Below are 230,686 nucleotides of genomic sequence, written 5' to 3' on the forward strand. Positions count from 1 at the left end.
GGTCGCCCCGGCGGCGGGGGCAACCGGCCCGGCGGCGCGAAGCGCCGCTGACCCGGGGAACTCCGACCTGACCGGGGAGACCCGGTAGGAATCGGCCGGACGGCGTCCGTCATGCTGTGCGAGCGGCATGACGGACGCCGTCGTCGTTTCGAAGGGACATGGGACGCACCGTGACGGAGACCCACACCACCGGCGTACGGGGAGACAGCGGCCCGGAGGTCGCCCAGCTGGTCGCCAGCCGGGTGCTGGACGTGCCGGACTTCCCGCAGCCCGGGGTCATGTTCAAGGACCTGATGCCGCTCTTCGCCGACGGTGCGGTGTTCCGTGAGGTGATAGACGGGATCATCGCGTACCACGGGCGGGACTCGTTCGACGCGGTGGCCGGCATCGAGGCGCGCGGGTTCGTGCTCGCCGCGGCCATCGCGTACGCCTCCGGGGTCGGGGTGGTGCCGGTGCGCAAGGCCGGCAAGCTGCCCCGCGCCACGCACGCCGCCTCCTACTCGCTGGAGTACGGCGAGGCGACCCTGGAGGTGCACCAGGACGCCTTCACCGCCGGTCACCGGGTGCTGGTGGTGGACGACGTGCTCGCCACCGGCGGCACCGCCGAGGCCACCCTCGACCTGGTGGAGCGGGCCGGCGGTACGGTCGCCGGCTTCACCGTCCTGCTGGAGCTGGGCTTCCTCGACGGGCGTGAGCGGCTCGCCCCGCGTCCGGTCCATGCACTGCTGACCGTTTGAGCCTTGGACCGGCCCGACGGGGTCCGTCCGGCGGAGGGGCGGCGTACCCTGCGTGCGGGTAGCATTGCCCTTTGCTGACCGGGCGGGCGACCGTCCGGCGGCGCGACCACCGGCCGGCGGCCGGCGCGGCGCGCGGGTGCGCCGGGACCGCGAGGTCCCCGGCGGGCCGGCGCGGTCCACGTCGACGGGCGGCCGGCGCGGAACAAGGCCGGCCCCCGGGCCGGTTGAACAGAACGTCGGCCGGACGGCCGGCGCATCCCGGCGAGCGGTGAGGAGGCCGGTGTCCCACGATGTCGCCCCTCCGGTGGAGGGCACGGTGCACCCGACAGGCGACGCGGACGGCTCGGCGACCGGGCAGAACGGCAACGTGCCGACCCGGGTGACCGGCTCCGACGGCGGGCCCGAGGCCAGGGCGGACGGCGGCGGGGCGGTCGTGGTGCCGCTGCGCGCCGACGGCGTGGGGGAGTCTCCCGCCGGCGGTGGCTTCGCCCTCTCCAACGCCCCGACCGGGCGTCGGGTACGCGCCCGGTTGGCCCGGTTCAACGCACCGTGGCAGACCTCCCAGGTCAGCGAGGTGCTGGAGCCGCTGATCGCCACCCACCGCGAGAACCACCCCAAGGCCGACGCCCGGCTGCTGCAGCGGGCGTTCGACACCGCCGCCCGCTGGCACTCGGGTCAGTACCGCAAGTCCGGTGACCCGTACATCACCCACCCCCTCGCGGTGGCGACCATCCTGGCCAACCTGGGGATGGACACCACCACGCTGGTCGCGGCGCTGCTGCACGACACGATCGAGGACACGGAATACACCCTCGACCAGATGCGCGCCGACTTCGGCGGCGAGGTGGCCCTGCTGGTCGACGGCGTGACCAAGCTCGACAAGGTCAAGCTCGGCGACGCGGCGAAGGCGGAGACCATCCGCAAGATGGTGGTCGCCATGGCCAAGGACCCGCGGGTCCTGGTGATCAAGCTGGCGGACCGGCTGCACAACATGCGTACCCTCACCTTCCTGCCCCGCCCCAAGCAGGAGCAGAAGGCCAAGGAGACGCTGGAGATCCTGGCGCCGCTGGCGCACCGCCTGGGTATGAACACCATCAAGTGGGAGCTGGAGGATCTCGCCTTCGGCACCCTCTTCCCGAAGCGGTTCGAGGAGATCAACCGGCTGATCGGGGAGCACCAGCCGCAGCGGGAGGCGCTGCTGCGCCAGGTGACCCAGAAGGTGTCGACCGACCTGAAGGCCGCCAAGATCAAGGCGGAGACCACCGGTCGGCCGAAGCACCTCTACTCGATCTACCAGAAGATGATCGTGCGGGGGCGCGACTTCAACGACATCTACGACCTGGTCGGGGTGCGGATCCTGGTCGACACGGTGCGGGACTGCTACGCGGCGCTGGGGGTCATCCACGCCAACTGGCAGCCGGTGCCGGGCCGGTTCAAGGACTACATCGCGATGCCCAAGTTCAACATGTACCAGTCGTTGCACACGACGGTCATCGGGCCCACCGGCAAGCCGGTCGAGATGCAGATCCGCACGTACGCCATGCACCGCACCGCCGAGTTCGGCATCGCCGCGCACTGGAAGTACAAGGAGCACAAGGGCACGCCGGTCGTCGGCCCGCCGGCGCACATCGACGAGATGACCTGGCTGCGCCAACTGCTGGACTGGCAGCGGGAGGCGGCCGACCCGAGCGAGTTCCTCGACGCGCTGCGCTTCGACCTGTCCAGCCAGGAGGTGTACGTCTTCACCCCGAAGGGTGACGTCATCCCGCTGCCGACCGGGTCGACGCCGGTGGACTTCGCGTACGCGGTGCACACCGAGGTCGGGCACAAGTGCATCGGCGCGCGGGTCAACGGCAAGCTGGTGCCCCTCGAATCGACGCTGTCCAACGGCGACGTGATCGAGATCTTCACCTCGAAGTCCGACACGGCCGGCCCGACGCAGGACTGGCTCGGGTTCGTCAAGAGCCCGCGCGCCCGCACCAAGATCCGCCAGTACTTCAACAAGGAGCGGCGCGAGGAGGCGATCGAGGCCGGCAAGGACTCGATCGTCAAGGCGATGCGCAAGCAGGGCATGCCGTTGCAGCGGATGCTCACCCCGGACGCGCTGATGGCGATCGCCCGGGATCTGCACCTGGCCGACGTCGCCTCGCTCTACGCGGCGGTCGGCGACAGCCAGGTCTCCGCCCAGTCGGTGGTGCAGAAGCTGATGGCCACGTACGGCGGCGAGGAGGGCGCGGCGGAGGACATCGCCGAGACCGCCGTCGCCACCCGGCCGCCGCGCAGTCGGGCGTCCAGCCACGACCCGGGTGTGGTCGTCCGGGGCGTCAGCGACGTCTGGATCAAACTGGCCCGCTGCTGCACGCCGGTGCCGCCGGACGCCGTCTTCGGTTTCGTCACCCGCTCCGGCGGGGTGAGCGTGCACCGGGACGACTGCGCCAACGCCGAGGATCTCAAGGCGCAGAGCGAACGGGTGGTCGAGGTGAGCTGGAAGCTCACCTCCGCGTCGACCTTCCTGGTCGCCATCCAGGTGGAGGCCCTCGACCGGCACAAGCTGCTGGCCGACGTCACCCGGGTGCTCTCCGACGAGCGGGTCAACATCCTCTCCGCCACCGTCACCACCACCCGGGACCGGGTGGCGGTGAGCCGGTTCAGCTTCGAGATGGCCGACCCGAAGCACCTCGGGCACCTGCTGGCCGCCGTCCGCAAGGTCGACGGCGTCTTCGACGCGTACCGGGTCACCTCGGGGGCCTGAGGCAGCACGCACGCGAAAGCGCCCGCCGGCTGGAGCCGGCGGGCGCTTTTCGTGTCCGTGGCGCGGGTCAGCCGCCCTGGATGTCGCTCATCGCCAGCTTGTTGATGACGACCTCCTTCTTCGGGTGCCCGCCCCCGGCCTGCTGGGCGTACGCGCCGTCGTCACCGGCCGCCGCGATCTGCTTCACCACGTCCATACCGCCGACGATGGTGCCCAGCACGGTGTAGTTCGGGTCGAGCTGGGAGTCGCCGTACACGATGAAGAACTGGCTGCCGGTGCTGCCGGGCTGGCCGGAGTTGGCCATCGCGATGACGCCCTCGGGGTACGGCGGGCGCTTGTCGGTGGGCAGGTTCTCCTCGGCCAGGTTGTAGCTCGGGCCGCCGGTGCCGTCGGTGTCCCGCCAGCCCTTGCCCGTCGCGCTCGGGTCACCGCACTGGAGCACCTTGATGCCCTCGGTGACCAGCCGGTGGCACTTGGTGTTGTCGAAGAAGCCCTTGCTGGCCAGGTGGGTGAAGCTGCCGGCGGTGCAGGGCACCTGGTCGCGGTTGATCTTCGCGGTGATCGGGCCGAGGTTGGTGTCGATCGTCATCGTCTGGCTGCCCTTGTTGTCCTGCTGGTTCGGCGGCAGCCCGACGTCCTTGATCTGTGCGGGGCGTCCCTCCTTGGGGACCTCGGTGTAGACGCACTGCGAGTAGCCCTCGGTGGCAGCGGTGTTCTGCTTGTCGTCGTCGCCACCGAGCGAGGTGACCAGCCACACCGTGCCGGCGACCACGAGCACCAGCACCGCCGCGGCACCGACGATGGCCTGCGTCTGCCGGCGCTTGCGGGCCTTGGCGGCGCGCTCGGTCATCTCCCGCTCGAGTCGGGCCCGCGCCGCCGCGCGCTGCCGCTCCCTGGTGGACGTCACGGTCACTCCTTACGGTGTTTCTCGGGCGCGGACGTTGCCGCTGCTGGGGTGTGTGTGGGGCGGTCGGGGTCAGCCGGCGCTGGGGCTCGCCGCCGGCGCGGCGCCTGGCTCGCCGACGGTGAGGCTCTGGATCACCACGTCCGTCTTCGGCTTGACCTTGGCCCCGTTCCCATTGTCCACGGTCTCCAGGGCGCCGATCTTCTCCACCACGTCGAGCCCGCCGGTGATCTTGCCGATGATCGGGTACTTCGGCGTGTCGGTCTTGAAGTCCTTGAAGAAGATCAGGAGCTGGCTGCCGTTGGACCCCGGCGGGTTGGCGACCATGGCGACCGTGCCCTTCGGGTACGCCGCGGGCTGCTCCGGCGCCGGCGAGGCGGACGGGCTCGCCTCCGGCGCGGTGGGCACGTTCTCGTCGTAGAACGAGTAGGTCGGGCCGCCGAGGCCGGTGCCGCTCGGGTCGCCGCAGTGCAGCGCGCCCTCGGTGGTGATCTCGTGGCACTTGGTGTTGTCGTAGAACGACTTGCCGGCCAGGTAGGAGATGCTCGCCGCCGCGCACGGCGCCGAGGCGACGTCCAACTCGGCGGTGATCGGGCCGCCCTGGTCGGTGGTGACCGTCATCGTCCGGGTGCCGTCGGTGGGCAGGCCGGTGGTGGGCGGGGTGCCGACGTCCTTGAGGTTGGTGTTGGCGCTCGCGTCCTGCGGGGTCCAGAGGCAGACGTCCTCGGCGGCCTTCGGCTCGGGCTTCGAGTCGAACGCGCCGAGCGCCCACGCCGAACCGACCACGATCAGCGCGAGCACCACGGCGGCGCCGACCCCGGCCTGGATCTGCCGGCGGCGCTTCGCGGCGGCGGCCCGCCGGGCGAGTTGCCGGTCGAGCTTGGCCCGCGCCAGTTTGCGCTGCCGGTCCCTGCTGGAAGCCACCCGTGCTCCCCTTCCTCTACCCTGGTCCTCGCCGGCGCCCGGCGCTGTCCGCCCCGTCGGTTTGCAGGTGCGCCACGCCACACGCCCGCCAGAGTGTACGGCCACCGGCTGGGAAAGTGGTGTACGAGGTTCGGTCCAAGATTTTTCGGACGTTCTCGCTGTGGACCGGTGAGGCCCCTGGGGCGTATGTGCCGGCGAAACCCGATGGTCCGGGCGACTAGGCTGCTGACGGGGACGACGACTCGAACGGAAGGGGAGCGGACGTGCTCGTGGCCGGCTTTCCCGCGGACGCCTTCGGCACCAACTGCTACGTGGTGGCGACCGCGCCGGGGGAGCAGTGCGTGGTGGTCGACCCCGGGATCGGGGTGCTGGACCGGCTCGACGCCGTGCTCGCCGAGCACCGCCTGCACCCGGCCGCCGTGCTGCTCACCCACGGCCACCTCGACCACACCTTCTCCGTGGCCCCGGTCTGCGGCGCGCGCGGCATCCCCGCGTACGTCCACCCGGACGACCGGGAGCTGCTCGCCGACCCGGCCAAGGCGCTCTCGATGGATCTCACCCAGCTCTTCGGCGGTCGCCTGCCGTACACCGAGCCGGACGACGTGGCCGAGCTGACCGACGGCGCGACGCTGTCCCTCGCCGGCCTGGAGATCACCGTCGACCACGCCCCCGGCCATACCGGCGGGTCGGTGCTGTTCCGGATGCCCGGCGCCGGCTCGCCCTGGGAGGCCGAGCAGATCTGCCTCTCCGGTGACGTGCTCTTCGCCGGCTCGATCGGCCGCACCGACCTGCCGGGCGGCAGCATGCCCCGCATGCTGACCAGCCTCCGGGAGAAGGTCCTCCCGCTGGCCGACGACACCGTCGTCCTGCCCGGCCACGGCCCCGCGACCACCATCGGCCGCGAGCGCGCGACCAACCCGTACCTCGTCGAGGTGGCGGGGACCGGCGGCGCGCGCCCGGCCGCGCCCACCCGCGGCCTGTAGCGCCGCCTTTCGACCTTCCCGCGCCGCGAGCGCGGGTCTTGAAGGAGCGTCATGAGTAAGCCCACGCCCATTTCTGGATTTCCGGAGTGGAACCCGCCGCAGCGGATGATCGAGCAGTTTGTGCTCGATCGAATTCGCGCCACCTTCGAGCTGTACGGCTTCGCCCCCCTGGAGACCCGTTCGGTCGAGCCGCTGGACCAGCTGCTGCGGAAGGGGGATACCGCAAAGGAGGTCTACGTGCTGCGCCGGCTCCAGGCCGACCCGGCGGGCGCGACCGGCGACGACGCGCTCGGCCTGCACTTCGACCTGACCGTGCCGTTCGCCCGTTACGTGCTGGAGAACGCCGGCAAGCTGCAGTTCCCGTTCCGCCGCTACCAGATCCAGAAGGTGTGGCGGGGTGAGCGCCCGCAGGAGGGGCGCTACCGCGAGTTCCTCCAGGCCGACATCGACATCGTCGACCGGGACACCCTGCCGGCCCACTACGAGGCCGAGATGCCGCTGGTGATCGGGGACGCGCTGCGCTCGCTGCCGATCCCGCCGGTGCGGATCCAGGTCAACAACCGCAAGATCTGCGAGGGCTTCTACCGGGGGGTCGGGCTGACCGACCCGGAGGCGGCGCTGCGCGCGGTCGACAAGCTCGACAAGATCGGCCCGGCGAGGGTGGCCGAGCTGCTGGCGGAGACCGCCGGGGCGAGCGAGGCGCAGGCCAAGGCGTGCCTGGCGCTGGCCGAGATCTCCGCGCCGGACGCCTCCTTCGCCGACGCGGTGCGCGCCCTCGGGGTGACCGATCCGCTGCTCGACGAGGGCATCGCGGAGCTGGTCACGGTGGTGGAGACCGCCGCCGCGCACTCGCCCGGCCTCTGCGTCGCCGACCTGCGTATCGCCCGTGGCCTGGACTACTACACCGGCACGGTGTACGAGACGCAGATGATCGGGTACGAGCGGTTCGGCTCGGTCTGCTCCGGCGGCCGGTACGACAACCTGGCCAGTTCGGGCAACGTCCGGTTCCCCGGCGTGGGCATCTCGATCGGGGTGACCCGACTGCTCGGCCTGCTCTTCGGCACCGAGGCGCTGTCGGTGTCCCGTAGCGTGCCGACCTGTGTGCTGGTGGCCGTCAACAGCGAGGACGAGCGGCCGGCGAGCAACAGGGTCGCCGAGGCGCTGCGCTCCCGGGGCGTACCCACCGAGGTGTCGCCGAGCGCGGCCAAGTTCGGCAAGCAGATCCGGTACGCCGAGCGGCGCGGCATCCCGTACGTCTGGTTCCCGGGTGCCGAGGGCGACGAGGTGAAGGACATCCGCTCGGGCGAGCAGGTGGCCGCCGTGGCGGGCGAGTGGATGCCGGCCCGGGCCGACCTGACGCCGCTGGTGGGTCCCGCTCCGACTGGCGCTTGACGACGATTCGACCTACGGTGGCGTAACTTACGCCACCGTAGGGAGAACCTTGTGACCGTGCTCAGCCAGACCGCCCTTCTCCTCGAACTCGAACCCGTGGTCGAGAAGAACCTCGACCGGCACCTTTCGCTGGCGAAGGAGTGGTTCCCGCACGAGTACGTGCCGTGGAGCGAGGGGCGTACCTTCGACGGCCCGCTCGGCGGGGAGCCGTGGACGGAGGCGGACACGAAGCTGCCCGAGGTGGCCCGCACCGCGCTGATCGTCAACCTGCTCACCGAGGACAACCTCCCCTCGTACCACCACGAGATCGCCACGCTCTTCGGCCGGGACGGCGCGTGGGGCACCTGGGTGCACCGGTGGACCGCCGAGGAGGGGCGGCACGGCACCGCGATCCGGGACTACCTGACCGTGACCCGGGCGGTCGACCCGGTGGCGCTGGAGCGGGCCCGGATGGTGCACATGTCGGCGGGTTACCACAACACCCACGGCGACGAGGTGCTGCACTCGCTGGCGTACGTCTCGTTCCAGGAACTGGCCACCCGGATCTCGCACCGCAACACCGGCCGGGCCGCCGGAGACCCGATCTGCGACGCGCTGCTGGCCCGGGTGGCGGCCGACGAGAACCTGCACATGGTCTTCTACCGCAACCTGCTCGGCGCGGCCTTCGAGCTGGCGCCGAGCCAGGCCATGCGCGCGGTCGCCGACGTGCTGGCCGACTTCCAGATGCCGGGCGTCGGCATCGAGGGCTTCGCCCGCAAGTCGGTGGCCATCGCCCTGGCCGGCATCTACGACCTGCGCCTCCACCGGGACGAGGTGGTCGTCCCGGTGCTGCGCCAGTGGAACCTCTTCGAGGCGACCGGCCTGAACGCCGACGGCGAACGCGCCCGCGACCAGATCGCCGCCCACCTGGACACCCTGGAGACGCACGCCACCCGCTTCGAAGAGAAGCGCGCCGCCCGAGCCGCCCGCCTCACCCCCACCCCCTAACCACCCCCCGTCCCCACCCCACCCCGGCGATCTTGCACTTTCTGCCTGGGCAAAAGCCGCGAAGGCCGCTTCCCGCAGACCGAAACTGCAAGATCGCGGGGGAGGGGGGAGGGGGGAGGGGGGAGGGGGGGAGGGGGGAGGGGGGAGGGGGGAGGGGGGAGGGGTGGGGAGGGGTGGGGTTAGGTCGGGGGGTTGAGGGGGAGGAGGAGGCAGGAGGAGGTGGCGTGGGCGGTTAGGCGGTTCTTCGCGTCGGTCAGGCGGGCCTCGGCGAGGGCGGTGCGGCGGCCGCGCTGGAGCACCGTGCCCTCGCAGCGCAGTCGGCCGCTCTCGACGGTCACCGGCCGGAGGAACTTCACGTTCAGGTCCAGCGAGGTGTAGCCGACGCCGGCCGGCAGCGTGCTGTGGACGGCGCAGCCGGCGGCGGTGTCGAGCAGCGTGGAGATGATCCCGCCGTGCACCGTGCCGAGCGGGTTGTAGTGGAACTCCTGCGGCACCAGCTCGACCGTGACGCGGCCCTCCTCGGCCTCCAGCCGGGCCATGTCGATCAGGTGCATGACCGGCGGCGCGGCCAGCTCCCCGGCCATCATCGCGCGCAGCAGCTCCAGGCCGCTGCGCCGACCGATGTGCGCGGCCCCGGCCAGCGGGTCGGACCAGGAGAAGGTGCGGCTACGGTCCTGCGTCTGTGTCATGGACCCAGGCTCGCAGCGCGTTGCTGAGTCTGTCAATCAGACCTAGCCTGGTCGGCATGAGACCCGCGGCACTGGACTGGTCGGTGGAGAACTGCACCATCGCCCGCGCAATGGCGATCCTCGGCGAGCGGTGGACCCTGGTCGTGCTCCGCGAGGTCTTCAACGGCGTACGCCGCTTCGACGACATGCGGGTGCGCACCGGAATCCCCCGGCAGGTGCTCACCGGCCGGCTCGCCATGCTGGTCGAGCAGGGCGTGCTGCGCCGGGAGCCGTACCGGGAGCCGGGCAGCCGGCTGCGGCACGAGTACCGGCTCACCGACAAGGGGCTCGATCTGTGGCCGGTGCTGGTGGCGGTGCTCGGCTGGGGCGACCGCTACCTGGCCGATCCGGACGGCTCGCCGCTGACGGTCGCCCACCGGGACTGCGGGGCCGAGGTCCGGGTCGCGCTGCGCTGCGCCGAGGGGCACGAGGTCACCGAACCGCGCGACCTGCTGCCCCGGCCGGGCCCGGGTGCGCGCCGCCGGAGCTGACCCGTACGGGACGCGCATAGATGACGCTCTGTGTCCATAATGTTGCGTACTGATTGCTTTTCGAGCGGGCCCAATCCGGGCAAAAGTGCCGCTTGCTTATGATCTTAAATGTGTGAATACTTTGGTCACTCGGCCGGCTCCCCCAGGTCGGCCGGTTGTCCTCGGGCGGCCTCCGTGTGACGCCGCCCGTCACCCCCTCCTTGGAGGTTGTTACATGCGACCCACGAGGTCCTCGCTCCGCCGTGCCGCCGTCATCGCCGTGGCCGGCGCCCTGGTCACGGGCTCGCTCCTCGGCGTACCCGCCCAGGCGGCCCCTGCCTCGCCCGCCTCCCCCGACGCCGCGGCCGACCTGGCCACCAAGCTCGGCGACCGCGCCGCCGGCGCGTACGCCGACAGCAACGGCAAGATGATCGTCGCGGTGACCGACGCCGCGGCCGCGCGCCAGGTCCGCGCCGCCGGCGCCACCCCGAAGCTCGTCACCCGCGGCGCCGACAAGCTGAAGGCGGCCACCGACGAGCTGGAGCGGTCCGCCAAGATCCCGGGCACCGCCTGGTGGGTCGACGCGACCACCAACCAGGTCGTGGTCTCCGTCGACAGCACCATCACCGGCGCCAAGCTGGAGCGGGTCAAGGCCGCCGCCGCCCGTACCGGCGGCACGGTCCGGATCGAGGCCGAGGCCGGCGTGCTGAGCACCCGCATCTCCGGCGGCAACGCCATCTACGCCGCTGGTGGCGGTCGCTGCTCGCTCGGCTTCAACGTGCGCAGCAGCTCCGGCGTCTACTACTTCCTCACCGCCGGGCACTGCACCAACATCGCCTCCAACTGGTACAGCAACTCTTCGCAGACCTCGCTGCTCGGCACCCGTGCCGGCACCTACTTCCCGGGCCGGGACTACGGCATCGTGAAGTACAGCAACCAGAGCACCGTCCAGCCGGGCAACGTCTACCTGTACAACGGCAGCTACCAGGACATCACCGCCGCCGGCAACGCGTACGTCGGCCAGACCGTCTACCGCTCCGGCAGCACCACCGGCCTGCGCAGCGGCTCGGTCACCGCGCTCAATGCCACGGTCAACTACGCCGAGGGCAGCGTCTCCGGCCTGATCCGCACCACCGTCTGCGCCGAGCCGGGCGACAGCGGCGGCTCCCTCTTCGCCGGCACCACCGCGCTCGGCCTGACCTCGGGCGGCAGCGGCAACTGCTCCAGCGGTGGCACCACCTACTTCCAGCCGGTCACCACCGCGCTGAGCGCCTACGGCGTGAGCGTCTACTGATCGACCCCCACGAGCGGGCCGCCGGGCGACCGGCGGCCCGCTCCGCGTACGGGGACCGGCTGGCGGTGCTGTCCGAGGCGGACGAGACCCGGCGGCGGCGCAGGTGAGACCGCCTGGAACAGCCCGGACGCGGGAGGCGGGCGGCCCGGGGTTGCCGGGTGGTGCGGGACGCCCCCCGACAAGCTGACAGAATGCGGGGGCAGACCGTTCAGCGATGAGGAGACGCAAGTCGTGATCCGTACCCATGACGCCGGCAGCCTGCGCGCGACGGACGCCGGCACCACGGTGACGCTCGCCGGGTGGGTGGCCCGCCGGCGCGACCACGGCGGCGTCATCTTCGTCGACCTGCGCGACGGCTCGGGTGTGGCCCAGGTGGTCTTCCGCGAGGAGGACGCGCACGCGCTGCGCAACGAGTTCTGCGTGAAGGTCACCGGCGAGGTGACCCGCCGCCCCGAGGGCAACGAGAACCCGGACCTGCCCACCGGCGAGGTCGAGGTCACCGCGAGCGCGCTGGAGGTGCTCTCCGAGGCGGCGCCGCTGCCGCTGCCGGTGGACGACCAGATCGAGGCCGGCGACGACATCCGGCTCAAGTACCGCTACCTGGACCTGCGCCGCAGTGGCCCGGCGAAGGCGCTGCGGCTGCGCTCGCGGGCCAACCAGATCGCCCGGAAGGTGCTGCACGAGCGGGACTTCCTGGAGATCGAGACCCCCACCCTGACCCGCTCCACCCCGGAGGGCGCCCGCGACTTCCTGGTGCCGGTGCGGCTCCAGCCGGGCAGCTGGTACGCGCTGCCGCAGTCGCCGCAGCTGTTCAAGCAGCTGCTCATGGTCGGTGGCATGGAGCGGTACTACCAGATCGCCCGCTGCTACCGGGACGAGGACTTCCGCGCCGACCGGCAGCCCGAGTTCACCCAGCTCGACATCGAGATGTCCTTCGTCGCCGAGGACGACGTCATCGAACTCGGCGAGTCGATCGTCTCGGCGCTCTGGGCGGACCTGGCCGGCTACCGGATCCCCCGGCCGATCCCGCGGATCACCTGGCACGACGCCATGTCGCGGTACGGCTCGGACAAGCCGGACCTGCGCTACGGCGTCGAGCTGACCGAGCTGACCGACTACCTGCGCGGCACCGAGTTCCGGGTGTTCGCCGGCGCGATCGACGCGGGCGGCTACGTCGGCGCGGTGGTGATGCCGGGCGGCGCGGCGCAGAGCCGCAAGGAGCTGGACGGCTGGCAGGACTGGGCCAAGGCGCGCGGCGCGCGGGGCCTGGCGTACGTGGTGCTCGACGCGGAGACCGGCGAGGCACGCGGCCCGGTGGCCAAGAACCTCTCCGAGGCGCACCTGGCCGGCCTGGCCGACGCCGCCGGCGCCAAGCCCGGCGACGCGATCTTCTTCGCCGCCAGCAGCGACACCCGGGAGGCGCAGGAACTGCTCGGCGCGGCCCGGATCGAGATCGCCAAGCGGGCCAACCTGATCGACGAGAGCGCCTGGGCGTTCTGCTGGGTGGTCGACGCGCCGATGTTCGAGAAGACGGACGATGGCGGCTGGACGGCGGTGCACCACCCGTTCACCTCGCCGAACTCGGAGTGGGTGGACCGGTTCGAGGAGGCGCCGGACCGCGCCCTGGCCTACGCGTACGACATCGTGTGCAACGGCAACGAGATCGGCGGCGGCTCCATCCGTATCCACCGGGGCGACGTGCAGCAGCGGGTCTTCGAGCTGCTCGGCATCACCCCGGAGGAGGCGCAGGACAAGTTCGGCTTCCTGCTGGAGGCGTTCAAGTACGGCCCGCCGCCGCACGGCGGCATCGCCTTCGGCTGGGACCGGATCTGCATGCTGCTCGCCGGCGCGGACTCGATCCGCGAGGTCATCGCGTTCCCGAAGACCCGGGGCGGGTTCGACCCGCTGACCGGCGCACCGACGCCGATCACCGGGCAGCAGCGCGCCGAGGCGGGCGTCGACGCCAAGCCGAAGGCGCCGACCGGGCCGCACGCCGGCACCGCCGGCCCGGCCGCGCCGGTCGCCGACCCGACCTGATCCTGATTTGATGAAAGGCCCGCGTCACGATGGCGCGGGCCTTTCCCTTTCCGGAGGACGCATGACGCTGCTGGTGGTGGGGGCGAGCGGGTTTCTCGGCGCCGAGGTCTGCCGGCAGGCGGTCGCGGCGGGCGGTCGGGTCGTCGGCACGTACCACTCGGCGGCCGTCACGGTCCCCGGGGTCGCGCCACGCCGGCTCGACGTCACCGACCGCGCCGCCGTGCGCGCGCTGCTGACCGAGGTACGCCCCGACGCCGTGATCAGCACCCCGTACCGGTTCGACGACTGGACGGTCACCGCCGACGGCGCGGCCCACGTCGCGTACGCCGCCGCCGAGGTGGGGGCGCGGCTGGTGCACCTGTCCAGCGACGCGCTGCACGGCGGGCGGCCGGCACCCTATCTCGATGACGAGGTCCCCACCCCGATCTATGCGTACGGGGCGGCGAAGGCGGCAGCGGAGACCTCGGTCCGGGCAATCGACCCGGGCGCGGTACTGGTGCGGACCTCGCTGATCGTGGGGGAGGGCAGCAAACAGATCGCGCTCTGCCACGACGCGCTCGCCGGCCGGGCGACCCTGTTCAGCGACGAGCTTCGCTGCCCGATCGACGTGTCGGAGCTGGCCGCTGCCGTGCTGGAACTGGTGCCCGCCGACTACGCCGGCCCGCTCAACGTGGCCGGGCCGGACCCGGTGAGCCGCGCCGAGCTGGGTCTCCTGGTCGCCCGGCAGTCCGGGCTCGACCCGGCTGGACTGAAGACCACGACCGCCGTCGCCGCCGGGGTGCAGCGCCCCGCCGAGGTACGCCTCGACTCCTCCCGCGCCGCCGGCCTGCTGCGTACCCGGCTGCGCGGGGTCACCGAACTCCTCGCTCCCTGAGCCTCGCCGCGTCGACGGTCGGATCATGCACACTTCCTATGCACAACTCTTGTGCATAGGAAGTGTGCACAGATATTGTGCATCCATGGGGAACGACGAAAGATCCACGCCGCGCGCCGTGCGGCTCTCTCACCAGCAGGTGCGCGTCCTGGCGCACCCCCTGCGCACGCGGCTGCTCGGCGCGCTGCGGGTCAAGGGGCCGGCGACCGCCACCAAGCTCGCCGAACTGCTCGGCACCAACACCGGAGCGACCAGCTATCACCTGCGCCAGCTCGCCGAGGTCGGCCTCGTCACGGAGGACCCGGACCTCGGCACCGGCCGGCAACGCTGGTGGCGGGCCGGGCACGACGTCACCAACTGGGAGAACACCGACTTCGACGACGACCCGGACGCCCGTGCCGCGATCGACTGGATCCAGGGAAACCAGGTCCGGCACTTCGTCGAGCATGCCGAGAAGTGGTTCGCCGTCCAGCACGAGTGGTCGCCCACCTGGCGGAACGCCTTCGGGATGGGCGACATCTTCATGACCATCCCGTCGACCCGACTCGATGCGCTCAAGGCCGAGGTTTGGCAGATCCTCGACCGCTACCGCAGCGAGGCCGATCCCGACGAGCCCGGCGCGGAGCAGGTGCAGATATTCCTCGCCACCCTGCCGCTGCTGGCGGACCTGCGGCTCGCCATGCCGCTGCCCGAGGAGGAGCGATGAGCGCCCTGTCCGTACGCCAGGTCCGGTTCCGCTACCTCACCCTCTACGGCCTGCGCTGGCTGCCCAGCGGCCTGATGATGCCGGTGATGATCCTGCTGATGCAGGAGCGCGGCCTCTCGCTGTCCCAGATCGGCCTGGTCGCTACCGCGCAGGGCCTGGTCGTCCTCGCGTTGGAACTGCCCACCGGTGGCTTCGCCGACGCGCTCGGCCGCAAGCCGGTCCTCGCCGCCGCCTGGGTGATCGGCCTGATCTCGCTGGTCATCTTCGCGGTGGCCGACTCGTTCTGGCTCTTCTTCCTGGTCTGGGCGTTGCAGGGCGTCTACCGGGCGCTTGACAGCGGCCCCCTGGAGTCCTGGTACGTCGACGCCACCCTCGCCGCCGACCCCGACGCCGAGTACGAGCGCGGTCTCGGCCACGCCGGCACCGTCATCGGGCTCGCGATCGGCGCCGGCGCGCTGCTCGGCGGCGGTCTGGTCGCGCTCGGCCCGGTCGGGCCGGTCAGCGCGCTGACCCTGCCCGTGCTGGTGGCCATCGTCCTGCACGTCGTCTCGCTGGTCGCCCTGTTCGTGCTGCTGGCCGAGACCCGACCGGCCACCGGGGCCGCGGCGCTGCGCGCCTCGGTGGTCGAGGCGCCCCGGATGGTCGGACAGGCGATCGGCCTGCTGCGCCGCTCGCGGGTGCTGCTCGCCCTGGTCGCCGTCGAGCTGTTCTGGGGCTTCGGCATGGTCACCTTCGAGTCGCTGTTGCCGATCCGCCTCTCCGAGGTGGTCGGGAACGCCGACCGGGCGGCGGCGCTGCTCGGCCCGGCCGGCTCGGCGGCCTGGCTGGCCAACGCGGCCGGCGCCGCGCTCACCCCGTTGCTGCTGCGCCGGCTGGGCGCCGCGCCCGCCGCCGCGCTCCTGCGGGTGCTCCAGGGCGTGACCGTGGTCGGCATGGGCCTGCTGGCCGGCCCGGTCGGCGTGCTCGTCGCCTACCTGGCCTGCTACACCGTGCACGGCGCGTCCAACCCGCTGCACATGGGGCTGCTGCACCGGCAGGTCGACGGGCCGTACCGGACCAGTGTCATCTCGCTCAACTCGATGATGGGGCAACCGGCGGGCGCGCTCGGCGCGCTGGTGCTCACCACGCTGGCCGACCGCAGCAGCGTCAGCCTCGCCATGCTGGTCGGCGGGGTGGTGCTCGCGCTGGCCGCGCCGCTCTACCTGCCGGCCTGGCGCGCCGCCCGGAACGCCGCGCCCGCCGGTCAGCCGTCGCAGGTCGACCAGCCGGAGTCCGGTGACCGCGCCGCTGCGCCGGCTGACCTCGACGCCGCGCCGGCTCAGGCGCGCTGAGGGCGGACCTGCCAGGAGGGCCACTGCCATGCGAAATGCGTCGACAAGGGCTCCCTCCACTCCCTCAGCCGAGATGGACCGAGGTGCGGGGTTCGGTGTCGGTGTAGCCGAGCCGGCGGTAGAGCCGGATCGCCCCGACGTTGTCGGTGTAGACGCCGAGCGCCACGTGGTCGTACCGGGCGAAGAGGGCGCGGGTCATTCCGGCGGTGAGCGCCGCGCCGAGGCCCCGCCCACGCCGGTCGGTCGCCACGGTGAGACCGGCGAGGAAGCCGACGTCGCCCCGGCTGCGGTCCGCCCCGCAGGCGACGAGGCGGTCGCCGTCGTGGATGCCGTACCAGTCGACGATCCGCGGGTCGCCGGGACGGGAGGTGGTGGTCGGGAAGGACTCTGGGAGCAACCAGCCCACCGCCCCGTCCCGTCGCCACCCGTGCGCGTCGTGGTCCCGCCACAGCGCGTGCCGGGCGTACGGGTGGTGACCGGTGGCGGCGAGCAGGGTGTCCCGCCCCGCCAGGACCTGGTCGGCAGTGATCATGCGACCAGCCTACGAGAGGAGAACTCGTGAGCCCGATCCGATCCGTACGCCCGGCACACCTGTCCGGCCCGCGCTGCCTGCTGCGCGAGTGGGTGGACTCCGACGCGGAGGCGCTGCACGCGCTGACCAACGAGCCGCAGGTCGCCGACCGTATGTTGGACGAACATCCGCCCTCGCCGGCCGAGGTCCGCGCCGTCCTGCCGGCCTGGCGGGACGCGGCCGGCGGCGAGCCGCGGCTGGCGTACCACCTGGCCGCGGTCGCGCGGGACCGGCTGGTGGGCCTGGGCACGCTGACCGTGACGAGCCCGGAGCACCGGCGTGGGGAGATCGGCTACGTGGTCCACCCGGGGCACTGGGGGCAGGGCCTCGGCACCGAGGTGGCCGGCCTGCTGCTGCGCCTCGCCTTCGAACAGGTGGGCCTGCACCGGGTGGAGGCGACCACCCGACCGGACCACCCCGCCTCGTGGCGGGTGCTGGAGAAGGTCGGGATGCGGCGGGAAGGGCTCAGCCGCGACCACCTCTTCGTCCGGGGACGCTGGTGGGACTCGGTGCGATACGCCGTACTCGCCACCGACCGGTGACGACGCCGGCCGGTTCCACCGTGGAGATTGACGAGCGGACCGATCGGGTACATCCGTCGCCGACCCTGCTGGGACCCCCACCGGAGGAGTGACCATGTTCGCCACGCTCGCGGCCATCGTGTTCGGCTTCGCGCTGCTGCTCGACTTCCTGAACACCAACCTCGGCGCCCCCGACCTGTTCAACGTGCACACTCTCATGCTCATCGGCCTCCTGCTGCTCGCCCTGCACCTGGCCGGATTCGGCAGCGGCCGGGGCCGCTGGTACCGGGGCCGGCGCCCGGGTCGTGGCTGACCGGAACGGATCATCGCGGGCCGAGCCGCGGCGCGATTCCGGCGTCGTCGGCCCGGCCCGGTACTGTTCTCGTGATGCAGTCCGACGCCCTCTTCACCCTCGGCGAGCCCGGCGGAGCGCCCAGCGCCCCCGCGGGCTCCGCCGGCCTGGACGGGTTCACCGCCGCGCACGCGGACTCGCCCCTGCCCGTCCGGATGCGGCCGGCGAGCATCGACGAGCTCGTCGGGCAGGACCACCTGCTCGCCCCCGGCGCGCCGCTGCGCCAGCTGGTCGAGGGTGCGGCGCCGATGTCGGTGATCCTCTGGGGGCCACCGGGCAGCGGCAAGACGACCATCGCGCACCTGGTGGCCCGGGCCACCGACCGCCGCTTCGTGGCGATGTCCGCGCTGACGGCCGGCGTGAAGGACGTCCGCGCGGTGATCGACACCGCCCGCCGGCAGCGGCGTGCGGGCGGCCCGCCGACCGTGCTCTTCATCGACGAGGTGCACCGGTTCAGCAAGACCCAGCAGGACTCGCTGCTCGCCGCGGTGGAGGACCGGACGGTCACGCTGCTCGCGGCGACCACCGAGAATCCGTACTTCTCGGTCATCTCGCCGCTGCTGTCCCGCTGCGTGCTGCTCACCCTCCAGGCGCTGGACGACGACGCGGTGCGTGGCCTGCTGCGCCGCGCGGTCGCCGACGAGCGCGGGCTGGGCGACGCGCTTGCCCTGGAGACCGGGGCGGAGGACCATCTCGTCCGCCTCGCCGGCGGCGACGTACGCAAGGCACTGACCGCCCTGGAGGCGGCGGCCGCCACCGCCACCGCGCTCGGCACCGGGCGCATCGACCTGGCCACCGCCGAGCAGGCCGTCGACGTCGCGGCCGTCCGGTACGACCGGGACGGCGACGCCCACTACGACGTGACCAGCGCGTTCATCAAGAGCATGCGCGGCTCGGACGTGGACGCGGCGCTGCACTGGCTGGCCCGCATGCTGGTGGCCGGTGAGGACGCCCGGTTCGTCGCCCGGCGGCTGGTCATCTTCGCCAGCGAGGACGTCGGCATGGCCGATCCCGTCGCGCTCACCGTCGCCACCGCCGCCGCGCACGCCGTCGAGTACGTCGGGCTGCCCGAGGCCCAGCTCAACCTGGCCCAGGCGGTGATCCACCTGGCTACCGCCCCGAAGTCCAACTCGGCCACCACGGCGATCGGCGCGGCCATCGCCGACGTGCGCGCCGGCCGGGGCGGGCCGGTGCCGCGGGCCCTGCGCGACGCCCACTACGCCGGCGCCCGTGGTCTCGGGCACGGCACCGGCTACCGCTACCCGCACGACGACCACCGTGGCGTGGTGACCCAGCAGTACGCTCCGGACGATCTCGTCGGGACCGACTACTACCGGCCCAGCGGCCACGGCGCGGAACGCGCGGTGGCCGGCCGGCTGCCGCTGCTGCGCCGGATCGTGCGCGGGCTGCCGGCACCGGCGGTCCGCGAGGAGGCCGGCACACCGGTGGCCGTGCCCGCCGGTCGTCCGGCCGGCGCGGAGCAGGGCAACGGGGTGAACGAGGGCGGCGACGACGCCGTCGAGGAGGGTCAGCAGTGATGGCGCGTGGTCCGGAGCGGCCGGAGGACGGCCCCGACGAGCGGCACGACCGGAGCGCCAAGGGCCGCCGGTGGGGGCGGGGCAGAGCCGAGGCCGAGCCGGACGAGGCGACCGTCGGCGAGGAGTTCGGCTGGATCGACGACCTGCGTACGGCCAAGCAGCAGCGCGCCGACCTCGGCCCGGACGCCGACGGCCCCGCCGCCGCCCCGCCGCCGCGTGGCGGTCCGCCCGCCGCCGGTCCGGGGCCGCGATCGGGCCCGCCCGCCCCCGTGCCGCCGCGCGGCCCCCAGCCCGGTCAGCCCGGTCCGGTGCCCGGTCAGCCGGGTCCGGTCGGGCCGGGTGCCCGGCGCGGTCCGGCCGACGCCGGACCGGCATCGCCCCCGGTACGCCCCAACGGGCCCGATCCGGCGGCGGCCCGCCGCCGCCCGGTCGACGGGCCCTGGCCCGGTACGCCCGAGCCGCCCCGGCAACCCGGCGAGCCGTCCCGGCCGCCACGCCGGGGCCCGGACGCGCCCACCGGGCAGCAGAGCCTTCTTCCACCGGCCGCCGGTCGGCCGGGCGACGCGCCTCGGGTGGCCCCGCCCGGATCGGCCCCGCCGCCGGGATCGGCGCCGGATCGTGCCCGGGGCGGGCAGGTGCCCGGGCCCGGCTGGCAGCCGCCCGGTCCCGCCGTGCCACCCACTCCGCGCGGCCGGCACGGCAGCGGCGGAGCGCCCACCGGCCCGTACGCCGAGGGGGCAGCCCCGGCCGGACGACCCGGGTCGGGTGGCGGCCGGCGGTCCGTGCCCGACGAGGTCGAGGCGCGCCCGGTCTCCGGGGCCGGCCGGCGGGCCGCCGCCGAGCCCGCTGCCGGCCGGGTCACCGTGCCGTCGGCATCCGGCGCGGCCGGTCCGCCCGGTGCCGGCCACCCCGGCGTCGACCCGGTGACCGGCGTCCCGGGTCCGGGCGCCCCCGAGCCCCGGCGCCGCCGCGGCGCCGCGGAGCCCGGCCCCTCCGCCGGCCCGTCCGGGATGGACGGTCCCGCCGGGCCGGGCGGTCGACGCCGGGCCGGCGAGCCCGACCAGCCGGCGGCGGTGCCGCGCAGCGGGAACGCCCCGCCGGTCCCGGGTGTCCCGTCCGACGCGTCCCCCGGCCGTCGGGTGGAGGGCCCGGGCATGCCGACGGCGCGGCGCGCCACCCCCGATGCTCCGGCCGGTCGCCGCGCCGCTCCGGACGACGCCGCGACGTCGACCGGTCGCCCGGCTGGTCGCGACGGGGCGGTGCCGGCCGGCCGCCGGGCGGCTGCCCAGGATCCGGGTGCGCGGGGTGGCCGCCGGGCCGCGCCCGACGACGAACCGACCGCGGCCGGCCGCCGAGCCGTCCCCGACGACGAACCGACCGCAGCCGGCCGCCGAGCCGTCCCCGACGACGAACCGACCGCGGCCGGTCGTCGGGCCGTCCCAGAGGCGCCGGGCGCGCGGCGGTCCGCCGGCGAGGCGCCGCAGACCCCGGGCCCGCGCCGCGCGGCCCGCGAGGAGACCGAGGACGCGCGACCGCAACGCCCCGAGCGACCGGCCGACTGGCTCCGGCAGGCCGGGCGGGCCCCCCACGGCGACCCGGCCGTGCCACCGGCCCGTCCCACCGACACTCCGGTCGGCGAGCCGCCGGCCGGACGACCTGGCGCTTCCGCCGGCTCCGGCCGTGCCCCGGCCGCCCGAGGCGGCGCGGCCGTGCCGGTGACGCCCGACCAGGCCGGACCCGCCCGGGACGCCGCACGTCCCGCCGGACCGCCCGGCCGCCCCGCCGGCCCTGAGACGGGCAGCCGGGCCGCCGGCCGATCGGCCGGCGCCGACCGCACCGGCGGGCTGCCGACGGCCGGGAATCCCGGCCGCGTGGGTGGCCCGCCGCCCGGCGGAGGCCGGGCCGGCGGGCCCGGGTCCGCCGGCGACATCGACCGCACCGGCGGCTTCCCCGCCGGGGGAGATCCCGACCGGACGGGCGGCCAGCCGCACGGCGGCGACGCCGGGCGGGACCCGGCGTCGACCCGGGGCGGCCGTCCCGGGCCGGCCCCTGGCCAGCCCGGCCGGCCCGGCCCGGGCGTCGGTGACGCACGCGGCACCGGCCCGGCCCGGGGCGCCGCCCGGCCCGGCCCGGACGGCCCCGTCCCACGTCCGGGCGGAGACGACGGGCGCGGTCCGCAAGCCGGCGGCGAGCCCACCGCGCGAACCGGGGCGGCCGGCGGTCCGGCAGTGGCCCGGGCGGCTGCCTCCGTGGCCCGCCCCGGTGGGCCCGAGGAACGGCCGGCCGGCCGGGCGGTCCCGCCCGGGGCGGAGCCGGGCCGGCCCGGACCGGTCGGCGCGGCCGCCGTACCCCCGCCCGGCGAGCCGGCGGTGGCCCGGGCCGCCGCGGTCGTACCGCCGATGGAACCGGCCGGGCCGCGACCCGGACCGGCCGACGTGGCCGGACCGGCGCCGCTGCGGGCCGAGGCGCAGTCGGCGCAGGCCGGTGCCGCAGCCGGTGGCCTGCGCGGCGCCCGCTCCGAACTACGGCGGCAGATGCGCGAACGGCGGCGGCTGCGGTTGGGCGTCCTCGCCCTGGTCAGCCTGGTGCTGCTCGGCGCGGTTCCGCTCTACTTCGGGTTGCGCACGCTCAGCCACGACCCGGTCTTCGACACCCTCGACGGGCTGGACGTGCCCGCCTGGGCGGCGACGAAGACCGTCGACCACGTCAGCGGCAGCCGATGGTGCCTCCAGGACTGCCGGCTGCGGGAGCGGACCGTCGAGTCCCAGCGGACGCCGAAGGAGACCGCGCAGGCGTACGAGCAGGCCCTCGCCCAGGACGGCTGGCAGCGCTGGAAGGTCGCCCGCTGCCCGGAGCAGGAGGTCAAGGGCAGCTACACCTGCTGGCGTCGCGACGAACTCACCCTCGACCTCTGGGTACGCGAGCCCGCCTGCACACCGCCGCCGGTGGACGGGGAACCGGCTCCCACGCCGGCGCCCTCGCCCGCAGCGGGAGAGTGCGCCGGATCGTTGGTGTCGGTGAAGGTCCGCAACGCTATCGACGACGAGCGGACCGGGCCACAGCCGACCACCGATCCGTCCCTCACCGGTGTGGATCCGTACCCGACCCTCACCGACGATCCACTCGGCGAATTGACACCCTCACCGTCGTGAGCAGCGCTCCATCACGGACGGTAGGGTCTGTGGCTGGCGGGCCGGTCCGTGCCCGCCGGCCGCGGTGCGCCGGTGTGGGGCCGAGCGGGTGCGACGGTCGCGCATTCCGGGGCGCGGGGCCTCGGGACACTGCTTGAGGAGGACATGCGCGTGAGTGGTGGAGAGATCGCTGGGCTGATCCTGGCCGGCGCATTCCTGATGCTGGTGCTCGTGCTGGCGGTGCCGATCCTGCGACTGCGGCACACGGTGGACGCGACGACCCGCATGATCAACGACCTCAACGACCGCACCGCGCCGCTGCTCGGTGACGTCAACACCACGGTGAAGAACGTCAACACCGCCCTGGAGCAGACGCAGACCACCCTCGACGGGGTGAACCTCCAGCTCGCCAAGGTGGACACCATGACCAGCCACGCGCAGAACGTCACCGCGAACGTGGCGAACCTCGCCGCGGTGATCTCGGCCGCCGCCGCGAATCCGCTGGTCAAGGTGGCTGCCTTCGGCTACGGCGTACGCAAGGCCGCCGCCGCCCGCCGGCACGCGGAGGACGAGCGGGAGGCCCGCGACATCATCAAGCAGCGGCGTCGCGCCGAGAAGCGCGCGAACCGGTGATCCGGCCGAGCGGAGGGATGTGAGATGAAGCGCGTGTTCTGGCTGGGCATTGGCCTGGCCGTGGGGGTGCTGGTGGTCCGCAAGGCCACCCGCACCGCGCAGGCGTACACGCCGGCGGGCATCGCGAGCGGGCTGTCCGAGTCCGCGGGCAGCCTCGTCGAGTCGGTCCGCAGCTTCGTCGAGGACGTCCGGACCGGGATGGCCGAGCGCGAGCAGGAGATCCACGAGGCCTTCGCCCACGGCGAGTTGTACGACGACCAGTTCGCCGAGCTGCGGGAGGACCCGCGGATCGGCGACCGAGAGATTTTCCCGGAGGAACACCAGCGATGAAGACGGCGGAGATCAAGCGGCGGTACCTCGCCCATTTCGAGGCGAACGGCCATGCCGTGGTGCCGTCCGCTCCGCTGCCCGCCATCAGCGACCCGAACCTGCTGTTCGTCAACGCCGGCATGGTGCAGTTCGTCCCCTACTTCCTGGGCCAGCAGACCCCGCCCTACCCCCGCGCGGTCAGTGTCCAGAAGTGCATCCGCACCCCGGACATCGACGAGGTCGGCAAGACCAGCCGACACGGCACGTTCTTCCAGATGAACGGCAACTTCTCCTTCGGCGACTACTTCAAGGAGCGGGCGATCCCGCTCGCCTGGGACCTGGCCACCAAGCCGGTCGAGGCGGGCGGCTTCGGGCTCGACCCGGAGCGGATCTGGGCGACGGTCTACCTCGACGACGACGAGGCGTACGAGATCTGGCGGCGTACCGGCGTGCCGGTCGAGCGGATCGTGCGGCGTGGCAAGGCGGACAACTTCTGGTCGATGGGCATCCCCGGCCCGTGTGGTCCCTGCTCGGAGCTCTACTACGACCGGGGCCCGGCCTACGGGCGTGAGGGTGGCCCGGAGGTGGACGAGGACCGCTACCTGGAGTTCTGGAACCTCGTCTTCATGCAGTTCGAGCGGGGTCCCGGCGTCGGCAAGGAGGACTTCCCGATCCTCGGCGACCTGCCGGCGAAGAACATCGACACCGGCATGGGCCTGGAGCGGATGTCCTCGATCCTCCAGGGCGTCGACAACCTCTACGAGATCGACGAGGTCAAGCCGATCCTGGACCGGGCCGCCGAGCTGACCGGCAAGCGGTACGGCGTGCGCTCCGGCCACGCGGCCAGCGAGTCGCACCCGGACGACGTCCGGCTGCGGGTGATCGCCGACCACGTGCGTACCGCGCTGATGCTGATCGGTGACGGGGTGACCCCGTCGAACGAGGGCCGCGGCTACGTGCTGCGCCGGATCATGCGCCGCGCCATCCGGTCGGTCCGCCTCCTCGGCTACCAGGACCGGGCGCTGCCCGAGCTGCTGCCGGTGGCCCGGGACTGCATGGCCCCGTCGTACCCGGAGCTGGCCGAGGAGTTCGGCCGGATCTCCCAGTACGCGTACGCGGAGGAGGACGCCTTCCTCGCCACGCTGCGCGCTGGCACCACGATCCTGGACACCGCCATCGCCGAGACCAAGTCGGCGGGGCAGAAGTCGATCTCCGGTGACAAGGCGTTCCAGCTGCACGACACGTACGGCTTCCCGATCGACCTGACCCTGGAGATCGCGGCCGAGCAGGGGCTCCAGGTCGACGCGGACGGTTTCCGCCGGCTGATGGCCGACCAGCGCGGCCGGGCCAAGGCGGACGCGCAGGCGCGCAAGACCGGCCACACCGACGTGTCGGCGTACCGGTCGGTGCTCGACGGCGGCGGGCCGGTGGAGTTCACCGGCTACACCGAGCTGAACCGGGAGTCCCGGGTGCGGGCCCTGCTCGCCGGCGGTGCCGAGGTCGGCGCGGCGGTCGAGGGGGACACCGTCGAGCTGGTGCTCGACACCACCCCGTTCTACGCCGAGGGCGGCGGCCAGCAGCCGGACCAGGGCCTGATCACGGTCGGCGGCGGCCAGCTCGAGGTCTTCGACGTGCAGCAGCCGGTGCCGGGCCTGATCGTGCACCGGGCCAAGGTGGTCCGGGGCGAGGTGCGCGCCGGGGAGACCGGGTACGCCGAGATCGACGTGTCCCGGCGGCGGGCGATCTCCCGCTCGCACACCGCCACCCACCTGGTGCACCAGACCATGCGCAACTTCCTCGGCGAGTCGGCCACCCAGGCGGGTTCGCTGAACGCGCCGGGCCGGCTGCGGTTCGACTTCAACACCCCGACCGGGGTGGCGCCGAGCGTGCTGCACGACGTGGAGCAGCAGGTCAACGAGGTGCTCCTGGCCGACCTGGAGGTGCACGCCTTCGTCACCACGCAGGAGGAGGCCCGCCGGATCGGGGCGATGGCGCTCTTCGGCGAGAAGTACGGCGAGCGGGTCCGGGTCGTCGAGGTCGGCGACTACGCCCGGGAGCTGTGCGGCGGCACGCACGTGGCCCGTTCGGCCCAGCTCGGCCTGGTCAAGATCCTCTCTGAGGCGTCGGTCGGTTCCGGTGTCCGCCGGATCGAGGCGCTGGTGGGCATGGACGCGTTCGGCTTCCTGGCCCGCGAGCACCTGCTGGTCTCCCGGCTCGCCGAGCTGTTCCGGGTCCCCGGCGACCAGGTCGCCGACCGTGTCGAGCAGGCCGTCACCCAGCTCCGCGACGCCGAGAAGGAACTGGAGAAGCTGCGCGCCCAGCTGGTGCTGGGCGGGGCGGCGGCGCTCGCCGGGCAGGCGAAGGACGTGCACGGCGTCGCGTACGTCGGCACGGAGGCGCCCGAGGGCGCGGCCACCAACGACGTACGGACCCTGGCCCAGGAGATCCGGGGCCGGATCGACCCGGCCCGTCCGGCGGTGGTCGCCGTGGCCGCCCGCGCGAACGGCAAGGCGTCCCTGGTGGTGGCCGTCAACCAGGCCGCCCGGGGGCGGGGCCTGACCGCGAAGGACCTGGTGAAGGCGGCCTTCTCCGGTCGTGGCGGCGGCAGTGACGACCTCGCCCAGGGCGGTGGCCTGCCCGCCGCGGAGGCGTCGAACCTGCTGCTCACCGTGGAGAAGGCGATCGCCGAGGCGTGATGGACGCACCGATCGAGGGCCAGGGCGGACCGGATGGTCCGCCCTGGCCCGTGCCGGAGGGGAAGTGCCCGGTAGATGGCTGAACTGACCCGTGGCGTACGGCTTGGGGTCGATGTCGGGCAGGTCCGGGTCGGGGTCGCCCGGTCCGATCCGCACGGCATCCTGGCGACCCCGCTGGTGACCCTCGCCCGTGACCTGACCGCTGCGCCGGATACGGTGCCCACCGACATGGCCGAGCTGGTCCGGCTGGCCGCCGAGCACGAGGCGGTCGAGATCGTGCTCGGCCTGCCGGTCAACCTCGCCGGAAAGCATGGCCCGGCGGCGGCGAACGTCTCAGCGTACGCTGACCGATTGGCTGATGTAATGGGGCCGATTCCGGTGACGCTGACGGACGAGAGGATGTCGACCGTGGTTGCGAGCCGTAGGCTGGCCGAACGGGGCGTCCGGGGAAAGCGCCAACGGGCGGTGGTCGACCAGGCCGCCGCGGTGGAGATTCTGCAGAGCTGGCTGGACGCACAGCGGAGGCGGACGCAATGATCGACGACCTTGACCTGGTGTTCGATGAGCAGGACAGGGGGGAGAAGGGCCGGCACCGGCGCAGCGCCGTGCGTAAGCGCAACGGCAGGTCGGGCGGCGGCCGGGGCAAGACCGTCTTCGCTCTCCTGATGGCGCTCGTGCTGCTGGGTGGCATCGGCGGCGGCGCGTACGTCGGGTTCGACCGGATCCGTAACTACTTCGTCACGCCGGACTACGACGGTCCGGGTTCGGGCGAGGTTCTGGTCCAGGTAAAGAAGGGCGACACGCTCACCGACATCGGTAACACGCTGTACGACGTCGGGGTCGTGAAGAGCACCAAGGCGTTCATCGAGGCCGCCGACGCGAACTCCCGCAGCAAGAACATCCAGGTCGGCAGCTACAAGGTCCGCAAGCAGATGAAGGCCGCCGATGTGGTCAACCTGCTGCTCGACCCGAAGAGCCGAGTGGTCAACGGGGTGACCATCCCCGAGGGCACCATCAGCTTGAACATCTACGCGATCCTCTCCAAGGAGACCAAGATCCCGGTCGCCGACTTCAAGAAGGCCGCAGCGGATCCGGTCAAGCTGGGCGTTCCGGCGTTCTGGTTCAATCGCAACGACGGCAAGAAGAACCCGACGAAGAGCATCGAGGGCTTCCTCTACCCGGCGACCTACGAGATCCCGCCGAAGGCGACCGCCGAGCAGATCCTGTCGATGATGGTGCGGCAGTTCCTTGAGGTCACCGACCAGATGGACTTCGTCAACCGGGTGCAGAAGGAACGGAAGATCTCCCCGTACGAGGCGCTGATCGCCGCCTCCATCGCCGAGGCCGAGTCGGTCCACAAGGAGGACCTGCCGAAGGTGTCCAGGGTGATCTACAACCGGGTCTACGCCGGCAAGATCGGCTGTGGGTGCCTCGGCATCGACAGCGGCATCAACTACTGGTTCCGCCTCCAGGGCAAGGATCCGAAGGACTCCGACGTGCTCAAGTCGTCGGAGATCCACGACCTGACGAACCCGTACAACACGCATGACGTGGCCGGCCTGCCGATTACCCCGATCAGCAACCCGGGCGAGGACGCGCTCAAGGGTGCGATGGAGCCGACGGATGGCCCCTGGATTTACTTCATGACGGTGGACAAGAAGGGCACGATGGGCTACGGCTCCAGCGATGCCGATTTCAACAAGCTGAACAAGCAGATGTGCGACAACGGTGTCCTGACCAAGTCGAATTGCAAGTGAGAGCCGCCGTCGTCGGTAAGCCGATCACCCACTCGCTCTCCCCGGTCATCCACGAGGCGGGGTACGCGGCGGCCGGGCTGACCGGGTGGTCGTACACCCGGATCGAGTGCGCGGCCGACGAGCTGGCCGGCCTGGTCGCGGGCCTGGGCCCGGAGTGGGCCGGGCTGTCGGTGACCATGCCGGGCAAGGAGGCGGCGCTCGCGGTGGCCGACGCGGTCTCGCCGGTCGCCGCCGCCGTCGGCGCCGCCAACACCCTGGTACGCCGACCCGACGGCACCTGGTACGCCGACAACACCGACGTGACCGGCATGGTCGACGTGCTCACCGCCGCCGGCTGCGCGGCGGGCGCCGTGGTGACCGTGCTCGGCGCGGGCGGCACCGCCCGGGCCGCCCTCGCCGCGGCGGCCCGGATCGGCGCGGCCGAGGTGACCGTGGTGGCCCGCCGCCCCGAGGCGGTCGACGCGCTGCGCCCGGTGGCCGACGCGGTCGGCGTGCCGCTGGCCGGCGCGGACTGGGACGGGGCGCCGGCGCACGCCCGCGCCGACCTGGTGATCTCGACGGTGCCGAAGGGGGTGGCCGACCCGCTCGCCGGGCATTTCGACTGGCGGCCGGGGTCGGTCTTCTTCGACGCGCTCTACGACCCCTGGCCCACCCCGCTCGCCACGACGGCGCTCGCCGCCGGTTGTCGGGTGGTCTCCGGGCTGGACCTGCTGCTGGCCCAGGCGGTCGGCCAGTTCGAGCAGTTCACCGGCGTCCCCGCCCCCCGCGAGGCGATGGCCGCCGCCCTCGCGGGTGCCCACGCCGCCTGACGGGGGTCCGGTGGGCGGGACGCGGTGGGCGGAGCATCGGGGCGGGTGCCGGGCGTGACAGACTGGCCGCTGTGTTGCGCTGGCTGACTGCAGGTGAATCGCACGGACCCGCCCTCGTCGCGCTGCTGGAGGGGGTGCCCGCCGGCATCGAGCTGACCACCGGGGAGATTTCCGGTGAGCTGGCTCGCCGCCGGCTCGGCTATGGCCGGGGCGCCCGGATGTCGTTCGAGCAGGACGAGGTCGAGATCATCGGCGGCCTGCGGCACGGCGTCACCCTGGGCAGCCCGGTGGCGATCCGGGTCGGCAACTCCGAGTGGCCCAAGTGGCGCACCGTGATGGCCGCCGACCCGGTCGACCCGGAGGAACTGGCCAGGCAGGCCCGCAACGCCCCGCTCACCCGCCCCCGCCCCGGCCACGCCGACCTGGCCGGCATGCAGAAGTACGGCCACACCGACGCCCGCCCGATCCTGGAGCGGGCCAGCGCCCGCGAGACGGCCGCCCGGGTCGCCGTCGGCACGGTTGCCAAGGCGCTGGTGCGGCAGGCGCTCGGCATCGAGATCGTCTCCCACGTGGTGGAGCTGGGTCCGGTCGCGGTCAAGCCCGGCCTGCGCCCGACCCCCGAGGACGCCGCCCGGATCGACGCCGACCCGCTGCGCTGCCTCGACCCGGAGGCCAGCGCCCGGATGGTCGCCGAGGTCGACGCCGCGAAGAAGGACGCCGACACCCTCGGTGGCGTGGTCGAGGTGCTCGCGTACGGGGTGCCGCCGGGCCTGGGCAGCCACGTGCAGTGGGACCGGAAGCTGGACGCCCGGCTGGCCACCGCGCTGATGTCGATCCAGGCGATCAAGGGCGTGGAGATCGGTGACGGCTGGCAGCAGGCCCGCTCCCGTGGGTCCGAGGCGCACGACGAGATCCTGCCCACCGCAACCGGCGTACGTCGGGTGACCGACCGGGCCGGGGGCCTGGAGGGCGGTATCACCACCGGCGAGCCGCTGCGGGTGAAGGCGGCGATGAAGCCGATCTCCTCGCTGAACCGGGCGCTGGCCACGGTCGACGTCGTCACCGGCGAGCCGGCCACCGCGATCAACCAGCGTTCCGACGTCTGCGCCGTGCCGGCCGCGGCCGTGGTGGCCGAGGCGATGGTGGCCCTGGTGGTGGCCGAGGCGGCGGTGGAGAAGTTCGGCGGCGACTCGGTCGCCGAGATGCGCCGCAACCTCGCCGGCTACCTCGACGCGTTGGTGATCAAATGAGCAGCCGGCCGGTCTGTGTGCTGGTCGGGGCACCCGGCTCCGGCAAGACCACGGTGGGGCTGGCCCTCGCGGACGCGCTCGGCGTGGCGTTCCGGGACACCGACGCCGACATCGAGCAGCTCGCCGGCAAGCCGATTCCGGAGATCTTCGTCGACGAGGGGGAGGCGCACTTCCGTACCCTCGAACGGGCGGCGGTGGCGGCGGCGCTGGCCTCGCATCCGGGCGTGCTCGCCCTCGGCGGTGGCGCGGTCCTCGCCGAGGAGAACCGGGCCGCGCTGGTCGGGCACACCGTCGTGCATCTGTCGGTGGAGCTGGCCGACGCGGTGAAGCGGGTCGGCCTGGGGGCCGGCCGGCCGTTGCTGGCGCTCAACCCGCGAGCCACCCTCAAATACCTGATGGAGCAGCGCCGTCCGCTCTACGCGGAGGTGGCGACGGTGACCGTGGTGACCGACGGGCGTACCCCGGAGGAGATCGCCACCGAGATCCTGGCGGTCCTCAAGCACTGACCTGCTCCCCGCGACCCACAGTGGACCGTGCCAGGGCATACTACTTAGCGCGTTCCTGTGCTTACCGACGGGGTGGGTGGATGGACTTCGACATGTGGATCCGGGCGCTCAAGGCCGCGCGGGCGAGCGCGGACGTCTCCCAGGAGCGGATGGCGAGCCTGGTCAAGTGGAGTCCGTCCACCGTCGCGGCGATCGAGACCGGCCGGCGGCGGCCGACCAGGGAATTCGCGATCGCGGCCGACGAGGCGCTGGAGACCGGTGGCCTGCTGGCCGAACTGCTGGAGGCGGCCGACCGGGAACGCTCGCCGAGCTGGTTCGCCTCGTGGCGTTCCCACGAGTCGCAAGCCGTGCGGCTGCGCGCCTTCGAACCCTGTCTGATCCCGGGCCTGCTCCAGACCGAGGAGTACGCCCGCGCGATCATCTCGGCCGGCGGCTTGAACCCGGCGGACCAGGTGGACGAACTGGTCAGCGTACGAATGGAGCGGCAGCACCTGCTGACCCGTGACAATCCGCCAGAACTCGTTGCCATCCTGGACGAGAGCACGCTGCGTCGGCCGGTCGGTGGCCCTGCGGTGCTGGATGCCCAGCTCGGGCACCTGCTGGGGATCGCCAGGCTCCCGCACGTCCGGCTCCACGTCATTCCCAACGATGTCGGCGCGCACGTCGGGCTTGCGAGCGGGTTCATTCTGGCGGACCTGCCCGGTGACGAGCAGGTGCTGTACCTGGAGACCGCCGCCCGAGGCCAGGTCGTTGACGACCCGGACGCATTGCGCCTGATTCGGCGTAAGTGGGATAGCCTGCTCGGTGAAGCTCTATCCGAGCGGGCCTCGTTGGATCTGATCACGAAGCTGAAGGTGACCCCATGATCACCACCGATCGCCCTCGTTGGCGGACGTCGACCCGGTCCGCAGATGGCGGTGGTAACTGCGTCGAGGTCGCGGACAACCTGCCGGGCCGGGTGCTGGTTCGGGACAGCAAGGACCGGCAGGGACCCGTGTTGACCTTCGGGCCCGCAGCCTGGCGCGCATTCCTCGGGTACGCCAAGGCCCGCTCGTAGTCCGGCCGCAGCGCCGGCCTGGGGAGTACACCCCTTGTCGCTCCCTTTGGACCCGATAGCGCAAACGAATCAGGCGCGCCCGGCCGAGTGCGTGATTCGTTTACGGCATCAGCTCAGGGCGCTCGGCGACATAGATGCCCGACCTGCCTTCGTCTGGTCCGGTCCCGCCACGTTGTGGACACCCGCCGCTCGGGATCGTCCGCTCGACTAGGCTGCCCGCGATGGACGACGTGACCCGGATCCCGGTCGGCGGCGAGCGGCCGTACGACGTGCTGGTGGGGCGTGACCTGCTCGACGCGCTGCCCCCGCTGCTGCCCGGCGCCTCCCGGGTGGCGGTGCTGCACACGCCGGCGCTGAAGGCGCTGGCCGACGCGCTGGGCGAACGGCTGCGCGCGGCCGGGATGGCCCCGCTGCCGATCGAGGTGCCGGACGCCGAGGCCGGCAAGCACGTCGACGTGGCCGCCGCCTGCTGGGACCGGCTCGGCGAGGCCGGGTTCACCCGTACGGACGCGGTGGTCGGCGTGGGCGGCGGCGCGGTCACCGACCTGGCCGGCTTCGTCGCGGCCTGCTGGCTGCGCGGGGTGCGCTGGGTGCCGGTGGCCACGTCCCTGCTGGGCATGGTCGACGCCGCCGTCGGCGGCAAGACCGGGATCAACACCGCGGCCGGCAAGAACCTGGTCGGCGCGTTCCATCCGCCGGTGGGGGTGCTGGCCGACCTCGCCACTCTGGACAGCCTGCCCCCGGTCGACCTGGCCGCCGGGCTGGCCGAGGTGGTCAAGTGCGGGTTCATCGCCGACCCGGTGATCCTCGATCTGGTCGAGCGGGACCCGGCCGCCGCGCTGGACCCGACCGGGCCGGTGGCCCGGGAGCTGATCGAGCGGGCGGTGCGGGTCAAGGCGGACGTGGTCGCCGGAGACCTCCGCGAGTCCGGGGTACGCGAGGTGCTCAACTACGGGCACACCCTGGCGCACGCGATCGAGAAGGTGGAGGGGTACCGCTGGCGGCACGGTCACGCCGTCGCGGTGGGTCTGGTCTACGCGGCCGCCCTGGCCCGGCTCGCCGGCCGGCTGGACCCGGCCACGGCCGAGCGGCACCGTGCCGTGCTGGGCCTGCTCGGGCTGCCCACCGGCTACCGGGCCGACGCCTGGCAGCGCCTGCTGGCCACCATGCGGGTGGACAAGAAGGCCCGGGGCAACACCCTGCGCTTCGTGGTGCTGGACGGGCTGGCCCGCCCGGCGATCCTGGAGGGCCCCTCCGACGAGCTGCTGGCGTCCGCCTACCAGGAGGTTTCCGGGTGAGGGTCTACGTGCTGAACGGGCCGAACCTGGGGCGGCTCGGCACCCGCCAGGTCGACGTGTACGGGCTGACCAGCTACGCCGACCTGGTGACGATGTGCGTCGACACCGGCCGGGAGCTGGGGCTGGACGTGGTGGTCCGGCAGACCGACGCCGAGCACGAGCTGCTGGGGTGGCTGCACGAGGCGGCCGACGAGGGCGCGGCGGTGGTGCTCAACCCGGCCGCCTGGTCGCACTACTCGATCGCGGTCCGGGACGCCTGTGCCCTGCTCCGCGCACCCCTGGTCGAGGTGCACATCTCCAACATCCACGCCCGGGAGGAGTTCCGGCACCACTCGGTGGTCTCCGCGGTGGCGACCGGGGTGATCTGCGGCCTGGGCGTGGACGGCTACCGGCTGGCCCTGCGCCACCTGGCCGCCCGGCCGGCTCCCGAGGCGCCTGACCGCTCTGCGTGATGTTCGGCACGTTTTCGGCCGGTTCGGCCGGTCGGCCGCCGGGTGGGGCGTGCAGCGCGGCGGAGCGGGTTCGACGCAGCGAGTAGAATTCCTGGGTCTGTCCGCCAATTGATGATCAAGGCAGGAAATGGCCACCACCAACGACCTCAAGAACGGCCTGGTGCTCAACCTCGACGGCGAGCTGTGGGCCGTCGTCGAGTTCCAACACGTCAAGCCCGGTAAGGGCGGCGCGTTCGTGCGCACCACGCTGAAGAACGTGCTGTCCGGCAAGGTGGTCGACAAGACCTTCAACGCGGGCACCAAGGTTGACACCGCGACCGTGGACAAGCGCACCATGCAGTACCTGTACGCCGACGGCGAGGACTACGTCTTCATGGATCTGGAGACGTTCGACCAGATCACCGTGCCCGGCGGGACCGTCGGCGAGGCGGCCAACTACCTCCTCCCCGAGGCCGAGGCGACCGTCGCCACCCACGAGGGTGTGCCGCTCTACATCGAGCTGCCGACCTCCGTCGTGCTGGAGATCACCTACACCGAGCCGGGTCTGCAGGGCGACCGGTCGACCGGCGGCAACAAGCCGGCCACCGTCGAGACCGGCGCGACCGTCCAGGTGCCGCTCTTCATCACCACCGGCGAGAAGATCAAGGTCGACACCCGCGACGGCCGTTACCTCGGCCGCGCCTGATGGCCGAGGGTCCCAAGCAGCAGATGCCGGCGCGCCGCAAGGCGCGCAAACGGGCGTTGGACGTGCTGTTCGAGGCCGATCTGCGGGACCGGCCGCCGGTCGAGGTGCTGGCCGGCTACCTCGAACGGATCGAGAAGCCCCACCCGGAGCACCTCGGTTACGCGGTGGGCCTGATCGAGGGCGTCGCGGCGCACCTCGACCGGATCGACGAGCTGATCGCCAGCTACGCCGAGGGTTGGACGCTGGACCGGATGCCGACGGTCGACCGCAACCTGGCCCGGATCGCCGTGTACGAGCTGCTCTACGTCGACGAGATCGACGACGCGGTGGCGATCAGCGAGGCCGTCGAGCTGGCCCGGCAGATGTCGACCGACGACTCGCCGCGCTTCCTCAACGGCCTCCTCGGCCGGATCGCCGAGTACGCCACCCGCTGACCGGCGCAAGCCGCGTCACACCGACCACGAAAGGGCCCGTGCCGGACGGCACGGGCCCTTTCGGTGGCGACAGCGTCAGTTCGCGAAGAACGCCCGCGGGTCGGCGACCAGCACACCGTGCTCGGTGAGCCGCTCGATCAGGCCCGACGGCGAGGCGTCGTAGACGATCGCGAGGGCGCGCAGGTCGTCGGCGCGGATGGAGAGCACCCGGCCGTTGTAGTCGCCGCGCTGCTGCTGGATGGCGCGGGCGTACCGGGCGACGTAGGCCAGTTCCTCGGAGACGTCGTCGTAGAGGCGCTCCAGGTCCAGGACGATCTTGCTGGTGGGCTCGTGCCGCACCCCGCTGCCGTCGGGCAGCAGCTCCGAGACGGGAACGCGGTAGAACTCGGCCAGTTCCGCCAGGCGGGACACGGTGACGGCGCGGTCGCCACGCTCGTACGAGCCGACCACCACGGCCTTCCACCGCCCGTTCGACTTCTCCTCCACCCCCTGCAGGGACAGACCCTGCTGCTGGCGGATGGAGCGCAGGCGGGCGCCCAGCGACTTGGCGTATTCAGAGGGCATTCGGACACTCCCAGTGCTGCTCGGGGTTCACCCAGCTATCGCTACGGAGCGTGACGGTACGGGGATTGCGACCCTTGGTCAAGTGCCCGTGGCCTTACCGTTGGGGAGCCTGGGGGAGGTTATCCGCATTTCTGCCGTCCTGACCCGGGGGTCAGTGCCGGCGACGGCCGGCCCGGTGACCGCTGGTAACGTGGCGTGAAGCCCCGGTCCGGGCCCCGCACGGCCCGCCGGAAATCCAGACGTCCTTTAACGACCCGTCCCGTGAGGCGGGGAAGGAGGTCCGCCGTGGCCTACCCACCGGCTGCCCAGTCGTCGCCGCCACGACAACCCTCGGTGAAGGTGATCCTCGCCGCAGCGGACGTGTCGCGGGTGGTCGACCGCATCGCCCACCAGATCCTGGAGAAGACCCAGGGCGCCGCCGACACCGTCCTGCTCGGCATTCCCACCCGCGGCGTCCCACTGGCGAGGCGCCTCGCCGCCCGGATCAGCACCTTCGAGGACGTGACCGTCCCGGTCGGCGTGCTCGACATCACCCTCTACCGCGACGACCTGCGCCGGCAGGCCACCCGCGCGGTCGGCCCCACCGAACTGCCCAGCGGCGGGATCGACGGCAGGCGGGTGATCCTGGTCGACGACGTGCTCTTCTCCGGCCGTACGGTGCGGGCCGCCCTCGACGCGCTCAGCGACGTCGGCCGGCCGGCCTCCGTGCAACTCGCCGTCCTGGTCGACCGCGGCCACCGCCAGCTGCCGATCCGCGCCGACTATGTCGGCAAGAACATCCCCACCGCGCTGGCCGAGAACGTCAAGGTCACCCTCGCCGAGACCGACGGCGCCGACGAGGTCAAGCTCTACGGGGGTAGCTCGTCATGATCCGCCACCTGCTCTCCGGGGCCGACCTGGACGCCGCCACCGCCACCCAGATCCTGGACACCGCGGCCGAGATGGCCACCGTCGCCGGCCGCGAGGTCAAGAAGCTGCCCGCGCTGCGCGGGCGGACCGTGGTGAACCTCTTCTACGAGGACTCCACCCGGACCCGGATCTCCTTCGAGGCGGCGGCCAAGCGGCTCAGCGCCGACGTGATCAACTTCTCGGCCAAGGGTTCCAGCGTCGCCAAGGGCGAGAGCCTGAAGGACACCGCGCTGACCCTCCAGGCCATGGGGGCCGACGCGGTGGTCGTCCGGCACCCCGCCTCCGGCGCCCCGCACCGGCTGGCCAACTGGGTCGACGGGTCCGTGGTCAACGCCGGCGACGGCACCCACGAACACCCCACCCAGGCGCTGCTCGACGCGTACACGATGCGCTCCCGGCTGGGCCGCCTCGCCGGCCTGCACGTGGCGATCGTCGGCGACGTGCTGCACTCCCGGGTGGCCCGCTCCAACGTGCTGCTGCTCTCCACCCTCGGCGCCAAGGTCACCCTGGTCGGCCCGCCCACCCTCATCCCGGTGGACATCGCCGCCGCGCTCGCCCCCGGCACCGATGTCTCATACGACCTCGACGCCGTTCTACCCGGTGTGGACGTGGTGATGATGCTGCGGGTGCAGCGGGAGCGGATGAACGACTCGTACTTCCCCTCGGCCCGCGAGTACGCCCGCCGCTACGGGCTGGACGGGCCGCGCCTGCGCCGGCTGCCCGAGCACGCGATCGTCATGCACCCCGGCCCGATGAACCGAGGCATGGAGATCACGCCCGAGGTGGCCGACTCACCCCGCTCCACCATCGTCGAACAGGTCGCCAACGGGGTCTCCGTGCGGATGGCCGTGCTCTACCTGCTGCTCGGAGGGAACAACCGGTGACCGCGTACCTGATCAGGAACGTGAGCGTGGTCGGCGCCGCGCCGACCGACCTGCTGATCCGCGACGGCGTCGTGGCCGAGACCGGCGTGGGGCTGACCGCGCCGGACGCCACGGTGCTCGACGCCACCGGCCTGGTCGCCCTGCCCGGCCTGGTCGACCTGCACACCCACCTGCGCGAACCCGGCCGGGAGGACGCCGAGACCGTCGAGTCCGGGTCCCGGGCGGCGGCGCTCGGCGGCTACACCGCGGTCTGCGCGATGGCCAACACCTCGCCGGTCGCCGACACCGCCGGCGTGGTGGAGCAGGTGTGGCGGCTCGGCCGGGAGGCCGGGCTGGTCGACGTGCAGCCGATCGGCGCGGTAACCGTCGGCCTGGCCGGCGAGCGCCTCGCCGAGCTGGGCGCGATGGCCGACTCGGCGGCCCGGGTGCGGATCTTCTCCGACGACGGGCACTGCGTCGCCGACCCGAAGCTGATGCGCCGGGCCCTGGAGTACGTGAAGGCGTTCGACGGGGTGATCGCGCAGCACGCCGAGGAGCCCCGGCTCACCGAGGGCGCGCAGATGCACGAGGGCGAGGTCTCCACCCGGCTCGGGCTGACCGGCTGGCCGGCGGTCGCCGAGGAGGCGATCATCGCCCGGGACGTGCTGCTGGCCGAGCACGTGGGCAGCCGGCTGCACATCTGCCACGTCTCCACCGCCGGCAGCGTGGAGGTGCTGCGGCACGCCAAGGCGCGCGGGGTGCGGGTCACCGCCGAGGTCACTCCGCACCACCTCCTGCTGACCGACGAGGTCGTGAGCGGGAGGAGTGAGCTTGCGAGCCCCGCACTCGCGAACAACTGGAGCCCGGCGGCCAGCTACGACCCGGTCTTCAAGGTGAACCCGCCGCTGCGGACCGCGAGCGACGTGGCCGCGCTCCGGGCGGCCCTGGCCGAGGGCGTGATCGACATCATCGCCACCGACCACGCCCCGCACGCCGTCGAGGACAAGGAGTGCGAGTGGGCGTACGCCCGGCCGGGCATGCTCGGCCTGGAGACTGCGCTCTCCATCGCGCTGGACGTGCTCGGCCCGCAGTGGGACCTGATCGCCGAGCGGATGTCCCGCGCCCCGGCCCGGATCGCCGGACTGGACGGGCACGGCGTCGACCCCGCCCCCGGCGTGCCGGCCAACCTGACCCTGGTCGACCCGGCCGCCCGCCGCGTCATCGAACCGGCGGAGCTGGCCAGTCGCAGTCGCAACACCCCGTACGCCCGCATGGCGCTGCCGGGTCGCATCGTGGCGACCTTCCTGCGCGGCGAGCCGACGGTCCTGGACGGAAAGGCTGTCAAGTGATCCGAGCGAGGAACGTAGCGGAGCGGAGTCCCGCAGTCCGGATCGAAGGGAACGCAGCATGACGAAGCGCAGGCCCGCGATCCTCGTGCTGGAGGACGGGCGTACGTTCCACGGCGAGGCGTACGGCAGCGTCGGGGAGACCTTCGGCGAGGCGGTCTTCAACACCGGCATGACCGGCTACCAGGAGACCCTCACCGACCCGTCGTACCACCGCCAGGTGGTGGTGCAGACCGCGCCGCACATCGGCAACACCGGCGTCAACGGTGAGGACGACGAGTCGTCCCGGATCTGGGTCGCCGGGTACGTGGTCCGGGACCCGGCCCGGATCGGCTCCAACTGGCGGGCCACCGGTGGCCTGGAGGATCGGCTCGCCGCCGAGGGCGTGGTCGGCATCGGCGGCGTGGACACCCGGGCGCTCACCCGCCACCTGCGCGACCGGGGCGCGATGCGGGTCGGCATCTCCAGCGTCGACGACGACCCGCGCGCCCTCCTCGACCGGGTCCGCCGGTCGCCGCAGATGGTCGGCGCGGACCTCTCCGCCGAGGTGACCACCGCCGAGCCGTACGTGGTCGAGGCGCAGGGGGAGCACCGGTTCACCGTGGCCGCGCTCGACCTGGGCATCAAGCGCAACGTGCCGCGCCGACTGGCGGCGCGGGGGGTGACCACCCACGTGCTGCCCGCCACCGCCACCATCGAGGACCTGCTGGCCACCGGCGCGGACGCGGTCTTCTTCTCGCCCGGCCCGGGCGACCCGGCCACCGCCGACGGCCCGGTCGCGCTGGCCCGCGAGGTGCTCACCCGGCGGATCCCGCTCTTCGGCATCTGCTTCGGCAGCCAGATCCTCGGCCGGGCGCTCGGCTTCGGCACCTACAAGCTCGGCTACGGCCACCGCGGCATCAACCAGCCGGTGCTCGACCGGGCGACCGGCAAGGTCGAGGTGACCAGCCACAACCACGGCTTCGCGGTGCGGGTGCCGGGCGCGCAGGCCGGGGCGGTCGTCCCCGACCAGGTGATCGACACCGAGTTCGGCGGCGTCCAGGTGTCGCACGTCTGCCTCAACGACAACGTGGTCGAGGGGCTGCGGGCCAAGGACGTGCCCGCCTTCACCGTCCAGTACCACCCGGAGGCGGCGGCCGGCCCGCACGACGCGGACTACCTCTTCGACCGCTTCGCCGAACTCATCGAAGGCGGCAAGAATGCCTAAGCGGACCGACCTCAGGCACGTGCTGGTGATCGGCTCCGGGCCGATCGTGATCGGGCAGGCGTGCGAGTTCGACTACTCCGGCACGCAGGCCTGCCGGGTGCTGCGCAGCGAGGGGATCCGGGTCAGCCTGGTCAACTCCAACCCGGCGACGATCATGACGGACCCGGAGTTCGCCGACGCCACGTACGTCGAGCCGATCACCCCGGAGTTCGTCGAGCTGGTCATCGCCAAGGAACGCCCCGACGCGCTGCTGCCCACCCTGGGCGGGCAGACCGCGCTGAACACCGCGGTCGCCCTGCACGAGGCGGGTGTGCTGGAGAAGTACGGCGTCGAGCTGATCGGCGCCAACATCGAGGCGATCAACCGGGGCGAGGACCGGCAGCTGTTCAAGGACATCGTGGCCCAGGCCGGCGTACGCCTCGGCCTGGACGATCCCTCGTCGCTGGTGCCGCGCTCCCGGGTCTGCCACTCGATGGCCGAGGTCGAGGAGACCGTCGCCGAGCTGGGCCTGCCGGTGGTGATCCGGCCGTCGTTCACCATGGGCGGCCTCGGCTCCGGCATGGCGCACACCGCCGAGGACCTGACGCGGATCGCCGGCGCCGGCCTGGCCGCCAGCCCCGTGCACGAGGTGCTCATCGAGGAGAGCGTGCTCGGCTGGAAGGAGTACGAGCTCGAACTCATGCGCGACCGCCACGACAACGTGGTGGTGGTCTGCTCGATCGAGAACGTCGACCCGATGGGCGTGCACACCGGCGACAGCGTCACCGTCGCCCCGGCCATGACCCTGACCGACCGGGAGTACCAGCGGCTGCGGGACCTCGGCATCGCGGTGCTGCGCGAGGTCGGGGTGGACACCGGCGGCTGCAACATCCAGTTCGCGGTGAACCCGGCCGACGGCCGGATCGTCGTGATCGAGATGAACCCCCGGGTGTCCCGCTCCTCGGCCCTCGCCTCGAAGGCCACCGGCTTCCCGATCGCCAAGATCGCCGCGAAGCTGGCCATCGGCTACACCCTGGACGAGATCCCCAACGACATCACCCTGAAGACCCCGGCGGCGTTCGAGCCGACCCTGGACTACGTGGTGGTGAAGATCCCCCGGTTCGCCTTCGAGAAGTTTCCCGGCGCCGACCCGGAGCTGACCACCACCATGAAGTCCGTCGGCGAGGCGATGAGCCTCGGCCGCAACTTCACCGAGGCGCTGAACAAGGCGATGCGCTCGATGGAGACGAAAGCCGCCGGATTCTGGACCGTGCCGGACTCGGTCGTCGCTGCCGCGACGGGCGCGGACCCGGCCGGCGCGACGAAGGAGGACGCCCTCGCCGCGCTGCGCGTACCGCACGACGGCCGGCTCTACACCGTCGAGCGGGCGCTGCGGCTCGGCGCGACGATCGCCGAGGTCGCCGAGGCGTCCGGCGGGATGGACCCCTGGTTCCTGGACCAGATCGCCGCGCTGGTCGAGCTGCGCGCCGAGATCGTGGACGCCCCGGTGCTCGACGCCGACCTGCTGCGCCGGGCCAAGCGGGCCGGCCTGTCCGACCGGCAGCTCGCCGCGCTCCGCCCCGAACTGGCCGCCGAGGACGGCGTCCGCACCCTGCGTCACCGGCTCGGCGTACGCCCGGTCTTCAAGACCGTGGACACCTGCGCCGCCGAGTTCGAGGCGACAACGCCCTACCACTACTCGACGTACGACCAGGAGACCGAGGTGGCGCCCTCGGCGCGGCCCAAGGTGATCATCCTGGGCTCCGGGCCGAACCGGATCGGGCAGGGCATCGAGTTCGACTACTCCTGCGTGCACGCGGTCATGGCACTCAGGGAGGTGGGCTACGAGACGGTGATGGTCAACTGCAACCCGGAGACCGTCTCCACCGACTACGACACCGCCGACCGGCTCTACTTCGAGCCGCTGACCTTCGAGGACGTGCTGGAGGTCTGGCACGCCGAGGACTCCTCCGGCCGGGCGGCCGGCGGGCCGGGCGTGGTCGGGGTGATCGTGCAGCTCGGCGGGCAGACCCCGCTCGGCCTGGCCCAGCGGCTCAAGGGCGCCGGCCTGCCGGTGGTCGGCACCTCGCCGGAGTCGATCCACCTGGCGGAGGAGCGCGGCGCGTTCGGCTCGGTGCTGGCCCGGGCCGGGCTGCGTGCCCCGGCGCACGGCATGGCCACGTCCTTCGACGAGGCGAAGGCGATCGCCGACGAGATCGGCTACCCGGTGCTGGTCCGCCCCTCGTACGTGCTCGGCGGGCGGGGCATGGAGATCGTCTACGACGACGCCACCCTGCGCGAGTACATCGGCCGGGCCACCGACATCTCGCCCGACCGCCCGGTGCTGGTGGACCACTTCCTCGACGATGCCATCGAGATCGACGTGGACGCGCTCTGCGACGCCGACGGGGCGGTCTACCTCGGCGGCGTGATGGAGCACATCGAGGAGGCCGGCATCCACTCCGGCGACTCGTCCTGCGCGCTGCCCCCGATCACCCTGGCCGGCTCCCACCTCGCCCAGGTACGCCGCTACACCGAGGAGATCGCCCGCGGGATCGGCGTACGCGGCCTGCTCAACGTCCAGTACGCCCTGAAGGACGACGTGCTGTACGTGCTGGAGGCGAACCCGCGGGCGTCCCGGACGGTGCCGTTCGTCTCCAAGGCCACCGCCGTGCCGCTGGCCAAGGCGGCGGCCCGGATCGCGCTCGGCGCCACCATCGCCGAGCTGCGCGCCGAGGGGATGCTGCCGCCCACCGGGGACGGTGGCACCATGCCGGCCGACGCCCCGATCGCGGTCAAGGAGGCGGTGCTGCCGTTCAAGCGCTTCCGCACCCCCGCCGGCAAGGGCATCGACGTGCTGCTCGGCCCGGAGATGAAGTCCACCGGCGAGGTGATGGGCATCGACACCGGCTTCGGGCAGGCCTTCGCGAAGTCGCAGGCGGCGGCGTACGGGTCGCTGCCGACCGCCGGGAAGATCTTCGTCTCGGTGGCGAACCGGGACAAGCGCGGCATGATCTTCCCGATCAAGCGCCTGGCGGACCTCGGCTTCGAGATCGTCGCCACCACCGGCACCGCCGAGGTGCTGCGTCGGCACGGCATCGCCTGCGAGCAGATCCGCAAGCACTACGAGTCGGGTGCGGGCGAGGACGCGGTGTCGCTGATCCTCGGCGGCGACGTGGCGCTGGTGGTGAACACCCCGCAGGGCTCCGGCGCGAGCGCCCGCTCCGACGGGTACGAGATCCGCAGCGCCGCCGTCACCGCGGACATCCCCTGCATCACCACCGTCCCCGGCGCTGCCGCCGCAGTGATGGGCATCGAGGCCCGTATCCGTGGCGACCTGCACGTGCGTCCCCTCCAGGACCTCCACGCCGCCCTGCGGGCCGGCGAGTGACCGCCGTCGCCGTCCGGTCGATCATGAAGTTGTCGCCGCGACGCGCCGCTCCCGTCGGCGACTTCATGATCACCGGGGTCGGGTCGGGAGGTCGAGGGTGATCTTCGAGCGGGTGGTGCGGCCGGGGCTGTTCCGGATCGGGGGCGGGGACGCGGAGACGGCGCACGAGTGGACGCTGGCACGGCTCGCCGCCCTGTCCCGGCGGCCGGCCGCGCTCGCGGCGCTGCGGGCCACCTACTTCCGGCGCTCGCCGCGCACGGTGTTCGGGGTGGACTTCCCGAACCCGGTCGGGCTGGCGGCCGGAATGGACAAGAACGGCGTCGCGCTGCCGGCCTGGCCGGCGCTCGGCTTCGGCTTCGTCGAGGTCGGCACGGTCACCGCGTACGCCCAGCCGGGCAATCCCCGGCCCCGGCTGTTCCGGCTGCGCGACAGCGAGGCCGTGGTCAACCGGATGGGCTTCAACAACGCCGGCGCCGAGGCCCTGGCCGCCCGGCTCGCGGCGCTGCCCCGCCCGATCGGCGTACCGCTGGGCATCTCGCTCGGCAAGTCCAAGGTGACCCCGCTCGACGAGGCGGTCGAGGACTACCTGGCGTCCTATCGGGCGCTACGGGAGCACGGGGACTACTTCGCGGTCAACGTGTCCTCCCCGAACACCCCGGGCCTGCGGTCCCTGCAGGACCGGTCCCACCTGGACGCGCTGCTCGCGGCGCTGGTAGGGGAGAAGCCGGTGCTGGTGAAGATCGCCCCCGACCTCACCGAGCCGGCCATCGCCGAGCTGTTGGAGGTCTGTCTCGACCGCGGCGCGGCCGGGGTGATCGCCACCAACACCACGCTGTCCCGGGATGGGCTCGCCCCGGCCGACCGGGCGCGGGGCGGGGAGAGCGGTGGCCTCTCCGGCCGTCCGCTGGCCGGACGCGCCCGCGAGGTGGTCGCCTTCGTGCACCGGGAGACCGACGGCCGCCTGCCGGTGATCGGCGTCGGCGGCATCCTCGACCCGGACGACGCCGCCCGGATGTTCGACGCCGGCGCGAGCCTGATCCAGCTCTACACGGGCTTCATCTACCGCGGCCCAGCCCTCACCCGCACCATAACCCGCACCACCCCCCGCACCACCCCCTCGCCCCGCTGACCCACGACTTCGCGCGATCTTGCAGTTCGTGCCCCGACGTATTGCCTAAATCGGGCGAAACGCGGGCCGAAACTGCAAGATCGCGTGGAGGGGCGAGGAGGACAGGAAGGAGAACACGTGACGGCCGAGGAGATTCTCGCCGCCGATCGTCGGCACGTCTGGCACCCGTACGCGGCGCTGCCGCCGGCCAGCCCGCCGTACGTGGTGGAGAGCGCCGAGGGCGTACGGCTGCGACTGGCCGACGGCCGGGAGCTGGTCGACGGCATGTCGTCCTGGTGGGCGGCGATCCACGGCTACCGGCACCCGGTGCTGGACGCCGCCGTCACCGACCAGCTCGGCCGGATGAGCCACGTGATGTTCGGCGGCCTCACCCACGAGCCCGCGGTACGCCTGGCCCGGACCCTGGTCGAGCTGGCCCCGGACGGGCTGGAACACGTCTTCCTGGCCGACTCCGGCTCGGTCAGCGTCGAGGTCGCGCTGAAGATGTGCCTCCAGTACCAGCGGGCCACCGGGCGGCCGGAGCGGCGCCGGCTGGGCACCTGGCGGGGCGGCTACCACGGCGACACGTTCCACCCGATGAGCGTCTGCGACCCGGAGGGCGGCATGCACCACCTCTGGGGGGACGTGCTGCCCCGGCAGGTCTTCGCGCCGGTGCCCCCGGGCGGCTTCGACACCCCGCCCGACCCGGCGTACGAGGCTGCCCTGGTGGACGCCGTGGAGCGGCACGCCGACGAGCTGGCCGCGGTGATCGTGGAGCCGGTGGTGCAGGGCGCCGGCGGGATGCGCTTCCACCACCCGCACTACCTGCGGGTGCTGCGCGAGGTGACCCGGGCGCACGGCGTCCTGCTGGTCTTCGACGAGATCGCCACCGGCTTCGGCCGGACCGGCACCATGTTCGCCGCCGAGCACGCCGGGGTCGCCCCGGACGTGCTCTGCGTCGGCAAGGCGCTCACCGGCGGTTACCTGACCCTGGCCGCCGCGCTCTGCACCCCCGAGGTCGCCCGCGGCATCTCGGCGGACGGGGTGCTGGCGCACGGCCCCACGTTCATGGGCAACCCGCTCGCCTGCGCGGTCGCCAACGCCTCTCTGGGGCTGCTGCGGGCCGGAAACTGGGCCGGTCGGGTGGCGGAGATCCAGGAGGGGCTGCGGGCCGGCCTGGAGCCGTTGCGCGGCGCTCCCGGGGTGGCCGACGTACGGGTGCTGGGCGCGATCGGCGTGGTCCAGCTCGACCACGAGGTGGACCTCCCCCGGGCGACCGCCGCCGCGGTCGCGCAGGGCGTGTGGCTGCGACCGTTCCGCGACCTCGTCTACACCATGCCGCCGTACGTCACCGACGTGGCGGACGTGGCGCGGATCGTCGCCGGGGTCGAGGCGGCGGTCAAGGCCGGCTGAGCCGGCACCCCGGTCGGGCCGGACACCGGTCGGGCCGGCAGGTCGGTCGGGCCGGTACCCCGGTCGGGCCGGCAGGTCGGTCGCGCCGGTACCCCGGTCGGGCCGGGCATCGGGCGGGCCGGCTCGGGGACGGCGTCCGAGGCGGTCCGACGGGGTCCGAGGGGGCCCGAGGCGGCCCGAGGGGGCCCGAGGCGGCCCGAGGCGGCCCGAGGGGGCCCGAGGCGGCCCGAGGGGGCCCGAGGGCGGTGCGGGCCGGCGACCGGCCGGCGGCGGCCCGGGAACGGAACGGCCGCCCGCACGGGAGGCGGCTGGACGACGACGGCGTACCCGTCGACGCGGACCGCGGCGCGACGCCGCGCGAGGAGAGGAGAGTCGCGATGGAGAGCTTCGGCGCCCGCCTGCACCGGGCCGTGGCCGAGCGGGGACCGCTGTGCGTGGGTATCGACCCGCATCCGGGGCTGCTGGCCCGCTGGGGGCTCGCTGACGACGTCGAGGGCCTCGACCGGTTCAGCCGGACGGTGGTGGAGGCGCTCGGTGACCGGGTCGCGGCGGTCAAGCCGCAGTCGGCCTTTTACGAGCGCTTCGGGTCGCGAGGAATCGGGGTCCTTGAGTCAACTATCCGACAGTTGCGAAATGCCGGAGCACTCGTTGTTCTCGACGCCAAGCGGGGCGACATCGGCTCGACGGTCAGCGCGTACGCCTCGGCGTACCTCGATCCATCCAGCCCGCTGTATGCCGATGCGGTGACGGCCAGCCCGTATCTCGGGGTCGGCTCGCTGGCGCCGATGTTCGAAATGGCCGCCGCGTACGGTGGTGGGGTCTTCGTCCTGGCGCTCACCTCCAACCCGGAGGGCGCCGCCGTGCAGCGCGCCGTCGGGGCCGACGGGCGGACGGTGGCGCAGACCGTCATCGACGAGATTTCCCAGCTCAACCGGGGTGCCGAGCCGCTCGGCAGCTTCGGTCTGGTGGTCGGCGCGACGGTCGGCGACACCGGCCACGACCTCTCTGCGGTGAACGGTCCACTGCTCGCCCCCGGGCTGGGCGCACAGGGTGCCACGGCCGCGGACCTGCGCACCGTGTTCGGCCCCAGCCTGCCCGCTGTGCTGCCGTCGTACTCCCGGGAGGTGCTGCACGCGGGGCCGGACACGGCCGCCCTGCGGGCCGCCGCCGAGCGGGTCTTGGCCGACTGCCGGGCCGCCCTGGCCGGGCGTGACTGACTGACGGCTCGGTCACTTTGCGATGATCTTCGCGCGCCCACGTTGCCGAAAACTCCGTTGACCGCTAGTTTTCCCCGCGCTGGGAACCACGGACCCCTTTGGTTGCCAGCGACACCACGTTTCACAGCAGCGGCGGAAACTAACCGCCCGCCGCGTTAGGGACCTGAGGAGAACTGGTGCCGCTCCCGTCATTGACCCCCGAGCAGCGCGCTGCCGCGCTGGAGAAGGCCGCGGAGATCCGCAAGGCCCGTGCCAAGCTGAAGGAGGACCTCAAGCAGGGCAAGACCAGCCTCGCCACCGTCCTCGAGCAGGCCGAGTCCAACGACGTCGTCGGCAAGCTGAAGGTGTCGGCCGTGCTTCAGGCGATGCCGGGCATCGGCAAGATCCGGGCCACCCAGATCATGGAGAAGCTCAAGATCGCCGACAGCCGTCGCCTGCGTGGCCTGGGCGAGCAGCAGCGCAAGGCTCTGCTTGGAGAGTTCGCCGCCAACTGAACGCAGCACCGTGTAGAAACAAGCGGTGAGCACGGATGACGAGGCGCGCCCGGCGGCTCGGCTCACTGTCCTGGCCGGACCTTCCGGGGCCGGCAGGGAGAGTGTCGTCGAGCGGGTCCGGGCGCGCTTTCCGTCGGTGTGGGTGCCGGTGACCGCCACCACCCGACCGCCGTGCCCCGGCGAGGTGGACGGCGTCGACCGGATCTTCCTCGATCCGGCCGAGTTCGACCGGATGGTCGGCGCCGACGAGTTGTTGGAGTGGAGCCGGATCGGGCCGTACCGGCGCGGTGTGCCGCGGGCGGCCGTCCGGGCCCGGCTCCTCGCGGGGCGGCCGGTGCTGCTTCCGCTGGATCTGCCCGGCGCGCTCGCGGTCCGGGCCGTTGTGCCGGACGCGGAGCTGGTGCTGCTCGCCCCGCCGTCGTACCGGCCGGATCCGGCCGTCGCGGCCGCCTTCGCACACGCCGTGGTGCACGACCGCACCGAGCGCGCGGCGGAGGAACTGGTAGGCTTGCTCGGTTCATCCTTCTTGGCTCCGGCCCAGCCGCGTCCGAGCGGTTGAGAGACCACCGCCTCGCCGGCGGTGTACGAGACGCAGAGGTTAATTCGTGGGATCCATCGCCACCAACCCCGAGGGCATCACCAACCCGCCGATCGACGAGCTCCTCGAGAAGACGACCTCGAAGTACGCTCTGGTGATCTTCGCCGCCAAGCGCGCGCGCCAGGTCAACGCCTACTACAGCCAGCTCGGTGAGGGCCTGCTGGAGTACGTCGGCCCGCTCGTGGAGACCACCCCGCAGGAGAAGCCGCTCTCCATCGCCATGCGCGAGATCAACGCGGGCCTGCTCACCGCCGAGCCGACCGACCAGCCGTAGTCCCGTCCGCGTCGATGTCCGCCGAGATCGTCCTCGGGGTCGGCGGTGGCATCGCCGCCTACAAGGCGTGTGAGCTGCTCCGGCTCTTCACCGAGTCGGGCCACCGGGTCCGGGTCGTGCCGACCGCGTCGGCGCTCCGCTTCGTCGGGGCGCCGACCTGGGCCGCGCTCTCCGGCCAGCCGGTCGCCGACGACGTCTGGTCGGACGTGCACGAGGTGCCGCACGTCCGCCTCGGCCAGCACGCCGACCTGGTCGTCGTGGCCCCCGCGACGGCCGACCTGCTCGCCAGGGCCGCCCACGGCCTCGCCGACGACCTGCTCACCAACACCCTGCTGACCGCCCGCTGTCCGGTCGTGCTCGCCCCGGCGATGCACACCGAGATGTGGGAGCACCCGGCGACCGTCGCCAACGTGACGACCCTGCGGTCCCGGGGGGTCCGGGTGATCGAGCCCGCCGTCGGGCGGCTCACCGGCAAGGACACCGGCAAGGGCCGGCTGCCCGACCCGGCGGAGATCTTCGCGGTCGCCCGCCGGGCCCTGGTCCGGGGCGTCGCCGCCCCGGCCGATCTGGCCGGCCGGCGCGTGGTGGTCACCGCCGGCGGCACCCGGGAGCCGCTCGACCCGGTGCGGTTCCTGGGCAACCGCTCGTCCGGCAAACAGGGGTACGCGTTCGCCCGTGCCGCCGTCGCCCGGGGCGCCCGGGTCACCCTGGTCTCGGCCAACGTCGCGCTCGCCGACCCGGCCGGGGTGGACCTGGTCCGGGTGGGCACCACCGAGGAGCTGCGCAAGGCGACCCTGGAGGCGGCCGCGGAGGCGGACGTCGTGGTGATGGCCGCGGCCCCCGCCGACTTCCGCCCGGCCAGCTACGCGGCCGGTAAGATCAAGAAGGCGGAGGACGGCAGCGCGCCGACCATCGAACTGGTCACCAACCCCGACATCGCCGCCGAACTGGGGCAGCGCCGGCGGCCCGGGCAGGTGCTCGTGGTCTTCGCCGCCGAGACCGGCGACGCCGAGGCCAACGGCCGGGCCAAGCTCGCCCGGAAACGGGCGGACCTCATCGTGATCAACGAGGTCGGCGTGGACAAGGTCTTCGGCGCCGAGACCAACGCCGCCACCGTGATCGGTGCGGACGGCTCGGTGCACCGTCTTCCCGAACAGCCCAAGGAGGACCTGGCCGACGCCGTCTGGGACCTCGCGCTCGCTCGGCTGATTGAGCAATCCTGACGGTTGGCACTGTCCGTTCCCGGGGTCACGCTGGGAACACGGTGACTAAACTGCCGCCGAGCGACCTTTTCTAGAAGTTTTCACATCCTTAGGAGTGCCGTGACACGTCTCTTCACGTCCGAATCGGTCACGGAGGGCCACCCGGACAAGATCGCCGACCAGATCAGTGACGGCATTCTCGACGCGTTGCTCGCTCAGGACCCGCACAGCCGCGTCGCGGTCGAGACCCTGATCACCACCGGCCAGGTGCACGTCGCCGGCGAGGTCACCACGAAGGCGTACGCCGACATCCCGACCATCGTCCGGGAGACCATCCTGGGCATCGGGTACGACTCGTCGAAGAAGGGCTTCGACGGCTCCTCCTGCGGCGTCAGCGTCTCCATCGGCTCCCAGTCGCCGGACATCGCCCAGGGTGTCGACAACGCCTTCGAGTTGCGTACCGGCTCGTCGGAGAGCGCGCTGGACGCGCAGGGCGCCGGCGACCAGGGGATGATGTTCGGCTTCGCCTGCTCCGAGACGCCCGAGCTGATGCCGCTGCCGATCGCGCTCGCTCACCGTCTGGCCCGGCGGCTCGCCGCGGTGCGCAAGGACGGCACCGTCCCGTACCTGCGGCCGGACGGCAAGACCCAGGTGACCATCGAGTACGACGGGCTGCGCCCGGTCCGGCTCGACACCGTCGTGGTCTCCAGCCAGCACGCCGCCGACATCTCGCTCGACTCGCTGCTCACCCCGGACGTCCGTGAGCACGTGATCAACCCGGAGCTGGAGGGCCTCGGCCTGGACACCGACGGCTACCGGCTGCTGGTCAACCCGACCGGGCGATTCGAGATCGGCGGCCCGATGGGCGATGCCGGCCTCACCGGCCGGAAGATCATCGTCGACACGTACGGCGGGTACGCCCGCCACGGCGGCGGCGCGTTCTCCGGCAAGGACCCGTCCAAGGTGGACCGCTCCGCCGCGTACGCGATGCGCTGGGTGGCCAAGAACGTGGTCGCCGCCGGCCTGGCCGAGCGGTGCGAGGCGCAGGTCGCGTACGCCATCGGCAAGGCGCACCCGGTGAGCCTCTTCATCGAGACCTTCGGCACCGAGACGGTGCCGGTCGCCTCGATCGAGAAGGCCGTCGCCGAGGTGTTCGACCTGCGTCCGGCCGCGATCATCCGGGACCTCAACCTGCTCCGCCCGATCTACCAGCAGACCGCCGCGTACGGCCACTTCGGCCGGGAGCTGCCGGACCTGACCTGGGAGGGCACCGACCGGGCCGCCGACCTCAAGTCGGCCGCGGGAGCCTGAGCGGCACCAGGCGCAGCGACCGGCGACCCGCCGACGGGTCGCCGGTCGCTCGTGTCTGCGTGGACCTGCCCCTGGCCCACCTCGACCGCCCGTTCGACTACCTGGTTCCCGCTGAGCTGGACGCCCAGGCGCTGCCCGGGGTGCGGGTGAAGGTGCGCTTCGCCGGCCAGCTCGTCGACGGCTGGCTGCTGGAACGCGTCGCGGAGTCCGACCACCCCCGGCCCCTCTACCTGGAGAAGGTCGTCTCCCCGGTGCCGGTGCTGGCCCCCGAGGTGGCCCGGCTGGCCCGGGCGGTCGCCGACCGGTACGCCGGCAGCCTCGCCGACGTGCTCCGGCTGGCCGTACCGCCCCGGCACGCCAGGGTGGAGAAGGAACTCACCGCCGCGCCGGAGGCCGACGCCGTACCGGAGGCCGACGCCGTAGCGAACGGCGACGCCGACGGGACGATGCGTGCCGACGGGACGACGGCCGGCGCCGCTGACCGGCCGGACGGTCCCGACGGGATCGCCGGGCCGTCGTCGCCCGCCGGCGGGCCCTCCGGCCGGGCCGGAGGTGGTGGCACCCCGGACGCGGTGGACCCGCGTGGGTGGCGGGACTATCCGGCCGGGCCGGCCCTCCTGCGCGCCCTCACCGACGGGCGGTCGCCCCGCGCGGTCTGGTCGGCCCTGCCCGGCGAGGACTGGGCCGCCCGGTACGCCGACGCGGTCGCCGCCGTGGTCGCCGGTGGCCGGGGCGCTCTGGTCGTGGTGGCCGACGCCCGCGACCTCGAACGCCTCGACGCCGCCCTGACCGACGTCCTCGGGACGGGACGGCACGTCCGCCTCTCCGCGGCGCTCGGACCGGCCCGCCGGTACCGGGCCTTCCTCGCCGCCCGGCGGGGCGAGGTGCCCGTGGTGATCGGCACCCGGGCGGCGATGTTCGCCCCGGTCGAGCGACTCGGCCTCGTCGCCATCTGGGACGACGGCGACGACCTGCACGCCGAGCCCCGGGCGCCGTATCCGCACGCCCGGGAGGTGCTGCTCACCCGGGCCCAGCTCGGCGAGGCGGCCGCCCTGGTCGGCGGGTACGCCCGCACCGCCGAGGCGCAGCTGCTGGTGGAGACCCGCTGGGCCCGGGAGGTGGTCGCCGACCGGGCGACGGTACGGGCCCGGATGCCGGCGATCGCGCCGACCGGGGACGACCCGCACCTGGCCCGCGACCCCGGGGCGGCCTCCGCCCGACTGCCCAGCCTGGCCTGGACCACGGCCCGCGACGCGCTCCGCGCCGATCTGCCGGTGCTGGTGCAGGTGCCCCGCCGCGGCTACCTGCCCTCGATCGCCTGCGCGGACTGCCGGGCGCCGGCCCGTTGCCCGCACTGCGCCGGGCCCCTCGCCCTGCCCGCCGCCGACGGCGTGCCGGCCTGTCGCTGGTGCGGCCGGGTCGCCGCCGCGTACGCCTGTCCGGAGTGCGGGGGACGGCGGCTGCGTGCCGCGGTCACCGGTGCCCGGCGCACCGCCGAGGAACTGGGCCGGGCCTTCCCCGGCGTGCCGGTCCGCACCTCGGGACGGGAGGAGGTGCTGAGCGCGGTGCCGGGCGGGGCCGGCCTGGTGATCGCCACCCCGGGCGCGGAGCCGGTCGCCGACGGCGGCTACGGGGCGGTGCTGCTGCTCGACTCGTGGTCCCTGCTCACCCGGGCCGACCTGCGGGCCGGGGAGGAGGCGCTGCGGCGCTGGCTGGCCGCGGTCGCGCTGGCCCGGCCCGGCGGGGCGGGCGGCCGGGTGGTGGTGGTCGCCGACGGTGGTCTCGCGCCGGTGCAGGCGCTGCTGCGCTGGGACGCGGCCTGGTTCGCCGCCCGGGAGCTGGCCGAACGGCGTGAACTGGGGTTCCCGCCGGCGGTCCGGATGGCCAGCGTGACCGGTCCGGCGGACGCGGTGGCGGACCTGCTCGCCGGGGTCCGGCTGCCCGACGGCGCCGAGATCCTCGGCCCGGTTCCCGCCGACGAGGGGCGGGAGCGGATGCTGGTCCGGGTGCCCCGGGCCCGCGCCGCCGCCCTCGCCGGGGCGCTGCACACGGCGGCCGGGCAGCGCAGCGCCCGCAAGGCCGCCGATCCGGTCCGGCTCCAGGTCGACCCGCTCAGCCTCTTCTGACCCCGTCCGGTTGTGGTGACCGACCCGGCCCCGGCCGCGCTGACCAGCGCGGTCGTCGCACACCTCGTCCGGCAAATGGGTGGAAGCCGCGTGATAGCATCGCCCGTCATGCCCGGACGCACGATGACTCCCGGTCGCGGCGCGGCGTCAGACGCGCCGAGCCGGAGTTGCCGGAGGCTGGCCGCGACACAGGCGGCAGCACGTCGAGCCGGCGCCGAACCGATGATGTCAACCAGCCGGTGAGCAGGGGTGGACCACTCGTGACCGTTCGTCAATCGATCGTCTTCAACGGTGACCTCGGCAGCGGCAAGAGCACCGTTTCCGTCGAGATCGCCAAGCGGCTGGGGCTGCGCCGGGTCAGCGTCGGCGACCTCTACCGGCAGATGGCCCAGGAGCGGCAGATGACGGCCCTCCAGCTCAACCTGCACGCCGAGTTGGACCAGGCCGTCGACGGGTACGTCGACCAGCTCCAGCGGGACATCGCCGCCTCCGGCGAGCGGCTGGTGATGGATTCCCGGCTGGCCTGGCACTTCTTCACCGACGCGCTCAAGGTGCACATGATCACCGAGCCGACCGAGGCGGCCCGGCGGGTGCTCGCCCGCCCGTCCGGCCCGGCCGAGAGCTACACCTCGCTGGAGGAGGCCCGGACCAAGCTCAGGGAGCGCAGCGAGAGCGAGCGCGGCCGGTTCATCGTCCGGTACGGCGTCGACAAGGCCCGGCTGCGCAACTACGACCTGATCTGCGACACCACCCGGGCCACCCCCGAGCAGGTGATCCAGCACGTCATCGACGTCTTCGAGGGGCGGCTCGGCGCCGAGGTGCTGCGCGAGGGCACGCCACTGCTGCTGCTGGACCCGGCCCGGGTCTACCCGACCGAGGACATCGCCACCCTGCGGGGCCTCTGGGACTCCGAGTTCGTGGGTGACGTGGCTGAGGCTGGCGACGAGGCCCTGCCCCCGCTGACCATCGGCTACACCGGCGAGTACTTCTTCGTGGTGGACGGGCACCGGCGGCTCAGCGCCGCCCTGCAGAGCGGCTTCCCGCTGGTCCCCGCCCGGCTGGTCGGCGAGGTGGAGGAACCGGTGGTCGGCGGGATGAGCGCGATCGACTACTTCACCGCCCAGGCCCGCCCCAGTGTGATCCACGACTGGGCGGCCGCGCACGGCACCCCGCTCCCGCTGCCCGAGCACGCCCTGCTCGGCGGCGACGCGGTGCTCGCGGGGGAGCCGGGCACCGGCGCCTGAGCCGGGCGAGGCCAACCCGCCCGTCACTCTCGGTGACCTTGCCGGCGGTGACGTGTCGTCGCACACCGATCGCGGCACGCCGGGCGGGGCGCCGCGGGCGACTCCGTAGACTGGTACGACAGCACCCGTCCCAGACAAGGAGCCGCCCCGCGTGACCGTCCAGCCCATCCGTCTGTTCGGGGATCCGGTGCTGCGCACGCCGGCCGACCCGGTGGTCGACTTCGACGCCGAGCTGCGCAGGCTGATCGCCGACCTGACCGATACGATGCGCGATCGGGGCGGCGCCGGTCTGGCCGCGCCGCAGCTCGGGGTGGGCCTTCGGGTGTTCACCTTCGACGTGGACGACATCGTCGGGCACCTGGTCAACCCGGTGCTGGAGTTCCCGGACGAGGAGGAGCAGGACGGCCCGGAGGGGTGCCTGTCCATCCCCGGGCTCTATTTTGACACCAAGCGCCGCCAGAACGTCATCGCCAAGGGCTTCACCGGCCACGGCGACCCGTTGCAGATCGTCGGCACCGGCCTGATGGCCCGCTGCGTCCAGCACGAGACCGACCACCTCGACGGGGTCCTCTTCGTCGACCGGCTGGATCCGGCCGGCCGGAAGGCGGCCATGAAGGCGATCCGCCAGGCCGAGTGGTACGACCCGGACGCTCCGCCGACCGTCAAGCTCAGCCCGCACACCGCCGGCAGCCCGTTCGGGCTGGGGCGGTGAGGCGGATGCGTCTGGTCTTCGCCGGCACGCCGGCCGTCGCCGTCCCCGCCCTGGACGCCATCGCCGCGTCCGGCCACGAGCTGCTGGCCGTGGTCACCCGTCCCGACGCGCCGGCCGGGCGCGGGCGGGGTCTGCTCCGCTCTCCGGTCGGCGCGTGGGCCGACGCGCACGGCGTCGAGGTGCTCACCCCGGCGAAGCCCCGCGAGCCCGAGTTCCTGGACCGGCTCCGCGAGCTGGCCCCGGACTGCGTGCCGGTGGTCGCGTACGGCGCGCTGGTGCCGCCGGTGGCGCTGGAGATCCCCCGGCACGGCTGGATCAACCTGCACTTCTCGCTGCTGCCGGCCTGGCGCGGCGCGGCCCCCGTGCAGCACGCCGTGCTGCACGGCGACGAGCTGACCGGGGCCAGCGTCTTCCAGCTGGAGGCGGGGCTGGACACCGGCCCGGTGTACGGCACGGTCACCGACGAGATCCGCGCCACCGACACCTCGGGCGATCTGCTGGACCGGCTCGCCCAATCGGGCGCCGGCCTGCTGGTGGCCGTCCTGGACGCGCTGGCGGCCGGGAGCGCCCGGGCGGTGCCGCAACCCGCCGACGGGGTGTCCCTCGCGCCCAAGCTGACCGTCGAGGACGCCCGGATCCGCTGGACCGACCCGGCGTTCGCGGTGGATCGGCGGGTCCGCGCCTGCACCCCGGCGCCCGGCCCGTGGACCACGTTCCGTGGCGACCGGGTGAAGCTCGGTCCGGTCACCCCGTTGGCCGACGGCCCGGAGCTGAAGCCCGGTGAGCTGCTGGTCGAGAAGTCTCGGGTGTTCGTCGGCACGGCCACCGGGCCGGTGCAGCTCGGCGAGGTTCGGGCGGCCGGCAAGAAGGCCATGTCGGCGGGCGACTGGGCGCGCGGCGCCCGGGTCGCCGCCGGCGAGGTGCTCGCGTGACCGGGCCGTCCGAGCCCCAGGGCGACCGGTCCCGCGGGGGTGGCCGACCGACGGGCGGGCAGCGCGGTGAGCGCCCCGGCCGCCGGGGCGAGGGGACGTCCCGCGAGGGACGCTTCGGCGCCGACCGGCGCGACCGTCGTCCGGTACGCCCCGCCGTCGACCTGCCCCGGCACGTGGCCTATCAGGCGATCGCGGCGGTGCACCGGGACGACGCGTACGCCAATCTGGTGCTGCCGGCGATGCTGCGCGACGAGGGGCTGACCGGGCGGGACGCCGCGTTCGCCACCGAGCTGACCTACGGCACGCTGCGGCACACCGGCACCCTGGACGCGATCATCACCGACGCGGCCGGCCGGGACGTGCAGCGGATCGACCCGCCGGTACGGGACGCGCTGCGGCTCGGGGCGTACCAGCTGCTGCACACCCGGGTGCCGGCGCACGCGGCGGTCTCGTCCACCGTGGACCTGGTCCGGACCGTCGGCCCCGGGGCCACCGGCTTCGCCAACGCGGTGCTCCGCGAGGTGGCCACCCGCGACGTCGACGGCTGGGTGGCGAAGCTCGCCCCGTCGGCGGAGACCGACCCGATCGGTCACCTGGCGCTGGCGTACAGCCACCCACAGTGGATCGTCCGGGCGTTCGCCGAGGCGCTCGGCGGCGACCTGGGCGAGACGGCGCGCCTGCTGATCGAGGACAACGAGCGCCCGCCGGTGCACCTGTGCGCCCGTCCGGGCCTGGCCGATCCGGTCGAGCTGGCCGACGAGGTCGGCGGCGCGCCGGGCGCCTTCTCGCCGTACGCGGTCTATCTGTCCGGCGGCGCGCCGGGGGAGCTGGCGGCGGTGGCCGAGGGACGCGCCCACGTCCAGGACGAGGGCTCCCAGTTGGTGGCGAACGTCCTCGCGACCGCGCCGCTGGACGGCCCGGACGGCCGCTGGCTGGATCTGTGCGCCGGTCCCGGCGGCAAGGCGGGCCTGCTCGGCGCGCTCGCCGCGCAGCGCGGCGCCCGGCTCACCGCGGTCGAGGTGGCCGAGCACCGGGCCCGGCTGGTCACCCAGGCCACCCGGGGGCTGCCGGTGACCGTGCTGAACACCGACGGGCGGACGGTCGGGGCCGATCCGAAGCTGCCGGAGGGGCACTTCGACCGGGTGCTGGTCGACGCCCCGTGTACCGGGCTCGGCTCGCTGCGCCGCCGGCCGGAGTCGCGCTGGCGCCGTCGGCCGTCGGACCTGCCGCCGCTGACCCGCCTGCAGCGGGAGCTGCTCACCGCGGCGTTGCGGGCGGTCCGGCCCGGCGGGCTGGTCGGGTACGTCACCTGTTCCCCGCACACGGTGGAGACGCACGTGACGGTGACCGAGGCGTCCCGCCGCGCCGGGTTCCCGATCGACTTCGTCGACGCCCGGCCGTTGCTGCCGGCCGGCATGCCGGGGCTCGGGGACGGGCCCACGGTGCAGTTGTGGCCGCAGCGGCACGGCACCGACGCGATGTTCATGGCCCTGTTGCGCCGGGGCTGAGCCCGAGCGCGTTCGGCACACCCCCGCGACCCGGGGCAGGTCTCCTGCCCCGGGTCGCGTCGTCCGGGCCCACCCGGTCCGCGGCCGGTACGACCGTTCCGCCGGCAGGCGCGAAAGGGGGCGAACGTCCACCGGTTGTGACAGGGCGTTGACTTCATTGATCGACGCATGTAACTGTTCCGATCGCGGTTTCGTCGACGCCGGAACACACCGGTTCGCGCCACCCCGCCCCCGCAACACCCGCCGACCCCCACGAGGAGTCCCCATGAGACGCCGCACCCCGACCGCGGGCCTCGCGCTCGCCCTGTTCGCCGCCGTGACGGCGGCCCTGGGCGGCACCCCTGCCTCCGCCGCCCCGGTGGCCGCCGCCCCCGCGTTGGCCCTGGCCGCACCGGACATCTCGGTGACCAACGTGCAGGCCCACCTGACCCAGCTCAACACCATCGCCACCAGCAACGGCGGCACCCGGCGGGCCGGCTCGGCCGGCTACACCGCCTCGGTGAGCTACGTGAAGTCCAAGCTCCAGGCCGCCGGCTACACCGTCACCGAGCAGACCTGCACCAACTGCACCTACCCGGCGAGCAACCTGATCGCCGAGTGGCCGCAGGGCCCCGCCGACCAGGTCGTCATGTTCGGCGCCCACCTGGACAGCGTCGCCGCCGGGCCGGGCATCAACGACAACGGCTCCGGCTCGGCCACCCTGCTGGAGAACGCCCTGGTGCTGGCGCAGCAGAACCCGACCATGACCCAGCGGGTCCGGTTCGCCTGGTGGAACGGCGAGGAGCAGGGCCTGCAGGGCTCGAAGTTCTACGTCAACTCGCTGAGCGCCACCCAGAAGGGCTACATCAAGGCGTACTACAACTTCGACATGGTCGCCTCGCCCAACGGCGGCTACTTCATCAACCGGGTCACCTCGACCACGGCCGCGCCGCTGAAGGCGTACTGGGACTCGTTCGGCATCCAGCCGGAGGAGAACACCGAGGGGCAGGGCCGCTCCGACGACTACTCGTTCGCCAACGCCGGCATCCCCACCTCCGGCTACGCGGCGGGCGCCAGCTACACGAAGACGTCCGCCCAGGCCAGCAAGTGGGGCGGCACCGCCGGGGCGGCGTACGACTCCTGCTACCACAAGGCCTGCGACACCACCAGCAACATCAACGCGACCATCCTCAACCGGGCCGCCGACGGTGTCGCGTACGCGATCTGGCAGCTCGCGGTCGGCGGCACCCCGACCAACGACTTCTCCGTCTCGGTGAGCCCGACCTCGGGCAGCGTGGTCCGGGGCGGCGCCGCCACCACCGCGACCGTCAGCACCGCCACCACCAGCGGCAGCGCCCAGACGGTCAGCCTCTCCGCCACCGGCGCGCCCAGCGGGGTGACCGTGTCGTTCAGCCCGTCCTCGGTCACCTCGGGCGGCTCGGCCACCATGACGGTCAGCGCCTCGTCGACGGCGGCCACCGGGACGTACACCATCACGGTCACCGGCACCGGGTCGACCACCCGCAGCGCCACCTACACCCTCACCGTGACCGGCACCGGCGGCTGCACAGGCGGGCAGCTCATCGGCAACAGCAGCTTCGAGTCCGGCACCACGCCGTGGACGGCGACCTCGGGCGTGATCACCAACGCCCAGGGCCAGGCGGCGCGGACCGGTTCGTACAAGGCGTGGCTGGACGGGTACGGCACCTCGCACACCGACACGCTGTCGCAGTCGGTGACCCTGCCGGCCGGGTGCGCCAGCTACACCCTGGCGTTCTGGCTGCACATCGACACCGCGGAGACCACCTCGACGACGGCGTACGACAAGCTGACCCTCCAGGTGGGCACGACCACGCTGGCGACGTACTCGAACCTGAACGCCGCCGCCGGCTACACGCAGCGCAGCTTCAACCTGGCCGCGTACGCCGGGCAGACGGTGACCCTGAAGTGGACCGGCGTGGAGGACGCGTCGTTGCAGACCAGCTTCGTCATCGACGACGTGACGCTCCAGGTGAGCTGACCGTCCGTGCGGGGTGGGGCCGACCGGCAACGGCGGTCCCACCCCGTCCCGGTCAGCGGACCGGCAGGCCCTTGTTGCCGGCGCCCTTGAGCGAGCGGGTCAGCGTCCGGTCCTCCACCCAGAGGAAGCACTGCACCCCGCGGTCGCCGTCCTTCCACTGGTCCTCGAGCGGGTGGTAGATGATCGTGCCGGCCCGGTACTGCAGGTCGTTGTTGTTCGGCACCTTGACGTACGTCGCGATCAGCCCCCGGCACGCCTTGTGCGCCCGCAGCGAGTTGCGCTGGAACTCGGCGTACGCGACGTCGGGGAACGGGTAGATCCCGACGAACTCGGCGTGGTGCTTGGCGGTGCAGGCGACCGGCCGCATCTCCTCGATGTCGTCCTTGCTGAGCTTCGGTTCGAAGCAGCCCAGCGCCAGCGGGGACCCCGGCGCCAGGGCGTCGCGCAGGCTGTCGCTGCGCGCGGTGATGCTGCCGTCGTCGAGGCTGGTCACCTCGGAGAGGTCGCAGCGGAACCAGCGGGCCCCGCCGCTCCAGGCCAGTGCCGACGGGAAGACGACCGAGAGCTGTAGCCGCCCCGAGCGCCAGTCCGCGCCGACGGCCTTGCTGACCTGGCGGTCACACTCGGCGCGCGCGGTCCGTATCCCGGTCGACCCGGCCCGCGGGGGAGCGCCCCGGCCGGCGTCCGCACCGGTCAGCGTGCCCACGTGCAGCGTCTCGGCGCGGTGCGACGTGCTGCAGTCGATCGGGCTGTAGCCGCTGAGGTATCCGACGTCCTGGATCGTGGCGTGACAGACCCCGGCCTCCGGCACGAACCCCTCGACGGCCGGGAACGCGGGCCAGTCGTCGGTCAGGTCGCGGTCCACCCCGGCCGGGACGCCGCACCCGGCCAGCGCCAGCACCGCCGTCGCGCCCACGGCGACCGCCGTCCACCATCGCCGCATCGCGCACCGACCTCCCCGTCGACCGTGGTGGCGCCCCGCCGGGTACGCAGGAAGGGACCCTTCCTCGCACCGCCCACGGCGGTGCAGCATACGGCACCGGGCTCAGGTGACGGGGAGTCCCTCGGGGCCGACGCCGCGCATCGAGCGGGTCAGCTTCCGGTCGTCGCTCCACAGGAAGCAGCGCACCCCCCGGTCGCCTTCCTCCCACTCGCGCCGCGACGGCGGGTAGAAGATGGAGCCGACCCGGTACTGCAGGTCGCTGTTGTACGGCACGTCGGCGAACCCGGCGATGAGCGACATGCAGCGGCGGTGCACCCGGCTCGTGGAGCGGTTGAACTCCGTCCAGCTCATGTCGCGTTCGGCGTAGACGCCGACGAACTCGGCGCGGTGCGGCTCGGTGCAGAGCACCGGGGCCATGTAGTTGAGGTTGTCGCCGATCAGCTTCGGGTCGAAGCAGCGGTGCACGAGCGGGTTGTCGCCGACCATCGCCCCGCGCAGGCTGCCCACCCGGTTCACCGGGCGGGTGTTGTCGATGCTGTCGGTCTCGGCGAGGTCGCAGCGGTACCAGCGCGCCCCGCCCTGCCAGGCGGCCACCGAGGGCAGCGCGACGGTCAGGGTGAGCCGTGCGGCGTGCCAGTCCCCGCCGATGGTCTCCCGAACCCGCTGATCGCACTCGGCGCGGGCGGGCCGCAGGCCCGCGGAGCCCGGCTCCGGGCGGGCGCCGGACGCCACCGACCCGGTGAAGGCGCCGACGTGCACCGCCTCGGCGAGGTGGCTCCGCGCGCAGTCCACCGTCTCGTACGTGCCGGCCTGCACCACGGCGGTGAGCCGGGGCAGACAGGTGTCCGTGGCGGGGATGAACGGCCGGGGCGCCGGCAGCGCGGACCAGCCGTCGGTCAGGTCACCGTCGACCCCGTGTGGCTGGACGCAGCCACCGAGGACCGTCGCCGCCGTGCCGGCCAGCGCCAGCGCGAGGAGCCACCGTCGCATCGTCCGCCCTTTCCGGGAGGTGGCAGGCGCCGCGGCGGTCTGGGTACCCGCCACCGGGCGTGCCGCCAACGTGACCGTCCCTGTTGGAGTTTGGCGGTCTTTCGGTCGTTCGGCCAGTAGCTGATGGCTTTTCGTGCCGGATCAACCGACCGGACGGGCCAATCGGGCACCCGGGGTCACTGCTGGATCACAGCGGGTTCCCGTCGGTGCCGCGCTGCGGACAGCGACTGGCCGCGTTCGTACACTGGCCCGGTGACCGTACCGCCGCCGATCGTCGCGCCGAGCATCCTGGCCGCCGATTTCGCCCGCCTCGCCGACGAGGTCCGTGCCGTCGAACACGCCGCCGACTGGTTGCACGTCGACGTCATGGACAACCACTTCGTGCCGAACCTGACCATCGGGCTGCCGGTGGTGCAGAGCCTGCGCGCGGCGACCGAGCTGCCGTTCGACGTGCACCTCATGATCGAGGACCCACGCCGCTGGGCCCCCGGTTACGCCGACGCCGGCGCGTACAACGTCACCTTCCACGCCGAGGCGTGCGACGACCCGGTGGCGCTCGCCAAGGACCTCCGCTCGGCCGGGGCGAAGGCGGGGCTGGCGATCGACCGGGACACCCCGATCGAGCCGTACCTGGAGCTGCTGCCCAGCTTCGACACGCTGCTGATCATGACGATCAAGGCCGGCTTCGGCGGGCAGCGGTTCATCCCGCAGTTGCTGGACAAGGTGCGCACGGCCCGACAGCACGTGGACAGCGGCCATCTGGAGCTGCGGATCGAGGTCGACGGCGGGATCGCCGCCGACACCATCGAGCAGGCCGCCGCCGCGGGCGCGGACGCCTTCGTCGCCGGCACCGCCGTCTACGGCGCCGACGATCCCGCCGAGGCGGTACGCCGCCTGCGGGGCCTGGCGGAACGTGCGGCCCTTGGCGGCTGACGTGGAACCGTCCGGCGAGCGACCCGACGTCGTCCTGGTCGTCGACGACGACGAGGACATCGCGCGGTTCGTCGAGTTCAACCTGCGCCTGCACGGCTTCGACGTGCTGCACGCCGCCGACGGCCAGGAGGCGCTCGAGGTGATCGAGCGGCACCGGCCGGACCTGGCGGTGGTCGACCTGATGATGCCGCGCATCGACGGCCTGGAGCTGACCCGGCGGCTGCGCGCCGACCCGATGACCTCGGCGCTGCCGGTGATCATGCTGACCGCCAAGGGCATGACCGTCGACAAGGTCAACGGCCTCAGCGCCGGCGCCGACGACTACCTGGTGAAGCCCTTCGACACCGCCGAACTGGTCGCCCGGGTCAGCTCCACGCTGCGCCGCAACAAGGAGTTCCGCGAGGTCTCCCCCCTGACCGGGTTGCCCGGCAACAGCCGGATCCGGCGGGAGATCAGCGACCGGGTACGCGGCGGCGTCGACTACGCCGTCGGATACATCGACATCGACCGGTTCAAGAGCGTCAACGACCGGTACGGCTTCGTCCGGGGCGACGAGTTCATCTCCGCCCTGGCCCGCAGCCTGCACCGCGCGGTGGTGTCGATCGGCCTGCCACCGGCGTTCCTCGGCCACGTCGGCGGCGACGACTTCGTCATCGTCTGCGCCCCCAACCAGGTCCGGCTGCTGACCAGCAAGGCGGTGGTCGACTTCGAGAAGGCCGCCGACGCCCTCTACGACCCCACCGACCGGGAGCGCGGCTTCGTCGAGCTGAAGGACCGGCGGGGCAACATCAGGCGGGCCGCCCTGGTCACCCTCTCGATCGGGGTCTCCCTCTCCGACGCCGGCAAGCGCTTCACCAGCCCGCTGGAGGCGATCGCCGTCGCCTCCGAGATGAAGACGGTCGCCAAGAGCCAACCCGGGTCGTACGTCGCGGTCGACCGCCGGCGCGGGGTCACCTGAACCGGGCACTCCGCGCTGTGAGGTAGCTCGCCTCTCTGGCGCGGCGCCCCATCCAGCGTGTAAGACTTTCGGTATACCCACCACGCGCTGGCGGGGCTCGGTGAAATTCCGAACCGGCGGTGATCCACGGCCCGACCGTGGTAAGCCCGCGACCCGGACGGCTTCGGCCGGAAGGTGGACCTGGTGAGAATCCGGGGCCGACGGTTGGGGTGCGGCTCGTCCGCCCCCAGACAGTCCGGATGGGAGACAGCGCGCGGGACGGGGAGGCCCCTGCCGGCCGCTGGCATCGTCAGCCGTCGCCTGGGTTTCCCGGGGTCGGCGTCGCCGTCCCCGGGTCTCCGCCGCCGCGTGTCCGCGGCATCCGTGCCGCAACCTCCCAGCCCCCGCCCGCGCCGACCGGCGAGCGAGAGGGCAGGGACAGGCGATGGCGAGCGTCTCCGTCGACGAGGCGATGCGCCGTGCGATCACCCTGGCCGCCCGCGGCCTCGGCACCACCAGCCCCAACCCGGTGGTCGGCTGCGTGCTGCTCGACGCGGCCGGCGAGATCGTCGGCGAGGGGTTCCACGCGTACGCGGGCGGTCCGCACGCCGAGATCGTCGCCCTCGCCCAGGCCGGCAAGCGGGCCCAGGGCGGCACCGCCGTGGTCACCCTGGAACCCTGCGACCACACCGGCCGCACCGGCCCGTGCAGCCACGCGCTCATCGCGGCCGGGGTCACCCGGGTGGTGGTCGCCGTCGGAGACCCCAACCCGGTCGCCTCCGGCGGCGCGGCCACCCTGCGCGCCGCCGGGGTCGAGGTCGAGATGGGGGTACGCGCCGAGGAGGCCGAGGCCGGCAACGTCGCCTGGCTCACCTCGATGCGCCGTGGCTGGCCGTACGTGATCTGGAAGTACGCCGCCACCCTCGACGGGCGCTCCGCCGCGGCCGACGGCACCAGCATGTGGATCACCTCCGAGGCGGCCCGGATCGACGTGCACGCCCTGCGCGGCACCGTCGACGCGGTGATCGCCGGGGTGGGCACCGTGCTCGCCGACGACCCCCGGCTGACCGCCCGCAACCTGCGCGACGGCACCCTCGCCATCCGGCAGCCGCTGCGCGTGGTGGTGGACAGCTCGGGGCGTACCCCGGCCGACGCCCGGGTCCGCGACGGCGCCGCCCGGACCTGGATCGCCACCGCCGCCGAGGTCGGCGCCGGCCCGGACGGCCGGGTCGACCTGCCGGCGCTGCTCGCGGAGCTGCACCACCGCGGCGTCCGCGCCGCCCTGCTGGAGGGCGGCCCCCGGCTGGCCGGCGCGTTCCTCGCCGCCGGCCTGGTCGACAGGGTCGTCGGGTACGTCGCGCCGAAGCTGCTCGGCGCCGGCCCGACCGCGCTGCTCGACGCCGGCGTGACCACCATCGCCGACGTCATCGACCTGGAGATCACTGATGTCACGCAGGTCGGTCCCGACCTGCGGATCACCGCGCTGCCCCGGAAGAGGGAGGCCTGAATGTTCACCGGCATCGTCGAGGAACTGGGCGAGGTCGTCCGGACCACCGAGACCGGGGGCGATTCGGCGCTGGTCGCCGTCCGCGGCCCGCTGGTCACCTCCGACGCCCGGCACGGCGACTCCATCGCCGTCAACGGGGTCTGTCTGACCGTGGTCGACGTCGACGGCGGCGTGTTCACCGCCGACGTGATGGGGGAGACCCTGCGCCGTACCGCGCTCGGCGCGCTGCGCCCGGGCGACCCGGTCAACCTGGAACGGGCCGCCGCGCTGAACAGCCGGCTCGGCGGGCACCTCGTCCAGGGGCACGTCGACGGGGTCGGCGAGATCGTCTCCCGGGAGCCGGCCGCGCAGTGGGAGACGGTCCGTTTCCGGCTGCCCGCCGCGCTCTCCCGGTACGTGGTGGAGAAGGGCTCGATCACCGTCGACGGCGTGTCGCTGACCGTCGCCGAGGTCGGTGACGACTGGTTCGCTGTCGGGCTGATCCCCACCACCCTCAAGCTCACCACCCTCGGCGCCAAGGGCGTCGGCGACCCGGTCAACCTCGAGGTCGACGTGCTGGCCAAGTACGTCGAGCGGCTGCTCGGCGACCGCCTCGCCGACGGTCCGGCGGGTGCCCGCTGATGGGCCCGCTCGGCTGGCTGCTCGACGCCCAGCTCCAGGTCGCCGGGTCGCCGGTGCTGGTCCGGGAGATCGTCGGCAACGTCTTCGGCCTCGCCTCCGCGCTGTTCGGGCTGCGCCGGCTGGTCTGGGCCTGGCCGATCGGCATGATCGGCAACGCGCTGCTGTTCACCGTGTTCCTCGGCGGCGCCTTCGCCACCCCGCAGGCGCACGACCTCTACGGCCAGGCCGGCCGGCAGGTCTTCTTCTTCGCGGTCAGCGTGTACGGCTGGTGGCGCTGGTCGCGTAACCGGCGCGCCGGTGGCGCGGAGCAGCCGGCGGTCACCCCACGCTGGGCCACCGGCCGGGAGCGGCTCGGCCTGCTCGCCGCCGCGGCGGTCGGCACCGCGGCCGCGTATCCGGTGCTGGCCGCGCTCGGCTCGTGGGGGCCGTTGCCGGACGCCTGGATCCTGGTCGGCAGCCTGCTCGCCACGTACGGCATGGCCCGTGGCTGGGTGGAGTTCTGGCTGATCTGGATCGCGGTCGACGCGGTCGGCGTGCCGCTGCTGCTGCGCGGCGGGTTCTATCCGTCGGCCGCCATGTACCTGGTCTACGGCGGGTTCTGCGCGGCCGGACTGGCCGCCTGGTGGCGCACCTCGCGGGCCACGCCGCCGGCCCGCACCCCGATCCCGCCGACGTACTCGGAGGCCGTCGCATGACCACCACCTTTGGCAGCATCGAGGAGGCGGTGGCGGACATCGCCGCCGGCCGGCCCGTCGTCGTGGTCGACGACGAGGACCGGGAGAACGAGGGCGATCTGATCTTCGCGGCCGAGCTGGCCACCCCGGAGCTGGTCGCCTTCATGGTCCGCTACACGTCGGGCTACATCTGCGTGCCGCTCACCGAGAGCGAGTGCGACCGGCTGGACCTGCCCCCGATGCACCACACCAACCAGGACCGGCGGGGCACCGCGTACACGGTGACCGTGGACGCCCGGGAGGGGGTCAGCACCGGGATCTCGGCGGCCGACCGGTCGCACACCATCCGGCTGCTCGCCGACCCGTCGACCGGCCCGACCGACCTGGCCCGCCCCGGGCACGTGGTGCCGCTGCGCGCCCGTGGGGGCGGCGTGCTGCGCCGGCCGGGGCACACCGAGGCGGCCGTGGACCTGACCCGGCTGGCCGGGCTGCGCCCGGCCGGGGTGCTCTGCGAGCTGGTCAACGACGACGGCACCATGATGCGCCTGCCGGACCTGGAGAAGTTCTGCGCCGAGCACGGGCTGACCCTGGTCACCATCGCCGACCTGATCGCCTACCGGCGGCGTACCGAGAAGCAGGTGGAGCAGGTCGCCGAGGCACGGATGCCCACCCCGTACGGGGTGTTCCGGGCGCTCGGCTACCGCAGCGAGCACGATCCGGCCGAGCACGTCGCGCTGGTCATGGGCGACCTCGGTGACGGTGCGGACGTGCTGGTCCGGGTGCACTCCGAGTGCCTCACCGGCGATGTGTTCGGCTCGCTGCGCTGCGACTGCGGGCCGCAGTTGCAGGCCGCCCTGGCCCGGGTCGCCCAGGAGGGGCGCGGCGTGGTGCTCTATGTGCGCGGGCACGAGGGGCGCGGGATCGGGCTGCTGCACAAGCTCCAGGCGTACCAGCTTCAGGACCAGGGGCGGGACACCGTGGACGCGAACCTCGACCTGGGGCTGCCCGCCGACGCGCGGGACTACGGCACCGGCGCGCAGATCCTCTACGACCTCGGCGTCCGCTCGATGCGGCTACTGACCAACAACCCGGCCAAGCGGGCCGGCCTGGAGGGGTACGGCCTCACGGTGAGCGGCCGTGAGGGGCTGCCCGTCCGGTCGAACCCGGAGAACGTGCGTTACCTGCGGACCAAGCGGGACCGGATGGGCCACCTCCTGGAGGGGCTGGACGAGGTGACCGAGGCGCCGATGGGCCGCCCGGTCGCCGGCGACGAGATCGGAGCGTAGGCATGGCGGGTTTCGGGGAACCGGGCGTCGCCGCGGTGGACGCGGCCGGGCTGATCGTGGGCATCGTGGCCGCGCGGTGGCACGGCGACCTCACCGACCACATGGTCGAGCGGGCGGTGGCCGCCGCCGAGGCGTGCGGCGCGCGGTCCGTGGTGGCCCGGGTGGCCGGTTCGGTGGAGCTGCCCGTGGTGGCCCAGGCGATGGCCCGCCGGTACGACGTGGTGGTCGCCCTCGGCGTGGTGGTCCGGGGCGCCACGGCCCACTTCGACTACGTCTGCCAGTCGGTGACCGAGGGGCTGACCCGGGTCGCGCTGGACGAGGGCAAGCCGGTGGCGCACGGGGTGCTCACGGTGGACACCATCGAGCAGGCCCGGGACCGGGCCGGGCTGCCCGGCTCGGCGGAGGACAAGGGCTGGGCGGCCACGGTGGCGGCCCTGGACGCCGCCCTGGCGATCCGGACCCTCGACGCCCTCAACGGCCACCGGGTCGGCTTCGCCTGACCCGGGCCCTGGCGGGGTGGTCGGCCCGGGCCGGTTGATCGACTGCGGGTCGGCGAGGTGGCGGTGTCCGGTGGTCACGGATGCCGCCACCTCGCCGAGGTGCAGCCGCGCTACCCGGCGGCGGCCGGTGCCGGCTCGGCCGGCGCGGTGGCCGGTGCGGGAGCGGCCGGGGTGGTGAGGCGACGGCCGGTGAGCAGGTAGCCGGCCGCGACCAGCAGCAGCACCCCGATGGCCGCGTACAACAGGCGGTAGTCGACCAGGCCGACCAGCAGGGCGCCCGCCCCGATCGCCACCGCCTGCGGACCGCTGGCCAGCGCGTCCAGCGCGGCCGAGACCCGGCCGACCAGCTCCGGCGGGGTACGCCGCTGCATCAGCGTCATGGTGCCCACCATCGACATCGGCAGCCCGAGCCCGATCAGCATGATTCCGACGAAGGCGAGGACCAGGCCCGGGCGGACCATGGCGAGGGTCCCGGCGGCGAGGGCGGCCACGCCGAGCGCCAGGGTGCCCAGCTCGCCGAACCGGCGTACCAGGGCGGCCGAGCCGATTCCGCCGACCAGGCCGCCGATCCCCTGCACGGAGACCAGCACCCCCAGGAACGCGGGCTGCCGCCCGAGCCCCTGGTCCACGTACGCGAACCACAGCGTCTCCCCGAACCCCAGCCCGACGGTGGCGACCACGACCGCCACCAGCGCCCGGCGCAGCGCGGGCTCGGCCACCAGGTGCCGGAGCCCGGCGACCAGCGCACCGCGCCCGCCGGTGGTGGCTCCGGCAGCGGTCCCGCGCGGCGTCGCCGCCCCGGTCGGCGTGGTGCCCGGGTCTCCGCCGACCACCGCCCTGTCATCCTCCACAGGAGCCGGGGCCGTACGCAGGGTCAGGCCGATCGCGCCCGCCAGCAGGAAGCCGAGCGCGCAGGCACCGGCCAGTGCCGGTCCGCCGAGCAGGACGTAGAGGCCGGCGCCGAGCAGCGGGCCGGCCAGCCGCAGCCCCTGCTTGACGGTCTGGGACGCGCCGTTGGCGTCGGGCAGCAGGTGGGCGGGAACCAGCTCCTGCACGAGCGCGGTGACCGTCGCGCCGAGCGCGATGTAGGAGAGCCCGTAGCCGGCGGCGACCGCGTAGATGATCCAGAGCCGGCTGTCGTCGTGGACGGCCAGCAGCGGCAGCAGCAGCGCGGCGGTGACCGCGTTGAGCGCCACGAAGAGCGTCCGGCGGTGCGCCCGGTCGACCACCCAGCCGACCAGCGGGGCGAGCACCATCGGCGCGGTCAGCGCCACGAAGGTGGCACCGGCCAGCCCGTCGGAGCCGGTCAGCTCCTTGACCCACACCGCCAGAGCCAGCAGCAGGACCGACTCGGCGATCATGCTCACGGTCAACGCGAGGAAGAACCGCCGGAAGTCCGGCCGGCGCAGCAGCTGTCTCATCGGGCCTCGTCTCCTTCCGCGTCGGCGTCGTCGACGACCGGTCCGTCGACCTCGGGCACGGCCCAGGCCATCAGCCGTACCGGCCGCGATCCGGCTGGGCGGGCCGCCGGGTCGGCGAGTCGGTCCACATAGCGCCCGAACAGCGCTCGGATCTCCTCTTGCAGTTCGGCGAGTTCCTCCGCCGTGCACCAGCCGAGGAACTGGTTGAAGGAACCGGCGTCCCGCCAGACGGCGGGCTGCTGGCGGCGGGCCGCCATCCAGTCCCAGAGCTTGCGGTATTCCAGGTCGAGCAGGACGCGGGCGGCGGCGTCGCCGGCCCGGGCCAGCTCGGGGTTCTCCTCGCCGGCACCCCACCGGTGCCCGTCGGTGACCAGCCGCCAGGGCCGCTGTCGGCCGGTGCCGCCGCCGGCCTCGGTGACGAAGCCGTACCGGGCGAGCTGCCGCAGGTGCCAGGAGCAGTTGGCCGGGCTCTCGCCGACCCGTTCGGCCACCTCGGTGGCGGTCAGCGGGCCGTGCAGGCCGACCGCGTTGAGGATGCGCAGCCGCAACGGGTGCGTGAGGGCGCGGAGGGTGTCGACGTCGGTGATCTCGCGGGGCTGCTGATCGGGCATGTGTCGAAGGATAGCCTTCAAAAGGGCGCTTTCGAAAGGCCCCTTTCTATGATGCTTTCACGCGACGAGCGCTGCCGACATCGGATCGCCCCCGCGCCGGTTGCGGAAGGCGGGGGCGATCCGATGGTGATATCAGGTCCGAAGGGGGTGCCCCGTGGTCAGAGCCGGCCGGCCTCGATGATCCGGCTGAGGAACTGCCGGGTACGCGGCTGGGTCGGCTCGCCGAGCACCTGCGCCGGTGGCCCGGCCTCCACCACCCGGCCCCCGTCGAGGAAACAGACCTGGTCGGCTACCTCGCGGGCGAACCCCATCTCATGGGTGGCCAGCACCATGGTCATCCCGTCGGCCTTCAGCTCGCGGATCAACGTCAGCACCTCGCCCACCAGTTCCGGGTCCAGGGCCGAGGTGACCTCGTCGAGCAGGATCAGCCGGGGGGAGTTGGCCAGCGCCCGGACGATGGCCACCCGCTGCTGCTGCCCGCCGGAGAGCCGGTCCGGGTACGCGTCCGCCTTCTCGCCCAACCCCACCCGGGCGAGCAACTCCCGAGCCTGGGCCTCGGCCTCCGCGCGGGCCCGGCGGTGCACCCGGCGCGGGGCCAGGGTGATGTTCTGCAGCACGGTCAGGTGCGGGAAGAGGTTGTACGACTGGAAGACCATGCCGATCCGGCGGCGGACCAGGTCGGGGTCGACCCGGGGGTCGGAGATGTCCTCCCCGTCCAGCTCGATGGTGCCGTCGTCCAGCTCCTCCAGCAGGTTGACGCAGCGCAGCAGGGTCGACTTGCCCGAGCCGGAGGCGCCGATCAGCGCCACCACCTGATGCTCGGCGACGGTCAGGTCGAGCCCGTCGAGCACCACGTGGCCGCCGAACTCCTTGCGCAGCCCTCGGCAGGTCAGCACGGGCATCTCAACCTCCGGACTGGCGTCGGGCCGCGCGCAGCGTCACCCAGTCGGTGACCGCGATCAGCGGGATGGCGAGCAGCACGAACAACACCCCGGCCACGATGTACGGGGTGTAGTTGAAGTGTTGCGCGGTGGCGATCTGGGCGGCGCGGACCGCGTCGATCGGCCCGGCCAGGGAGACCAGGCCGACGTCCTTCTGCAAGGCCACTACGTCGTTGAGCAGCGGCGGGGCCACCCGGCGGACGGCCTGTGGCAGCACCACGTGCCGCATGGTCTGCCGGTAGGTCAGCCCGAGCGACCGGGCCGCGGCGAGCTGGCTCGGGTGCACCGACTCGATGCCGGCCCGGAAGACCTCGGCCAGGTACCCGCTGTAGGTGAGCACCAGCGCGAGGCCGCCGAGCACCAGCACCGACGGCATCCCCTGCAGGCGCAACCCGGGCACGCCCAGCGTCAGCACGTAGATCACGATGATCAACGGCAGGCCACGGAAGGTGTACGTGTAGCTGGTGGCGAGCGCCCGTACCGGGAAGAAGACCGGGCCGCGCAGTGTGCGCAGGAGCGCGATGAGCAGCCCGAGCAGCAGCGAGCCGGCGGCGCAGCAGAGCAGCAGCCACAGGTTGAGCCGGAGCCCGTCGAGCACCTCCGGCAGGGCGTCCCGGGCGATCTCCGGGTTCAGGAACGACCTGCGGACCCGGTCCCAGCCGGGTGCGCCGGTGACGGCGATGACCAGCAGCGTGCCGAGCGCCGCCGTGGAGGTGGCGGCGACCAGCACGCTGCGTACGGTCTGCCGGCGCCGGTACGCCGTCCGCCGCTGTTGGGCGGCCGAGGGGGTGTGGACCGGCAGGCTCACGTGAGCTCGGGCGCTCCGGCCGCCTGGGCGAGCCACTTCTGCTGCAACTCCTTGAGGGTGCCGGCCTTGTCGAGCTGGCCGACCGCCGCGTTGAGGCAGGGGGTGAGCGGGGAGTCCTTGTCCAGCAGCAGCCCGAACGCCTCGGGCGCGCCGACCTGCGGCACCTGGCCGACGATGGTGGCGTCGGTGAGTTCCGCGCCGGTCATGTAGAAGGCGGTCGGCAGGTCCACCACGAGGCCGTCGAGTTGACCGTTCTGCAGCGCCTTCTTGGCGTCGTCGTTGTTGTTGAAGACCTGCGGCTTCCGGGTCGGCTTGATCACGTCAGTGATCGCCTGGTAGCTGGTGGTGCCGACCTGGGCGCCGAGGGTGGCGTCCTTCAGGTCGGCCAGTGACTTCTTCCCGGCGATCTTGGAGGACTTGAGCGTGATCACGGTCTGCCGCACCAGGTAGTAGGGGGCGGAGAAGTCGACCGCCTGCTTGCGCTCCTCGCTGATGGAGAACTGATTGATGTCGAAGTCGAAGCTCTTCGGGCCGGGGGCGATGGCGGAGTCGAACTTCACCCGGGTCCAGGTGACGTCCTCGCGGGCGTACCCGAGCTTCTCGGCCACCGCGTACGCGACGGCGGCCTCGTAGCCCTCGCCGTTGTCCGGCTTGTTGTCGCGGAACCACGGCTCGTAGGCCGGCTCGTCGGTGGCGACGGTGAGCTTGCCGGGGGTCCGCGTCGGCATGGTGTCCTTCGTGCAGGACGCGGCGGTGGTGGGCGTCGGGGTGGGATCGTCCTGCGGGGCGCAGGCGGCGACCGCGACGAGGACGGTGCCGGCCGCGCCGAGCGCGAGGATGCGGGGGGTTTTCGCCATGGCCGACAGCGTAGAGCCATGGTCGGCCGGGGCCGAGACTTGTCCCACCGTCGCGGTAGGGAATTGGATCACGTTCGGTCTGGCGTGCCGTCCCGACCACCGGGCCGGGCCGGACCCGCCGCGCGCGGCACCGCCGGCGAACTGGAAGAATCGCCTCCCGTGAAGACGTTCGAGGAGCTGTTCGCCGAGCTGCAGGCCAAGGCCGCCGCCGGCACCCCGGGCTCGGGCACGGTCGCCGCGCTGGAGAAGGGGGTGCACTTCATCGGCAAGAAGGTCGTCGAGGAGGCGGCCGAGTCGTGGATGGCCGCCGAGCACGAGGGCCCCGAGCGGGCCGCCGAGGAGATCTCCCAGCTGCTCTACCAGGCCCAGGTGCTGATGCTCGCCACCGGTCTCGAACTCAAGGACGTCTACCGACATCTGTGAGTGTTCCCGTCCGCTGATCATCCCGATCGACCGAAGGAGCACTCCACCCATGCTGCGTGTCGCCGTACCCAACAAGGGCGCACTGGCCGAGTCGGCCGCCCAGATGTTGCGCGAGGCGGGCTACCGCCAACGCACCGACCCGAAGGATCTGGTCTGCCGGGACGAGTCCAACGACCTCGAATTCTTCTACCTCCGCCCCAAGGACATCGCCACCTACGTCGGCTCCGGTGACCTCGACGTCGGCATCACCGGCCGCGACCTGCTGGTCGACTCCGGTGCGCCGGCCGAGGAGGTCGTCGACCTGAACTTCGGCCGGGCGACGTTCCGGTTCGCGGCCCGCCCCGAGGACGTGGACTCCGTCCAGCAACTCGGCGGGCACCGGATCGCCACCGCGTACCCGGGCCTGGTCGAGCGGCACCTGGCGGAGCTGGGCGTCAAGGCCGAGGTGATCCGCCTGGACGGCGCGGTGGAGAACGCCATCCGGCTCGGCGTGGCCGACGTGGTGGCCGACGTGGTGGAGACCGGCGCCACCCTGCGCCAGGCCGGTCTGGTGGTGTTCGGGGAGCCGCTGCTGCGTTCCTCGGCCGTGCTGGTCCGCCGGGCCGGTGCCCCGGGCTGCGCACAGGCGGACCAGTTGCTGCGCCGGCTGCACGGCGTGCTGGTCGCCCGGCGCTACGTGATGCTGGCCTACGACGTGCCGGCCGGGCTGCTCGACCGGGCCAGCTCGCTGACCCCCGGCATCGAGTCGCCGACCGTCTCCCCGCTGCACCGCGAGGGCTGGGTCGCCGTGCAGGCGATGGTCCTGAGCGACGACGTGCACCGGATCATGGACGAGCTGTACGAGCTGGGCGCCCGGGCGATCCTGGTCACCAACATCCACGCGTGCCGGCTGTGAGGCCGCTGCCGGCCCCGGCCGCCCTGTCGCTGGTCGTCCTCGGCGGGGTGGCCTCGGCCGCGCAGGGAGTCGTCAACTCCGAGTTGGGGCAGCGGGCCGGCGACCCGGTGCTCGGCGCGGTGGTCAACAACCTCGGCGGCTGCCTCCTCGTCCTGGTCGGGCTGGTCGCGCTCCCCTCGATGCGGGCCGGGCTGGCCACGCTGCGCCGCGCCGGCCTGCCCTGGTGGTCGTATCTGGGCGGGCTCGGCGGTGCCGCGATCGTGGTGATCGGCACGTACGTCGTGCCGGTGCTCGGGGTGGCGGTGTTCACCATCGCCCAGGTGACCGGTGGCAGCCTGGGCGGGCTGGCCGTGGACCGGGCGGGCCTGTCCCCGGCCGGGCGGCTGTCGCTCACCGCGCCGCGCGTCGCCGGAGGGCTGCTCGGCATCGCCGCGGTGGCCCTCGCCCAGCTCGGCCGTCCGGTCGGTGATTTGGCGGTGGGGCTGGTCCTGCTCGCGGTCGCCGGTGGGTTGGCGGTGGCCCTGCAGGCCGCGCTGAACGGCCGGGTCTCCGCCGCCGGGACCACGTCGGCCGGTATCGCGGTCAACTTCGCCGTCAGCACCCCGCCCATCTTCGCGGTGGCCGCGCTGGTCGGGGCGTTCGCCGTCGGGCCGCGCTGGCCGGGGCAGTGGTGGCTGTACGTCGGCGGCGTGCTCGGGGTCGGCATCGTGCTCGCCCTGCTGGTCGGCGTCCGCGCCGCCGGGGTGCTGCGGACCGGTCTGGCGCTGGTCGCCGGGCAGCTCGGCGGCGCCCTGGTGCTGGACCTGGCGCTGCCCGGGGGCGCCGGGGCGCGCTGGCCGGTGCTGGCCGGCGCCGGGCTCACCGCGGTGGCGGTGCTGGTGGCCGGCGTACCGAGGCGGGCGCCCGTCCGTGTGGCGGCGGAACCCGCGCCCGAGCCGGGTGGCAGACTGGTCGCGTGAGCGAGCGGAGCGAGCGAACCATCAGGCTCGGTAGCGTGGCGCCTCACGCCGCCGCGGCGCGAGGCGAGGCGGCGGCGTGAGCGATTCAGTGGTGACCGTGCGGCCCCGGCGGATCCGGCTGGTCTGCTGGGTGTCGGCCGCCACCCTGCTGGTGGTGTTCAGCCTGGTGGCCACGTCGCTGACCGGCGGCACCGGCAACGGCTACGGCACGTTCCAGCGGGGCGACCAGCTCGCCATGATCGGTCTGGGCGTCTTCGGCGCCCTGGGCATCCTGCTCTTCACCCGCCCCCGGGTGGTGGCAGACGCCAGGGGCGTCCGGGTCCGCAACGTGATCGGCTCGCACGAGCTGCCCTGGGAGGTCATCCGCGGGGTCCGGTTCGACCGCGGCGCACCGTGGGCCAGCCTGGAGCTGTACGACGACGACCTGCTGCCGATGGTCGCCCTCCAGGCCGCCGACAAGGAGCGCGCGGTCGAGGGGGTGCGCGCGCTGCGCCGCCTGCACCAGGCCCACCTGGCCGCCCTGGCCGGCGACCCCACCCCCCACTGACCCGCCCAGCCGCCGGCCCGGTTTGAGGGACTGTGGGGCGACGGTGTAGTGTTGCCAGGTCGACCAGACTGCCCCCGTCCCTGACGTGTGGGTGGTCCTGAAGCGGAGCGCCTGCTCCCACCCGAGTCGCCGCGAAGGTGGCCGGGTCCGGTCCCCGGTTCCGGGCATTTCCCGGTCCCGGATGCGCGATCATGTGATCGTGCCGACCGGTCGAGCGGGCCCTGGCATGTGCCGGGGCCTTCTGCTTTCCGGGTCGGCTCCCGCCCGGGAGCCCGCGGAGTCGGCACCGTAGGAGACTCGACTCGAGGAGGCCCCATCAGCGTCGAACCACGCGTGAACGAGCAGATCCGGGCACGTGAGGTCCGACTGGTCGGCCCTGAAGGTGAGCAGGTGGGCATCGTCCCGCTGGAGCGCGCCCTTCAGCTGGCCGCGGACGTCGACCTGGACCTGGTCGAGGTTGCGCCGATGGCGCGCCCGCCGGTGTGCAAGCTCATGGACTTCGGCAAGTTCAAGTACGAGAGCGCACTGAAGGCGCGCGAAGCGCGGCGTAACCAGCAGCAGACCGTCATCAAGGAGATGAAGCTCCGGCCGAAGATCGACCCGCACGACTACGAGACCAAGAAGGGTCACGTGGTGCGGTTCCTCAAGGCCGGCGACAAGGTCAAGGTGACGATCATGTTCCGCGGTCGCGAGCAGAGCCGCCCGGAGCTGGGTTACCGGCTCCTGCGCCGGCTCGAGTCCGAGATCACGGACCTGGGATACGTCGAGGCCGCTCCGAAGCAGGACGGTCGAAACATGATCATGGTTCTCGCTCCGCACCGGGCCGTCAAGGCCTCCGCGGTCGCCGCCACGGCGTCCCGCGGTGGGCCCCGGGAACGGGCGGCGGAGGAGGCCGGTGCTCCGGTGGCCGGCGAGACTCCGGAGGCTGGCGGGACCGCAGCAGCCGGCGAGACCGGCCCGACCGCTGACACCAGCGGCCAGTAACAGGGAGAAGACGTTCCACATGCCGAAGATGAAGAGCCACACGGGTATGGGCAAGCGGGTCAAGGTGACCGGCAAGGGCAAGATCGTTGCCCAGCAGGCCGGCATGCGGCACAACCTGGAGAAGAAGGCCTCCACCCGCACCCGTCGGCTGACCGGCACCGTTGAGGTGGCCAAGGCCGACGTCAAGCGAATCAAGAAGCTGCTCGGCCGCTGACGCGCGCCACCTGAACCGAAGAAGGAGTTGAGATGGCACGCGTCAAGCGGGCTGTTAACGCCCAGAAGAAGCGTCGTACCCTGCTGGAGACCGCGAGCGGCTACCGCGGTCAGCGCTCCCGCCTCTACCGCAAGGCCAAGGAGCAGGTGCTGCACTCGATGCAGTACGCCTACCGGGACCGTCGCGACCGCAAGGGCGACTTCCGGCAGCTCTGGATCCAGCGGATCAACGCCGGCGCCCGGGCCAACGGCCTGACCTACAACCGGCTGATCCAGGGCCTGCGCCTGGCCGGCATCGAGGTCGACCGGAAGATCCTGGCCGACATGGCGGTCAACGACGCCGCGTCGTTCGCCGCGATCGTCGAGCTGGCCCGCGCCGCCGTGGCGGCCGAGGGCACCGGTGGCGCCGCGGCCCAGGCCGCCTGATCCACCCGTATCAGCAGCAGATCGAGGCGTCTCCCATGCCGTCACCATCGCGCGGGAGGCGCCTCGACGCTGTCTCCGGCCCGTTCACCCCGCGTACCCCGAGGGTCGTCGCGGCCCGCCGGCTGCACCGCCGCCGCGACCGCGACACCACCGGCCGGTTCCTGGCCGAGGGGCCGCAGGCGGTCCGCGAGGCGCTGGCCGGCGCCGGCACCGTCGTCGAGCTCTTCGGCACGCCGGCCGCCCTGGACCGGTACGCCGACCTGGCCGCCGGGGCCGCCCGGGCGGACGTGCCGGTCTCCGAGGTCACCGACGAGGCCCTCGCCGCGCTCACCGAGACCGTCGCCCCGCAGGGCCTGGTCGCCGTCTGCCGGCACCTCGACGTGCCCCTGGAGACCGCCCTGGCGCGCGGGCCGCGGCTGGTCGCGGTGCTCGCCGAGATCCGCGACCCGGGCAACGCCGGCACCGTGCTGCGCACCGCCGACGCCGCCGGCGCGGGCGCGGTGGTCTTCGCCGGCGACGCGGTCGACCCGTACAACGGCAAGTGCGTACGGGCCTCCGCCGGCAGCCTCTTCCACGTGGACGTGGTCCGCGCCGCCGACCCGGTCGCGGCCGTCGAGGCGCTGCGCACCGCTGGGCTCACCGTCTTCGCCACCACCGGGTACGGCGACAGCGACCTCGACGACCTCGCCGACGCCGGCCGGCTGGCCACCCCCACCGCCTGGCTCTTCGGCTCGGAGGCGCACGGCCTGCCCGAGGCGCTGACCGAGGTGGCCGACGCCCGGGTCCGGGTGCCGCTGCACGGGCGTGCCGAGAGCCTCAACCTGGCTGCGGCGGCGGCCGTCTGCCTGTACGCTTCAGCGAGAGCACTGCGCTGACCTCCGTCACGCGCACACACAGCAGGGGGAGTCGTCCACGTGATGACCGCGCCACGGCGTTCGTTTAGCCAGCCCGCCGGTGTCGGCGGGCGGCGGGCCTGACCCTTCCCCCTGCGTTCCTCCCCACCGGCGGGCTGCGGCGAAGCCGCGCGTCCGTAGACTCGCCTAGCCGCCCGCGAGGGCCGGCGCCGCCGTGAGGGAGTGCCCGTACGCCATGAGCTACCGCAACGATCCGTACGACCCGAAGCAGGTCGCCCTGCTCGACCCGGACGCCCTGGCCGGGGCCGTGGCCGACGCCGAGAAGGCGTTCGCCACCGCCGCCGACCCGGACGCGCTGACCGCGCTGCGCCCCGCGCACCTCGGTGACCGGGCCCCGGTCTCGCTGGCCCGCCGGGAGATCGGCGCGCTGCCGCCGGCCGCCAAGTCCGACGCCGGCAAGCGGGTCAACGAGGCCCGCCGCGCCATCGAGACCGCGTACGCCGCCCGCCAGGAGATCCTGGAGCGGGAGCAGGCCGAGCGGGTGCTGGTCGAGGAGCGGGTCGACGTGACCCTGCCGTACGACCGCCGGCCGCGCGGTGCCCGCCACCCGATCAGCACCGTGATGGAGCAGATCAGCGACCTGTTCATCGGGATGGGCTACGAGATCGCCGAGGGTCCCGAGGTCGAGCTGGAGTGGACCAACTTCGACGCGTTGAACATCCCCGCCGACCATCCGGCGCGTGGCCTGATGGACACCTTCCACATCGCACCTGCCGACGGGTCCGCCGCGGCTTCCGGCGGTTCGGCGGGCTCGGGCCTTGTTCTCCGCACCCACACCTCGCCGGTGCAGGCGCGCACCATGCTCACCCGCAAGCCGCCGATCTATGTGGTCGTGCCCGGCCGGGTCTACCGCACCGACGAACTGGACGCCACCCACGCGCCGGTCTTCCACCAGGTCGAGGGCCTGGTGGTGGACAAGGGCATCACCATGGCGCACCTGCGTGGCACGCTGGACCACTTCGCCCGCGCCATGTTCGGCGAGGGGGCGAAGACCCGGTTCCGGCCGCACTACTTCCCGTTCACCGAGCCGTCGGCCGAGTTCGACGTCTGGTTCCCGGAGCACCGGGACGGGCCGCGGTGGGTCGAGTGGGGCGGCTGCGGCATGGTCAACCCGCGGGTGCTGCGCGCCTGCGGCATCGACCCGGAGGTCTACTCCGGATTCGCGTTCGGCATGGGCATCGACCGGACCGTGATGTTCCGGCACGGGGTCAGCGACATGCGGGACATGGCCGAGGGCGACGTGCGGTTCACCCGCGCGTTCGGGGTCTGACGGTGCGGGCACGAGTTACGGAGACGGTGGTTTAACAGTCATGCGAGTTTCTGTCAGTTGGCTGCGGGAGTACGTCGATCTCCCCACCGACCTGCCCGCCGGCGACCTGGAGCAGGCGCTGGTCGACCTCGGCATCGAGGTGGAGTCCATGGAGGACCTGCGGGAGTCGGTCACCGGCCCGCTGGTGGTCGGCGAGGTGCTGGAGATCGAGGAGCTGACCGGCTTCAAGAAGCCCATCCGGTTCTGCCGGGTCGACGTCGGCGCCGCCAACGGCACCGGCGAGCCGCAGGAGATCGTCTGCGGGGCGCGCAACTTCGCCCCGGGCGACCGGGTGGTGGTGATCCTCCCCGGCGGCGTGCTGCCCGGCAACTTCGCCATCGGCGCGCGCAAGACGTACGGGCGCAACTCCAACGGCATGATCTGCTCCGCGAAGGAGCTGGGCCTGGGCGACGACCACTCGGGCATCATCGTGCTGCCCGAGGACACCCCGGCCAAGCCCGGCGACGACGCCCGCCCGGTGGTCGGCCTCGACGACGTGGTGGTCGACGTGGAGATCACCCCCGACCGGGGGTACGCGCTGAGCGTGCGCGGCATCGCCCGCGAGCTGTCGCACGCCCTCGGCGTGCCGTTCCACGACCCGGCCGCCGGGGAGGCCCCGGGCGCCACCGCCGAGCCGGCGTACCCGGTCGAGGTGCGGGACACCGTCGGCTGCGACCGGTTCGCCGCCCGGATGGTCCGCGGGGTCGACCCGACCGCGCAGACGCCCGGCTGGATGTCCCAGCGGCTCACCGTCGCCGGCATCCGCAGCATCTCGCTGCCGGTCGACATCACCAACTACCTGATGCTGGAACTCGGCCAGCCGATGCACGCGTTCGACGCCGACCGGATCGTCGGGCCGCTGGTGGTCCGCCGCGCCGAGCCGGGGGAGCGGCTGACCACCCTGGACGGCGCGACCCGCACCCTGGTCGCCGAGGACATGGTGATCTGTGACGACACCGGGCCGATCTCGCTCGCGGCGGTGATGGGCGGCGAGACCAGCGAGGTCGTCGCGTCCACCACGAACGTGCTCTTCGAGGCGGCGCACTGGGACCCGGCGATGGTGGGCCGCACCGCCCGCCGGCACAAGCTGTTCAGCGAGGCGGCCAAGCGCTGGGAGCGGGGCGTCGACCCGGCCCTGCCCCTGGTCGCGCTGGAGAAGGCGGTCCGGCTGCTCACCGAGCACGGCGGCGGCGTCGGCGGGGCGGAGATCCTCGACCTCGACCACGTCCGGCCGCGTACCCCGGTCACGCTGCCGGCGGACCTGCCGTCGCGTCGGGTCGGGGTGGCGTACTCGCCGGAGCGGGTGGTCGAGCTGCTGGAGCAGGTCGGCTGCACGGTCACCCGGGGCACCGACCGGCTCGGCGAGGACCCGGGCGAGGTCGGGGTGGCCGCCGGCGGTCGCGCCGAGGCGCTCACGGTGACCCCGCCGAGCTGGCGGCCGGACCTCACCGACCCGGCCGACCTGGTCGAGGAGGTGGTCCGGCTCGACGGGTACGACCGGGTGCCGTCGGTGCTGCCCACCGCGCCGCCCGGCCGCGGCCTCACCTGGCAGCAGCAGCGCCGCCGGGCGGTCGCCCGGTCGCTCGCCGAGCGCGGGTACGTCGAGGTCCTCGCGCACCCGTTCGTCTCCGGCGAGCTGGCCGACCAGCTCGGCCTGCCGGCGGACGATTCGCGCCGCCCGGCGGTACGGGTGGCCAACCCGCTCTCCGAGGAGGAGCCGCTGCTGCGTACCACGCTGCTCGGCCCGCTGCTCGGCATCCTCAAGCGCAACGTCGGCCGGGGCCAGCGTGACGTGGCGATCTACGAGATCGGCGCGGTGTTCCACCCGCGTCCCGGCGCCGGCGCCCCGCCGGCCATGGGCGTGGACCGCCGGCCCACCGACGAGGAGTTCGCCGCCGCCGACGCGGTGGTGCCGGACCAGCCGCGGCACGTCGCCGTGGCGCTGGCCGGCGACATCGAGCCGGCCGGCTGGTGGGGTGCGGGCCGGGCGGCCGGCTGGGCGGACGCCGTCGAGGCGGGTCGGGACGTCCTCGCCGCCGCCGGCATCCCGGCCGACCGGGTCACCGTCCGGGCCGCCGAACGCGCCCCCTGGCATCCCGGCCGCTGCGCCGAGCTGCTGGTGGGCGGCGTCACGGTCGGCTACGCGGGCGAGCTGCACCCGGCCGTGGTGGCGACGCTGGAGCTGCCCCGCCGTACCTGCGTCATGGAGCTGAACCTGGACGCGCTGCCGGCGGCGCCGATGGTGACCGGCCCGGCCGTCTCCACCTTCCCGCCCGCGCTGATCGACGTGGCGCTGGTGGTGGACGAGTCGGTGCCGGCCGCCGAGGTGGAGCGGGCCCTCGTCGAGGGGGCCGGCGACCTGCTGGAGGACGTCCGCCTCTTCGACGTGTACGCCTCCGAGCAGCTCGGCGCGGGCCGCCGGTCGCTGGCGTACAAGTTGACGTTCCGGGCCCCGGACCGGACGCTCGCCGGCGAGGAGGCGGTGGCCGCCCGCGACGCGGCGGTGGCCGAGGCCGCCCGCCGCTTCGGCGCCACCCTGCGCGGCGCCTGAGCTGCCGCTGGTCTGATGGTCGGTGGTGGCCGGCGTGTTCGCGTCGACCACCACCGACCCCTGCCGGGGCGGCCGTCAGCGTTCCGGGTGGCGGCGGACGAAGTCCTGGTACGTCTCGTTTGCGAGTTCGATCTCGCGGAGATTCGCGGCCAACTCGGCCTTGCGGATCTCCGCCGCCGCCCGGGCGCGGGCCAGTCGCAGCTCGTGCCGCCGGTCGCGCATCCGGGCCCAGCCCCGGACGGCGGCCCAGGCGATCCAGCCGCCCGAGGCCGCGAGCCCGGTCACCACGAAGGCGAGCAGGAATCCCACTGGCAGTCCCTTCCGGTCGGTCAGCCGATGTCCCGACGCGCCGCCATCCAGGTTCCCAACCCGAACGTCAGCAGCACGTACCCCAGCAGGACGGCGGTCGGCACCAGGGCGCTGGAGGATTCGATCACCCCGGGCGTGCCCCCGTCGAACTGGGACCGCGCGCCCAGCGCCCCGGCCAGCGCGCCGGAGCTCGGGGCCAGCAGCAGTTTCTGCAGCACCGTGAGCGGGCTCAGCACGAGGGCGAGCCCGCTGATCGCGTTCTCCAGGACCAACGTCCACACCAGACCGACCGCGATCGCCGTGGCGGTGCTGCGGAACGCGATGGCCAGGAACCAGCCCAGGCCGGCGTGGGCGGCGCAGATCAGCCAGGCGGCCGCGACCGCCCGGGCGACATCGGCGGCCGACGGCCAGGCGGCGCTCCGCCCCTCGGCGAGGGCCAACGCCCAGGTCGTCGCCGCCAACAGGCCGAAGGTGACCACGACGAGCAGCAGGGCCAGGCCACAGAGGACGACGGCGTGACCGATCATCACCTGCGCCCGGCGTGGCCGCTGGGTGAACAGCAGGTTCCACGTCCCCCAGCGGTATTCGTTGCCGATGACGAGGGCGCCGAGGATCACCACGATGGCGCCGCCGAAGAGCGGGAAGAGCCCGATCCCGGTGGTCACGAGCTGATCCGGCAGGACGGTGGCCAGCAGCGACTCGGCGGCCTTTGCCTCCTTCGGGTCGCCGGCCAGCGACAGGTGCACGAGGTACGGGATGCCGATTCCGAAGGCGAGCGCGAGGATCGTCCATGTCGTGGTGACCGCCCAGACGGCGGGTCGCCTCCGGTCGGCGAACCAGGCCGCCCGTACCGACGCCATCATCGGTCGCCTCCTGTCCGGCCCGCCACTTCCGGCCGGCCGGTCCGTTCCGGAGCGGTCAACTCCAGGAACGCCTCTTCCAGCGAGTGGCGCAGCGGGCGCAGTTCCCGTACGTCGATCCCGGCCTCGACCAGCCGCCGGTTGAGTGTCGCGGCCAGCGCCGGGTCGGCGGTGACCCGTAGCCGCCCGTCGACCACGTCCACCGCGTGGACCCGGTCGTGCTCGCGCAGGCACGCCGTCGCCTTGTCCAGCGGGTCGGCGTCGATCAGCAGCACGCCCTGGCCCAGCGCCCCGCGTAGCTCGTCGGGCGAGCCGTCGGCGACCAGCCGACCGTCGTCGATGACCGCGATACGGTCGCAGATCTGCTCCACCTCGCCGAGGACGTGACTGGAGAGCAGCACGGTGCGGCCGTCGCGCCCGAGCGTGCGGAGCAGTTCGCGGATGTCGGACACCCCGGCCGGGTCGAGGCCGTTGGTCGGCTCGTCCAGGATCAGCAGGCTCGGCTCCTTCAGCAGGGCGGCGGCCATGCCGAGGCGCTGCTTCATGCCCAGGGAGTACGTCCGGAACGCCGACCGGGCCCGGTCGGCCAGACCCACCTCGGCCAGCACCCGGTCGACGGCCTGGTCGGCCGCGCCGGCGTAGCGGGCGGCCAGTCGCAGGTTGTCCCGGCCGGACAGGTGCGGGTAGAAGGCGGGCGACTCGATGAGGGCACCCACCCGGGCCAACTGTCCCGGTGTGCCGGGTGGCTGACCCAGCACCCGGATCCGGCCGCTGGTCGGCCGGACGAGCCCGACGAGCATGCGCATCGTGGTGGTCTTGCCGGCGCCGTTGCGGCCCAGGAAGCCGAGCACCTCTCCCGCACGTACCCGCAGGTCAAGGCCGTCGACGGCGGTGACGCCGCCGGGATAACGCTTGGTTACCTGATGGACTTCAATGGCAAAACGGTCATTCGTCAATGTGGCGCCGCCATCGTACGCCGTCGCGGCGAGGTCCCGTCGATCGGATTCTTTTCGCATTCATCCCGCAGTCCTTCGAATTCCCGGCCGTAACGCTCCGTTAATTGCACGTCGCTAATTAACTGTTGGTTAACGCAGTGTGGTGGCGACGACAGGGCTGACGCTGCGTAGCGTCATCGTCGCCCGCCATCGACGGCAGTGCCCCCTCTGTGGCCAGAAAAGGGTCACTGACCTGCGCTGGCAGCGGGCGACGCCCACAGACTAGCGGAGGTTGATCGTCTCGGGAAGCCTGGGGCGGCGCGGCGCCGTGGTTCCTGTCTTAGCCCCAGCTCAACACCTGTTAATTCACTGTCGCCACTCTCCCGTACGAAACATTTTGTTGACGAAATACTTGATCATGGGCAGCATGAAGGCACTTTGGATACCGCCTCTGTCATTGGCATAGGAGCCCAGATGACCCAGCTGCCGGACGGCGTAGTGAGCATGGAAACACGTCCCAAGCTCCGGCACGACGTGGTGTTCCTGGATGCTCCGGCCGGCGCCTACCTGCGTGGCCCGGACAGCGCGTTCCTGATCAAGGGCCGGTCGGCCTTCCGCTGGCTGACGTCGCTGAGCCCCTACCTGACCGGGGAACACACGCTCGCGCAGCTCACCGCCACCCTCGAACCAGGGCAGCGGGAGACCGTACTGACCCTGATCCGCGCGCTGCTCGCCCGTGGCTTCGCCAAGGACGCGGGAGCCCGCAGCGAGCTGCCGGAGCCCGTGGCCCGCCGGTTCGCCACCCAGATCGAGTTCATCGACCACTTCGCCGACGACCCCACCGGCCGGTTCCACCGCTTCCACCGCGCCCGGGTGGCGCTGGGCGGCGCGGGCCCGGTCCTGCTCGCGGCGGCCAGCGGCCTGCTCCGTAACGGGTGCGTACGACTGGACCTGTACCCGGACGACGACCCGGCGGCGTACGCGGAGGCCCTGCGGCCCGAGCTGGCGGAGCTGCGCGCCGACGGGTTGCCGGCCGAGGTCGGGTTCCACGCCGGGACGCCGGACCTCGGCGAGGTGGACGCCGTGGTGTGGTGCGTCGGGCCGGCGCGGCTGGCCCGGCTGGCGGAGCTGGCCCGCGCCTGTCACCGCGACGGACCGCTGCTCGTTCCGGTTTTCTGGGACGACGACCGGGCGGTGGTCGGCCCGGTCGTCGCGCCGGGGCAGACCCCCTGCTGGCACTGCGCCCAGCTGCGGCTGACCGCCGGCGCCGACCCGGCGGTCGCCGCGGAGTTCTGGCGGCAGCTCGCCCTCGGTGGCGACGAGGCCGCGGCGGTGGCGCTGCCCGAGGTGACCGGACGGATGCTCGGCAACGCCGCCGCCTTCGAGCTGTTCCGGGCGCTCACCGGCGCGCTCGCCCCGGACACGGCCGGCGGGGTGCTGCTGCTCGACGCGTCCACCCTGGAGTCCGACCGGGAGCGGGTGCTGCCCCACCCGCTCTGCCCGGTCTGCCGCGACGTGAAGGTGCCGGGGCCGGGGCCGGCGGCCGGTTCGGACGAGGACACCTACCAGCGGGCCGAGGTGCTGGTGTCGCCGAACGCCGGCGTCTTCACCCGGTTCGTCGACGACCCGCTGGAGCAGGCGCCCCTGAAGACGGCCCGGTTGCGGATGCCCGGCCGGCGAGGCCCGCGCGAGGTGACCGCCTTCGACGTACACACCGTGATGAGTGCCCGGCTGGCCGCCTACCAGGTGGCGGTACGCGACCACGCCGCCCGGTACGCCGACCCGGCCATGGCGGTGACGGCCTCGGCCGCCGAGCTGCGCGACCGTGGCGAACATCCGGTGCCGTGGACGGCACTGGCCACGGCGACCGGTGCGCCGCCCGACGACCCCCGGCGGCGGATCCGGTGGCTGCCGGCCGTCGTGCTGGGGCGGGCGGGGACCGTGTGGGTGCCGGCCGCCCTGGCGCTGCCCACCTCCGCGTTCAACGCCGACGGCTGGGCCGAGCCGACGGTGGCCGGAGCGGTCGCCGCGGGGTCCCTCGACGGCGTCATCGACCAGGGGCTGGCAGACGCGCTGGCGTACCACGCGCTGACGGCCGCGCTGCGTGGCCGGGGCGGCCTGGGCGTGGTACGCGAGGAGGACCTGGTCGCCGACGACGACACGGCGTTCGTGGTCAAGACGGCGCACCGGTTGGGCCGCCAGCTGTCGGTCTTCGCGCTGGCCGCGGCCGGCCCGGCGCACGCCGTGCTCGCCGTCGCCGAGCCGCCCGGCGGCGGCGACCGGGACTGGGCGCTGGCCGGCGGGTTCGATCCGGCCGCGACCCGGCTCGCCGCGGCGCGCGACGCGGTCGGACGGGTCCAGGTGCGGCACTTCGAGGGGACGGCGGCCGACCTGGGCGACCCGGTGCTGCGGGACCTCGACCCGGCGACGCTCACCGCCGGCGCCACCGTCGGTGCTCCCACGGCCACGGCCACCGATCGGGCGGCCGTGCTGTCCGCGCTGGACTCGCGCGGGATGAGCGCCCTGTTGGTCGAGACGACCACCCGGGACATCGGGGCCAGCGGAGCTTTCCGCAGCGGTGTGGTGCTGCTGCGGCATGACGACCGCGCGGCCGACTGAGCCGCCACATCAGTGGTCCGGACGAGGCACGCACCGCGAAAGGAGGTGGAAACATGCCGATCACCCTGAACGACGAGCTCCGCGAGCTGGAGACCGAGACCTTCGAGATCGAGGAGGTCGAGGACGGCGCCGAGGCGCTCGCCGCGACCAGCTCCAGCTGCTCGTGCTCCAGCTGCTGCAGCTGTAGCACGTCGAGCTGCTGCAGCTGCAGCACCAGCACCTCCAGCTGCGGCTGACGGGTGCCCGGGGTTGACTCCGACGCCGACGACTCCCGGTCCCCGGTGGGACACCGCACGAACACGCACCATCCGCCGCCGGCCGACCCGGCGAGCAGCCCCCGCGTGCCTCCGCTGGATCCACTGTGGTGGTGCGGGCGCAGCCCCACCGACGACCGGCGCTGGTCGTGGCCCGGAGAGCGGCATGTGCCGATCCGACCCCGGACATCCGCCGTACTGCCCGACCCGGTCCACCCGCACCGCGGACCGGGACGTTCGAGGTCGCGGATCTGTCCGCCGGCCTGATCAGCCCAGCCGCGGCGTTGCCGGTCGATCCGGACGTCCGGGCGGCGCCACGGCTCCGGATCGACCGAGAGGAGGTGGAAAGAAATGCCGGAACTGACTGAGGAACTCCGCGCTCTGGAGACGGAGACGTTCGAGATCGAGGACGTCGACGCCGTCGACGAGATGGTCATGGCCTGGTCCAGCTCCAGCTGCTCCTGCTCCAGCTGCTGCAGCTGCAGCACGTCGAGCTGCTGCAGCACCAGCACCAGCACCGGATGCGGCGGCGGGTGACCGACCCACTGCCACCGTCCCCGCCGGCGGGCCACGTCGGCGGGGCGCCGGTCCCCACCCACCAGCACCGCAAGCAGCGACCCAGACAGGTGAACGCATGATCGTCGACGTCCGGACCACCTCCACCGGGTGGGACAGCAGCCTCAAGCAGCTTGGCGAGGCGTTCCACGAGCGGCTCCAGGACGGGGCCCGCCAGCCGGCCCGCCCCGGCGTGCTCGACGGGATCACCGTCCGGGTCGCCGCCCTCGGCCTGACCGACGGGTACGCCGACGGCGGCGACGGCCTGACCGGCACCGTGGTGCCGATCTGGTTGTACGGCGCGACCGCGCTGGTCGGACCACGCTGGGCGGACGGCGCCGCCACACCCGGCCCGTGCCCGCTCTGCGTGCAGCGGCGCTGGCAGGCCATCCGGGTACGCGACGAGCGGCACGCCCTGGAGCACGGCGCCCGGGTGGGCACCGTGGCCGGCCTGCCCCACCTGACCCCGTTCGCCGTCGGCACGCTGTGGCAGCTCCTCCTGGCCGCCGCTGGCTCGCGGACCGACCGGCCCGGTGTCGGCCGGTTGTGGCAGCTGCGCATGGACACCCTGGAGACCACGGTCGTCGAGGTGCTGGCCGACTCCGAGTGCCCGGCCTGTGCGACCCCCCGCCCGGACACCGCCGAGACCGCCGTCATCCCGCTCACCAACCGGACCAAGCCGGACCCGTCCGCGTACCGGCTGCGGTCGGCCGCGGAGCTGGACCTGCCGGTCGCCGCACTGGCGAACCCGGTCGCCGGGGCGCTGGGCGGCAACGCGTTGCGCGCGTACAACGCCACCGCCACCGCGCCGGTGACCGGGTACTTCCGGGTGCGCAGCCGCTTCGACCTGCACGAGATGTGGTGGAGCGGGCACGCCAACAGCTACGGCAGCAGCCAGACGTACGCCCTGCTGGAGGGGCTGGAACGGTATGCCGGGCAGTTTCCCCGCGCGCGCCGGACCACGGTCTTCGACAGCTACGCGAACCTGGCCCCGGACGCCCTGGACCCGGCCGGGTTGGGCTACCACCCGGCGTTCTACGACGGGCACGGGCACCACTACGCCCCCTACTCGCCCACCGAGCCGATGCACTGGGTCTGGGGTTTCTCGCTGCGGGACCGCACCCCGCGGCTGGTGCCCGAGCAGCTCGTCTACTACCTGGACCGTCGCACCGACCAGCGCAAGTTCGTCCAGGAGTGCTCCAACGGCTGCGCCAGCGGAAGCTGCCCCGAGGAGGCGCTGCTGCACGGCATGCTCGAACTGGTCGAGCGGGACGCCTTCCTGCTCGCCTGGTACGGCTCGGCCCGGCTGCCCGAGATCGACCCGGCCACCTGCCGCGACGAGCGGGTGCGGTTCATGCTCGACCGGGTGGACCTGCTCGGGTACGACATGCGTCTCTTCGACACCCGGGCGGACCTGCCGGTCCCGGTGGTCACCGCGGTCGCGGTCAAGCGCGGCGACGGGCTCGGTCAGCTCTGCTTCGCCGCCGGCGCCAGCCTCGACCCCGACGACGCGGTCCGCGCGGCGGTCTGCGAGACCGCCTCCTACGTCCCCGGCTTCGACGAGCGGGTCGCCGCCAGCGAGCCGGCGTTGCGCGAGATGACCCGGGACTACACCAGGGTCACCGAGTTGAGCCACCACGCCCTGCTGTACGGGCTGCCGGAGATGACGCGCCATGCCCAGTTCCTCTTCGACGACCCGCCGCTGCGGTCGATGGACGAGTTGTACGGCGACTGGCTGGCGGCCCGACCGACCCACGACGACCTGCGCGCCGACACCGAATACCTGTGCGGCCTGATCGCCGCGCTCGGCGGCGACGTGCTGGCGGTCGACCAGACCTGCCCGGAGCAGGAGGTCGCCGGTGTGCACACGATGGCGGTGGTGGCCCCCGCCCTGGTGCCGATCGACTTCGGCTGGCAGCGGCAACGGGTGCTCTGGAGCGAACGGCTGGAGCGGCACCTGGCCCGGGGCACGCGCGGCCCCGACCGGCTCGGTGCCACCGGCCGCAACCCCCACCCGCACCCCTTCCCCTAGGAGCAGCCAGATGCAGCAGGAGGCCCTCGAGGTCGTCCGGGAGTACACCGAGGCGGTGTTCCGCCGGGCCCGGATCCCGATGGAACCGCTCAACTACGAGGTGGACTGGGCCGACCAGCCCTCCCGCCACACGAGCTATCCCGGCGCCCTCCGGCTGCCGCTGCCGGTGGAGCTGCCCGACCTGCCCACCCTGCGTGACCTGTTCACCGGGGAACACCTGCCGGTGTCGGCCGGCTGGTCGCTGCCCCGGCTGGCGGCCCTGCTGCGCCTGTCGTACGGGGTGCTCGACCGGCGGCTGGCGGCGAACTGGAACCAGGACCTGGCCAAGCGGGCGCACTTCGAGCACGCCGTCTGGGGCCGGGGCACCGCCTCCGGCGGCGGCATGTACCCGGTGGAGGTCTTCCTGGTCGCCGGGGCGTCCGGCCCGTTGCTGCCCGGCGTCTACCACTACGGCAGCGGCCAGCACGTGCTGGAACGGCTGCTGGTCGGCGACGTCAGCGGCACCGTACGCGCCGCGGTCGGCGACGGCGCGGGTGCCGCGGACAGCTTCCTGGTGGCGAGCATCCGGTTCTGGAAGAACTCCTTCAAGTACAACAGCTTCTGCTACCACGTGGTCACCCAGGACCTCGGCGCGCTGCTGGGCTCGTGGGACCTGCTGGCTCGCGCGCTCGGGGCGCCCCTGCCCCGGTTGCTCGGCTTCGATCCCGCGCCGATCGATCGACTGCTCGGCTTCGACAGCGACCGGGAGAGCGCCTTCGCCGTCGTACCGCTGGAGTGGGTCGGGGGCGACGGCGGGCGGGTGAGCGCCACCGGGCCGGTCGACGCGGCGCCGCCGGCCGCGGACGTCCGGGTCGGCCAGCCGGCCTTCGAGCGGTCCCGCCGGCTGCGGGAGTTCCCGGCGGTGATCGCGGTGCACCGGGCGGCGGCGGCCCCCACCGTCGCCGTCCCGGACGCGGCGTACCGGGTCGCGCCCGGGGACCTGCCCGGCGAGCCGGTCGCCCTGCCGGCACCCGATACGCAGCGGCTGGAGCACCCGCTGTCGACGGTGCTGGCGACCCGGTCCAGCAGCTTCGGCCGGTTCCGCCGACCACCCGAGCTGACCGCCGCCGAACTCGGCACCACCCTCGCCTTCGCCGCCGCCGGTCGGCACCACCCGGTGGACGTCGGGTTGCCGGCGGACGCGCCGGCCCTGACCCGCCTGTGGGTCTTCGCGAACCACGTCGACGGCCTCGCCACCGGCAGCTACGCCTACTGCGCCCGGCGTCACGCGCTGCTGCCCGCCGCGCCCGAACCCGACGGCGGGATGTCCGCCTTCCTGCAACAGCAGTACTTCCTCACCAACTACACGATGGGGCAGGTCGGCGCGGTGCTGGCCATCTCCGGTCGCCTGGACGCCGTGCTCGACACCTTCGGCCCGCGTGGTTACCGCGTCCTCAACGCCGAGATCGGTGCCGTGGCGCAGCGCGCGTACTGCGCCGCGACCGCCCAGCGCGTCGGCTGCGGCGCGGTGCTGGGCTTCGACAACGTCTCCATGGACGACGCCCTCGGCCTGACCGGGAGCGACGAACGAACCGTGCTGTTCCTGCTGCTCGGGCGGCACCCGGACGGCACCGCCGACCTGGCGTACCGGCTGTGACCGCCCCGATCCGCACCGACGCGCCGAAGAAGGAGAGACCCGTGACGGTGTCCCTGCCCGCACCACCGGTCACCGAGGTGTCCTGGCGGATGCCGGAGGTGTTCATGCTGCGTACCGCCGGCCTGCCGCTGGAGGTCGCCGACCGGCTCGCCTTCGACGACGGTGCCGCGTGGGCCCGCCGTACGCTGGCCCTGGAGGACCGCCTGCGGGCGACCGCTCCGCCGCTCGCGGACGCGCTCGAGGTGGCGGTGGCCCGCAACCTCGACGACGAGCACCTGCGCCGGCGGCTGATCCGGCTGCGCCGGGACGTGTGGAACCTGCGCAAGCCCAGCCCCGCCGACGCCGGGGCCTGGCCGGAGGGCCCGCTCGGCGCCGGTACGCACCGGATGCTGGCCGACTGGCTGGAGACCTTCGCGGCGTACCGCCGGGAGCTGGCCGACGGCGCGGCGGTGCTGCACCGGGAGCTGGCCGAGCGGCGGGCGGTGCTGCGCGAACTGGCCGACGACCCGGACCTGCGCGGCGGCATCCTGCTCGCCTCCCCGTCGCTCGACCAGTACCTGCCCGCGTACCTCGCCGCGCCGGGCAGGCTCGGCAAGCGGGCCCGGCGGGTGGAGCGGTCGCTGCTGGAGTACGCCCTGCGCACCGCCTGCAAGACCAGCCCGTTCAGCCGGCTGACCACGGTGAACGTCGGGACCTTCGGCGCCGGTGCAGACCCGCTGCTGGACGTCTCGCCATTGGGCACCGGCGAGGTGAAGCGGGGTGCCGCCCGGCTCAACCTGGCCGCGCTCGGCCGGTTGTCGGCCATCGTGCTCGCCGACGAGACGCTCCGCGCGGACCTGCCGGTCACCGTCACCACCGGCTGGCGCATCGAGCACGGCCGGCTGCGCTACCTGCGCCGCCGCCGGACCAGCTCGGAGGACGGTGACGCCGCGATCACCCTGGAGTCGATCCACGAGTCGCTCTTCGTGCTGCCCACCGGCCGGGTGCTGCACGACATCCTGGACGCGCTCGACGGCGGCCGGGTCCGGCGGATGGCCGATCTGGTCACGGAACTGGCCACCGAGGGCCGTCCCGCGGCCGAGATCGAGCAGTACCTGCACCACCTGCTGCGGGTCGGCCTGCTGGTGGTGCCGAACCTGCACCTGGACATCCACGCCGACGACCCGGTCGACGGCTACCGGCGCGCGCTGCGGGAGATCGGCCGGGACTGGGCCGACCGGCTCGCGGAGCGGGTCGCGGCGGTGAACCGCCTGGCCGTCGGCTACCCGGCGCACGACGTCCCCGGCCGCCGCCGGGTGCTCGCGGAGATCCGGCGGGAACTGGTCGCCGCCCACGCGGACCTCGGCCGCCCGGACGTCCCGGCTCCCCGGACCCTGCTGTACGAGGACGCCACGCTGTGCACCCGGGTGCCGGTCACCGGCGACCGCGGCCGGTGGGAGCGGGACATCCTGCCCGGCCTGCGCGCGCTCGCCCAGATCATGCCGGTGTTCGACATCAACCTCCCGCGTCGGCTGGCCACGAAAGGGTTCTTCCGGGCCCGCTACGGTGCCGGCGGGCGCTGCGACGACCTGCTCACCTTCGCCCACGAGTTCCAGCAGGACTTCTTCGAGCACTACACCGGGCGGATGATGCGCCGCCGCGCGTTCGACGCGGACAACACCTACGTCCGGCAGGAGAACTGGTTCCGGCAGGAGGAGATCACCGCGCTGGACGACGCCCGGATCGAGGTGGCCCGGCGGATGAGGGACGCGTACGACCGGTTGCCGGCCGGGGCCGAGGAGCTGCGGCTCGACGACGCGTTCATGTCCGACGTCGCGGCCATGGTGCCGGAGACGCTCGGCACGCTCGACCCCCGGTCCTTCTTCCTCCAGCTCGCCGACCAGGGAGACCGGCACCGGGTCGTGGTCAACCGGGTCTACTCGGGGATGACGCTGCTCTTCTCCCGCTTCGCCCACCTCTTCGCCGACCAGGACCTGGCCGGAACGCTCCGCGCGGAACTGGCCCGGCTCCAGCCGCCCGGCGCGGTGCTCGCCGAGCTGAAGGGCGGGTACGACGCCACCAACCTCAACCTGCACCCGGCGGTCACCGCGTACGAGCTGGTCTGCCCGGGAGAGATCAGCTTCCGCCCGGCCGGGGAGCAGATCCACATGGACGACCTCAGCGTCGAGCACGACCCGGTGGCCGACCGGCTGCTGCTGCGCTCCCGCCGGCTCGGTGCCGAGGTCATCCCGGTCTACCTGGGTTTCCTGCTGCCGATGGCGCTGCCCGAGGTGCAGCAGGTGCTGCTCACCTTCGCCTATCTGGGCATGGCGCAGCCGGACCTGTGGGCCGGCACCAGCGTGCCGCTGCCGGGCCGGGGCATGGCCGGCTATCCCCGGATCGTGTACGGCGACATGGTGCTGCAACGGCGGATGTGGAAGCTGCACCCGGACCACCTGCCGCCGGCGCGTACCCCGGAGCAGAGCGACGCGGACTGGTTCCTGAGCTGGCAGCGGTGGCGGCGCGACAACGGTCTGCCCCGCCGGGTCTTCGCCACGCCGGAGGGCGGCCGGATCACCCCGACGGCCGGCGAGGACGCCGGCCGGCCCGGCGCGCAGCCGGGTCCCCGCCCGGATCACAAGCCGCTCTACGTCGACTTCGAGAGCCACTTCTGCCTGCAACTGCTGGAGGCGACCGGGCGGGGCGGGGGAAGCCGGCTGGTGCTCACGGAGATGCTGCCGGACCGCCACGAGCAGGTGCTGCGTGGCCCCGGCGGCACCCACGTCACCGAACTGACCGTCGAGCTGAACGGCGTTCGTGCCGGAAAGGTGGACCGATGACGCAATTCCCCTCCCCGGTGGCGCACGGCTGGCTCAGCGTCCATGTCTTCTACGCCAGCAACGCCAACCCGATGCTCGTCGAGGCCGTCCGACCGCTGGTCGACGAGCTGCGGGACGAGGGACTGATCAGCCGGTACTTCTTCATCAAGTACTGGATGGAGGGGCCGCACGTCCGGCTGCGGGTGCTGCCCGCCCCCGGCGTGGACCCGGCGGTGGTACGGGCCCGGGTGGACAGGTCGATCGAGGTGTTCCTGCACCGCCGTCCCGCCCTCTACGAGGTGGACAGCGAGGGACTGGGCGACCTGTACAAGCAGATGTACCTCGCCGAGTACGGCCGCGAGCGGTGGGACGAGGAGTACGGCCCGGACGGCGTGATGCCGATGCGGGCCAACAACAGCCACCACCACGTCCCGTACGAACGGGAGTACGGCCGTTACGGCGGTCCGGCCGGGATCGAGCTCGCCGAGTGGCACTTCGAGCACTCCAGCGACGTGGTGCTGGATCTGCTGGCCACCACGAACGTGCACGTCCGTCCGGTGCTGCTCGGGCTCGCCGCCCAGCTGAGCATGATGATGTGCGCGGCCTTCCTGCCCGACGACCGGCGGATCGCCGGGTTCCTCGACGAGTACCGCAGGTTCTGGGAGGTGTCCTACTCCGAGCCGAGCGACAGCTACCACGCCGGCTTCGACAGCAGCTACCGGCGGATGGACGCCGCGTTGCGGGACCGGCTGGCCCGGATCCGGGCCGCGGCGCGGGATCGCGGCGAGGTCCGGCCCGTCGGCGTCGAGGGGCGCTGGGCGGCGCACTGCCGTGCGCTGCGCGACCGGGTGGCCGCCACGGTCGAGCGGGGCGAGTTGGTGTTCCAGCGCGGCGGCGGGGAGCCCACCCCGGTACGCGACCTCGACGTCGCCCTGCCCATCCTGCTCAGCTCGTACATGCACATGACGAACAACCGGCTCGGCGTGAGCATCCTCGACGAGATCTACCTGTCGTACGTGATGCGCACGGCGCTGCTCGACGACCTCGCCCCGGCCGGTCCGCGGTGACCACGGTCGACGCGACCTGGACGCGGCCGAGGCTCCGGGCCGGGATCGTGCTCGGACCGGGGCAGTGGCGGGGGGAGAAGCTCGTCCACCACGTCAAGGACCCGGAGACCGGCTGTTACTACCGGGTCGGGCCGCGCGAGCACTTCCTGCTGTCCCGGATGGACGGTACCCGGACCCTGGACGACCTGGCCGCCGAGTACGCCGGCACGTTCCGGCGGCGGCTCGGGCCGGAGAGCTGGCAGCAGTTGTTCGGGATGCTGCACCAGCGCCAGCTGCTCGACGGCGCGACCGACCCGGCGGCCATCGCCCGGTTGACGGCGACCGCTGCCGAGGCCACGGCGCGGGCCTGGCGCGGCCCGCTGTCCGCCCGCTTTCCGCTGTTCGATCCGGACCGGCTCTTCGCCCGCCTGCTGCCCCGCCTGGCGCCGCTGTTCAGCTGGTGGTTCGTCGTACCGGCCCTGTTGGTCGTGCTGGCGGTCGCCGGGTACGTGGCGCTGCGCCTGCCGGAACTGCTCGCCGCGGTCCGCGGGGGAGGCCGGCCGGTGCCGGTGATCCTGGCCGGGGTGGTGATCACCTGGGCGATCGTCTTCCTGCACGAGTGCGCGCACGGGCTCACCTGCCGGCAGTTCGGCGGGCGGGTCCACGAGATCGGCGTGATGTGGCGGTTCCCGATGCTGGCGCCGTACTGCAAGGTCGACGACATCGTGCTCTTCACCCCACGCCGGCGGGTGGCGACCGCGTTCGCCGGTGTCTTCGTCAGCATGCTGGCCCTGGTGCCGTTCGTCGCGATCTGGGTCTGGGGCACGCGCGGCGCGTTGCGCGACCTGGCCGCCACGCTGCTCCTCTTCGGCACGGCGACCGCCGCCATCAACCTCGTGCCCTTCCTCCGGCTCGACGGCTACTACATGCTCAGCCACGCTTTGAACCTCGGCGACCTGCGGGCCGACACCTACCGGTTCTACGGTCGACTGTTGCGGCAGGGCCTCGGCGCGGTGCGTGGCTACCGCCCCCGCGACCGCGTCGTCTACGCCCTCTACGGCCTGGCCTCGCTGGCCTTCGCGGCGACCGTGCTGACGTTGCTGGTCCGCTACTGGTACGTCTCGCTGGCCCACTGGGTCGGCTCCGGCTGGGCGGTCGCCATCCTGGTCGCGGAGGCGCTGGTGCTGGTGGCCCTGGCCGCCGGCCTCGCCCGCCGTCGGTCCGCCGCGAGCGGGGGCGGAGCAGACCCGGGAAAGGTGACCTCTACCACGGTGTAATTCTCATGCAGTGGGCTGCATGAACTTGCAGCGCGCCGATCGTCCTTGCTAACCTTCGCTGCATAGTCATGCGGAGGTGAGTATGGGCATTCGAATCGCGGTCGCCGGGGCCAGCGGGTACGCCGGCGGCGAGCTGCTCCGCCTGCTCGCCGGTCACCCCGAGTTCGACCTCGTGGCCGCCACCGCCCACTCCTCGGCCGGCCAGCCCGTCACCGCCGTACACCCGCACCTCGCCGGGCTGGACCTGGTGTTCGGGGCGACCGACCCGGTCACCCTGGCCGACGCGGACCTGGTCTTCCTGGCCCTGCCGCACGGCCAGTCGGCGGCCCTCGCCGCGGCCCTGCCCGAAACGGTCAAGGTGGTCGACCTCGGCGCCGACCACCGGCTGCGCGACGCGGACGCCTGGGCCCGGTACTACGGCGGCCCGCACGCCGGTGCCTGGACCTACGGCCTGCCCGAGCTGCCCGGCCAGCGGGCCGAGATCGCGGCGGCGACCCGGGTCGCCAGCACCGGCTGCTACGCCGTGGCGACCACCCTCGCGCTCGCCCCGCTGATCGCCGCCGGCGCGGTCCTCCCGACCGACGTGGTGGTGGTCGCCGCCTCCGGCACCTCCGGCGCGGGCCGGGCCGCCAAGGCCCACCTGCTCGGCAGCGAGGTGATGGGCGACCTGTCGCCCTACAAGGTCGGCGCCCACCAGCACGTGCCCGAGATCAAGCAGGCCACCGGGGCCACCGGCCTCTCCTTCACGCCGGTGCTCGCACCCATGCCACGTGGCATCCTCGCCACCGTCACCGCCGTCCCCACCGGCGACGCCGACCCGCGCGAGGCGCTCGCCGCCGCCTACGCGGACGCGCCGTTCGTGCACCTGCTGCCCGAGGGGGCGTGGCCGCACACCGCCGCCACCGCCGGCTCGAACTCCTGCCACCTCCAGGCCACCGTCGACGTCGACTCCGGCCGGGTGATCGTGGTCAGCGCCATCGACAACCTCGGCAAGGGTGCGGCCGGCCAGGCCGTGCAGAACGCCAACCTGATGTTCGACCTCCCCGAGACCACCGGCCTCCCCGTCTTTGGAGTGGCACCGTGACCGTCACCACCCCCCGAGGCTTCCGGGCGGCCGGCGTCGCCGCCGGGCTCAAGGCCAGCGGCGCCAGCGACGTGGCCCTCGTCGTCAACGACGGCCCCGACGCCGGTGTCGCCGGAGTCTTCACCGCCAACCGGGTCAAGGCCGCCCCGGTGCTCTGGACCCAGCAGGTCGTCCACGGGGGCGTGGTCCGTGCCGTGGTGCTCAACTCCGGCGGGGCCAACGCCTGCACCGGCCCGGCCGGCTTCCAGGACACCCACGCCACCGCCGAGCACACCGCCGCCGCGCTCACCGCCAGCAGCCCTCGACTGATGCTCGGCGCCGGCGAGGTCGCGGTCTGCTCCACCGGCCTGATCGGCGAACGGCTCCCCATGTCCGCCCTGCTCTCCGGCGTACGCGGTGCGGTGCGCGGACTGTCCCGCGATGGTGGCCAGCCGGCCGCCGAGGCGATCATGACCACCGACACCCGCCCCAAGACCACCGTGGCCGCCGGCAGCGGCTGGACCGTCGGCGGCATGGCCAAGGGCGCCGGCATGCTCGCCCCCGCGATGGCCACCATGCTCTGCGTACTCACCACCGACGCGGTGGCCGGGCCGGACGCGCTCGACGCCGCGCTGCGGGCCGCCACCCGGGTCACCTTCGACCGGATCGACTCCGACGGCTGCATGTCCACCAACGACACCGTGCTGCTGCTGTCCAGCGGCGCGTCCGGCATCGAGCCCAGCGAGGTCGAGCTGGCCGCCGCGGTCACCGCCGCCTGCCACGACCTCGCCCAGCAGCTCATCGCCGACGCGGAGGGCGCCACCAAGCAGATCGCCATCGACGTGGTCGGCGCGGCCACCGAGGACGACGCGGTCGAGGTCGGCCGGTCGGTGGCCCGGAACAACCTGGTCAAGACCGCCCTGTTCGGCAACGACCCGAACTGGGGCCGGGTCCTCGCCGCGGTCGGCACCACCGCCGCCGTGTTCGAGCCGGACGGCGTCGACGTCGCGGTCAACGGGGTGTGGGTGTGCCGGGGCGGAGCCGCCGCCGAGGACCGGTCCAAGGTCGACCTCACCGGGCGGGACGTCACCATCCGGATCGACCTGCACACCGGGGACGCGGCGGCGACCATCTGGACCAACGACCTGTCGCACGCGTACGTGCACGAGAACTCGGCGTACTCGTCGTGAGCGCGAGGAACGCAGCGGAGCGGAGTCCCGCAGTCGCGAACGGAAGGCCGGCGCGGTGAGTCTGACCGCCGACCTAACCCGGGCCCAGGCCAAGGCCGAGACGCTGATCGAGGCCCTGCCGTGGCTGGCCCGCTTCTCCGGCGCCACCATCGTGGTCAAGTACGGCGGCAACGCCATGGTCGAGCCCGAACTCCAGCGGGCCTTCGCCGCCGACATGGTCTTCCTTCGGTACGCCGGCCTCAAGCCGGTCGTCGTGCACGGCGGCGGGCCGCAGATCTCCGCCATGCTGGGCCGGCTCGGCATCGCCAGCGAGTTCAAGGGCGGGCTGCGGGTCACCACCCCCGAGGCGATGGACGTCGTCCGGATGGTGCTGGTCGGACAGGTCGGCCGGGAACTGGTCGGCCTGATCAACGCGCACGGCCCGTTCGCGGTCGGGCTCTCCGGCGAGGACGCCGGGCTGTTCACCGCCGTGCGCCGTCCCGCCTACGTGGACGGGCAGCCGGTCGACGTCGGGCAGGTCGGCGACGTGGAGTCGGTGGACGTCTCGGCGGTGGCCGACCTGATCGCGGCCGGCCGGATCCCGGTGATCTCCACCGTCGCGCCGGACGCCGACGGGGTGCTGCACAACCTCAACGCCGACACGGCCGCCGCCGCGCTGGCCGTCGCCCTGGAGGCGCGCAAGCTGGTCGTCCTCACCGACGTGGCCGGCCTCTACGCCGACTGGCCGGACACGTCCAGCCTGGTCAGCGAGATCGGCATCGACGACCTGGCGAAGCTGCTGCCGTCCCTGGAGTCGGGGATGGTTCCGAAGATGGAGGCATGCCTGCGGGCGGTGCGCGGGGGAGTGCCCGCCGCGCACGTCGTCGACGGCCGGGTCGCCCACTCCACGCTCCTGGAAGTTTTCACCTCGGAGGGATTCGGCACCATGGTGATCGCGTCATGAGCACGCTGGTGGAGCGCTGGCGCGCGGCCATGATGGACAACTACGGCACCCCGCCGCTCGCGCTCGTCTCCGGCTCCGGCGCCGTCGTGGTCGACGAGGCCGGCCGGGAGTACGTCGACCTGCTCGGCGGCATCGCGGTCAACGCCCTCGGCCACGCCCACCCGGCCGTGGTGGCCGCCGTGTCCAAGCAGGTCGCCACCCTCGGGCACGTGTCCAACCTGTTCGTCGCCGAGCCGCCGGTCGCTCTCGCCGAACTGCTGCTGGCCCTCGCCGGCCGCCCCGGGCGGGTCTTCTTCGCCAACTCCGGTGCGGAGGCGAACGAGACCGCGTTCAAGCTGTCCCGGCTCACCGGGCGCACCCATGTGGTCGCCACCCAGGGCGGTTTCCACGGCCGGACCATGGGCGCCCTGGCGCTCACCGGCCAGCCGGCCAAGGCCGACCCGTTCCGCCCGCTCCCCGGCGACGTCACCCACGTCCCGTACGGCGACACCGCCGCCCTGGAAGCGGCCGTCAGCGACGCCACCGCCATGGTGATCATCGAGCCGATCCAGGGCGAGAACGGCGTCGTCGTACCGCCGCCCGGCTACCTGGCCGAGGCCCGGCGGATCACCGCCGCGCACGGCGCCCTGCTGGTGCTCGACGAGGTGCAGACCGGCATCGGCCGTACCGGGCACTGGTTCGCCCACCAGGCCGAGGGCGTCGAGCCGGACCTCGTCACCCTGGCGAAGGGGCTCGGCGGGGGCCTGCCCATCGGCGCCTGCCTGGCCTTCGGCCGGGCCGCCGAGCTGCTCGGCTCCGGCTCGCACGGCACCACCTTCGGCGGCAACCCGGTCAGCTGCGCCGCCGCTCTGGCCGTGATCGCCACCATCGCCAACGAGGGGCTGCTCGACCACGTCAAGCGGATCGGGGAGCGGCTGCGGCGGGGGATCGAGGCGCTCGGCCACCCCCTGGTCACCGAGGTCCGCGGCGCCGGTCTGCTGCTCGGCGTGGTGCTCGCCGAGCCGGTCTCCGGCGTGGTGGCGAACGCGCTGCGCGAGGCGGGCTTCCTGGTCAACCCGGTGCAGCCCGACGTGCTCCGGCTCGCCCCGCCGCTGATCCTCACCCCCACCCAGGCCGACGCCTTCCTAAGTGCCCTCCCCACCACCCTCCCCACCGCAGATATTGGAAGGAAACGGCCCCTGGAGGGGCCGAAATCCGCCAAGATCTCGTCAGAGGCGGCGCCGAGCCCGATCACGACGGAGGCGAACGCATGATCCGGCACTTCCTGCGGGACGACGACCTGACCCCCGCCGAGCAGTCGGCCGTGCTCGACCTCGCCGCCCGGATGAAGGCGGACCGGTTCGGCCACCAGCCCCTGGCCGGGCCACGGTCGGTCGCGGTGCTCTTCGACAAGCAGAGCCTGCGGACCCGCTTCTCCTTCGATGTCGGCATCGCCGAACTGGGCGGGCACCCGCTCGTGGTGGACACCCAGGTCACCCACTTCGGGCGGGGCGAGACCCTGGCCGACGCCGGCCGGGTGCTCTCCCGATACGTCGCGGCGATCGTGCTGCGTACCCACGGCGACGACCGGATCGCCGAGGTGGCCACGCACGCCACCGTGCCGGTGGTCAACGCGCTCACCGACACCTACCACCCCTGCCAGCTCCTCGCCGACCTGCTCACCGTCCGCGAGCGGTTCGGCGCCACCGCCGGACGGACCCTGGCGTACGTCGGGGACGCGGCGAACAACATGGCGCACTCGTACCTGTTGGGCGGGGCGACCGCCGGGATGCGTGTCCGGATCGCCGGGCCGGTCGGGTTCCAGCCCGATCCCGAGGTGGTCGCCCGGGCCGAGAAGATCGCCGCCGGCACCGGCGGGTCGGTCCGCGTGGTCACCGACCCGGTCGACGCGGTCCGGGGCGCGGACGTGGTCGCCACCGACACCTGGACCTCGATGGGGCAGGAGGCCGACGGGCTGGACCGGACCACGCCGTTCCTGCCGTACCAGGTCAACGACGCGCTGCTCGGCCACGCCGCGGCGGACGTCATCGTGCTGCACTGCCTGCCCGCCCACCGGGGCGAGGAGATCACCGACGAGGTGCTCGACGGGCCGCACAGCGCGGTCTTCGACCAGGCGGAGAATCGCCTGCACGCCCAGAAGGCGCTGCTGACGTTTCTCCTGGAGGCATCAACCCCATGACCGCCCCGCTGACCCGTGCCGCCCGGCACGCCCGCATCGTCGAGCTGATCCGCGACCGGGCCATCCACTCGCAGCCCGAACTGGCCGACCTGCTCGCCGGTGACGGGATCCAGGTCACCCAGGCCACCCTCTCCCGGGACCTCAAGGAACTGGGGGCGGTCACCGCCCGCGGCGGCGACGGGCGGGGCGTCTACCTGATCCCCGAGGACGGCCACCGGCCGCTGCGCGAGGCCGAGGCCGCGCCGGCCCGGCTCGTCCGGCTGCTGAGTGAGCTGCTCAACGGGGTCGACGCCAGCGGCAACATCGCCGTGCTGCGCACCCCGCCCGGCGCGGCCCACTATCTGGCCAGCGCGTTGGACCGAGCGGGCCTGCCCGAGGTCGTCGGCACCATCGCCGGCGACGACACCATCCTCGTCGTGGCCCGCGAGGCCGTCGGCGGCGCCGCGTTGGGCGACAAGCTCGCCGCGTGGGCCCGCCGGGAAGAATTCGTTGAAGGGAGCACCACACCATGACCGAGCGGGTCGTCCTTGCGTACTCCGGAGGTCTCGACACCTCCGTCGCCATCCCGTACCTGGCCGAGCAGACCGGCGCCGAGGTGATCGCGGTCGCGGTCGACGTCGGCCAGGGCGGCGAGGACATGAACGTCATCCGGCAGCGCGCGCTGGACTGCGGCGCGGTGGAGTCCGAGGTGGTCGACGCGCGCGACGAGTTCGCCGCCGGGTACTGCCTGCCGGCGATCCGCGCCAACGCCCTCTACATGGACCGCTACCCGCTGGTCTCGGCGCTGTCCCGGCCGCTGATCGTCAAGCACATGGTCGCCGCCGCGAAGAAGTACGGCGGCACCATCGTGTCGCACGGCTGCACCGGCAAGGGCAACGACCAGGTCCGCTTCGAGGTCGGCCTGGGGGCGCTCGCGCCCGACCTGAAGATCATCGCGCCGGCCCGGGACTTCGCCTGGACCCGGGACAAGGCGATCGCCTTCGCCGAGGAGAAGGGGCTGCCGATCGACGTGTCGGCCAAGTCGCCGTACTCCATCGACCAGAACCTGTGGGGCCGCGCGGTCGAGACCGGCTTCCTGGAGGACATCTGGAACGCGCCGATCGAGGACCTGTACTCGTACACCGACGACCCGGCCGAGCCGCGGGACGCCGACGAGGTGGTCATCACCTTCGACGCGGGCGTACCGGTCGCCATCGACGGTGAGACGGTCACCCCGTACCAGGCGATCCTGGAGCTGAACCGGCGCGCCGGCGCCCAGGGCGTCGGCCGGCTGGACATGGTCGAGGACCGGCTGGTCGGCATCAAGAGCCGCGAGGTGTACGAGGCCCCGGGCGCGGTCGCCCTGATCACCGCCCACCAGGAGCTGGAGAACGTCACCATCGAGCGGGACCTGGCCCGGTTCAAGCGCGGCGTCGACCAGCGCTGGGGCGAGCTGGTCTACGACGGCCTCTGGTTCTCGCCACTGAAGCAGGCGCTCGACGCGTTCGTCGAGGACGCCCAGCGGCACGTGTCCGGCGAGGTGCGGCTCACCCTGCACGGCGGCCGGGCCACCGTCACCGGCCGGCGTTCCGAGGCCAGCCTGTACGACTTCGGCATGGCCACCTACGACACGGGCGACACCTTCGACCAGTCCCTCGCCAAGGGTTTCGTACAGCTGTGGGGCCTGCCCAGCAAGATGGCCGCCGCGCGGGACGCCCGGCTGGGCGGCGCCTGATCGTGAGCACTGCCACAATGGGTGGGGTGGACGACAAGAGCCTGACCGAGAACAGCGCCGCCACCAACCGGACGAGTCTCTGGGGAGGTCGGTTCGCCGGCGGACCCGCCGAGGCGCTCGCGCGGCTGTCGGTGAGCGTCCAGTTCGACTGGCGCCTCGCCCCGTACGACATCGCCGGCTCCCGGGCGCACGCCCGGGTCCTGGCCGGCGCCGGCCTGCTCGACCCGGAGGAGCTGGGGCAGATGCTGGCCGCGCTGGACGACCTGGAGGCCGCCTGCGCCTCCGGGGCGTTCCGGCCGACCGTCGACGACGAGGACGTGCACACCGCCCTGGAGCGCGGCCTGCTGGAACGGCTCGGCAGCCTCGGCGGCAAGCTGCGCGCCGGCCGGTCCCGCAACGACCAGGTCGCCACCGATCTGCGGCTCTACCTGCGTGACCACGCCCGGGGCGTGGCCGCCCGTCTGGTGGAGCTGGCCGAGGCCCTGGTCGAGCAGGCCGGACGGCACGTCGACACGGCCGCGCCCGGGATGACCCACCTCCAGCACGCCCAGCCGGTCACCTTCGGGCACTGGCTGCTCGCCCACGTGCAGCCGCTGCTGCGTGACCTGGAGCGGCTGCGCGACTGGGACCACCGGGCGGCGATCAGCCCGCTCGGGGCGGGTGCCCTGGCCGGCTCCGGGCTGCCGCTGGACCCGGTGGCGGTCTCCAAGGAGCTGGGTTTCCGGACGTCCTTCGCCAACTCGATGGACGCGGTCGCCGACCGGGACTTCGTGGCCGAGTTCCTCTTCGTCACCGCGATGATCGGCGTGCACCTGTCCCGCCTCGGCGAGGAGGTGGTGCTCTGGACGTCGCACGAGTTCGGCTGGGTCGAGCTGGACGACGCGTTCGCCACCGGGTCGTCGATCATGCCGCAGAAGAAGAACGCGGACATCGCGGAGTTGGCGCGGGGCAAGTCCGGGCGGCTCGTCGGCGGGCTGATGAGCGTGCTCACCATGCTCAAGGGCCTGCCGATGACGTACGACCGGGACATGCAGGAGGACAAGGAGCCGGCCTTCGACGCGGTCGACACCCTGGAACTGCTGCTGCCGGCCCTCGCCGGGATGATCTCCACGATGACGGTACGCGTCGACCGTCTGGTCGCCGCCGCACCGGTCGGCTTCTCGCTCGCCACCGAGGTGGCGGACTGGTTGGTCCGCCGGGGCGTGCCGTTCCGTGACGCGCACGAGATCACCGGCAAGCTGGTGGCGCTCTGCGTGGCCCGGGACTGCGCCCTGGACGAGGTCTCCGACGACGACCTCGCCGCGGTGAGCCCGCACCTGGACCCGTCGGTGCGGGACGTGCTCTCGGTCCGTTCCGCCCTGGCGGCCCGGACGACCCCGGGCTCGACCGGCCCCGGGCCGGTGGCCGACCAGCTCGCCGCCGCCGCGGACAAGCTGGTCGGCTGGCGGGACTGGGCCGCCGAGCGGGTCGTCCCCCGCTGACCCTCGAACGGAATAAGGCCCTCGGCAGTACGCCGAGGGCCTTATTCCTGCTGACTCGGCGGAGCGGGCCAGGGCCAGCGGGCCGGACAGCCCGACGTGCAGGCCGGCGTCGAGCGGGATGACGTTGATGTGGACGTGGGGCAGCTCGGCCATTCGCAGCAGGTGCGCAAGCTGCTCGGCCATGATCGCGTCGCGGCGGCGCAACGCTGACTCGTCCACGACGGCGACCACCTGGGGTGGACGCTCTCGGGCCAGGATCTCCTGCCGTTCGAGGCGGATGGCGACCTGCTTCTCCACCTCCTCCTCGGGCCGGGTGTCATCGAAGCGCAGCACCGCGCGGGAGCCATCAGGAGGCCGCCGGTCTTGAGGATCTCGTCGGTGCGGGCCAGGAAGGGCTTGTCGAGCGGACGTTGGCCCAGCTCCACAGCAGACACCTGCGACCCTGAATAGTGGACTCTCTTCCCGAACTCCTCCTGGCTCAGGCCGGCGGCGATGCGCATGCGGCGCAGTGGGGCCCGGATCAGGTCGACGGTCGGTTCGCGTTCCACTGCGCCTCCACGACTCTCCTGACGGTCCCGATAAGCGAGCCGGCCCAGGTCCGGTGATCGGGCGTCACTCCCGGCCCGGCAAGCATTCCGAGAGTAGTGGCGGCCTTACTCGACGGGACGGATCGTGGGGGCGTGTCTCAGCGCGGAAGCGGTCACGTCGTCGGGCGCTCCCGCTTCGGCAGCTTCGCCACCACCGCGTCGTACGACCCGTCGACCGCGTCGATCAGTTCCTCGTCGGGGATGTCCCCGTCGAGTCGCAACGTGTTCCACCCCGACCGCCCGATGTAGGGGGAGGGGCGGGCGTCGTCGGGGAAGCGGTGCAGCCACTCGTCGGCGACCTCCCGGGACGGGCCGCACTTCAGACCCACCCGCGCCTCGCCCTCGGGGGAACCGAGGAAGGCGAAGATCCTGCTGCCCACCTTGACGACCTCGTCGCCCTCCCACGGCTGGTCCAGCCACGCGCCCGGCTTCGCCAGGCAGTACGCCAGCATCTCGTCGCGCGTCATCGCGTCCTCGTCCGGTCCACCCGGCCAGTCTCGCCGGGCACTGTGACAGTTTCCGCCGATCAGTCGGCGGTGCCGGTGCGTACCGTGAGCCGCTCGTAGCGCTGGCGGGCCGCCTGGGCGCTGCCCAGCCCCAGCCCGAAGGCGATCGCCTGCCAGGTCATGCCGCGGGCGCGGGCGACCTGCAACAGCCCCGCCTCGAGCACGTCGACCTCCGCCCGTACGTGCGGGATCAGGGTCATCGCGGCCATCAGGTCGGCGTGGTCGACCGGCTCCTCGCCCTCTTCCAGCTCCGCCCCGCCGGCCAGGGCCATCACCAGGGTGGCGGCCTCGTAGGCGTCCGGGACGTCCGGGTGCGCGTACCGCCGGCGGCGGGCGTCGGTGCCGGCGTGCCGCTCGGCGATTCGCAACAGCGCGGCGTAGTTGCGATGAGCCCGGGCCTGGGCAGCGTCCGGAGCGGTGAACGGGTCGTTGTCCATGGTGACCATGTCGTCCATCAAAACCGCTTGAACGCCATTTTGTCAACAGGGTATTGAAAGCATCCCGCACCAGGTTCGAGTGCCGCCGGATAGGGTTTGCGGGTGACCAGCACCGACCTCGCCGCCCTCGCGGACCTGCTCGCCGGGCCGGTGGTCCCCGCCGCCCGGGGGCTGCTCGGCTGCCGGCTCACCGGCCACGGGGTCACCGTCCGGATCACCGAGGTCGAGGCGTACGCGGGCACGGCCGGGGACCCGGCGTCGCACGCCCACCGGGGGCGCACCCCGCGCAACGCGGTCATGTTCGGGCCCTCCGGGCACGCCTACGTCTACTTCACGTACGGCATGCACTGGTGCGTCAACGTCGTCACCGGTCCGGAAGGGGAGGCCTCGGCGGTGCTGCTGCGCGCCGGCGAGGTGGTCGACGGCCTCGACGTCGCCCGGTCCCGCCGACCCGCCGTACGCCGGGACGTGGAGCTGGCGCGCGGGCCCGCCCGGCTCTGCGCGGCGCTCGGCGTCGACCGGTCCGTCTACGGCGCGGACCTGCTCGGCGACGGTCCGGTCCGGCTGCGGCCCCCGCTCGACCAGGTGCCGGAGGCGTCGATCGTGGCCGGCCCCCGGGTCGGCGTCACCGGTGCCCACGACGTGCCCTGGCGGTTCTGGGCCGCCGGCGATCCGACCGTCAGCGCCTACCGTCGGCACGTGCCCCGCGTCCGTCGCTGAGCGTGCGGTCGGCGCGGCGGGGCGGAATCATGTCGGTGGGCGTGGCCATAATCACCACACCCGCTCGCCGACGGATCGGAGGACCGGCATGACCACCTTGCTCGCGATCGGCACCGGCAAGGGACTCTTCCTCGCCACCAGCACGGACCGGCACGCCTGGGAGGTGAGCGGCCCGCACTTCCCGATGACCGGCGTCTACGCGGTCGCTGTCGACAAGCGTCGTGGCCGGCCCCGGTTGCTCGCCGGCATGACCAGCTCGCACTTCGGGCCGAGCGTGGCGACCAGCGACGACCTCGGCGCCTCCTGGCAGGAGCCCGACCAGGCGCCGGTGGCCTTCCCGGCCGACACCGGTGCCAGCCTCGGCCGGGTCTGGCAGCTCACCCCGGCCGGCGTCGACCAGCCCGACGTGGTCTGGGCCGGCACCGAGCCCTCGGCGTTGTTCCGCTCCGACGACGGCGGGCGCACCTTCCAGCTCGTCCGGGCGCTCTGGGATCATCCGCACCGCGAGTCCTGGGCCGCCGGCTTCGGTGGCCAGGCGATCCACAGCGTGCTGCCGCACCCGAACGACCCGGCCCGGATGGTGGTGGCCATGTCGACCGGCGGGGTCTACCGCACCGAGGACTCCGGGGCGAGCTGGACGCCCGGCAACACCGGCATCCGGGCCTACTTCCTGCCCGACGAGTGGCCCGAGTTCGGGCAGTGCGTCCACAAGATCGCGCGGGACGCCGGCAACCCCGAGCGGCTCTACGCGCAGAACCACCACGGCGTCTACCGCTCCGACGACGACGGCCGCACCTGGACCTCGATCGCCGCCGGCCTGCCCAGCGACTTCGGCTTCCCGATGGTCGCCCACCCGTCCCGCCCCGGCACGGTCTACGTCTTCCCGCTGGCCGCCGACGCCGAGCGCTTCCCGGTCGACCACCGCTGCCGGGTCTACCGTTCCGGTGACGCGGGCGACAAGTGGGAGACGCTCTCGGCCGGGCTGCCCGACTCGCCGTTCTACCCGTCGGTGCTGCGCGACGCGATGTGCGCCGACGACGCTGAGCCGGCCGGGGTCTACTTCGGCACCCGGTCCGGCGAGGTCTACGCGAGCCGGGACGAGGGCGACTCCTGGTCGCTGGTCGCCGCCCACCTGCCCGACGTGCTCTGCGTCCGCGCCGCGGTGATCTGAGTGGTCACCGTGCTGCTGCCCGGCCCGCTGCGTGGCGAGGCCGGCGGCGCGAGCCGGCTCACCGTCGCCGCCGGCGGCACGCTGCGGACCGTCCTCGACGAGCTTGACGGCGTCTGGCCCCGGCTGGGCCGCCGGATCCGCGACGAGCGCGGCGAGCTGCGCCGCTACGTCAACGTCTACGTCGACGGGGAGGACTGCCGGCACGCCGGTGGGCTGGACGCGCCGGTCGGCGACGGCGCGGAGGTGCAGGTGCTGCCGTCGGTGGCCGGCGGCTGACGCAGCGGCAGTGCCCCCATGCGGGCGTCCGGCGGTGGCCACGGTCCCGCCGTCGACGGCCTGCCGGACTCCGCGCGGGTCCCGCAGCCCGTCGCGCCCCGAAGCCCGGTACGAAAGCCCCGGCCAGCGCCGCCGTCCGCCTCGTCGTACGCCGGCTGGCCCGGTTGCCGGATGGTGAGGTGGGCCACCCGACGGCCGACGCCTGGCGGAATAGTTGACTCGTCAAATATGTTGTGCGGTGCGATCCGGGCCATCCCGGCCCGGGCGTCACGCGAGGAGCTGGTCATGCAGTTCGGAGTCTTCACCGTCGGCGATGTCACGGTCGACCCGACCAACGGGCGGCTGCCGTCCGAGCGTGAGCGGATCAAGGCCATGGTGACCCTCGCGCTCAAGGCCGAAGAGGTCGGCCTCGACGTCTTCGCCACCGGCGAGCACCACAACCCGCCGTTCGTGCCCTCGTCGCCGACCACCATGCTCGGGTACGTCGCCGCCCGCACCGAGCGGCTGCTGCTCTCCACCTCGACCACGCTGATCACCACCAACGACCCGGTGAAGATCGCCGAGGACTACGCGATGCTGCAACACCTGGCCGACGGCCGGGTGGACCTGATGATGGGGCGCGGCAACACCGGCCCGGTCTACCCCTGGTTCGGGCAGGACATCCGCAACGGCATCCCCCTCGCGATCGAGAACTACGACCTGCTGCGCCGGCTGTGGCGGGAGGACGTGGTCGACTGGAAGGGGCGCTTCCGCACCCCGTTGCAGTCGTTCACCTCGACCCCGCGCCCGCTCGACGGGGTGCCGCCGTTCGTCTGGCACGGCTCGATCCGTAGCCCCGAGATCGCCGAACAGGCCGCGTACTACGGGGACGGCTTCTTCGCCAACCACATCTTCTGGCCGAGGGAGCACACCCAGCGGATGGTCGGCCTCTACCGGCAGCGGTTCGAGCACTACGGCCACGGCTCCGCCGACCAGGCCATCGTCGGGCTCGGCGGGCAGGTCTTCATGCGGAAGAACTCCCAGGACGCGGTCCGCGAGTTCCGGCCGTACTTCGACAACGCCCCGGTCTACGGGCACGGGCCGTCGCTGGAGGAGTTCACCCGCGAGACCCCGCTGACCGTGGGCAGCCCGCAGCAGGTCATCGACCGTACGCTGGGCTTCCGCGAGTACGTCGGCGACTACCAGCGTCAGCTCTTCCTGCTCGACCACGCCGGGCTGCCACTCAAGACCGTCCTGGAACAGCTCGACATCCTCGGTGAGGAGGTCGTACCGGTGCTCCGCAAGGAGTTCGACTCGCTGCGCCCGGCGCACGTGCCCGAGGCGCCGACACACGCCTCCCTGGTCGCGGCCCACGAGGCGAGCCTGGCCGGCGCGGAGGAGGGCCGGTGACCCGACGCACCCTGGCCGTGGTCTCGGCCGGCCTCGGCCAGCCCTCCTCGACCCGGCTGCTCGCCGACCAGCTCGCCACGGCCGCCCGTGACGAGCTGGTCCGGCGCGGCGCCGAGGTGGAGATCCGCCCCGTCGAGCTGCGCGAGCACGCGCACGACGTGGTGAACCACCTGCTCACCGGCTTCCCGTCGGCCGCCCTGCGGGAGGCGCTGGACACGGTGGCGAGCGCGGACGGGCTGGTCGCGGTGACCCCGATCTTCAACGCCTCGTACAACGGGCTGTTCAAGTCGTTCTTCGACGTGGTGGAGAAGGACGCGCTGGCCGACCGGCCGGTGCTGATCGGGGCCACCGGCGGCACCGCCCGGCACTCGTTGGCGCTGGAACACGCGGTCCGGCCGATGTTCGCGTACCTGCGGGCGGTGGTGGTGCCGACGGCGGTCTTCGCGGCCCCCGAGGACTGGTCCGGAGACGGCGTCGAGGGCGCACTGCGGGCCCGGATCCGCCGGGCCGGCGGCGAACTGGCCGAGCAGGTGGACCGGCGCCCGACCGCGCCCGGTCCGGCCGACCCGTTCGCCCTCACCACCAGCTTCGAGGACCTGCTCGCCGGCCGCGACCCGGCCTGACGCCGGCCCGTCGGGCGGGCCTCAGCCCGCCGGATCGTACGGGTGGGCGACCAGCACCGGGCAGTGGGCGTGCTGCACGAGCGCCTGGCTGACCGAGCCGAGCAGCAGTCCGGCGAAGCCGCCCCGACCCCGCGACCCGACCACCACCAGCGCCGCCTCCCCGCTCGCCGCGACCAGCGCCTGCTCCGCGGAGGCGGCCTGGACCGGCCGCTCCGAGACGGTCAGCACCGGATGGTCCGCGCGGATCAGGGCCGCCGCCCGGGCCAGCAGCTCCGCCGACTCGGCCTGCTCGGCCGCCACGGCCCCGGCCGCCTCCGCCGGCGCCCCGGCCCGCTCCGGCGGGCGGACGTGCACCAGCACCAGCTCGGTGCTTCGGCCTACCGCCTCGTCGGCGGCGAGCCGGACGGCCAGGTCGGCCGACTCGGAACCGTCCACCCCGACCAGCACCGGCCCGTCGACCGGGATCGGCTGCTCGGCCGGGCGGATCACCAGCACCGGACAGTGCCCGTGCTGGGCGACCTGGCCGCTCACCGAGCCGAGCAGCAGGCCGGCGAAGCCGCCGACGCCCCGGCTGCCGACCACCACGAGATCCGCCCGGCGGGACTCCTCGACCAGCGTGGCACCCGGGCCGCCGGCCACCTGGCGCACCTCCACCCGTAGCCCCGGATGCCGCTCGGTCAGCTCCGCCGCGACCTGTTCGAGCATTCTCTGCGCCTCCGCGGTGGGCGCCGGCACCCCGAGGTCGTACGGGTTCAGCGGTACGCCGTAGCCGAGCGGGTGCAGGTAGCCGTGCACCAGGTGCAGCGGCCGGGACCGCCGGACGGCGGCGCGGGCGGCGTGCTCGGCGGCGGTCAGGCTGGTCGACGATCCGTCGACGCCCACCACGACAGGTCGGTTCACTGGCATCCTCTCCGGTCTGTTCAGACCATTCTCGACGGCGACGTACCCGGCACACCGCATTTGCCCCGACACCCGCGTCGGTACGCATGCTCTTCGGCGCCGGGCCGGTCGACACGCCGGAACGCGCTCCGCGCCGACCGCAGGCGGCGGCCGGCGCGGATGCGATCCCGGGTCAGGCGGCGGCCCTGCCCTTGTGGTGCCGGACGATGGCCAGCGGGCTGCGGGAGTGGTGCAGCACCGCGTGGCTGACCGAGCCGAGCAGCATCCCACCCAGGGTGCTCCGGCCGTGCGCGCCGACCACGGTCAGCTGCGCCTCGGCGGACTCCTCGACCAGCGCCCGGGCCGCGGTGGCCTCGACCAGCTTCCGCCGTACCCGGACCTCCGGGTAGCGCTCGGCCCAGCCGGCCACCGCCTCGGCGAGTACCCGCTCCTCCTCGGCGCGCAGCTTCTCCGGGTCGTACACCAGCGGCACGATGTCGCCCGGGCCGACCGGGGACGGGTAGAGCCAGGCGTGCACGGCGACCAGGTCGGCACCGCGCTGCGCCGCCTCGGCGAAGGCGAAACCGATCGCCTCGTCGGAGATCGGGGAGCCGTCCACCCCGACCACCACCGGGCCGTCGGCCCGCGGCTCACCCCGGACCACCAGCACCGGGCAGTCGGCTCGGGCCGACAGCTGGACCGCCGCCGAACCGACCAGCAGCTCCTTGAAGCCGCCGAGGCCACGGTGGCCGATCACCAGCAGCGCCGCGTCCTCGCTCTCCCGCATCAGCAAGGCGACGGGGCCGCCGTCGACCACCTCACCGGTCACCTGCAGCTCGGAGTCGATCTTCCGCGCCTCGTCGACGGCCTCCGCGACGAGCTTCTCGGCCCCCTGCCGCAGCTCGCTGTCCGGCAGCGTGACGGCGATCGGTCCGAGCGGGGTGCCGAGCAGCGGCCACAGGAACGCGTTCACCACCCGCAGCGGCCGGTGCCGGCCCGCCGCCTCCCGCGCGGCCACCCGCACCGCGTCCAGGGCGGAGGGGGAACCGTCCACACCCACCACGACCGGGGCGCCAGCTCTGTCGGTCATCACGTCCTCCTTAGGTCCACCTCCAGGGTCCGCCGGCCGCCGGTCGGCCGGCAGGGGACTTGCGCCCGCGCCACCCGGGACCATCGGCCCTGACGGTTCGGGCCCTGTGGAGGTGGAATGGAATCGGGACGATCGACAAGGAGGTCGAAGATGTCCACTGTCACCAGGTTCCGGGGCGGCACGCTCGCGCCGTTCGACTGGACCAACCTGTCCTGGCTGCCGATGCTTGCGCCGACCATCCGCGTCGAGGACTACCTCGACGGCGACCGGTACGTCGTCCGCGCCGAACTCCCGGGCATCGACCCGGCGAAGGACGTGCGGATCACGTGCACCGGCGAGAGCATGCGGCTGGACGTGGTCCGCCGGGAGAGCCACCCGGACAAGGTCCACTCCGAGTTCCACTACGGCTCCTTCTCCCGGCTCATCCCGCTGCCGGCCGGGGTGAAGGAGGAGACCATCGCGGCCCGTTACGCCAACGGCATCCTCGAGATCACCGCGACCGTCGGCGCGACCGAGCCGACCGCCCGGGAGATCCCGATCACCGTGGAGCACGGTGCCAAGAAGTGACCCTGCCCGTGAGGGACCCGGCGAGTCTCCGGGTCCCTCACCCCGTCCGGGAGGCGCGATGACCCCGCTGGAGATGCTCCGCGAACATCCGTTCCTCGCCGGGCTGCCCCAGGAGTGGCTGCCCCGGCTGACCGGCTACGCCCGCCCGGTGGTCTGGCACCCCGGGCACCGGTTGTTCCGCGCCGGCCAGCCCGCCGAGCGGTTCTGGCTGGTCCGTGGCGGCGAGGTGGCGCTGGACTTCCCGGTGCCCGGCCGAGGCGACGTGGGGATCGAGACGATCGGCCCAGGCGGGGTGCTCGGCTGGTCCTGGCTCTTCCCGCCGTACCGCTGGCAGTTCGGCGCGGTCGCCGCGCAGCGCAGCACCGGCGTCGAGTTCGACGCGGCCGGGGTACGCCGGCTGATGGAGTCCGACGACGCGCTCGGCCGCCAGCTCACCACCCGGTTCATGAGCGTGGTGGTGGACCGGCTACAGGCGGCCCGGGTACGCCTGCTCGACCTGTACGGCTATCCGAACTCCCAGGCGAGCTGAGCAGGTCCCGCCGCGCGTGGTGCGACGGCCGTCGGCGTGCGCGCCGTGGACGTGGTCCGCTATCCGTCCGTCCCCGCCGCCGCCGCGTCGACGCGCCGCCGGACGACCAGTTCCGCCACCTCCAGCCGGCCGATGCGCAGCTCCCGGATCACCGCCCGGCGGATGAGCAGGCGCCCGATCGCCAGGGTGCCCACCGCCACCGCGCCGACCGCGGCAGCGGCGAGCGCCAGCGGCGCGGCCGCCGTGGGGCCGAGCGCGCGTGGTCCGGCCGCCGTCGGGCCCACCACCCGTGGCCTGGCCGCCCGCCCACCCATCGGGAAATGGGCCATGGCGTGTGCGTGGGACGCCGGGCCGTGGCGGTGGTGGGCACAACGCCGCGATGTGGTCATGCCCCCGATTCTCCGGGTCCGCGTCGGCCGCCGGGCCGGTTCGGACCGGTCGTCCACCGCCCGGATGACCCGGCGGACCAGGGGTACGCCCCACCGCCCGGTGGGACGGGGGGCGTACCCCGCCGCGCGTCAGCGCTCGACCACGAGCCGGTGGGCCCGCAGCGCCCGCGCCCACCACGGCCGCCGGTCCGGCCGCGGCGCGGGCAGCCTGGCGCCGCGCAGGCTCACCCAGCCGCCCGGTCCCATCCGTACCGTGCCGATGGCGGGCGGCCGGCGACGGGCCGCCACCGCCACGGCGGCGGTGAGGGCGGCGACGGCGAACGCCCCGGCGGCGGCCGCGACGAGTTGGTCCGGGTCGACCACCCGCCGGTACCGGACCCGCCCGACGGAGAGCACGAACGCCCCGATCGGCCGGCCCTCGTGGGTCACCGGCACCAGTGCGGCCGGTGGCGTGCCGGGCAGTTCCAGCACCGGGCCGATCGGTCCCGGCGGTGGTGCCGGGGCCGGGACCGGCGCGGGCCGGGGTGCCGGGGCGAGCCCGGTCGGGTTGACGATCGCGATCATCGCGCTGCCCTCCTAACGGGAGTCGGACGTGCCGGTGGTGGCGTCGACGGCGGCCCGCCCGGCGGCCAGCCGCGCGATCGGCACCCGGTACGGCGAGCAGGAGACGTAGTCCAGCCCGGCCTCGGCGAAGAACGCCACCGAGTCGGGGTCGCCACCGTGCTCCCCGCAGACGCCGACGGTCAGCTCGGGCCGGGCCGCCCGTCCCTCGGCGACGGCCAACCGGATCAGCCGCCCCACGCCCCGGGCGTCGATGCGCTCGAACGGCGAGACCGGGAAGATCCCGCGCTCCAGGTACGCCCCGAAGAACGAGCCCTCCGCGTCGTCCCGCGAGCACGCCCAGGTGGTCTGGGTCAGGTCGTTGGTGCCGAAGGAGAAGAAGGTCGCCTCGGTGGCGATCTCCCCGGCGGTCAGCGCCGCCCGGGGCACCTCGATCATCGTGCCGATCGGGATCTCCGGCGCGTCGTCGACCTCGGCGAGCACCCGTTCGGCCTCGTCCCGGACCGCGGCGAGTTCCCGCACGTCCCCGACCAGCGGCACCATGATCTCCGGCCGCGGGTCGCCACCGGCCCGCCGCCGCTGTGCCGCCGCCTCGGCCACCGCCCGCACCTGCATGGCGAACAGCCCGGGGACCACCAGGCCGAGCCGGACGCCGCGCAGCCCCAGCATCGGGTTGGCCTCGTGCATCCGGCGCACCGCGCCCAGCAGCGTCGCGTCCCGGCCCGGATCCGTGCCGAGCGCCTCGGCGCGGGCCACTCGGGCGGTCAGCTCGGGCAGCGCGGGCAGGAACTCGTGCAGCGGCGGGTCGAGCAGCCGGATGGTCACCGGCAGCCCGTCCATCGCGGCGAGGATGCCGACGAAGTCGGCCCGCTGCGGCGGCAGCAGCGCGGCCAGGGCCGCGTCGCGTTCGGCCGGGCCCTCGGCCAGGATCAGCCGCTCCACCAGCTCGCGGCGGTCGCCGAGGAACATGTGCTCGGTGCGGCACAGCCCGATGCCGGCGGCGCCGAGCCGCCGCGCCCGGCGGGCGTCGGCGGGCGTGTCCGCGTTGGCGCGTACGCCCAGCCGGCGTACCGCGTCGGCGTGACCGAGCAGCCGGTGCACCGCGGCGACCAGCGGATCCGCCTCCGGGTTCAGCTCTCCGGCCAGGTAACGGGCCACCGGGGAGGGCTGCACCGGCACCTCGCCCAGGTAGATCCGACCGGTGGTGCCGTCGATCGAGATCACCTCGCCGGCGCGTACCACCCGGTCGCCGACGGTGCACTCGTCGCGCCGCGCGTCGATGTCGAGCGCCTCGGCCCCGCAGACGCAGGTCCGACCCATGCCCCGGGCCACCACGGCGGCGTGCGAGGTCTTCCCGCCCCGCGAGGTGAGCACCCCGGCCGCGGCGATCATGCCGGGCAGGTCGTCCGGGTTGGTCTCCCGGCGGACCAGGATCACCGGTTCGGTGGCGGCCGCCGCGGCGGCCGAGTCGAAGACCACCCGGCCGACCGCGGCGCCCGGCGAGGCGCCCACCCCGACCGCGAGGGGTTCCGGCGCGGCGGTGAGGTCGAACGCCGGGAACATCAACTGGGCGAGCTGCGCCCCGGTGACCCGGGTCAGCGCCTCCGCCGGGGTGATCATCCCCTCGTCGACCAGTTGCGCGGCGATCACGAACGCCGCCGCCGGCGTGCGCTTGCCGACCCGGGTCTGCAACATCCACAGCCGGCCGCGTTCGATGGTGAACTCGATGTCGCACAGGTCCCGGTAGTGCCGCTCCAGCGTCGCCATGATCTCCAACAGCCGGCGGAAGCTGACCGGATCGATCCGTTCCAGCTCGGGCAGGCCGATCGTGTTCCGGACGCCGGCCACCACGTCCTCGCCCTGCGCGTCGGGCAGGTAGTCGCCGTACACCCCGGGGGCACCGGTGGCCGGGTCGCGGGTGAACGCCACCCCGGTGCCGGAGTCCGGGCCGAGGTTGCCGAAGACCATCGCCATCACGTTGACCGCGGTGCCCAGGTCGTCCGGGATCCGTTCCTGCCGCCGGTAGATCCGGGCGCGCTCGGAGTGCCACGACGCGAACACCGCGCGGATGGCCAGGAACAGCTGCTCGTGCGGGGCCTGCGGGAAGTCGTGCCCGACCCGTCGGGCGAAGATCTTCTTGTACGTCTCCACCAGGTCGTGCAGCTGCTCGGCGGTCGGGCCGGCCGCCCCGGCGGTGGCCCGGACCGCGGCCAGCTCCTGCTCGAACTCCTCGGCCGGGGCGCCGTACACGGTGCGGCCGAACATCTGGATCAGCCGCCGGTACGAGTCCCAGGCGAACCGCTCGTCGCCGCTGCGCGCGGCGAGCCCGGTCACCGTGGCGTCGTTGAGCCCGATGTCCAGGATCGTCTCCATCATCCCCGGCATCGAGTACCGGCCACCGGAGCGGACGGCCAGCAGCAGCGGGTCGTGCGGGTCGCCGAGCCGCCGGTCCAGCCGGGCCTCGATCTCCCGCAGGTGTGTGTTCACCTCGTCGAACAGCCCGGCCGGCGGCGAGCCGGTGGCCAGGTGGGCCCGGCAGGCGTCGGTGCTGATGGTGAACCCGGGCGGGACGGGCAGCCCCAGCCGGGTCATCTCGGCCAGGTTCGCGCCCTTGCCGCCCAGCAGGTCGGCCCGGCTCCGGTCACCCTCGATGAAGTCGTAGACGTACCTCGGCATGGTCCGACCTCCACTCGGCTCATGCGGGACCTCGACGTCCCCACTTCTTCGTACCGACGACGGGGGCCCGGGCGGCAGGGCCGGACGGGACGTTCGGCGGGCCGGAGGTCCCGATCCTGTCGGTGGGTCCGCGTATCCTCCGACCCGTGACCAGTGAGGTGCGGCTCCGTCCGGTGCGCGACGACGACCTGCCCGCGTTCTTCCGCCACGAGCAGGATCCGCAGGCCAACTGGATGGCCGCGTTCGGCCCGAAGGACCCGGCCGACCGGGCTGCCTTCGACGCCCACTGGGCGCGCATCCGCGCCGACCCGCGCATCGTTTCGCGGACCGTGACGGTCGGCGGCGAGGTGGTCGGGCGCGTGGCCGCCTTCCCGGTGGGGGAGCACACCGAGATCAGCTACTGGATCGACCCGCGGCGCTGGGGCCGAGGTCACGCCACGGCCGCGCTGGGCGAGCTCCTGCGCGAGCTGCCGCAGCGGCCGGTGCACGCCCGCGCCGCGAAGGACAACGCCGCCTCCCTCGCCGTGCTCCGCAAGTGCGGCTTCGTCGTGGTCGGCGAGGACTCCGGATACGCCGAGAGCCGCGGCACCGAGGTCGAGGAGTACGTGCTGGAGCTGCCCGCCTGGTCGATTGCCCAGGTCGACGACTAGTCTCCCCCGGGTGAACTGGCTGGAACTCGTCGGCTGGATCGGCTCCGCGCTGCTGATCTGGTCGCTGCTACAGACCCGCATCCTGCGGCTGCGCGCGCTCAACCTGGTCGGCTGCCTCATCCTGATCGGCTACAACGCGGCCGTGCAGGTGTGGCCCATGGTCGGGCTGAACGTGGTGCTCGCCGTGATCAACGTCTGGTACCTGCGCAAGCTGCTGGCCACCCGGCACGACGAGCAGACGTACCGGGTGGTCGAGGTGGGCACCGGCGATGCGTTCCTGGCCCACACGCTGCGCGTACACGGTGCCGACATCGCCCGGTTCAACCCGGACTTCCACTGGGACCCGGCCGCCGACCGGTCCGCGTTCCTGGTGGTGCGGGCCGACGAGGTGGTCGGCGTGGTGGTGTCGCACGCCGAGGCCGACGGGGTGGCCCAGATCGACCTGGACTACGTCACCCAGCGGTTCCGCGACTTCACCCCGGGCGAGTTCGTCTACCGCCGCAGCCGCCTGTTCACCGACCGCGGCTTCCGCCGCGTGGTCAGCCCGCCCGGCATGGTCGCCCCCTACTACCACCGGCTCGGCTTCCGGCCGGAGGGCGACGCGTACGTCCTCGACCTGCCCGAAGCCGCCTCAGACGCGGTCAGGCAGCGGTGAGGTTCTGCAGGCGCACCTGACCGCGCGCCACCAGCCGGCCGTCGTCGTCGGTGATCTCCACCGTCCAGAGCTGCTGGCTCCGCCCCCGGTGAATCGGCGTGCCGACCGCGGTCAGTTCCCCGTCCCGCACCGCGCGCAGGAAGTCGGTCTGGTTGGACACGCCGACGACCTGGCCCTGGTCGCCCAGCCACACGGCGCCGCCGATGCTGGCCGCCGTCTCCACCACCGAGCAGTAGACCCCGCCGTGCTGGATCCCGTACGGCTGGTGCAGCTCCGGCCGCACCCGCCAGCGGATCACCACCCGATCCCCGCTGACCTCGTCGAACTTGAGGCCCAGCAGGGCCACGAAGCCCCCCGTCAGGTCCGGCATCTCCACGGCAGCTCCTCCTCGCCTCCGCTGGCGCCGCCAGCCTAGTCGTGCCCGGTGGGCAAACCCGCTACGGGCCGGGGCCGGTGATGGGGGAGAATCGGTGCTCGTGACCGACAGCAACCTCCCGCACGGGCGGGACTCCCTGACCGAAGACCTGCGGTGGCGGGGCCTGATCCAGGACTCGACCGGCCTCGACGAGCTGCGTGAGCTGCTCGACGGCGGGACGGCCACCTTCTATGTGGGCTTCGATCCGACCGCCCCGAGCCTGCACGTCGGCCACCTCATGCAGGTCATCACCGCGCGTCGACTCCAGCTCGCCGGGCACCGGCCGCTGCTGCTGGTCGGCGGCGCCACCGGCCAGATCGGCGACCCGAAGGAGAGCGCCGAGCGCACGCTCAACCCGCCCGAGGTGGTCGCCGGCTGGGTCCAGCGCATCCGCGACCAGCTCGCGCCGTTCGTCTCGTACACCGGGGAGAACGCGGCCCAACTGGTCAACAACCTGGACTGGACCGGCGAGATGTCGGTGGTGGAGTTTCTCCGGGACGTGGGCAAGCACTTCCCGGTGAACAAGATGCTGGCCCGCGAGGTGGTCAAGGCCCGGCTGGAGACCGGCATCAGCTTCACCGAGTTCAGTTACCAGCTCCTCCAGGCCAACGACTTCTTCGAGTTGCACCGCCGGTACGGCTGCCAGCTCCAGTACGGCGGCTCCGACCAGTGGGGCAACATCACCGCCGGGGTCGACTACATCCGCCGGCGGGGGGCGGGCCCGGTGCACGCCTTCACCACACCGCTGGTCACCAAGTCGGACGGCACGAAGTTCGGCAAGACCGAGGGCGGCTCGATCTGGCTCGACCCGGAGATGACCAGCCCGTACGCCTTCTACCAGTTCTGGGTCAACGCGGACGACCGGGACGTGAGTCGCTACCTGCGCTACTTCAGCTTCCGTTCACGGGAGGAGGTGGAGGAGCTGGAGAAGGCGACCGCGGAACGCCCGCAGGCGCGGCTCGCTCAGCGCGCGCTCGCCGAGGAGCTGACCACCCTGGTGCACGGCGAGCGGGAGATGGCGCAGGCGGTCGCGGCGAGCCAGGCGCTCTTCGGTCGCGGCTCGCTCGAGGAGTTGTCGCCGGAGACCCTGCGCGCCGCGCTGACCGAGGCCGGTCTGGTCCACCTGGCCGAGCTGCCGGACGTCGCCGGCCTGCTCAAGGAGTCGGGCCTGGTGCCGAGCATGAAGGAGGCCCGGCGGGTGATCGCCGAGGGCGGCGCCTACGTCAACAACAACCGGATCGCGGCGGTGGACGCCACCGTGTCGCCGGCGGACCTGCTGCACGGCAGGTACCTGGTGCTGCGCCGGGGGAAGCGTTCGTTCGCCGGGGTTGAGCTGCGTAAATAGCCGTACGTCGACGATGTGACGTGGGACGCGCCCAGCGGATTTGACGATCAAACCGCTGGGCGCGTAACTTTCTCTCTGCCAGCGCGGAACGGACGAAACAGGGCGAAAGACCTGGAAGGCCGGAGCGCAGGACCTGACAACCGGGTGGTGCCCCGGATTCGCCGGGAGGCGGATTTGGTGAGGCGGAACCGACCGGGTAAGGTTATCGGCCGGCAGGGAAACGGGCGAGCGAGCGTAAGCCGCAGCGGCCGTCCTGCTGAAATCCTCGGAACGTCCGACGGAAGTCGGTCGAATCGGGGTGCCCGGAAAATGGGTGGAAGCATGACAAACCGCGAAACACCGGTTTGACACGGCGGAAACCAGCGGGTAACGTAGTAAAAGTGCCCGGCGCGAGAGCGGCGGGGGCGGTTGAACGAGATGCCCCGGATGGGGGTCCTGCGGTGTGGGGCTTTCGGATGGTGTGTGGTTGTTCTTTGAGAACTCAACAGGGTGCTTGATAAGCCAGTGCCAATTTGTTTGATACCCCGGACTGGTCGGACTTAGGTTTGGCTGGTTGGGATTCCTTTGGCAACACTTTTTGTTGTCAGGATGATTGTTCAACAAGTTTTTGTTGGAGAGTTTGATCCTGGCTCAGGACGAACGCTGGCGGCGTGCTTAACACATGCAAGTCGAGCGGAAAGGCCCTTCGGGGTACTCGAGCGGCGAACGGGTGAGTAACACGTGAGCAACCTGCCCTAGGCTTTGGGATAACCCCGGGAAACCGGGGCTAATACCGAATAGGACCTGGCACCGCATGGTGTTGGGTGGAAAGTTTTTCGGCCTGGGATGGGCTCGCGGCCTATCAGCTTGTTGGTGGGGTGATGGCCTACCAAGGCGACGACGGGTAGCCGGCCTGAGAGGGCGACCGGCCACACTGGGACTGAGACACGGCCCAGACTCCTACGGGAGGCAGCAGTGGGGAATATTGCACAATGGGCGGAAGCCTGATGCAGCGACGCCGCGTGAGGGATGACGGCCTTCGGGTTGTAAACCTCTTTCAGCAGGGACGAAGCGTAAGTGACGGTACCTGCAGAAGAAGCGCCGGCCAACTACGTGCCAGCAGCCGCGGTAAGACGTAGGGCGCGAGCGTTGTCCGGATTTATTGGGCGTAAAGAGCTCGTAGGCGGCTTGTCGCGTCGACTGTGAAAACCCACGGCTCAACCGTGGGCCTGCAGTCGATACGGGCAGGCTAGAGTTCGGTAGGGGAGACTGGAATTCCTGGTGTAGCGGTGAAATGCGCAGATATCAGGAGGAACACCGGTGGCGAAGGCGGGTCTCTGGGCCGATACTGACGCTGAGGAGCGAAAGCGTGGGGAGCGAACAGGATTAGATACCCTGGTAGTCCACGCTGTAAACGTTGGGCGCTAGGTGTGGGGGGCCTCTCCGGTTCCCTGTGCCGCAGCTAACGCATTAAGCGCCCCGCCTGGGGAGTACGGCCGCAAGGCTAAAACTCAAAGGAATTGACGGGGGCCCGCACAAGCGGCGGAGCATGCGGATTAATTCGATGCAACGCGAAGAACCTTACCTGGGTTTGACATGGCCGCAAAACCTGCAGAGATGTGGGGTCCTTCGGGGGCGGTCACAGGTGGTGCATGGCTGTCGTCAGCTCGTGTCGTGAGATGTTGGGTTAAGTCCCGCAACGAGCGCAACCCTCGTTCGATGTTGCCAGCGCGTTATGGCGGGGACTCATCGAAGACTGCCGGGGTCAACTCGGAGGAAGGTGGGGATGACGTCAAGTCATCATGCCCCTTATGTCCAGGGCTTCACGCATGCTACAATGGCCGGTACAATGGGCTGCGATACCGTGAGGTGGAGCGAATCCCAAAAAGCCGGTCTCAGTTCGGATCGGGGTCTGCAACTCGACCCCGTGAAGTCGGAGTCGCTAGTAATCGCAGATCAGCAACGCTGCGGTGAATACGTTCCCGGGCCTTGTACACACCGCCCGTCACGTCACGAAAGTCGGCAACACCCGAAGCCGGTGGCCCAACCCTTGTGGAGGGAGCCGTCGAAGGTGGGGCTGGCGATTGGGACGAAGTCGTAACAAGGTAGCCGTACCGGAAGGTGCGGCTGGATCACCTCCTTTCTAAGGAGCACCATCCGTCGAAAGGCGGTATGGAGCCCGCGGCCCGCGGATGTCGGGTCGGGGTGCTCATAGGCGGAGACACTGGCCAGTTTTTCCTCGGCAACGGCCTGAGGCTCTAGTACGACCAGTTTTCTGGTGTGGAACGGGTTGATGGTGCGGCTGGGGAGGGCGTAAGCACCCTGTTGGGTCCTGAAGGAACAACCGTGTGGTTGTTTTCTTCGGAGCCGTAGCCTGAGGCGTGAGTTCCTTGGGAGGCTGCCAGGCATGGCCTGGTTCCGTATACCGCCGGCGGTTGTCGGGTCTGGTGTGGGACTGTTCGGGTTGTGGGTTGGTCGTTTGTTGAGAATTGCACAGTGGACGCGAGCATCTTTGTGGTCAAGTTGTCAAGGGCGAACGGTGGATGCCTTGGCACCAGGAGCCGATGAAGGACGTGGGAGGCCGCGATAGGCCTGGGGGAGCTGTCAACCAAGCTGTGATCCCAGGGTGTCCGAATGGGGGAACCCGGCTGGAGTCATGTCCAGTCACCCGCACCTGAACACATAGGGTGTGTGGGGGGAACGCGGGGAAGTGAAACATCTCAGTACCCGTAGGAAGAGAAAACAAATAGTGATTCCGTGAGTAGTGGCGAGCGAAAGCGGATTGAGGCTAAACCGGCTGCGTGTGATACCTGTCAGGGGTTGCGTGGTCGGGGTTGTGGGACCCTGCTGAGTGTGCTGACACATACTCGAGGAGTTACAAAGCCAGTTGCTAGTCGAACAGTCTGGAATGGCTGACCGTAGACGGTGAAAGTCCGGTAGGTGAAAGTGGCTGGTCTTCTGTGGGTGTTCCCGAGTAGCGGCGGACTCCTGTAATCTGCCGTGAATCTGCCAGGACCACCTGGTAAGCCTAAATACTTCCTGGTGACCGATAGCGGACAAGTACCGTGAGGGAATGGTGAAAAGTACCCCGGGAGGGGAGTGAAATAGTACCTGAAACCGTTCGCCTACAATCCGTCGGAGCCTTGCGGGGTGACGGCGTGCCTTTTGAAGAATGAGCCTGCGAGTTAGTGGCATGTGGCGAGGTTAACCCGTGTGGGGGAGCCGTAGCGAAAGCGAGTCTGAATAGGGCGTTTTAGTCGCATGCTCTAGACCCGAAGCGGAGTGATCTAGCCATGGGCAGGCTGAAGCGCGGGTAAGACCGCGTGGAGGGCCGAACCCACCAACGTTGAAAAGTTGGGGGATGACCTGTGGTTAGGGGTGAAAGGCCAATCAAACTCCGTGATAGCTGGTTCTCCCCGAAATGCATTTAGGTGCAGCGTCGCGTGTTTCTTGCCGGAGGTAGAGCACTGGATGGTCTAGGGGGCCCACAAGCTTACCGAAATCAGCCAAACTCCGAATGCCGGTAAGTGAGAGCGCGGCAGTGAGACTGCGGGGGATAAGCTTCGTAGTCGAGAGGGAAACAGCCCAGATCACCAGCTAAGGCCCCTAAGCGTGTGCTAAGTGGAAAAGGATGTGGGGTCGCATAGACAACCAGGAGGTTGGCTTAGAAGCAGCCACCCTTTAAAGAGTGCGTAATAGCTCACTGGTCAAGTGGTTCCGCGCCGACAATGTAGCGGGGCTCAAGTACACCGCCGAAGCTGTGGCACTCACACAATGACTTCGCCAGGTCTTGATATCTGGTGCAGGTGTGTGGGTGGGTAGGGGAGCGTCGTGCCGGGGGTGAAGCAACGGGGTGACCTAGTTGTGGACGCGGCACGAGTGAGAATGCAGGCATGAGTAGCGAAAGAAGGGTGAGAAACCCTTCCGCCGGATGACCAAGGGTTCCAGGGCCAGGTTAATCCGCCCTGGGTGAGTCGGGACCTAAGGCGAGGCCGAGAGGCGTAGTCGATGGACAACGGGTTGATATTCCCGTACCCGCGAAAGAGCGTCCCTGACGAACCTCGTTGTGCTAACCACCCAATCCATCCAAGACCTTCGGGTTGAGGGTGGGGAGCGTGGGAACCTGGCGGGTAGTAGTCAAGCGATGGGGTGACGCAGGAAGGTAGCTGAGCCCGGCCGGTGGTTGTGCCGGGGTAAGCGTGTAGGCCGTGCTGTAGGCAAATCCGCAGCACATGTAGGCTGAGACGTGATGCCGAGCCGATTCAGGTGAAGTCAGTGATCCTATGCTGCCGAGAAAAGCCTCTAGCGAGTTCTTAGCGGCCCGTACCCCAAACCGACACAGGTGGTCAGGTAGAGAATACCGAGGCGATCGGGCGAACTGTGGTTAAGGAACTCGGCAAATTGCCCCCGTAACTTAGGGAGAAGGGGGGCCGGAGACGTGAAGCCCCGCGCGGGTGGAGCGTTGTATGGCCGCAGAGAGCAGGGGGAAGCGACTGTTTACTAAAAACACAGGTCCATGCGAAGAAGTAATTCGATGTATATGGACTGACGCCTGCCCGGTGCTGGAACGTTAAGGGGACCTGTTAGCTCTTCGGGGCGAAGCGGAGAACTTAAGCGCCAGTAAACGGCGGTGGTAACTATAACCATCCTAAGGTAGCGAAATTCCTTGTCGGGTAAGTTCCGACCTGCACGAATGGCGTAACGACTTCCCCACTGTCTCAACCACAGGCCCGGCGAAATTGCACTACGAGTAAAGATGCTCGTTACGCGCGGCAGGACGGAAAGACCCCGGGACCTTTACTATAGCTTGACATTGGTATCCGAATTAGCTTGTGTAGGATAGGTGGGAGCCGGTGAAGCTCATACGCCAGTATGGGTGGAGGCAATCTTGAAATACCACTCTGGTTGGTTTGGGTATCTAACTTCGGACCGTTATCCGGTTCAGGGACAGTGTCTGGTGGGTAGTTTAACTGGGGCGGTTGCCTCCTAAAGGGTAACGGAGGCGCCCAAAGGTTCCCTCAGCCTGGTTGGCAATCAGGTGTTGAGTGCAAGTGCACAAGGGAGCTTGACTGTGAGACTGACGGGTCGAGCAGGGACGAAAGTCGGGACTAGTGATCCGGCACTGGCATGTGGAAGCGGTGTCGCTCAACGGATAAAAGGTACCCCGGGGATAACAGGCTGATCTTCCCCAAGAGTCCATATCGACGGGATGGTTTGGCACCTCGATGTCGGCTCGTCGCATCCTGGGGCTGTAGCAGGTCCCAAGGGTTGGGCTGTTCGCCCATTAAAGCGGTACGCGAGCTGGGTTTAGAACGTCGTGAGACAGTTCGGTCCCTATCCGCCGTGCGCGTAGGATACTTGAGAAGGGCTGTCCCTAGTACGAGAGGACCGGGACGGACGAACCTCTGGTGTGCCAGTTGTCCCGCCAGGGGCACGGCTGGTTAGCTACGTTCGGAAGGGATAACCGCTGAAAGCATCTAAGCGGGAAGCTCGCTTCAAGATGAGGTATCCCACCCACCTTTGGTGGGGTAAGGCCCCCAGCTAGACGACTGGGTTGATAGGCCGGAAATGTAAGCCCGGTAACGGGTTCAGTTGACCGGTACTAATAGGCCGAGGACTTGACTACTAAGCTGCTACGCGTCCACTGTGCAACTCCCGACAAACGAACAAGCACACCAGCAGCCCCCAACCGGGGGCGCGGTTGATTGTTTGACATGTCGATAGAGTTACGGCGGTCATGGCGGAGGGGAAACGCCCGGTCACATTCCGAACCCGGAAGCTAAGCCCTCCAGCGCCGATGGTACTGCACTCGGGAGGGTGTGGGAGAGTAGGACACCGCCGGACAATCTTCCAGTCAAGGGCCGCCCCAGCAGGGTCGGCCCTTGACTGCGTTAGCGTCTCTGCGACGCGTTCAGGAAGGATGTACCTGTGAGTTCAGAACCGCAGGGCGGGGATCGCCCCCGTCGTTACGAGGACCGCGCCGAGCGTGGGCAGGGGCGCGGCGACGCCCGCCGCGACGACCGTCCCTCGTACCGGGGCGGCCGCGACGACCGCGAGCGCGGCGGCGACCGCCGCGAGAGTGGCTTCCGGTCGGGTTCCCGCGACGGCGGTTTCCGGGGCGGCGAGCGTCGTGACTCGGGCTTCGGTGGCGGCCCACGTGAGGGTGGCTTCCGCCGCGACGACCGTGAGGGTGGCTTCCGGGGCGGTGACCGCAGCGGCGGTGGCGTCCGCCGGGACGACCGTGAGGGTGGCTTCCGGGGCGGTGACCGCAGCGGCGGTGGCGTCCGCCGGGACGACAACCGTGACGGCGGCGTCCGCTCGGGTGGTCCCGGTTTCCGTGGCGACGACCGCCGGGACGACCGTCGTGAGGGCGGTTTCCGTGGCGGTGAGCGCCGGGAGGGCGTCCGCCGGGACGACCGTGAGGGCGGCTTCCGGGGTGGTGACCGCCGGGAAGGCTTCCGGTCGGGCCCGCGCGAGGGCGGCTTCCGCCGCGACGAGCGGCGCGAGGGTGGCTTTGGCGGCGGTGACCGCCGTGATGGCCCCCGTCGGACCGACGGCGGCTTCCGTGGCGGCGAGCGCCGGGAGGGCGTCCGCCGCGACGACCGTGAGGGCGGTTCCCGTGGCGGTGACCGTCGTGAGGGCGGCTTCCGTGGCGGTGACCGTCGTGAGAGCGGCTTCCGCCGCGACGACCGTGAGGGCGGTTTCCGTGGCGGTGAGCGCCGGGAGGGTGGCTTCCGCCGTGACGACCGTGAGGGCGGCTTCCGGGGTGGTGACCGCCGGGAAGGCTTCCGGTCGGGTCCGCGCGAGGGCGGCTTCGCCGGCGGTGAGCGCCGCGAGGGCGTCCGCCGGGACGACCGCGAGGGTGGCTTCCGGGGTGGTGACCGTCGTGAGGGCGGTTTCCGTGGCGGTGAGCGCCGGGAGGGTGGCTTCCGCCGTGACGACCGTGAGGGCGGCTTCCGGGGTGGTGACCGCCGGGAAGGCTTCCGGTCGGGTCCGCGCGAGGGCGGCTTCGCCGGCGGTGAGCGCCGCGAGGGCGTCCGCCGGGACGACCGCGAGGGTGGCTTCCGGGGTGGTGACCGTCGTGAGGGCGGTTTCCGTGGCGGTGACCAGCGGGAGGGCGTCCGCCGGGACGACCGCGAGGGTGGCTTCCGGGGTGGTGACCGTCGTGAGGGCGGTTCCCGTGGCGGCGAGCGCCGGGAGGGCTTCCGCCGAGACGACCGCGAGGGTGGCTTCCGTCGGGACGGCGCGGGGCCACGGGACGGTGGCTTCCGCCGCGAGGAGCGGGGCGAGGGCGGTTTCGGCGGCGGTGAGCGCCGCCAGGGTTTCCGCCGGGACGACCGGGAGGGCGGCTTCCGGCGGGAGGACGGTCGCTCGGGCGGCTTCCGGGCCGGCCGGGAGCGTACCGAGCGGGACGGTGAGCGTCGCGGCTACGGCGACCGTCGGCCGGGCGGCCCTGGCTCGCAGGGGGAGCGCCGGGACGATCGGCGGGAGCGTGGCGAGGGCCGTGAGGCCGAGCGGGTTGTCGCGCCGGCGCTGCCCGACGAGGTGGTCGCCGGCGATCTCGATTCCACCGTCCGGGCCGAGCTGCTGTCGCTGGCCAAGCCGGTGGCGGAAACCGTCGCCCGGCACCTCGTCGCGACCGGCCTGCTGATCGACGAGGACCCGGCGGAGGCGCTGGCGCACGCGTTGGCCGCCCGCCGGCTCGCCTCGCGGATCGCCGCGGTGCGGGAGGCGGTCGGGCTGGCCGCGTACCACGCCGGGGAGTGGCAGACGGCCATTGCCGAGCTGCGGACGTACCACCGGATGACCGGGCTGCAGAGCCACCTGGCGGTGCTGGCCGACTGCGAGCGGGCGCTGGGCCGCCCGGAGCGGGCGATCGACCTGTTCCGCGGCGCGGACCAGGACAAGGTCGACAAGGCGGTCGCGATCGAGCTGCTGATCGTCGCCGCCGGGGCGCGGGGTGACCTCGGGCAGAAGGACGCGGCCGTGGCGATGCTGCAGGTGCGCGAGCTGACCAACGACTCGACGGAGCCGTGGGCGGCACGGCTGCGTTACGCGTACGCGGACGCGCTGCTGGCCGTGGGCCGGCGCGAGGAGGCGCGGGAGTGGTTCTCCCGGGCCACCGACGTGGACGCCGAGGGCGAGACCGACGCCGCCGAGCGGCTGCTCGAACTCGACGGCGTGGTCATCGAGGGCGACGACGAGGAGGACGAGGAGCTCGCGGCCGACCCGGGTAGCGCCGGTGCCGTAGCGACCGAACCGGACGCCGACCTCACCGGCGCCGACCGGCCCGACGAGGACGACGAACTCGACGAGGACGACGAGGACGACGAACTCGACGGCGACGTGGACGAGTTCGACGACGACGACGAGTTCGACGACGAGGACGATGACCTCGACGCGGACGATGACGAGCTGGACGGTGACGCGGGCCCCCGGGCCCAGGACCGCCGCCGCGAGGAGTCGGCCGACCCCGGGGAGCGCGATGACGCGCCGGCCGGGTACCGCGACCGGGACGGCGCGGACCTCGGCGACGACGAGCTGACCGACGCCGAGGCGTCCTCGCTCGCCGACGCGGCAGGTGCCTCGGACCCGTCGGACGCCTCGGAAGCCGCGCGGGACCGGGGCGACGCGCCGGCCGCCGTGGACGGTGACGCGGCGCCGGGCCGCGAGGCGGAGGCGGACCGCCGGTGACCACGAGCGCCGGGGAACGGCTGGTCGACGGGTACGCCCTGGTCGTATTCGACCTGGACGGGGTGATCTATCTGATCGACCGACCGATCCCCGGCGCGGTCGAGGCGGTCGGCCGGCTGCACGCCGAGGGCCGGCTGGTCGCGTACGCGACCAACAACGCCTCGCGCCGCTCCAGCGAGGTGGCCGACCTGCTCACCGGCATGGGCGTACCGGCCCGGGCGGAGGAGGTGCTCACCTCGGCCGCCGCCACTGCCGAGCTGCTGCGCGACCGGCTGCCGGCCGGCGCGCCGGTGCTGGTGGTCGGGGCGGAGGCGCTGCGGGCGGAGCTGCGCGCCGTCGGGCTGCGCCCGGTGTCGACGGTCGACGAGCAGCCCGCCGCCGTCGCCCAGGGCTACGGCCCGCAGGTCGGCTGGGTCGAGCTCGCCGAGGCGTCTCTCGCGGTACGGGCGGGTGCGCCCTGGTACGCGACGAACACCGACCGGACCCTGCCGAGCCCGCGCGGCCCGTTGCCGGGCAACGGCTCCCTGGTCGCGGTGCTGCGTACCGCGCTGGGGCGGGACCCGGACGTGGTGGTGGGCAAGCCGGAGCCGGCCCTGTTCGCCACCGCCGCCCGTCGGGCCGGTGCCGGGCGGACCCTGGTGGTCGGCGACCGCCTGGACACCGATATCGAGGGAGCCCGCCGGGCCGGCCTGGACAGCCTGCTGGTGCTCACCGGCGTCAGCGACGTACCCGAGCTGCTGACCGCCCCCGAGCCGCGCCGGCCGACGTACGTCTCCATCGACCTGGCCGGGCTGTTCGACCCGGCGGCGGTGGTGCGGGTGCCGGGTACGCCCGACGTCGGTGGCTGGTCGGTGACCGTGTCCGATGGCGGGCTGGCTCTCGACGGCGCGGGACGCCCGCTCGACGCCCTCGCCGCGCTCTGCGCGGTGGCCTGGTCGGCGGGGGCCGACCCGCGGGTGCGGCCGGCGTCCCCGGCGGCGGGGGAGGCCCTCGACGCGCTGGGCCTGTCCGGCTGACCGGACCGGCCCGGCGGGGGTCAGATCAGCTTGCGCAGCTTCATCAGGTCGAACGGGTTCGCCTTGATGGACACCCGGCGGCCGGCCACCGCCTTGGCCAGGTCGAGCTGGCCGTGCACCAGCGCGACCAGGTCGTCGCTGCTGGTGCTGAGCGCGATCTTGGCCTGCGGGTCGTCGCCGTCGGTCAGGTCGATCAGCCGGCCCTCTTGGAGGCGGCCGTGAAACGCGGTGTCCAGGTCGGTGATCCGGCAGGCCAGGGTGCGGTCGAGGTCGATCCGGCCCGCCGCGTCGGCGTGCCGGTCCAGCCGGGCGGCCAACTCCTGCAACGCCTGCCGGCACTCGTCCACGCTGGCCACATCGTCTCCTCACCACGCGCCACGCCGTTCCCCGGCACCGTACCGCAATGGGGTGTCCGGGGTGCCCGGTAGCGTGACACCAGCACACCCGCCCCGCGGAAGGGACTCAGGCATGCAGGACGCGTGGCGCGCCTACCTCGAGCTGGCCATGGGCCTGACGGAGGCGCCCCGGAAGAAGGCCCAGGACGCCGTGCGGCGCGTGGTCGGCCAGGGCGGTGCCACCGCCGCCCAGCTCCAGGCGCTCGCCGAGGAACTGGTCTCCACCGGCGTGGCGAACCGGGAGGCGCTGACCAAGCTGGTCCGCTTCGAGGTGGACCGCGCGCTGGGCGCGGTCGGGCTGGCCACCGCCGACGAGGTCGCCGAGCTGACCCGCCGGGTGCGGGAGTTGGAACGGCAGCTCCGCGAGGCGAAGAGCGCCCCGACGCCGACGACGGGGACCGCCCCGGCCGAGCCGGCGGCCGCGGCCCCCGTCTCCGCGCTGCCGGACCGGCCGGCGCCCACCCCAACGAAGGCGGTGGCGAAGAAGGCCGTGGCGAAGAAAGCGGTGGCGAAGAAGGCGATCGCGAAGAAGCCGGCCGCCTCGGCGGTGCCGCAGACCTCGGCCGAGGGATCGCCGGCCACGCCGGCGAAGAAGGCGACCGGCCGCAGGCAGACCGGCGGTGCCGGGTCGTGACCGCCCCGTACCGGCCCGGGCCCCCGCCCGGCCCGCGCCCGGGTCCGCCGCCCGGCGGTCTCCGCCCCGGGCCGCCGCCGGGGGTACGGCCCGTGCCCGCCCCGGTCGAGGACGTCGGGGACGCCCGGCACCCGGCGGTGGACGCCGCCGTGCACGCCATGATCAACGCCGAGGCGCTCTCCCCGGCGGACCAGATCGCCCAGTACGAGGCGGCGTACGAGACGCTGCGCGAGACCCTGGCCAGCATCGACCAGACCTGACCGACCGGAGAGAGAACCACCCATGGCACGTCGTACCCGGCTGGATGCCGAACTCGTCCGCCGCGGTCTCGCCCGCTCCCGCGAGCAGGCGGCCGCGCTGGTGGAGGCCGGCCGCGTCCAACTGCGCGGAGTGCCCGCCCGCAAGGTCGCCGCGATGGTCGACCCGGCGGACCCGTTGCTGGTCACCGGTGAGGACCCCACCACCGAGTACGTCTCCCGGGGCGGGCACAAGCTGGCCGGCGCGCTGGCCGCGTTCGCGCCCGGCGGGCTGGGCGTCACCGGCCGCCGCTGCCTGGACGCCGGTGCCTCCACCGGCGGTTTCACCGACGTGCTGCTGCGCGCCGGAGCCGCCGAGGTGGTGGCCGTCGACGTCGGGTACGGCCAGTTGGCCTGGTCGCTGCGCACCGACGAGCGGGTGCACGTCTTCGAGCGCACCAACGTGCGTACCCTCACGCCGGAGGCGATCGGCGGCGCGGTCGACCTCACGGTGGCCGACCTGTCGTTCATCTCGCTGCGGCTGGTGCTGCCGGCCCTGGCCGGCTGCACGAGGCCGGACGGCGATCTGGCGCTGATGGTCAAGCCGCAGTTCGAGGTGGGCAAGGAACGGGTCGGCGCGGGCGGCGTGGTCCGCGACCCGGCGCTGCGCGCCGAGGCGGTGCTCGACGTGGCCGCCGCGGCGGCGCAGCTCGGCCTGGGGCTGGCCGACGTGGCGGCCAGCCCGCTGCCGGGGCCGAGCGGCAACGTCGAGTTCTTCGTATGGTTACGCCGGGACGCGCCCGCCGCGGACCCGGAGCGGGTACGCGCGGTGGTGGCCGCCGGCCCGCAGGGCTTCCCGTCCCCGGCCGACGCGCCGGATTCCGCGAGTGAGGAGGTGCCCGGGTGAGCCGGACAGCTCTGCTGGTGACGCACACCGGCCGTCGCCGCAGCACCGAGCACGCGCGGGCGGTGGCGGCGGACCTCATCGCGGCCGGCTTCGAGGTGCGGGTGGTGGCTGAGGAGGCCGACGACCTCGACCTGCCCGGCGTGGTGCCGGTGACCGGCCCGGAGGCCGCCGAGGGCGCCGAGATCGTCTTCGCGCTCGGCGGGGACGGCACCTTCCTGCGCGCCGCCGAGCTGGCCCGGCCGGCGAAGGCGCCGCTGCTCGGCATCAACCTCGGCAAGGTCGGCTTCCTGGCCGAGGCGGAGATCGACGACCTGGACAGCGCGGTACGCGACGTGGTCGGGCGTAACTACACCGTGGACGAACGGCTCACCCTGGACGTGACCGCCGAGTTCGACGGCGGCCCGACGATCGAGTCGTGGGCGTTGAACGAGATCAGCGTGGAGAAGGGCGAGCGCGCCCAGATGCTGGAACTGCTCGTCGACGTGGACGGCCGGCCGCTGTCCCGGTACGGCTGCGACGGTGTGGTCTGCGCGACTCCGACCGGCTCCACCGCGTACGCGTTCTCCGGCGGCGGGCCGGTGGTCTGGCCGGAGGTGGAGGCGCTGCTGCTGGTGCCGATCAGCGCGCACGCGCTGTTCAGCCGACCGTTGGTGACCGCGCCGACGTCCACCTTCGCGATCACGGTGGACCCGTTCACCACCCTCGCCGTCCTGTGCTGCGACGGGCGACGGGTCTACGACCTGCCGCCGGGCGCCCGGGTCACCGTGCGCCGGGGCACGCTGCCGGTGCGGATCGTGCGGCTCAAGGCGCGTCCGTTCACCGACCGGCTGGTGGCCAAGTTCGACCTGCCGGTGCAGGGCTGGCGCGGCAGCCGCCGCTGACTCCACGGTCAACGGCCGGGGCCGGTGGGCGACCGTGGCATTGGGCGGCTGTCGGGCCGACCCCGTCCCGGCGGTTCGGCGTACCCGCGTCGGCCGGCGACCGGCTACCGTAGGGGCCTCCCTCGACGACGCGCCACGTCGGGCCGGCGTACCGCGCCCGGAACCCGAGGCGGGGCCGGCGGTTCCGCCTTGCGGCGGGAACGGTCGCCCGGGCCGTCGACGGGGCCGGCGGCACCGTCGTACGGACGGTCACCGGGGCGTACGGGCTGCGTTGAGGTGGAGTCCGGGCGGGGCGGTGAGGCCCGTGTCCGCCCGGATGCGCGGCCCGGCGGTCGTGGCACCGGCCAGGGGGTGGTCGGATCCACGACGGTCGGGGTGTCGGACGAGTCGCGGCCGGCCGCGGCGGGCGGACCGGCGAGCCGAACCCGGCCGGGTGTCGACCCCGGCCAGGTCTTCGGGTCGGGGAGCCGCCGCCGGAGGAAGCGGCGGCTCACGAGCCGAGCGGCGAGGCGTGCGTCCGGCACCCCGGCCATCCACCTGCCGGGCGGAGCACCGATCCGCCCTCGCCGCCCGCCGTGGGCCGCACCGGGGTACGCCGTGCCCGGCTCGCCGTGGTCGGCCTCACCGTGCCCGCACCGCCCGGCGGTGCGGGCGCGACGGCGGTCACCGTGCCGGCGTCACCGCGCGGCGCGGACCGCGCGCTGGTGATCCTGGACGGGCTGGCCCGGTGGGGCCGGCGCCCGCGCCGGCTGGTCAACTGTCGGGGGCCGCGTCTAGTGTCGGGTGCTGTGCTGGAAGAGCTGCGCATCACCGGACTGGGCGTCATCGAGGACACCACGCTGCCGTTGACCGGCGGGATGAACGTCATCACCGGAGAGACCGGTGCGGGCAAGACCATGGTGGTCACCGGCCTCGGCCTGCTCTTCGGCGGCCGGGCCGACGCCGGCCGGGTGCGGGCCGAACCGGGCCGCGCCGTGGTGGAGGGGCGGCTGCGCCTGCACGGCCGGGTGGCCGGGACGGTGCACGCCCGGATCACCGACGCCGGCGGCGATCCCGACGAGGACGGTTCGCTGCTGTTGAGCCGGACGGTCACCGTGGAGGGTCGGTCCCGGGCGCATCTGGGCGGCCGGAGCATGCCGGTGTCGATGCTGGGCGAGGTCGGCGAGCAGGTGGTGGCCGTGCACGGGCAGTCCGACCAGCTCCGCCTGCTGCGCCCGGCCGAGCAGCGGGCCGCGCTGGACCGGTTCGCCGGCCCCGAGCACGAGAAGTTGCTCGACGCGCTGCGGGAGGCGTACACCCGGTGGCGGGCGGTGGTCGACGATCTGGCCGACCGGCGGCGCAACGCCCGCGAGCGTAATCAGGAGGCGGATCTGCTCCGCCTCGGCCTCGACGAGATCACCCGGGTCGACCCGCAGCCCGGCGAGGACGACGACCTCAAGGCGGAGGCGCAGCGTCTGGAGCACGCCGAGGGGCTGCGTACGGCGGCCCAGCTGGCCCACCAGTGCGTGGCCGGCGGGGTGGAGGCGGCCGACGACAGCCCCGACGCCACCGCACTGCTCGGCACCGCCCGGCGCACCCTGGAGGCCCAGGCCGGCACCGACCCGGCTCTCGGCGAGTTGGCCGGGCGGCTGGAGGAGGCGGCGACCCTGGTCGCCGACGTGTCCGCCGAGCTGTCGGCCTACCTCGCCGCGCTGGACGCCGACCCGGCCCGACTGCAGGCCGTCTACGAGCGGCGGGCCGCGTTGCGCGGGCTCACCCGCAAGTACGCCGACGACGTCGACGGGGTGATCGCCTGGGCCGAGCGGGCTCGCACCCGGCTGTCCGATCTGGACACCTCCGACGAGCTGCTCGACGAGCTGGACAAGGAGGCGTCCCGGCTGGCCGGTGAGGTGGCCGAGCTGGCCGGGCGGGTCTCCGCCTCCCGGCAGGAGGCGGCGGGCCGCTTCGCCGAGCAGGTCACCGTCGAGCTGGCCGGGCTGGCGATGCCGCACGCCCGGATCGAGGTGGCGGTGCTGCCGCGCCCGGTCGGGCGGGCCGAGCCGAGCCTGCCGGTCAACGGCGTCGAGGCCGGGGTCGGCCCGGACGGCGCCGACGAGGTGGAGCTGCGGCTGTTGGCCCACCCGGGCGCCCCCGCGCTGCCGTTGCAGCGGGGTGCCTCCGGCGGTGAGCTGTCCCGGGTGATGCTCGCCATCGAGGTCGTCTTCGCCGGGTCCGGCGGCCCGCCCACCCTGGTCTTCGACGAGGTCGACGCCGGCGTCGGCGGGCAGGCGGCGGTGGAGATCGGCCGCCGGTTGGCCCGGCTGGCCCGCAGCCACCAGGTCCTCGTGGTCACCCACCTGCCGCAGGTCGCCGCGTTCGCCGACCGCCACCTGGTGGTGGCGAAGGACACCGGGGGAGCGGTGACCACCAGCGGCGTGCGGGTGGTGGAGGACACGGAGCGGGCCCGGGAACTTGCCCGGATGCTCGCCGGTTTGCCGGATTCCGATCTGGGTATCGCGCATGCTGAGGAACTCCTGGCCGTGGCCGCCAAGGAAAGGCGCGCGTGATCCCGGGATTGTGACCGCAAGCACACCGGGGTGCGCTCCGGTGTGCTTCCCTGGGTAGGCGGCCCTGCTCAGGCATGTCGCGACAGCAAACCCTGCCTCACATGCCAGGATGGTCACGATGCGTCTACCCACGTTGCGCCGGACCCGGAACGCGGAACCGGGCTCAGTCCTCGGCACCGCCCGCCTCGACCGCCGGACGAAGCGGCTGGTCGGCCGGCTCCGGCCCGGGGACATCGCGATCATCGACCACGTCGACCTGGACCGGGTGGCGGCCGACTCACTGGTCGCGGTCGGGGTCGCCGCCGTGATCAATGCCAAGCCCTCGGTCTCCGGGCGCTACCCGAACCTCGGCCCCGAGGTGCTGATCTCCGCCGGCATTCCGCTCCTGGACGACCTCGGCGAGAGCGTCTTCGAACAGATCCGCGAGGGCGACGTCGTCCGGATCGAGGGCAACACGGTCTATGTCGGCGACGAGCCGGTCGCGCACGGCGCCCTGCAGGACGCCGAGACGGTGGCCAAGTCGATGGCCGACGCCCGGGAGGGGCTGTCGGTCCAGTTGGAGGCGTTCGCCGCCAACACCATGGACTACCTCAAGCAGGAACGTGACCTGCTGCTCGACGGCGTCGGCGTGCCGGAGACCCAGACCCAGCTCCAGGGCCGGCACTGCCTGATCGTGGTCCGGGGGTACGACTACAAGGCCGACCTGGACGTGCTGCGCCCCTACATCCGGGAGTTCAAGCCGGTGCTGATCGGCGTCGACGGCGGCGCGGACGCCCTGGTCGAGGCCGGCTACACCCCCGATCTGATCATCGGTGACATGGACTCGGTCACCGACGACGTGCTGCGCTGCGGCGCCGAGGTGGTCGTGCACGCCTACCCGGACGGCCGGGCACCGGGCCTGGCCCGGGTGGAGGGTCTCGGCGTGCCGGCGATCACCTTCCCGGCCGCGGCCACCAGCGAGGACCTGGCCATGCTGCTGGCCGACGAGAAGGGCGCCTCGCTGCTGGTGGCCGTCGGCACCCACGCCACCCTGGTGGAGTTCCTCGACAAGGGGCGGGGCGGCATGGCCTCGACCTTTTTGACCCGGTTGAAGGTGGGCGGCAAGCTGGTCGACGCCAAGGGCGTGAGCCGGCTCTACCGGCAGGGCATCTCCGGTTCCTCCCTGCTGCTGCTGGTCCTCTCGGCGGTCGCCGCGATGGCCTCCGCGGTGGCGGTCTCCACCGTCGGGAAGGCGTATTTGGGCGTGGTCTCCGAATGGTGGGACAATTTCGTGTTCCAGCTCGGCCAGCTCTTCTAGCTCCCCCGACCGATCAAGAGGCTTGCAAGCGTGATCAACTTCCGTTACCACGTGGTGTCCCTGACCGCGGTCTTCCTGGCGTTGGCGATCGGCCTGGTGGTCGGCACGGCCGCCCTCAACGGGCCGGTCGCCGACTCGCTCAAGGAGACCGTCAACGGGCTGCGCAAGGACAACCAGCAGATGCGCCAGACGGTCAACAGCCTCCAGAAGCAACTGGACATGGAGGAGGAGTTCGCCGCCGAGATGGCACAGGTCGTCCTCCCCGGAAAGCTGGCCGGCCGCCGGGTGCTGGTGGTCGACCTGCCCAGCGGCCGCGAGCACACCGAGGGCGTGGTGAAGATGCTCCAGCTCGGCGGGGCCAACGTCACCGGCCAGATCGACATCCAGGACAAGTTCATCAACCCGGACAACACCACCAACAACAACCTGCTGGAGTTGGCCGTCACCGCCCCCCGGCCGAACAGCGTCTCCACCACCAGCCTGCCGGGCAACGGGCACGGCGTGGAGACCTCCACCGCCCTGCTGGCCAGCGTCCTGCTGGACCGGCCGCAGGGCAGCCCGCCGGTCTCCGAGGCGGACCGCCGGGCGGTGCTGCAGGCGTACTCGAACGCCGGCTACCTCACCGCGCAGGACAAGGTCTCCGGGCCTGCCGAGGCAGTCGTGCTGGTCAGCGGGCAACCGTATGTCGACAAGGATTCGGCGAAGAAGGACGAGTCGGTGGTGAAGATCGCCGAGCAGTTCGACCGGGACGGCGCGATCGTGGTGGGCGGCATGGGCTCGGCCGGCGGTAACGTGGTCGCCGTGGTCCGGGGCGACCCGGTGCTGTCCCAGAGCATCTCGACCGTCGACAACGCCAACACCCGGCAGGGCCAGGTGGTCACCGCGCTCGCACTGGTGCAGCAACTGACCGAGAAGAAGGCCGGCCAGTACGGTGTCGGTGACAACGCCGCGTCGTTGGTGCCTAAACTGCCGCAGTGAGCGGGCTGAGCGAGCAACCACCCGGTCCGCACCGCACTGCGCTGGGAATCCGGATCGGAGGGGTCGCGTGAGACTGGGTCGGCTGCTGGCCGTCGGCGCGGGGGCGGTCGCCGCCCGCTACGTGCTGCGTGAGATGCGTACCTCCCCGGCTGCACCAGGGCTGGAGCGCACCAACTTCCGGGGTCGTACGGTCACCCTGGCCGCCGGTCCGGCCCTGGCCGTCGGGGCCGCCACCGCGGGCGCGCTCGGTGCGGGCAGCGCCCCCGCCGGTGCCGCCGCACTGCTCGCCGGCGTGGGCGCCGGCACGGTCGGGCTGTACGACGACGTCGTCGGCGCGCGTCCCGAGCAGAAGACCGCCAAGGGGTTCGCCGGGCACCTCGCCGCGCTGCGCGAGGGGCGGGTCACCGCCGGGCTGGTCAAGATCGTCGGGGTCGGCGCGGCCGGCCTCGGCGCCGCCGCGCTGCTCGCCGCCGACCGCCGGGTCGCCGCCCACCCCCGCCGGCAGCGGGCCGGTGCCCTCGGCCGTGGGCTCGACGTGCTGCTCGGCGCCGGCGTGGTGGCCGGCACCGCCAACCTGGTCAACCTGCTCGACCTGCGCCCGGGCCGGGCGCTGAAGGCGGGCATGCTGCTCGGCGCGCCGCTCTCCGCCGGCCCGGCCGGGGGGATCGCCGCGGGCGCGGTCGGCGCCGCCGCCGGGCTGGTCCGGGAGGACCTCGACGAGCGGGTGATGCTCGGCGACAGCGGCGCCAACGCCCTCGGCGCGCTGCTCGGGGTGAGCCTGGCCGCGCGGACCGGCCCGCTCGGCCGGGCAGGCGTGCTCGCCGTACTCGCCGCGCTCACCGCCGCCAGCGAGAAGGTCAGCTTCACCCAGGTCATCCAGCGGACCCCGGGGCTGCGGGAACTCGACGCGCTGGGCCGACTCGCGGACTGACGTGACTAAACCGGCACCCTTCGCCGGCGCCGGCCGGGTGGCCGGAGCGGCCGCCCTCATCGCCGTACTCACCGTGGTCAGCCGGCTCGCCGGCGTCGGCCGTACCGCCGTCTTCACCTGGACGCTCGCCCAGACCGACCTCGGTGGCGCGTACGTGGTGGCGAACAACCTGCCGAACTTCATCTTCGAGATCGTCGCCGGTGGGGCGCTGGCCAGTCTCGTCGTACCGCTGCTCGCGGCGGAGGCCGACCGGGGCGACCGGCGGGCGGTGGCCGCCACCACCGGGGCCCTGCTCACCTGGGTGCTCGCCCTGCTGGTCCCCCTCGCCGTGCTGGTCGCGCTGCTCGCCGACCCGCTGGTCGCGTTGCAGGGGACCGGCCTCAGCGAGGCCCAGCAGCAGACCGGGGCGCGGATGCTGCGACTGTTCGCCCCCCAGCTGCCGCTGTACGGCGTCGGCATCGTGCTCACCGGGGTGCTCCAGGCGCACCGGCGGTTCGCCTGGCCGGTGATCGCCCCGCTGCTGTCCAGCATCACCGTCATCGGGGTCTACCTCGGCTTCACCGCAACCGAGGGACGGCTGGCCACCGTCGCCCGGGTCAGCCCGGCCGGTGAGTTGCTGCTCGCCGGCGGCACCACGCTCGGCGTGGTGGTGCTGTCGCTGTCCCTGCTCATCCCGTTGCGTCGGCTCCGGCTGCCGCTGCGGCCGGGCTTCCGGTTTCCCGCCGGCGCCCGGGCGCGGGTCGGCGGGCTGGCCGTCGCCGGGGTGGTGACCGTCGCCGCGCAGCAGGTCGCCCTGATGGTCGTGCTCAACCAGGTCTCCTACGGGTCGACGGCCAACCCGGGCGTCTACAACATCGCGCAGACCATCTACTTCCTGCCCTGGGCGGTGCTGGCCGTGCCGCTCGCCGTGGCCGCGTACCCGACCCTGGCGACGGCCCGGGCGGCCGGCGACGAGCGGACCTACCGGGACACGCTGGCCCCGGCGGTGCGTGGCGTGGTGCTGTTCAGCCTGCTCGGCGCCGCCGCGCTGGTCGGCACCGCTGTCCCGGTCGGGCATTTCTTCTTCGAGCCGGACGTCGCCGGCCCGGCCGCGGCCGCCATCGCCGGCTTCGCCCCCGGTCTGCTCGGCTACGGCCTCTTCGCCGTGCTCACCCGAGCCCTGTACGCCCGCGGCGAGACCCGATCGGCGACCGTCGCCACGGCCGTGGGCTGGCTGACCGTGCCGGCGCTGGCGGTCCTGCTCGGGCACCTGCTGCCGCTGGCCGACCGGGTGCTGGCGGTGGCCCTGGCCACCTCCGGGGGCATGCTGGTCCTCGGCGGCCTGCTGATCACCGCCGTGCTCCGTTCCGCCGGTCGGGCCGCCCTGGCCGGCGTCGGCCGGGCCGGGGCCGCCGGCCTGCTCGCCGCCGCGGTCGCCGGGCTCGGCGGGGTGGGCGCCGCCCGCTGGCTCGCCGGCCTCGGGACCCCGACGACAGCGCAGGCGCTCGTGCAGGGCATGCTGTCCGGAGCCGTGGTCGGCGCCCTGTTCCTCGCCGTCGCCTGGCTGACCGACGCGCGCGACGTCCGGCCGCTGCTCGCCGCCGTGGCCCGCCGGCTCGGGCGGCGACGACCGCCGGCCACCACCGGCAAGCCGGAGGACCAGCGCCCCGCCGGTCGGGGCGACGGGAAGGAGACCGTTACCTCATGACGGACGCCTCGTCGGCACCGCGGTGGCCCGGCTCGGTGGCCCTGGTGCTCGCCTCCAGCACCGGCGGGGTGGGGCAGCACGTCCGCTCGGTGGCCAAAGGGCTGACCGCCGCCGGAGTGTCCGTGCTGGTCTGCGGTCCGGCCGCCACCCAGGACCAGTTCGACTTCACCGGGGTGGGTGCCCGGTTCGCGCCGGTGGAGATCCCGGCCAGCCCCACCCCGGCCGACGCGCGCGCCGTCGCCGCGCTGCGTCGGGCGCTCACCGCCACCGGGGTCGACGTCGTGCACGCGCACGGCCTGCGGGCCGGTCTGGTCGCCGTCCTCGCCCGGTCGGCCGCGCCGCTGGTCGTCACCTGGCACAACGCGGTTCTCGCCGGCGGGCTGCGCGGAGGGCTGTCCCGGCTCGTCGAGCGGGTCGTCGCCCGCGGCGTCCGGGTGGCGCTGGGCGCCTCCGCCGACCTGGTGGAGCGGGCCGCCGCGCTGGGCGCGGCCGATGCCCGCCTCGCCCCGGTCGCCGCGCCGACGCTGCCCGCGCCGCGCCGCCGCCGGGCCGCCGTCCGCGCCGAGTTCGGGGTCGGTCCCGACCGGCCGCTGATCCTCTCCGTGGGTCGGCTGCACCCGCAGAAGCGGTACGACATCCTGGTCGACGCGGCCGCCCGGTGGCGTACCCGGTCGCCGGCGCCGCTGATGCTGATCGCCGGCAGCGGACCCGCGTACCTCCAGCTCGCCGCGCGGATCTCGGCCGCCCGGGCGCCGGTGACCCTGCTCGGGCACCGGACCGACGTGGCCGACCTGCTGGCCGGTGCCGACCTGGCCGTGGTGACCAGCGACTGGGAGGCCCGCCAACTCTTCGCCCAGGAGGCGCTGCACGCCGGCGTACCGCTGGTGGCGACCGCGGTGGGGGGCCTGCCGGAGCTGGTCGGGGACGCCGCGGTGCTGATCCCCGCCGGTGACGTCGACGCGGTCGACGCGGCGGTCCGCGGCCTGCTGGACGACGATGTTCGCCGGGCTGACCTGGCCCGCCGGGGCACCGCCCGGGCCGCGACCTGGCCGACCGAGGCGGACACGGTGGCCGCCCTGGCCGCGCTCTACGCCGAACTGGTGCCCGAGCCGTCGACGGGGAACCGGTGATGCTGCGCAGACTCACCCCGGTTCTGTTGACCCTGGTCGTGGTGGCCCTGGGCATCACCGCGCTGGCCGCCCGCCCCGACAAGGGCGACCCCGAACGCGACGCCGACTTCGTGGTGCTGGCCGGGGTGGCCGGGCTGCGCTGGGACGACGTGGATCCGGAGACCACCCCGACGCTGTGGCGGATGGCCGAGGAGGGCTCCATCGGCTCCCTCTCGGCGCGCTCCGCGCACCGGCCCACCTGCCCGGTCGACGGCTGGCTCACTCTCGGCGCCGGCAACTTCGCCGCGTGGAACGGCAGCCGCACGGCCGGTGGCTGCCCGGCCACCGGGGTGACCGTCGAGCAGCCGGACCGGATCGGCGCCAACCTGCCCGACCAGGAGAGCGTCGTCGCGTACAACCAGGATCAGCTCACCTGGGGCGCCACGCCCGGGTCCCTGGCGGAGTCGGTGCGCTGCTCGGTGGCGGTCGGGCCGGGCGCCGCGCTGGCCGCCGCCCGCCCGTTCGGCCGCGTCGACCGGTACGCGCCGGTCCTCCCCGCCGATCCGGCCGAACTGCTCGGCTCCTGCGTGCTGAGCATCGTCGACCTGGGCACCGTCGACGGCGCGGACCGGGCGATCCGTACCGCCCAGGCCCGGCAGGCCGACGCGCAGCTCGCCCGGGTGCTCGCTGCCCGGCCGCCCCGCTCGCTGGTCCTGCTCGCCGGCGTCTCCGACACCGACACGCCGTCCCGGCTGCACGTGGCCGTCGCCAACGGCCCTGGTTGGGAACAGGGCTGGCTGACCTCGTCGAGCACCGACCGCCGGGGCTACCTGCAACTGGTCGACCTGGCCCCCACCGCCCTCGCCGCGCTGGGCCGGCCGATGCCGGAGCGGCTCTTCGTCGGCCGTGCCGCGGTACCGGTCGGCGGACGCCCGGCCGACCTGCGTGCCGCGATCGACGTGCCGGCCGACGCGGACCGCGAGGCCGGCGCGCGGCACTCGGTCGCCGGCTGGTTCTTCACCGTGCTCGCCACCGCCCAGGTGGCCCTCGCCGTGGCGGTCCTGCCGCTGCTGCGCCGGGCCCGCCGGCACGCCGGACCGCACGGGCCCGAACCGGTCACCCGGCGGGTGGTGGCGGCCGTGGAGCTGCTGCTGATCGCCGCCGCGCTCGCCGTACCGGCCGCCCTGCTCGCCGATGCCGCGCCGTGGTGGCGTGGCCAGCACGCCGCGTGGTGGTTCGCGGTGGTGACCGCCGCGCTGATCGTCGGGGGCACGGCCGCCGTCCGCCTCAGCCCCGGACACGACCGCACCCTCGGCCCGCTCGGAGCGGTGGCCGGGCTGGCCACCCTGGTGGTCGGCGTCGACGTGCTCACCGGCTCCCGGTTGCAGCTCAACGGCGTGGTCGGCTACTCCGCCCTGGAGGGCGGCCGGTACGCCGGCCTCGGCACCGTCGGCCTGGGGGTGCTCATCGCCGGCTCGCTGCTCTGCGGCGGCTGGCTGGCCCAACGGACCCCCCGGACCTGGCGTCCCATGGTCATGGTGGGGGTCGGCAGCGCCGCCGTGGTGGTCGTCGGCAGCCCCTACCTCGGGGCGGACTCGACCGGCGCGATCGCGCTCACCGCGGGGGTGAGCGTGGCCGCCGCGATCTGCACCGGCGGCTGGCTGACCACGAGCCGGCTGGCCTGGGCCACCATGGCCGGGCTGGCGCTCACCATCGGCTTCGCCATGGTCGACCTGCGTCGGCCCGAGGCCGAGCGGGGCGCGGTGGGCCGATTCCTCGCCGCGCTCGGCGACGGCACCGGCGGGCTCGCCGTGCACCGGTCGAGCACCGCCAACATCGAGACCCTGGTCAACAGCCCGCTCACCGTGTTGGCCGTGGCCGGCGCCGCGCTCGTCTGGTTCGCCCTGCTCCGGCCCTGGGGCGGCCTGATGCGGCTGTTCGGCATCTACCCGGCGATCCGGGCCGCGATGGCCGGTACCGGGGTGGCCGCCGGGATCGGCGGGGTGCTGGGCGGCGCGGCGCTGGACGTGGCCGGGGCGGCGGGCGCCCTGGTGGTGCCGATGGCGGCGCTCGCCGCGCTGCGGGTGCTCGACCATGCCACCGACCGCACCCAGCCCGGCGCCGAGGCCGGCACCGGCACGGCCGGTGGACCGGGCGGCCGCCCGGACGCCCGGAGCGAGGCGGAGGCCGCCGAGTGCGGGGCGGCCGACGGGCCGGCGCGGGTACCCGCCCAGGGCGCGCCGACGTCGACCGCGGCGCCCACCGCCTGAGGCGGACCCGGTTTCACGTGCGCCGACGGTGGGTGCGACGCCGGCCCGGGACAGGGAAGGTGTTACCGTGGAATCCCGTGGATCGCGTGATCACTCTGCTGATCGGCACGGCGGTTCGCACGACCGCGACGGACGACACGGGAGCAGGCCTTGGCCCCATCAGCACGGACGACCAGGCACATTTTCGTCACCGGGGGCGTCGCCTCCTCGCTGGGTAAGGGCCTCACCGCCTCCAGCCTCGGCAACCTGCTGACCGCGCGCGGGCTGCGCGTGGTGATGCAGAAGCTCGACCCGTACCTCAACGTCGACCCGGGGACGATGAACCCGTTCCAGCACGGCGAGGTCTTCGTCACCGAGGACGGCGCCGAGACCGACCTCGACGTCGGCCACTACGAGCGGTTCCTGGACCGGGACCTGTCCGGCAAGGCGAACGTCACCACCGGGCAGATCTACTCGGCGGTGATCGCCAAGGAGCGGCGCGGCGAGTACCTGGGCGACACCGTCCAGGTCATCCCGCACATCACCAACGAGATCAAGTCGCGGATCCTCGGCATGGGCGAACCGGACGCCGAGGGCCAGGTCCCCGACGTGGTCATCACCGAGGTCGGCGGCACGGTCGGCGACATCGAGTCGCTGCCGTTCCTGGAGGCGATCCGCCAGGTCCGTCACGACCTGGGCCGGGACAACTGCTTCTACCTGCACGTCTCGCTGGTGCCGTACCTGGCGCCGTCGGGCGAGCTGAAGACCAAGCCGACCCAGCACTCGGTGGCCCAGTTGCGCAGCATCGGCATCCAGCCGGACGCCCTGGTGCTGCGCTGCGACCGGGACATCCCGGACAAGGTCAAGGAGAAGCTCTCCCTCTACTGCGACGTGGACCGGGAGGCGGTCACCGCCGCCCCGGACGCGCCGAGCATCTACGACATCCCGAAGGTGCTGCACCGCGAGGGCCTCGACGCGTACGTGGTGCGCCGGCTGGGCGTGTCCTTCCGGGACGTGGACTGGTCCCGCTGGGACGACCTGCTGGACCGGGTGCACCAGCCCCGCCACACGGTGACCGTGGCGCTGGTCGGCAAGTACGTCGACCTGCCCGACGCGTACCTGTCGGTGAGCGAGGCGATCCGGGCCGCCGGCTTCGGCCACCGGGCCCGGGTGCAGCTGCGCTGGGTGCCCAGCGACGACTGCGTCACCCCGGCCGGCGCGGCGGCGGCCCTGTCCGGCGTGGACGGCATCGTCATCCCGGGCGGTTTCGGCGTACGCGGCATCGAGGGCAAGATCGGCACTGCCCGGTACGCCCGGGAGAACGGCATCCCGCTGCTCGGCCTCTGCCTCGGCCTGCAGTGCATGACCATCGAGGCGGCCCGCCACCTGGCCGGCCTCGACGGCGCGAACTCGCTGGAGTTCGACGAGGAGGCCAAGCACCCGGTGATCGCCACGATGGCCGACCAGGAGGACATCGTCGCCGGCAAGGGCGACCTGGGCGGCACCATGCGGCTCGGGGCGTACCCGGCGAAGCTGGCGGAGGGCTCGCTGGTCGCCGAGGCGTACGGCAGCACCGAGGTCAGCGAGCGGCACCGGCACCGGTACGAGGTGAACAACGCCTACCGCGACCAGCTCACCAAGGCCGGTCTGCACATCTCGGGCACCTCGCCGGACGGCCGGCTGGTCGAGTTCGTCGAGCTGGACCGGAAGCTGCACCCGTTCTTCGTGGCCACCCAGGCGCACCCGGAGCTGAAGAGCCGGCCGACCCGCCCGCACCCGCTGTTCGCCGCGTTCGTCAAGGCCGCGGTCGCGTACTCCCAGGCCGACCAGCTCCCGGTCGACCTGGCGACCGCCCCGCCGGAGGCCGCGGCGGCCAAGGCGAGCCGTAACGGCGCCGCCGCCGCGGCGAAGGCGACCGCGTCGTGAGCGAGCGGAGCGAGCGAGCCGGCGGGTTCAGTAGCGTGGCGGCGGCGTGAGCGCGGTCGAGCACCGGTACGAGGTGACCGGCCACCGGGAGATCTGGTCCGGCCGGATCTTCTCGGTGGTCAGCGACGACGTCACCATGCCCGGCGGCGGCACGGCCGCACGGGACTACGTCCGGCACGTGGGCGCGGTGGCCGTGGTGGCGCTGGACGACGCGGGGCAGGTGGTGCTGATCCGGCAGTACCGGCACCCGGTCGGCCGGCACCTGTGGGAGCTGCCGGCCGGGCTGATGGACGTCAGCGGCGAGGACTTGGCCGCCGCCGCGGCCCGGGAACTGGCCGAGGAGGCGGACCTGACCGCCGGTACCATCGACGTCCTGGTCGACCTGCACACCTCGCCGGGCTTCTCCGACGAGGTGGTCCGGGTCTTCCTGGCCCGCGACCTGGCCGACGTGCCCGCCGAGCAGCGGCACGACCGGCGCGACGAGGAGGCTGACCTCCAGGTCGTCCGGGTCGACCTGGACGAGGCGGTCGGGATGGTCCTGGCGGGGGAGATCACCAACGCCGCCTGCGTGGCCGGGCTGCTCGCCGCCGGCCGGGCCCGGGAGACCGGCTTCACCGCGCTGCGCCGGCCGGAGGCGCCGCTGCCCCGCTGAGCGCGGCCACGGGGACGTGACCGGGCCGCGCGGGGTGAGCCGCGCGGCCCGGTGCCCGTACCGCCGCGGCTGTCTCCGCCACCGGCCGATCCATGCCTGACACATCGTCAGGACGACCGGGTACCGGATGTCACTGTGTTGGCCTCCGGGGAGTTCCCGCGCGCCTAGACTGCCGCCGGCGGGACCGGTGGACCGTGTCGGCAAAGGGGCCGCTGCGGCGCCGCGCAGTCGGGGACGAGCAGCCCCGGAGGAAGGTGACTGCATCGTGAAGGTCGGAATCCCTCGCGAGGTCAAGAACCACGAGTACCGGGTGGCGATCACGCCCGCGGGCATCAACGAGTTCACCCGCCACGGCCACGAGGTCTTCGTCGAGTCCGGTGCGGGTGTCGGCTCCAGCATCGCCGACGACGAGTTCGCCGCCGCCGGCGCGAAGATCCTGGCCAGCGCGGACGAGGTCTGGGACGCCGCCGAGCTGGTGCTCAAGGTCAAGGAGCCGGTCGCCGAGGAGTACCACCGGATGCGTGCGGGGCAGGTGCTCTTCACCTACCTGCACCTGGCCGCCTCCCGCGAGTGCACCGACGCGCTGCTCGACCGCGAGGTCACCGGCATCGCGTACGAGACCGTCGAACTGCCGGACCGGTCGCTGCCGCTGCTCGCCCCGATGTCCGAGGTGGCCGGCCGGCTCGCGCCGCAGGTGGGCGCCTTCTACATGATGCGTACCGGGGGTGGGCGCGGCGTGCTGCCGGGCGGCGTCTCCGGCGTCTACGCGGCCAAGACGGTGGTCATCGGCGCCGGTGTCTCCGGCATGAACGCCGCCGCGATCGCGCTCGGCATGCAGTCCGAGGTGCTGCTGCTGGACAAGAACGTCGCCCGGCTGCGTCAGGCCGACGCCATCTACCGCGGCCACCTGCAGACCGTCGCCTCCAACGCGTACGAGATCGAGCGGGCCGTGGTCGACGCGGACCTGGTCATCGGCGCGGTGCTGGTGCCCGGCGCGAAGGCGCCGAAGCTCATCTCCAACGAGCTGGTGTCCCGGATGAAGCCGGGCAGCGTGCTCGTCGACATCGCCATCGACCAGGGTGGCTGCTTCGAGGACTCGCGCCCCACCACGCACGCCGACCCGGTCTACAAGGTGCACGAGTCGATCTTCTACTGCGTGGCGAACATGCCCGGGGCGGTGCCGAACACCAGCACCCACGCGCTGACCAACGTCACCCTGCCGTACGCGCTGGAGCTGGCCAACCAGGGCTGGCGTCAGGCGCTGCGCAACGACCCGGCCCTGGCGCTGGGCCTGAACACCCACGCCGGCAGGGTCGTCTACGGCCCGGTCGCCGAGGCGCACGAGATGGACGTGCTGCCGCTGGCCGAGGTGCTGGCCTGACCCGCGATACCCCGACCACGGAACGGGCCGGTGCGGAACCCGCGCCGGCCCTGTGCCGTGCCGTCCGGGGCTACCTGGACCACCTCACCGTCGAGCGTGGGCTCTCCGTGAACACCCTCGCCTCGTACCGTCGCGACCTCGACCGCTACCTGGTCACCCTGGCCGCGGCCGGGGTGACCGACCTGGCCGCGGTCGGGGCCGCCGAGGTCGAGGGACATCTGGCCCGGCTGCGCGCCGGCGACGCCGACCACCCGCCCCTCGCCGTGTCATCGGCGGCCCGTGCCGCCAGCGCCGTCCGCGGCCTGCACCGCTTCGCGCTGCGCGAGGGGCTGGCTGGCGTCGACCCCAGCCGCGACGTCCGCCCGCCCACCCCGGCGCGCAGGCTGCCCCGGGCGCTGCCGGTCGACGACGTCATCCGGCTGCTGGAGGCCGCCGGCCCGGGCACCGCCACCGGCGACGCGGCGCCCCGCACGCTGCGCGACCGGGCGCTGCTGGAGTTCCTGTACGGCACCGGCGCGCGCATCTCCGAGACGGTCGGCGCGGTCGTGGACGACCTGGACGTGGACGAGGGGACCGTGCTGCTGCGCGGCAAGGGCGGCCGGACCCGCCTCGTGCCGGTCGGCGGGTACGCGGTCGAGGCGCTGCGCGCCTGGCTGGTGCGGGGCCGTCCGGCACTGCTCGCCGCCGGCCGGGGCACCCCGGCGGTCTTCGTCAACGCGCGGGGCGCCCCGCTGACCCGGCAGGGCGCCTGGACCGTCCTGCGCGGCGCCGCCGAGCGGGCCGGCCTGCCGGTGGCCGGACCCGACGCGGTCTCCCCGCACACCCTGCGCCACTCGTACGCCACCCACCTGCTCGACGGCGGCGCCGACGTCCGGGTGGTGCAGGAACTGCTCGGCCACGCCTCGGTGACCACCACCCAGGTGTACACGTTGGTCACCGTGGAGCGGCTGCGCGAGGTGTACGCCACCGCCCACCCACGGGCCCGCGGCTGACCTCTTCGGACCCCTGGCGACGGCAGGCCGGGCCGACACGCCGACCCGGTACCGAACGCGCTGCTGGCGCGTGGCGTACAGTCGGCATCGGCGTGGACCTCATGGACGACGAACCGGGGGTACGCAGCGGCGCCGCGAGGGACGTCGGACGGCTCCGACGCCGGGTGGTCGTCGGGAGGGGGCAACGAAGACATGGCTGGCAACGCGGACCGTGCCGAGACCTGGACGTCGGAGCTCCGTGAGCAGCAGGCGTCGCTCGGCGCCGACCTCGGCCCGGCCGACCCGGCCGCGTACACGATGCGCAAGCCGATCCCGGAGCCGATGCCGACCGACCGGCACGGCCCGGCGCGGATCATCGCGATGGCCAACCAGAAGGGTGGCGTCGGCAAGACCACCACCACCATCAACCTGGGCGCGGCGCTCGCCGAGTACGGCCGGCGGGTGCTGCTGGTCGACTTCGACCCGCAGGGCGCGCTCTCCGTCGGTCTCGGCGTCAACCCGCACAATCTCGATCTGTCGGTCTACAACCTGCTCATGCAGGACGACGTCACCGCCGAGGACGTCCTGATCAAGACCGACGTCGCCGGGCTGCACCTGCTCCCGGCCAACATCGACCTCTCCGCCGCCGAGATCCAGCTGGTCAACGAGGTCGCCCGGGAGATGGCCCTGGCCCGCGTGCTCAAGACGGTCCGCAAGGAGTACGACTTCATCCTGATCGACTGCCAGCCCTCGCTGGGCCTGCTGGCGATCAACGCGCTGACCGTGGCGCACGGCGTGCTCATCCCGCTGGAGTGCGAGTTCTTCAGTCTGCGCGGGGTCGCGCTGCTGCTGGACACCATCGACAAGGTGCGCGAGCGGCTCAACTTCGACCTGGAACTCGAAGGCATCCTCGCCACCATGTACGACAGCCGCACCACCCACTGCCGTCAGGTGCTCCAGCGGGTGGTGGAGGCGTTCGGCGACAAGGTCTACCAGACCGTGATCACCAAGACCGTGAAGTTCCCCGAGTCGACCGTCGCCGGCGCCCCGATCACCACCCTCGACCCGGCCTCCTCCGGTGCCCGCAACTACCGTCAGCTGGCCCGTGAGGTGATCGCCGCGCAGGCCGAACGGTAGGTCGAACGCGGGATGTCCGGGCCGTGGACTACGGTTTTCCGGTGACCGCACCGCCCCTCGACCCGTCTGCCGCCCCGCGCCGCGCCGCCGACCCGGCGACCGCCGCCGAGCCGGCCGCGGAGGTCGACGGCGTCGTCCCGGCCGACCCGGCCGAGGAATCCGGCAGGTTCACCGTCCGGCTGGACAACTTCACCGGCCCGTTCGACCTGCTGCTCCAGCTCATCAGCAAGCACAAGCTCGACGTCACCGAGGTGGCCCTGCACAGGGTCACCGACGAGTTCATCGCGTACCTGCGGGCCATGGGCGACCAGTGGGACCTGGACGAGACCAGCGAGTTCCTGCTGGTCGCCGCCACCCTGCTCGACCTGAAGGCGGCCCGGCTGCTGCCCGCCGCCGAGGTGGAGGACGAGGAGGATCTCGCCCTGCTGGAGGCCCGGGACCTGCTCTTCGCCCGGCTGTTGCAGTACAAGGCGTACAAGGAGGCGGCGGCGCATCTGGCCGAGCTGGAGGCGGTCGGCGGTCGGCGCTACCCCCGCGCGGTCACCCTGGAACCCCGGTACGCCGAGGCCCTGCCCGACCTGGTGCTCGGCATCGGCCCGGAGCGGCTGCTCAAGCTGGCGCTGAAGGCGATGACCCCGAAGCCGGCGCCCGAGGTGTCCATCGCGCACGTGCACATGGTCCGGGTCAGCGTCCGGGAGCATGCGGAGATCATCTCCGCCCGGCTGCGTCGCGCCGGCACGGCCACCTTCTCGCTGCTCTGCGCCGACTGCGAGATCACCCTGGAGGTGGTGGCCCGTTTCCTCGCCCTGCTGGAGCTGTACCGGCAGGGGCTGGTCGCCTTCGTGCAGGAGCAGGCCCTGGAGGAGCTGACCGTCCGGTGGACCGGTCCCACCGACGGCGACACCGAGCTGACCATCGACGAGTACGCCGGCTCCCCCGAGCCGGCCGCCCCGCCGGCGTCCGACGGCGGCGACACGGCAACCGCACGGGAGGGAACCGCATGAGCGAGCGTGAGCGAGCGAATCGTCAACGGAGTGCGGTGGTGCCTCATGGCGGCACTGCTCACAGTCCGACCCCCGGCCGACGCCGCGGCAACGGTGCCGCGGCGTTCGACGCGGCCGGGGCTTGGACCGTTCGGCGCAGCGGAGTGCCGGCATGAGCGACGAGGAGCGCAGGGACTCGCTGGCCGACCAGGCCGCCGCCTGGGTCCCCCCGTGGCAGCGCTCCGCACCCCCGAAGCCCATCCCCGAGCCCGCCGCCGAGGCTGAGTCTGAGTCCGCCACGGAGGCCGAGCCCGCCGCGGAGGGCCAGCCGACGCCCGAGCCTGCCCCTGCGGACTCGCCTGACGCCGTACCTCAGCCCGCTGCAGATCTTGAAAGCGAAGAGCCCCCCGACGCGCCCACCCCTTCCAAGATCTCCACGGTCACCGGGACGGAGCCCCCGTCCGCTCCGGATCTTGGTACGGAGACGCCCCCGGAGGGGCCGAACGGCACCAAGATCCCCGAGGAGAGCGGCACCGGCGAGTCGGCTGGGGAGAGCGACGACGTCGGCGTACCCGCGAAGCGGGGGCGGCGGCGGGTGACGGCTGCGGCGGAGCCGGCACCCGAGTTGGGCGACGCGGAGCTGCGGGGGGCGCTGGAGGCGATCCTGCTGGTGGTGGACCAGCCGGTCAGCGAGCTGACCCTGGCCCAGGTGCTGGAGCAGTCCCCGGAGCGGATCGGCCCGATGCTTGACGACATCGCGGCCGGCTACACCGCCGCCGGGCACGGCTTCGAGCTGCGCCGGGCCGCCGGAGGCTGGCGGCTCTACACCCGCCCGGAATACGCCACCTACGTGGAGCGGTTCGTGCTGGACGGGCAGTCCGTACGGCTCACCCAGGCGGCGCTGGAGACCCTGGCCGTGGTCGCCTACAAGCAGCCGGTCACCCGGTCGCGGATCTCCGCCATCCGGGGTGTCAACTGCGACGGGGTGCTCCGTACCCTGGTCTCCCGCGGCTTGGTCGAGGAGTGCGGCGCCGAACCGGACAGCGGGGCGTTCCTCTACCGAACCACCACGATGTTCCTGGAGAAGCTGGGGTTGAACTCGGTGGACGACCTGCCGCCGCTGGCCCCCTTCCTGCCCGACGACGTAGAAGAGCTTGCCGATGCGACGCGATGACCGTGCCCCGAAGCCCGACGCCCCCGTGTACGACAGCACCGAGCGCCTCCAGAAGCTGCTCGCCGCCGCCGGGGTGGGCTCGCGGCGTGCCTGCGAGGATCTGATCTTCCGGCGGCGGGTCACCGTCAACGGCCGGGTCGCCCAGCTCGGCGACAAGGCCGACCCGACCCGCGACGTGATCCACGTCGACGGCGAGCGGCTGCAGGCCGACACCCGCCTGGTCTACCTGGCCATGAACAAGCCCCGAGGGGTCGTCTCCACGATGGCGGACGAGAAGGGCCGTGCCGCGCTGTCGGACTTCCTCGGCAACCGGGTGGAGCAGCGGGTCTACCACGTCGGGCGGCTCGACGCGGACAGCGAGGGCCTGCTGCTGCTCACCAACGACGGCACCCTCGCCCACCGGCTCATGCACCCGTCGTACGGGGTGCAGAAGACCTATCTCTGCGAGGTGGCCGGGCCGATCCCGCGCAACCTCGGCAAGCGGCTGGCCGCCGGGGTCGAGCTGGAGGACGGGCCGGTGAAGGTCGACTCGTTCCGGGTGGTGGACAGCCTGGGCAAGACCGCCCAGGTGGAGCTGACCCTGCACGAAGGGCGCAAGCACATCGTCCGGCGGCTGTTGGCCGAGGTCGGCCACCCGGTGAGCCGGCTGGTGCGTACCTCGATCGGACCGATCCGCCTTGGCGACCTGCGCGCCGGGCGGACCCGGCGGCTCACCAACGCCGAGGTCGCCGCCCTGTTCAAGGCGGTGGGTGACTGACCGGTCGTTGCGGGTACGCGCCCCGGTAGGCTTCCTCGCGGCCGGCGACGGCTCCGGGTCGTGGCGCGGCGTCAGCCGCGCCGAGTCGGAGTTGTCGGGGCATCCCCGCGGGTGTCGCGGGTCGCGTCCGGTGACGTCGCCGCGCGGCCCGCCACGGGCGCGGGCATCATTGACGAGGACAACCGCTCAACGGCGCCGGACCCACCGGCGACCGGCGAGGTACGGGCTGAGGAGGCACACGGTGGGGGAGAACGAACGGACCGGGCGGTGCGTGGTCGCGGTGGACGGGCCATCCGGTTCGGGCAAGTCCACCGTCTCGCGGCGGCTAGCCGTCGACGTCGGGGCCCGCTACCTCGACACCGGCGCGATGTACCGGGCGCTCACCTGGGCGGTGCTGCGCTCCGGCGTCGACCTGACCGACACCGAGTCGGTGGCCAAGGTCGCCAGCGAGGTCGACCTGCACATCGGGACCGACCCCCAGGGGTACGGCGTGACCGCTGACGGCGTCGACGTGGCCAAGGAGATCCGCGGTCCCGAGGTGACCACCGCGGTCTCCGCCGTGGCCGCCGTATCGGCCGTACGCGAGCTGCTGGTCGCCCGGCAGCGCCAGATGATCGCGAACGCCGGCCGGATCGTGGTCGAGGGTCGCGACATCGGCTCGGTGGTGGCCCCGGACGCCGACCTGAAGGTCTACCTGACCGCCTCGGAGACGGCCCGCGCCCAGCGGCGCAGCGCCGAGGACGCCGCCGACGTCGCCGCGACCGCCGCCGACCTGGCCCGCCGCGACAAGCTCGACTCGACCCGCAAGGTCGACCCGCTCCAGCAGGCCCCGGACGCGGTCGTGCTGGACACCACCGAACTGGGCATCGACGAGGTCGTCGCCCGGCTGCGCGAGATGCTCACCGAGCGGGGTGTGGCGTGACCGAGACGAGTGACGGCTGGGTCGAGCTGCGCGATCCGGAGTTCGACGCCGAGGAGCAGGCCGGCCCGCAGCCGGTGGTGGCCGTGGTCGGCCGCCCCAACGTGGGCAAGTCGACGCTGGTCAACCGGATCATCGGCCGCCGGCAGGCGGTCGTCGAGGACATTCCCGGCGTGACCCGCGACCGGGTCCCGTACGACGCTCAGTGGAACGGCCGGGCGTTCACCGTGGTGGACACCGGCGGCTGGGAACCCGACGCGAAGGACCGGGCCGCGGCGATCGCCGCGCAGGCCGAGGCCGCCGTCACCACCGCCGACGTGGTGCTCTTCGTGGTCGACGCGACGGTCGGCTCGACCGATGTGGACGAGGCCGCGGTGAAGATGCTGCGCCGCAGCGCCAAGCCGGTCATCCTGGTGGGGAACAAGGCCGACAACGCCGCCGTCGAGATGGAGGCGACCGCGCTGTGGTCGCTCGGCCTCGGTGAGCCGTACCCGGTGTCGGCGCTGCACGGGCGCGGCTCCGGCGACCTGCTCGACGCCATCATGGACGCCCTGCCCGAGGCCCCAAAGGTGGTGGAGCACCGGCCCCGCGGCCCGCGCCGGGTGGCCCTGGTGGGCCGGCCCAACGTCGGCAAGTCCAGCCTGCTCAACCGTTTCTCCGGTGAGGAGCGGGCGGTGGTCGACTCGGTCGCCGGCACCACCGTCGACCCGGTCGACAGCCTGGCGGAGATCGGCGGGGAAACCTGGCAGCTGGTGGACACCGCCGGCCTGCGCAAGCGGGTGGGCAAGGCCAGCGGCACCGAGTACTACGCCAGCCTGCGTACCGCCTCGGCGATCGAGGCGGCCGAGGTGGCGGTGGTGCTGCTCGACGCCAGCGAGGTGATCAGCGAGCAGGACCAGCGGATCCTCACCATGGTCGTGGAGGCCGGCCGGGCCCTGGTCATCGCGTTCAACAAGTGGGACCTGGTCGACGCCGACCGCCGCTACTACCTGGACAAGGAGATCGACCGGGAACTGCGCCGCATCCCCTGGGCGATCCGGCTCAACCTGTCGGCGAAGACCGGCCGGGCGGTCGACAAGCTTGCCCCGGCCCTGCGTAAGGCCCTGGCGAGCTGGGAGACGCGGATCCCCACCGCGCAGCTCAACCAGTGGCTCACCGCCCTGGTCCAGGCCACCCCGCACCCGGTACGCGGCGGTCGCGCGCCGCGCATCCTCTTCGCCACCCAGGCCGGGGTGGCCCCGCCGCGCTTCGTGCTGTTCACCACCGGTCCGCTGGACGCCGGCTACCAGCGCTTCGTCGAGCGCAAGCTCCGTGAGGAGTTCGGCTACGAGGGCAGCCCGATCGAGATCTCGGTACGCCCTCGCAAGAAGGTCGGTCCGGGCGGGCGCGGCAAGGCCCACGGCTGACCCTGGTCACCTCCCCCGCCGGGCAGGGCCGGCCTGGGCCGTCACCGAGGCCGCCGCGCGGCGGGGGAGGGGCCTGTGCGCGGTACGAAGATCCTGCGCTAAGCTGTACCGGCTGCCGCAGGGGAGACCCGGCGGGGCATCGGGACGTGGCGCAGTTTGGTAGCGCACTTGACTGGGGGTCAAGGGGTCGTCGGTTCAAATCCGGCCGTCCCGACAGAGTTTCAGCAGGTCAAGGCCTTGATTCACTTCGGTGAGTCGGGGCCTTCTTGCTGTTCCGTCTCACAATTCATCACGTACGCCCGTACTGCTGAATTTCGGGCGTAGGAGTCACCCGAACAGCCCGGATTCGAGGTGCTCGGCTGCCACCTTCAGGTGGCTGCTGTCGGGGTGGACGTAGACCCGTTTGGCGAGCGTGCCGCCGTCGGCGTGGCCGGCCCAGGCGGCCAGCACGACGTCGGGCACACCGGCGGCGGCGAGGTAGGTCAGGCATGCGTGCCGCGCGTCGTACGGCCGAACCTTGCGGACACCGACCTTGGCCATCAGCTCGTACACCCGGCGGCGGAGCCAGTCGGTGCGTTGCGGCTGGCCGAGTTCGTTGACCAGGACGTAGCCGCTGTCGACGTAGGCGTTGCCGGCCTTCAGACGCTCCTTCTTCTGCAGGGTGTGGAACGCCTTCAGCGCCTTCGTTACCGTTGCCGGCATCGGCAGGCCGCGCTTGCCGGCCACCGACTTGGCCTCCTTCTCCTCGATCTCGCCGTCGACGAGCGTCCGGGTGTTCTCCCCGGCCGCGATCGTGCCGGCCTCGAAGTCGACATCGGACCAGCGCAGCCCGCACACCTCGGCGGGTCGTAGGCCCATCAGCGACAGCAAGCAGACGGCGTACAGGCGTTCGCCCGTGATGCCGGTCAGGAACGTCTTCACCTCCTCCTGGGTCCAGGGCTTGCGCTCAGCCTGTGCCTCGGCTGCGGCCTTCGCGGCAGCCCTGGGGATGGTGACGAACGCTGCGACGTTGCGGACCACGAGTTGGCGGCGAACCGCCACGTTCAGCGCGGTCCGGAGGCGGCCGAGCGTCAGGCGCACCGATCGGACACCCAAGCCCGTTCCCGGTTTGCCGCCGCGTTTCCGGCCCTCCGTCAGCATCCAGTCGACCAACGCCTCGATGTCGGCCTCGGTGATGTCTTGGAGTGGCTGTCCGCCGAGACGCGCCCGGACCGGCAGGAGCGCGTCCCGGTAGTTGGCGGCGGTGGCCTTCTCCACGTCACGGGTGGCCGACGTCAACCACTCGTCGAGGAACTCGTCCACCGTGATCTTGCCGGGTTTGACGTACGTGCCGCGGTCGGTCTCGTGCTTGATCCGGGCGTATTCGGCCCTGGCTTCCTTTCTGGTGTCGAAGGTGTAGGTCCGCTGGTCCCGGCGTCCGTCCGGCTTGCGCCCGACGTCGATGACGAAGCGGTAGCGGGTCTTGCCGCTGCGAAGGATGATCTTCTTGATCGGGTCCGACGTACTCACGCTGGTCGTGCTCCTTTCGTTGGGGGATGCGCTGGTGCTCTGGCGTCAACGCCTGACACACCGGCCGGTCACGAGGTAATGGTACCTTCTTTTGGTACCTATTTTCGGTACAGATTTGTCCGTGCGGTGGCGGATGGTGGTGGGCGATGTGGAATGTGGGAACCTCGACTCGTCATCCAGCCGTTCGAGCCGCTCGCCAAGGAGTTGAGGCATGCCGCGACAGCGTCCTGTCGCCGATAACCTGCCACCGTTGCCTGCGCGAGAGAAGCGGGATCAGCAGGTCAAGATCCGGCTCATGCCTTCGGAGATAGAGAGGCTGGCGGTGTTGCGGCCTGACCTCACGCCATCCGGGATTCTCGCGTTGCTCGTCGACGACGTGCTCGCTGGGCGGTATCGGCCGGCGTGGGCTGCCGCTGCACCCGATGATGCTGAAGCGGGCGGGCCCCAGCGGTCGGCGTAGTCACCTGTCCGTCCGGTCTGGATGATTCTCGCGGTCGGTCTTCTGCCGTTCGATGCCAATGAGCTTGAGCAGGTCCGCCGTGCGGACGCGGTAGGAGGTTCCGATCCGAAGGACTGGGCACGGGAAGGTCCCGCTCTTCGCCAAGTCGTAGGCCTTCGTGCGGCCCACGCCGAGAGCGCGAGCGGCGGTCGCGAGATCGACCACCGCGGGTAGTTGGAGTAGCTCGTCCCGGTTGAGAGCGCTGGCGATCATCACCCTGCTCCTTAGGTCGAGGGGAGCGGACGCCGGGGGCGTCCGGCTGGAGAGGCACGGTTCGACATGCCTCGACATGACCATCCGCTCCGGGCGTTGCCCGCGGCGCTACCCGTCTCCTACGACATGACTCAGAACGTTGGTAACGCCTCGTTCTCCGAAGCACCCGTCGCCGTATGCCATCAGCGAACGCTTTGATGGCGCCGCAGCCGACGGGGCCGACTCGCTTCATGTGAGGTCGGCAACTGGTCACGCCCGGTAGGTGATCCCGTGGCCCGTGCGGCGCATCTAGCGGCGGGGGTGCCACCGGCGGACCGAGCGTAGCGAGGCCCCACTTGCCGCCGGGCGAGCTTGCGGTACGCCCTCCAGGTGCAGGCCTGGGCGATCCGCTGATGGGCGAGGGTCGGGATCGCGAGGGCGGGGGCCCTCGCACCGGTGCAGGCTGGGCGGTTGCCCTGCGCCGGTGCGGGGTGGCACAGCCCGTCCCGGGCGAGCATGGCCAGGCCGATTAGAGCGTGTGGTTGTGGAATCCGAACGCGATGTGGGCGGTCAGCCGCAGCTTGGTGTTGACGGTCTCGACAAGGGCGGTGGACAGCCAGTGCTCAATGCTGATCTCGACGGCGGTGCGGTGACGCACGACGTGACCGGGGGGTGCGGCTGCTGGACGTTAGCCAGTCCGTCCTTGGGTGCCAATGCCCGATGCAGACGGGGATGGGTGCGTTCAATGCGGTCCAGCTGAGGCTCTTGGGCGGTGCTGGTCGGCAGACGCGTCTGCTACATGAGAGACAATCGCTGAATGCCCTCACTTCCGCCGCCACAGGACCGAGACCTTCCACTGTTTGTCTACGGCTCGCTGAAGCCCGGAGAGCTGGCCTTCGGTCTGATTGAGCCGTTTGTCAACGGCACCCGGCCCATTGAGGCCACCGTTGCCGGTCTGATCAGGCTGCGTGATGGACTGCCGTTGTTCGATCCCTCGGCTACCGGGCGTGTCCGCGGCTTTCTTCTCTTCTTCAGTGCGAGCAAGGCCGATGAGGCCTGGAACATCGTGGCCGACTTTGAGCCAGGCACCCAGTACAGCTGGGAGACGACCGAGGCCGTGACTGAAGATGGCCGGAGCGTCATGGCCAACGTTCTTGCCGGCGCGAAGCTGCAGCACGGGGTTTCTGGAGATCCAGTACCGGAATGGTCCGCCGGTCATGATCCGGTTCTTGGTGAGGGACTGGCCGAGGCCCGGCGGCTCGTGTTGGAGGCAGCGCCGCAGGGCGTGCGGGCGCAACCGGACGGCCCCGAGTTCTGGCGTCAGTTCTTCCGCCTGCAGGCGTCCTACCTCCTGCTGTGGAGCGTCGTGGAACGATATACAGCGCTCCGCTACGGGCCAGCGCTAGAGCCCGGGCCCCGGGTTCGCCGGCTAGGCGACGACCCTGCGTTCCAAGCTGCCCTCAAGACCGTGGGCGCCAAGCACGGCAGTGTGGTGGACAGCAGAGATCCCACCGACACGATCAAGTTGAGGCCGGACGGCACCGGTGGCGCCCGCTATTACTACCAAGTCCGCTCGAACCTGTCTCATCGGGGAAAGGGCGCGTTTCGGGATGCACGCCTGGTGCTGAAGGCGGTTGTCGAACTGCATGACGCAATGCTGGTTTTGCTGGCCCAGCATGTTCCGATCGCCGTGGATTCTGGTCTGGGTGAGGTTCGTTTGCGGCACCTGCTGCCTGCTGGGGTGACGGAGCGCTGGTGACCGGTAGGTCTCTGAACACCAGCACGACGGAGGTGAGACTTGGCCATCGATACGGCAACCCACCTCTAAGTAAGCATCGATCGGCAAGCGGAGCGCCCGATCCGAGAACATGTCGTACGGTGTGCCTACCGTGGCGTGCGTGATCTCTGACTTCACCGCCGCATGGGTGCCGTACCAGCCGTTCCGAGAGTTCGCCACCGCTGCAGCGGTGGCGATGCGCTGGGCGGAGGGCCAGGCCGCGCAGCGCCTGCTGTCCGCCGTCCTGGTCACAGACCGTAAGGGCGAGTACCACGGCGAAGCGCTATTCGAGCCGTACCTGAAGGGCCGGCATGCCTCGCCGCGATCTCCGCGCGTCGACGTGTGCCCCGGGGCGGTGATCGCGCACGCGCCCACGCCAGAGGCGCTGGCGGTGGCGACGCGGCTGGCGCGCGGCAACGCCCTGGTCGTGGTGGAGCATCCGAGTCCATGGCGGTTGGCAGGCTGGGCCGGCGCCGTCGGCGCGCTCGACCTTGACACCGGCGAGACCACCGTGCTGGACCTGCGGCTTCGCGAGTGCCTGGACGAGCTGGTGCGCTACGGCAACAACGGTTACGCCCGCGGGTACGGTCGCGACGGAGCCCACCGGGTGCTGGCCGACATGGCCGCTGGCGGGCTGCTCGAACGCGACGTCGTGCTCAGCGCGCTCAGCGCCTACGAGGTCTCCCCGCGCGCCCAGCTGGTCATCGCCGGTCTAATCGACAAGGTTACGACGATGACCACTCACCAATGACCTGCGGGAACCTCCCCTAAAAAATCTTGGAGAAAGAGTGGCGGGTAATCGGACCGGCCGCACATAGGAGAGGACGTCCGGTGAGTCCTTCAGCGGACGCACCGCACCGAGAAGGGCGCCATGCACCCGGAAGCCGACGAGCCGACGGACGATGTGGCGGGATCGGGACTACAACGGGAGCCGACCCGCCGCAACATCGCTGTCCCCGCTTCCTGGCTTGCCGACTTCGCTGGTACCCGCGAGGACCATGACCTCGACGAAACCGTCCGCGCTCTGCGCCGACGTGAGCGTCTGGCCGAGGACGCCGACTTGGTCGCCTGGCTGCGTCGGTACAACTTCACCGGTCGCGACTACGACCTGTTCGCCACCGAGCTGGCCCGCTACGGGTACGCCGTCATGGTGGCTTGGATCCGCCAAGGCGCCATCTTTGGCAAATGCCGTGAGCGCGGTGCTGGCCTGCCCGAGCCGCCGCTCGGGGCACTCAGCCGCCCTGACGTCGCCGAGGAACTCGCCAACGAGACCGTGGCCAAGGCGCTGCGCTCCTTTCGCGACACCGTGCTGATCCCCGGTCGGTGGAACGCGGATCGCGGCGCCTCGCTCAAGACGTTCTTCATCGGCCAGTGCCTGATCCGTTTCCCGAACATCTACCGCGCCTGGCTGAACAACGAGGTGCACCACGATGTGCTCGTCGACGAGCTCACCCTCTTCGACCGCCCCGCCAGCGGCGGCCCGCCCGCCGACCCGGCCCAACTCGCCGTGCTCCGCCAAGAGGTGGACGTTCTGCTGACCGGCGCCCCGCCCCGCACCCGCACCATGCTGACGCTCATTCTTGCCGGCTACACCCAGGCGGACGTCGCCAGCCTGCTCGGCCTCACCGAGAATGCCGTACAGAAAGCCTTGTCCTACTACCGCACCCGCCTGACCGGCCCACAACCCGCCCATATCCGAAGGGGGGCATGAACGCCCATGCCGCAGCCCACCCCGCACCACCGCCCGCGGCCCTCCGCGGCGACCGCGAAGTCGTCAGAGTCCACGATCCAGGCCAAGATTGAGCGCTCCTCGCTCGGCACCGCCGACGCCCGTGCCATGCGTGCCCGCACTTCCACCGCGACCGCCCGCGCCATCGTCGCCCGGGCGGCCGGAGCGGCTCCGCGTACTCCTCACAGCAATATCGGCCGAAAGACCGGCCAAAAGAGTGGCGGGTAATCGGCCGAACGGCACATATGCCTACGGCAAGAGTGGTCCAACCGAGACCGCACTACCAAGGGAGATGATCCACATGGCTCGAGGCGGCTCCCGCACCGTGGCCCGCAGCGCCAGCACAGGTCGGTTCGTCCGCAGCAGCACGGCGGCTCGGTCGCCGCGGACCACCACGACCGAACGCGTCGGACGCGGGACGAGTAACACCCGCACCGTCAACCGCAGCGCCAGCACCGGCCGATTCGTGACGGCGGCCACTGCGGCCCGGCACCCGGGGACCACGATCACCCAGCGAGTCTGACGCGACCCGGCATCGTGAGCCCTCTCCCCACCCGGGAGAGGGCTTACGATGCTTACGCCGGTGTGGCGCCGACGTCAGATAGATTGAGATCCCTTGGGGAACGCATCGATCCGACCCTTAGCTCAGGGTCGGGGCGATGCCGACTTTTTCGGGGCCGACCCATGGCTCATAGCTCGTTGTCGACGAAGTTCAACCCGAGCTCGTTGGCCCTTGTCCGCTGTTGCTCGGTCCGTCGAATGATCTCGTCCCACACCGGCTCACGGAGGGCGATCGCCGTTGCGATCCATCCGCCCGCGCCTTGAGGGTCGCCGGTGCAGTGGTAGCAGCGGCAGTCCACCTCATCCCTGATCCGCCGGTCGCGATGGATGCGCCCACTGGCAGCGAACCTGTTCGCCTCCCAGGGATCGATTCCGGCCTGTGTCAGGTAGATGCGGGCAGCTTCGATCCACCGCCTCGACGACAGCATCGCGTTGCCATGCAGCTCGACCAAACCGAGGTTCCCGTTACAGCCGGCGCACAGAAGTCCCCGTACGCACCGACCGCACGAATCTCGTCCCGGGCAGCACAAGTGGTCGTGGTCGACCGGCAGGGGCACCAGTCCGATCGGGTGGCGCCATGCCGGGCCGCCACAGATTCCGCACCCGCCGCCCTGCGCCCGCAGGAACTCCCGGTACCGAACTGCGGTAATCCGGTGCCGTAGCAGCGCCTTTTTCGGTGCCTCCAGGCAGCACACCTCGGAGGTGAGGTGAGCGGGGATTAGCCCGAGCGAACGGGCGTCGACGAAGGCCACACGCCGGATTATGACGGCCGGGTATGTCACCGAACGGGCCGCTCTCGGTGGTCCTGGCTAGCCAAGAGCGGCCCCTGGCCTCTCCCGTCAGGCGGCACCAGAAGGCGAACTTCACACCTAGGCATTACCGACGTGATGGGCCGCGACCAGACCGTCGGGGCGGGCCGCCAACCCAGCTGTCAACGGCGGACCGGAACTGACCCCCTAACGACGGATTGGGATTGACCCCCCGGAGGTCGTTTCGTGCTACTTGTCGCGGTCTTTGGTGAGGAGTTCTCGGCGGGCTTTGGTGCGGTAGGACTCGCCTGCGAGGGTGAGGACTTCGGCGTGGTGCACGAGGCGGTCGATCATCGCGGCGGCGACGACTTCGTCGCCGAAGACCTCGCCCCACCGCCCGAACGGCAGGTTCGAGGTGACGAGGATGGAGCCGGTCTCGTAGCGAGATGCGACGAGCTGGAAGAACAGGTTCGCCGCATCGGTGTCGAAGGGGATGTAGCCGACTTCGTCGACGATGATGAGCTTGTAGCGGCGGATCTTCTTCAGCTCGGCTTCCAGGGCACCGGCGTGGTGGGCGCGGGCGAGGCGGTCGATCCAGTTCGTCGCGGTGTCGAACAGGACCGAGTAGCCGGACTGGGCGGCCTTGATCCCGAGCCCGATCGCCAGGTGGGTCTTGCCCAGGCCGGGCGGGCCGAGGAGGATCACGTTCTCCGCCTTCGGGATGAACGTCGCCGTGGACAGGTGCGCGAGCACGTCCTTGCGGAGGCTCGGCAGGTGGTCGAGGTTGAAGTCCTCCAGGGTCTTGATCGCCGGGAAGTGCGCGGTGCGGATCCGCATCGTCGTGCCGGCGGACTCTCGGTCGGCGACTTGCCGTTCCAACACGACGGCGAGGTACTCCTCGTGCGACCAGTTCGCCTCCCTGGCCTGGTCGGCCAGGGTCTCCCAGGTCCGCCCGATCGTGGGCGTCTTGAGGACTCTGGTGAGGTAGGCGAGCTTGGATCCCAGCCCGTCCGGCGCCGGGCTGCTCTTCGTTGTCGTGGTCATCTACTTCCCTTCGGCTGCGCTTTTCTGAACCGCCTCGAGGTCGGGGCGGGGGTCGAAGTCCACGCCGAACAGGGCGTCGTAGTCCGGCAAGGCACGGATCGCCACGACGTGCCCATCAGCGTGCGAACGAGTCGAGACCTGCCGCCGGCGGGCGGCCAAGTCCTGGCGCAGCAGCCGGGCGGTGGCCTGATGCTCGGGATCCGTGATCGTGCGGGCGTGGCCCCAGTCGCGGTCGTGATCAGCCACGACCTGCCCGGCGCACGAGGCCACCATCCGGGTGGGGGTGGCGAGCACGTCGACGAACCTGCCGATGCACCGAGGGTCCACGGAGTAGTCGTTGCCGTCGATACGCACGTAGTAGTCCCGCCCCAACCGCACCCGATGCGTGAGCCCGATCGCCGGCGCCACCGGCGGCAGAGCCACCATCGCGGCCCGGTCCGCCGCCCACCTGGCCGTGGGCGTCGTCGAGCCGATCGCGCGCAGGACGCGCGTGTTCGCGCTCTGCACGAGCCAGTCGCCGATCTGGGCGTTGAAGTCGAACGGCGAGGTGAACACGCGCCCGGGCAGGAACGAGGTCTCGAAGAACCCGTTGCGCCGCTCGACCAGCCCCTTGAACTCCGGATCCCGGGGTGGGGCCAGGCGAATGCGCACCCCGATCGTCCCGGCGAACGACGCCGCCTCCGTCGTGAGCTTCCCGGTGCCGCCGATCGCGGCCTCCCGGTCCCAGACCAAGGTCCGTGGACTGGCGCCCCACCCGGCGACGATCTCCCACATCCCCGCCAGGATGTCTCCGGCCTTGCGACTGGGAATCATGACTGCGTCCGTGACTCGCGAGTACCCGCAGGTCATCGCGAGCACCGGCAGGATCCGCTCAGCCCCGCCGCCAACCGGGATCGGCTGGGGTGGGAACCACAGGTCGCACTGGGCGACCTCGCCCGGGTCGTACTCGACTCGGTCGGTCGGGTCCGGTGGAACGAACAACGGGCGCAGCTCCCGGACCCGGTCTTTGAGGATCGTCAGCGACTTTGTCCACCCGATCCGCTCAGCGATCACCGTCGCAGGCATCCGCGGGAACTCCGCGAGCAACGCCCGGATCTGCGGCTCGACCTCGTCCACCAGCGAACCACGAGGGCCGCGCTCACGCGACGGCGGCGCCTCAGCCCGAAGCGCCGAACGGACCGTGTTACGCGCCAAACCCAGCCGACGCGCGATCTCCTTGATCGGAACACCCTCAGCCCGATGCAGCCGACGGATCTCAGCCCAGTCTTCCAATGCGATCACCCCTCCAGCCTCGGAGGGGTCAGTCCCAATCCGCCGCTAGAGGGTCAGTCTCAGCGCGTCGTCGACACCAGCCGCATCCTGCAACCGGCAAGGCCCTTGCTAGGAGCAAGATATGGCCATTGCTTATCAATCTGCGACCGGGCGCGGTCGCAGATTGGCAATGGGAGGGCGGGCGATGTCCGCCATGCCGGTCGGGCACGGCGTTGGTAGCCGCTGGCGCTGCCGCCGCCGGCAACGCCGGGGGCGCACAGTGGCGACGATGGACAGCGACGAGCCCGCCCCGCCTCGCATGGTCCGGCATCGCACCCACAGCCGGCCGGCTCGCCCGCACGCGGTGTTGCTCAGGCTGTCCGATGAGGAGAAGGCGGCGATTGACAGGGCGGCGGCCGCCGCGCGGCTGACCCCGACCGGCTACGCCGCGAAGGCCGCCGTCGCCGCAGCTTCTGCCGGGAAGGCACCCGCTGGCCCGACTGACGATCTGCGCGATCTGCAGCACGAGTTGTTCGCCGCGCGCCGCGCTGTGGCGATGTTCGGTAACAACGTCAACCAGGCCGCGGCGGCCTTCAACGCCACCGGTCTGCTGCCCGATTGGGCTGCCGAGGCCGTCCGGCTGTGCGCGGCCGCCGTGGCCCGGCTCGACGAGGTGATCTCCCTGATCGACAGGAGGCTACGGTGATCACACGGGTGCACCGGCGCGGATCGCGAGTCGGCGGGCTGCTGCGCTACCTGTGGGGCCCGGGCAAGGCGGAGGAACACGTCAACCCTCACCTGGTGGCCGCCTGGGACGGCGCGGGCCCCCTGGCCGACCTGGAGCCCGAAGTTACCGCCACGGGCAGGCGAGATTTCCGTGGGCTGACGGCGTTGCTGGAACAGCCGGTTCGCGCCGGCTACCGGCCGCCGAAGAAGTTCGTGTGGCATGCCAGCATGCGGCTGGCGCCCGAGGACCGGCATCGTAGTATCAGCGACACGACCTGGGCGAGCATGGTGGAGCAGATGCTCACCGAGGTCGGCGTCGCCACCACCGCCACCGATCCGGGCCTGCGGTGGATCGCCATGCGGCACGCCGACGACCACGTGCACATCGTCGCCACGCTCGTCAGGGAGGACGGCCGCACCAACTGGCTGCGCAACGACTACCCGCGCTGCGTCAAGGCCACCTACAACGTGGCTCGCCGCTACAACCTGCACCGCCGGGTCCCGCCGGCGGATCGCACCGCTCATCGTCGTCCCCACCCGGTCGAGGTCAGCAAAGCCCGTCGTACCGGCCGCGCTCAGACGCCGCGTGATGAGCTGCGCCGGCGCGTGCGAGCGGCCGTGGCCGCCGCTGGATCGGAGGAGGAGTTCTTCGCCCGGCTGCGCGAGGCAGGAGTGCTGGTGCGGGTCCGGCACAGCAGCACCGATCCCGAGCAGATCACCGGGTACGCAGTGGCACTCCCCGGCGGACACACAGCGGACGGGCAACCGGTGTACTTCGGCGGGGGCCGGTTGGCGCCCGACATGACGTTGTCGAAGCTGCGCCTGCGGTGGGGCACTCCGAAGCCGCTGTCGGCGCCGACCGTGGGCCGGGCTGAACGGGTCGAGGCGATGCGCCAGGCGGCCGCCGCAGTCACCGCGGCCGCCGAGGAAATTCGCCGGGAGGCCCGTACCGCGCCCGGCCGGGCGCAGGCGACCGCGGTCGCTGCGGCTGATCTGCTCACCAGCCTGGCGTACGCGGTGGAGGGCGACCGGCGCGGGCAGCTGCACCGGGCAGCCGAAGTGTTCGACCGGGCGGCCCGGGACCTGTACGGGCGGGTACGTCGAGCCACCAGCCGTTCCCAGGAGTTGCGGGCCATGTCGCGTCTGGTAGCGCTGATGGGTCGCATCTCCGGCGACGACGACGCGGTCGCCGCCCTCGCGCTGGTGATGGACCTGGCCCGGCTCGCCGACGCCCTCGAGGATCTGCGGCAGGCCCAGCAGCGCCTACATCAAGCCGAGGCGGCCCGGGCCGTAGCCGGCGCGCTGCAGGTGGTAGCGGCTGGTCGGCAACAGGTGGTAGCGCCGCCGCTAACTCCCACGCCAACACCCGAACCGACAGTGGGAGGCGGCCGGCGTGCCGCGCGCGGCCGCTGAGCAAACAGGGGAGGTGCACGTGCCGCGCCCGGAGCAACACGAAGACCCGATGACCGAGACCCGCCAACAGTTCCTGCAAGGGCTGGCAACGATGGCGACCGTCGGCGAGGCCGGCGCCCGCTGGGCCGCCGTCGGCATCCAGAACAAGGCCGCCGAACGGGAACGCGACGCCCGGCGTGAACAGGCCGCCGCGACGGCCCGCCGCGAAGCCGACCGGCTGGCCGCCAAGGTACGCGCGGAGCGGGAACGCATGGCGGCGTCGCTGGACGGCGATTGGCTGGTCAACCAGGCCACCTTCGCCGAAGCCGCCGCCGTCTGGCGTACCGCGACGATCCACGCCAGCAGCGACCCGGTAGCCCGGCGGGCGGCAGAGTTCGCCGAGCAACGGCTACGGCGGATCCGCCCGGACCTGATGGCCGCCTATGAGCGCCATCGGCAGGCAGGGGTGCCGCTTCCCGAGGCGATGCGTGCCGCCGCGCGGGAGGTGTGGGAGCGCGATGCCCGCGCCAGCCACCGTCCGCATGGCGGCGCTCGGGCGCACGGCGGCACACCCGACCGGCCGAGGATCACCCCGGACGGTCCAGTCGCACTGCCACCGAGCGGCAGAGGGATGGTCGACGACTTCGACGCCGCCGTTCGGCAGGAGGCGATGAAACTGGCCGAGCACGTCCGGCCGGAGGCCCTCGACGAGCTACAGCGCCAGTGGCGCGCCACGGGCAAGCTCCCAGCGGGCGATCCGGTGCAGTTGCTCCGCGACCTCGCGGCGGAGATGAACGAGGCCATCAGGGCCGGCGAAGCCGACGGGCGGCAGGTCGAGGCGATCCGCCTCGCCCAGAACCACGTGGAGGAGGCTCTGGCCCGGGATCTGCAAGGCCGGGCGGCTGCCGAACGCGGCCAGGGGGTCCGCGACGCCGGGACGGTCGACAACCCCCGCACCCCGGGCGACGAATACGCGGCCGGGCAGGCGGCAAGCGTGCTTCATGACGACAACGCCGATCGCACCGTTGCCACCGCGGCTGCCGTCCGCCACGCCGAACCTGCCCCGATGCCGGCCTGGGCTCAAGCTTTCCCGAAGCTTCGCGTGGCCCAGGTCAGCCCGGCGGTCGCCGGGAAGCAACCCGCCCCGGCGATCAGCGCTGTGCCGGCCCGAGGCAGGCCACGATGACGACCGCCGCGTCGCAGCGGACCCGCACGGTCGCCGCTGCCCAACTTGAGGAACTGGCCGCGGAGGTAGCGAAACTGGCGGCGCAGGTCGCCGACCTGCAGCAGATCCAGGTCGAACGCACCCAGGACGGCGACAGGAAGGACCAGCCACCGCTGTACTCGACGGTCGAGGAATGGGTGACCAAGTACCTGTTGCCCACCTTCCCACGCCCCGTCGGCGAGGTCGGCCTGACCCGCTGGCACTGGTGCGAGCAGTGGTGGCGCCACGACGAAGCCGTGACCCGGCTGACGGCCCTGTGGTACGGCTGGGAACAGGCCCGCCTGCAGATGACCGGCATGCTGCCCTGGCTTCGAGAACTCGACCACCAACTGCCCATCCTGTGCGGCGACGACGGACCTTTCCGCAACTGCGCTGCAGGCGGCGAACTCGGCGAGAAACGACACCGCTCATCGCCGGAGGTACCAGCCCAGCCTGCACCAGACAACTGGTGGAGGTGGTGGGACTAACCACCGCTTTTGACACCAGAAGCGGCCATGCCCGGAGGGCAAGAACGGTAGGGGCAGACGGCAGTTCGTGCCCGCCGTTCCGTGGATGATGTTTCCCGCTACGGCAGGTCCACCCATCCGCGTACGCAGCGCTTCTTCTTTCGGTCACTGCAGGTCGGGCGCACGCTGCCCTCACGGGCTTTGTCGTGACCGATCCGCATGGTGAGCTCCCTCCAGCCCGTCGGCTACGCCAAGCGGCATCGACTCGAGCGTGTGAAGAACCTAGCGACCAAAGATCGTTAGTACTGCTACGGCGGATCTCCATCTTGAACGGTCCGTCCACGTTCGTGTTCGGAGCGAAGACTGGCTTGCTCGAGTGTCAGAGGCGCCCGAGCAACTCAGCCTTCTTCGCCGCGAACTCCTCATCCGTGAGGATGCCGGCGTCGTGGAGCGAGGCGAGCTTTTCAATCTGCCCAACGACATCCGGCTGAGCCGCGGCCACGGCCGGCGTCCCCGGCGTGCCTCGCTGGATCACCGAGGAGGCGAGGTCCAAGATCTTGTCGGTCACGCCGGGCTGCGCCTGAAGCTCCGAAGACTTGGCCTGCGCGGAGGCTTCGGTGACGACCTGCCGGCCCTGGAGCAATACGGAGAAGACCGTGAACAGCTTCTCCGGCAACTCGAGGACGGACTGATCGCCGTCGGCCCAGTTCACGCGGACTATCCGCGGGGGCTTCATGGCAGCCCCGAGGCTGGCGCCGACAGCCTTGCCGATCCTCCCGGGCAGAGCAGCCGTCGCGGCAGCCCGGCCCATGGCGCCGACGACACCTTCCTGGCCCGGAAGTTCCTCCCACTCGAGCACGGTCTCGGCGTTGAGCTTGTACCGCTTGAAGGGGTTGTACGGGTGCGGGATGACGAGTCCGCCCTGGCCTGAGTCAACGCTGGCGCCCGTCAGGCGGCCACCTACCACGCGTCCCTGGTTCGTCACGTGCGAACCGTAGATCAACGCTTTGGCCCACGCAATCGTCGTGCGGATGAAATCGACCTCGCCTGTCGGCTCGAAACACCCGAAGCTGCCAACCGCCGTAGCAGTGCCAGTGAGGCACCGCCTCGGACCGCCCAGCCGGGTGGTTGAGCTGGTCTTTTCAGTCACTGGCGTCGCATCATCGCATCCATAGCCGCAACTGTGGAGGCGGTCATGGCTGCGCATGTGGTGACGGTCAACGAGGTGCTCGACGGTCATGTGGCGTTGGATATCCAGTGCCTGGACCGCATCTACCTCAACGCGTACGTGCCGAAGTTGCAGACCAGCTAGCAGGTCGTGGCGTTCCTGTCCGGACACCTCGGGTTCCCATTCCCCCGCCCGGCGCTGTTCAACCAGATCGGGCAGCGGTTCCGCCGGGCGGTGGCCTCCTACGCCGAGGCCATCGACATCCCGTGGGTCAGGTTCGGCAAGGGCGACGACAAAGCTCACGGTGATGCGTCCCCACCTTGCCCGCCAGGCTGCCACCGGCCGGTCCGAGGTGGCCGCGGTCGGGGTGGCGCAGGAGTTCCAACGGGTGTGGGCCGCCATAAAGGGCACAACCTCCACCGGCACGCCGCGGTGGTCGTTCTGCAAGGCCGACCACAGGGTGACCTGCTACTACTTCTACCTGTGGGACGACGACTTCGGACCCGCGTTCGTCAAGGTGTGCGCCTACTTCCCCTACCCGGGCAAGATCTGGATCAACGGGCACGAGTGGGCCAAACGCCAAGCCAGCAAAGCCGGCATCGGGTTCACCGAACTGTCCAACGGGTTCGCCGCGCCTGCGACCAACCCCAAGCGGCATCCGCATCGCCATCTTCTACACCGAGATCTACAACCGGCTCCTGGTCCCGCTCACCGCCGCCGACCAGCCCCGAGCCCCACCAGCCCTACGAGCCGCGCCGACCACCAGCACCCGCCACGTCGACGACTACGCAACCCGCGCCCGCCTTCCACACGCCGCGTGAAACTTGACACAAGATTGAAGAACCTAGCGACCAAAGATCGCTAGGCGCCAACGATCATCTGGGCCTGCACGTCAAGCCGTACCTGGCTGTCCACTGGTGTCGGGCCGCAGGTGGTGTATCACCTGTTCCAGGTGCGCGAGTGCGGCGATCGCGACAGTGTCGACCCCGGCCCCGGTCTGGGCGACGATGCGTCGGGCCACCCGGATTGCCTCATCCGGGCTCGCCGCCTCAAACAGCAGCGGCGCCAGAAGGCGCACCGCTGCGCACCTGCCGTCGATGTCCTCGAGCAGCCGGGGATGCCGCTCGACGAGCCGAGCGAGGCGGTGGTCGACCACCCTGTCGAGCATGGGTTGTGCCTGCCGTCGCAGGGCAGCACGCAGCTGGGCCTTGCCGTTGGGGCGACACAGCAGGTCTCCCGGGTCGGCGCCGACGCTGAAATCGGCCGCCAGCAGCGGGCCGAGCGGGCGTGGGTGCCGGAGCAGTTGCCACGCGCGGTCCAGCGCAGCGTGGCCCGCCGGGTCCGCATCGAATGCAGCGATCAAGCCCTGCGTGGCGCCGGGCAGTTGCCGCAGGATCGTGGCCTGGGTGTCGGTCAGCGTGGTGCCGCACGGTGCGAGAGCGAACGCTCCGGTCCGACCCGACCGGGAGTAGGACAGCCACACCGCGAGGACATCGGCAGGTCCTTCGACCAGCACCGGAGTCCACCGTGCGGCGATACGGTCCTGCTGCTCCGCAACACCGAACAGCAGTTGGCCCTTGTCGTAGATCGCAGTCTCAGGGCTGTTGATGTACTTGGGTACGTCCTCGTCAACGACAGGGCTGGAGCGGCCAAGGAAGGCCACGGTGTGCCCGGCCGGGTCACGGACCGGGAACATGATCCGGTCCCGGAACATGTCTATGAGCCGGTCCGGGTCGTCGCGGGTGCGGGTCGCCAATCCCGCGCCAACCAGCTCCTCCGCCGTGAACTCGCTGGCGCGTAGGTGGCGCGTCAGCGAGTTCCAGCCTGGTGGGGCGTATCCGATCCGCCAGGGCCACTCCCGGTGTACGAGGACTCCGAGTCCGCGTTCGGCGAGGTAGGCACGGGGGCCGTCGGCGTGTTCGAGTTGGGCGCGGTAGTACGTCACCGCGGCGTCGATGGCCGCCAGCAGCCGCCGGGGCTCGGTCCCGGTGCCGCGTACCGAAGGCATCGGGTGATTGAGTCGAGGTTTGCCCATGGCCTACCCCTGATATCCAAGCTAGCTTCAGCCGGCAGATCCGCGCCAGGAGCGCTGCGTCATGCGTTCCCGGCGCGCGGCGCGGGTGCGCTGCGCCTGGCGGGTCATCTCGGCGGTGGAAGCAGCGACGGCCGTTGTGAGCTGCTCTGCGAGCGGTTCGTCGTACCAGGGCAGCAGGTTGAGCATGGCCACTTTGACGCCGGTGGCGAAGAGCAGTGCCGAGCCCTTCGGTAGCGCCCGGATGTGTGCGGGGTCGAGGATGCGCTGTCGGCGCACCGAGGTCTGGTACGAGGTGTGTCCCCGTCCGTCGCGCGAGTGGGAGGCGACGGTGACGTCGTGCTCGCCGACGAGCCGGGACAGGTCCTCGGCGAAGCGGGCGTCGTCGATGCCGGCGCCGACCAGCTTGACCGTGGCCGCCGACCAGAGCGCGTCCATGCCCTGTTCGCCCCAGACGCGTGTGCCTTGGCGGTAGGACTGCAGGATGGTCAGCGGGATGATCGCTCGGCTGCCGAAGTGGCTGTACAGCTCTGGTAGGTCCGCGATTTTGCAGATGTTCGCGGCCTCGTCGAGGCAGGCGATCAGCGGCGGGTCGAGCCGGCCGCCGTGCGCCTCGGCGGCCGCCACGGCGGCGCGTAGCACCTGGTCGGTGAGGCCGGCGACCAGCGGGGCGGCCGCACCCGCGCCGTCTTTGGACATCAGGTAGAGGGTGTCGGTGCTCTCGACGAACGCCTCGACGTCCAGGGCGGGTAGCGGTAGGTCCGGTGGCGTGACCCAGGCCATGATGGTCGGGTTGGCCAGGCATGCTGCGGCGGTGCGTGCGGTCTCGTAGAGCCCTTCGCGGGTCTCCGGTGCGCCGGCTTGGCGGCCGGACATGGCCCGGGCGGAGGCGCCGAACCCGTGGTTCTTGAGGATCGTCGCCGGTTCGCGGGAGGTGGAGTCCGATAGCCACGCCTGCACTGTGGCCAGCGTGCGGCCCTCCAGGGCTGCGGCCAGGATGAGCGAGGTGAGCAGGTCCAATGCTCCCTGGATCCAGAAGTCGTCGCTGCCCTGGGAGTTGCGGACCTGCTGGACGAAGTGGTTGGCCAGCCGGTGGGCGTCCTCGACGTCTTCGACGGCGGCGAGTGGGTTCCACCACCAGCGCTGCGGCACGTGGGCGATGGATTGCGGGTCGAACACCCACGCGGTGCCGTGCTCGGCCCGGGCGGCCGCCGTGGTGGCCCACAGGTCGGGCTTGTTGCTGGTGGCCAGGGCCGCCCCGGGGGCGTTGAGGATGGACTGCACGGCCAGTGCGGTCGTTTTGCCGGCGCGTGGAGCCATCACTGCGAGGATGACGTCCTCCCAGGAGGAGTAGAGCCGGGGACCGGAGCCGCGGCGTCGCCGGTGTTCGCCGAGGACCACGCCGATCGACGCGGCCGGGATGTCCTTGACCGGCAGCTTCGCCAGGCCGCGACGCAACCGCCGGGCCTTGGCCGCCACGGCGGGCAGGGTCATCGGTCGTACGTCGGCCGGGCCGGCCAGCGACGGCAGCGGATCCTCGGCGTCGGGCTTGCGCCCCTGCCACCAGGTGGCGGCGAGGGTGACCAGGCCGACCAGGATCAGCAGCAGTACGGCGTAGACGACCCCGACGGCGGTCGGGGACACCCCGGGCCACAGCGCCGGCCAGTCGGCGCGCAGCAGCCGATCAAGGTACAGCGAGCCGAAGCCCGGCCCGGCCGGTTGCCCGGTCACAGTGGCGGTGATCTGGCCGGCCAGCCAGGACAGCCACATCAGGGCGACGACCGCCCAGACCAGCCCGAGCGCCAGGAATGGGGTGAGGGGGCCGCCGGCGGTGCCGCGCGGTTCGACGGGCCGGGTGTTCACGGCTGGGCCTGCCGGATCGCGGTGTCGGTGTCGTAGAGCTCCCACTCGTCGCCGACCAGGGTCAGTGCCACCGGCAGCCCGTTGCGTTCACCGGTCTTGATCAGGTACTTGCCCCGGCCCGGATGCACAGAGCCGGCGAACCATGCTTCCGGCGCGGCCCAGGACGCCACCAGTTCCCGCTCCGGCCCGGACAGTTTGATCACCTCGTTGACCCGGGTCAGCTCCCGAGGCGGCAGCCCGGCGAGGATCTTGATGGCGGACCGTTCGATGAATCCCTGCGCTTTGGCCCGGTCCTCGGGCGTAGGTAGTGCGTCGAGGTCGGCCAGGGAGTGGGTGACCATCACGCTGGCCATGCCTCGCTGTCGGTTGAGCCGGGTGAGCGCGTCGGCGTGCTCGACCAGGCCGGACGCGCCGCGCAGGGCCCGCCACAGCTCGTCCATCACGCCGAGGTACTGCCGGCGCGGCGCCAAGCCCTGGTCGGCCAGCACCGATGCGGCGTCGACCATGCCGAAGCCGTACGCCCAGGTGCACAGCATCGCGGCGGCCACCAGCTGGTCACCGGCGGCGGCGACCTGGGAGATGTCGACGCTCACGGCGGGGGCATCGAGGTCCAGCGGCCTGGTCGTCGGGCCGTCGAAGACTCCGCGCAGGCTGCCCTCGCACAGCAGCGCCAGGGTCGGCACGAGCTGGTCGACGCGGCGGCGGTACTCGCCGTCGGTGCGGGCCCGGGCCGCGGTCAGGAGCTCGTCGGCGCCGGCTTCGACCAGGCGCAGTACGTCGGGCACGGTTGGATCCTGGTCGAGCCGTTCGGCGAGTACGTCGATCGCGCGGCCCAGGATGATCTCCTCGGTGTTGTTCAGCGGCTGCCCGCGTACCAGGGCGCACAGGGCCAGCAGCAGGGACATGCGCCGGCCCCGGATTTCCAGGCGTAGCTGCCGGGCGTCGGCGCTGCCCATTCGGGCGAGCGCGCTGCCCAGCGGGCCGGAGTCCAGCGGGTTGAGTCGGTCCAGGCCCCGGCCGATCCGGATGACCTGCCCGCCAAGGTGTTCGACGAGGCGGGTGTAGTCGGGCTTGGTGTCGCCGAGGATGAGGGCGCTGGTGCCGAACCCGGTCATGCCGGTGATGAGCCGTTTGACCACGGTGGACTTGCCGACGCCGGGCTGGCCGAGGACGAACACGCCCGGGTTGGTGATCAGTCCTTCGCGTAGCCATTCGAGTGGGTCGAGGCAGACGACTTCGCCCCACAGCATGTGCCGGCCGATTGGCACTCCGATGGTGGGTGCTCCGGAGCCGGCGACGAACGGGTAGAGGCCGCAGAGCTGGACGGTGGTGCCCTGGTATTCCATGCTGGGGGCGATGTGGCTGGCTCGGCCGGTGCCGGGGGCGCGTACACCCCATGCCGGCGCCAGCCGGGCCGTGTCGACGGCGGTTGTCTTCATCGGTTCCTCCTGATCACCGGCTCAGCGGGGCCAGTGGCGGGCCAGCTGCGGCGGGCAGACGCCGCAGGGCAGGGTGGTCGCGAAGCCAGCGGCCTGACTGGCGCGCAGCTGCCGCAGCCGGATCTTGGCCACGTCGGCGCGGGACTCGACGTCGGCGATGGCCCGGCCCAGGTCCTCGGCGGTGAGGACGGTGGTGGTGACGAACAGCGACATCAGGCCCACCCCGGCGCCGGTCGCTTCCTCTCGGGCGGTCTGCAGTGCTCGTTCTCGGTCGGCGTGGTCGCGGGCGGACTCGTCGCGTTTCTGCGCTCGGTTGTAGGCCGCGCGGAACGCGGCGGCGTTGACCTCGCTTTCGACGATCCGCGCGGCCTCCCCGGCGGGGAATGGCCGGTAGAGCAGCGACACCCGCTTCGGGTACGGGCCGGGGGCGAGTAGGCGGGCCAGGACGTCGGCGTGCACGTGCTGGCGCGGTGCCTCGTGCCAGGCCCACGACACCGACGTGCCGGAGTCGTGTACGTACCGGTCGAGGTGCTCCTCGGCCATGACCGGCCCGGCGGTTTCCCAGTCGACCCACCGGCTCAGGTCGAGGTCGGGGGTCGCGGCCAGCCGGGCCACGTCGCCCCGGCTGGCCGGGTCGAAGGCGGTGCGGACGATGGCCGAGATGTTGTCCGCGCTGGCCCGGCCGAGGACGGTCAGGCCGCAGCTGCCCAGCGAGTCCTGCAGGCCGGGCAGAGCCCGGCTGATCTCGTCTAGCGCCTCGTCGAGGTTCTTGGGCTTGCTGGGTGAGGCGCCGGGTTTGAAGGTCACCGACACCCGGGTCTCCACGTCGGCGGCGGCTGCGGGGGACACCTCCACCAGCCGTTGCAGCACCCGCCGCGCCGAGGCCGGCCCGTGGGGCACGATTCGCCGGCTGACGTGGTCGGCCAGCCGTGACCCGGGATCGGGTGCGGTGTCCACGGTGACCGTGACGTGGTCGACGATCGGCAGGTAGCCCAGGTTGGCCAGCCAGCCGCCCCAGTTGGCCACCCACGCCGCGCTGGCGTCCGGGTCGGCCAGCCAGGTCGAGGTGGCCGCGCACCGCAGCGTCACGGTCATGGTGCCGAGCCGCTGGTTGTAGACCACCCCGTAGCCGCCGCTGTCGTCATCGACGGTCAGCAGGGTGGTGGGCGCGAGCACGCCCGGCAGCTGCCAGGCGTGCTCGCCGGTCACCATCACGCCGGAGCGGTAGGAGGTGTAACCACGGCTGGTGCCGATCAGCCACCGCACCCGCTGCGCGATGCCCGCCGACAGGGGAACTCCGTCCCAGCGCACGACCAGCAGGGCCACGAGCAGCACACACGGTCCGGCGGACACGGCGAGCGCCTGTAGTCCCATCGACCCGGAGATGATCAGTACGGTGATCGCGGCGAGGACGACGAAGGTCTGCGCCGGTCCGAGGCCGAACAGTCCCATGCCGCGCGCTCGCCGCCAGCCACCGAAGGTGCGTACCTGTGCCTGGTCGCTGCTCACGACGGCGAGCTCCCCTCCTGCATCGCGGAGCTGGCGGTGTTCGCGCCGGCCTTCGCCGCCGTCACCCCGGCCTGGGCGACCAGCGCGGCACCGATGACCACGGGTGCCGCCGGCCCGGTCGCAGCCCCGGCGGCCGCCGTCCCGCCGCCGGCCGCAGCGCCGCCGACTCCAGCCCCACCGGCCGCCGCCCCGGCGGACCCGGTGGCTCCGGTGCCGGCCGGCACGGTGGTGGTCGGCGCTACGGGCCCCGCCGGGCCACCCGCGGTGGCGCTGCCGTTGGCGACCTTCGGGGCGTTGCCGGTAGCGCTTCCCGAGCCGCCCGTCGGGGGCGGCATCGTCGGGGTCGGCATCGCACCGGTCGGGCCGCTACCAGAGGAACCACCGCCGCTACCGGGTCCCTGGGAGTCCATGTAGCGGGCGTGGTCGCCGGCGCTGTGACCGCCGATCGCCCCGCGCACCGACGACGCCGCGTGCAGCCCGGCGGCCGCGCCGGCCCCGGCCATGCCCAAGCCCCCGCCGCCGGAGGCGACGCTGCCGGTGAAGATCGTGAAGAACTTCATCAGCGCCGGCAAAGCGATGATCGACAGGGCCAGCATGCCGAGGCCCATCAGCCAGTCCCGGCCGTTACCGCGCATCATCACGAACGAGGTGGCGTACACCGACACCGCCGCCGGCTTGTAGAGGGCGAGGGCCAGGGACCAGCCGAGGGTCTTCTGGAACATTTGGCTGGTGCCCCGGGTGACGGTTCCTGCAGCGGCCAGCTGCAGCAGCCCCGCCAGGACGATCACCGAGCCTTCGCGGAAGACCATCAGGATGGTCTGGACCACGGCGGCGAGGATGACGACGATGCCCACCAGGATCATCACGAAAGGTGCGATCGCGGCGCCGGGCAGCAGCAGCCCGCCGAGCGCCGCGCTCATCGTCTCGTTGGGTGGTTTGTTCGAGTCCTTGAAGATCGCCTCGTTGAGCAGCCACATGGAGTAGCTGTCACCGACCTTGAGGACCAGGTGGGTGCCGGCCACACCGACGCTGCCCCACAGCGCCGTGTTCCAGATACCGCGCACCGCCTGCAGCAGCGGTTCGCCCTTGCGAGTGATCACGATGGTGATGCCCTGCCCGATCAGGCCACAGACCAGCAGCAGAATCGTGACCGGCAGCATGAAGCCGCGCAGCTGCTGAGCCGGCCCGCCAGCGTCGTTGCACTGGGCGACCCAGTCCGAGGCCCACCGCCCCGGATCGGAGCCGGTGGTCGGGCACAGGCTGTTGGACGGGATGAGCGTCCAGCTGGTCAGCAGCCGGGCGACCCATTCGATGGCCTCCTTAACGGCGCTGGCCAGGCCGTCGAGGACCGTGTTGACCAGCGAGTCACGGACCGCCCCGGGGGCGTTGATGCCGTCGGCGATGACGCCGGCGCAGGTGGTAGGGACGAACGGATTACAGAACGGCACGAGGATCACCCGCCTGCGGTGAAGGGGAGAAACGTGGCGATGCCAGCGGCGGACGCTGCGGTGACGGCTTGGTCGAACGTGCCGCCGGTTGGTGCGAGTAACGCCCAGTCCGACCCGGTCCAGCGCAGATGTACCTCGGTGCTGACCATGACCGGGACCCCGGAGGCACCGGGGGCTTCTATCAGCAGGCACAGGGCCGCCTCGCCCTCGGTGTAGCTGAGAATCCGGTAGCCCCGCAGGGTGGCGTACAGGGTGCCGATGGGCTGCCCGTACGCCACTCCTGCCCGAAGGCGAAGCTCGTCGTACGCCTGCGCGACCTGGACCCGCAGCGCGGGCGCGTCCGGCCCAACTACCTGGGTACGCAACGCCGGTTCGAAGACTGCGGGTCCGACCTGCGGGTTGACGCGCACGACGATGTGGACGCTGGCGAGGACCGCACCGGCGCGGTCGTGTGCGAACCCACGAGCCAGGCCCTTCTCGGTGAGACAGGGGCCCGACTGGTCCGAAACGGGCACCGCTACTCCGGCGACATCGGACCAATCGAGGTCGTGGGGCAGGCCGGCGCTGGCGCCGCCGGCAGCGCCGGCGGCGGTGTCCGGACCAGCCGGTGCAGCCGGGCGACCCTGCGTGGTGACGGGTCGGGTCGGACCCGTACCGAACACGACCGCCACGGTCACGGCCCCCGCCACCGTCGCGGCGGCCAAACAAATGGCGAGGATACGGCGACGCGTGGTGCGCCGCGCTCGGGTGATGACGTCGTAGGTCATGACTCAGCCCGGCAGGACCGCGCCGACGACGACCGCCGCGACCGCGCCGCAGGTCAGTCCGGCCAGCACCCAGGGGATGCCCGCCGCGCCGTCGGCGGCGAACGCCGACCGGTTACGGCGCCCGACGGCCATCATGATCCCGCAGACGAGCAGGCCGCCGACGCCCGCGACGATGAGGATCCACTTCATCCAGCCGATGAACAGGTCCCCGGCGGCCTCCAGGCCGGGCGGTGCGGCCGGCGGGGGCGTGGGCGCGGCCACGAGTTCGATCGCGGCCCCGGCGAGGTAGTGAGCAAGCACAGCAGTCTCCTAAAGGTCACGATGCCCCGGTTGGGCGCATCTGCCAGGGACCTTGACGAGGCGGGGCTGACGGCAGCGTTGACGTTGGTGTAGCCGCTACCGCTACCGCTGCTACCAGCGGTAGCCGGCAGCGGTAACGGCCCTGGGAAGCCGCAACGGTCGTGGCCATGAACGCGCGACCTCAAGCAGCAGTCGCCCTGACGCTCTCGCTGGCCGTTGCCGGCTGTGCTGCCAGCGGCGAGACCGCACCGGCCACGCCGAGCACCACCAGGGCCACGTCCACCGCGGCGCCGGCCAGCATGGCTGCACCGGTACGGCCGCCAGCGCAGCCCGGGTTCGCCTACGCCGATCCCGAGGAGGTATGCCGCCGGTTCGTGGCAGCCCTGTACGGCGCCGATACCCGTAGCGATGCTGGGCCTGGCGACGCCTTCCGGCGGGCCGTCCGCTTCGCCAGCGGGACGTTGGCCGGGCAGAGCGCGGCCGCAGAGCGCGACGGCCGATGGCTGGCCTGGTCTGCCCACCGTGCCTACCTTGACGCGCTCGTGGAGCCTTTCGTCGACGCTCAGCTGCCGCCGGACACGGCGATCACTGCCCGGCGCGCGGTCCGCGTGACCGCCACCGCGATCGGCGAGGACGGGTGGCGGGGTTGGACCGAGCACAGCGTCGCCGACTGCGTCCTGCACCGTGGCGGCCCCGACGGGCCCGGGTGGCGGGTCACCGACTACGAGATCCGCCAGGCAGGGCTGCGGTGACTCGTCTGTGGCCCCTTCTGGTCGGGGGCATCGCCGTCGTGGTGCTCGCGCCGCTGGCGCTGGTAGTGCTCGTCGGCCTCGTAGTGCTCGGAGCCAACCCGGCGACGGCGTGCACCGTCAGCCCGCCCACCGCATCGGCCAGCTCCACGCCGGGGTGGAGCGGCCAGGGTCCGTGGAACGCCGAGCAGGTCGGCAACGCCGCAGTCATCGTGTCCGTCGGCGCCGAGATGGGAGTGCCCCGCTACGGCTGGGAGATAGCCGTGGCGACCGCGATGCAGGAGTCAACACTGCGCAATCTCGGCCACCTGGGCGTGGACAACGACCACGACTCCCTCGGGCTGTTCCAGCAGCGACCCAGCCAGGGCTGGGGCACCCCGGAGCAGATCCTCGACCCCCGCTACGCGTCCCGGAGGTTCTACGAGCACCTGGTCAAGGTCGACGGCTGGCAGAACATGCCGCTCACCCAGGTCGCGCAGGCCGTGCAGAGATCGGCGTACCCCAACGCTTACGCAAAGTGGCAACCCGAGGCGCAGCAACTCGTCGGGCTGATCGGTGACGGCTTGAACATCGTCTGCACCAGCGACGGCGGCGACGGACTCCCGCCTCTGGACGAGGCGGGCCTGCCCGACGGCTTCACCCTGCCCACGGACCCGCAGCTGCGGGCCGTCGTCTCCTTCGCACTCGCTCAACGGGGTAAGCCGTACGTGTGGGGCGCTGAGGGACCAGACAGTTACGACTGCTCGGGGTTGATGATGGCGGCGTGGGCCAACGGTGGCGTGAAGATCCCGAGGGTCACCGCCGACCAGGTTCACACCGGCGTCGCCGTCACTACTCTTGCGGCGATGCGGCCTGGAGACCTGATCTTCATACCCGGCTCTGACGGCACCACGTCGCGGCCCGGGCACGTCGGTATGTACATCGGCGCCGACCGTCGTGGCAGCCAGTACCTGATCCATGCGCCGAGGAGCGGTGATGTCGTCAAGGTCGTTCCCGTCACCACCTGGAGCCGGCAGGTCGCCGCGATCCGACGGCCAATGAGCCCCTGACCTTTCAAACCTCTGCAGCTGCGTCGGTCGGTGTCGGATTTAAGACTGCGGGTGGCTCAGGAACACCCTAGCCTGAGGCGACTTCATGATCCGTTCAGTCCAAGCAACTCCCGGTGCCGCAGGCAGAGCAATCGCCTAACCGGCGGTGCTAGATATTACGGTGCGTCACCGACGCGGCACCCTTCCCGGCACTATCAGTAACTTGGCGGACCGAATGACCTCGTGTGCGAGCGACACCTACAGCCCGAGAGAAGTGAACTCACGGCTTCAGGAGTTGGGTTTCCGGGAGCACCTGGCGCAGACGATCTATGGCACTGTCGCCTTTTTCGTTCGCCGCCAGAACGACGACGAGGCCGGCAGCCTCCTCCTACATGGTGTTGCATCCGACGCGACCACCTGGACTCCCATGCTGCAGTGTGCCGCTGAGTTGGGTGTTGACCTAGGCAACCTAGTGCTCGTGGATCTGCCCTGCTTCGGAAAGTCCGAGAATCGCCTCGATACCATGTGGATTCCTGAAGTCGGTGACATGCTCATCTCGGAGATGACCACTTTGGGTTTCCTAAGAGTAAGGCTCATCGGGCATTCTATGGGCGGGTTTCTCGCCCTTGATATGGCGGCGAGGTTCCATGAGCATGCGACTTCGGTCCACGTTGCTGCCGGATCCTACTTTGCAATTCTTAACACCATTAAGCGGCCCATTCGAAACATCTTCCGCAATCCAGGAACCGCGCTCCTCTGGAATAGCTACTGGTTGCTGTGTCTAATGGGCCGGACGGGCACCATGATGGTCAGGACCGCCGCAGCCGTCCTCGGCCCGCGCGTGGTGATTGCTCCCTTCGTTGCCAAGCCGACGAAGCTTCGTCGGCAGATAGCCGAGGTGATGCTGTCCCAGCTCAACCCGCGAGGAGTTGTGCTAACCGCGAGAAACGGCCCGGCGTATGATGCCGTCACGACATGGGGAAGCATCCGGGTTCCTCTCGTGGCGGTGTTCGGCCAAAAAGACCGGATGGTCACCCGATGGGACGCTGAGGAATTAAGCCAGGTGAATCCATCGGCCCGCATAGCATGGGTCGACGATGCCGGCCACATGCTAATTGTCGAACGGCCTGCAGCCGTCCTGCGTGCCTTGGGTCTTTAGCGTGACGACGCTAGCGCGCCGAGTCGTCACTGTCATCGATGCTATTCTCCCAACCAGAGGATCGAAGCGCGGCCTCGACAACGTCCGATTGGCTGCCTGGCCGTTGCTGGTCTTCGCACTAACGATGGCGTTAACCGCCGCTTTTGGGGTGGCTAGAGAAAGCGGCTGCCAGGGGTTCCGAGCGTTCCTGGGCTCCCTCCTGCTGCGCCAAGGTGAGCCCCCGAACTGCCGCAGCGTCGCTTTCCTGGTCGACATACCCACCGTCATCCTTTCGCTGACGGCGCCGTTCGCTGCCATCGCCTACCTGACTATCCTGCGCAGGTTGGAAAGTCTGGTCCCAGACCTTCAGCGCACCGGCCTGCTGCCCGATGACGCCGACACCGCCGCCAAGTATCAGGTCCTGCGGCAGTGGCTTCACCAGCTTCTGCCTAGGGGATGGAAGAGCTGTGTCCTGTTCGCCGTTTCGGCGATGATGACGGTCTGGCTCTACACGCGAAACCTTGAATCCGGCGGGATCTTCCAGGCTCTGGCCAGTCCGGCTGTCCCCGAGGAAATGCTCCGAGACCACTGGTGGGCCGATTATCGCCAACATCCCGTGTTGGCAGTGCACTGTATCTTGGTCGGCACCATCGGAGTGCACTACGCCCTGGCTAGCGCCTGGCTGTACGCCCTGGTAGGTCGGCACTTGCTGAGCCGATCGAGACGCAAGTCCCTGGCGTTCCGGGTGCGGTACGTCCCACGCTGGCGAGATAGGAGCTTCGGCTGGTCACCGGCGATCGCACTGATCATGCTCAGCTACGCCTCGACAATTAACTTCGCGATCTCGATGATCGCCGTCTTCGACATGTTGCAGACAGGCTCCTTCAACCGGACCGTTGCCGGGGCGTTCGCCACGCTCGGTGTCCTCACCGATCTCACCCTCGTGATCCTCACCCTGAACGACGTAGGCAAAGTGCATCAGGGCGTCCGTTCGTCCGTGCGGAAGTCTGTGGCGCGTGGGCTGGACAAAGCCGAGGCATCCCGCGAGCAGCGCACCCGCCAGCGCCGGCCGATCCGCAACGGACGCTCGCGATCCCACTCGGTAGCCACGAGGCGCGAGGTGAACATCATTCTGGCGGCGAGGGACCTCGATAGCTGGCCGGCCCTACCCATCAGCAACCTGCCGCTCGGCCTCCTCAAAGTAGCCCCGGGCGTCTACGCCATCATCCAGCTCACCCGCACACTCACCGGCGGATCGTCATGACGGGAGGACGAGTTTCTTGGAAGCGCTACGACGCGAAGACGTTATCACCCTGCACTCAGATTGGGCGCATTTGCGCGTTCGTCCGCTTAGCCCCGTTTTGCAGAGGCTCGTAATCAAGGCCTTCGTGGCTACACTCGACCGCTCTCGGCAGAGCCTCGTCTACGGGTCTGCCGGGCAGCGGCGCGAAGATCTGCCCAGCATTACCGTGACTGATCCCGGCGATTTCGCGGCCAGGTTACTACATGCCGGGACGCTAGGATTTGGGGAGGCTTTCATTGAAGGATCATGGCGGGGCGGCGACGGCACAGGGTCCCTAAGGGAAGAAACGGATGAGGTGGTCGACTGGCTGGCAGTGTATGCGGACAAACTGGCGGCCCGGGAACCGGCCGCATCCTTTGCCGGCCGACTAGGATGGCGTTGGCGATTGCCTAGAGCCGTGACCAATACGAAAGATGGATCACGGCGCAACGTTGCCTTGCACTACGATCTGCCTCCCGAATTTTTCCGCCTGTTCCTCGATCCCGGCCTCACCTATTCCTGTGCCGACTTCAGGCGGGCAAACAGCCTTGAAGCGGCTCAACTCCACAAGATTAACGGACTTTTAGACCTTGCGGAGGTGCGGTCAGGGTGTCGCCTTCTCGACGTGGGTTGCGGGTGGGGCAGTCTCCTAGCGGAGGCTGCGGCGCGAGGGGCAGAGAGCACCGGGATCACGGTGTCCCGCCGGCAGTACGAGTACTGTTTGAGCAGGTTCGGCGGCGCTACAGGGTTCGGTGCGGCTAGCGTCTTGCTAGAGGACTATCGCGACCATTCCGGAGAATATGACTCTATAACGTCGGTCGAGATGATCGAGGCGGTTGGCTCTGCATACTGGGTGGGTTTCTTCCGTAAACTCGGTTCCCTGTTGGCATCAGACGGCACAATCGCCCTTCAGGTAATTACCTTCCCCGACGGGCGGATGAAGCGGTCAATCGGCAATTACTCGTGGGTCGACCGGTATATTTTCCCGGGTGGGGAGCTGACCAGCATCGAGGAGATCGACCGGATCCTCCAGCGGCACACCGGACTGGAACTCACAGAAACCCGTCGCTTATCCTCGTCGTATGCTCGGACGCTTCGGGATTGGCGCCACCAGTTCTGCGCCCGACTGGAAGACGTTCAAAAGCTGGGCTTCGACGAACGGTTCATCCGGGTATGGGCGCTGTACTTGGCGTACTTCGAGGCAGGCTTCCGCGTACGGTACCTGGACGTGTGGCAGTGCCAACTCAGACCGAAGAGGCCCATCTCAACCTCGGGCTTGCAGCTTTATTGATCGCCGTCGACCATGGAGCCCGGCTTGGCATCATCCCGTTGGCCGGTCCGTCCAGGAAGCACGCCTCTATCGCTGCCATCCGACCACATGTCGCACTTCTTCCTGCGGAACTCCACCGGTGGAGTCAGTGATGCTTTCCGTCGTGATCATGCTAGTCGGTTGGTGCAGCAAGCCCGGAGATCGATAGGGGTGAGGCCCCCGGCAAGACGGCAATTGACCAAGATCCCCAACCGTGCCTCGCCGTGCTGCCTTACCAGGGCGAGCCCTGTCCAGCGGAGCCCTGAACCACCTGGCCGACCTCGTGGGTCAGCACCGCAACCAAGATCGGTCCGCCTAGCCGCTGGTCAGCTCCGGCCGGCAGGAGCTTCTCGCCCTGGCGCATCCTGCACGACGGCGATACCTACACCCAGCCAAGCCGCAAGAACTGCTGGCATCTCGCCGACGCGTCGGCGACGCCACCCGCACGGGCATGCAGCACCTGCTCCACCGCGCGAAGTGGGACGGCGACGCGACCCGCGACGACGTGCGCGATTACGTGGTCGGCCAGCTATGCCGACGGTGCCTGCGCCAATAGCGCGAACATCAGGAGCGCCCCAGCGATGAGGAACGGCCCCATCGGGATCTGTGTTTGGGGATGTGCCCGCCTGCTTGCCAAGAGGACCACTCCCGCCAAACCCGAGCCCAAGAAACCCAAGAGCACGCCTCCCAACGCGCTGCCCCAGCCCCACCAGCCCAGCAGGGCGGTCAACGAGAAAAGCAGCTTGGTGTCGCCGAGGCCCATACCGCGACTGCCCAGAACCAGTCCGAGGCTCAGGAACACCAGGGCGCTGACGATCGCGCAGATCGCCGCACTGAGCAGCCGGTCCCACGACCCGCTGGCAGCCGCGTCGACCGTGAGCAGGACGAGCACACCAGCAGCAGCCGGGAGGGTCAGCACGTCAGGTAGGCGGTGCACCTGAGCGTCGATGAACGCGAGCGGCACGGCACATCCGGCCCACCACAGGCCAGCCAGCATCACCGGGATCGTTGGAGCGGCGAGTACGACTATGACCACCGCTACCGCGACGCAGAGCTCCAGCAGGTACGGAACGGCACCAACTCGATGCCGATACCGGCCACATCGACCGCCCGGCAGCAGCGCGGTCCAGCCAGGGCCGGTCGGACTTACCTCAACCCCGCAGCGACCGCAGGTACGCCGGCTGGCCTGGCCCGCCGGTACGGTCAGTCGAACGACCAGCCAACGCAACGGTGGCGTTACAGCGAGGATGAGCAGGAGCGACCCAATCCGGGCCGGCGCACGAGGTTCGCTGCCCGGGCGCGCCGTTGACAGCAGTTCCTGCGGGGCGCTCATGCCCTGCTTCGGTTGCTCAGGGGATCCTGCTGCGGGCCGAGCTGGCTAATCTCGTACCCGTCGGGGTAGGTCTTGGTCTTGATCCCGTCAGCGAACAACGCTGTCGTCCGCGGCCTGCCGAACCAGCGCTGCAGCTGGGAACGCACCTTCAGCGCGAGGTGCAGACCAGCCCTGACGGGCCAGGCGGGCGGAGCGACCTGCATCGCGGCTCGCAGCCGTTCGTCGTACATGGCGCTGACCAGCGCGTTGCCCAGCGGTGTGAGCGGCCCTGGGATGCGGGTGAGCATCAGCATGCGGGTGGCCCGTTCGATGGCCGCCGCGTCGTCGTTCGGCTTCAGGTGAGCAGCGTCGTGGGCATCGAACCAGGTCTCGAACGCCCCGTAGGAGCCGGGGATGTCGGTGATGCCCATCCGGCGACCGAGCTCCCGGTAGAAGAGGTAGGTGGCCTGCCGCTCGTGGCAGCATGGGCGGCGCCAGCCGTAGCGCTGCAGCCACCGGGTCGGGATCACCACCAGGCAGCCGAGGACGTAGAGGTAGTCGTCGTTGCTGATGTCGTACGGGCGGTGGATTTGGTTGACGCGTCGTAGCGCGTCGCGGCCTCGCGGCTGCTCGAATCCGTTCAGCACCATTTCGTACATCAGGAGACCCGTGTCGTCGATCCGCTTCTGGGTGCGCTCGGTCAGTTCGCCGGTGGCGGTGTGCACCGCGGCGATTGACGGGACCGAGAACGACCGGTTGAAGGCGAGGTTGAGCCCGAGTTTCATGTCCCATGGGAACTCGTATCGCAGCATCGTCTGGTAAACGGCCAGGTACTCGCGCTCCGGGTCGAGGGCGCGGATGCGAGCGAGGTTGGCGTAGCGAGCCTTCATCGTCGGGCGTCTCCGAGCGGGATCTGCGAGGCGGGGAGGTGTCGGGACGCGGTGAGCGTCCGGGCCACCACGGGTGATTGGGCGTAGGCGCCGGAGACGAGCGCCAGCCAGGACACCTCGCCGGCGTAGCCGCCGGAGGGACGATGCAGCTCGTCTGCGGGCTGGGGGAGTTCGACGGCACGGCCGGCGCGATGGGCACGCAGAGCGCAGGCCAGGTGGGCCGCCTCAACCGCGGCTCGCTGCTCCTCTGCGGTCAGCTCAGCCTGCTCGGCGAACTGCTCGGCCAGCTCGGTCACCCTGGCATCCATGTACGGGCGCAGGGCGAGTCGCGCGTCCCGGATCTCGGCGACGCGGCGGGTCAGGGCGTAGTCGATGTCCCGCACGGCCGTGAGGTGTCGGCGCAGGCTCACATCGAGTTCGAGCTCCGGCAGCGCGGTGATGAGGTCCCGCCAGAGCGGTTCCAGCCGCCGGTAGCAGCGGAAGTCGTCCCAGCGTCGTGTGATCGTGAGGATCGGACCCCACGCCGGCATGGTGAGGCCGACCATCATGAGCAGCGCGCTGATGGTCACCAGGACCGAGGCGATCTCTCGTTCGCCCGTCGGCCGGTGGCCGCTCCAGTAGGCGATCAGGTACACGATCTTGTTGATGCTGTAGAGCAGGGCGCAGGCGGCGCCGACGGCCGTGACGCGAAGGCCTCGGCGTAGCCAGGGGCGTCCGCAGATCCGGGCGAAGCGCCAGCACAGCCGGGAGATGTCGATGCAGTAAGCGAAGAAGCCGAGCGCAATGAAGACCAGCAGGTACGCGGTCACCGCGGGGTCAGTGGCGTACTCGACCGTGAGGAGCACCGGGGTGTCGTAGGTGAGCGTGTAGGCGAACAGCCCGACCATGGCGAGGAAGGCGCAGCTTGTGACCAGTATCCAGCGTCGGGTCCGGGCGGCGGCCTTCCGCCGTGGAAGCGTCAGGTGGAGCAGCATGCTCTCGGCACTCGCGGCGATCGTCATCGCGCAGGCATGGGAGAAGAGCTTGGCCAGGTTGGGCAGACCGGATGCACGGTCGATCGCGGTCGCGAGGGGTGGAACGGCGAGCGTGATCCCGACGGCGAAGGCTGCGATGGCCACGCAGATGGCGCCGCGCGCGTGGCTGGGATGCCGGCGCTGGAGCCGCAGCATGTACCCGAATGCGGTCCAGCCGGCGAGGGCGCAGATGGCGTACAGGGCGGTATCCATCGGCGCTACCAGTCGGGGTGTTCCAGCGAGCGCCGCAACCGGTCGTACAGCTCGGCATGCCGGCTATCCAGCGGTGAGTCGTCCTGTTCGCTGCCGCCGCTGTGCGCCCGCCGAAGAAGTAGCGAACCGATCATCTCGGCCTCACGCTCCTCAGCAGCGGCATAGTTGCTGCGACCGAGGCTGCGTTGGACCAACTCCGGGTCGAGGTCTGGCAGCAGCAACCGCGAGGCGTCCGGATCCAGGATCTCGGTCGTCCGATGACCGGCGATCAGGTGCCCAAGCTCGTGTCCGATGATCAGCATCTGATGCAGCGGCGAGGTGTCCTGCTCGAAGAAGATGGCGTCGAAGTCGCCGGTCGGTACGAACATCCCGCACACCGTGTGTGCCGGCAGGCTGATCGGGACCAGGTGAATGGGGCGGCCGCGCCGTTCGCCGAGAATCTGGCACAGCATCCGGATGTCGGACCGTTCCGGCACCTCCAGCTCGGCGAGCAGCCTCTCGCAGCGCTTGCGTAGTCGGTTCAACGTCACGTCAGCGTTCTCCCGCTCATTGGCGTGCTGCCACCGAAGGAACAGCACCGCTACCTGCGTTCGTCAGGCTCGTCGCTGGCACTGTTGGCGTCTGAACCCTCGGCCACGGCGCGCAAGCGGGCCACCATCTGCTCGATCAGCTGAGTGTCCGTGGCAGACAGTCCACTGTCGGCCAGCACCTGGCGTAGTGCCACCTGCTTGACGTCCATCCGGCGGAGCTCGTTGAGCAGCCCGATCTGGTCTTGGATTCGTCGCGCGGCCGCTTCGTCGACGAAGTAGCCCGAGTTGACGCCGAACGCGGCGGCCAAGGCGCGTACGTGCGACATCCGGGGGTCGCTGGCCACACCCCGGCGTAGCTCTCCGATGTAGGCCGCGCTGATGGTGACACCGGTGTCGCTCGCCGCTGCGTTGATCTTGTCGGCGATCTCTTTATTGGTGTACCGGCGTCCGGGTTCGTCGGAGTCGCTGAGCTCCTCCGGCGTGGGGCGAATCTTGTCGAACAGGTACTCCAGCCTGGCGGCCAGCGTGTCGAGGGGCGGCAACTCGAGCTCAACCTGCTGATCTTCGACCATGATTCTTCACCCTCCAGCGACCTAAACAACAGTGTCGCATCTACAAGCGTACGCGAAACAGATGTTGACACGTGCACCGAGCGTGAGCGTATGATCGCCACTGCGTTGGGCAACGCCTGTTGAGCGAAGGCGGCATCCGCTCAACGTCCGTGTTTCGGGGGCCGACAGTTGGCCCACGGATCCGAACGGGGGTACGGCCGGTGGGAGGGGCAACTCCACAAAGGATGAAACGGGGGATCCAACTCCCAGCACCCGCTGGCCCTCGCGGCGGGCGGGCAACCGGGAGCGGCACCCCGGCCCGGACGCCGTCGACCGGAGGGGGCGCTGGGCCGCACAGTAGGGACACCTTCGGGCGGTCCAGCACCCAGCGGGCTCCAGCCATCTGGCATAGGCACGTCCGCCGGCGAGCGGCCAGTGGCGTCCGTAGGTCGGCGAAGCGACCACAACGCACCGGGGCTGAGCGCCCGACCAGGCATCGCCAGCGGCAGGTGAAGGCCATGCCAGCCATCAGAGGAGATACGCCTTGATTGCGATCACCAGCAAGGCCGTGAACCCGAGAGCCCGGTGGCTCGCCGCTGGGCTCACCGGCACCGTGCTCGCCGGGATGACGGGGTGCGGCGACGAAAAGCCTGCCATCACGCCGAGCTCGAGCCCCCCAGCGGCGTCGGCATCGCCACAACCGACGGCCGACGCCGAAAATGCCGAAGCCGAGGCGGCAGCGTTGACCGCCTATCAGAACTACGTCCGGAGCTACGTCGCCGCCTCGAACAAGGGTGACTACAACGCGAAACTCGACAGGTTCGTGGCGGACCCGGCGCTGTTGACGGTGCGCCAGGACCTGCTGATCAAGTTTCAGCAGGGGCTCGTCACCACCGGGGAGCCGGTCTCGGCGCCCGCCGTGAGCAGGGTCGACACCACCTGGCGTCCTTTCACCGCCGAGATCGAGGACTGCTTCGACACCAGCGGGTGGGATGTGGTCTCCAAGAAGACCGGCAAGTCGGCGCGTACGAAGGGCCAGGCAACGAGGTACGTGGTGATCGCCCAGGCTGAGCTGTTCGGCGACGGCCAGTGGCGAATCCGTGAGGTCAACGCGCAGCGGGAGAGGTCATGCTGAGGCGTACCCCGCTCGCCGCCGCAGTCCTGATTCTGGTGGCCAGCATGGGTGCCCTGCTCGCACCCGACCCCGCGTACGCCGACTATGAGCACTGCGATGCGCTGGGCAACTGCTACTGGGTGGTGGAGCAACCGGGCACCGGCGGCGGCGGAAACAACGGCGGAGGCAACAACGGCGGCGGTGCGGGTAAAGGGTGCAGCTACGAAGGTCAGCCCGTGCCGTGCGTGGTCGACGAACTCGGGGTCTGGGACGGCTCCTGCTACGTCAAGCGCGTCCCACCGCCGCCGGGCGGCCGGACCGACGGCTACTGGAGCATCCGTACGTGCGTCTACGGCGACATCGCCTCGCAGAGCCCGGCTACCTGGTCGCCAGACCCGCCCGCCGGGATCCTGCCCTCGTACCAGGAACTTGCCCAACGAGCCATCGCCGAGATGAAGCTCGACGGGCCGAACATCGGGATTGCTCCGCGGACGAACGGCTCCGGGTTGGTCGGACTGCCGATCTGGCTCTGGAACAACGTCAGTCCCACCACCTGGGGGCCCATCACCCGGACCGCGACGGTGCCAGGTCGGTCGGTCACCGCTACCGCCCGGGCGCAAAAGGTTGTCTGGAGCATGGGGGACGGCAACTCCGTCACCTGTACCAAGCCCGGCACGCCGTACCAGCCGTCCTTCGGCAACCGGAAGTCACCGGACTGCGGATACGACGGCTACTCGCGGCCAAGCAGCACCCGACCCGAAGGTCGGTACACCGTCACGGCGACCACCTCGTGGCTGATCACGTGGAGCGGGGGAGGCGGGAACAGCGGCTCACAGTCCATCGACCTTTCCTCCACGACCACGCTCGACATCGGCGAACTGCAGGTGATCACGTCATGACCAGCTCCCCGACCACCTCCTCCCGGGCCACCCCAACGGTTGCCGCGCCGTACGCCGTGCCCCGAGTCGCTCCGCAACGACGCTGGCGCCCGGCCCTCGTCTGGCTCGCGGTGGCGCTCGTCGCAGCCGGTGGGCTGATCGCCGGGGGCGTGCTGCGCAAGGTCGGCACCACAGCCGAGTATCTGGCGGTGGCCACCCGGGTGGAGGTCGGCTCCACGATCGGTCGCTCTGACCTTCGCACCGTGCGCATCACGGTGGACCCGGCCCTCAAGCCCATCCCGAGCAGCGCCGCCGACGCCGTCATCGGCAAGTTCGCCGCGGTCGCGCTGGTGCCCGGTACCCTGCTGACTCAGGCGCAGCTCGCCGACACCGCAGTGCCGGGACCCGGTAGGCAGTTGGTCGGCATAAGCCTTTCGCAGGAGCGTATGCCTGCTGAGCGGATCAAGCCTGGTGGCGAGGTCCTCCTCGTCGTGACCACCGACGACGGCCCGGTCGCGAATCAGCAGGCCACGACCGCACCGATCAGCATCAAGGCCACCGTCATCGACGTGCGGGACGGCGTGAAGGAGGGGACGACACTCCTCAACGTCGCCGTCGTCGAACGCGACGGGCCACTCGTGGCCGCACGCGCCGCTGCCGGTCGGATCGTCGTTGCCCTGACCTCGGGGAGCTGACGTGGCACTCATCGCGATGGTCTCGGCCAAGGGCTCGCCTGGCGTCACCACCACCGCATTGGCCTGCACCCTGTCCTGGGGCGGACGCACGGTGCTGGCCGAGTGCGATCCCGCAGGTGGCAGCATCCTGAGCGGATACCTCTCGAGCCTGGACATTCCACCGATCGGCTTGCTGCCACTGGCGGCGGCTGCCCTGCGCGACCAGCTCGGCGACGTCTTTCCCCGCCAGTTGGTCGATCTCGACGCCGGTCATCCGGGCCGACGGATCCTGCTGCCCGGCATCAATGACCCCGTACAGGCGGGGACCATCCGCCCGACCTGGGAGCCGCTTGCCGCGTTCTTCAGCGACCTGGAGCGCGGCGAGGACGGTTACGACGTCATCGCAGACTGCGGCCGGTTGACCACCAGCGCGCCGCCGTGGCCGCTGCTGTTCCGCGCGGACCTGGTACTCCTCGTCGTACGGACGGCGATCCTGCGAACCATCGCCCCGGCTGTGGCCGCGGCCGAGCTCCTCCGCCGGGAACTCACCCAGCACGGACAGGGGCGCGACGGGGTCGCCCTGGCCCTGATTGGCGACGGCCCATACGGCCGACGAGACATCGAACAGCGGTTACAGCTCCCAACCTTGATGGAGCTGCCCGACGACCGGCGCACCGCCGAGGTACTCAGCGACGGTGACGGCCGGCTTCGCGGCAGCCAGCAGTTGTTACGTGCCGCCGCCAGCGCTGAACCAGCCGTCCGGGAGGCGATCGCACGCCGGCGAGCGCATCTCTTGCCCACGTCGTCGACCGGGAGCAGCCATGCTCGATAAGCGCGGACCCAGCGGCCCGACCTGGCCGGCAGCGGCCGACCGGATCGCCGCGAACGGCCACCGCTGGCCAACCAACGGCAACGCAGCCGCGGCCGTACCTGATCCTGGCCCGTCACCCACCGCTGATCAGGCGGCGGTGAAGCCGGTCAGCATCGACTACGCGGCGGTGCGGCTGCTGCGCGCCCGGGTCAGCGCCGAGCTGACCGCCGCACTGCGAGAGACACCCAACGTCTCTCCCGGACACCGTCAAGCGGAAGCGGAACGCATCGCCGCGCGGCTGGTACGCGACCACGTCGACACCCTGCACCAAGCCGGGCAGCCGATCTCACAGGCGGAAGAGGACGCCCTGCTCGACGCCGTCGCCGCCGACATGTTCGGCCTGGGGCGTCTGCAACAGCTCCTGGAACGCAAGGACATCGTCAACATCCACATCCTCGGCTGCGACAACGTGCGAATCGAGCACACCGACGGGCGGATCACGGTGGGCGAACCGGTTGCCGACAGCGACAAGGAACTGGTCGACATGTTCCAGGTCCTCGCGATGCGCGCCGGGGCGACCGAACGCTCGCTGTCGTCGACGAAGCCCTGGCTGGACATGCAGCTGCCCGACGGAAGCCGCCTCACCGTACTCATGCAGGTGTCGGTGCGACCCTACGCCGCCATCCGCCGGCACACCCTCATGGACGTCAGCCTCGAGGGCCTGCGCGACCGGTACGGCGCCATGGACGAGCTGATCTGCCAGTTCCTCAAGGCGGCCATGGCCGCCGGCCTCAACATCATGGTCGCTGGCCTCGCCGACGCCGGAAAGACCACCCTGCTACGCGGGCTGGCTCGCGAGATCCCTGCCGGGGAGCAGTTCGTCACCCTCGAGGAATCGCGCGAGCTCGGCCTGCACACCACCGGCCGGCACCGCTGGGCGATGAGCCTCGAATCCCGGGAAGGCCACGGCTCACGCGGTGCCGATGGCCGACCGGCCGGCGAGGTCACGATCATGGACATGATCCCGCTGACCCTGCGGATGTCAGTCCAGCGGATCATCGTCGGCGAGGTCCGGTCCCGGGAGATCGTGCCGATGCTGCAGGCCATGGCCACCAGCAAGGGATCGCTCTGCACCATCCACGCTCGCAATCCCCGAGCTGTCATGGACCGCGTCATCGAGCTCGCCCTGCAGCACGGTCCCGAGATGACCGCGGAACTGGCACGACGGATGGCTGCCGGCGCCATCGACCTCATCGTGTACGTCAGCGTCGAGGACGAGACCAAGCTCGGCGGCCGCAAGCACCGCTACGTCTCAGAGATCGTCGAGGTCGGCGGGATGAGCGGCGACCAGCTCGTCACCACGCAGATCTTCGGACCGGGGCCGGACGGGCGAGCCGTGCCGCGACACCTCCCCGAACGGCTGCTCGAATCCTTCCTACGGGTCGACTACGACCCTCGCCAGCTCACCGGCTACATCCAGCAGGGCGAGCACAACCGAGGCGCCTGGACCACTCGCCTCGACACATTGACGAGGCGGCCATGAGCCTGCTCGACCTCGCCGCTGTGTTGGCGGGCCTGCTCGCCGTCGCCGGGGCGATCGTCGGTGTGCTCGGCGTCGTGGGAACCACCCGCCCGCCCCGTCCGCCGTCGGCTTTGCAGCAGCGTGCCCGCCGCTGGTGGGTTGGGCCCGGGCGAACGCGGCGTGAGCAACGCAGCCACCAGCTCAAGGTGATCACTGCGGTCGTTGCTGGCGCACTGACCTGGCTCCTGACCGGCTGGCCCGCCGCCGGGGCCATCATCGGCATCGCCGTTCCGGGCATACCCTGGCTGTTCGCCGCCGGTCGCGCTGAGAAGCAGGCGATCGCTCGGCTGGAGGCCGTTGAGGCCTGGACCCGCCGGTTGGCGGACATCGTCGCCCGAGGGATCGGCCTTCAGCAGGCGGTCGTGGCGACTGCGGCGACCGCGCCGCAACTCATCGAACAGGAGATCCGTGACCTGGCGGCGCGGCTGCAGGCCGGCGGTGACCCAACCGCCGCCCTGCAGCAGCTGGCCGACGACCTCAACGACTACACCGCCGACCAGGTCATCGCACCGCTCATGCTCCACGTCGCCGATCGCGGTGAGGGCCTGCACGAGGTGCTGACCGGCATCAGCCGGTCCATTGCCGCCGAGATCGAGATGCGCTCAACGGTCGACGCCAAGCGTGAAGGCCCCCGCTTCGCGGTGCGGTTCCTGACCGGCATGACCATCATGCTCCTGGCCTACGGGGTGATCAATCCGCACTACCTGCAGCCCTACGGCAGCGTGCTGGGGCAACTCGTCCTGCTCTTCCTCGCCGGCCTGTACGTCGTGCTCATGGCCTCGGTACGCAAACTCAGCCTCCCGCCGAAGCGGGAACGCCTACTGCCGCCGGCCGACAGGCAGACCGTGGGAGCGCCAGCATGAACAACGGTCACCTCACCGCCATGGTCATCGCCGGCGCGTTGACGGGGTTCGGGCTGTTCCTGCTGGTCGTACAGCTGATCCCCGCACCGCCGGCGCTCGGGCCCGCGCTTCGCCGGCTACATCCGATGAGCACCCCGAGCAGCACCCCGGCCGGCATCAGCTGGCTCCGGCGCCGATTTTCGGTACCGCACGCGGACCTGCGGCTCCTCAACCGCAGCACCGACCAGTACCTCCTCACCCTTGGGCTGTCCGCCCTGTTCTGCCTGGTCCTGCCCGCTCTGATCACCATCGCCGTCGCGGTGCTGGCCCTGCCGATACCCGTGTTCATTCCCGCCGGTGGCACGGTCGCCGCCGCGCTGGCCGGCGCGGCGTTGGCACACCGGGAGGTCGTCGTCAAGGCCACCGCCGCCCGGGCGGAATTCACCCGAGCCATGTGCACCTACCTCGACCTCGCCGCCCACCAGGTCCTCGGTGGTCACGGCCCGGTCGAGTCGCTGGACCGAGCGGCCAGCGTCTGCCAGGGCTGGGTATTCGACCGAATCCGGGAAGCCCTGCTCAGCGCACAGCTCCAGCTGCGGCCGCCATGGGACGAACTGAAGGTCCTCGCTCGCGACATCGAGGTCGTCGAGCTGGGCGACCTGGCGGACATCATGCGCACGGCCGGCAACGAGGGCGCCAACGTCCACCAGACGCTGCGCGCTCGCGCCGACTCGATGCGGGACCGGATCCGTACCGAGGCACTCGCCCAAGCCGAGCTACGCACCAACAAGCTCGACATCCCCGCCGCGGCGCTGATCCTCGTACTCCTCGTCCTCATCGGCTACCCGTTCATGGCCCGACTGTTCGTCCGCTGAAGCGGCACAACCCACTCACGGAGGGAACCGCCATGCACACCATCCACGCACTCGTCGCCCACCTGGCAGCCCGCTGGCAGAACCTGACCACGCCGGCTGAGGCCGAGCGAGGCGACAGCCCGGTCGGCACCGCCGTCATCACCGCGATCCTCGTCGCCGGTGCCGTCGTCGTCGCCGGGGCGATCGTCGCCGTCGCCAACGGCTGGGTCGCGCTCATCCCCACCCAGCCGTGACCATGAGAGCGCCCCTCATCCGCCCACGCCCGGCCGGGCGCGGGCGGATCAACCCCTGCTGCCGCGACCGTGGCAGCTCGCCGGTGGAGTTCGCCATCATCGCGCTGCCGATGCTCCTGCTGACCTTCGCCGTCGTCCAGACCGGGTTGGTCTTCTTCGCCCAGTCCATCGCGCTGGCAGCCGCCACCCAGGGCGTCAACGGCGCCCGTGGCTACCAGTCCACAGCCGCAGCCGGCGAGAGTCGAGCCCTCAACTTCCTGTCCACCGCCGGAGCCGGCCTGGAGAACCGGCAGGTCGTCGTCACTCGTACGGCAACGGAGGTACGAGTCACCGTCACCGGCCGGGCGATCACCGTGCTTCCCGGCTTCAATTGGACGATCAGCAGATCCGCGCATGGCCCGGTAGAACGGCCGACCGCACCATGAGGAGGCGATGGAACCGCCGGGAACGCGGGTCGGCATCCATCGAGATGGCAGTCGTCGCGCCCGCCATCCTGGCGTTGTTCGCCAGCGCTGTCATCGCGGGCCGGGTCAACCTCGCCCGTCAGGCTCTGGAAGCGGCGGCCTACGACGCTGCACGCACCGCTTCCTTGGCACGCACCTCAAGAGAGGCGAACGCCCAGGCGCAGGCGGCCGCCCGCGCCACGCTCGAGGCCCAGGGACTGAGCTGCACCAGCTTGAACGTCACGGTCTCCACCGCAGGCTTCGACGTCCCCGTCGGGCAACCCGCCACCGTCACCGCCACCCTGAGGTGCCGTGCGACCTTCTCCGACGTCGCACTGCCCGGCATGCCTGGCACGGTGCCGATCAGCGCATCCTTCACCAGCCCGCTGGACACATATCGGGGAAGAGCTCTCGGGTTCGGGATTACTGAAGCAGGTTCTGCGGCGAACCCGAGTGTGGGTGGCGTGTGATGAGCATATCGGTGCGCTTCAGTTCGGGAACCGGCTATGGCGAGAGCGTCAGCCGGGCTGGCTGGAACGGTGGATTCCGCCGCCTAGCTGTTTGTGGTGGGAACGCGGCCGATGGCGGTGAAGAACGTGAAGGCGGCCAGGAATGGGCCGTTGGTCAGGCTGGTGAGCCAGGTCCGGGCGGCGTTCTCGTCGAGGGCTCCGGACTGCCATGCGCGCTGGGCGACGGCGGGCATCCGCAGGATGGCGTCTGCGGCTTGGTAGTCGTGGAACATGGCGACGGTGGCCTGGATGGAGGCGACTTCGAACCCGACGTCGTTGAGGAGTCGGCCGAGTTGCCGTCCGATAGCGGCGTTGCGAACCACCTTGCTGGTGACGTAGCGGGTGTAGGCGCGGCTCGTTGCGGTGTCGGCGGCGTCGATGGCGAGGGTGTCCCAGTCTGGTTCGGCCAGTGCGACCAGGCCGCCGGGACGTACGACTCGTCGCAGTTCGGCCAGTGCCTGGCGGGGGTCGGTGAGGTGTTGCAGCACCCGGTCGGTGCGGGCACGGTCGATGCTGGCGTCGTCGAGTGGCAGGGCGTGGGCATCGCCGGCTCGAACCGTGACGTGTGTGTGCGCTGCGGTTCGTTGCTGGGCTTGCTCCAGCATCGCTGGGTCGTGATCGATGCCGATGACGGCTCCCCTGTCTCCGACCGCGTTGGCCAGCGCGGGAAGGTCGGTTCCGGGCCCGCACCCGACATCGAGCACCACGTGGCCTGGGCGCAGGTCCAGCGCCGTGAGGAGTTGTTGCTTGTATTGGCGCCCGGGATCGCTGGCGGCGGCTTGGTCGAGGTAGGCGATCTGGTCGGCGGCGCGCAGGGTGCTGCTGGGCGGGGTCATGGGAGCAGGAAACCACAGTCGCGACCCGGCGTGGGGGTGTTGCTGTGGTGGTTGTGTGGAGATCAAGTCCTGGGGTTCGGCGGGTCAGCCGGTGGTGGAATCGCGGTTTGCGGTCGGACCGGTGAGACCGGGGTGGTCGACGGTGGCGGTGTAGCGGGTGCTGGCCTGCACCGAGAGGCCGAACAGGTCGACGAGGCGGCGGACATCGCCGTCGGTGGCGTGGGCTTCGTTGAGGATGCGGTCTTCGCGGATCGCGGTGCCGGACAGTCCTTTGCCGGTGATGAGCCAGGTCCAGCGTTGGCCGACTGCGGCGTCGGGCCGGCAGGCTGTGCGGTAGTGCAGGAAGAAGTGGTCGTTGAGGGTGTTGGGCCAGCGTGTGTGGCGGTAGTCGAGCCAGCGGTTGAGGCGGTCGAGCACGGGCTCGGCCAGGACGATGACGCGGCCGTCGGTGTGCAGGCGTCCGTCGCGCAGATCGGTGACCTTGAGACGGCGGATGTGTCCGGGGCGCAGTCCGTGGAAGGCGATCAGGGCGACGACGGCTGCTTGGGCGAGGTTGCTGGAGTTGAGGGCCTGCCGGATGGCGTCGAGGTTGGCGGGGACGGGCTGGCGGGATGCGTGTTCGCCGGTTTTGACGCGGCGGGTTGGGTCGGTGAACAGCACCTTGTGCTCCTTGAGCACGCGGAAGACCGACTTGAGTCCTTGTCCGGCGGTGGATCGCTGGTTCCCGGAGGCGGGCAGGGCGTCGAGCACATCGTCCTTGCTGATCTCGCGCAGGGTGGTGTGTCCGCTGGTGGCCCAGGCGCGCAGGGTGGGCAGGGCCCAGCTGGTGTGCAGGCGGATGGTGGTCTCGGAGCGCGGCCGTCGGCGCGGGCTGGTGGGACGGCCGTGCCGCATGACGTGGTACCAGGTGAGCAGTTCGGTGGTCATCGGCTCGGGAAGGCCCTCGATCTGGCTGTGGAACCAGGTGTCGAACGCTGGGTGCCGGTCGTCGATCAGCAGGCCGGCGTCGGCGAGGACCTCGAGCACGGTCCAGGTGCGCAGGCCGGCGGCGCGCAGTTGGAGGACCTCGGTGGCATTGATGGCCGCGCCGGGGGTGTCTTGCAGACCGAGCAGGATGCGGATGCCCCAGCGGGCCTCGTCGGTGTGCTTCTTGCCCCACCGTCGGGCAGCGGCGTAACAGCGGGTGTGTCGGTCGAGCTCGTCGGCGAAAGCCGGGTCGGGTGGTGCCGGCATGGCGGCGCGTCCGCACGCGGCGAGGTCACGCTCCATGGTGAACAGCAGCAGTTGCTGGTGTCGGACAGGGCGCCGCGGCGGGTGGTCGGCCGCGGGCGGGGTGGACTTGGGCTGGTAGCGGCTGCCGTCGGAGAACATGTTGGCCAGGAACAGTTGCTGCCCGTTGCGGTTGGCAGCGACAACGTCAAGCTTGTCGCGGCCGGTGCGGACCAGGGTGGCCTGCTTGCGGCACAGTCGGCAGACGCCCTCGGCGCCGAGGATGGTGGCCCGGCCGCAGGTGCGGCAGTCGCCGACGACCTTGTACTTGGCGCGCCAGGTGCTGCAGCCGTGGCACCGCCAGTTGTGCAGCCGGGTCACGCCCCACGCGTAGCAGTCCCGGCAGGACTCGACCGGCGGCGTGGCGTAGGGGTGGCAACGGGTGCACAGCCCAGCGGCGAAGTAGCCGAAACGGGAGCCGCAGCGCAGGCATGGCGGCGGGATGACCGGGCCACCCGGCCAGCAGGTGAAGCAGAAGTCGACCTGCGGCATGGCCACCGGCGTGGTGCGGCAGCTGGTGCATCGCCGGACGCGGGGTCTGCTCATACCGGTGGCGCCGATCGGGTCCGGCCCAGCCGCGGGGTGATCGGCGTGGCCTCGCCGCAGGCGATGGCTGTCTTGGCGGGGCGTCGTGCGGCGACCTTGTCCGCCTCGCAGACGAGCAGGTCGGTGGGCGTGCAGTCCAGCACCGCGCAGATCAGCTCCAGGTCGTCGAGCCGGATCGTGGTCGGCGTGCCGGTCCACAGCGCCGACATCTTCCCGGCGCTGATCTCCAGTCCGGCCTCGGCCAGCCGGCGGCGCAGCTCGGTGGACTTCCAGATTCCCCGCTCGGCAGCCTTCATCCGCAGGTTCCACCGCATCGACCTACCCCCTCGTCGTCTCGGTCAGGCGTGCCGTCACACGCTCGTTCGCCGCGGCCCAGGCGTGCTCGATGTGCTTGTCGTGCACGTGGATGTAGCCAGTGGTCGTCTGCAACCACGAATGCCCGAGCAGTTCCTGGATCGCCTTCAGGTCAACCCCTCGGGCGTAGAGCGACGACGCGCAGTAGTGGCGCAGGCCGTGCGGGGTCAGCCGGCTCTGCCAGGAAGGCAGCCACCGTTGCACCGCCGAAGCAAGGCCGTTGCGCAGAGCGTTGGTGCCGATACGTTCACACCGGCCGGTGACCGGGTCGCGACGTTCGCTGGGCAGCAACGGCGCGTGCGGGTCTGCCCAGTCGTCGCCGAACTGATGCCGCACGTCGACCAGCCACCACTGCAGCAGCTCGCCGATCGAGTTGATCCCGGGCACCATTCGGGACTTGGGCCCGCGGCCGTGGCTGCCCTTGCCGAAGCGCACGTGCAGCTTGCCCAGCTCACCCAGGTCCGGCCGCCAGTCACGGATGTCCAACATCGCGGTCTCGGTGATCCGCAGGCCGGCCCGGCGCCACAACGACGCCGCCAGATAGTCCCGTGCCGCCGGAAGATACTTACGCGCCTGGGGCAACGCCCCGCGCCAAGCGCCGAACAGGGTCTCTACCTCGCCGTCGGACGGGGGAACTCGCACATTTGCCGTGTACGGCTTCGGCGGCCGGTTGTACTCGTCGATCGGCTGCACCAGCACATGGCCGGTCAGCGCGTGGATGTCTCCTTGGTACCGCGTCAGCAGAAAGTCGAAGAACTGCGCAACAACCCACGCCTTCCCCGTCACCGTCGCCGGAGCCAGCCCGCGATCCTTGCGCAGGTGCACCAGGTACCGGTCGGCGTCGCCAGGCTGGCACGTCCACACCGGCTCGCCAAGGAACCGGATGAACTCGAACAGTACGTACCGCTCCTTCACGATCTGCCGATCGGTGATCCCCGAACCAGCCGACGCCAAGGCGTACTGATCGACCAACTCCTGCTCGAAGTCCTCCAACTCGGCCGCTGTCCGCAGCCGACGCGGGGCATCGATCGACCGCACCACCGCCAGCGCCATGGTCGCCCCACTTCAGGAATCACTCGCCAACGTCTGCACAAGCGACAACGAGTCAGGAATCCCGACGTTCCGTCGAAACTCCCATCTGTGCTCGGGAGGCCCCGATGACCAGGTGCTTCGGCAGCTCAAGACAACCCGGCCAGGAAGAAACCCGTGACACTTCTGACAAGATCATGAAAGCCGCCATCCGCCGGCTGAGCGACGACGACGGCCGGATCACGATCTGGTTCGCCGTCCTCGCACCCGCCTTCCTCGCCCTGATCGGCCTCATAGTCGACGGCGGCGCCAAGATACGCGCCTACCAGCGCGCGGACAACATCGCCGCCGAGGCGGCCCGTGCTGGCGGGCAAGCAATCAAGGCCGGACAGGCCATAGACGGCGGTGCCAAGGAGATCGACCCCTCGCGCGCCGCCTCCGCCGTGCAGGCGTACCTCGACGATCTCGACGGGGTCACCGGCAGCGTCCGTGTCAACAACCCCCAACAGCTCACGGTCACCGTCACCGTCACCTACAACCCGATCCTGCTCGACCTGTTCGGCGGGGGCGGCGGCACGACGGTGACCGGCCGGGCGACCGCGAACCTGATCGCCCAGTAGCAGCTCGCAAAGGAGCAACCGTGGCACGCACCGCAATCACCGCCGGCCGCGGCCAACAGGCCCTTACCGCCCTCGGTGCTCTCGTCCTGGTTGCCGTGATCGCTGCTCTGCCGATTCTGCTGCTCTGGGCCGCCGGCAATCCTCTTGCCGAGCTCGGCGGCTGGTTCGCCACCCTCACCGACGACCCGGGCGCCGCAACCAGCCAGGCCTGGCAGGCACTCAGCACGCGTGACGACGGAGATCTGTTCCTGTGGGCCCTGTCGCTGGTCGCCTGGGTGGCCGCCGCCCTGGCCGCGTGGACCTGGGTAACCTTCCTCGTCGCCGTCGTCGCGGAGGCCGCCGCGCAGGTACAGGGCCGCCGGAAGGGACGTATTCCGCGTCGCATCGCCCAGGTTCCCGGCATGCGTCTCCAGCAGCGAGCCGCAGCCGCGCTGGTGGCTGCCATCCTCGGTGGCCTTGCCGCGCCGGCCCTGGCATCGGCTGCCGCCCCCGCCGCCGCCGTTCAACCCATGACGGTCGGACCCACAACGGCTGCCGAGGCGACCGAACAGCCGAGCCCCGCGCCGACCCATGCAGCGACGGCAGAGAATCACCTCGAGCACACCGTGGAGCGCGGCGAGAGCCTGCTGGCCATCGCCGAGCGCTACAACGTCTCGTGGCAGCGCCTGGCCGAGGCGAACCACGGGTTGCCGCAACCAGACGGGCGCAGCCTCCAACCAGGTAACACCCGGGTCTACGCCGGATGGACCCTGCGCATCCCGCTGGCCACCGCCCCGACCGCCACCATCACGTCGACCCAGGCCTCACCTGCTGCAGCTACTGCTCGGATCAGCTATTTGGTCGCACGCGGTGACTGGCTGTCGGGTGTAGCACAGCGCTTCCTTGGGGACGCCGACCGCTACGTCGAGATCGCCGACCTCAACCCGCAACTCAAGAGGCGTGACGCTCGCTTCCCCGACCACATCGAGCCCGGATGGCGGATTCTGCTGCCCGAGGAGGCTCGCGATCGCGGCCCCGTCGAGCGAGCTCAGGGTCTGGTCGTGAATGGCGACCGCGCTCGGCCGAGCCCGCCCGCTTCGGAAGCTGACAGCGCGTCGGCCGATCCCCGTCCAGGGGCAGCCGCCGACAGCCCCGCGGATGCGTCCGGTTCGAGGCAAGGAGACGCGAGCTCGTCGCCGGCCGTCGCTCCCACAAGCCCCCCGACTGCTACGGCTACGCCCTCCGCCTCGGCCAGCTCACCTGCCGACGAACGGACAGCGACGGCACGTCCCACCGATGAGGCAGAACAGGGACGCACGCAGCCAGTACAGGACGGCGAAGTCAACGAGGGAATACTCTTGGGGTCGCTCGCCGGCGCAGGTCTGCTCTCCGCGCTGCTGCTCGCCGCCGTCGTACGTCGGCGAACCCGTCAGCGCCAGCACCGTCGGTCCGGTCGCCGACTACCGCATCCCCGCAGTGGGGCGACGGAACGCGCGCTGCGGGTCGCCGAGCAACCTGCCGACGTCGACCGGCTCGACCTCGCCCTGCGCAGCCTCGCCGCAGCGCTGGCCGAACGCGAGCAACCCCTGCCGGACATCGCCGCCGCCTGGATCGTCGACCAGAGCGTCACCGTCGTGCTCACCACACCGGGTGCCCAGCCGCCCGCGCCATGGATTGACGACCGGGGGCACTGGACCCTGCCCGGGGATGTCACCGTGCCAGCCGTCACCGAGCAACTCGCGCCGCTGCCCGCCCTCGTCGCCGTCGGGTCCCAGCCGGGCCGGCACCTCCTGCTCGACCTCGAACGCCTGGGCAGCCTCGCCATCGCTGGCGACAGCGAGCGCACCCTGGCACTGCTGCGTTACATCGCCTGCGAGCTGGCCTGCAACGCATGGTCCGACGACGTCGAGATCATCGTCACCGGCTTCCCGGCGTACGAGGCCGAACTTCTGGTCGCGCTCAACCCGGACCGGGTGCGGGCAGCCTCGTCCGTCAGTGAGGCCGTCACTCGCCTCCGACGGCGAGCCGCCGCCGTGGCCGCCGCCCTCTCCGCCTCTGGAGCAGCGGACGCACTCGCGGGCCGAATCTCCGACAACGGCGAGGCATGGGCACCCCAGGTGCTGCTCGTCGCCGATCCGGATGCCGACGACCTCGATCTGCTCGACGAGTTCGGCAAAGAGCTACGGGAGGCCGGCCGGTGCGCTGTCGCGGTCGCCAGTACCGCCCGGGTCCACGCGGCGACCGGCCCGAACACGGCCATCATCGACGAGGACGGGACCCTGCATCTCGCCCTGCCTTATTTTCTCGTCGACGGTGCCGCAGCGGGCCTGCCCGTACGCGAGCTGGAACCGCTTGTCGAGATCATGGCGCAGGCCCGGAGCGCCACGGACGAGTCGGTCCCGCCGGCCGCCGAGCCGGAGGACTGGGCCGAGGGCACCGACGCGGCCGGCTCAGTGCTTGAACTTCTCACCGCGGCCGCCGTTGCCGAACCCGCGATATCGCAGGCACCCGAGAACGATGAGTCGAACCTCTCTGACGCATCGGCGCCACCAGATCCCATCGTTGCTGTCCCGCGGATCGACAGCGGCCACGCGGGTTACGCCGGGCCACGGCGAGAGGTCAACGCGGCGATCCGGCAGCGCCGCCGCCAGTCCGACCCCGAGCTCGATTCAGACCTACGGGCCTGGCGTGAGCAGGACAATGCTCGTCCCCGTATCAGTGTGCTCGGCCCGGTGGATGTCGATGCACCGGGCCCGGCGCCTGCTCAGCGTCGTCGCTTCCACGCGGAACTCATCGTCTACCTCGCCCAGCGCGGCGCTCGCGGAGCCTCCGCCGAGCAGCTCACCGACGCGTTGTGGCCCGAGCAGCAGGTCAAGGACGCCAGCCGCCGCGTGGCCATCACGCGAGCCCGGCGATGGCTGGGGGAGAGGCAGGACGGCAGGGCCTGGCTGCCCGAGATGGGATCCGATCGGCTGTACCGGCTTGAGCCGGGATACCTACTGGACTGGCATCTCTTCCGTCGCCTCCGCAGCCGTGGGCAGAGCCGCGGCCCGGCCGGGGTCAAGGACCTACGCGCCGCGCTGGAGCTGGTACGCGGAGCACCACTCGACGGCGCCGACCGGGCGTACGCAGTTGGAGCACGCAATCCCTTCACCTGGCTGCCCGAGTCCGACATCTATCCCGGGCACATCACGTCCGCAATCGTGGACACTGCCCATGACCTCGCCGAGCTGTACCTCGAGGCGGGGGACCCCGCCGGAGCTCGGTGGGCGGTACAGCAGGCATGGCTGGCCGACCCAGACCGCGCTGACGACGGACCCTGGCGCGACATCATGCGGGCTGCCCACGCAGAGGGACACGCCGCAGAACTACGCAATCTGCTGGGAGAGCTGATGCGCGTCCGCGAGGCCGAGGTGCCGGAGGACCTCACACCGACCACATATGCCCTGCTGCGTGAGCTCCTTCCGGACCTGCTCGCAGCCACCGGCTGACTACCTTCGAACGATAGACCTGACGGACCCAGTGAGATCACGACAAGAACGAAGCGGAACGGGTGAACCACTATGCAGACTTCGAACCAAGGTGACGTCCTGACGTACGTCGAGGCGGCGAAAGAGATCAGCATTCACCTTCGCGGCGAACCCGACGATCTCGTTGCAGCTGGGGCGATGTATCTGGCACGCGAAGCCTGGCGGCAGCTCGCCGGTAGTGATCTTGCTTGGGACCGCTTCGGTCTAGAACTACTGGACGTTCGAGGGAGGCTGTATGCGGACCAGGACGTGAGCGTCGACGCCCAAGCGCCCGTCCGTGATGACGCGGAAACCCGCCTCGCCGTGACGTCCATGGTCGAGCAACTCGCGCGGTACCACGATCGGTGCGCCAGCGACGATCGCTTCGAGCTGGCTGAACGGCTCAGTCACGACGCCGGTGCCCAGCAGTTACGACGTGCGGCGGCGGCGCTGGGATGAGTTTCGGCCACTGGCACCGGGAGGCGTCTGAAGCGCTGAGCGCAGCGACTGCGGCGCTCGGGCAGCGGCGGGCGAACACCGCGGCGGAGATCAACGCTGCTGTCACGGCCAGGTCAGCGCTCTTCACCCAGTTGGCCCGAGTGACTGAGCTGCTCGTCGGTGGCCGCCCCGCAGCCGAGGTGCCGGATCGGGCGGGAGCTGCGGCAATCTTGGCGAGACGCGGACAGGCGCTGACGAAGTTCTACGTCGGTCTTCGAGCCGCCGCGATCGTCGACCGGAGATTCCCATCCGCTCCCGCCACAGCCAGCACTGAACCTGTTCGCTCCTTACGCCGCGCTGCGGATGCCGTCGGCGTGATCGGCGACATCCTCGCCAGCCACGTACCACCCGGACGAGGCCCTTGCACACCGGAAGGCCTCGCCATCCGGGCCAGCGGCGGCGTCCAATCCGGCCTCGCCGACATCGCCAGGCTTACCTTGCACGCGGTAATGGTCGATATCGCTCTCCCCGCATGGCTCGATCGCGGAAAGGGGCACCTGGCGGAGATCTACCGAGCGGCGGCGGAGGCCGCCAGGTGGACAGCCGGCAGCCGGCTGAGCTCGGTCGCCCGCGAACTCATCGGCGCAGGACGTGGACAACCTTCACTGGATGAACTCAACGTTGCTCGGTCTCCGCTGAATCCCGTACCAGGCGTCAGCACCGTAGACGATGCGATCACGGCTGTCGCCGCCGCGCGATCCTGGATGTGGCACAACCCAGCACAGCTCACCGGCGCTCACCTGCAGCTCGGGACTCGAGTTGGGCTGGCCGTGCACGTCCTGGCCAGCGGTGACGACATGCAGATGGTCGGCGGTTGGCGGCAGGCAGCCATCGCGGCCGGGGAGCTTCGTGCCACCCCGCCAGTCGGTCCGGCTCGGGATGCTGCGGCGGAGCTGGCAGAGGTCCTGCGCTGGCTGCGGTCAAAAACACCGGCCCACCCCGACGATCCCGGGAAACCACCCGACCAGCAGATCGCACGCCTCGACGCGGAGCTCTCCTTCATGGCCGCCACGCTCCACAAGGGGCTCAGCGCTGCGCTGCAGCGACGTGAACTGTTCGTTCGGGCGGAGTCATCCTTGAAACGTCAGGCCGGATCGCTCGTCTTCCGGGCTACCGAGCGGTGGCGACCGGCCGTGAGCGACGACGATGTGGTGCAGGATCTCACCCGGGCGCTTCTGCAGCGGCACGACGTGGACAGGGAGCGGGATCACCCGGTTGCGGCTCGGGCGTTTCCGCATCCACCACGACCGAGGGCTTCGACGGCTCAGGCATCGGTAGGCCCGGCCGCCAATGCGAGGCCGGGACGGGACCTCCGCCGATCACGATGAACCGCGGCGGCCGCGCGCGACTGCGGCCACCGCGTCGGCAGGCAGCGCCCAGCTTCAAGCGGAATCCGCTGCCGAGATTTCCGGAGGCGCCTCGCAGAGGAGGTCGCCGGCCCGCTTGACACTAAGTCCCGAGCCGGGAACCCGCGAGACCAACTCGCGCATCAGGTTCTCGGCGTAGGAGCGAGACAGATTCGTCGCGACGTACACCGGGCCGGCGGAGGTCTGTACCTCCTTCGGAAAATATCCCGGTGTCACGTCGTTTTGGCTCGCGCCGATGGCGCCGCCGATGATCGTTGCCGGTATGCCCGCGTGCTCGGCGACGAACTTCACTAGATCGCGTACGGCTCGCGCGGCGGCGACGGGTCGCCGGGTGCGGTTCGGCTCCTCCAAGGAGTAGATCGTGAACCGGCCGCGTACACGGCGGAGCCGCAGGCGCAGCAGTTGCCGCCGGTCGGCGTCCCCAGCGGCCTCGACGTAGCGGTCGAGGAAGACGGCGAGCAACTCGTCGTCCAACTTCCGGACCTGGGTCGTCTCGGTCGGATAGTCCATCAGCCGGGCGACCTGGCCCTCTTCGAGGTTGGAGAGCGCCGCTTCCAGCTGGCCGATCGTGGTCACGTCCAGCGCGGCCAACTGTTCGACGAGAACGGCGAGCGACGGCGAGTCGCCCGGCTCATCTCTTGGGAAGCGGTCGGCGATCAGCTCGCCCAGTGCTGCTGGGTCCAGTGGAGTCGGGTTGAGACCCTCCGGCGACGGCTCGTCCACCCCGATCACGGGCTCGTCAGCCGGTGCGACGTCGCCGGTCTCCTGCGGCCGGAGCAACTCCTCGATCTCGTCGAAGATATTGTCCATGTACCGGCGCATGCCGCCAGCCTCAACGAAGTACTGATCCACCCGCCCCTTGTCGCCGGGCGTCAGCTCCTGGTATGCGCCGGACTTGTAGCGGATGTCGTGCTCGTACTCCGCCCACGCGTGACCCGCCACACTGCGCACCTGGATCTCCAAGCCCTGGTACTTACCGAGGTACTTTGCGAGAGCCACGTAGCGTCGCTGGACGGCAGGATCCTTGATGCCGGAGATGACGATGTGCTCGCTGTCGTACCCGTTGTGCTTTTTGTCGCCGGGATTCTGCCGTTCCCGGTACTCGCAGCGGCTCACAATGAGATCTGCCAGGTCGTTGCGCGCTCGGGTGGTGTAGACGATTACGCGGGCCGCCACGCAGTCATGGATTTGCGCAGCGGGGTCGGTGTACTTCGGTGTTCCGTCGTCGTTCGTCTTCTGTGATTTCTCCGTGTACGAGGCCAGGGTCTTGGGGCGTGCCTCCACTAGGTGGACGTCGATGCTGGCATCCCGCGCCAACTCGGTGAGGAAGCGTTTCGTCTCGCCGGCCGCGTCGGAAAGGAAAGCCTGATCCTGCGCGTACTGCCACAGGTGCGAAGGGACCTGTTCCATGCCTTCAATCTCGGACACCCGGGCAGGATACCCATGCGTCGGTCCGATTTGGAGGGCCATCCTAGCCAGGGATTGGCTGGGCTCCCTGGCGCAGCCTGGCCTCAAGGGCGCCGCGCCGCTGTGGCGGTCCCGGCACCCTGGAGCACCGCCCTGCTGATCGTCACGGCATGCAACAGCCGCTCGTGAACGACGATTGGCATGCCTTGGTGTGTCGTACCAGATGCCTGCAGGGTCTCGGCCAGTTCGGCTTCGGCTTGCGCGTCAATGACGGTGAGGACGTCGCGGTGGTGCAGTAGGTCGCGGGCAACGTAGGCGTTGTCGAGGGTGCAAGCTTGTTTGATCAGGCCCGCGGCGAGGCTTCGTACATCGGGATGGCCTATGCCACCAGCTGCATCGATAACCGCAAGCCCGAGGCGAGTGTGAAAAACGGCAAGGCTTGGTGTGGGCGTCAGCCGTCGGTAACTGCCGAGCAGCGCGTCGAGGTAGGCCTCTTCCGGTTCGCCGGCGGCCCTGGCGCACAGGTAGGCCAAACAAGCGGTGACGGCCTCCTCCCACGGCTCGCCGCGGGCGGTCTCGGCGATGATCGTGCGTGCGCGTTTGATGTCGCCGGAGGCGACGTGGGTGATGACTGCGACCTGGCGCCCGTCGAGCATGCGTTGGCCGATGCCATTGTTCTGCTGGAGGTGGTCGTAGGCCTCTTTCCACCGGCCGGCGCTGGTGAGTGCTCGGGCACCGTCTGCGATGAGTACGCTCCACAGCCATTGGCGTACTTCGCGATGGTCGTCCTCGGTTCGGGTCAGCTTGCTCCCCGGCAGAGAACGGCCGTCGATCAGGGTGTCGGCGCGCGACGAGACGGCCTGGAAGAGGTCCGTGAGGAGTTGGTGCGCGGCGTCCCCGTTGCCGTCTCTGATGTGCAGGCGTGCGAGGTTCACCAGGGGTTCCAGTGCATGCCGCGCGGCCTGCGCGCCCAAGGGGAGGGCGTGCAGGTACGCGTCGGCATGTTCGTGGCACCACTGCCGGGCGAGGTTAGGCTGGCCGCAGTCTGAGGCGATCAGTGCCGCCTGGTTGTACACGGCAGACGCCGCAGCCAGGTTGTTCTCCCGCTCGGTGCGGTCGGCGAGCGCACGCAGCTCGTCAACGCGGATGTTCAATGCCTTGGCGATGGGTCGTGGCCGGGCGACGAGCGGGAAACGCCGTAGGACCTGTCCGGTGGGGTCCATCATCAGCGCCAGGTGACGGTGATGGGGTGGTGCGGGCGGGAGAGGATGAAGCGCCCGATGGAAGGGTCCGCGGCGACGGGCGCGTCGGGAATCTCGAAGCGGACCGTGCGGGAGCGGTAGTCGGCGTTCCAAATGCGGATCTCCTCGCTGACATGCTGCGCGAGGTCCTTGCCGCCTGGCCCGTGGCCAATGACGCCGACCTCGTACAGCTTTCCGCCATCAGCGGCCGGCGGCGCAGGCCGGATGGTGAGGTACGCGAGGTCGGCACCGCGGGTGGTGGCCATCGCACCCCAGGGGAACATGGGTGCCACCGTGCCGCGTTCGATGGCCACGGGCTGGGCGTTCAGCCGCATGATGGCGTTGTCGAGGCGGCAGGCGAGCCAGAGGTCCATCCACTCGTAGGGCACCATCGGCGGGAAGAGGACGTCGGTCCACAGCTCGTACGGCTCGGTGTCCAGTACGCCGGCGAGTGCCGCTGCCTCGACGTCCTGGTCCTTGTGTACCTGCAGGGTCACATCCTGCTCGGGGGTGAGGGCGACGAGGCGCCGAGCGTCGTCACCGATGCCACGGAGCGGCATGAAGACAGCCAGCTCGCTGCCGTTGTCGCGCCATCCGCCGTCGTGCCGTTCGAAGATGATCGACCGGGACGCGGCACCGCGGAGGCGGAGCGGTACGACGAGGCGACCGTCCGGGGCGAGCTGCTCCAGCCACGCGGTGGGCGTTTCCCACGCCCCGACGGTGGCGATGATCCGGTCGTACGGAGCGCAATCGCGATGCCCGAGCGCGCCGTCCTTCTGAACGACTTCGACGTTGGTGACGCCGGCGGCGGCGAGATGCTCGCGTGCCCCGGCGACGAGGTCGTCGTCGATGTCGATCGTGACGACGTGTCCGGTGTCTCCGACAATGGCTGCCACAAGTGCGGCGTTGTAGCCGGTGCCGGCGCCGGCCTCCATGACCCGGTGGCCTGGTTGGGCGTCGAGTTGTTCGAGCATCATGGCCACGATCCGGGGTTGCGAGGCGGCGCTGATGGAGGTGCCGCAGCCATCGGTCTTGGTGTAGACGGGACCGTCGGCGTACGCCTGCTCCAGTGGCACTCCGGGCAGGAACAGGTGCCGCGGCGTCCGGCGCATCGCGGCTTCGACCCTGGGCGTGCGGATGATGTCTTCGGCGCGCAGCCGGTCAGTGAGCTCGCTTCGCAGGTCGTTAGGGTCACGAAGCGGGGTCACCTGGTCAACGCTAACGGTCGTGGATGTGGATTCAGAGGTCGACACGATGCTCCTCGTGGTGTGGAAGACGTTCCTCACCGCGAGCGCGGCGAGGGTGGACTGGTTCCGCAGGGACAGGCCCAGGCGGTTGGCGTGGAAGATGACGTGGTGGGCGAGGACGGCGCGGAGCCCGCGCCGGAGGCGGCCGTGCCGAGCGAGGTCGGCGAGGGCCTGACCGGCTGCCTCAAACGCGTCGAACCACGGGCCGTTGCCGATCAGCGGACCGCCCGAGTCGGGGTGGGTCAGGCTGCGGGCGTCGGCTGTCATGAGCCGGTTCATCGCCCGGGTCAGCGACGCGGCCTGCTCCTCGGCGGGCGTGGCGGGGATGGGACGTAATTCGACGACCTTCGCCCAGACGTCACCCTGCTCGTACCAGTCCAGGCCGGCGCTGCGCGTCAGGACGCTGCAGAGCAGGACGGCGAGTTCGCGGTTCCCCAGCGCGGCCGAGGCGGCGGCTGGCCGGAGCAATTGGTGGCGACTGTCCTGGTGGAACAGCTCGTGCGCCACGCGCATGCCGGCCGTGCCGCCGAAGGCCAGCGTCTCCGGCTCGTAGACGCCACGCGTCCAGTTGACGATGCGGTCATCGACGGCGAGTGTCTCCAGCACATCCTCGACGAGATGTGACGTCGGATCGTCGGCAACGTACCGCCACCGCCAGGTGGGGTACTTCCGGACGTACCACCATCCGTGCAGGACGCCTTCGTCCTGCGCGGCGTCCATCGCGGGTGCCAGGACGGTGGTGGCGACCTCCTCAGCCGTGGATGGGGTGGGGAACTCGACGGTGTACTGCCGCCAGACGGGTGTTGGCATCGGGCTCGACGTCCTCACGTCAGGGGATGGGTTGGTCGGGCGGTGAGCAGGCAGGAGTCCCAGGAGCTGTTCGACACTGCTGCGGTACGGCAGCTCAGGGCGGCCAGGGCGACCCCGGCAGCGCCTTCAAGGAATCCCGGTCCTGCCGCCTTGGCGATCAGGGCGGCAGCCGTACGCCGAGGGCCCGCGCCTTCCTTATCGATCATGTCGAGAAGGCGGGGGACCAGGGCATTGAGGCGTGCCGCGACCTCAGGCAGGGCGTCGTCGGCGGCGCGGCGAGCGATGTGCGCCAACCCCGCGTACCCGTGGCAGAGAGATGGGTCGGTGGTTGCGGCGAGCTGTTGCGGGTCGGCGAGAGCGCGTACGAGTGCGCATTCGGCAATCGTGCGACGGACCGGATCGTTCAACGCCAGCGCCGCGAGCTGCTGGGCGCGCGCCAGCCCTGTGGTGCCGTAGCACCAGGACGGGCGCTGGCGGCGGTGGACTTCCGCGCGGTTCGCCTGTAGCTGCGGTCTGGTGATCCAGTACGGCCAGATGGGGCCGGCGTCGGTCTCGCTGCGCCATCGGTCGAGCCAGGAGCAGATGGTCCCGATTGCTGCGAGCTGGCCGTCGACAACGACGCCCCGCAGAGCAGCGAGTGCCAGAAGGGTCATGGGCCCGGCGATGCCGTGTGCCATCCCGTTGTTGCCATGACCGCCAGGGAACCGGGCGTCGGGACGCCCGGAGGGGCCGCTACCTGCCCACCAGCCTGGTAACACCTCGCCGGGCCGATGCAGGGGCTGTGTCAGTCGGACCAGGTACTCAAGTACGGCGCGAAGCTCCTGTCCAGCGGCCGCTCGGTGGAGCAGATACGCACCGATCCCGGTAAGCCCTCGGATCGCGTCGAACTCGGCCAGAGCCGGCAGCTTGCCGGCGTCGATACGGGCGTGCGCGGCGGCCACGCGTCGTCGGGCGTCGGCGGTGATCGCCTTGTCGGGGCCGTCCAACGCGTCGGCGTAAGCGCCGGGCTGGCGGGCGGCAGCGCAGGCGAGTACATGGGCCAGCGCGGGTGCGCCGTGGAAGGGGTGGCTGTGGGCGCCTGACGTTACCGGGCGGCTGGTAGCGGCGGTGAGCCAGTGATGGGCGCGTTGCCACGGTCTTAGCCCCGCCGCTGCCAGCTCCACGTGCAGCAATGCGATGCCCGGTACGCCGAGGGCGAGCGACTGCCGCCACCACGGTTGGTGGACCGGCAGACCGGCGGCGTCGGGATCGGCGAGCAGGTCGGCGACCGCGACGGCCAGCTGGTGGCCCTCGTACGCGGCGCTCATGACCGGCACCGGGCGAAGTAGGCCAGGGCGGCGGCGCGGGCGAGGTACCGGCACTGGTCCTCGTCGTCGAAGTCGATGCCGACCGCGCGGATGTAGTGCGCGTGCATGAGCGAGCCGAGAACATCGTCGACGTCGGTGCCTCTTGTGTGCGGGCCGGGTAGATGGGTTTGGTACACGGCCAGGGCCACGTCACGGTTCTTCCAGGCGTCGACGATGGCGGTGCCGCCGGCGACCGCGCGCAGGGCCGCCCAGTCGTCGCCGGGGTGGGCGAGGCGGACGGCTTCGCGGAACAGCGGCCGGGGGACCGGCTGAGGCGCGGCGGCGGGCACGTGGTCGATCAGCCAGCGCATGCCGGCCTCGACGCTGCCGGTGTAGGCGACGGCGATGGCCGCGGTGTGTGCGGCGACCAGCGCCTGCCGGCTCGGACGTACTGGTTGGCGCAGTTGCGTCAGCACGGCGTGGGAATCGGCGATGAAGACCCCCTCGGCGGCCTGCATCGCGGGCCCGGATCCCCACCGGCCGGTCTCCGGGTAGGAGGTGGCGTACTGCACCTCCCGCAGCAGGCCGCGCTGGCGCAGGTCGTCGGCCCACGCGCTGACGTGCTGCGCGGCCCGTCCGAACGCGGACGCGTCGGGGAGGGCGATACGCAGGCGTAGGTGCGGGTCGGGGTCACGGAAGCGGAGGAACCACCAGTCGGGCGGCGCGTCCCACTCGGCGAGCAGCCGGGGCAGGTGCTGGGCGAGCAGGAGATCCTGACGGCGGATATCCCCGTACAGCTTGGCGAGCAGGATCCGCGAGGTGGCCGGGCTCTGCCCCTGGTCGCGTCCAATGACGCGGGCCGGGGTCGGCGTGGGCAGCGGTGGCCAGGGCGGCGGCTCGGTGGCGCGTAGTGCCACGATGACCTCGTGCGGACGGCCGCCGCACCACCCGAGATCCTCTGGAGTGGGTGCCTCCACGAGAACCGCTCGTGGCGCGGTGAGCAGATGGGTGCGCAGTAGGACCCGGTGCGCCTGCTCGTCGAGGTCCAAGGGCAGTCGACGGTCGGCCTCGACCAGGTGCACCAGGCGCGGCAACCGCCGGCGAGCTCGCCATTCGTCCAGCGCGTTGTCCCAGGCGTACCAGGGTTGGTGACGATCGGGCAGCTCGGCGGCCTCCAGCCGCCAGGTCGCTGGGGCCAGGATCGCCCGCCCGTACCGCACCCGAGGCAGGAAGGGCAGCTTCGCCCGGGCGGCGGCACCCCAGTCGAAGGCCGTGACCTGGGCGCACTGGGCGCGCCCGAGCTCGATGAGGAACCGGGCCAGCGGCGGGGTGTGGGTTCGCAGGTTCAGCGCGTGCATCCCGACCGCCTCGATCCGGCGGCCGCGATCCGGCACCGCGAGGTACAGGCGTCGGCCGTCGCACCCCACCGCCAAGTCGTCAACAGTGAGCACCGACCGGCTCGGCCACCGGTGCTCGGCGAGGCTGATCACCGTCGGCAGCACCTGAGCGGCGCGTGCGACGTGCGCGGTAGCGGGATCCAGCGGCGGGAACGACACCTGGGCGGGCACGGTGTTCCGGTCTGCGGCGGGCAGGCCGGTCAAGCCGGCGGCGAACCTTCCGGCGTCGAGAGGCCTCAGCACGCTGAGGAACCGGCCCGTGAGCCCGCCGGCCGCCCGGGAAACCGAGGTGACTTCGATCGTGAACCTGCCGCGCTCCAGGTCCCGCTCGTCGGCGGCCTGCACGCGTACGCACGCCTCCAGATGTGGAGGTAGGCGTAGCCGCCGCGGGCCCAGCTCCAGCTGTCCGATTAGCGCTTCGTCGAGGACGACCTCACTGGCGCCGTCCAGTGCGGCTCGCTGTGCCACGCCGAGCAACATCTCGTCGCGCCGAGACATCGGAGAACGAGGATCCGTGTCCGGGCTGCCCGGGTAGCCGTCCGGCAGGCCGATGCCGCTGTCCGGGTCGACGACCTCCCGTAACGGCACCAGCGAGCCGATCCCGTAGCGCTCGTAGAAGCGCTGGTGATAGGCCCGCCACGCGCCGGTGCCGTACGGGTAGGCGCTCAACCGGGTCAGCACCAGCGCGGCGCGTTCCACCTCCCGCGCCACCTGATCGGGGAGCGTCACCGAGGCGTCCAATCGGAGATCCACCGCGAGCGGCTCGTTCTCGGAGAGTGCGAGGCTGCGCATCCGAGACGCCACCAGCCCCCGGGCCGCTGGGGCGTCGTCCGGCTGCGCCGTGTTGTGCCGTTGCAGCCCAGCGTGGATCTCTTCAAGAGCGGCAACCACGCGAGCGACGGGCGTAACCGTTCCGGCGCCGATGTCCTCGAGTTGGCGCACCAGGTACCGCAGGGCGTCCGGCTCGGTGCTGGGAGCGTGAAGGCTCGTGATGAGAGCGCGGTGCGCGATCAACTCGGTGAGCATCGCCATGACGACTGCCGCCGACGCCTGCGGGAAGCTTTCACGGAGCTGTGAGGCGAGGACTTCTACCCGGATCGGGCTGTGGGCCGCTTTGATGGCGGCGCGTACGGGTGCCGAGTGACGCAGGGAAACCTCCACCGCGCCCAGCTGCCCGTCGTGTCCGGGTTGCTGCTGGTAGGGGACGATCAGCCGGTCGTCGCGGACCGTCATCGTGCTGTTCGCGACCAACGGTAGGCGGGACAGCAGCTCCGGGCACCCTTCGAGATGGGTGATCACGTCGTCGAGCCAGGCGGCGCTCGCCCGGGCGACGGCCTGATGTGACGAGCCCCAACGGGTGGGTGCTCGCGATCCGAACGCGGCAGGTGCCACGCCGGCGAGGAGCCCGAACGGCGTGGGGCGGCCCAGCAGGCGCTGCGCGTACCGGACGATGGCGAGGACCGTTCGCCGTGCCTCCCGTACGGAACAGGGCTCACCCGCGCAGAGCCTGCCGACCTGCTGCGCGAGCACCGGGCTGGAAAGGGCGACTGCCTCGGCCACGGCCCCGATGGCCCAGACCTGTCGTAGCCAGGCGACCCAGGACGTCACGAGGTCAGCGCGGGGTTTGGTCAGATCTGGCCACGGGGGCAGCTTGATCTCCGGATGGGCGACGGCCCGGACAAGCGCCGTGTCCATCGACCGGTAGGCGGGGGAATCCCCGGAACGGCTCACGTGATCACCTCGGCGAGACAGGGGGTACCGGCCGGCGCCGGCGCTTGCCACAACGCCGGCCGGCCTTGTGGAGCCCGTAGATCAGGCGACGTTGGTGGTGCAGGCGGTGCAGGTGCTGCCGCAGCCGTCATCGGTCAGATTGACCAGACCGGCGACGTCCGCCACCTCCAGCAGGCTGACGTCGAGGTCGAACTCGTCGTCGCTGCCGGTCTCGCTCAGCTCCAGAGTTCCGTTTGCCATGGGTGCCTCCTTCTCGAAGTTCCGCGGGCCGTCGTGGCCCGCGGCGAAGCTCGGCGGCCGCCGCCGCTCTGGGGCGACCGCCGCTACCGCCGAATCAGGCGGAGACCGAGGTGTCGATCGCTCAGCGGGCTGGCCGCTACCGCATGCGGATGACCACCGTGTCGTCGCAGGCGGAGGTGGTTGCCGGTTGCACCAGCCGAAGGGGTGCGGGCCGACGATTGCGAGCGGATGCTCGGCCAGCTGAGGGAGCCGCCCTCGGGTAGGTAGCGATGACCCGCGCGGCCCAGGAGTGGTACTCGCAGGGGAAAGGCTTGAGCTGGCGAAAGTAGACGTGGCAGCCCAGGCAGAAGCCGTCGTCGTCCCGATGGATGTCCAGGACCACGCGCGCGGTCGCGAGGAAATCGCTGTCCGGGTGGGCCTGCGGAGCCTGGGCGTACTGGCTTTCGTTCATGCCGGCGGCCTTCATGGCGAGGTTCTCTTCTCGGAGTCGCCGACCTCGCCGTCGATCCAGACCAGCTCGGCGTCGTGGATGAGCTCGCAATGGGTCGCTCTGCTGCAGACGGCAACCGCCTCGCCGTCGACCCCGACGGAGACGGCGGATCCGTTGGGCAGCTCGATACCCCAGGCGACTACTGCTGGGCTGTCATCGCCGTCGGCGTACCTGGCGAGGGCGAACCGGCGAGGGACGGTCAGGTGTTGTCCGATCATGAGTCGCTCCTGTGGAGGGGCGGTACGCGGTGCCAGTGAACTGCTCGGCGTAGGGGCGGACGCTGGCGGGACTGTCCGCGATGGCGTGCCGGCGAGTTCTGGCACCGGCACGCCACCACGGCACCGGCGGTCCGGCTCGGGAAAGCGCGGGGGACGACGATCCCGAGCGACACGGATCTCCGGCAAGCGCGGGCGGGAGCGCTAACGACGTCTCGGGTCAACGTCAGCTCCAGCCGCGCATTGGTCCGAGGCGAGCGGGCCTCCTGCACAGCACCCACCCCGAACCCGTCCTGGCCAGCCTGTTGATGGCGGTCGCCACCCTTTATGAGAGTCAGCCTCGGAGCTTGCTCAGCTTCGGTCGCCGAACCCTGTTGCAGGACCCGGAGGCGGTGACGGCTTCTGACTGGCATGCCAACGACCTTGGCCGATGCCGCTACCGGCAGCTAGCCAGCGATGAGCGCCCCACGATGGGCTTCTCATCGTGAGATGGCGGGCCGAAGGCCCAGCGGCAGGGCGGACATCCTGCACGGAGCCGACTACTCTGCGCAGTATCCGCAGTAGGAGGGAGTGGCATCCATGCAGCGGATCGTCAGGCCGCAGTGGTGGCGCGACGGCGTTTACCGCGGCGTTGCCGTGCGCGTACACCTTGCTCGCCACGACATCGGAGCGGTTTTCGGCTTCCTGAAGGAACGCGGCTTCAGCTGGTCGGCGATCGCGACCGCAACCGGGCTGGGCGCGAGCCGGGTCTCGGAGATCGCTTCCGGTCGTCGCATCGTCACCGATTACGCGGTGCTGGAGCGAATCGCGGAAGGGCTGAACATCCCGCGCCACTACATGGGGCTCGCCCTCGACGAACAGGCTCGCCACCATCGGCAGGACTCCCCGTCCGACCAGGCCAGGTCCCTCGCGCCGATCGACCACCGAGAGTTGCTCGGCGTCGTCGCAAGCATCGCGGTCGGCGCAATACCTGCCGACGTGCAGCGGTGGCTGCCCAGCTCCCAGGAGATCGTCGTCCCGGCCATCGTCGGTCGGGACGAGGTGGCCACCGTTCGTGCTGTGACCGCCTTCCACCGGCGTCTCGACGCAGCTGCCGGAGGCGGCCGGTGCCTGCAATCCGCACGCGGATACGTGGCGTGGGCGACGCAGCTCCTACAGATGAAATGCGCCGATGCGGTTGCTGCCGACCTGCGGGCTGCCCTTGCTGAGCTGCACAACCTCGTCGGCTGGGTAGCGCACGATCTCGACGATCACGACATGGCCCGCCGCCATCTCACCCAGAGCCTCGTCCTGGCGCGGCAGACCGACTCGCTGCCGCTGCTGGCCAACACCCTGTATCGCCTCGGGCGGGTCAGCCTGCACCAGGAACAGCCCGCCGAAGCGCTGCAACTGTTCGGCCTTGGGCAACTCGCGGCACAGCAAGCCGGCTGTCACGCGAGCGTCGCCATCCTGCACGCCAACACCGCCTGGGCCTACGCGCTCCTCGGTGCCGACCATCAAGTCGTCGACAGCTTGACCCGTGCGCGAGGCGAGCTCGAGCAGGCAGACCTGGACACCGCACCGGCCTGGACCCACTTCGCGCTGACCGAGGCAGACGTGCACGGAATCTCCGCCGTCGTCTACTCGGCCCTCGCTCGCCACCCCGAGCACGTGCGCTACGTCGACCGCGCCGCCGAGCACTCGCACCAAGCGGTGCGGCTACGCCAGCCTCAAGATCGTCGATCCTATATCTTCGACACGATCTCCGTCGCCACGGCGAGTATCCTGGCCGGTGATCTCGCTACCGCTGGCGAGTACGGGATGAAGGCGGTGGGGCTGATGGCGGATGGGATGCGATCGGCTCGCGTCAACGATCGTCTGAACGCACTGTGGGAGCTCGCCGCACGGCAGGCCGATCGGGAGCCGGCGCTCGCCGCTCTCGGCAGCCGGATCGCGGAGCTGCAGGCGGTCTGATGACCACCGCGCTCAGCGAAGCCATCGCGCAGGAGCTCCGTGTCCATCTGAACGACGTCTGTGCCCAGATCGGCGTCGACCCGGATGGCGCAAGCCTCGTCAAGTACACGATGAACGCTGTGTTCGTGGCGCCGCCACTCGTGATCCGACTTGCTGCCGGCTCGCATGCTGCGACGCTCGCCCACCGGGTGGTGTCGGTTGCGGCATGCCTTGAGATGGCCGGCAGGCCGGCCGTGCGTCTTGCCCCCGGTATCGCTGCTCAACCGTTCTTCAGCGGGGACTGGGTAGCCACCGCATGGCGTTACGTACCGACTGTCAGCGACGAGCCCAAGCCAGTCGACCTGGCCGCGCCGCTCCGGGCCCTTCACAGCCTTGACCGGCTCGATGTAGCGCTACCGCGCTGGTCGCCTATTGGGAAGTTTCGTCGGCGCCTCGACGCTGCCGCAGCGCTAGCGCACGAGGAAGCCGCCGAGCTGGAGCGGTGGTCGAGAACGAAGCTGGGGATCGGGGCTGCTGACCTCCTGCGGGAGCTTCGTTTGCGCTGCGACCAGGCAGAAGAGGATCTCGATCGGGTCGCGTGGCAGCTGCCGCCAGGCGTCATCCACGGGGATGCCCACACCGGGAACGTCCTCCTCCCTGCCGCAGGTTACGGCGCGGTCGCCCGCCCAGAGCCGCTGCTGTGCGACTTGGACGGCGTGTGTATTGGCCCGCGGGAGTGGGATCTCGTACCAACCGCCCACGGCGCCACCCGCTTCGGTCGCTCACCTGCCGACTATCAGGAGTTCGTCGAGGTCTATGGGTTCGACATCACTGCGTGGGCAGGCTGGCCGGTCTTGCGCCGCGTTCGGGAGCTGCAGCTGGTTACCAGTACCATCGACTCCCTCGCTGGCCGTCCTGACGTAGCTCGTGAGTTGGCGCACCGACTTCGATCGCTTCTCTCCGACGATCTTGACGTCAAGTGGCGCCGCTACCAGTAGTGCCTGTGTAGCTCAGTTGGCTACCGGTAGTCAGGGAATGGACAGAAGCCGCCATGCTGGGTTGAGCGAGCTTGGGGCCGACGGCAGGTTGCGCAGGCGGAGACAGCGGGGCCGAGGCCGACACGCCCGTCAAGACGCGTAGCAAGGCCGGCGCAATCTGGACGAAGAGATGCGCGCCCGTCGGCAGCAGCAGCCGCCGACGGGCGCACCTGGCCCAGGTCCCGCGCTTAGTGATCTTCCTCGAAGCCGGATTGGTCGAACTTGAGGGCGTTGCTGTTCTCTGAGACCGTGCGGATCTGAAACTCCGAGAACCCGTGGGGTGCCTCGGCCTCGATTTCGACGCGGACCTTCAGGTTGACCCCCGGCGTGGAGGTCAGGTGCTGGATCACCTCGTCCATCAGCTTCTTGAAGTCCAAGGCGTAGTGAGTCGAGTCGAGGGTCTTGCTCCCGAAGAAGTAGCCGATTGTCGGTTTCGGCGATGGGGCAGGCTCAGGACCGCGACCGGGCTGGGGACCAGGACCGGAGCCAGACCCAGTACTTGGGTTCGCCTCCGGTCCGGGCTCAGGGCCGGGTTCAGGGGTCGTCTCCCGCTGCCGCTGTGCGAGCGCCAGCTCGGGCTTGACCAAGAGCATGGAGTCGGTGGCCTGACCGAAGTTGCCGTCGGACGGCAACATAAGTCCCTTGTAGCGTTCGCCGTCGTACTCAAGGGCAAGAGCAAAGCCCTCCTGCTGCCACAACAGCGGCTGGTCCGCGATGCCACGGGCCAGCACAGACCTATCCCGCAGCCGTGGCATGTAGGGGTACGTCGTGTACTGGCGCCACAGATCGCCGACCTTGACGTGACCGTTCTCCCAAAGCTTCGGCAGTCGGTTGAGCCAGAGCGAGACTGCCGCGGCGGCCTGCTGGGTGGCTAGCGCGCCATCGGCGCCGAGCCGCTTCGAAACACGCTCCGCCAGCGACGTCGACTGTCCCTCCGCCTTTGTGCCGGTGATGACGAACGGTGATCCCGGGTTGGGAGCCTCCGGTACGAGAGCCCAGTGGTAGGCACCCAGCAGCCGAGAGCTGACAGTGTCCTGTGCCTGCCGCTTCTTGTCCGTCGCCTGGTTCTTCTGGTTCTGAGTGAGATCGAGCTCGTCGGCGTTGTCCAGTACGTGCGACCATCCGAGGTAGTCCCGTACCGCCGATTCCAGTTCCTCCATGCGGTTCACGTCGGCCGCCAGGAAGACCAGCATGTTGCGGTGTACCCGATGGGCGGTCCCACGGTGGTCGGTCGCGGACCGGGCGAACTTCATGGCGCTGGACTCCTGGTCCCCCTTCTTGTGGGTGACCTTGGGGTGCAGGATGACCAGCCGCGCCTCATCGGTGTCGGGGATGTCGCCGTTGTCCTCCGGGCAGATGTGCACGCCAGCGAAGTCGCCACGGCGCTGCGCCTGGTCGGCGAGCCTGTGGCGCACCTCGGCCCAGACCTCTTCGACGTGCAGCCGCTCGGCCTGGTCCTTGGCTCGGCGGGTGATGTTGGCCTGGAGGTCGTACCAGTACTTCCCTGACCCCGAGTAGAAGTAGGTCGCTCGGTCGCCGAGTGCTGCAAGCGCGGAGTGGAAGTTGCCCGGGATGTCGCCGGGGATCGCGGTGCCGAGGAAGACTCGCTGACGTTCCAGGCCCTTGTGCGCCGAGCCGATGGTCGGAGCGGCGCCGAAGAAGATGGCGCGGGCCAGCCGCTTGGTGACCCGGCGTGTCTGGAGCAGCGGCTTCTCGTTATCGATCTTCGTCGGCTCGGAGTTCGGGCCGTCGACGTCGGCGTCGATGATCGCCTTCCACGAGTCCTGCAGATACTGCGTGAGCTCGGAGTTCACAGCAGAAGTCGCGAGCGGAATCGACCCGGGCATGATCAGCGGACCGTTGTCTTCCCCCACCCACAGCGCGTGGATCACGGTGTTCATGAGGCGCAGCACGCCGCGCGTCCGCTGGAAGCGTTCGAGGCTCGACCAGTCCTCGTAGAGCCGGTCGAACAGCTCCGGGTGGATGGGGAAGGTCCGCTTGATTCGGTCCTCGTACGTCGAGTCTCGCGCCTCGCGGGGGAACTCGTCGCTGTGCTTGCGGTAGAACTCCACGAACGCTCGTGCCGTGGCGCCGATCGAGGCCAGCGCATTCGCGTCGGGGGCGACGAACAGCCGTTGCCGGACGATGTGGTAAGCCTCGTCGGGAGAGGCGGGACGCCACTGATTGGCGATGCGGCGCACGACGTTCTGGAGCCGCTGCAGCGCCGCGAGGCCGCGGCGTCCGCCGACCTCCTCGGCGTTTCCGGCGACGACCTCGTTGGGATCCTTCCCTGTCTCGGACGCGGGGATCGAGATGGCCAGCAGCACTCCGCTGGTTGCCTTGGCCGCCTCCGTCAGGGACTGGGCGAAGGTGAACTGGGTGTCGAAGGTGCCGCCAGTGATGCCGGCGGCGGTCGCCTCCTCGGGGTGGTCCGGCAGCTGCCGGGCATAGGCCACCCACTCGTCAATCAGAATCACCGCCGGCGAGTACGCCGCGAGCAGGTCGTGCAGCGCCCGACCGGGGTTGGTGCCGGCCCGGTCGGAGTCCGCAACCATCTTGTACGCCTCGGCACCGCCGAGCTGCCAGGCGAGCTCACCCCAGACCGTTCTCACCAAGGTGCCGTCCGGCTTGGTCTCGCCGGTGGGGGCGAAGTGGTTACCGACGATGGCGACCCGGTGGGCATCCTTGATCGTGTCGTAGCCCAGCGGCCCCAGCAGGTCCTGGGTGTCCTGAGGGAATGAGCCGAGTGGCGTGCCGCCGGCCAGGTGCCAGAGCGCCAGCATCGAGTGGGTCTTGCCGCCACCGAAGTTGGTCTGCAGATTGATGACCGGGGATGCGTTGTCGTCCCCGGTCATTCTCCGGACCGCGCGATCGACCAGGTCGCGCAGACCCTCCGTCAGATAGGTGCGAGAGAAGAACTGCACCGGGTCGGCATAGTCGTTGCCGGCCTGTCCCTGGGCAACCTTGAAGAGGTCGGCGGCGAACTCGGAGGCCTGGAAGTTGCCGGTTGCCACGTCGTCGTGCGGTCGCAGCACCTCGCGCCACGGCCGCAGCCCTGTCGAGTCGGCCGTCTCGGCGGCTGCCTTGAGGGTGCGGCGGTCGTCCTTCTCCGCCGTGACCCGGCGCAGATTCAGCCGGATCTTGGCAACTTCTGCGGCGGCACCGGAGGCACCGATCCCCGACAACAGCCGTTCCGCAGTGTCCAGCGCCCGGTAGGCATCGTCATTGCTGAACGAGTCACCGTGCGCCCAGCCGTTGCGCACGTCGCGCAACTCGCTGGCGTAGGACTGCTGGAGCTTCGACAGCTGGCCGTCGAACGGGAACCAGCCGGGCTTGACCTGGTGGGGAATGTTCTCGGTCAGCATGCGCAGCTGGAGCTGCGGATCCGTCGTCGAGTAGGCCTTTCCCGAGATCCCGTTCTTGGCGTCCTTGAGCGCGACCAGCTGTGTCCAGTCGTGGCCTTGCGACAGCTGGGGAGACACGACTCTCGTGATGAAGTCGTTCAGCGCCGGAGACAGCGCATCGAACATCTGGCCGATGCGGTCGCGGTTCGAGATCGCCATGTCAGTTGAGCTCCCACTCCTTGACCAGAATTCCCGTGAGCTCGGCCTGCCGCCGTTCAAGCACGTCCGGAGTCCAGACCGGCTCCATGATCACACTGGTTGTCAAGGCAAAGCCAGTGACACCGGCTGCGGGACTGAAGTACTTCTCCTTCTTTGTCGCGAAGTCGTAGTTCTGCGCCTGGCTGTTCTTGTTCCTGTTGAGCAGCAGCAGATTCCCGAGGCGGTGCGTCCAGAAGGCGCGCTCGTCCTCCGCGAAGTCCTTGACCCACTGGCTGTCGCTGCGCGGTTTCTGCGGAAGCACATGCTCAACGCTGATGGTCTTGTGCTTGTAGGAGACGCCGGGAGCGTTTGCCAGTAACTCGTCGAGCCTCAGCAGCACGTACTTCCGTACGGGTTGCACCTTGTAGAGCTCCGCGTCGAGGCGTTCGCGCGTCTCCTGCTTCTCGTCGGCAGTCAGGTCGAAGGCCGCCGCGCCGACACCGGCGCCAGCGTCGAGCTGCTTGAGTAGTTCGATGTACCGGGTCACCCGAGGGGTGGTGTAGACGCGCCGCAACAACATGCTGGCCGCGAGCCTCTCCAGCCGCCGCAGGAACGCGTCGAGAAACGCGGGGTCGTCGTCGTGGTTCTTCAGGGCCCACAACGCCGGCGGGCGCCAGTCGTTGTTGTCCAGCTGGACCAGGCGTCGCAGCCAGTTGTTGACCTTGGACCAGGCGGCGCCATACTCGTCGTAGTCTTGATTAAGCAGGTGAGTGTACGCCGTGGCGTAAGGGATGAGCATGTCATCGACGAAGCTCGTGGCCCTACCGGTCTTGGTATAGGCGTTGAGCACCTGCTGGGGAAACTCGATCAGTAGCTCGCGCTGGCCGCGTGCCTTCGCCACGATCATTCGGAGGTGCAAAAACAGGTCGGCGAAGGTCGTGCGCCCGAGGTTCTGCTCCGCGGTTTCCCACGCCTTCGCGTACGCCTGCTGCTGTGCCGCGTCGATAGAGCCGATCACTTCGGACTTGAAGATGTCCGAGGGCTCGAGGTCGAGACCTCGAGCGTTCATCACGCTGAAGATGCGGTGTGCGCTGGCCAGATCCGGCGTACTGACAACCACCAGGAAGGTCCGGTTACGGGCGAGGGCCGCGAGGGCATTGCGCTTGTCGTCGGTCCAGGACGACAGTCGTTCCTGCAACACCTTGGCGTTGTCCCGGATGGCCCGGTGGCTGTCGTTCGCCAGCGCATGGTCGCTGAGCTTCAGCAGGTCGTTCAGCCGGCCGGGGGTCTGCACGTACGTCGTGAAAAACCCGGAGTCCTGCTCCCGCAGCAGCAGGCGAGGCTTGGCCTTGATGCCGTCCAGGGCCACCCCTGGTTCCAGAACCATGTCGCGCAGGACGACAGCGGCCTGGTTGTTCTCGGCGAGATCCCGCAGAACGGCGAGCAGGATACTGAGCGTCGTCAAACGCTGCTGACCGTCGATGACGTCCGCACGCGGCGCGTTCTCATCCGGCTTGACTAGGACGAGAGACCCGAGAAAGTACGGCTCGGCTGCGTCCCGAACAAGTGCGTCCTCAAGGTCATCCAGGAGTTGCAGGGCCTGCTCTGTGCCCCACGCGTAGGGCCGCTGGTAGTGCGGGATGGCGAAGTCGAAGTCTGCAGAGAAGATCTTCTTCAGCGGATGCTCGTGCGCCTTCAGCGGCATCAGTCATCCTCCTGAGAGAAATCGAACTCGCCCTGTTCGTGAGGCTTCGGTGCGGCCTTGGACGCGTCGACGACGTCACCCCACGACTGGGCGACAGCGTTGAAGCTGATCGCGTCCTTGGCCCAGCCGTTCTTCTCGGCGATGGAGAACAGTAGGAACGCCAGCTCCTTGACCAGGTCGGGGTCGACGGCTCCGTCCGGACGGCTCTGCGCGGTCGCGAGGAACGCACCCGCCGCCGGAACCCCCTCGGTCTCGAGAATCCGGATTGTGTGGTGCAGTACCTCCCACGTCGATGTGTGCTCGTCGGCTAGGACGTCGTAGTCGGCCGGCGTGTCAGCAGGCTTGATCAGCGTGACCTTGCCGGCACGGCTGGTCAGGATCGCGTCGCGGTCCATCCGCTCCACCGACGTGTTCCGGGCACGAGCCAGGTTGTCGGCGTCACCGAAGGTGCCGGTGTTGTAGCCATGCTGGCGGTACCACGCGATCGCAAACCGGGTCGTGGCGTCGAAGTCGCCCTCCTGCTCGCTCAGCACCTGATCGAGGATCTCGTTGATGCGCGCGAGCGCCGATCGCACTGTCATCTGCGAGCCGTCCGGCTCCAGGACCTTCGAGTAGCGGCTGAACACCGCCATGCCGGGACCGATGGCAGCCTGCGGGAGGTCAACCGGGGCGATTGCGCCCTGCTGCAGCTTGCGTAGGGCGTCCGGCAGCTCTGCCTGAAGTGCAGAGATGAGGCCACGTCGATCCGTAGTTGGCGCCTCGTCAGACCGCGGACGCAAGGCCAAGACGATTGACGATGCGAGGGCATTTGTCCCGCTTGCGATCATGCGGTTGCTTAATTCGCTGCGGTTCGGCCAGGTGGCGGTGATCGCCCAACCACTACGAATCATGCCATCCAAAAGGGTTTCCCACCCAGACGAGGCAGTGCCCTCATCCGAGGCGTCGGACTGCTTAAAGGCGTACCAGACGGTGATCGGATAGTCAGCGTTGGCGCTCTTCCTTGCATTGGCGAAGACATTTCGGAAGCCGTTCTCAAAGAACTGCTTAGCGCCGTCCTTGCCGTTGTGTCGGTAGGGATTGGCCACTAGCTCTTCAGCCTTGGGAACCAGCATCGTGCTGAGCAGTTGCGGATGGATTGACCGAAGTGAGCGCCGGAGCCACACGTAGAAGAAGTCGGACAGGTCGGAGTATCCGATGTTGTCGTAGTAGGGCGGGTCCGTGTGAATCAAGGCCCCCTGGTAGTCACGGGTGCTGGCGTCGCCCTGCGATGCGTGTCCCTGAAAACCAAACGTCGGCAGGCGATCAATCGAGCGAGCTACCCATTCTAGGTCCTCACCATAGTTGCCAGACGAGGACCCCAAAACGTTCGCTTCAGCAAAATCCCATGCCATCGGAATCACCTGCCGAGCAAAGAGCCCGCGCACCGCCTCCATCTTTGCACTGCTATCCCAAGTACAGATGGAGGTGGACTTGTTAAGAGTCCGACTCAGAGCCATGGCCAAGTAAGACGCCACCGAATCGGCGTAGGCCGCGGCACCGGTGCCGCCTGACTCCAGTCTCTCGCCTTCGGCGATGCCGGCCTTTAGTGCGTCGCGTAGGACCAGCTCACGAGCCTCAGATACGAGATCACCAAAAGTCGTCAAAGCCACAAGTTGCCGATTTGTAAATGCGTCAGACCAGCGCGGCATGCCGTACATCGGCAGTCGATCAACGTCGTGGTTCGGAAATGGCACCGGTTGATCCGGGACGTCGACTGGACGGGGGACGTGTGCGGCCTCCTCGTGCTCGACGATTGGGGCCAAGTATGTGCGCTGCCGGCTACCTTCGGCGACGACTGCCATAAGGCGAGCCCCCAAGCCGATCGACGTGGCCTGATCGCGTATGTATTGGTTCGGCGCGGTGGCATCGCACGCAACGCATTTCGCATTGCCTCTAATCATCGTTCCGTCGTTGCTAGACGATGGGGCTCCTACCTGGTCGCTCGCGATCTTGAACACAACTCTCAAGCCCGAAGAATGGGACGGGTCACGGACGATACTTGGTACGACGTAAGCTTCCTTGCCCTTCTTCTTCCCCAGCCACCAAGACCGTACGAGGGGCATTTCGATGCCGCAGGCAGGGTTGGGGCAGGTGACGGTGCGGGCCCAAATCCAGGCGATGACTGTTGCCTGCGACCCATCGGAACGCTTGACCTTCGGGTAGAGATGGCCGATCCGCTTTTGGGCCTCGTTTCGCATCCAGCCGCCGTAGGCCCGTATGTCTGCGGCCAGCCCGGCGGCGCCCTTCCAGGCCCGGATCTCGGATTCGGCCAAGCCGGGGAAGACGGGCTGCCGGTCGCGGAATTTCGGGGGGATCTCGATGAGCGCCTTGTTGATCAGGACCGCCACCGGGTTGAGGTCGGAGGCGTGGGCTTTCAGGCCCAGTCTCTGTGCCTCTAGCGGGATCGTGCCACCACCAGCGAAAGGGTCCAGGATCGGCGGTGGGTTGCCGTCGCACGACTGCAGAATCTCCGCCCGGGCCTCGGCGAGTAGGCGTTCGTCGCGGATGTTTTCCCAGACCACGAGGCGCTCGATGATCTTGTGTAGCCGCTCACGCTCGGCGCGCCGTGCCTCCTCGGTGGGAAACTTGTCGGGACGCGACGACGGGTCGTCGACGAGCTGAGCGAACAAGACCGCCCGTGCCGCGGCTAGCGGCCGCCGAGCCCACCACAGGTGCAGGGTGGAGGGGTGGCCGTGGCGGATCGACTTCTCCCGCGCCGACTCACGGTTAATCGTCTCCAGCGGGAGAGCGACCTCGATCAGCTTGCGCTTCATCAACTTCCTCTAGCTCTATAGATCAGAAGGGCGCGGTGCCGGCGGCCCAGGTCTTCGGCCAGTTGACGCGGACGCCGGTGGCAGCGAGGCCGCCGAAGTCGACGCTGGCGAAGGGGTCAGCGACGTACCGTACCTGGTCGTGTTCGGGGCCGGCCTTGCTGACGGTGACTAGGGCGAGCCGGTAGTGGGGGACGGCGTTCTTGCCGGTGACGATCTCGTTGTGGGTGACGTAGAAGTCCTCGGCGCCCTCGATGCGCGCTTTGACCTCTATACGGATCGAAGGGCCGCCGTCGGCGGGAAGGGACAGGATGTCGTAGCCGGGGTTGTTGAAGGCCTGCTCCTGCGGTTTCCGGCCGAGTGCAAGCTCGGTGGCGAGCACCAGTTCGACGCCGCGCCGCTCGACCGCCTTGGTCTCCTTGGCATGGATCGGAGCGTCGGCGGGGATCTCAGCATTGACCATTGACAACGGCAGCACGAGCGCGGCCGTCATGATGCGCGGCGGCTTGGTTACCAACTGGGCCTGTTGGTCAAGCAACGCGAGACGGGCCTCCCGGCGGGCCTGGAGTTCCTGTGCCTTGCGCAGAAGGCTCTCGGAGCTTTCCTTCGGCTTGACACCGGCATGCTCCTTCTCCTGGGCGGCGATCGCCTCGCCGATCAGCCGATTCGACTCGTGCGCCAACCGCTGGTCGACCCGCGTTCGGGTGCGCTCGATCTCGGCGAGCCGACGGGGCGAGACCTCGGCGAGGTAGTCCTTGAGCTGGTGGCCGATGATCCAGGTCCGGGCCCGGGACTCGGCGTCACCGAGCCAGGCCAACTTCTTGGCCGCAGCCACGGCCGGGGTGTTCGGGGCGGCCACGCAGTCGAGGTACGGTGCAGGGCCGGCGGGCGTGACCTGGCCGGTGGCGTCGACGTAGGCGTAGCCGAACCGGCGCGCGATGGACTCCTCGGTGCCGTCGACGACCTCCTCGACGACACCGACCAACAGGGTCGGCTCCTCGACCTCTGGGGAGACCAGGACGGTGCCGCGCTCGAGGGTGGGTCGGAGTTGGGCGATGGTGAGCTCGGCGACGGCGTCGTGGAGCGGATGCCCGGGCGCGAGGAGGTCGGCGCGCGGCCTGTCGGCGACGTCGATGCGGTCGAGCTCGAAGGTGACCCGCTCGTAGCGCGTGGCAACGGGGCCGTGCTTGGTGACGGCGCGGACGGCCGCGGGGACGTGCGTGATCTCGTAGCGGCCACGCTCACGTTTGGCGAGCCGACCTCCGAGGCGCTGGAACGCGAGGCGGAAGGCCCATTCGATGTAGTGCGGCTGCAGCCGGCGGGCGCGGGCCTCCTCCATGAGTCGCTGCATCTGTGCCAGGTCGGCGTCGGACATGGCGTCGTGGGTGAGTGCGCGTTCTTCGAGGAGTTCCTTGAGCCCGTGGGCGACCGTCTCGTCGATGACCTGTTCCATCTTGGCCCGGGTCTCGGGGAGGTCGCCGTATCGGATGGCTTCGATCAACAGTTCTCGCAGCGGGGTCTCGTCGAAGGCCGACCCCAGGACGTCGAAGACCTTGCCGCCGTAGGCCTTGCGCTGCTCCTCGACCTTCAACAGCAGCCGGCTGAACACCTCGCCCTCTCGGGTGTTAGCGGCGACGAGGTTCCATAGGCGGCACACCTCGGTCTGACCGATACGGTGGACGCGGCCGAATCGCTGCTCGATGCGGTTGGGGTTCCACGGGAGGTCATAGTTGACCATCAGGTGGGCGGCTTGAAGGTTGAGGCCTTCGCCGGCTGCGTCGGTGGCCAGGAGTATCTGGCAAGCCGGGTTCTTGGTGAACTCCTCGGTGACGGCCCGCCGGTCGGCGCGCCGGACACCGCCGTGGATGGCCTGCACCGTGTCCGGCTTGCCGAAGAGCGAGCGGATCTTGCGAGCCAGGTAGTCGAGGGTGTCGCGGTGCTCGGTGAAGATGATCAGCTTGCGGGGCTTCTCGGCGCCGGGGTGGATGAGGTCGTTGTCTTCGAGGATGTTGCGCAGCTCGACCCACTTGCGGTCGGTGTCGAGGTTGCGGACCCGGCGGGCGACGTAAATGAGCTTGTCGAGGTCTGCCAGTTCAGTGTTGAGCTCGGCGATGGTGCGAGCTGCGGTGGCGGCGTCGAGCAGCTCCTCCTCGATCTGCTCAACCTCTTCGGCGCTGTGCTCGTCGTTGTCCCAGTCGCGGGGGTTGATCGGAGCGGGCTCGTCGCTGACCCCGCGGCCCTGGATCAGGTCATCGCGGCGGCGCTTGAGTCGTTCGGCGCGCCGGACCAGGGACTGATAGATCGCCTCGGGGCTGGAGGCCAGACGTCGCTGGAGCACCGTGAGCGCGAAGCCGACGGTGTTGCGACGCTTGTCGTCCAGCCGTGCGGCACGGTTCATCCCTTCGCGTACGTACTCGGTGACGCGCTCGTAGAGGTCCTGCTCGTCTGCGGTGAGCTCGTAGGGCACGGTCTGAGCAATACGTTCCGGGAAGAGCGGTTTGCCCTCGAAGGTGAGTAGATCCTCCTTGACCATGCGTCGCATGAGCCCGCTGGTGTCCGGGTTGTGTATGCCGGCCTTGAACTTGCCTTCGAATCCGTCGCGCTCGAGCAGGGTGAGGAAGAGTTGGAAGTCCTCCTCCTTGCCCGCGTGCGGGGTGGCGGTCATCAGCAGCAGGTGCCGGGTGCGGTCACGCAGTTTTTCTCCGAGCTGGAAGCGGCGGGTCTTATTGATCTTGCCGCCGAAGTAGTTCGCGCCCATCCGGTGGGCCTCGTCGACGACGACGAGGTCGAACTCGGCGTCGTCGAGGTGGGCGGTCAGGTCTTCGTTGCGCGCGAGTTGGTCCATCCGTGCGATGAGCAGCGGATACTGCTCGAACACGCTTGACCCGAGCGCGGCGTCGACCATGGCCGTGGTGAGGATGTCGAAGCGCAGACCGAACTTGAAGAACAGCTCGTCCTGCCACTGGTCGACCAGCCCACCGGGGGCCACGATCAGGCAGCGCTTCACGTCGTCACGGAGCAGGAGTTCCTTGACGTACAGGCCAGCCATGATCGTCTTGCCGGCGCCGGGGTCGTCTGCCAGCAGAAACCGCAGCGGCATGCGGTCGAGCATCTCGCCGTAGACGGCCCGGATCTGGTGCGGCAACGGCTGCACATCGCTGGTGGCCACCGCCAGCATCGGGTCGAACAACCCGGCCAGAGAGATCCGCTGGGCCTCGGCGACCAGCCGGAACTCGTCGGCAGCGGCGTCGAACGGTCGGCTGCCCGCGTCGGAGAGTTTCAATTTGGCCTCGTCGGCCCGGAAGAGCACCTGCTGGCGCAGGCCGCCGTCGAGGGTCTTGTAGGTCAGCTCAACGGCTTCGCGGCCGTGCCATTGCGCCGCGAGGACCGAAACCGTCTCGCCAGGAACCACGCCGGCCACGCGGACGCCAGCCGACAGATCCTCGAGCCTCACCAGCTACCTCCTGATCGACAGCTCGCAGAGCTTACCGACGAGCACCGACACTACTGACGAGCACAAGGCCGGCACAGGCTGCGTCAGCTGGTGTTGCGTTTGTCGGTGTCGCTTTTCTGACAGCTGTCTTCGGAGGTCCCGTTCAGGTAAGGGGTGCACTACGATCCGTCCGCAAACCCCTCGATTTCTGCGGTGAGCATGAACAAGACAGAGCGCGAACAGATTCGTCGCCTCATGGCGGACTTCACGCAATGGCGCCACCGTGCCGAGGAGGTACAGGACTGGCACCAGGCTGTCCAGGACGCCGCCAGCAGCGATGAACGAGCCCTTCGCTCACGGAGCGTCATGGTCGGCCGGGCCGGCCAAGCCGCCTGGCGTGTGCTCCCGCTCCGAAAGAGTGACATTGGGGTCGTCAGGCGCCTGTGGGAGCGGGCCACGCTTCCCGTACCGGCGGCCCACGATCGCACCTTGCTGCAGCTGCTCACCACGGACGTACCCCGTGCCATCGCCGACGTCGCCGCCATGCTTGGCGTACGTCGTTTCTTCACCGGGTCGGCGAAGAAACAA

General features: G+C 71.4%; 203 protein-coding genes, 1 tRNA gene, 3 rRNA genes, 3 pseudogenes and 1 riboswitch (2 of these 211 cut by a window edge). Of the genes and pseudogenes, 149 read left to right on the forward strand and 61 right to left on the reverse strand.

Annotated features, from left to right (window positions below; genetic code table 11):
- From secF to GA0070621_RS03885, 3 genes are all read left to right on the forward strand, one after another.
- Window positions 1–51: the 3' portion of a protein translocase subunit SecF gene (gene secF, locus GA0070621_RS03875; protein ID WP_091191646.1), read on the forward strand. Its footprint begins 1,137 nt before the window's first position; only the last 51 of its 1,188 coding nucleotides appear in the window; its start codon lies off the left edge, out of view; its stop codon occupies window positions 49–51.
- 119 nt (window positions 52–170) lie between these two features.
- Entirely contained in the window at window positions 171–737 is a 567-nt protein-coding gene (locus GA0070621_RS03880; protein ID WP_091201970.1) for an adenine phosphoribosyltransferase, read from the forward strand.
- Between the two features lie 280 nt (window positions 738–1,017).
- A complete protein-coding gene (locus GA0070621_RS03885; protein ID WP_091191648.1) occupies window positions 1,018–3,489 on the forward strand; it encodes a RelA/SpoT family protein in 2,472 nt (823 codons plus the stop codon).
- 67 nt (window positions 3,490–3,556) lie between these two features.
- On the opposite strand, the gene GA0070621_RS03890 is transcribed toward GA0070621_RS03885, so the two are convergent.
- Together GA0070621_RS03890 and GA0070621_RS03895 are read right to left on the reverse strand one after the other, a co-directional pair.
- Window positions 3,557–4,396, reverse strand: coding sequence for a peptidylprolyl isomerase (locus tag GA0070621_RS03890; RefSeq protein ID WP_091201972.1), 840 nt, complete (start codon window positions 4,394–4,396; stop codon window positions 3,557–3,559).
- A 69-nt stretch (window positions 4,397–4,465) separates the two neighbouring features.
- A complete protein-coding gene (locus GA0070621_RS03895) occupies window positions 4,466–5,317 on the reverse strand; it encodes a peptidylprolyl isomerase (protein ID WP_091191649.1) in 852 nt (283 codons plus the stop codon).
- A gap of 263 nt (window positions 5,318–5,580) precedes the next feature.
- Here GA0070621_RS03895 and GA0070621_RS03900 point away from each other — a divergent pair, with 263 nt between their 5' ends.
- From GA0070621_RS03900 to GA0070621_RS03910, 3 genes are read left to right on the forward strand one after another with little or no spacing between them, the layout of a single operon-like run.
- Window positions 5,581–6,300, forward strand: a complete 720-nt coding sequence (locus tag GA0070621_RS03900; protein WP_091191651.1) for an MBL fold metallo-hydrolase — start codon at window positions 5,581–5,583, stop codon at window positions 6,298–6,300.
- 51 nt (window positions 6,301–6,351) lie between these two features.
- The gene (gene hisS / locus GA0070621_RS03905) at window positions 6,352–7,692 is read left to right on the forward strand and encodes a histidine--tRNA ligase (protein ID WP_091191652.1); all 1,341 of its coding nucleotides are present in this window, start codon (window positions 6,352–6,354) and stop codon (window positions 7,690–7,692) included.
- 51 nt (window positions 7,693–7,743) lie between these two features.
- Entirely contained in the window at window positions 7,744–8,679 is a 936-nt protein-coding gene (locus GA0070621_RS03910) for an acyl-ACP desaturase (protein ID WP_091191654.1), read from the forward strand.
- 179 nt (window positions 8,680–8,858) lie between these two features.
- Here the strand turns inward: GA0070621_RS03910 and GA0070621_RS03915 are convergent, their stop codons facing one another.
- Complete coding sequence (locus tag GA0070621_RS03915) at window positions 8,859–9,368, reverse strand: PaaI family thioesterase (RefSeq protein ID WP_091191655.1); 510 nt, start codon at window positions 9,366–9,368, stop codon at window positions 8,859–8,861.
- A 56-nt stretch (window positions 9,369–9,424) separates the two neighbouring features.
- Between GA0070621_RS03915 and GA0070621_RS03920 the strand changes: the two genes are divergently transcribed.
- The 6 genes from GA0070621_RS03920 to GA0070621_RS03945 all read left to right on the forward strand — a co-directional run bounded on the left by GA0070621_RS03920 (window position 9,425) and on the right by GA0070621_RS03945 (window position 16,119).
- Entirely contained in the window at window positions 9,425–9,898 is a 474-nt protein-coding gene (locus tag GA0070621_RS03920; RefSeq protein WP_091191657.1) for a winged helix-turn-helix transcriptional regulator, read from the forward strand.
- A 214-nt stretch (window positions 9,899–10,112) separates the two neighbouring features.
- Window positions 10,113–11,171: a S1 family peptidase gene (locus GA0070621_RS03925; RefSeq protein WP_091191658.1), complete on the forward strand. Its 1,059-nt coding sequence runs from the start codon at window positions 10,113–10,115 to the stop codon at window positions 11,169–11,171.
- Window positions 11,172–11,402: 231 nt separating this feature from the next.
- Window positions 11,403–13,208: an aspartate--tRNA ligase gene (gene aspS, locus GA0070621_RS03930; RefSeq protein ID WP_091191660.1), complete on the forward strand. Its 1,806-nt coding sequence runs from the start codon at window positions 11,403–11,405 to the stop codon at window positions 13,206–13,208.
- A 61-nt stretch (window positions 13,209–13,269) separates the two neighbouring features.
- Window positions 13,270–14,082 (forward strand): sugar nucleotide-binding protein, encoded by an 813-nt coding sequence (locus GA0070621_RS03935; protein ID WP_091191662.1) that lies wholly within the window; start codon window positions 13,270–13,272, stop codon window positions 14,080–14,082.
- An 85-nt stretch (window positions 14,083–14,167) separates the two neighbouring features.
- Window positions 14,168–14,788 (forward strand): ArsR/SmtB family transcription factor, encoded by a 621-nt coding sequence (locus tag GA0070621_RS03940; protein ID WP_091191664.1) that lies wholly within the window; start codon window positions 14,168–14,170, stop codon window positions 14,786–14,788.
- Window positions 14,785–16,119: an MFS transporter gene (locus GA0070621_RS03945; protein ID WP_091191665.1), complete on the forward strand. Its 1,335-nt coding sequence runs from the start codon at window positions 14,785–14,787 to the stop codon at window positions 16,117–16,119. The genes GA0070621_RS03940 and GA0070621_RS03945 overlap by 4 nt, the downstream gene beginning before the upstream one ends.
- Before the next feature lie 64 nt (window positions 16,120–16,183).
- On the opposite strand, the gene GA0070621_RS03950 is transcribed toward GA0070621_RS03945, so the two are convergent.
- Window positions 16,184–16,651, reverse strand: a complete 468-nt coding sequence (locus GA0070621_RS03950; protein ID WP_091191667.1) for a GNAT family N-acetyltransferase — start codon at window positions 16,649–16,651, stop codon at window positions 16,184–16,186.
- Between the two features lie 26 nt (window positions 16,652–16,677).
- Between GA0070621_RS03950 and GA0070621_RS03955 the strand changes: the two genes are divergently transcribed.
- From GA0070621_RS03955 to nusB, 18 genes are all read left to right on the forward strand, one after another.
- On the forward strand, window positions 16,678–17,232 hold the full coding sequence (locus GA0070621_RS03955) for a GNAT family N-acetyltransferase (protein WP_091191669.1): 555 nt from the start codon (window positions 16,678–16,680) through the stop codon (window positions 17,230–17,232).
- Between the two features lie 94 nt (window positions 17,233–17,326).
- On the forward strand, window positions 17,327–17,524 hold the full coding sequence (locus GA0070621_RS03960) for a hypothetical protein (protein WP_091201974.1): 198 nt from the start codon (window positions 17,327–17,329) through the stop codon (window positions 17,522–17,524).
- 74 nt (window positions 17,525–17,598) lie between these two features.
- Window positions 17,599–19,101 carry a replication-associated recombination protein A gene (locus tag GA0070621_RS03965; protein ID WP_091191670.1) on the forward strand — a complete coding sequence of 501 codons (1,503 nt, stop codon included), beginning with the start codon at window positions 17,599–17,601 and terminating at the stop codon, window positions 19,099–19,101.
- A gap of 2,534 nt (window positions 19,102–21,635) precedes the next feature.
- A complete protein-coding gene (locus tag GA0070621_RS30295) occupies window positions 21,636–22,253 on the forward strand; it encodes a hypothetical protein (RefSeq protein ID WP_091201975.1) in 618 nt (205 codons plus the stop codon).
- A gap of 150 nt (window positions 22,254–22,403) precedes the next feature.
- Window positions 22,404–22,865, forward strand: coding sequence for a DUF948 domain-containing protein (locus GA0070621_RS03980; protein WP_091191674.1), 462 nt, complete (start codon window positions 22,404–22,406; stop codon window positions 22,863–22,865).
- A 24-nt stretch (window positions 22,866–22,889) separates the two neighbouring features.
- Window positions 22,890–23,195: a hypothetical protein gene (locus tag GA0070621_RS03985; RefSeq protein WP_091191675.1), complete on the forward strand. Its 306-nt coding sequence runs from the start codon at window positions 22,890–22,892 to the stop codon at window positions 23,193–23,195.
- Complete coding sequence (alaS, locus tag GA0070621_RS03990) at window positions 23,192–25,870, forward strand: alanine--tRNA ligase (RefSeq protein ID WP_091191677.1); 2,679 nt, start codon at window positions 23,192–23,194, stop codon at window positions 25,868–25,870. Before GA0070621_RS03985 ends, alaS begins: the two co-directional genes overlap by 4 nt.
- A gap of 75 nt (window positions 25,871–25,945) precedes the next feature.
- Window positions 25,946–26,407 carry a Holliday junction resolvase RuvX gene (gene ruvX / locus GA0070621_RS03995; protein WP_091191678.1) on the forward strand — a complete coding sequence of 154 codons (462 nt, stop codon included), beginning with the start codon at window positions 25,946–25,948 and terminating at the stop codon, window positions 26,405–26,407.
- A complete protein-coding gene (gene mltG, locus GA0070621_RS04000) occupies window positions 26,404–27,627 on the forward strand; it encodes an endolytic transglycosylase MltG (protein WP_091191680.1) in 1,224 nt (407 codons plus the stop codon). The genes ruvX and mltG overlap by 4 nt, the downstream gene beginning before the upstream one ends.
- Window positions 27,624–28,436 carry a shikimate dehydrogenase gene (locus GA0070621_RS04005; protein ID WP_091191681.1) on the forward strand — a complete coding sequence of 271 codons (813 nt, stop codon included), beginning with the start codon at window positions 27,624–27,626 and terminating at the stop codon, window positions 28,434–28,436. The genes mltG and GA0070621_RS04005 overlap by 4 nt, the downstream gene beginning before the upstream one ends.
- Before the next feature lie 71 nt (window positions 28,437–28,507).
- Window positions 28,508–29,686: a chorismate synthase gene (gene aroC, locus GA0070621_RS04010; RefSeq protein ID WP_091191683.1), complete on the forward strand. Its 1,179-nt coding sequence runs from the start codon at window positions 28,508–28,510 to the stop codon at window positions 29,684–29,686.
- Window positions 29,683–30,192, forward strand: coding sequence for a shikimate kinase (locus tag GA0070621_RS04015; protein WP_091191684.1), 510 nt, complete (start codon window positions 29,683–29,685; stop codon window positions 30,190–30,192). Before aroC ends, GA0070621_RS04015 begins: the two co-directional genes overlap by 4 nt.
- A gap of 80 nt (window positions 30,193–30,272) precedes the next feature.
- Complete coding sequence (locus GA0070621_RS04020) at window positions 30,273–31,058, forward strand: helix-turn-helix domain-containing protein (protein WP_091191686.1); 786 nt, start codon at window positions 30,273–30,275, stop codon at window positions 31,056–31,058.
- Complete coding sequence (locus GA0070621_RS04025) at window positions 31,055–31,249, forward strand: DUF397 domain-containing protein (RefSeq protein WP_167666569.1); 195 nt, start codon at window positions 31,055–31,057, stop codon at window positions 31,247–31,249. The genes GA0070621_RS04020 and GA0070621_RS04025 overlap by 4 nt, the downstream gene beginning before the upstream one ends.
- A 221-nt stretch (window positions 31,250–31,470) precedes the next feature.
- The gene (gene aroB / locus GA0070621_RS04030; protein ID WP_091191687.1) at window positions 31,471–32,547 is read left to right on the forward strand and encodes a 3-dehydroquinate synthase; all 1,077 of its coding nucleotides are present in this window, start codon (window positions 31,471–31,473) and stop codon (window positions 32,545–32,547) included.
- Window positions 32,544–32,999 (forward strand): type II 3-dehydroquinate dehydratase, encoded by a 456-nt coding sequence (aroQ, locus tag GA0070621_RS04035; protein ID WP_091191688.1) that lies wholly within the window; start codon window positions 32,544–32,546, stop codon window positions 32,997–32,999. The genes aroB and aroQ overlap by 4 nt, the downstream gene beginning before the upstream one ends.
- 127 nt (window positions 33,000–33,126) lie before the next feature.
- Window positions 33,127–33,684, forward strand: a complete 558-nt coding sequence (efp, locus tag GA0070621_RS04040; RefSeq protein ID WP_073835258.1) for an elongation factor P — start codon at window positions 33,127–33,129, stop codon at window positions 33,682–33,684.
- 23 nt (window positions 33,685–33,707) lie between these two features.
- The gene (nusB, locus tag GA0070621_RS04045) at window positions 33,708–34,118 is read left to right on the forward strand and encodes a transcription antitermination factor NusB (RefSeq protein ID WP_197673980.1); all 411 of its coding nucleotides are present in this window, start codon (window positions 33,708–33,710) and stop codon (window positions 34,116–34,118) included.
- 75 nt (window positions 34,119–34,193) lie between these two features.
- Here nusB and bldD read toward each other — a convergent pair whose 3' ends face one another.
- Complete coding sequence (gene bldD, locus GA0070621_RS04050) at window positions 34,194–34,682, reverse strand: transcriptional regulator BldD (protein ID WP_091191691.1); 489 nt, start codon at window positions 34,680–34,682, stop codon at window positions 34,194–34,196.
- 285 nt (window positions 34,683–34,967) lie between these two features.
- On the opposite strand from bldD, the gene pyrR reads away from it, so the two are divergent.
- The 19 genes from pyrR (at window position 34,968) to GA0070621_RS30300 (ending at window position 58,515) form a co-directional block, all read left to right on the forward strand.
- Entirely contained in the window at window positions 34,968–35,552 is a 585-nt protein-coding gene (pyrR, locus tag GA0070621_RS04055; protein ID WP_091191693.1) for a bifunctional pyr operon transcriptional regulator/uracil phosphoribosyltransferase PyrR, read from the forward strand.
- The gene (locus tag GA0070621_RS04060; protein ID WP_091191695.1) at window positions 35,549–36,475 is read left to right on the forward strand and encodes an aspartate carbamoyltransferase catalytic subunit; all 927 of its coding nucleotides are present in this window, start codon (window positions 35,549–35,551) and stop codon (window positions 36,473–36,475) included. Before pyrR ends, GA0070621_RS04060 begins: the two co-directional genes overlap by 4 nt.
- The gene (locus GA0070621_RS04065; RefSeq protein ID WP_091191697.1) at window positions 36,472–37,803 is read left to right on the forward strand and encodes a dihydroorotase; all 1,332 of its coding nucleotides are present in this window, start codon (window positions 36,472–36,474) and stop codon (window positions 37,801–37,803) included. Before GA0070621_RS04060 ends, GA0070621_RS04065 begins: the two co-directional genes overlap by 4 nt.
- Before the next feature lie 58 nt (window positions 37,804–37,861).
- The gene (gene carA, locus GA0070621_RS04070; protein WP_091191698.1) at window positions 37,862–39,007 is read left to right on the forward strand and encodes a glutamine-hydrolyzing carbamoyl-phosphate synthase small subunit; all 1,146 of its coding nucleotides are present in this window, start codon (window positions 37,862–37,864) and stop codon (window positions 39,005–39,007) included.
- Complete coding sequence (gene carB / locus GA0070621_RS04075; protein WP_091191700.1) at window positions 39,000–42,377, forward strand: carbamoyl-phosphate synthase large subunit; 3,378 nt, start codon at window positions 39,000–39,002, stop codon at window positions 42,375–42,377. Before carA ends, carB begins: the two co-directional genes overlap by 8 nt.
- A gap of 97 nt (window positions 42,378–42,474) precedes the next feature.
- Window positions 42,475–43,506 carry a quinone-dependent dihydroorotate dehydrogenase gene (locus tag GA0070621_RS04080; protein ID WP_091191702.1) on the forward strand — a complete coding sequence of 344 codons (1,032 nt, stop codon included), beginning with the start codon at window positions 42,475–42,477 and terminating at the stop codon, window positions 43,504–43,506.
- Window positions 43,507–43,623: 117 nt separating this feature from the next.
- Window positions 43,624–44,898 (forward strand): adenosylmethionine--8-amino-7-oxononanoate transaminase, encoded by a 1,275-nt coding sequence (locus tag GA0070621_RS04085; RefSeq protein WP_091191704.1) that lies wholly within the window; start codon window positions 43,624–43,626, stop codon window positions 44,896–44,898.
- Window positions 44,899–45,275: 377 nt separating this feature from the next.
- A complete protein-coding gene (pyrF, locus tag GA0070621_RS04090) occupies window positions 45,276–46,115 on the forward strand; it encodes an orotidine-5'-phosphate decarboxylase (protein ID WP_091201979.1) in 840 nt (279 codons plus the stop codon).
- A 176-nt stretch (window positions 46,116–46,291) separates the two neighbouring features.
- A complete protein-coding gene (gene mihF / locus GA0070621_RS04095) occupies window positions 46,292–46,609 on the forward strand; it encodes an integration host factor, actinobacterial type (RefSeq protein ID WP_073835268.1) in 318 nt (105 codons plus the stop codon).
- Between the two features lie 25 nt (window positions 46,610–46,634).
- Window positions 46,635–47,168 (forward strand): nucleoside/nucleotide kinase family protein, encoded by a 534-nt coding sequence (locus GA0070621_RS04100; RefSeq protein WP_091191707.1) that lies wholly within the window; start codon window positions 46,635–46,637, stop codon window positions 47,166–47,168.
- Window positions 47,169–47,214: 46 nt separating this feature from the next.
- Complete coding sequence (rpoZ, locus tag GA0070621_RS04105; RefSeq protein ID WP_013285517.1) at window positions 47,215–47,481, forward strand: DNA-directed RNA polymerase subunit omega; 267 nt, start codon at window positions 47,215–47,217, stop codon at window positions 47,479–47,481.
- 14 nt (window positions 47,482–47,495) lie between these two features.
- Window positions 47,496–48,704: a bifunctional phosphopantothenoylcysteine decarboxylase/phosphopantothenate--cysteine ligase CoaBC gene (coaBC, locus tag GA0070621_RS04110; protein WP_091191709.1), complete on the forward strand. Its 1,209-nt coding sequence runs from the start codon at window positions 47,496–47,498 to the stop codon at window positions 48,702–48,704.
- A gap of 99 nt (window positions 48,705–48,803) precedes the next feature.
- Window positions 48,804–49,994, forward strand: coding sequence for a methionine adenosyltransferase (gene metK, locus GA0070621_RS04115; RefSeq protein ID WP_091191711.1), 1,191 nt, complete (start codon window positions 48,804–48,806; stop codon window positions 49,992–49,994).
- Between the two features lie 59 nt (window positions 49,995–50,053).
- Window positions 50,054–52,120, forward strand: coding sequence for a primosomal protein N' (locus GA0070621_RS04120; protein ID WP_091191713.1), 2,067 nt, complete (start codon window positions 50,054–50,056; stop codon window positions 52,118–52,120).
- A 260-nt stretch (window positions 52,121–52,380) separates the two neighbouring features.
- Window positions 52,381–53,364, forward strand: coding sequence for an AAA family ATPase (locus GA0070621_RS04125; RefSeq protein WP_091191714.1), 984 nt, complete (start codon window positions 52,381–52,383; stop codon window positions 53,362–53,364).
- Between the two features lie 151 nt (window positions 53,365–53,515).
- A complete protein-coding gene (def, locus tag GA0070621_RS04130) occupies window positions 53,516–54,076 on the forward strand; it encodes a peptide deformylase (RefSeq protein WP_091191716.1) in 561 nt (186 codons plus the stop codon).
- Between the two features lie 5 nt (window positions 54,077–54,081).
- Window positions 54,082–55,008 (forward strand): methionyl-tRNA formyltransferase, encoded by a 927-nt coding sequence (gene fmt, locus GA0070621_RS04135; RefSeq protein ID WP_091191718.1) that lies wholly within the window; start codon window positions 54,082–54,084, stop codon window positions 55,006–55,008.
- Window positions 55,005–56,516, forward strand: coding sequence for an RsmB/NOP family class I SAM-dependent RNA methyltransferase (locus tag GA0070621_RS04140; RefSeq protein ID WP_091191719.1), 1,512 nt, complete (start codon window positions 55,005–55,007; stop codon window positions 56,514–56,516). Before fmt ends, GA0070621_RS04140 begins: the two co-directional genes overlap by 4 nt.
- Before the next feature lie 265 nt (window positions 56,517–56,781).
- On the forward strand, window positions 56,782–58,515 hold the full coding sequence (locus tag GA0070621_RS30300; RefSeq protein ID WP_091191721.1) for a M28 family peptidase: 1,734 nt from the start codon (window positions 56,782–56,784) through the stop codon (window positions 58,513–58,515).
- A 52-nt stretch (window positions 58,516–58,567) separates the two neighbouring features.
- On the opposite strand, the gene GA0070621_RS04150 is transcribed toward GA0070621_RS30300, so the two are convergent.
- Window positions 58,568–59,458, reverse strand: a complete 891-nt coding sequence (locus GA0070621_RS04150; protein WP_091191723.1) for a septum formation family protein — start codon at window positions 59,456–59,458, stop codon at window positions 58,568–58,570.
- A gap of 102 nt (window positions 59,459–59,560) precedes the next feature.
- A complete protein-coding gene (locus GA0070621_RS04155; protein WP_091191725.1) occupies window positions 59,561–60,448 on the reverse strand; it encodes a septum formation family protein in 888 nt (295 codons plus the stop codon).
- Between the two features lie 252 nt (window positions 60,449–60,700).
- On the opposite strand from GA0070621_RS04155, the gene rpe reads away from it, so the two are divergent.
- From rpe to ribH, 7 genes are all read left to right on the forward strand, one after another.
- Window positions 60,701–61,381, forward strand: coding sequence for a ribulose-phosphate 3-epimerase (gene rpe, locus GA0070621_RS04160; RefSeq protein ID WP_091191727.1), 681 nt, complete (start codon window positions 60,701–60,703; stop codon window positions 61,379–61,381).
- The gene (locus tag GA0070621_RS04165) at window positions 61,362–62,339 is read left to right on the forward strand and encodes a GGDEF domain-containing response regulator (RefSeq protein ID WP_197673945.1); all 978 of its coding nucleotides are present in this window, start codon (window positions 61,362–61,364) and stop codon (window positions 62,337–62,339) included. The genes rpe and GA0070621_RS04165 overlap by 20 nt, the downstream gene beginning before the upstream one ends.
- Before the next feature lie 82 nt (window positions 62,340–62,421).
- A riboswitch (FMN riboswitch) is annotated at window positions 62,422–62,594 on the forward strand.
- Between the two features lie 169 nt (window positions 62,595–62,763).
- Window positions 62,764–63,825 carry a bifunctional diaminohydroxyphosphoribosylaminopyrimidine deaminase/5-amino-6-(5-phosphoribosylamino)uracil reductase RibD gene (gene ribD / locus GA0070621_RS04170; protein WP_091191730.1) on the forward strand — a complete coding sequence of 354 codons (1,062 nt, stop codon included), beginning with the start codon at window positions 62,764–62,766 and terminating at the stop codon, window positions 63,823–63,825.
- A complete protein-coding gene (locus tag GA0070621_RS04175; RefSeq protein ID WP_091191732.1) occupies window positions 63,826–64,446 on the forward strand; it encodes a riboflavin synthase in 621 nt (206 codons plus the stop codon).
- Window positions 64,446–65,141, forward strand: coding sequence for a nicotinamide riboside transporter PnuC (gene pnuC, locus GA0070621_RS04180; RefSeq protein WP_091191733.1), 696 nt, complete (start codon window positions 64,446–64,448; stop codon window positions 65,139–65,141). Before GA0070621_RS04175 ends, pnuC begins: the two co-directional genes overlap by 1 nt.
- The gene (locus GA0070621_RS04185; protein ID WP_091201981.1) at window positions 65,138–66,406 is read left to right on the forward strand and encodes a bifunctional 3,4-dihydroxy-2-butanone-4-phosphate synthase/GTP cyclohydrolase II; all 1,269 of its coding nucleotides are present in this window, start codon (window positions 65,138–65,140) and stop codon (window positions 66,404–66,406) included. The genes pnuC and GA0070621_RS04185 overlap by 4 nt, the downstream gene beginning before the upstream one ends.
- Window positions 66,407–66,408: 2 nt before the next feature.
- Entirely contained in the window at window positions 66,409–66,906 is a 498-nt protein-coding gene (ribH, locus tag GA0070621_RS04190; protein ID WP_091191735.1) for a 6,7-dimethyl-8-ribityllumazine synthase, read from the forward strand.
- A gap of 110 nt (window positions 66,907–67,016) precedes the next feature.
- On the opposite strand, the gene GA0070621_RS04195 is transcribed toward ribH, so the two are convergent.
- From GA0070621_RS04195 to GA0070621_RS04215, 5 genes are all read right to left on the reverse strand, one after another.
- Window positions 67,017–68,327: an MFS transporter gene (locus GA0070621_RS04195; RefSeq protein ID WP_091191738.1), complete on the reverse strand. Its 1,311-nt coding sequence runs from the start codon at window positions 68,325–68,327 to the stop codon at window positions 67,017–67,019.
- Window positions 68,324–68,938 carry a winged helix-turn-helix domain-containing protein gene (locus tag GA0070621_RS04200; RefSeq protein ID WP_091191740.1) on the reverse strand — a complete coding sequence of 205 codons (615 nt, stop codon included), beginning with the start codon at window positions 68,936–68,938 and terminating at the stop codon, window positions 68,324–68,326. The genes GA0070621_RS04195 and GA0070621_RS04200 overlap by 4 nt, the downstream gene beginning before the upstream one ends.
- 158 nt (window positions 68,939–69,096) lie before the next feature.
- Window positions 69,097–69,840 carry an amino acid ABC transporter ATP-binding protein gene (locus tag GA0070621_RS04205; RefSeq protein ID WP_091191741.1) on the reverse strand — a complete coding sequence of 248 codons (744 nt, stop codon included), beginning with the start codon at window positions 69,838–69,840 and terminating at the stop codon, window positions 69,097–69,099.
- Window position 69,841: 1 nt separating this feature from the next.
- Window positions 69,842–70,687: an amino acid ABC transporter permease gene (locus GA0070621_RS04210; protein ID WP_091191743.1), complete on the reverse strand. Its 846-nt coding sequence runs from the start codon at window positions 70,685–70,687 to the stop codon at window positions 69,842–69,844.
- Window positions 70,684–71,544, reverse strand: coding sequence for an ABC transporter substrate-binding protein (locus tag GA0070621_RS04215; RefSeq protein WP_091191745.1), 861 nt, complete (start codon window positions 71,542–71,544; stop codon window positions 70,684–70,686). The genes GA0070621_RS04210 and GA0070621_RS04215 overlap by 4 nt, the downstream gene beginning before the upstream one ends.
- Window positions 71,545–71,703: 159 nt before the next feature.
- Between GA0070621_RS04215 and GA0070621_RS04220 the strand changes: the two genes are divergently transcribed.
- The 10 genes from GA0070621_RS04220 (at window position 71,704) to pheT (ending at window position 80,765) form a co-directional block, all read left to right on the forward strand.
- Window positions 71,704–71,967, forward strand: coding sequence for a phosphoribosyl-ATP diphosphatase (locus GA0070621_RS04220; RefSeq protein WP_036375234.1), 264 nt, complete (start codon window positions 71,704–71,706; stop codon window positions 71,965–71,967).
- Between the two features lie 49 nt (window positions 71,968–72,016).
- The gene (gene hisG, locus GA0070621_RS04225; RefSeq protein ID WP_091191747.1) at window positions 72,017–72,862 is read left to right on the forward strand and encodes an ATP phosphoribosyltransferase; all 846 of its coding nucleotides are present in this window, start codon (window positions 72,017–72,019) and stop codon (window positions 72,860–72,862) included.
- Window positions 72,850–73,821, forward strand: coding sequence for a DMT family transporter (locus GA0070621_RS04230; protein WP_167666571.1), 972 nt, complete (start codon window positions 72,850–72,852; stop codon window positions 73,819–73,821). Before hisG ends, GA0070621_RS04230 begins: the two co-directional genes overlap by 13 nt.
- Window positions 73,822–73,897: 76 nt before the next feature.
- The gene (locus GA0070621_RS04235; RefSeq protein ID WP_167666572.1) at window positions 73,898–74,368 is read left to right on the forward strand and encodes a PH domain-containing protein; all 471 of its coding nucleotides are present in this window, start codon (window positions 73,898–73,900) and stop codon (window positions 74,366–74,368) included.
- 333 nt (window positions 74,369–74,701) lie between these two features.
- On the forward strand, window positions 74,702–75,352 hold the full coding sequence (gene infC, locus GA0070621_RS04240) for a translation initiation factor IF-3 (protein ID WP_091191753.1): 651 nt from the start codon (window positions 74,702–74,704) through the stop codon (window positions 75,350–75,352).
- 19 nt (window positions 75,353–75,371) lie between these two features.
- On the forward strand, window positions 75,372–75,566 hold the full coding sequence (gene rpmI / locus GA0070621_RS04245; protein WP_091191754.1) for a 50S ribosomal protein L35: 195 nt from the start codon (window positions 75,372–75,374) through the stop codon (window positions 75,564–75,566).
- A 32-nt stretch (window positions 75,567–75,598) separates the two neighbouring features.
- Window positions 75,599–75,991: a 50S ribosomal protein L20 gene (rplT, locus tag GA0070621_RS04250; protein WP_091117620.1), complete on the forward strand. Its 393-nt coding sequence runs from the start codon at window positions 75,599–75,601 to the stop codon at window positions 75,989–75,991.
- A gap of 35 nt (window positions 75,992–76,026) precedes the next feature.
- The gene (locus GA0070621_RS04255) at window positions 76,027–76,866 is read left to right on the forward strand and encodes a TrmH family RNA methyltransferase (RefSeq protein ID WP_091191756.1); all 840 of its coding nucleotides are present in this window, start codon (window positions 76,027–76,029) and stop codon (window positions 76,864–76,866) included.
- A 214-nt stretch (window positions 76,867–77,080) separates the two neighbouring features.
- Entirely contained in the window at window positions 77,081–78,175 is a 1,095-nt protein-coding gene (gene pheS / locus GA0070621_RS04260; protein WP_091191757.1) for a phenylalanine--tRNA ligase subunit alpha, read from the forward strand.
- A 40-nt stretch (window positions 78,176–78,215) separates the two neighbouring features.
- Window positions 78,216–80,765, forward strand: a complete 2,550-nt coding sequence (gene pheT / locus GA0070621_RS04265; RefSeq protein WP_091191759.1) for a phenylalanine--tRNA ligase subunit beta — start codon at window positions 78,216–78,218, stop codon at window positions 80,763–80,765.
- 75 nt (window positions 80,766–80,840) lie between these two features.
- Here pheT and GA0070621_RS04270 read toward each other — a convergent pair whose 3' ends face one another.
- Genes GA0070621_RS04270 through GA0070621_RS04280 form a run of 3 tightly spaced genes read right to left on the reverse strand, consistent with a single transcriptional unit; the run spans window position 80,841 to window position 82,890 of the window.
- Window positions 80,841–81,074: a hypothetical protein gene (locus tag GA0070621_RS04270; protein ID WP_091191761.1), complete on the reverse strand. Its 234-nt coding sequence runs from the start codon at window positions 81,072–81,074 to the stop codon at window positions 80,841–80,843.
- A 20-nt stretch (window positions 81,075–81,094) separates the two neighbouring features.
- The gene (locus GA0070621_RS04275) at window positions 81,095–81,937 is read right to left on the reverse strand and encodes an ABC transporter permease subunit (protein WP_091191763.1); all 843 of its coding nucleotides are present in this window, start codon (window positions 81,935–81,937) and stop codon (window positions 81,095–81,097) included.
- Window positions 81,934–82,890, reverse strand: a complete 957-nt coding sequence (locus GA0070621_RS04280; protein WP_167666573.1) for an ABC transporter ATP-binding protein — start codon at window positions 82,888–82,890, stop codon at window positions 81,934–81,936. The genes GA0070621_RS04275 and GA0070621_RS04280 overlap by 4 nt, the downstream gene beginning before the upstream one ends.
- A 453-nt stretch (window positions 82,891–83,343) precedes the next feature.
- On the opposite strand from GA0070621_RS04280, the gene GA0070621_RS04285 reads away from it, so the two are divergent.
- The 16 genes from GA0070621_RS04285 to argH all read left to right on the forward strand — a co-directional run bounded on the left by GA0070621_RS04285 (window position 83,344) and on the right by argH (window position 103,656).
- On the forward strand, window positions 83,344–85,488 hold the full coding sequence (locus GA0070621_RS04285) for a TOMM precursor leader peptide-binding protein (RefSeq protein ID WP_091191766.1): 2,145 nt from the start codon (window positions 83,344–83,346) through the stop codon (window positions 85,486–85,488).
- A 53-nt stretch (window positions 85,489–85,541) separates the two neighbouring features.
- Window positions 85,542–85,724, forward strand: coding sequence for a hypothetical protein (locus GA0070621_RS04290; RefSeq protein WP_091191768.1), 183 nt, complete (start codon window positions 85,542–85,544; stop codon window positions 85,722–85,724).
- 369 nt (window positions 85,725–86,093) lie between these two features.
- Window positions 86,094–86,279, forward strand: coding sequence for a thiazolylpeptide-type bacteriocin (locus GA0070621_RS04295; RefSeq protein WP_091191769.1), 186 nt, complete (start codon window positions 86,094–86,096; stop codon window positions 86,277–86,279).
- A gap of 97 nt (window positions 86,280–86,376) precedes the next feature.
- Window positions 86,377–88,329 (forward strand): TOMM precursor leader peptide-binding protein, encoded by a 1,953-nt coding sequence (locus tag GA0070621_RS04300; RefSeq protein ID WP_091191771.1) that lies wholly within the window; start codon window positions 86,377–86,379, stop codon window positions 88,327–88,329.
- A 10-nt stretch (window positions 88,330–88,339) separates the two neighbouring features.
- Window positions 88,340–89,965 carry a nitroreductase family protein gene (locus GA0070621_RS04305; protein WP_091191773.1) on the forward strand — a complete coding sequence of 542 codons (1,626 nt, stop codon included), beginning with the start codon at window positions 88,340–88,342 and terminating at the stop codon, window positions 89,963–89,965.
- A 41-nt stretch (window positions 89,966–90,006) separates the two neighbouring features.
- Complete coding sequence (locus GA0070621_RS04310; RefSeq protein WP_157739812.1) at window positions 90,007–92,784, forward strand: lantibiotic dehydratase; 2,778 nt, start codon at window positions 90,007–90,009, stop codon at window positions 92,782–92,784.
- Complete coding sequence (locus tag GA0070621_RS04315) at window positions 92,781–93,830, forward strand: thiopeptide-type bacteriocin biosynthesis protein (protein WP_091191776.1); 1,050 nt, start codon at window positions 92,781–92,783, stop codon at window positions 93,828–93,830. The genes GA0070621_RS04310 and GA0070621_RS04315 overlap by 4 nt, the downstream gene beginning before the upstream one ends.
- Entirely contained in the window at window positions 93,827–95,086 is a 1,260-nt protein-coding gene (locus GA0070621_RS04320; protein ID WP_091191778.1) for a zinc metalloprotease, read from the forward strand. Before GA0070621_RS04315 ends, GA0070621_RS04320 begins: the two co-directional genes overlap by 4 nt.
- 82 nt (window positions 95,087–95,168) lie before the next feature.
- Window positions 95,169–96,170 (forward strand): N-acetyl-gamma-glutamyl-phosphate reductase, encoded by a 1,002-nt coding sequence (argC, locus tag GA0070621_RS04325; protein WP_091191779.1) that lies wholly within the window; start codon window positions 95,169–95,171, stop codon window positions 96,168–96,170.
- Window positions 96,167–97,339: a bifunctional glutamate N-acetyltransferase/amino-acid acetyltransferase ArgJ gene (gene argJ / locus GA0070621_RS04330; RefSeq protein ID WP_091191781.1), complete on the forward strand. Its 1,173-nt coding sequence runs from the start codon at window positions 96,167–96,169 to the stop codon at window positions 97,337–97,339. The genes argC and argJ overlap by 4 nt, the downstream gene beginning before the upstream one ends.
- 55 nt (window positions 97,340–97,394) lie before the next feature.
- Window positions 97,395–98,282 (forward strand): acetylglutamate kinase, encoded by an 888-nt coding sequence (argB, locus tag GA0070621_RS04335; protein ID WP_091191782.1) that lies wholly within the window; start codon window positions 97,395–97,397, stop codon window positions 98,280–98,282.
- Complete coding sequence (locus tag GA0070621_RS04340) at window positions 98,279–99,535, forward strand: acetylornithine transaminase (protein WP_091191783.1); 1,257 nt, start codon at window positions 98,279–98,281, stop codon at window positions 99,533–99,535. The genes argB and GA0070621_RS04340 overlap by 4 nt, the downstream gene beginning before the upstream one ends.
- Window positions 99,532–100,461 carry an ornithine carbamoyltransferase gene (gene argF, locus GA0070621_RS04345; RefSeq protein WP_091191785.1) on the forward strand — a complete coding sequence of 310 codons (930 nt, stop codon included), beginning with the start codon at window positions 99,532–99,534 and terminating at the stop codon, window positions 100,459–100,461. The genes GA0070621_RS04340 and argF overlap by 4 nt, the downstream gene beginning before the upstream one ends.
- The gene (locus GA0070621_RS04350; protein ID WP_091191786.1) at window positions 100,458–100,973 is read left to right on the forward strand and encodes an arginine repressor; all 516 of its coding nucleotides are present in this window, start codon (window positions 100,458–100,460) and stop codon (window positions 100,971–100,973) included. The genes argF and GA0070621_RS04350 overlap by 4 nt, the downstream gene beginning before the upstream one ends.
- Window positions 100,970–102,175, forward strand: a complete 1,206-nt coding sequence (locus GA0070621_RS04355; RefSeq protein WP_091191788.1) for an argininosuccinate synthase — start codon at window positions 100,970–100,972, stop codon at window positions 102,173–102,175. Before GA0070621_RS04350 ends, GA0070621_RS04355 begins: the two co-directional genes overlap by 4 nt.
- A gap of 17 nt (window positions 102,176–102,192) precedes the next feature.
- Complete coding sequence (argH, locus tag GA0070621_RS04360) at window positions 102,193–103,656, forward strand: argininosuccinate lyase (RefSeq protein ID WP_091191790.1); 1,464 nt, start codon at window positions 102,193–102,195, stop codon at window positions 103,654–103,656.
- Window positions 103,657–103,722: 66 nt separating this feature from the next.
- Here the strand turns inward: argH and GA0070621_RS04365 are convergent.
- The 3 genes and pseudogenes from GA0070621_RS04365 to GA0070621_RS04375 all read right to left on the reverse strand — a co-directional run.
- Window positions 103,723–104,204 (reverse strand): annotated as a pseudogene (locus tag GA0070621_RS04365) (helix-turn-helix domain-containing protein); the annotation flags it as partial.
- A gap of 152 nt (window positions 104,205–104,356) precedes the next feature.
- Window positions 104,357–104,710 (reverse strand): MmcQ/YjbR family DNA-binding protein, encoded by a 354-nt coding sequence (locus GA0070621_RS04370; protein ID WP_091191792.1) that lies wholly within the window; start codon window positions 104,708–104,710, stop codon window positions 104,357–104,359.
- Between the two features lie 59 nt (window positions 104,711–104,769).
- Window positions 104,770–105,204, reverse strand: coding sequence for a DNA-binding protein (locus GA0070621_RS04375; protein ID WP_167666576.1), 435 nt, complete (start codon window positions 105,202–105,204; stop codon window positions 104,770–104,772).
- Window positions 105,205–105,288: 84 nt separating this feature from the next.
- Here GA0070621_RS04375 and GA0070621_RS04380 point away from each other — a divergent pair, with 84 nt between their 5' ends.
- The 5 genes from GA0070621_RS04380 to GA0070621_RS04400 all read left to right on the forward strand — a co-directional run bounded on the left by GA0070621_RS04380 (window position 105,289) and on the right by GA0070621_RS04400 (window position 109,365).
- Entirely contained in the window at window positions 105,289–105,906 is a 618-nt protein-coding gene (locus GA0070621_RS04380; protein WP_167666577.1) for a DNA-3-methyladenine glycosylase, read from the forward strand.
- A gap of 88 nt (window positions 105,907–105,994) precedes the next feature.
- Window positions 105,995–107,077 carry a WD40/YVTN/BNR-like repeat-containing protein gene (locus GA0070621_RS04385; protein ID WP_091191796.1) on the forward strand — a complete coding sequence of 361 codons (1,083 nt, stop codon included), beginning with the start codon at window positions 105,995–105,997 and terminating at the stop codon, window positions 107,075–107,077.
- Window positions 107,078–107,353, forward strand: coding sequence for a MoaD/ThiS family protein (locus GA0070621_RS04390; RefSeq protein ID WP_091191798.1), 276 nt, complete (start codon window positions 107,078–107,080; stop codon window positions 107,351–107,353).
- A gap of 285 nt (window positions 107,354–107,638) precedes the next feature.
- A complete protein-coding gene (locus GA0070621_RS04395; protein WP_091201986.1) occupies window positions 107,639–108,742 on the forward strand; it encodes an LLM class flavin-dependent oxidoreductase in 1,104 nt (367 codons plus the stop codon).
- The gene (locus GA0070621_RS04400; protein ID WP_091191800.1) at window positions 108,739–109,365 is read left to right on the forward strand and encodes an FMN reductase; all 627 of its coding nucleotides are present in this window, start codon (window positions 108,739–108,741) and stop codon (window positions 109,363–109,365) included. Before GA0070621_RS04395 ends, GA0070621_RS04400 begins: the two co-directional genes overlap by 4 nt.
- 21 nt (window positions 109,366–109,386) lie before the next feature.
- Here GA0070621_RS04400 and GA0070621_RS04405 read toward each other — a convergent pair whose 3' ends face one another.
- Window positions 109,387–110,271 carry a universal stress protein gene (locus tag GA0070621_RS04405; RefSeq protein ID WP_091191801.1) on the reverse strand — a complete coding sequence of 295 codons (885 nt, stop codon included), beginning with the start codon at window positions 110,269–110,271 and terminating at the stop codon, window positions 109,387–109,389.
- Between the two features lie 166 nt (window positions 110,272–110,437).
- Window positions 110,438–111,334 (reverse strand): universal stress protein, encoded by an 897-nt coding sequence (locus GA0070621_RS04410; RefSeq protein WP_091191803.1) that lies wholly within the window; start codon window positions 111,332–111,334, stop codon window positions 110,438–110,440.
- A 150-nt stretch (window positions 111,335–111,484) separates the two neighbouring features.
- Between GA0070621_RS04410 and GA0070621_RS04415 the strand changes: the two genes are divergently transcribed.
- Both GA0070621_RS04415 and GA0070621_RS04420 read left to right on the forward strand, forming a co-directional pair.
- Complete coding sequence (locus tag GA0070621_RS04415) at window positions 111,485–111,901, forward strand: Hsp20/alpha crystallin family protein (protein ID WP_157739813.1); 417 nt, start codon at window positions 111,485–111,487, stop codon at window positions 111,899–111,901.
- A 58-nt stretch (window positions 111,902–111,959) separates the two neighbouring features.
- Window positions 111,960–112,430, forward strand: a complete 471-nt coding sequence (locus GA0070621_RS04420) for a cyclic nucleotide-binding domain-containing protein (RefSeq protein WP_091191807.1) — start codon at window positions 111,960–111,962, stop codon at window positions 112,428–112,430.
- 59 nt (window positions 112,431–112,489) lie between these two features.
- On the opposite strand, the gene GA0070621_RS04425 is transcribed toward GA0070621_RS04420, so the two are convergent.
- The 3 genes from GA0070621_RS04425 to ppdK all read right to left on the reverse strand — a co-directional run bounded on the left by GA0070621_RS04425 (window position 112,490) and on the right by ppdK (window position 116,056).
- Window positions 112,490–112,759 (reverse strand): hypothetical protein, encoded by a 270-nt coding sequence (locus GA0070621_RS04425; RefSeq protein ID WP_167666579.1) that lies wholly within the window; start codon window positions 112,757–112,759, stop codon window positions 112,490–112,492.
- Between the two features lie 189 nt (window positions 112,760–112,948).
- Entirely contained in the window at window positions 112,949–113,383 is a 435-nt protein-coding gene (locus GA0070621_RS04430; RefSeq protein ID WP_091191810.1) for a hypothetical protein, read from the reverse strand.
- A gap of 12 nt (window positions 113,384–113,395) precedes the next feature.
- Window positions 113,396–116,056 (reverse strand): pyruvate, phosphate dikinase, encoded by a 2,661-nt coding sequence (gene ppdK, locus GA0070621_RS04435; protein ID WP_091191812.1) that lies wholly within the window; start codon window positions 116,054–116,056, stop codon window positions 113,396–113,398.
- 146 nt (window positions 116,057–116,202) lie between these two features.
- On the opposite strand from ppdK, the gene GA0070621_RS04440 reads away from it, so the two are divergent.
- Both GA0070621_RS04440 and GA0070621_RS04445 read left to right on the forward strand, forming a co-directional pair.
- On the forward strand, window positions 116,203–116,706 hold the full coding sequence (locus GA0070621_RS04440; protein WP_091191814.1) for a GNAT family N-acetyltransferase: 504 nt from the start codon (window positions 116,203–116,205) through the stop codon (window positions 116,704–116,706).
- A gap of 10 nt (window positions 116,707–116,716) precedes the next feature.
- Window positions 116,717–117,361 (forward strand): YgjV family protein, encoded by a 645-nt coding sequence (locus GA0070621_RS04445; protein WP_091191815.1) that lies wholly within the window; start codon window positions 116,717–116,719, stop codon window positions 117,359–117,361.
- Here the strand turns inward: GA0070621_RS04445 and GA0070621_RS04450 are convergent.
- The gene (locus tag GA0070621_RS04450) at window positions 117,348–117,731 is read right to left on the reverse strand and encodes a PaaI family thioesterase (RefSeq protein ID WP_167666580.1); all 384 of its coding nucleotides are present in this window, start codon (window positions 117,729–117,731) and stop codon (window positions 117,348–117,350) included. The two genes, GA0070621_RS04445 and GA0070621_RS04450, sit on opposite strands and share 14 nt — an antisense overlap.
- Before the next feature lie 106 nt (window positions 117,732–117,837).
- Here GA0070621_RS04450 and tyrS point away from each other — a divergent pair, with 106 nt between their 5' ends.
- The 4 genes from tyrS to rrf all read left to right on the forward strand — a co-directional run bounded on the left by tyrS (window position 117,838) and on the right by rrf (window position 124,944).
- Window positions 117,838–119,121 (forward strand): tyrosine--tRNA ligase, encoded by a 1,284-nt coding sequence (gene tyrS / locus GA0070621_RS04455; RefSeq protein ID WP_091201988.1) that lies wholly within the window; start codon window positions 117,838–117,840, stop codon window positions 119,119–119,121.
- 607 nt (window positions 119,122–119,728) lie between these two features.
- Window positions 119,729–121,243, forward strand: a 16S ribosomal RNA gene (locus GA0070621_RS04460).
- Window positions 121,244–121,616: 373 nt separating this feature from the next.
- A 23S ribosomal RNA gene (locus tag GA0070621_RS04465) occupies window positions 121,617–124,726 on the forward strand.
- Window positions 124,727–124,827: 101 nt separating this feature from the next.
- Window positions 124,828–124,944 (forward strand): 5S ribosomal RNA (rrf, locus tag GA0070621_RS04470).
- The 16S, 23S and 5S rRNA genes sit together here, the layout of an rRNA operon.
- A gap of 90 nt (window positions 124,945–125,034) precedes the next feature.
- On the opposite strand, the gene GA0070621_RS29345 is transcribed toward rrf, so the two are convergent.
- Window positions 125,035–126,729 carry a hypothetical protein gene (locus GA0070621_RS29345; protein WP_157739814.1) on the reverse strand — a complete coding sequence of 565 codons (1,695 nt, stop codon included), beginning with the start codon at window positions 126,727–126,729 and terminating at the stop codon, window positions 125,035–125,037.
- Between GA0070621_RS29345 and GA0070621_RS30655 the strand changes: the two genes are divergently transcribed.
- Both GA0070621_RS30655 and GA0070621_RS04480 read left to right on the forward strand, forming a co-directional pair.
- Window positions 126,706–127,794 carry a Replicase polyprotein 1ab gene (locus GA0070621_RS30655; protein ID WP_091201990.1) on the forward strand — a complete coding sequence of 363 codons (1,089 nt, stop codon included), beginning with the start codon at window positions 126,706–126,708 and terminating at the stop codon, window positions 127,792–127,794. The genes GA0070621_RS29345 and GA0070621_RS30655 overlap by 24 nt on opposite strands.
- Window positions 127,791–128,810, forward strand: a complete 1,020-nt coding sequence (locus GA0070621_RS04480; RefSeq protein WP_091191818.1) for an HAD-IIA family hydrolase — start codon at window positions 127,791–127,793, stop codon at window positions 128,808–128,810. The genes GA0070621_RS30655 and GA0070621_RS04480 overlap by 4 nt, the downstream gene beginning before the upstream one ends.
- A gap of 20 nt (window positions 128,811–128,830) precedes the next feature.
- Here the strand turns inward: GA0070621_RS04480 and GA0070621_RS04485 are convergent, their stop codons facing one another.
- The gene (locus GA0070621_RS04485; RefSeq protein WP_091191820.1) at window positions 128,831–129,166 is read right to left on the reverse strand and encodes an alkyl sulfatase C-terminal domain-containing protein; all 336 of its coding nucleotides are present in this window, start codon (window positions 129,164–129,166) and stop codon (window positions 128,831–128,833) included.
- Between the two features lie 112 nt (window positions 129,167–129,278).
- On the opposite strand from GA0070621_RS04485, the gene GA0070621_RS04490 reads away from it, so the two are divergent.
- The 22 genes from GA0070621_RS04490 to GA0070621_RS04595 all read left to right on the forward strand — a co-directional run bounded on the left by GA0070621_RS04490 (window position 129,279) and on the right by GA0070621_RS04595 (window position 154,180).
- A complete protein-coding gene (locus GA0070621_RS04490; protein WP_091191822.1) occupies window positions 129,279–129,839 on the forward strand; it encodes a phasin family protein in 561 nt (186 codons plus the stop codon).
- The gene (locus tag GA0070621_RS30310) at window positions 129,836–130,099 is read left to right on the forward strand and encodes a hypothetical protein (protein ID WP_091191823.1); all 264 of its coding nucleotides are present in this window, start codon (window positions 129,836–129,838) and stop codon (window positions 130,097–130,099) included. Before GA0070621_RS04490 ends, GA0070621_RS30310 begins: the two co-directional genes overlap by 4 nt.
- 22 nt (window positions 130,100–130,121) lie before the next feature.
- Window positions 130,122–130,982: a TlyA family RNA methyltransferase gene (locus tag GA0070621_RS04500; RefSeq protein WP_091191825.1), complete on the forward strand. Its 861-nt coding sequence runs from the start codon at window positions 130,122–130,124 to the stop codon at window positions 130,980–130,982.
- Window positions 130,979–131,863 (forward strand): NAD kinase, encoded by an 885-nt coding sequence (locus GA0070621_RS04505; RefSeq protein ID WP_091191827.1) that lies wholly within the window; start codon window positions 130,979–130,981, stop codon window positions 131,861–131,863. Before GA0070621_RS04500 ends, GA0070621_RS04505 begins: the two co-directional genes overlap by 4 nt.
- A 788-nt stretch (window positions 131,864–132,651) precedes the next feature.
- The gene (gene recN, locus GA0070621_RS04510) at window positions 132,652–134,409 is read left to right on the forward strand and encodes a DNA repair protein RecN (protein WP_091201992.1); all 1,758 of its coding nucleotides are present in this window, start codon (window positions 132,652–132,654) and stop codon (window positions 134,407–134,409) included.
- Between the two features lie 118 nt (window positions 134,410–134,527).
- The gene (gene steA, locus GA0070621_RS04515) at window positions 134,528–135,706 is read left to right on the forward strand and encodes a putative cytokinetic ring protein SteA (RefSeq protein ID WP_091201994.1); all 1,179 of its coding nucleotides are present in this window, start codon (window positions 134,528–134,530) and stop codon (window positions 135,704–135,706) included.
- A gap of 30 nt (window positions 135,707–135,736) precedes the next feature.
- The gene (locus GA0070621_RS04520; protein ID WP_091191828.1) at window positions 135,737–136,684 is read left to right on the forward strand and encodes a copper transporter; all 948 of its coding nucleotides are present in this window, start codon (window positions 135,737–135,739) and stop codon (window positions 136,682–136,684) included.
- 133 nt (window positions 136,685–136,817) lie between these two features.
- Complete coding sequence (locus GA0070621_RS04525; protein ID WP_407940340.1) at window positions 136,818–137,615, forward strand: hypothetical protein; 798 nt, start codon at window positions 136,818–136,820, stop codon at window positions 137,613–137,615.
- A 1-nt stretch (window position 137,616) separates the two neighbouring features.
- The gene (gene murJ, locus GA0070621_RS04530) at window positions 137,617–139,302 is read left to right on the forward strand and encodes a murein biosynthesis integral membrane protein MurJ (protein WP_091191831.1); all 1,686 of its coding nucleotides are present in this window, start codon (window positions 137,617–137,619) and stop codon (window positions 139,300–139,302) included.
- Complete coding sequence (locus GA0070621_RS04535) at window positions 139,299–140,432, forward strand: glycosyltransferase family 4 protein (RefSeq protein ID WP_091191833.1); 1,134 nt, start codon at window positions 139,299–139,301, stop codon at window positions 140,430–140,432. The genes murJ and GA0070621_RS04535 overlap by 4 nt, the downstream gene beginning before the upstream one ends.
- Complete coding sequence (locus GA0070621_RS04540; protein WP_167666583.1) at window positions 140,432–142,681, forward strand: hypothetical protein; 2,250 nt, start codon at window positions 140,432–140,434, stop codon at window positions 142,679–142,681. Before GA0070621_RS04535 ends, GA0070621_RS04540 begins: the two co-directional genes overlap by 1 nt.
- A 150-nt stretch (window positions 142,682–142,831) precedes the next feature.
- Window positions 142,832–144,586, forward strand: a complete 1,755-nt coding sequence (locus tag GA0070621_RS04545) for a CTP synthase (protein WP_091191834.1) — start codon at window positions 142,832–142,834, stop codon at window positions 144,584–144,586.
- 46 nt (window positions 144,587–144,632) lie between these two features.
- Window positions 144,633–145,238 carry an NUDIX domain-containing protein gene (locus tag GA0070621_RS04550; RefSeq protein WP_091191836.1) on the forward strand — a complete coding sequence of 202 codons (606 nt, stop codon included), beginning with the start codon at window positions 144,633–144,635 and terminating at the stop codon, window positions 145,236–145,238.
- A 265-nt stretch (window positions 145,239–145,503) separates the two neighbouring features.
- A complete protein-coding gene (ald, locus tag GA0070621_RS04555) occupies window positions 145,504–146,619 on the forward strand; it encodes an alanine dehydrogenase (RefSeq protein WP_091191839.1) in 1,116 nt (371 codons plus the stop codon).
- A complete protein-coding gene (locus tag GA0070621_RS04560) occupies window positions 146,616–147,611 on the forward strand; it encodes a site-specific tyrosine recombinase XerD (RefSeq protein WP_091201995.1) in 996 nt (331 codons plus the stop codon). Before ald ends, GA0070621_RS04560 begins: the two co-directional genes overlap by 4 nt.
- Before the next feature lie 192 nt (window positions 147,612–147,803).
- The gene (locus GA0070621_RS04565) at window positions 147,804–148,727 is read left to right on the forward strand and encodes a ParA family protein (RefSeq protein ID WP_091191840.1); all 924 of its coding nucleotides are present in this window, start codon (window positions 147,804–147,806) and stop codon (window positions 148,725–148,727) included.
- Between the two features lie 41 nt (window positions 148,728–148,768).
- Entirely contained in the window at window positions 148,769–149,731 is a 963-nt protein-coding gene (locus GA0070621_RS04570; RefSeq protein ID WP_167666584.1) for a segregation and condensation protein A, read from the forward strand.
- A gap of 151 nt (window positions 149,732–149,882) precedes the next feature.
- Window positions 149,883–150,884: an SMC-Scp complex subunit ScpB gene (gene scpB, locus GA0070621_RS04575; protein ID WP_091191843.1), complete on the forward strand. Its 1,002-nt coding sequence runs from the start codon at window positions 149,883–149,885 to the stop codon at window positions 150,882–150,884.
- Window positions 150,871–151,641 (forward strand): pseudouridine synthase, encoded by a 771-nt coding sequence (locus GA0070621_RS04580; protein ID WP_091191844.1) that lies wholly within the window; start codon window positions 150,871–150,873, stop codon window positions 151,639–151,641. Before scpB ends, GA0070621_RS04580 begins: the two co-directional genes overlap by 14 nt.
- Before the next feature lie 241 nt (window positions 151,642–151,882).
- Window positions 151,883–152,563: a (d)CMP kinase gene (gene cmk, locus GA0070621_RS04585; RefSeq protein ID WP_091191846.1), complete on the forward strand. Its 681-nt coding sequence runs from the start codon at window positions 151,883–151,885 to the stop codon at window positions 152,561–152,563.
- On the forward strand, window positions 152,560–153,966 hold the full coding sequence (gene der / locus GA0070621_RS04590) for a ribosome biogenesis GTPase Der (RefSeq protein WP_091191848.1): 1,407 nt from the start codon (window positions 152,560–152,562) through the stop codon (window positions 153,964–153,966). The genes cmk and der overlap by 4 nt, the downstream gene beginning before the upstream one ends.
- Before the next feature lie 140 nt (window positions 153,967–154,106).
- Window positions 154,107–154,180 (forward strand) — tRNA-Pro (locus tag GA0070621_RS04595).
- Window positions 154,181–154,293: 113 nt separating this feature from the next.
- On the opposite strand, the gene GA0070621_RS04600 is transcribed toward GA0070621_RS04595, so the two are convergent.
- From GA0070621_RS04600 to GA0070621_RS29350, 3 genes are all read right to left on the reverse strand, one after another.
- Window positions 154,294–155,475 carry a tyrosine-type recombinase/integrase gene (locus tag GA0070621_RS04600; protein WP_091191850.1) on the reverse strand — a complete coding sequence of 394 codons (1,182 nt, stop codon included), beginning with the start codon at window positions 155,473–155,475 and terminating at the stop codon, window positions 154,294–154,296.
- A 460-nt stretch (window positions 155,476–155,935) separates the two neighbouring features.
- The gene (locus GA0070621_RS04610) at window positions 155,936–156,187 is read right to left on the reverse strand and encodes a helix-turn-helix transcriptional regulator (RefSeq protein WP_091201997.1); all 252 of its coding nucleotides are present in this window, start codon (window positions 156,185–156,187) and stop codon (window positions 155,936–155,938) included.
- A 508-nt stretch (window positions 156,188–156,695) separates the two neighbouring features.
- Window positions 156,696–156,824 (reverse strand): transposase, encoded by a 129-nt coding sequence (locus GA0070621_RS29350; RefSeq protein ID WP_157739815.1) that lies wholly within the window; start codon window positions 156,822–156,824, stop codon window positions 156,696–156,698.
- A gap of 159 nt (window positions 156,825–156,983) precedes the next feature.
- Here GA0070621_RS29350 and GA0070621_RS04615 point away from each other — a divergent pair, with 159 nt between their 5' ends.
- From GA0070621_RS04615 to GA0070621_RS04625, 3 genes are all read left to right on the forward strand, one after another.
- On the forward strand, window positions 156,984–157,925 hold the full coding sequence (locus tag GA0070621_RS04615) for a hypothetical protein (RefSeq protein ID WP_091191853.1): 942 nt from the start codon (window positions 156,984–156,986) through the stop codon (window positions 157,923–157,925).
- A gap of 139 nt (window positions 157,926–158,064) precedes the next feature.
- Entirely contained in the window at window positions 158,065–158,694 is a 630-nt protein-coding gene (locus GA0070621_RS04620) for a hypothetical protein (protein ID WP_157739816.1), read from the forward strand.
- Window positions 158,695–158,814: 120 nt separating this feature from the next.
- Window positions 158,815–159,654, forward strand: coding sequence for an RNA polymerase sigma factor (locus GA0070621_RS04625; protein ID WP_091191856.1), 840 nt, complete (start codon window positions 158,815–158,817; stop codon window positions 159,652–159,654).
- Between the two features lie 707 nt (window positions 159,655–160,361).
- Here GA0070621_RS04625 and GA0070621_RS04635 read toward each other — a convergent pair.
- The 3 genes from GA0070621_RS04635 to istA all read right to left on the reverse strand — a co-directional run bounded on the left by GA0070621_RS04635 (window position 160,362) and on the right by istA (window position 163,307).
- The gene (locus GA0070621_RS04635; RefSeq protein ID WP_091201999.1) at window positions 160,362–160,985 is read right to left on the reverse strand and encodes an endonuclease domain-containing protein; all 624 of its coding nucleotides are present in this window, start codon (window positions 160,983–160,985) and stop codon (window positions 160,362–160,364) included.
- Window positions 160,986–161,231: 246 nt separating this feature from the next.
- A complete protein-coding gene (gene istB / locus GA0070621_RS04640) occupies window positions 161,232–162,026 on the reverse strand; it encodes an IS21-like element helper ATPase IstB (RefSeq protein WP_091191858.1) in 795 nt (264 codons plus the stop codon).
- Window positions 162,027–163,307 carry an IS21 family transposase gene (gene istA / locus GA0070621_RS04645; protein WP_157739817.1) on the reverse strand — a complete coding sequence of 427 codons (1,281 nt, stop codon included), beginning with the start codon at window positions 163,305–163,307 and terminating at the stop codon, window positions 162,027–162,029.
- Between the two features lie 259 nt (window positions 163,308–163,566).
- Here istA and GA0070621_RS04650 point away from each other — a divergent pair, with 259 nt between their 5' ends.
- The 4 genes from GA0070621_RS04650 (at window position 163,567) to GA0070621_RS04665 (ending at window position 167,087) form a co-directional block, all read left to right on the forward strand.
- The gene (locus GA0070621_RS04650) at window positions 163,567–163,983 is read left to right on the forward strand and encodes a hypothetical protein (protein WP_157739818.1); all 417 of its coding nucleotides are present in this window, start codon (window positions 163,567–163,569) and stop codon (window positions 163,981–163,983) included.
- Between the two features lie 95 nt (window positions 163,984–164,078).
- Window positions 164,079–165,416, forward strand: coding sequence for a relaxase (locus GA0070621_RS04655; protein ID WP_167666585.1), 1,338 nt, complete (start codon window positions 164,079–164,081; stop codon window positions 165,414–165,416).
- A gap of 49 nt (window positions 165,417–165,465) precedes the next feature.
- Window positions 165,466–166,581 (forward strand): hypothetical protein, encoded by a 1,116-nt coding sequence (locus GA0070621_RS04660; RefSeq protein ID WP_091191866.1) that lies wholly within the window; start codon window positions 165,466–165,468, stop codon window positions 166,579–166,581.
- Window positions 166,578–167,087 carry a DUF4913 domain-containing protein gene (locus tag GA0070621_RS04665; RefSeq protein ID WP_091191867.1) on the forward strand — a complete coding sequence of 170 codons (510 nt, stop codon included), beginning with the start codon at window positions 166,578–166,580 and terminating at the stop codon, window positions 167,085–167,087. Before GA0070621_RS04660 ends, GA0070621_RS04665 begins: the two co-directional genes overlap by 4 nt.
- 358 nt (window positions 167,088–167,445) lie before the next feature.
- Here GA0070621_RS04665 and GA0070621_RS29790 read toward each other — a convergent pair whose 3' ends face one another.
- The 8 genes from GA0070621_RS29790 to GA0070621_RS04710 all read right to left on the reverse strand — a co-directional run bounded on the left by GA0070621_RS29790 (window position 167,446) and on the right by GA0070621_RS04710 (window position 177,592).
- Window positions 167,446–168,216: an SHOCT domain-containing protein gene (locus tag GA0070621_RS29790; RefSeq protein ID WP_167666586.1), complete on the reverse strand. Its 771-nt coding sequence runs from the start codon at window positions 168,214–168,216 to the stop codon at window positions 167,446–167,448.
- A gap of 910 nt (window positions 168,217–169,126) precedes the next feature.
- Window positions 169,127–170,242, reverse strand: coding sequence for a toprim domain-containing protein (locus GA0070621_RS04680; RefSeq protein WP_167666587.1), 1,116 nt, complete (start codon window positions 170,240–170,242; stop codon window positions 169,127–169,129).
- A 54-nt stretch (window positions 170,243–170,296) separates the two neighbouring features.
- Window positions 170,297–172,129, reverse strand: a complete 1,833-nt coding sequence (locus GA0070621_RS04685; RefSeq protein ID WP_167666588.1) for a type IV secretory system conjugative DNA transfer family protein — start codon at window positions 172,127–172,129, stop codon at window positions 170,297–170,299.
- The gene (locus GA0070621_RS04690; protein WP_091191872.1) at window positions 172,126–173,568 is read right to left on the reverse strand and encodes a hypothetical protein; all 1,443 of its coding nucleotides are present in this window, start codon (window positions 173,566–173,568) and stop codon (window positions 172,126–172,128) included. The genes GA0070621_RS04685 and GA0070621_RS04690 overlap by 4 nt, the downstream gene beginning before the upstream one ends.
- A 21-nt stretch (window positions 173,569–173,589) precedes the next feature.
- Window positions 173,590–175,077: an SCO6880 family protein gene (locus GA0070621_RS04695; protein ID WP_091191874.1), complete on the reverse strand. Its 1,488-nt coding sequence runs from the start codon at window positions 175,075–175,077 to the stop codon at window positions 173,590–173,592.
- Window positions 175,074–176,534, reverse strand: a complete 1,461-nt coding sequence (locus GA0070621_RS04700) for a hypothetical protein (protein ID WP_091191875.1) — start codon at window positions 176,532–176,534, stop codon at window positions 175,074–175,076. The genes GA0070621_RS04695 and GA0070621_RS04700 overlap by 4 nt, the downstream gene beginning before the upstream one ends.
- Window positions 176,531–177,292 carry a hypothetical protein gene (locus GA0070621_RS04705; protein ID WP_091191877.1) on the reverse strand — a complete coding sequence of 254 codons (762 nt, stop codon included), beginning with the start codon at window positions 177,290–177,292 and terminating at the stop codon, window positions 176,531–176,533. Before GA0070621_RS04705 ends, GA0070621_RS04700 begins: the two co-directional genes overlap by 4 nt.
- Window positions 177,293–177,295: 3 nt before the next feature.
- A complete protein-coding gene (locus GA0070621_RS04710) occupies window positions 177,296–177,592 on the reverse strand; it encodes a hypothetical protein (RefSeq protein ID WP_091191878.1) in 297 nt (98 codons plus the stop codon).
- 167 nt (window positions 177,593–177,759) lie between these two features.
- Here GA0070621_RS04710 and GA0070621_RS29360 point away from each other — a divergent pair, with 167 nt between their 5' ends.
- The 6 genes and pseudogenes from GA0070621_RS29360 to GA0070621_RS30660 form a co-directional block, all read left to right on the forward strand.
- Window positions 177,760–178,344: a hypothetical protein gene (locus tag GA0070621_RS29360; RefSeq protein WP_157739819.1), complete on the forward strand. Its 585-nt coding sequence runs from the start codon at window positions 177,760–177,762 to the stop codon at window positions 178,342–178,344.
- Between the two features lie 38 nt (window positions 178,345–178,382).
- Window positions 178,383–179,390: a C40 family peptidase gene (locus GA0070621_RS04720; protein ID WP_157739821.1), complete on the forward strand. Its 1,008-nt coding sequence runs from the start codon at window positions 178,383–178,385 to the stop codon at window positions 179,388–179,390.
- Between the two features lie 202 nt (window positions 179,391–179,592).
- Complete coding sequence (locus tag GA0070621_RS04725; protein WP_157739823.1) at window positions 179,593–180,528, forward strand: alpha/beta fold hydrolase; 936 nt, start codon at window positions 179,593–179,595, stop codon at window positions 180,526–180,528.
- 1 nt (window position 180,529) lies between these two features.
- The gene (locus GA0070621_RS04730) at window positions 180,530–181,771 is read left to right on the forward strand and encodes a hypothetical protein (RefSeq protein WP_157739825.1); all 1,242 of its coding nucleotides are present in this window, start codon (window positions 180,530–180,532) and stop codon (window positions 181,769–181,771) included.
- A 124-nt stretch (window positions 181,772–181,895) separates the two neighbouring features.
- On the forward strand, window positions 181,896–183,080 hold the full coding sequence (locus tag GA0070621_RS04735; protein WP_157739826.1) for a class I SAM-dependent methyltransferase: 1,185 nt from the start codon (window positions 181,896–181,898) through the stop codon (window positions 183,078–183,080).
- A 416-nt stretch (window positions 183,081–183,496) separates the two neighbouring features.
- Window positions 183,497–183,630 (forward strand): annotated as a pseudogene (locus tag GA0070621_RS30660) (IS701 family transposase); the annotation flags it as partial.
- On the opposite strand, the gene GA0070621_RS31230 reads toward GA0070621_RS30660, so the two are convergent.
- Genes GA0070621_RS31230 through GA0070621_RS04760 form a run of 5 tightly spaced genes read right to left on the reverse strand, consistent with a single transcriptional unit; the run spans window position 183,628 to window position 187,628 of the window.
- The gene (locus GA0070621_RS31230) at window positions 183,628–184,431 is read right to left on the reverse strand and encodes a prepilin peptidase (RefSeq protein ID WP_091191889.1); all 804 of its coding nucleotides are present in this window, start codon (window positions 184,429–184,431) and stop codon (window positions 183,628–183,630) included. The pseudogene GA0070621_RS30660 and the gene GA0070621_RS31230 sit on opposite strands and share 3 nt — an antisense overlap.
- On the reverse strand, window positions 184,428–185,300 hold the full coding sequence (locus GA0070621_RS04745; RefSeq protein ID WP_091191891.1) for an oxygenase MpaB family protein: 873 nt from the start codon (window positions 185,298–185,300) through the stop codon (window positions 184,428–184,430). Before GA0070621_RS04745 ends, GA0070621_RS31230 begins: the two co-directional genes overlap by 4 nt.
- Window positions 185,297–186,526, reverse strand: coding sequence for an MAB_1171c family putative transporter (locus GA0070621_RS04750; protein WP_091191893.1), 1,230 nt, complete (start codon window positions 186,524–186,526; stop codon window positions 185,297–185,299). Before GA0070621_RS04750 ends, GA0070621_RS04745 begins: the two co-directional genes overlap by 4 nt.
- Window positions 186,527–186,531: 5 nt before the next feature.
- Complete coding sequence (locus GA0070621_RS30665; RefSeq protein WP_167666589.1) at window positions 186,532–187,104, reverse strand: hypothetical protein; 573 nt, start codon at window positions 187,102–187,104, stop codon at window positions 186,532–186,534.
- 2 nt (window positions 187,105–187,106) lie between these two features.
- Window positions 187,107–187,628, reverse strand: coding sequence for a hypothetical protein (locus GA0070621_RS04760; protein ID WP_091191895.1), 522 nt, complete (start codon window positions 187,626–187,628; stop codon window positions 187,107–187,109).
- Between the two features lie 523 nt (window positions 187,629–188,151).
- Between GA0070621_RS04760 and GA0070621_RS04765 the strand changes: the two genes are divergently transcribed.
- The 10 genes and pseudogenes from GA0070621_RS04765 to GA0070621_RS04810 all read left to right on the forward strand — a co-directional run bounded on the left by GA0070621_RS04765 (window position 188,152) and on the right by GA0070621_RS04810 (window position 195,529).
- On the forward strand, window positions 188,152–188,742 hold the full coding sequence (locus GA0070621_RS04765) for a hypothetical protein (RefSeq protein WP_091191897.1): 591 nt from the start codon (window positions 188,152–188,154) through the stop codon (window positions 188,740–188,742).
- The gene (locus GA0070621_RS04770; RefSeq protein WP_091191899.1) at window positions 188,736–189,620 is read left to right on the forward strand and encodes a hypothetical protein; all 885 of its coding nucleotides are present in this window, start codon (window positions 188,736–188,738) and stop codon (window positions 189,618–189,620) included. Before GA0070621_RS04765 ends, GA0070621_RS04770 begins: the two co-directional genes overlap by 7 nt.
- A complete protein-coding gene (locus tag GA0070621_RS04775) occupies window positions 189,617–190,294 on the forward strand; it encodes an SAF domain-containing protein (RefSeq protein ID WP_091191900.1) in 678 nt (225 codons plus the stop codon). The genes GA0070621_RS04770 and GA0070621_RS04775 overlap by 4 nt, the downstream gene beginning before the upstream one ends.
- A 1-nt stretch (window position 190,295) precedes the next feature.
- The gene (locus tag GA0070621_RS30320; RefSeq protein ID WP_091191902.1) at window positions 190,296–191,105 is read left to right on the forward strand and encodes a P-loop NTPase family protein; all 810 of its coding nucleotides are present in this window, start codon (window positions 190,296–190,298) and stop codon (window positions 191,103–191,105) included.
- Window positions 191,102–192,627 (forward strand): annotated as a pseudogene (locus GA0070621_RS30670) (CpaF family protein). The gene GA0070621_RS30320 and the pseudogene GA0070621_RS30670 overlap by 4 nt, the downstream one beginning before the upstream one ends.
- Window positions 192,624–193,529 (forward strand): type II secretion system F family protein, encoded by a 906-nt coding sequence (locus GA0070621_RS04790; RefSeq protein ID WP_091191906.1) that lies wholly within the window; start codon window positions 192,624–192,626, stop codon window positions 193,527–193,529. Before GA0070621_RS30670 ends, GA0070621_RS04790 begins: the two are co-directional and overlap by 4 nt.
- Entirely contained in the window at window positions 193,526–194,383 is an 858-nt protein-coding gene (locus GA0070621_RS04795) for a type II secretion system F family protein (RefSeq protein ID WP_091191908.1), read from the forward strand. The genes GA0070621_RS04790 and GA0070621_RS04795 overlap by 4 nt, the downstream gene beginning before the upstream one ends.
- A gap of 32 nt (window positions 194,384–194,415) precedes the next feature.
- Entirely contained in the window at window positions 194,416–194,616 is a 201-nt protein-coding gene (locus GA0070621_RS04800; RefSeq protein WP_091191910.1) for a hypothetical protein, read from the forward strand.
- A gap of 2 nt (window positions 194,617–194,618) precedes the next feature.
- A complete protein-coding gene (locus GA0070621_RS04805; RefSeq protein ID WP_091191911.1) occupies window positions 194,619–195,041 on the forward strand; it encodes a TadE family protein in 423 nt (140 codons plus the stop codon).
- Complete coding sequence (locus GA0070621_RS04810; RefSeq protein WP_091191913.1) at window positions 195,038–195,529, forward strand: TadE/TadG family type IV pilus assembly protein; 492 nt, start codon at window positions 195,038–195,040, stop codon at window positions 195,527–195,529. Before GA0070621_RS04805 ends, GA0070621_RS04810 begins: the two co-directional genes overlap by 4 nt.
- 83 nt (window positions 195,530–195,612) lie before the next feature.
- Here GA0070621_RS04810 and GA0070621_RS04815 read toward each other — a convergent pair whose 3' ends face one another.
- The 4 genes from GA0070621_RS04815 to GA0070621_RS04830 all read right to left on the reverse strand — a co-directional run bounded on the left by GA0070621_RS04815 (window position 195,613) and on the right by GA0070621_RS04830 (window position 199,626).
- Window positions 195,613–196,404 (reverse strand): methyltransferase domain-containing protein, encoded by a 792-nt coding sequence (locus GA0070621_RS04815; protein ID WP_091191915.1) that lies wholly within the window; start codon window positions 196,402–196,404, stop codon window positions 195,613–195,615.
- Window positions 196,405–196,488: 84 nt separating this feature from the next.
- Window positions 196,489–198,165, reverse strand: coding sequence for a hypothetical protein (locus GA0070621_RS04820; protein ID WP_091202005.1), 1,677 nt, complete (start codon window positions 198,163–198,165; stop codon window positions 196,489–196,491).
- Between the two features lie 50 nt (window positions 198,166–198,215).
- The gene (locus tag GA0070621_RS04825) at window positions 198,216–198,533 is read right to left on the reverse strand and encodes a helix-turn-helix domain-containing protein (protein ID WP_091191917.1); all 318 of its coding nucleotides are present in this window, start codon (window positions 198,531–198,533) and stop codon (window positions 198,216–198,218) included.
- Between the two features lie 4 nt (window positions 198,534–198,537).
- Entirely contained in the window at window positions 198,538–199,626 is a 1,089-nt protein-coding gene (locus GA0070621_RS04830; protein WP_091191919.1) for a tyrosine-type recombinase/integrase, read from the reverse strand.
- A 104-nt stretch (window positions 199,627–199,730) separates the two neighbouring features.
- Between GA0070621_RS04830 and GA0070621_RS04835 the strand changes: the two genes are divergently transcribed.
- The 4 genes from GA0070621_RS04835 to GA0070621_RS29370 all read left to right on the forward strand — a co-directional run bounded on the left by GA0070621_RS04835 (window position 199,731) and on the right by GA0070621_RS29370 (window position 205,536).
- Window positions 199,731–200,222, forward strand: a complete 492-nt coding sequence (locus tag GA0070621_RS04835) for a TadE/TadG family type IV pilus assembly protein (RefSeq protein WP_091191921.1) — start codon at window positions 199,731–199,733, stop codon at window positions 200,220–200,222.
- 20 nt (window positions 200,223–200,242) lie between these two features.
- Complete coding sequence (locus GA0070621_RS04840; protein WP_091191922.1) at window positions 200,243–203,692, forward strand: LysM peptidoglycan-binding domain-containing protein; 3,450 nt, start codon at window positions 200,243–200,245, stop codon at window positions 203,690–203,692.
- Window positions 203,693–203,764: 72 nt separating this feature from the next.
- Window positions 203,765–204,169 carry a hypothetical protein gene (locus GA0070621_RS04845; RefSeq protein ID WP_091191924.1) on the forward strand — a complete coding sequence of 135 codons (405 nt, stop codon included), beginning with the start codon at window positions 203,765–203,767 and terminating at the stop codon, window positions 204,167–204,169.
- Window positions 204,166–205,536: a hypothetical protein gene (locus GA0070621_RS29370; protein ID WP_157739829.1), complete on the forward strand. Its 1,371-nt coding sequence runs from the start codon at window positions 204,166–204,168 to the stop codon at window positions 205,534–205,536. The genes GA0070621_RS04845 and GA0070621_RS29370 overlap by 4 nt, the downstream gene beginning before the upstream one ends.
- A gap of 54 nt (window positions 205,537–205,590) precedes the next feature.
- Here the strand turns inward: GA0070621_RS29370 and GA0070621_RS04850 are convergent, their stop codons facing one another.
- From GA0070621_RS04850 to GA0070621_RS04885, 8 genes are all read right to left on the reverse strand, one after another.
- Window positions 205,591–207,003, reverse strand: a complete 1,413-nt coding sequence (locus tag GA0070621_RS04850) for a nucleotidyltransferase family protein (RefSeq protein WP_157739830.1) — start codon at window positions 207,001–207,003, stop codon at window positions 205,591–205,593.
- A gap of 83 nt (window positions 207,004–207,086) precedes the next feature.
- Window positions 207,087–208,208 carry a hypothetical protein gene (locus GA0070621_RS04855; RefSeq protein ID WP_157739831.1) on the reverse strand — a complete coding sequence of 374 codons (1,122 nt, stop codon included), beginning with the start codon at window positions 208,206–208,208 and terminating at the stop codon, window positions 207,087–207,089.
- On the reverse strand, window positions 208,208–210,280 hold the full coding sequence (gene fxlM, locus GA0070621_RS04860) for a methyltransferase, FxLD system (RefSeq protein WP_091191929.1): 2,073 nt from the start codon (window positions 210,278–210,280) through the stop codon (window positions 208,208–208,210). The genes GA0070621_RS04855 and fxlM overlap by 1 nt, the downstream gene beginning before the upstream one ends.
- 14 nt (window positions 210,281–210,294) lie before the next feature.
- Complete coding sequence (locus GA0070621_RS04865) at window positions 210,295–211,587, reverse strand: lanthionine synthetase C family protein (RefSeq protein ID WP_091202007.1); 1,293 nt, start codon at window positions 211,585–211,587, stop codon at window positions 210,295–210,297.
- Window positions 211,584–214,694 carry a lantibiotic dehydratase gene (locus tag GA0070621_RS04870; RefSeq protein WP_231920985.1) on the reverse strand — a complete coding sequence of 1,037 codons (3,111 nt, stop codon included), beginning with the start codon at window positions 214,692–214,694 and terminating at the stop codon, window positions 211,584–211,586. Before GA0070621_RS04870 ends, GA0070621_RS04865 begins: the two co-directional genes overlap by 4 nt.
- A gap of 81 nt (window positions 214,695–214,775) precedes the next feature.
- Window positions 214,776–214,934 (reverse strand): FxLD family lanthipeptide, encoded by a 159-nt coding sequence (locus GA0070621_RS04875; RefSeq protein ID WP_091191932.1) that lies wholly within the window; start codon window positions 214,932–214,934, stop codon window positions 214,776–214,778.
- A gap of 136 nt (window positions 214,935–215,070) precedes the next feature.
- Complete coding sequence (locus GA0070621_RS04880; protein WP_091191934.1) at window positions 215,071–215,400, reverse strand: hypothetical protein; 330 nt, start codon at window positions 215,398–215,400, stop codon at window positions 215,071–215,073.
- On the reverse strand, window positions 215,397–215,642 hold the full coding sequence (locus GA0070621_RS04885) for a hypothetical protein (protein WP_091191936.1): 246 nt from the start codon (window positions 215,640–215,642) through the stop codon (window positions 215,397–215,399). Before GA0070621_RS04885 ends, GA0070621_RS04880 begins: the two co-directional genes overlap by 4 nt.
- 576 nt (window positions 215,643–216,218) lie before the next feature.
- Here GA0070621_RS04885 and GA0070621_RS04890 point away from each other — a divergent pair.
- Complete coding sequence (locus tag GA0070621_RS04890; RefSeq protein WP_157739832.1) at window positions 216,219–217,592, forward strand: tetratricopeptide repeat protein; 1,374 nt, start codon at window positions 216,219–216,221, stop codon at window positions 217,590–217,592.
- On the forward strand, window positions 217,592–218,569 hold the full coding sequence (locus GA0070621_RS04895) for a phosphotransferase (RefSeq protein WP_091191938.1): 978 nt from the start codon (window positions 217,592–217,594) through the stop codon (window positions 218,567–218,569). The genes GA0070621_RS04890 and GA0070621_RS04895 overlap by 1 nt, the downstream gene beginning before the upstream one ends.
- 227 nt (window positions 218,570–218,796) lie before the next feature.
- Here GA0070621_RS04895 and GA0070621_RS04900 read toward each other — a convergent pair whose 3' ends face one another.
- From GA0070621_RS04900 to GA0070621_RS04915, 4 genes are read right to left on the reverse strand one after another with little or no spacing between them, the layout of a single operon-like run.
- Window positions 218,797–222,171: a Swt1 family HEPN domain-containing protein gene (locus GA0070621_RS04900; RefSeq protein ID WP_167666591.1), complete on the reverse strand. Its 3,375-nt coding sequence runs from the start codon at window positions 222,169–222,171 to the stop codon at window positions 218,797–218,799.
- A gap of 1 nt (window position 222,172) precedes the next feature.
- Window positions 222,173–223,855 carry a DUF262 domain-containing protein gene (locus tag GA0070621_RS04905; RefSeq protein ID WP_091191940.1) on the reverse strand — a complete coding sequence of 561 codons (1,683 nt, stop codon included), beginning with the start codon at window positions 223,853–223,855 and terminating at the stop codon, window positions 222,173–222,175.
- On the reverse strand, window positions 223,855–226,668 hold the full coding sequence (locus GA0070621_RS04910) for a DUF1156 domain-containing protein (protein WP_091191941.1): 2,814 nt from the start codon (window positions 226,666–226,668) through the stop codon (window positions 223,855–223,857). Before GA0070621_RS04910 ends, GA0070621_RS04905 begins: the two co-directional genes overlap by 1 nt.
- 22 nt (window positions 226,669–226,690) lie before the next feature.
- On the reverse strand, window positions 226,691–230,119 hold the full coding sequence (locus tag GA0070621_RS04915) for a helicase-related protein (protein WP_091191943.1): 3,429 nt from the start codon (window positions 230,117–230,119) through the stop codon (window positions 226,691–226,693).
- 198 nt (window positions 230,120–230,317) lie between these two features.
- Here GA0070621_RS04915 and GA0070621_RS04920 point away from each other — a divergent pair, with 198 nt between their 5' ends.
- On the forward strand, window positions 230,318–230,686 hold the 5' portion of the coding sequence (locus tag GA0070621_RS04920) for a DEAD/DEAH box helicase (RefSeq protein ID WP_091202011.1). It continues 2,298 nt past the right edge of the window; the window shows 369 of its 2,667 coding nt (coding positions 1–369); its start codon is at window positions 230,318–230,320; its stop codon lies off the right edge, out of view.

It is taken from the genome of Micromonospora narathiwatensis, from assembly GCF_900089605.1.
Taxonomy (GTDB): domain Bacteria; phylum Actinomycetota; class Actinomycetes; order Mycobacteriales; family Micromonosporaceae; genus Micromonospora; species Micromonospora narathiwatensis.

Bases quoted from the DNA above. Each gene is read 5' to 3' on its own strand.
- hisS (WP_091191652.1), top strand. From the start codon at position 6,352: ATGAGTAAGCCCACGCCCATTTCTGGATTTCCGGAGTGGAACCCGCCG.
- GA0070621_RS03915 (WP_091191655.1), bottom strand. From the start codon at position 9,368: ATGACACAGACGCAGGACCGTAGCCGCACCTTCTCCTGGTCCGACCCG.
- GA0070621_RS03920 (WP_091191657.1), top strand. From the start codon at position 9,425: ATGAGACCCGCGGCACTGGACTGGTCGGTGGAGAACTGCACCATCGCC.
- GA0070621_RS03925 (WP_091191658.1), top strand. From the start codon at position 10,113: ATGCGACCCACGAGGTCCTCGCTCCGCCGTGCCGCCGTCATCGCCGTG.
- GA0070621_RS03935 (WP_091191662.1), top strand. From the start codon at position 13,270: ATGACGCTGCTGGTGGTGGGGGCGAGCGGGTTTCTCGGCGCCGAGGTC.
- GA0070621_RS03940 (WP_091191664.1), top strand. From the start codon at position 14,168: ATGGGGAACGACGAAAGATCCACGCCGCGCGCCGTGCGGCTCTCTCAC.
- GA0070621_RS03945 (WP_091191665.1), top strand. From the start codon at position 14,785: ATGAGCGCCCTGTCCGTACGCCAGGTCCGGTTCCGCTACCTCACCCTC.
- GA0070621_RS03950 (WP_091191667.1), bottom strand. From the start codon at position 16,651: ATGATCACTGCCGACCAGGTCCTGGCGGGGCGGGACACCCTGCTCGCC.
- GA0070621_RS03960 (WP_091201974.1), top strand. From the start codon at position 17,327: ATGTTCGCCACGCTCGCGGCCATCGTGTTCGGCTTCGCGCTGCTGCTC.
- GA0070621_RS03965 (WP_091191670.1), top strand. From the start codon at position 17,599: ATGCAGTCCGACGCCCTCTTCACCCTCGGCGAGCCCGGCGGAGCGCCC.
- GA0070621_RS30295 (WP_091201975.1), top strand. From the start codon at position 21,636: ATGCGCGAACGGCGGCGGCTGCGGTTGGGCGTCCTCGCCCTGGTCAGC.
- GA0070621_RS03985 (WP_091191675.1), top strand. From the start codon at position 22,890: ATGAAGCGCGTGTTCTGGCTGGGCATTGGCCTGGCCGTGGGGGTGCTG.
- alaS (WP_091191677.1), top strand. From the start codon at position 23,192: ATGAAGACGGCGGAGATCAAGCGGCGGTACCTCGCCCATTTCGAGGCG.
- ruvX (WP_091191678.1), top strand. From the start codon at position 25,946: ATGGCTGAACTGACCCGTGGCGTACGGCTTGGGGTCGATGTCGGGCAG.
- mltG (WP_091191680.1), top strand. From the start codon at position 26,404: ATGATCGACGACCTTGACCTGGTGTTCGATGAGCAGGACAGGGGGGAG.
- GA0070621_RS04015 (WP_091191684.1), top strand. From the start codon at position 29,683: ATGAGCAGCCGGCCGGTCTGTGTGCTGGTCGGGGCACCCGGCTCCGGC.
- GA0070621_RS04020 (WP_091191686.1), top strand. From the start codon at position 30,273: ATGGACTTCGACATGTGGATCCGGGCGCTCAAGGCCGCGCGGGCGAGC.
- GA0070621_RS04025 (WP_167666569.1), top strand. From the start codon at position 31,055: ATGATCACCACCGATCGCCCTCGTTGGCGGACGTCGACCCGGTCCGCA.
- aroB (WP_091191687.1), top strand. From the start codon at position 31,471: ATGGACGACGTGACCCGGATCCCGGTCGGCGGCGAGCGGCCGTACGAC.
- efp (WP_073835258.1), top strand. From the start codon at position 33,127: ATGGCCACCACCAACGACCTCAAGAACGGCCTGGTGCTCAACCTCGAC.
- nusB (WP_197673980.1), top strand. From the start codon at position 33,708: ATGCCGGCGCGCCGCAAGGCGCGCAAACGGGCGTTGGACGTGCTGTTC.
- bldD (WP_091191691.1), bottom strand. From the start codon at position 34,682: ATGCCCTCTGAATACGCCAAGTCGCTGGGCGCCCGCCTGCGCTCCATC.
- GA0070621_RS04060 (WP_091191695.1), top strand. From the start codon at position 35,549: ATGATCCGCCACCTGCTCTCCGGGGCCGACCTGGACGCCGCCACCGCC.
- carA (WP_091191698.1), top strand. From the start codon at position 37,862: ATGACGAAGCGCAGGCCCGCGATCCTCGTGCTGGAGGACGGGCGTACG.
- carB (WP_091191700.1), top strand. From the start codon at position 39,000: ATGCCTAAGCGGACCGACCTCAGGCACGTGCTGGTGATCGGCTCCGGG.
- pyrF (WP_091201979.1), top strand. From the start codon at position 45,276: ATGGAGAGCTTCGGCGCCCGCCTGCACCGGGCCGTGGCCGAGCGGGGA.
- coaBC (WP_091191709.1), top strand. From the start codon at position 47,496: ATGTCCGCCGAGATCGTCCTCGGGGTCGGCGGTGGCATCGCCGCCTAC.
- fmt (WP_091191718.1), top strand. From the start codon at position 54,082: ATGCGTCTGGTCTTCGCCGGCACGCCGGCCGTCGCCGTCCCCGCCCTG.
- GA0070621_RS30300 (WP_091191721.1), top strand. From the start codon at position 56,782: ATGAGACGCCGCACCCCGACCGCGGGCCTCGCGCTCGCCCTGTTCGCC.
- GA0070621_RS04150 (WP_091191723.1), bottom strand. From the start codon at position 59,458: ATGCGGCGATGGTGGACGGCGGTCGCCGTGGGCGCGACGGCGGTGCTG.
- GA0070621_RS04155 (WP_091191725.1), bottom strand. From the start codon at position 60,448: ATGCGACGGTGGCTCCTCGCGCTGGCGCTGGCCGGCACGGCGGCGACG.
- ribD (WP_091191730.1), top strand. From the start codon at position 62,764: ATGGCGAGCGTCTCCGTCGACGAGGCGATGCGCCGTGCGATCACCCTG.
- GA0070621_RS04175 (WP_091191732.1), top strand. From the start codon at position 63,826: ATGTTCACCGGCATCGTCGAGGAACTGGGCGAGGTCGTCCGGACCACC.
- pnuC (WP_091191733.1), top strand. From the start codon at position 64,446: ATGGGCCCGCTCGGCTGGCTGCTCGACGCCCAGCTCCAGGTCGCCGGG.
- GA0070621_RS04185 (WP_091201981.1), top strand. From the start codon at position 65,138: ATGACCACCACCTTTGGCAGCATCGAGGAGGCGGTGGCGGACATCGCC.
- ribH (WP_091191735.1), top strand. From the start codon at position 66,409: ATGGCGGGTTTCGGGGAACCGGGCGTCGCCGCGGTGGACGCGGCCGGG.
- GA0070621_RS04195 (WP_091191738.1), bottom strand. From the start codon at position 68,327: ATGAGACAGCTGCTGCGCCGGCCGGACTTCCGGCGGTTCTTCCTCGCG.
- GA0070621_RS04200 (WP_091191740.1), bottom strand. From the start codon at position 68,938: ATGCCCGATCAGCAGCCCCGCGAGATCACCGACGTCGACACCCTCCGC.
- GA0070621_RS04205 (WP_091191741.1), bottom strand. From the start codon at position 69,840: ATGCCCGTGCTGACCTGCCGAGGGCTGCGCAAGGAGTTCGGCGGCCAC.
- GA0070621_RS04215 (WP_091191745.1), bottom strand. From the start codon at position 71,544: ATGGCGAAAACCCCCCGCATCCTCGCGCTCGGCGCGGCCGGCACCGTC.
- hisG (WP_091191747.1), top strand. From the start codon at position 72,017: ATGCTGCGTGTCGCCGTACCCAACAAGGGCGCACTGGCCGAGTCGGCC.
- rpmI (WP_091191754.1), top strand. From the start codon at position 75,372: ATGCCGAAGATGAAGAGCCACACGGGTATGGGCAAGCGGGTCAAGGTG.
- rplT (WP_091117620.1), top strand. From the start codon at position 75,599: ATGGCACGCGTCAAGCGGGCTGTTAACGCCCAGAAGAAGCGTCGTACC.
- GA0070621_RS04255 (WP_091191756.1), top strand. From the start codon at position 76,027: ATGCCGTCACCATCGCGCGGGAGGCGCCTCGACGCTGTCTCCGGCCCG.
- pheS (WP_091191757.1), top strand. From the start codon at position 77,081: ATGAGCTACCGCAACGATCCGTACGACCCGAAGCAGGTCGCCCTGCTC.
- pheT (WP_091191759.1), top strand. From the start codon at position 78,216: ATGCGAGTTTCTGTCAGTTGGCTGCGGGAGTACGTCGATCTCCCCACC.
- GA0070621_RS04275 (WP_091191763.1), bottom strand. From the start codon at position 81,937: ATGATGGCGTCGGTACGGGCGGCCTGGTTCGCCGACCGGAGGCGACCC.
- GA0070621_RS04285 (WP_091191766.1), top strand. From the start codon at position 83,344: ATGACCCAGCTGCCGGACGGCGTAGTGAGCATGGAAACACGTCCCAAG.
- GA0070621_RS04290 (WP_091191768.1), top strand. From the start codon at position 85,542: ATGCCGATCACCCTGAACGACGAGCTCCGCGAGCTGGAGACCGAGACC.
- GA0070621_RS04295 (WP_091191769.1), top strand. From the start codon at position 86,094: ATGCCGGAACTGACTGAGGAACTCCGCGCTCTGGAGACGGAGACGTTC.
- GA0070621_RS04300 (WP_091191771.1), top strand. From the start codon at position 86,377: ATGATCGTCGACGTCCGGACCACCTCCACCGGGTGGGACAGCAGCCTC.
- GA0070621_RS04305 (WP_091191773.1), top strand. From the start codon at position 88,340: ATGCAGCAGGAGGCCCTCGAGGTCGTCCGGGAGTACACCGAGGCGGTG.
- GA0070621_RS04315 (WP_091191776.1), top strand. From the start codon at position 92,781: ATGACGCAATTCCCCTCCCCGGTGGCGCACGGCTGGCTCAGCGTCCAT.
- argC (WP_091191779.1), top strand. From the start codon at position 95,169: ATGGGCATTCGAATCGCGGTCGCCGGGGCCAGCGGGTACGCCGGCGGC.
- GA0070621_RS04340 (WP_091191783.1), top strand. From the start codon at position 98,279: ATGAGCACGCTGGTGGAGCGCTGGCGCGCGGCCATGATGGACAACTAC.
- argF (WP_091191785.1), top strand. From the start codon at position 99,532: ATGATCCGGCACTTCCTGCGGGACGACGACCTGACCCCCGCCGAGCAG.
- GA0070621_RS04350 (WP_091191786.1), top strand. From the start codon at position 100,458: ATGACCGCCCCGCTGACCCGTGCCGCCCGGCACGCCCGCATCGTCGAG.
- GA0070621_RS04355 (WP_091191788.1), top strand. From the start codon at position 100,970: ATGACCGAGCGGGTCGTCCTTGCGTACTCCGGAGGTCTCGACACCTCC.
- argH (WP_091191790.1), top strand. From the start codon at position 102,193: ATGGGTGGGGTGGACGACAAGAGCCTGACCGAGAACAGCGCCGCCACC.
- GA0070621_RS04370 (WP_091191792.1), bottom strand. From the start codon at position 104,710: ATGACGCGCGACGAGATGCTGGCGTACTGCCTGGCGAAGCCGGGCGCG.
- GA0070621_RS04375 (WP_167666576.1), bottom strand. From the start codon at position 105,204: ATGGACGACATGGTCACCATGGACAACGACCCGTTCACCGCTCCGGAC.
- GA0070621_RS04385 (WP_091191796.1), top strand. From the start codon at position 105,995: ATGACCACCTTGCTCGCGATCGGCACCGGCAAGGGACTCTTCCTCGCC.
- GA0070621_RS04395 (WP_091201986.1), top strand. From the start codon at position 107,639: ATGCAGTTCGGAGTCTTCACCGTCGGCGATGTCACGGTCGACCCGACC.
- GA0070621_RS04405 (WP_091191801.1), bottom strand. From the start codon at position 110,271: ATGCCAGTGAACCGACCTGTCGTGGTGGGCGTCGACGGATCGTCGACC.
- GA0070621_RS04410 (WP_091191803.1), bottom strand. From the start codon at position 111,334: ATGACCGACAGAGCTGGCGCCCCGGTCGTGGTGGGTGTGGACGGTTCC.
- GA0070621_RS04415 (WP_157739813.1), top strand. From the start codon at position 111,485: ATGTCCACTGTCACCAGGTTCCGGGGCGGCACGCTCGCGCCGTTCGAC.
- GA0070621_RS04420 (WP_091191807.1), top strand. From the start codon at position 111,960: ATGACCCCGCTGGAGATGCTCCGCGAACATCCGTTCCTCGCCGGGCTG.
- GA0070621_RS04425 (WP_167666579.1), bottom strand. From the start codon at position 112,759: ATGGCCCATTTCCCGATGGGTGGGCGGGCGGCCAGGCCACGGGTGGTG.
- GA0070621_RS04430 (WP_091191810.1), bottom strand. From the start codon at position 113,383: ATGATCGCGATCGTCAACCCGACCGGGCTCGCCCCGGCACCCCGGCCC.
- ppdK (WP_091191812.1), bottom strand. From the start codon at position 116,056: ATGCCGAGGTACGTCTACGACTTCATCGAGGGTGACCGGAGCCGGGCC.
- GA0070621_RS04450 (WP_167666580.1), bottom strand. From the start codon at position 117,731: ATGCCGGACCTGACGGGGGGCTTCGTGGCCCTGCTGGGCCTCAAGTTC.
- GA0070621_RS04490 (WP_091191822.1), top strand. From the start codon at position 129,279: ATGCAGGACGCGTGGCGCGCCTACCTCGAGCTGGCCATGGGCCTGACG.
- GA0070621_RS04500 (WP_091191825.1), top strand. From the start codon at position 130,122: ATGGCACGTCGTACCCGGCTGGATGCCGAACTCGTCCGCCGCGGTCTC.
- steA (WP_091201994.1), top strand. From the start codon at position 134,528: ATGCGTCTACCCACGTTGCGCCGGACCCGGAACGCGGAACCGGGCTCA.
- GA0070621_RS04525 (WP_407940340.1), top strand. From the start codon at position 136,818: ATGCGTACCTCCCCGGCTGCACCAGGGCTGGAGCGCACCAACTTCCGG.
- GA0070621_RS04535 (WP_091191833.1), top strand. From the start codon at position 139,299: ATGACGGACGCCTCGTCGGCACCGCGGTGGCCCGGCTCGGTGGCCCTG.
- GA0070621_RS04540 (WP_167666583.1), top strand. From the start codon at position 140,432: ATGCTGCGCAGACTCACCCCGGTTCTGTTGACCCTGGTCGTGGTGGCC.
- GA0070621_RS04565 (WP_091191840.1), top strand. From the start codon at position 147,804: ATGGCTGGCAACGCGGACCGTGCCGAGACCTGGACGTCGGAGCTCCGT.
- scpB (WP_091191843.1), top strand. From the start codon at position 149,883: ATGAGCGACGAGGAGCGCAGGGACTCGCTGGCCGACCAGGCCGCCGCC.
- GA0070621_RS04580 (WP_091191844.1), top strand. From the start codon at position 150,871: ATGCGACGCGATGACCGTGCCCCGAAGCCCGACGCCCCCGTGTACGAC.
- GA0070621_RS04610 (WP_091201997.1), bottom strand. From the start codon at position 156,187: ATGATCGCCAGCGCTCTCAACCGGGACGAGCTACTCCAACTACCCGCG.
- GA0070621_RS04615 (WP_091191853.1), top strand. From the start codon at position 156,984: ATGCCCTCACTTCCGCCGCCACAGGACCGAGACCTTCCACTGTTTGTC.
- GA0070621_RS04625 (WP_091191856.1), top strand. From the start codon at position 158,815: ATGCACCCGGAAGCCGACGAGCCGACGGACGATGTGGCGGGATCGGGA.
- istB (WP_091191858.1), bottom strand. From the start codon at position 162,026: ATGACCACGACAACGAAGAGCAGCCCGGCGCCGGACGGGCTGGGATCC.
- GA0070621_RS04650 (WP_157739818.1), top strand. From the start codon at position 163,567: ATGGACAGCGACGAGCCCGCCCCGCCTCGCATGGTCCGGCATCGCACC.
- GA0070621_RS04660 (WP_091191866.1), top strand. From the start codon at position 165,466: ATGACCGAGACCCGCCAACAGTTCCTGCAAGGGCTGGCAACGATGGCG.
- GA0070621_RS04665 (WP_091191867.1), top strand. From the start codon at position 166,578: ATGACGACCGCCGCGTCGCAGCGGACCCGCACGGTCGCCGCTGCCCAA.
- GA0070621_RS04680 (WP_167666587.1), bottom strand. From the start codon at position 170,242: ATGCCTTCGGTACGCGGCACCGGGACCGAGCCCCGGCGGCTGCTGGCG.
- GA0070621_RS04690 (WP_091191872.1), bottom strand. From the start codon at position 173,568: ATGAAGACAACCGCCGTCGACACGGCCCGGCTGGCGCCGGCATGGGGT.
- GA0070621_RS04705 (WP_091191877.1), bottom strand. From the start codon at position 177,292: ATGACCTACGACGTCATCACCCGAGCGCGGCGCACCACGCGTCGCCGT.
- GA0070621_RS29360 (WP_157739819.1), top strand. From the start codon at position 177,760: ATGAACGCGCGACCTCAAGCAGCAGTCGCCCTGACGCTCTCGCTGGCC.
- GA0070621_RS31230 (WP_091191889.1), bottom strand. From the start codon at position 184,431: ATGAGCGCCCCGCAGGAACTGCTGTCAACGGCGCGCCCGGGCAGCGAA.
- GA0070621_RS04745 (WP_091191891.1), bottom strand. From the start codon at position 185,300: ATGAAGGCTCGCTACGCCAACCTCGCTCGCATCCGCGCCCTCGACCCG.
- GA0070621_RS04750 (WP_091191893.1), bottom strand. From the start codon at position 186,526: ATGGATACCGCCCTGTACGCCATCTGCGCCCTCGCCGGCTGGACCGCA.
- GA0070621_RS04760 (WP_091191895.1), bottom strand. From the start codon at position 187,628: ATGGTCGAAGATCAGCAGGTTGAGCTCGAGTTGCCGCCCCTCGACACG.
- GA0070621_RS04770 (WP_091191899.1), top strand. From the start codon at position 188,736: ATGCTGAGGCGTACCCCGCTCGCCGCCGCAGTCCTGATTCTGGTGGCC.
- GA0070621_RS04775 (WP_091191900.1), top strand. From the start codon at position 189,617: ATGACCAGCTCCCCGACCACCTCCTCCCGGGCCACCCCAACGGTTGCC.
- GA0070621_RS04790 (WP_091191906.1), top strand. From the start codon at position 192,624: ATGAGCCTGCTCGACCTCGCCGCTGTGTTGGCGGGCCTGCTCGCCGTC.
- GA0070621_RS04795 (WP_091191908.1), top strand. From the start codon at position 193,526: ATGAACAACGGTCACCTCACCGCCATGGTCATCGCCGGCGCGTTGACG.
- GA0070621_RS04800 (WP_091191910.1), top strand. From the start codon at position 194,416: ATGCACACCATCCACGCACTCGTCGCCCACCTGGCAGCCCGCTGGCAG.
- GA0070621_RS04805 (WP_091191911.1), top strand. From the start codon at position 194,619: ATGAGAGCGCCCCTCATCCGCCCACGCCCGGCCGGGCGCGGGCGGATC.
- GA0070621_RS04810 (WP_091191913.1), top strand. From the start codon at position 195,038: ATGAGGAGGCGATGGAACCGCCGGGAACGCGGGTCGGCATCCATCGAG.
- GA0070621_RS04815 (WP_091191915.1), bottom strand. From the start codon at position 196,404: ATGACCCCGCCCAGCAGCACCCTGCGCGCCGCCGACCAGATCGCCTAC.
- GA0070621_RS04820 (WP_091202005.1), bottom strand. From the start codon at position 198,165: ATGCCGCAGGTCGACTTCTGCTTCACCTGCTGGCCGGGTGGCCCGGTC.
- GA0070621_RS04825 (WP_091191917.1), bottom strand. From the start codon at position 198,533: ATGCGGTGGAACCTGCGGATGAAGGCTGCCGAGCGGGGAATCTGGAAG.
- GA0070621_RS04830 (WP_091191919.1), bottom strand. From the start codon at position 199,626: ATGGCGCTGGCGGTGGTGCGGTCGATCGATGCCCCGCGTCGGCTGCGG.
- GA0070621_RS04835 (WP_091191921.1), top strand. From the start codon at position 199,731: ATGACCAGGTGCTTCGGCAGCTCAAGACAACCCGGCCAGGAAGAAACC.
- GA0070621_RS04845 (WP_091191924.1), top strand. From the start codon at position 203,765: ATGCAGACTTCGAACCAAGGTGACGTCCTGACGTACGTCGAGGCGGCG.
- GA0070621_RS29370 (WP_157739829.1), top strand. From the start codon at position 204,166: ATGAGTTTCGGCCACTGGCACCGGGAGGCGTCTGAAGCGCTGAGCGCA.
- GA0070621_RS04855 (WP_157739831.1), bottom strand. From the start codon at position 208,208: ATGATGGACCCCACCGGACAGGTCCTACGGCGTTTCCCGCTCGTCGCC.
- fxlM (WP_091191929.1), bottom strand. From the start codon at position 210,280: ATGCCAACACCCGTCTGGCGGCAGTACACCGTCGAGTTCCCCACCCCA.
- GA0070621_RS04865 (WP_091202007.1), bottom strand. From the start codon at position 211,587: ATGAGCGCCGCGTACGAGGGCCACCAGCTGGCCGTCGCGGTCGCCGAC.
- GA0070621_RS04875 (WP_091191932.1), bottom strand. From the start codon at position 214,934: ATGGCAAACGGAACTCTGGAGCTGAGCGAGACCGGCAGCGACGACGAG.
- GA0070621_RS04880 (WP_091191934.1), bottom strand. From the start codon at position 215,400: ATGAAGGCCGCCGGCATGAACGAAAGCCAGTACGCCCAGGCTCCGCAG.
- GA0070621_RS04885 (WP_091191936.1), bottom strand. From the start codon at position 215,642: ATGATCGGACAACACCTGACCGTCCCTCGCCGGTTCGCCCTCGCCAGG.
- GA0070621_RS04890 (WP_157739832.1), top strand. From the start codon at position 216,219: ATGCAGCGGATCGTCAGGCCGCAGTGGTGGCGCGACGGCGTTTACCGC.
- GA0070621_RS04895 (WP_091191938.1), top strand. From the start codon at position 217,592: ATGACCACCGCGCTCAGCGAAGCCATCGCGCAGGAGCTCCGTGTCCAT.
- GA0070621_RS04900 (WP_167666591.1), bottom strand. From the start codon at position 222,171: ATGGCGATCTCGAACCGCGACCGCATCGGCCAGATGTTCGATGCGCTG.
- GA0070621_RS04905 (WP_091191940.1), bottom strand. From the start codon at position 223,855: ATGCCGCTGAAGGCGCACGAGCATCCGCTGAAGAAGATCTTCTCTGCA.
- GA0070621_RS04910 (WP_091191941.1), bottom strand. From the start codon at position 226,668: ATGAAGCGCAAGCTGATCGAGGTCGCTCTCCCGCTGGAGACGATTAAC.